The organism is Streptomyces sp. DSM 116793 (assembly GCF_057320905.1).
This window is the reverse complement of sequence record NZ_CM170494.1, coordinates 1,496,478-1,727,163: the sequence shown is the minus strand read 5'-3', so window position 1 is coordinate 1,727,163 and position 230,686 is coordinate 1,496,478. Positions and strand designations below refer to the sequence as shown.

At 73.3% G+C, this 230,686-nt stretch carries 172 protein-coding genes, 1 pseudogene and 2 riboswitches (2 of these 175 only partly in view); of the genes and pseudogenes, 97 read left to right on the top strand and 76 right to left on the bottom strand.

What is annotated here, in order from left to right; translation table 11 throughout:
* Positions 1-545, bottom strand: the 5' portion of a protein-coding gene (locus ACSMXW_RS07195; RefSeq protein WP_485804638.1) for a site-2 protease family protein. It extends 265 nt beyond the left edge of the window; the window shows 545 of its 810 coding nt (coding positions 1-545); its start codon is at positions 543-545; the stop codon falls past the left edge of the window.
* A gap of 433 nt (positions 546-978) precedes the next feature.
* Here ACSMXW_RS07195 and ACSMXW_RS07190 point away from each other — a divergent pair, with 433 nt between their 5' ends.
* Positions 979-4,521, top strand: coding sequence for an AfsR/SARP family transcriptional regulator (locus tag ACSMXW_RS07190; protein WP_485804637.1), 3,543 nt, complete (start codon positions 979-981; stop codon positions 4,519-4,521).
* A gap of 173 nt (positions 4,522-4,694) precedes the next feature.
* On the opposite strand, the gene ACSMXW_RS07185 is transcribed toward ACSMXW_RS07190, so the two are convergent.
* The 3 genes from ACSMXW_RS07185 to ACSMXW_RS07175 all read right to left on the bottom strand — a co-directional run bounded on the left by ACSMXW_RS07185 (position 4,695) and on the right by ACSMXW_RS07175 (position 7,745).
* Entirely contained in the window at positions 4,695-5,510 is an 816-nt protein-coding gene (locus tag ACSMXW_RS07185; protein ID WP_485804636.1) for an ABC transporter permease, read from the bottom strand.
* A complete protein-coding gene (locus ACSMXW_RS07180) occupies positions 5,507-6,529 on the bottom strand; it encodes an ATP-binding cassette domain-containing protein (protein WP_485804635.1) in 1,023 nt (340 codons plus the stop codon). The genes ACSMXW_RS07185 and ACSMXW_RS07180 overlap by 4 nt, the downstream gene beginning before the upstream one ends.
* Before the next feature lie 298 nt (positions 6,530-6,827).
* Complete coding sequence (locus tag ACSMXW_RS07175) at positions 6,828-7,745, bottom strand: endonuclease/exonuclease/phosphatase family protein (protein ID WP_485807867.1); 918 nt, start codon at positions 7,743-7,745, stop codon at positions 6,828-6,830.
* Between the two features lie 578 nt (positions 7,746-8,323).
* On the opposite strand from ACSMXW_RS07175, the gene panB reads away from it, so the two are divergent.
* Positions 8,324-9,208, top strand: a complete 885-nt coding sequence (panB, locus tag ACSMXW_RS07170) for a 3-methyl-2-oxobutanoate hydroxymethyltransferase (RefSeq protein WP_485804634.1) — start codon at positions 8,324-8,326, stop codon at positions 9,206-9,208.
* A 299-nt stretch (positions 9,209-9,507) separates the two neighbouring features.
* Here panB and ACSMXW_RS07165 read toward each other — a convergent pair whose 3' ends face one another.
* The 5 genes from ACSMXW_RS07165 to ACSMXW_RS07145 all read right to left on the bottom strand — a co-directional run bounded on the left by ACSMXW_RS07165 (position 9,508) and on the right by ACSMXW_RS07145 (position 15,692).
* Positions 9,508-10,938 (bottom strand): lyase family protein, encoded by a 1,431-nt coding sequence (locus ACSMXW_RS07165; RefSeq protein ID WP_485804633.1) that lies wholly within the window; start codon positions 10,936-10,938, stop codon positions 9,508-9,510.
* Positions 10,935-12,155, bottom strand: coding sequence for an MFS transporter (locus tag ACSMXW_RS07160; RefSeq protein WP_485804632.1), 1,221 nt, complete (start codon positions 12,153-12,155; stop codon positions 10,935-10,937). The genes ACSMXW_RS07165 and ACSMXW_RS07160 overlap by 4 nt, the downstream gene beginning before the upstream one ends.
* Positions 12,155-12,778: a GNAT family N-acetyltransferase gene (locus ACSMXW_RS07155; protein ID WP_485804631.1), complete on the bottom strand. Its 624-nt coding sequence runs from the start codon at positions 12,776-12,778 to the stop codon at positions 12,155-12,157. The genes ACSMXW_RS07160 and ACSMXW_RS07155 overlap by 1 nt, the downstream gene beginning before the upstream one ends.
* Positions 12,775-14,532, bottom strand: a complete 1,758-nt coding sequence (locus ACSMXW_RS07150) for an FAD/NAD(P)-binding protein (protein WP_485804630.1) — start codon at positions 14,530-14,532, stop codon at positions 12,775-12,777. Before ACSMXW_RS07150 ends, ACSMXW_RS07155 begins: the two co-directional genes overlap by 4 nt.
* Before the next feature lie 227 nt (positions 14,533-14,759).
* Positions 14,760-15,692, bottom strand: coding sequence for an AraC family transcriptional regulator (locus ACSMXW_RS07145; RefSeq protein WP_485804629.1), 933 nt, complete (start codon positions 15,690-15,692; stop codon positions 14,760-14,762).
* A gap of 162 nt (positions 15,693-15,854) precedes the next feature.
* Between ACSMXW_RS07145 and ACSMXW_RS07140 the strand changes: the two genes are divergently transcribed.
* Positions 15,855-16,937, top strand: a complete 1,083-nt coding sequence (locus ACSMXW_RS07140; protein WP_485804628.1) for an aldo/keto reductase — start codon at positions 15,855-15,857, stop codon at positions 16,935-16,937.
* Positions 16,938-17,305: 368 nt separating this feature from the next.
* Here ACSMXW_RS07140 and ACSMXW_RS07135 read toward each other — a convergent pair whose 3' ends face one another.
* Positions 17,306-19,060, bottom strand: coding sequence for an NAD+ synthase (locus tag ACSMXW_RS07135; RefSeq protein WP_485804627.1), 1,755 nt, complete (start codon positions 19,058-19,060; stop codon positions 17,306-17,308).
* A 196-nt stretch (positions 19,061-19,256) separates the two neighbouring features.
* The gene (locus ACSMXW_RS07130) at positions 19,257-21,239 is read right to left on the bottom strand and encodes a S53 family peptidase (RefSeq protein WP_485804626.1); all 1,983 of its coding nucleotides are present in this window, start codon (positions 21,237-21,239) and stop codon (positions 19,257-19,259) included.
* A gap of 766 nt (positions 21,240-22,005) precedes the next feature.
* On the opposite strand from ACSMXW_RS07130, the gene glnA (ACSMXW_RS07125) reads away from it, so the two are divergent.
* A complete protein-coding gene (glnA, locus tag ACSMXW_RS07125) occupies positions 22,006-23,367 on the top strand; it encodes a type I glutamate--ammonia ligase (protein WP_485804625.1) in 1,362 nt (453 codons plus the stop codon).
* Between the two features lie 233 nt (positions 23,368-23,600).
* Here glnA (ACSMXW_RS07125) and ACSMXW_RS07120 read toward each other — a convergent pair whose 3' ends face one another.
* Positions 23,601-26,594, bottom strand: a complete 2,994-nt coding sequence (locus ACSMXW_RS07120; RefSeq protein ID WP_485804624.1) for a bifunctional [glutamine synthetase] adenylyltransferase/[glutamine synthetase]-adenylyl-L-tyrosine phosphorylase — start codon at positions 26,592-26,594, stop codon at positions 23,601-23,603.
* A gap of 234 nt (positions 26,595-26,828) precedes the next feature.
* On the opposite strand from ACSMXW_RS07120, the gene ACSMXW_RS07115 reads away from it, so the two are divergent.
* Positions 26,829-27,380: a pyridoxamine 5'-phosphate oxidase family protein gene (locus ACSMXW_RS07115; protein ID WP_485804623.1), complete on the top strand. Its 552-nt coding sequence runs from the start codon at positions 26,829-26,831 to the stop codon at positions 27,378-27,380.
* Between the two features lie 62 nt (positions 27,381-27,442).
* Here ACSMXW_RS07115 and ACSMXW_RS07110 read toward each other — a convergent pair whose 3' ends face one another.
* From ACSMXW_RS07110 to ACSMXW_RS07095, 4 genes are all read right to left on the bottom strand, one after another.
* Positions 27,443-28,441: an ABC transporter substrate-binding protein gene (locus ACSMXW_RS07110; protein WP_485807865.1), complete on the bottom strand. Its 999-nt coding sequence runs from the start codon at positions 28,439-28,441 to the stop codon at positions 27,443-27,445.
* A gap of 145 nt (positions 28,442-28,586) precedes the next feature.
* Complete coding sequence (locus ACSMXW_RS07105; protein WP_485804622.1) at positions 28,587-29,393, bottom strand: ABC transporter ATP-binding protein; 807 nt, start codon at positions 29,391-29,393, stop codon at positions 28,587-28,589.
* Between the two features lie 26 nt (positions 29,394-29,419).
* Complete coding sequence (locus tag ACSMXW_RS07100; RefSeq protein WP_485804621.1) at positions 29,420-30,511, bottom strand: FecCD family ABC transporter permease; 1,092 nt, start codon at positions 30,509-30,511, stop codon at positions 29,420-29,422.
* Positions 30,508-31,509, bottom strand: coding sequence for a FecCD family ABC transporter permease (locus ACSMXW_RS07095; protein ID WP_485804620.1), 1,002 nt, complete (start codon positions 31,507-31,509; stop codon positions 30,508-30,510). The genes ACSMXW_RS07100 and ACSMXW_RS07095 overlap by 4 nt, the downstream gene beginning before the upstream one ends.
* Before the next feature lie 269 nt (positions 31,510-31,778).
* On the opposite strand from ACSMXW_RS07095, the gene ACSMXW_RS07090 reads away from it, so the two are divergent.
* Genes ACSMXW_RS07090 through ACSMXW_RS07080 form a run of 3 tightly spaced genes read left to right on the top strand, consistent with a single transcriptional unit; the run spans position 31,779 to position 35,169 of the window.
* Positions 31,779-32,666, top strand: coding sequence for an alkaline phosphatase family protein (locus ACSMXW_RS07090; RefSeq protein ID WP_485804619.1), 888 nt, complete (start codon positions 31,779-31,781; stop codon positions 32,664-32,666).
* A 2-nt stretch (positions 32,667-32,668) separates the two neighbouring features.
* On the top strand, positions 32,669-34,141 hold the full coding sequence (locus tag ACSMXW_RS07085) for an MFS transporter (protein ID WP_485804618.1): 1,473 nt from the start codon (positions 32,669-32,671) through the stop codon (positions 34,139-34,141).
* Positions 34,138-35,169, top strand: a complete 1,032-nt coding sequence (locus ACSMXW_RS07080) for a TolB family protein (RefSeq protein WP_485804617.1) — start codon at positions 34,138-34,140, stop codon at positions 35,167-35,169. The genes ACSMXW_RS07085 and ACSMXW_RS07080 overlap by 4 nt, the downstream gene beginning before the upstream one ends.
* Before the next feature lie 171 nt (positions 35,170-35,340).
* Here ACSMXW_RS07080 and ACSMXW_RS07075 read toward each other — a convergent pair whose 3' ends face one another.
* Positions 35,341-36,270: a MurR/RpiR family transcriptional regulator gene (locus ACSMXW_RS07075; protein ID WP_485804616.1), complete on the bottom strand. Its 930-nt coding sequence runs from the start codon at positions 36,268-36,270 to the stop codon at positions 35,341-35,343.
* Between the two features lie 261 nt (positions 36,271-36,531).
* Here ACSMXW_RS07075 and ACSMXW_RS07070 point away from each other — a divergent pair, with 261 nt between their 5' ends.
* Together ACSMXW_RS07070 and ACSMXW_RS07065 are read left to right on the top strand one after the other, a co-directional pair.
* Positions 36,532-38,100: a sodium:solute symporter gene (locus ACSMXW_RS07070; RefSeq protein ID WP_485804615.1), complete on the top strand. Its 1,569-nt coding sequence runs from the start codon at positions 36,532-36,534 to the stop codon at positions 38,098-38,100.
* Between the two features lie 70 nt (positions 38,101-38,170).
* The gene (locus tag ACSMXW_RS07065; protein ID WP_485804614.1) at positions 38,171-39,343 is read left to right on the top strand and encodes an anhydro-N-acetylmuramic acid kinase; all 1,173 of its coding nucleotides are present in this window, start codon (positions 38,171-38,173) and stop codon (positions 39,341-39,343) included.
* Positions 39,344-40,069: 726 nt separating this feature from the next.
* Here ACSMXW_RS07065 and ACSMXW_RS07060 read toward each other — a convergent pair.
* Both ACSMXW_RS07060 and ACSMXW_RS07055 read right to left on the bottom strand, forming a co-directional pair.
* Entirely contained in the window at positions 40,070-41,041 is a 972-nt protein-coding gene (locus tag ACSMXW_RS07060) for a phosphatase PAP2 family protein (RefSeq protein ID WP_485804613.1), read from the bottom strand.
* Between the two features lie 126 nt (positions 41,042-41,167).
* Entirely contained in the window at positions 41,168-42,253 is a 1,086-nt protein-coding gene (locus tag ACSMXW_RS07055; protein ID WP_485804612.1) for a LacI family DNA-binding transcriptional regulator, read from the bottom strand.
* Between the two features lie 590 nt (positions 42,254-42,843).
* Here ACSMXW_RS07055 and ACSMXW_RS07050 point away from each other — a divergent pair.
* From ACSMXW_RS07050 to ACSMXW_RS07030, 5 genes are all read left to right on the top strand, one after another.
* On the top strand, positions 42,844-44,112 hold the full coding sequence (locus ACSMXW_RS07050; protein ID WP_485804611.1) for an extracellular solute-binding protein: 1,269 nt from the start codon (positions 42,844-42,846) through the stop codon (positions 44,110-44,112).
* A gap of 200 nt (positions 44,113-44,312) precedes the next feature.
* A complete protein-coding gene (locus ACSMXW_RS07045; protein ID WP_485804610.1) occupies positions 44,313-45,323 on the top strand; it encodes a carbohydrate ABC transporter permease in 1,011 nt (336 codons plus the stop codon).
* Between the two features lie 16 nt (positions 45,324-45,339).
* A complete protein-coding gene (locus ACSMXW_RS07040; protein ID WP_485804609.1) occupies positions 45,340-46,308 on the top strand; it encodes a sugar ABC transporter permease in 969 nt (322 codons plus the stop codon).
* A gap of 96 nt (positions 46,309-46,404) precedes the next feature.
* Positions 46,405-48,360 carry a glycoside hydrolase family 13 protein gene (locus ACSMXW_RS07035; RefSeq protein ID WP_485804608.1) on the top strand — a complete coding sequence of 652 codons (1,956 nt, stop codon included), beginning with the start codon at positions 46,405-46,407 and terminating at the stop codon, positions 48,358-48,360.
* A gap of 547 nt (positions 48,361-48,907) precedes the next feature.
* Positions 48,908-50,290 carry an alpha-amylase gene (locus ACSMXW_RS07030; protein ID WP_485804607.1) on the top strand — a complete coding sequence of 461 codons (1,383 nt, stop codon included), beginning with the start codon at positions 48,908-48,910 and terminating at the stop codon, positions 50,288-50,290.
* 76 nt (positions 50,291-50,366) lie between these two features.
* On the opposite strand, the gene ACSMXW_RS07025 is transcribed toward ACSMXW_RS07030, so the two are convergent.
* The 4 genes from ACSMXW_RS07025 to ACSMXW_RS07010 all read right to left on the bottom strand — a co-directional run bounded on the left by ACSMXW_RS07025 (position 50,367) and on the right by ACSMXW_RS07010 (position 57,636).
* Positions 50,367-51,149, bottom strand: a complete 783-nt coding sequence (locus tag ACSMXW_RS07025; protein WP_485804606.1) for a TetR/AcrR family transcriptional regulator — start codon at positions 51,147-51,149, stop codon at positions 50,367-50,369.
* Between the two features lie 70 nt (positions 51,150-51,219).
* Positions 51,220-53,211 carry a hypothetical protein gene (locus ACSMXW_RS07020; protein ID WP_485804605.1) on the bottom strand — a complete coding sequence of 664 codons (1,992 nt, stop codon included), beginning with the start codon at positions 53,209-53,211 and terminating at the stop codon, positions 51,220-51,222.
* Between the two features lie 312 nt (positions 53,212-53,523).
* Entirely contained in the window at positions 53,524-56,673 is a 3,150-nt protein-coding gene (locus tag ACSMXW_RS07015) for an alpha-N-acetylglucosaminidase (protein WP_485804604.1), read from the bottom strand.
* Positions 56,674-57,006: 333 nt separating this feature from the next.
* The gene (locus tag ACSMXW_RS07010; RefSeq protein WP_485804603.1) at positions 57,007-57,636 is read right to left on the bottom strand and encodes a winged helix-turn-helix domain-containing protein; all 630 of its coding nucleotides are present in this window, start codon (positions 57,634-57,636) and stop codon (positions 57,007-57,009) included.
* A 453-nt stretch (positions 57,637-58,089) separates the two neighbouring features.
* Between ACSMXW_RS07010 and ACSMXW_RS07005 the strand changes: the two genes are divergently transcribed.
* From ACSMXW_RS07005 to ACSMXW_RS06980, 6 genes are all read left to right on the top strand, one after another.
* A complete protein-coding gene (locus ACSMXW_RS07005) occupies positions 58,090-58,380 on the top strand; it encodes a hypothetical protein (protein ID WP_485804602.1) in 291 nt (96 codons plus the stop codon).
* A 228-nt stretch (positions 58,381-58,608) separates the two neighbouring features.
* Complete coding sequence (locus tag ACSMXW_RS07000) at positions 58,609-59,736, top strand: ParB-like protein (RefSeq protein WP_485804601.1); 1,128 nt, start codon at positions 58,609-58,611, stop codon at positions 59,734-59,736.
* 327 nt (positions 59,737-60,063) lie between these two features.
* Complete coding sequence (locus ACSMXW_RS06995; RefSeq protein ID WP_485804600.1) at positions 60,064-60,933, top strand: class I SAM-dependent methyltransferase; 870 nt, start codon at positions 60,064-60,066, stop codon at positions 60,931-60,933.
* 361 nt (positions 60,934-61,294) lie between these two features.
* Complete coding sequence (locus ACSMXW_RS06990) at positions 61,295-62,695, top strand: MFS transporter (protein ID WP_485804599.1); 1,401 nt, start codon at positions 61,295-61,297, stop codon at positions 62,693-62,695.
* A gap of 710 nt (positions 62,696-63,405) precedes the next feature.
* On the top strand, positions 63,406-63,657 hold the full coding sequence (locus ACSMXW_RS06985; protein ID WP_485804598.1) for a WhiB family transcriptional regulator: 252 nt from the start codon (positions 63,406-63,408) through the stop codon (positions 63,655-63,657).
* 540 nt (positions 63,658-64,197) lie between these two features.
* The gene (locus ACSMXW_RS06980) at positions 64,198-64,902 is read left to right on the top strand and encodes a hypothetical protein (RefSeq protein ID WP_485804597.1); all 705 of its coding nucleotides are present in this window, start codon (positions 64,198-64,200) and stop codon (positions 64,900-64,902) included.
* A gap of 165 nt (positions 64,903-65,067) precedes the next feature.
* Here the strand turns inward: ACSMXW_RS06980 and glnA (ACSMXW_RS06975) are convergent, their stop codons facing one another.
* On the bottom strand, positions 65,068-66,477 hold the full coding sequence (glnA, locus tag ACSMXW_RS06975) for a type I glutamate--ammonia ligase (RefSeq protein ID WP_485804596.1): 1,410 nt from the start codon (positions 66,475-66,477) through the stop codon (positions 65,068-65,070).
* Positions 66,478-66,699: 222 nt separating this feature from the next.
* Between glnA (ACSMXW_RS06975) and ACSMXW_RS06970 the strand changes: the two genes are divergently transcribed.
* Positions 66,700-67,167: an RDD family protein gene (locus tag ACSMXW_RS06970; RefSeq protein ID WP_485804595.1), complete on the top strand. Its 468-nt coding sequence runs from the start codon at positions 66,700-66,702 to the stop codon at positions 67,165-67,167.
* Between the two features lie 392 nt (positions 67,168-67,559).
* On the opposite strand, the gene ACSMXW_RS06965 is transcribed toward ACSMXW_RS06970, so the two are convergent.
* From ACSMXW_RS06965 to lipB, 4 genes are all read right to left on the bottom strand, one after another.
* The gene (locus ACSMXW_RS06965) at positions 67,560-68,261 is read right to left on the bottom strand and encodes a DUF4191 domain-containing protein (RefSeq protein ID WP_485804594.1); all 702 of its coding nucleotides are present in this window, start codon (positions 68,259-68,261) and stop codon (positions 67,560-67,562) included.
* Between the two features lie 65 nt (positions 68,262-68,326).
* Positions 68,327-68,566, bottom strand: a complete 240-nt coding sequence (locus ACSMXW_RS06960) for an SCO2195 family GlnR-regulated protein (RefSeq protein ID WP_485804593.1) — start codon at positions 68,564-68,566, stop codon at positions 68,327-68,329.
* 375 nt (positions 68,567-68,941) lie between these two features.
* Positions 68,942-69,931: a lipoyl synthase gene (locus ACSMXW_RS06955; RefSeq protein ID WP_485804592.1), complete on the bottom strand. Its 990-nt coding sequence runs from the start codon at positions 69,929-69,931 to the stop codon at positions 68,942-68,944.
* Positions 69,932-70,417: 486 nt separating this feature from the next.
* Positions 70,418-71,329 carry a lipoyl(octanoyl) transferase LipB gene (gene lipB, locus ACSMXW_RS06950; protein ID WP_485804591.1) on the bottom strand — a complete coding sequence of 304 codons (912 nt, stop codon included), beginning with the start codon at positions 71,327-71,329 and terminating at the stop codon, positions 70,418-70,420.
* Between the two features lie 246 nt (positions 71,330-71,575).
* On the opposite strand from lipB, the gene ACSMXW_RS06945 reads away from it, so the two are divergent.
* Positions 71,576-73,162, top strand: coding sequence for an NsdA family TPR-like regulatory protein (locus ACSMXW_RS06945; protein WP_485804590.1), 1,587 nt, complete (start codon positions 71,576-71,578; stop codon positions 73,160-73,162).
* A 420-nt stretch (positions 73,163-73,582) separates the two neighbouring features.
* On the opposite strand, the gene ACSMXW_RS06940 is transcribed toward ACSMXW_RS06945, so the two are convergent.
* Together ACSMXW_RS06940 and ACSMXW_RS06935 are read right to left on the bottom strand one after the other, a co-directional pair.
* Positions 73,583-74,938, bottom strand: coding sequence for an NAD(P)/FAD-dependent oxidoreductase (locus tag ACSMXW_RS06940; RefSeq protein ID WP_485804589.1), 1,356 nt, complete (start codon positions 74,936-74,938; stop codon positions 73,583-73,585).
* Between the two features lie 288 nt (positions 74,939-75,226).
* Positions 75,227-76,126: a TIGR01777 family oxidoreductase gene (locus ACSMXW_RS06935; RefSeq protein ID WP_485804588.1), complete on the bottom strand. Its 900-nt coding sequence runs from the start codon at positions 76,124-76,126 to the stop codon at positions 75,227-75,229.
* Positions 76,127-76,183: 57 nt separating this feature from the next.
* Between ACSMXW_RS06935 and ACSMXW_RS06930 the strand changes: the two genes are divergently transcribed.
* Positions 76,184-76,681 carry a GNAT family N-acetyltransferase gene (locus ACSMXW_RS06930; RefSeq protein ID WP_485804587.1) on the top strand — a complete coding sequence of 166 codons (498 nt, stop codon included), beginning with the start codon at positions 76,184-76,186 and terminating at the stop codon, positions 76,679-76,681.
* A gap of 92 nt (positions 76,682-76,773) precedes the next feature.
* Here ACSMXW_RS06930 and ACSMXW_RS06925 read toward each other — a convergent pair whose 3' ends face one another.
* Entirely contained in the window at positions 76,774-77,292 is a 519-nt protein-coding gene (locus tag ACSMXW_RS06925) for a DUF4240 domain-containing protein (RefSeq protein WP_485807864.1), read from the bottom strand.
* A 251-nt stretch (positions 77,293-77,543) separates the two neighbouring features.
* Here ACSMXW_RS06925 and ACSMXW_RS06920 point away from each other — a divergent pair, with 251 nt between their 5' ends.
* Positions 77,544-78,512 carry an SDR family NAD(P)-dependent oxidoreductase gene (locus tag ACSMXW_RS06920; protein WP_485804586.1) on the top strand — a complete coding sequence of 323 codons (969 nt, stop codon included), beginning with the start codon at positions 77,544-77,546 and terminating at the stop codon, positions 78,510-78,512.
* Positions 78,513-78,721: 209 nt separating this feature from the next.
* Here the strand turns inward: ACSMXW_RS06920 and ACSMXW_RS06915 are convergent, their stop codons facing one another.
* The 9 genes from ACSMXW_RS06915 to cobT form a co-directional block, all read right to left on the bottom strand.
* Positions 78,722-79,900, bottom strand: coding sequence for a helix-turn-helix transcriptional regulator (locus ACSMXW_RS06915; protein WP_485804585.1), 1,179 nt, complete (start codon positions 79,898-79,900; stop codon positions 78,722-78,724).
* Positions 79,901-80,737: 837 nt separating this feature from the next.
* Positions 80,738-82,165 (bottom strand): AAA family ATPase, encoded by a 1,428-nt coding sequence (locus tag ACSMXW_RS06910; RefSeq protein ID WP_485804584.1) that lies wholly within the window; start codon positions 82,163-82,165, stop codon positions 80,738-80,740.
* 405 nt (positions 82,166-82,570) lie between these two features.
* Complete coding sequence (gene aceE, locus ACSMXW_RS06905; protein ID WP_485804583.1) at positions 82,571-85,330, bottom strand: pyruvate dehydrogenase (acetyl-transferring), homodimeric type; 2,760 nt, start codon at positions 85,328-85,330, stop codon at positions 82,571-82,573.
* A gap of 663 nt (positions 85,331-85,993) precedes the next feature.
* The gene (locus ACSMXW_RS06900; protein WP_485804582.1) at positions 85,994-86,617 is read right to left on the bottom strand and encodes a GntR family transcriptional regulator; all 624 of its coding nucleotides are present in this window, start codon (positions 86,615-86,617) and stop codon (positions 85,994-85,996) included.
* Positions 86,618-86,743: 126 nt separating this feature from the next.
* Positions 86,744-88,630: a 2-oxoglutarate dehydrogenase, E2 component, dihydrolipoamide succinyltransferase gene (sucB, locus tag ACSMXW_RS06895; RefSeq protein ID WP_485804581.1), complete on the bottom strand. Its 1,887-nt coding sequence runs from the start codon at positions 88,628-88,630 to the stop codon at positions 86,744-86,746.
* Between the two features lie 170 nt (positions 88,631-88,800).
* Positions 88,801-90,189, bottom strand: a complete 1,389-nt coding sequence (gene lpdA, locus ACSMXW_RS06890; protein ID WP_485804580.1) for a dihydrolipoyl dehydrogenase — start codon at positions 90,187-90,189, stop codon at positions 88,801-88,803.
* A gap of 512 nt (positions 90,190-90,701) precedes the next feature.
* Complete coding sequence (locus tag ACSMXW_RS06885; RefSeq protein WP_485804579.1) at positions 90,702-92,258, bottom strand: leucyl aminopeptidase; 1,557 nt, start codon at positions 92,256-92,258, stop codon at positions 90,702-90,704.
* A gap of 678 nt (positions 92,259-92,936) precedes the next feature.
* The gene (locus ACSMXW_RS06880; RefSeq protein ID WP_485807863.1) at positions 92,937-93,668 is read right to left on the bottom strand and encodes an adenosylcobinamide-GDP ribazoletransferase; all 732 of its coding nucleotides are present in this window, start codon (positions 93,666-93,668) and stop codon (positions 92,937-92,939) included.
* A gap of 779 nt (positions 93,669-94,447) precedes the next feature.
* The gene (gene cobT, locus ACSMXW_RS06875; RefSeq protein ID WP_485804578.1) at positions 94,448-95,629 is read right to left on the bottom strand and encodes a nicotinate-nucleotide--dimethylbenzimidazole phosphoribosyltransferase; all 1,182 of its coding nucleotides are present in this window, start codon (positions 95,627-95,629) and stop codon (positions 94,448-94,450) included.
* Between the two features lie 327 nt (positions 95,630-95,956).
* Between cobT and ACSMXW_RS06870 the strand changes: the two genes are divergently transcribed.
* Positions 95,957-97,009, top strand: coding sequence for a class I SAM-dependent methyltransferase (locus ACSMXW_RS06870; protein WP_485804577.1), 1,053 nt, complete (start codon positions 95,957-95,959; stop codon positions 97,007-97,009).
* A 239-nt stretch (positions 97,010-97,248) separates the two neighbouring features.
* On the opposite strand, the gene ACSMXW_RS06865 is transcribed toward ACSMXW_RS06870, so the two are convergent.
* A complete protein-coding gene (locus ACSMXW_RS06865) occupies positions 97,249-98,514 on the bottom strand; it encodes a bifunctional adenosylcobinamide kinase/adenosylcobinamide-phosphate guanylyltransferase (RefSeq protein ID WP_485804576.1) in 1,266 nt (421 codons plus the stop codon).
* Positions 98,515-98,615: 101 nt separating this feature from the next.
* Here ACSMXW_RS06865 and ACSMXW_RS06860 point away from each other — a divergent pair, with 101 nt between their 5' ends.
* Positions 98,616-98,837, top strand: coding sequence for a hypothetical protein (locus tag ACSMXW_RS06860; protein ID WP_485804575.1), 222 nt, complete (start codon positions 98,616-98,618; stop codon positions 98,835-98,837).
* Between the two features lie 234 nt (positions 98,838-99,071).
* On the opposite strand, the gene ACSMXW_RS06855 is transcribed toward ACSMXW_RS06860, so the two are convergent.
* The 3 genes from ACSMXW_RS06855 to ACSMXW_RS06845 form a co-directional block, all read right to left on the bottom strand.
* Entirely contained in the window at positions 99,072-100,190 is a 1,119-nt protein-coding gene (locus ACSMXW_RS06855; RefSeq protein ID WP_485804574.1) for a S1C family serine protease, read from the bottom strand.
* Positions 100,191-100,552: 362 nt separating this feature from the next.
* Entirely contained in the window at positions 100,553-101,299 is a 747-nt protein-coding gene (locus ACSMXW_RS06850; protein WP_485807861.1) for a class I SAM-dependent methyltransferase, read from the bottom strand.
* 71 nt (positions 101,300-101,370) lie between these two features.
* The gene (locus ACSMXW_RS06845; protein WP_485804573.1) at positions 101,371-102,006 is read right to left on the bottom strand and encodes a DUF3043 domain-containing protein; all 636 of its coding nucleotides are present in this window, start codon (positions 102,004-102,006) and stop codon (positions 101,371-101,373) included.
* Between the two features lie 254 nt (positions 102,007-102,260).
* Between ACSMXW_RS06845 and ACSMXW_RS06840 the strand changes: the two genes are divergently transcribed.
* The 5 genes from ACSMXW_RS06840 (at position 102,261) to ACSMXW_RS06820 (ending at position 109,756) form a co-directional block, all read left to right on the top strand.
* Positions 102,261-103,058, top strand: coding sequence for a PspA/IM30 family protein (locus tag ACSMXW_RS06840; RefSeq protein WP_485804572.1), 798 nt, complete (start codon positions 102,261-102,263; stop codon positions 103,056-103,058).
* Positions 103,059-103,107: 49 nt separating this feature from the next.
* Positions 103,108-103,386 carry a PspA-associated protein PspAA gene (gene pspAA, locus ACSMXW_RS06835; RefSeq protein ID WP_485804571.1) on the top strand — a complete coding sequence of 93 codons (279 nt, stop codon included), beginning with the start codon at positions 103,108-103,110 and terminating at the stop codon, positions 103,384-103,386.
* Between the two features lie 235 nt (positions 103,387-103,621).
* Positions 103,622-104,884, top strand: coding sequence for a sensor histidine kinase (locus ACSMXW_RS06830; protein ID WP_485804570.1), 1,263 nt, complete (start codon positions 103,622-103,624; stop codon positions 104,882-104,884).
* Positions 104,885-105,437: 553 nt separating this feature from the next.
* The gene (locus ACSMXW_RS06825) at positions 105,438-106,118 is read left to right on the top strand and encodes a response regulator (RefSeq protein WP_485804569.1); all 681 of its coding nucleotides are present in this window, start codon (positions 105,438-105,440) and stop codon (positions 106,116-106,118) included.
* A gap of 515 nt (positions 106,119-106,633) precedes the next feature.
* The gene (locus tag ACSMXW_RS06820; protein WP_485804568.1) at positions 106,634-109,756 is read left to right on the top strand and encodes an efflux RND transporter permease subunit; all 3,123 of its coding nucleotides are present in this window, start codon (positions 106,634-106,636) and stop codon (positions 109,754-109,756) included.
* Between the two features lie 225 nt (positions 109,757-109,981).
* On the opposite strand, the gene nadA is transcribed toward ACSMXW_RS06820, so the two are convergent.
* Complete coding sequence (gene nadA / locus ACSMXW_RS06815) at positions 109,982-111,172, bottom strand: quinolinate synthase NadA (protein WP_485804567.1); 1,191 nt, start codon at positions 111,170-111,172, stop codon at positions 109,982-109,984.
* Between the two features lie 325 nt (positions 111,173-111,497).
* Between nadA and ACSMXW_RS06810 the strand changes: the two genes are divergently transcribed.
* The gene (locus ACSMXW_RS06810) at positions 111,498-111,854 is read left to right on the top strand and encodes an iron-sulfur cluster assembly accessory protein (RefSeq protein ID WP_485804566.1); all 357 of its coding nucleotides are present in this window, start codon (positions 111,498-111,500) and stop codon (positions 111,852-111,854) included.
* Positions 111,855-112,047: 193 nt separating this feature from the next.
* Here the strand turns inward: ACSMXW_RS06810 and ACSMXW_RS06805 are convergent, their stop codons facing one another.
* Both ACSMXW_RS06805 and ACSMXW_RS06800 read right to left on the bottom strand, forming a co-directional pair.
* Complete coding sequence (locus ACSMXW_RS06805; RefSeq protein ID WP_485804565.1) at positions 112,048-113,625, bottom strand: hypothetical protein; 1,578 nt, start codon at positions 113,623-113,625, stop codon at positions 112,048-112,050.
* 308 nt (positions 113,626-113,933) lie between these two features.
* Positions 113,934-114,143 carry a hypothetical protein gene (locus ACSMXW_RS06800; protein WP_485804564.1) on the bottom strand — a complete coding sequence of 70 codons (210 nt, stop codon included), beginning with the start codon at positions 114,141-114,143 and terminating at the stop codon, positions 113,934-113,936.
* Between the two features lie 287 nt (positions 114,144-114,430).
* Between ACSMXW_RS06800 and ACSMXW_RS06795 the strand changes: the two genes are divergently transcribed.
* Positions 114,431-115,423 (top strand): carbohydrate kinase family protein, encoded by a 993-nt coding sequence (locus ACSMXW_RS06795; protein WP_485804563.1) that lies wholly within the window; start codon positions 114,431-114,433, stop codon positions 115,421-115,423.
* 243 nt (positions 115,424-115,666) lie between these two features.
* Here ACSMXW_RS06795 and ACSMXW_RS06790 read toward each other — a convergent pair whose 3' ends face one another.
* Entirely contained in the window at positions 115,667-117,073 is a 1,407-nt protein-coding gene (locus ACSMXW_RS06790) for an aminotransferase class V-fold PLP-dependent enzyme (RefSeq protein ID WP_485804562.1), read from the bottom strand.
* A 229-nt stretch (positions 117,074-117,302) separates the two neighbouring features.
* On the opposite strand from ACSMXW_RS06790, the gene ctaC reads away from it, so the two are divergent.
* The 4 genes from ctaC (at position 117,303) to ACSMXW_RS06770 (ending at position 121,848) form a co-directional block, all read left to right on the top strand.
* Complete coding sequence (gene ctaC / locus ACSMXW_RS06785; protein ID WP_485804561.1) at positions 117,303-118,295, top strand: aa3-type cytochrome oxidase subunit II; 993 nt, start codon at positions 117,303-117,305, stop codon at positions 118,293-118,295.
* Positions 118,292-120,034: an aa3-type cytochrome oxidase subunit I gene (ctaD, locus tag ACSMXW_RS06780; protein ID WP_485804560.1), complete on the top strand. Its 1,743-nt coding sequence runs from the start codon at positions 118,292-118,294 to the stop codon at positions 120,032-120,034. The genes ctaC and ctaD overlap by 4 nt, the downstream gene beginning before the upstream one ends.
* Positions 120,031-120,429 carry a cytochrome c oxidase subunit 4 gene (locus ACSMXW_RS06775; protein ID WP_485804559.1) on the top strand — a complete coding sequence of 133 codons (399 nt, stop codon included), beginning with the start codon at positions 120,031-120,033 and terminating at the stop codon, positions 120,427-120,429. The genes ctaD and ACSMXW_RS06775 overlap by 4 nt, the downstream gene beginning before the upstream one ends.
* 162 nt (positions 120,430-120,591) lie before the next feature.
* The gene (locus ACSMXW_RS06770) at positions 120,592-121,848 is read left to right on the top strand and encodes a L,D-transpeptidase (RefSeq protein ID WP_485804558.1); all 1,257 of its coding nucleotides are present in this window, start codon (positions 120,592-120,594) and stop codon (positions 121,846-121,848) included.
* A 209-nt stretch (positions 121,849-122,057) separates the two neighbouring features.
* Here ACSMXW_RS06770 and ACSMXW_RS06765 read toward each other — a convergent pair whose 3' ends face one another.
* Complete coding sequence (locus ACSMXW_RS06765) at positions 122,058-122,459, bottom strand: hypothetical protein (protein WP_485804557.1); 402 nt, start codon at positions 122,457-122,459, stop codon at positions 122,058-122,060.
* Positions 122,460-122,677: 218 nt separating this feature from the next.
* Here ACSMXW_RS06765 and ctaE point away from each other — a divergent pair, with 218 nt between their 5' ends.
* The 6 genes from ctaE (at position 122,678) to ACSMXW_RS06735 (ending at position 130,035) form a co-directional block, all read left to right on the top strand.
* Entirely contained in the window at positions 122,678-123,289 is a 612-nt protein-coding gene (gene ctaE / locus ACSMXW_RS06760) for an aa3-type cytochrome oxidase subunit III (protein ID WP_485804556.1), read from the top strand.
* Positions 123,290-123,354: 65 nt separating this feature from the next.
* Complete coding sequence (gene qcrC, locus ACSMXW_RS06755) at positions 123,355-124,164, top strand: cytochrome bc1 complex diheme cytochrome c subunit (protein WP_485804555.1); 810 nt, start codon at positions 123,355-123,357, stop codon at positions 124,162-124,164.
* Complete coding sequence (qcrA, locus tag ACSMXW_RS06750) at positions 124,161-125,216, top strand: cytochrome bc1 complex Rieske iron-sulfur subunit (protein ID WP_485804554.1); 1,056 nt, start codon at positions 124,161-124,163, stop codon at positions 125,214-125,216. The genes qcrC and qcrA overlap by 4 nt, the downstream gene beginning before the upstream one ends.
* Positions 125,213-126,853 carry a cytochrome bc1 complex cytochrome b subunit gene (qcrB, locus tag ACSMXW_RS06745; RefSeq protein ID WP_485804553.1) on the top strand — a complete coding sequence of 547 codons (1,641 nt, stop codon included), beginning with the start codon at positions 125,213-125,215 and terminating at the stop codon, positions 126,851-126,853. Before qcrA ends, qcrB begins: the two co-directional genes overlap by 4 nt.
* 159 nt (positions 126,854-127,012) lie before the next feature.
* Entirely contained in the window at positions 127,013-128,155 is a 1,143-nt protein-coding gene (gene trpD, locus ACSMXW_RS06740; RefSeq protein WP_485804552.1) for an anthranilate phosphoribosyltransferase, read from the top strand.
* Positions 128,156-128,415: 260 nt separating this feature from the next.
* A riboswitch (SAM riboswitch) is annotated at positions 128,416-128,532 on the top strand.
* A gap of 144 nt (positions 128,533-128,676) precedes the next feature.
* Positions 128,677-130,035 carry an aminotransferase class V-fold PLP-dependent enzyme gene (locus ACSMXW_RS06735; protein ID WP_485804551.1) on the top strand — a complete coding sequence of 453 codons (1,359 nt, stop codon included), beginning with the start codon at positions 128,677-128,679 and terminating at the stop codon, positions 130,033-130,035.
* A gap of 287 nt (positions 130,036-130,322) precedes the next feature.
* Here ACSMXW_RS06735 and ACSMXW_RS06730 read toward each other — a convergent pair whose 3' ends face one another.
* On the bottom strand, positions 130,323-130,604 hold the full coding sequence (locus ACSMXW_RS06730; RefSeq protein ID WP_485804550.1) for an Lrp/AsnC family transcriptional regulator: 282 nt from the start codon (positions 130,602-130,604) through the stop codon (positions 130,323-130,325).
* Between the two features lie 289 nt (positions 130,605-130,893).
* Between ACSMXW_RS06730 and ACSMXW_RS06725 the strand changes: the two genes are divergently transcribed.
* From ACSMXW_RS06725 to ACSMXW_RS06705, 5 genes are all read left to right on the top strand, one after another.
* Positions 130,894-131,133: a hypothetical protein gene (locus ACSMXW_RS06725; RefSeq protein WP_485804549.1), complete on the top strand. Its 240-nt coding sequence runs from the start codon at positions 130,894-130,896 to the stop codon at positions 131,131-131,133.
* 37 nt (positions 131,134-131,170) lie between these two features.
* Positions 131,171-132,517 carry an NYN domain-containing protein gene (locus ACSMXW_RS06720; RefSeq protein ID WP_485804548.1) on the top strand — a complete coding sequence of 449 codons (1,347 nt, stop codon included), beginning with the start codon at positions 131,171-131,173 and terminating at the stop codon, positions 132,515-132,517.
* A gap of 303 nt (positions 132,518-132,820) precedes the next feature.
* Positions 132,821-133,846, top strand: a complete 1,026-nt coding sequence (locus ACSMXW_RS06715) for a C40 family peptidase (RefSeq protein WP_485804547.1) — start codon at positions 132,821-132,823, stop codon at positions 133,844-133,846.
* Between the two features lie 288 nt (positions 133,847-134,134).
* Positions 134,135-135,169: a C40 family peptidase gene (locus ACSMXW_RS06710; RefSeq protein WP_485804546.1), complete on the top strand. Its 1,035-nt coding sequence runs from the start codon at positions 134,135-134,137 to the stop codon at positions 135,167-135,169.
* Between the two features lie 309 nt (positions 135,170-135,478).
* Positions 135,479-136,717, top strand: a complete 1,239-nt coding sequence (locus ACSMXW_RS06705; protein ID WP_485807859.1) for a hypothetical protein — start codon at positions 135,479-135,481, stop codon at positions 136,715-136,717.
* Positions 136,718-136,925: 208 nt separating this feature from the next.
* On the opposite strand, the gene ACSMXW_RS06700 is transcribed toward ACSMXW_RS06705, so the two are convergent.
* On the bottom strand, positions 136,926-138,188 hold the full coding sequence (locus ACSMXW_RS06700) for a glycosyltransferase 87 family protein (RefSeq protein ID WP_485804545.1): 1,263 nt from the start codon (positions 138,186-138,188) through the stop codon (positions 136,926-136,928).
* A gap of 165 nt (positions 138,189-138,353) precedes the next feature.
* Between ACSMXW_RS06700 and ACSMXW_RS06695 the strand changes: the two genes are divergently transcribed.
* The gene (locus tag ACSMXW_RS06695) at positions 138,354-139,505 is read left to right on the top strand and encodes a glycosyltransferase family 4 protein (protein ID WP_485804544.1); all 1,152 of its coding nucleotides are present in this window, start codon (positions 138,354-138,356) and stop codon (positions 139,503-139,505) included.
* A 345-nt stretch (positions 139,506-139,850) separates the two neighbouring features.
* On the opposite strand, the gene ACSMXW_RS06690 is transcribed toward ACSMXW_RS06695, so the two are convergent.
* Positions 139,851-141,662, bottom strand: a complete 1,812-nt coding sequence (locus ACSMXW_RS06690; protein WP_485804543.1) for an AMP-dependent synthetase/ligase — start codon at positions 141,660-141,662, stop codon at positions 139,851-139,853.
* A gap of 508 nt (positions 141,663-142,170) precedes the next feature.
* Between ACSMXW_RS06690 and ACSMXW_RS06685 the strand changes: the two genes are divergently transcribed.
* From ACSMXW_RS06685 to ACSMXW_RS06660, 6 genes are all read left to right on the top strand, one after another.
* Positions 142,171-142,926, top strand: a complete 756-nt coding sequence (locus ACSMXW_RS06685) for a metallophosphoesterase family protein (protein ID WP_485804542.1) — start codon at positions 142,171-142,173, stop codon at positions 142,924-142,926.
* Positions 142,927-143,149: 223 nt separating this feature from the next.
* Positions 143,150-143,587, top strand: coding sequence for an SRPBCC family protein (locus ACSMXW_RS06680; RefSeq protein ID WP_485804541.1), 438 nt, complete (start codon positions 143,150-143,152; stop codon positions 143,585-143,587).
* A 646-nt stretch (positions 143,588-144,233) separates the two neighbouring features.
* Entirely contained in the window at positions 144,234-145,532 is a 1,299-nt protein-coding gene (locus ACSMXW_RS06675) for an ArsA family ATPase (protein ID WP_485804540.1), read from the top strand.
* Positions 145,533-145,632: 100 nt separating this feature from the next.
* The gene (locus ACSMXW_RS06670) at positions 145,633-146,262 is read left to right on the top strand and encodes a DUF5304 domain-containing protein (RefSeq protein WP_485804539.1); all 630 of its coding nucleotides are present in this window, start codon (positions 145,633-145,635) and stop codon (positions 146,260-146,262) included.
* 53 nt (positions 146,263-146,315) lie between these two features.
* Positions 146,316-147,257, top strand: a complete 942-nt coding sequence (locus ACSMXW_RS06665; protein ID WP_485804538.1) for an ROK family glucokinase — start codon at positions 146,316-146,318, stop codon at positions 147,255-147,257.
* Between the two features lie 104 nt (positions 147,258-147,361).
* Positions 147,362-148,135 (top strand): endonuclease/exonuclease/phosphatase family protein, encoded by a 774-nt coding sequence (locus tag ACSMXW_RS06660; protein WP_485804537.1) that lies wholly within the window; start codon positions 147,362-147,364, stop codon positions 148,133-148,135.
* Positions 148,136-148,471: 336 nt separating this feature from the next.
* Here ACSMXW_RS06660 and ACSMXW_RS06655 read toward each other — a convergent pair whose 3' ends face one another.
* Both ACSMXW_RS06655 and ACSMXW_RS06650 read right to left on the bottom strand, forming a co-directional pair.
* Positions 148,472-149,059, bottom strand: a complete 588-nt coding sequence (locus ACSMXW_RS06655; RefSeq protein WP_485807857.1) for a hypothetical protein — start codon at positions 149,057-149,059, stop codon at positions 148,472-148,474.
* A 550-nt stretch (positions 149,060-149,609) separates the two neighbouring features.
* A complete protein-coding gene (locus ACSMXW_RS06650) occupies positions 149,610-150,401 on the bottom strand; it encodes an alpha/beta hydrolase (RefSeq protein ID WP_485804536.1) in 792 nt (263 codons plus the stop codon).
* A 257-nt stretch (positions 150,402-150,658) separates the two neighbouring features.
* Between ACSMXW_RS06650 and ACSMXW_RS06645 the strand changes: the two genes are divergently transcribed.
* The 4 genes from ACSMXW_RS06645 to ACSMXW_RS06630 all read left to right on the top strand — a co-directional run bounded on the left by ACSMXW_RS06645 (position 150,659) and on the right by ACSMXW_RS06630 (position 154,866).
* Complete coding sequence (locus ACSMXW_RS06645; RefSeq protein ID WP_485807855.1) at positions 150,659-151,396, top strand: lysophospholipid acyltransferase family protein; 738 nt, start codon at positions 150,659-150,661, stop codon at positions 151,394-151,396.
* A gap of 38 nt (positions 151,397-151,434) precedes the next feature.
* On the top strand, positions 151,435-152,922 hold the full coding sequence (locus ACSMXW_RS06640) for a DUF5931 domain-containing protein (protein WP_485804535.1): 1,488 nt from the start codon (positions 151,435-151,437) through the stop codon (positions 152,920-152,922).
* A gap of 127 nt (positions 152,923-153,049) precedes the next feature.
* Complete coding sequence (locus ACSMXW_RS06635; RefSeq protein WP_485804534.1) at positions 153,050-153,694, top strand: response regulator; 645 nt, start codon at positions 153,050-153,052, stop codon at positions 153,692-153,694.
* Positions 153,695-153,837: 143 nt separating this feature from the next.
* On the top strand, positions 153,838-154,866 hold the full coding sequence (locus ACSMXW_RS06630; protein WP_485804533.1) for a 6-phosphofructokinase: 1,029 nt from the start codon (positions 153,838-153,840) through the stop codon (positions 154,864-154,866).
* A 235-nt stretch (positions 154,867-155,101) separates the two neighbouring features.
* Here the strand turns inward: ACSMXW_RS06630 and ACSMXW_RS06625 are convergent, their stop codons facing one another.
* Both ACSMXW_RS06625 and ACSMXW_RS06620 read right to left on the bottom strand, forming a co-directional pair.
* On the bottom strand, positions 155,102-157,156 hold the full coding sequence (locus ACSMXW_RS06625; RefSeq protein WP_485807854.1) for an anthranilate synthase family protein: 2,055 nt from the start codon (positions 157,154-157,156) through the stop codon (positions 155,102-155,104).
* A gap of 165 nt (positions 157,157-157,321) precedes the next feature.
* On the bottom strand, positions 157,322-157,378 hold the full coding sequence (locus ACSMXW_RS06620; protein WP_373316945.1) for a trp operon leader peptide: 57 nt from the start codon (positions 157,376-157,378) through the stop codon (positions 157,322-157,324).
* Between the two features lie 211 nt (positions 157,379-157,589).
* Here ACSMXW_RS06620 and ACSMXW_RS06615 point away from each other — a divergent pair, with 211 nt between their 5' ends.
* Together ACSMXW_RS06615 and ACSMXW_RS06610 are read left to right on the top strand one after the other, a co-directional pair.
* A complete protein-coding gene (locus tag ACSMXW_RS06615; protein ID WP_485804532.1) occupies positions 157,590-158,939 on the top strand; it encodes a class II 3-deoxy-7-phosphoheptulonate synthase in 1,350 nt (449 codons plus the stop codon).
* A 260-nt stretch (positions 158,940-159,199) separates the two neighbouring features.
* Positions 159,200-159,829 (top strand): sulfite oxidase-like oxidoreductase, encoded by a 630-nt coding sequence (locus tag ACSMXW_RS06610; RefSeq protein WP_485804531.1) that lies wholly within the window; start codon positions 159,200-159,202, stop codon positions 159,827-159,829.
* A 154-nt stretch (positions 159,830-159,983) separates the two neighbouring features.
* On the opposite strand, the gene ACSMXW_RS06605 is transcribed toward ACSMXW_RS06610, so the two are convergent.
* From ACSMXW_RS06605 to thiO, 6 genes are all read right to left on the bottom strand, one after another.
* Positions 159,984-160,490: a DUF4396 domain-containing protein gene (locus tag ACSMXW_RS06605; RefSeq protein WP_485804530.1), complete on the bottom strand. Its 507-nt coding sequence runs from the start codon at positions 160,488-160,490 to the stop codon at positions 159,984-159,986.
* A 428-nt stretch (positions 160,491-160,918) separates the two neighbouring features.
* The gene (locus ACSMXW_RS06600) at positions 160,919-161,824 is read right to left on the bottom strand and encodes a deoxyribonuclease IV (protein WP_485804529.1); all 906 of its coding nucleotides are present in this window, start codon (positions 161,822-161,824) and stop codon (positions 160,919-160,921) included.
* A gap of 194 nt (positions 161,825-162,018) precedes the next feature.
* Positions 162,019-163,977 carry a Stk1 family PASTA domain-containing Ser/Thr kinase gene (gene pknB, locus ACSMXW_RS06595; RefSeq protein ID WP_485804528.1) on the bottom strand — a complete coding sequence of 653 codons (1,959 nt, stop codon included), beginning with the start codon at positions 163,975-163,977 and terminating at the stop codon, positions 162,019-162,021.
* Between the two features lie 117 nt (positions 163,978-164,094).
* Positions 164,095-164,889 (bottom strand): thiazole synthase, encoded by a 795-nt coding sequence (locus tag ACSMXW_RS06590; protein ID WP_485804527.1) that lies wholly within the window; start codon positions 164,887-164,889, stop codon positions 164,095-164,097.
* Positions 164,890-164,894: 5 nt separating this feature from the next.
* Complete coding sequence (gene thiS, locus ACSMXW_RS06585) at positions 164,895-165,116, bottom strand: sulfur carrier protein ThiS (RefSeq protein WP_485804526.1); 222 nt, start codon at positions 165,114-165,116, stop codon at positions 164,895-164,897.
* Positions 165,113-166,435 (bottom strand): glycine oxidase ThiO, encoded by a 1,323-nt coding sequence (gene thiO / locus ACSMXW_RS06580; RefSeq protein WP_485804525.1) that lies wholly within the window; start codon positions 166,433-166,435, stop codon positions 165,113-165,115. The genes thiS and thiO overlap by 4 nt, the downstream gene beginning before the upstream one ends.
* 318 nt (positions 166,436-166,753) lie before the next feature.
* Positions 166,754-166,867, bottom strand: a riboswitch (TPP riboswitch).
* A gap of 125 nt (positions 166,868-166,992) precedes the next feature.
* On the opposite strand from thiO, the gene ACSMXW_RS06575 reads away from it, so the two are divergent.
* The 5 genes and pseudogenes from ACSMXW_RS06575 to ACSMXW_RS06555 form a co-directional block, all read left to right on the top strand.
* A complete protein-coding gene (locus ACSMXW_RS06575; RefSeq protein ID WP_485804524.1) occupies positions 166,993-168,234 on the top strand; it encodes an NAD(P)/FAD-dependent oxidoreductase in 1,242 nt (413 codons plus the stop codon).
* Positions 168,235-168,868: 634 nt separating this feature from the next.
* Entirely contained in the window at positions 168,869-169,234 is a 366-nt protein-coding gene (locus ACSMXW_RS06570; RefSeq protein WP_485804523.1) for an Rv2175c family DNA-binding protein, read from the top strand.
* Between the two features lie 315 nt (positions 169,235-169,549).
* On the top strand, positions 169,550-170,158 hold the full coding sequence (gene thiE / locus ACSMXW_RS06565) for a thiamine phosphate synthase (RefSeq protein WP_485807852.1): 609 nt from the start codon (positions 169,550-169,552) through the stop codon (positions 170,156-170,158).
* A gap of 319 nt (positions 170,159-170,477) precedes the next feature.
* A complete protein-coding gene (gene metF / locus ACSMXW_RS06560; RefSeq protein ID WP_485804522.1) occupies positions 170,478-171,398 on the top strand; it encodes a methylenetetrahydrofolate reductase [NAD(P)H] in 921 nt (306 codons plus the stop codon).
* Positions 171,399-171,468: 70 nt separating this feature from the next.
* A pseudogene (locus tag ACSMXW_RS06555) lies at positions 171,469-172,071 on the top strand (hypothetical protein); the annotation flags it as partial.
* Between the two features lie 1,020 nt (positions 172,072-173,091).
* On the opposite strand, the gene ACSMXW_RS06550 reads toward ACSMXW_RS06555, so the two are convergent.
* Positions 173,092-174,591, bottom strand: coding sequence for a phytoene desaturase family protein (locus ACSMXW_RS06550; RefSeq protein WP_485804521.1), 1,500 nt, complete (start codon positions 174,589-174,591; stop codon positions 173,092-173,094).
* 755 nt (positions 174,592-175,346) lie between these two features.
* Here ACSMXW_RS06550 and ACSMXW_RS06545 point away from each other — a divergent pair.
* The 3 genes from ACSMXW_RS06545 (at position 175,347) to ACSMXW_RS06535 (ending at position 177,871) form a co-directional block, all read left to right on the top strand.
* Positions 175,347-175,877 carry an SAV_6107 family HEPN domain-containing protein gene (locus ACSMXW_RS06545; RefSeq protein WP_485804520.1) on the top strand — a complete coding sequence of 177 codons (531 nt, stop codon included), beginning with the start codon at positions 175,347-175,349 and terminating at the stop codon, positions 175,875-175,877.
* A gap of 534 nt (positions 175,878-176,411) precedes the next feature.
* The gene (locus tag ACSMXW_RS06540; protein ID WP_485804519.1) at positions 176,412-177,206 is read left to right on the top strand and encodes a methyltransferase; all 795 of its coding nucleotides are present in this window, start codon (positions 176,412-176,414) and stop codon (positions 177,204-177,206) included.
* Between the two features lie 248 nt (positions 177,207-177,454).
* Positions 177,455-177,871: a DUF3040 domain-containing protein gene (locus ACSMXW_RS06535; RefSeq protein WP_485804518.1), complete on the top strand. Its 417-nt coding sequence runs from the start codon at positions 177,455-177,457 to the stop codon at positions 177,869-177,871.
* Between the two features lie 411 nt (positions 177,872-178,282).
* Here the strand turns inward: ACSMXW_RS06535 and ACSMXW_RS06530 are convergent, their stop codons facing one another.
* The 4 genes from ACSMXW_RS06530 to ACSMXW_RS06515 all read right to left on the bottom strand — a co-directional run bounded on the left by ACSMXW_RS06530 (position 178,283) and on the right by ACSMXW_RS06515 (position 184,763).
* A complete protein-coding gene (locus ACSMXW_RS06530) occupies positions 178,283-180,871 on the bottom strand; it encodes a transglutaminase TgpA family protein (protein ID WP_485804517.1) in 2,589 nt (862 codons plus the stop codon).
* Between the two features lie 535 nt (positions 180,872-181,406).
* The gene (locus ACSMXW_RS06525; protein ID WP_485804516.1) at positions 181,407-182,813 is read right to left on the bottom strand and encodes a DUF58 domain-containing protein; all 1,407 of its coding nucleotides are present in this window, start codon (positions 182,811-182,813) and stop codon (positions 181,407-181,409) included.
* On the bottom strand, positions 182,813-183,934 hold the full coding sequence (locus tag ACSMXW_RS06520) for an AAA family ATPase (RefSeq protein ID WP_485804515.1): 1,122 nt from the start codon (positions 183,932-183,934) through the stop codon (positions 182,813-182,815). Before ACSMXW_RS06520 ends, ACSMXW_RS06525 begins: the two co-directional genes overlap by 1 nt.
* 265 nt (positions 183,935-184,199) lie before the next feature.
* Positions 184,200-184,763: a beta-class carbonic anhydrase gene (locus ACSMXW_RS06515; protein WP_485804514.1), complete on the bottom strand. Its 564-nt coding sequence runs from the start codon at positions 184,761-184,763 to the stop codon at positions 184,200-184,202.
* 745 nt (positions 184,764-185,508) lie between these two features.
* Between ACSMXW_RS06515 and rsmH the strand changes: the two genes are divergently transcribed.
* From rsmH to ACSMXW_RS06435, 16 genes are all read left to right on the top strand, one after another.
* Positions 185,509-186,438, top strand: coding sequence for a 16S rRNA (cytosine(1402)-N(4))-methyltransferase RsmH (gene rsmH / locus ACSMXW_RS06510; RefSeq protein ID WP_485804513.1), 930 nt, complete (start codon positions 185,509-185,511; stop codon positions 186,436-186,438).
* A gap of 189 nt (positions 186,439-186,627) precedes the next feature.
* Entirely contained in the window at positions 186,628-187,176 is a 549-nt protein-coding gene (ftsL, locus tag ACSMXW_RS06505; RefSeq protein WP_485804512.1) for a cell division protein FtsL, read from the top strand.
* A gap of 4 nt (positions 187,177-187,180) precedes the next feature.
* Positions 187,181-189,157 (top strand): peptidoglycan D,D-transpeptidase FtsI family protein, encoded by a 1,977-nt coding sequence (locus ACSMXW_RS06500; protein ID WP_485804511.1) that lies wholly within the window; start codon positions 187,181-187,183, stop codon positions 189,155-189,157.
* 46 nt (positions 189,158-189,203) lie between these two features.
* Positions 189,204-190,940 carry a UDP-N-acetylmuramoyl-L-alanyl-D-glutamate--2,6-diaminopimelate ligase gene (locus tag ACSMXW_RS06495; RefSeq protein WP_485804510.1) on the top strand — a complete coding sequence of 579 codons (1,737 nt, stop codon included), beginning with the start codon at positions 189,204-189,206 and terminating at the stop codon, positions 190,938-190,940.
* 4 nt (positions 190,941-190,944) lie between these two features.
* The gene (locus ACSMXW_RS06490; RefSeq protein ID WP_485804509.1) at positions 190,945-192,390 is read left to right on the top strand and encodes a UDP-N-acetylmuramoyl-tripeptide--D-alanyl-D-alanine ligase; all 1,446 of its coding nucleotides are present in this window, start codon (positions 190,945-190,947) and stop codon (positions 192,388-192,390) included.
* Positions 192,387-193,460: a phospho-N-acetylmuramoyl-pentapeptide-transferase gene (gene mraY / locus ACSMXW_RS06485; protein WP_485804508.1), complete on the top strand. Its 1,074-nt coding sequence runs from the start codon at positions 192,387-192,389 to the stop codon at positions 193,458-193,460. Before ACSMXW_RS06490 ends, mraY begins: the two co-directional genes overlap by 4 nt.
* A complete protein-coding gene (murD, locus tag ACSMXW_RS06480) occupies positions 193,442-194,974 on the top strand; it encodes a UDP-N-acetylmuramoyl-L-alanine--D-glutamate ligase (RefSeq protein ID WP_485804507.1) in 1,533 nt (510 codons plus the stop codon). The genes mraY and murD overlap by 19 nt, the downstream gene beginning before the upstream one ends.
* Before the next feature lie 138 nt (positions 194,975-195,112).
* Positions 195,113-196,552, top strand: coding sequence for a putative lipid II flippase FtsW (gene ftsW, locus ACSMXW_RS06475; RefSeq protein WP_485804506.1), 1,440 nt, complete (start codon positions 195,113-195,115; stop codon positions 196,550-196,552).
* Between the two features lie 6 nt (positions 196,553-196,558).
* Positions 196,559-197,653: an undecaprenyldiphospho-muramoylpentapeptide beta-N-acetylglucosaminyltransferase gene (gene murG / locus ACSMXW_RS06470; RefSeq protein ID WP_485804505.1), complete on the top strand. Its 1,095-nt coding sequence runs from the start codon at positions 196,559-196,561 to the stop codon at positions 197,651-197,653.
* A 231-nt stretch (positions 197,654-197,884) separates the two neighbouring features.
* Positions 197,885-198,595 (top strand): cell division protein FtsQ/DivIB, encoded by a 711-nt coding sequence (locus ACSMXW_RS06465; protein ID WP_485804504.1) that lies wholly within the window; start codon positions 197,885-197,887, stop codon positions 198,593-198,595.
* A 278-nt stretch (positions 198,596-198,873) separates the two neighbouring features.
* Complete coding sequence (gene ftsZ / locus ACSMXW_RS06460; protein WP_485804503.1) at positions 198,874-200,082, top strand: cell division protein FtsZ; 1,209 nt, start codon at positions 198,874-198,876, stop codon at positions 200,080-200,082.
* A gap of 201 nt (positions 200,083-200,283) precedes the next feature.
* A complete protein-coding gene (gene pgeF, locus ACSMXW_RS06455; protein WP_485807850.1) occupies positions 200,284-201,003 on the top strand; it encodes a peptidoglycan editing factor PgeF in 720 nt (239 codons plus the stop codon).
* Between the two features lie 5 nt (positions 201,004-201,008).
* Entirely contained in the window at positions 201,009-201,728 is a 720-nt protein-coding gene (locus tag ACSMXW_RS06450) for a YggS family pyridoxal phosphate-dependent enzyme (RefSeq protein ID WP_485804502.1), read from the top strand.
* Between the two features lie 156 nt (positions 201,729-201,884).
* Positions 201,885-202,541, top strand: a complete 657-nt coding sequence (locus tag ACSMXW_RS06445) for a cell division protein SepF (RefSeq protein ID WP_485804501.1) — start codon at positions 201,885-201,887, stop codon at positions 202,539-202,541.
* A 53-nt stretch (positions 202,542-202,594) separates the two neighbouring features.
* Positions 202,595-202,879, top strand: coding sequence for a YggT family protein (locus ACSMXW_RS06440; RefSeq protein WP_485804500.1), 285 nt, complete (start codon positions 202,595-202,597; stop codon positions 202,877-202,879).
* Between the two features lie 46 nt (positions 202,880-202,925).
* Positions 202,926-204,086: a DivIVA domain-containing protein gene (locus tag ACSMXW_RS06435; RefSeq protein WP_485804499.1), complete on the top strand. Its 1,161-nt coding sequence runs from the start codon at positions 202,926-202,928 to the stop codon at positions 204,084-204,086.
* A gap of 402 nt (positions 204,087-204,488) precedes the next feature.
* Here ACSMXW_RS06435 and ileS read toward each other — a convergent pair whose 3' ends face one another.
* Complete coding sequence (gene ileS, locus ACSMXW_RS06430; RefSeq protein ID WP_485804498.1) at positions 204,489-207,662, bottom strand: isoleucine--tRNA ligase; 3,174 nt, start codon at positions 207,660-207,662, stop codon at positions 204,489-204,491.
* Positions 207,663-208,519: 857 nt separating this feature from the next.
* On the opposite strand from ileS, the gene ACSMXW_RS06425 reads away from it, so the two are divergent.
* The 5 genes from ACSMXW_RS06425 to ACSMXW_RS06405 all read left to right on the top strand — a co-directional run bounded on the left by ACSMXW_RS06425 (position 208,520) and on the right by ACSMXW_RS06405 (position 213,495).
* A complete protein-coding gene (locus ACSMXW_RS06425; protein WP_485804497.1) occupies positions 208,520-209,830 on the top strand; it encodes a TraR/DksA family transcriptional regulator in 1,311 nt (436 codons plus the stop codon).
* 650 nt (positions 209,831-210,480) lie between these two features.
* Entirely contained in the window at positions 210,481-211,065 is a 585-nt protein-coding gene (gene lspA / locus ACSMXW_RS06420; RefSeq protein WP_485807848.1) for a signal peptidase II, read from the top strand.
* Positions 211,066-211,163: 98 nt separating this feature from the next.
* On the top strand, positions 211,164-212,105 hold the full coding sequence (locus tag ACSMXW_RS06415; protein WP_485804496.1) for an RluA family pseudouridine synthase: 942 nt from the start codon (positions 211,164-211,166) through the stop codon (positions 212,103-212,105).
* Positions 212,102-212,587, top strand: coding sequence for a GNAT family N-acetyltransferase (locus ACSMXW_RS06410; protein WP_485804495.1), 486 nt, complete (start codon positions 212,102-212,104; stop codon positions 212,585-212,587). The genes ACSMXW_RS06415 and ACSMXW_RS06410 overlap by 4 nt, the downstream gene beginning before the upstream one ends.
* A gap of 167 nt (positions 212,588-212,754) precedes the next feature.
* Positions 212,755-213,495, top strand: coding sequence for an SDR family NAD(P)-dependent oxidoreductase (locus tag ACSMXW_RS06405; RefSeq protein ID WP_485804494.1), 741 nt, complete (start codon positions 212,755-212,757; stop codon positions 213,493-213,495).
* A gap of 343 nt (positions 213,496-213,838) precedes the next feature.
* Here ACSMXW_RS06405 and ACSMXW_RS06400 read toward each other — a convergent pair whose 3' ends face one another.
* Complete coding sequence (locus ACSMXW_RS06400; RefSeq protein ID WP_485804493.1) at positions 213,839-214,942, bottom strand: mechanosensitive ion channel family protein; 1,104 nt, start codon at positions 214,940-214,942, stop codon at positions 213,839-213,841.
* A 44-nt stretch (positions 214,943-214,986) separates the two neighbouring features.
* On the opposite strand from ACSMXW_RS06400, the gene ACSMXW_RS06395 reads away from it, so the two are divergent.
* Complete coding sequence (locus tag ACSMXW_RS06395; RefSeq protein WP_485804492.1) at positions 214,987-215,556, top strand: dienelactone hydrolase family protein; 570 nt, start codon at positions 214,987-214,989, stop codon at positions 215,554-215,556.
* Positions 215,557-215,712: 156 nt separating this feature from the next.
* On the opposite strand, the gene ACSMXW_RS06390 is transcribed toward ACSMXW_RS06395, so the two are convergent.
* From ACSMXW_RS06390 to ACSMXW_RS06380, 3 genes are all read right to left on the bottom strand, one after another.
* Positions 215,713-216,531, bottom strand: coding sequence for a thioredoxin domain-containing protein (locus ACSMXW_RS06390; protein WP_485804491.1), 819 nt, complete (start codon positions 216,529-216,531; stop codon positions 215,713-215,715).
* 73 nt (positions 216,532-216,604) lie between these two features.
* Positions 216,605-217,297 (bottom strand): hypothetical protein, encoded by a 693-nt coding sequence (locus tag ACSMXW_RS06385; protein ID WP_485804490.1) that lies wholly within the window; start codon positions 217,295-217,297, stop codon positions 216,605-216,607.
* A 519-nt stretch (positions 217,298-217,816) separates the two neighbouring features.
* On the bottom strand, positions 217,817-219,184 hold the full coding sequence (locus ACSMXW_RS06380) for a DUF2252 domain-containing protein (RefSeq protein WP_485804489.1): 1,368 nt from the start codon (positions 219,182-219,184) through the stop codon (positions 217,817-217,819).
* Positions 219,185-219,496: 312 nt separating this feature from the next.
* Between ACSMXW_RS06380 and dnaE the strand changes: the two genes are divergently transcribed.
* Positions 219,497-223,048, top strand: a complete 3,552-nt coding sequence (gene dnaE, locus ACSMXW_RS06375) for a DNA polymerase III subunit alpha (RefSeq protein WP_485804488.1) — start codon at positions 219,497-219,499, stop codon at positions 223,046-223,048.
* A 194-nt stretch (positions 223,049-223,242) separates the two neighbouring features.
* Here the strand turns inward: dnaE and ACSMXW_RS06370 are convergent, their stop codons facing one another.
* Positions 223,243-223,410 carry a hypothetical protein gene (locus ACSMXW_RS06370; protein ID WP_485804487.1) on the bottom strand — a complete coding sequence of 56 codons (168 nt, stop codon included), beginning with the start codon at positions 223,408-223,410 and terminating at the stop codon, positions 223,243-223,245.
* Positions 223,411-223,693: 283 nt separating this feature from the next.
* Between ACSMXW_RS06370 and ACSMXW_RS06365 the strand changes: the two genes are divergently transcribed.
* The 4 genes from ACSMXW_RS06365 (at position 223,694) to ACSMXW_RS06350 (ending at position 228,322) form a co-directional block, all read left to right on the top strand.
* Entirely contained in the window at positions 223,694-224,917 is a 1,224-nt protein-coding gene (locus tag ACSMXW_RS06365; RefSeq protein WP_485804486.1) for an NYN domain-containing protein, read from the top strand.
* 501 nt (positions 224,918-225,418) lie between these two features.
* Complete coding sequence (locus ACSMXW_RS06360) at positions 225,419-226,441, top strand: ABC transporter ATP-binding protein (RefSeq protein ID WP_485804485.1); 1,023 nt, start codon at positions 225,419-225,421, stop codon at positions 226,439-226,441.
* Positions 226,438-227,643 carry an ABC transporter permease gene (locus ACSMXW_RS06355; protein WP_485804484.1) on the top strand — a complete coding sequence of 402 codons (1,206 nt, stop codon included), beginning with the start codon at positions 226,438-226,440 and terminating at the stop codon, positions 227,641-227,643. The genes ACSMXW_RS06360 and ACSMXW_RS06355 overlap by 4 nt, the downstream gene beginning before the upstream one ends.
* A 34-nt stretch (positions 227,644-227,677) precedes the next feature.
* Positions 227,678-228,322, top strand: coding sequence for an AAA family ATPase (locus tag ACSMXW_RS06350; RefSeq protein WP_485804483.1), 645 nt, complete (start codon positions 227,678-227,680; stop codon positions 228,320-228,322).
* 307 nt (positions 228,323-228,629) lie between these two features.
* On the opposite strand, the gene ybaK is transcribed toward ACSMXW_RS06350, so the two are convergent.
* From ybaK to ACSMXW_RS06335, 3 genes are all read right to left on the bottom strand, one after another.
* Positions 228,630-229,139, bottom strand: a complete 510-nt coding sequence (ybaK, locus tag ACSMXW_RS06345) for a Cys-tRNA(Pro) deacylase (RefSeq protein WP_485804482.1) — start codon at positions 229,137-229,139, stop codon at positions 228,630-228,632.
* 32 nt (positions 229,140-229,171) lie between these two features.
* Positions 229,172-229,912 (bottom strand): LON peptidase substrate-binding domain-containing protein, encoded by a 741-nt coding sequence (locus ACSMXW_RS06340; RefSeq protein WP_485804481.1) that lies wholly within the window; start codon positions 229,910-229,912, stop codon positions 229,172-229,174.
* 513 nt (positions 229,913-230,425) lie between these two features.
* On the bottom strand, positions 230,426-230,686 hold the 3' portion of the coding sequence (locus ACSMXW_RS06335; RefSeq protein WP_485807847.1) for an oxidoreductase. 1,254 nt of this gene lie beyond the right edge of the window; the window shows 261 of its 1,515 coding nt (coding positions 1,255-1,515); its start codon lies beyond the right edge, outside the window; it ends in the stop codon at positions 230,426-230,428.

The following is a 230,686-nucleotide window of genomic DNA, read 5'->3' as shown; positions in this document are numbered from 1 at the left end:
AAGTTCAGGATGGCGGCCGTCACCTGGAGCAGGGCGAGGAAGCCGAGGGCGTACCGGAAGGCGGCCGGGACGCCGTCCAGGGCGCCGAGCCAGAAGGGGGCGGTGCAGACGATCGCGAACAGGACGTTCGTCAGCGGGCCCGCGGCCGAGATCAGGCTGTGCCGCCAGCGGCCCCGGATCCGGCCCCGCTCGATGAACACCGCACCGCCGGGCAGCCCGATCCCTCCCATGATCACGAAGAGCACGGGCAGGACGATGCTGAGCACCGCGTGGGTGTACTTCATGGGGTTGAGCGTGAGGTAGCCCTTCGCGCCGATCGAGATGTCGCCGCTGTGCAGGGCCGTGCGGGCGTGCGCGTACTCGTGCAGGCACAGGGAGACGACCCAGGCCGCGGTCACGAAGACGAAGACGGCCAGGCCCGTGGCGTTGCCGCTGCCGGTGCCCGTCCAGGCGGCCCAGCCCGCGACCGCCATGACGGCCACGATCGCGAGGAAGACGGGGCTGATCCTCCGCTCGCCCGGGCGGCGGGTGGTGGCGGTCGTCATGAGGCGGGACTCCTGGGGACGGGACGGTGGCAGGACGGATGTCCGAAGCTACCGGTACGGGCTGCTCCGGCGGAACGCGCGCCCGCCGTACCGGGAACGTTCCGCGGCAGGGCGACGGTTCCGGAGCGCGGCGGCCGTTCCCCGCGGTGGCGACGGATCAGGGCCGTGGCGGTGGCCGCGGCACGGGGGTGCCGGTTCCGGGCGGTGGCCCGGGGAGGCTACGGTTCCGGGCGGTGGCCCGGGCGGAGACGGGTGCCGGGGAGACCGAGGACCCCGGGGGACCGGGCACATCGGCCCAGGCCCGCGGAGGCCTTCCGGAAGCGGGGAAGGCGGGGACGGTGCGGGTCGGGGGCGTGTGGCCCGGCGGCGCGTCGCCCCGGACAGGGGGAGGACAGTGACGAACGCCACAGCACGGACCGGTGACAATGGGTCCGTGCGCTACCGCATTCTCGGCACCACCCAGGCTCTGCGGGCCGACGGCACGGCCGTCCCGGTCGGCGGGGCGCGCCTGCGTGCCCTGCTCACGGTGCTCGCGCTCCGGCCGGGACGCGCGGTGCCCGCGTCCGTGCTGGTGGACGAGGTGTGGGCGGGCGACAGACCACCCGCCGACGCCACCGGGGCGCTCCAGGCCCTGGTGGGGCGGCTGCGCAAGGCCATCGGCGCTTCGCGGGTGGCCTCCGCGGACGGTGCCTACCGGCTCTGCGCGAGCGCCGACGACGTCGACGCGTACCGCTTCGAACGGCTGGCCGCCGAAGGCACCCGGGCGCTGGCCGACGGCGACGCCCGGAAGGCCGCGGCGGTGCTCGACGACGCCCTCGCGCTCTGGCAGGGGCCCGCGCTGGCCGACCTGCCGGACGGCGCGTCCGAGGCGGCACGCTGGGAGGCCCGCCGCCACGACGCCCGCAGGACCCTGCTGACCGCGGCCCTCGCCCTCGGCCGGGCCGAGGAGATCCTGCCCGAGCTGACCGCCCTCTGCGACGCGCACCCGATCGACGAGCCGCTCCATGCGCTGCGGCTGCGCGCGCTGCGCGACGCGGGCCGCCCCGCCGAGGCGCTGGCCGCCTACGAGGACGTGCGACGCGCCCTGGCCACCCGGCTGGGCGCCGACCCCGGCCCCGCGCTCCGGCACCTGCACGCCGAGCTGCTCCGGCCGGCGGACCTCCCGGGAGGGCCCGTGCCGGACCGCGCCCCGCACACCCTGTACCCCCCGCACACCCTGCACACCCCGCGCACCCCCGCCGCTCCGGTGCCGGGGGCCGCACCGCCGGCCGCCGGGGCCCGGGTCGCCGGGGCCCCGCCCTCCGCGGCCGCCGGCTTCCCGGCCGCCACCCCGGGACCGGCCGCGCCGAAACCCGCCTCCGTCCGGCCGCCCCGGAACGGCGAGTCACCCGCCGCCCCGGCCTCCGCCCCGCCCGTCCAGGCACCTACCGCCCCCGCTCCATCCGGCCGGGCGCCCGCGGCCCCGCCCGGCAACCTCCGGGCCCGCCTGACCTCCTTCGTGGGCCGCGAGAAGGACATCGAGGCGATCCGCGCCGAGCTGGGCCACTCCCGGCTCGTCACCCTGCTCGGGCCCGGCGGGGCCGGCAAGACCCGGCTGTCGCAGGAGGCCGCCGAGGGCCTGGCCGGGACGCTGCCCGACGGTGTCTGGCTGGCCGAGCTGGCACCCATCGACCACCCCGCCGACCCGGCCGCGGTGCCCGAGGCGGTGGTCACCGCGCTCGGCGCCCGGGAGACCGTGCTGCGCGGCGCCGGCGCCGAGGAACTGCGGGTCGCCTCGGAACGGCACGGCGACGACCCGTTCGTCCGGCTGGCCGAGCACTGCGCCCCACGGCGCATGCTGCTGATCCTGGACAACTGCGAGCACGTGGTGGACGCCGCGGCCCGGCTGGTCGAGCGGCTGCTGGAGCGCTGCCCGGGGCTGACGGTGCTGGCCACCAGCCGTGAGCCGCTGGGCGTGCCGGGGGAGTCGCTGTACCCGGTGGAGCCGCTTCCCGAGCCGGTGGCCGTCCGGCTGCTGGCCGAGCGGGGCGCGGCGGCGCGGCCCGGCTTCCGGGTGACGGACGACCCGGAGGCGGTCGCGGAGATCTGCCGCCGCCTGGACGGCCTGCCGCTGGCGATCGAGCTGGCCGCCGCCCGGCTGAGGCTGCTCACCCCCCGGCAGATAGCGGACCGGCTCGACGACCGCTTCAAGCTGCTCACCAGCGGTGCCCGCACCGTGCTGCCCCGCCAGCAGACCCTGCGGGCGGTGGTCGACTGGTCGTGGGGGCTGCTGAACGGCCCGGAGCGCGCCGTACTGCGCCGGCTCGCCGTCTTCGCCGGCGGCTGCGACCTCGCCGCCGCGGAGGCGGTCTGCGGCCCGGACGCCCTCCAGGCGCTGGGCTCACTCGTCGACAAGTCCCTGGTCGTCGCGGCGCCCGCCGAGGACGGCGGTATGCGCTACCGGCTGCTGGAGACCGTCGCCGAGTACGCCGCCGAGCGGCTGGACGAGGCGGGCGACCGGGCCGCCGCCGAGCGCGCCCACCTCGTGCACTTCCGCGAGCTGGCCCGCACCACCGACCCGCTGCTGCGCGGCCCGCGGCAGCTGGCGGCGATACGGACGCTCACCGCCGACCACGAGAACCTCCGCACCGCCCTGCGCTGCGCCGTCGCCGCGGGGGAGGAGCAGGAGGCGCTCTGCCTGGTGCTGTCGCTGTGCTGGTACTGGCAGATACAGGACCTGCGGCACGAGGCCCGCACCTGGTCCCGGGCGGTGACCGGCATGGGGCCCGACCCGTTCGCGGAGCCGCTCACCCCCGCCCCGCCGCTCGCCGAGCGGTGCACCGACGCCCCGCCGCCGATGTCCGAGGAGGTCCTCCAGGAGGCCCGGCGCGAGGCGCACCTGGTCCTTCTGGCCTGTATGGACATGGAGATGGACCTCTGGCAGACGCCTCAGGCGCAGGCGAGGCTGCGCGCCATCGGCGAGGTGTACCGCCCGGGCCTCCCGCAGGTCTGCCGCCCGCCCGGCAGCCTGTGGTTCTTCGCGGTGATCCTCACCGGCGACGTGGCGAGACTGCACCGGGTGCTGGAGGAGATGATCCGCACCTGCCGCGCGCTGGGCTACGAGTGGGAGCTGGCCATGGCCCTCCAGATGCGGGCCAACCTGCTGGCCAACCGCGGCGACCTGGCCGGTGACGCCGCCCGGGACGCGGACGAGTCGATGGCCGTCTTCACCTCGCTGGGCGACTCCTGGGGTACCGCGGAGGCGCTCTCCGCGCGCGCGGAGGCCAGGGAGCGCCGGGGCGACTTCGCCGGCGCCATCGAGGACTACCGGGCCGCGAAGGCCCACACGGAGAAGCTGGGAGCCCGCTCGCAGTGCGCGGTGCTCACCGTGCGGATCGCGGGCGCGCTGGTCGAGCTGGGCGACCTGGAGCGCGGCGAGGAACTGCTGCGCGAGGTGCTCGACGCCGGCCACCACACCGGCCACGAGGCCCTGCCGGCCGCGCGGCTCTTCGTCGCCATGCTGCTGGGCCGCACGGGCCGGATCCCGGAGGCGCGCGAGCAGATGCGGCTGCTCCGCGAAGGCTTCGGCAGGACCGGGTTCGTGGTCTTCGACGGGTTCATGGCGGGCATCCAGGCCTGGTTGGAGATGGCGGACGGGAAGTACGCGGAAGGCCTGCGCATCACCCGGGACTCCATGGACCGCTGTCTCGACCCGCTGTCCCGGATGGTGGCCCCGCAGATGCCGGCGGTCTTCCTGACCAACGGCGCCGTCGCGCTCGCCGCCCTCGACGGCGGGGCGCGGATCCGGGACGCCGCGCGCCTGCTGGGCGCCGCCGTCCGGCAGCTGCCGGACGGCCACCTGCCGTCCGCGCTGGAGCGGGATCTCACGGCCCGGGTCGAGTCGGCGGCCCGCGCCGTGCTCGGCGACGAGGCGTACGCGGCGGCGTACGCCGAGGGCGGCGGCCTCTCCCTCGAAGAGGCCGTCGCCCTGCTGTGACCTCGCCGGTTCCGGCGAGGTGGCGGCGTGTGCCTGGTGTCCTGTGCCCTGTGCTCTGTACTTCTGTCTGTGCCGTGTGCCGTGTGCCGTGTGCCGTGTGCCGTGTGCCGTGTGCAGTGCGCCTTGTGCCGGGGTGTCCACCCGGGCCGCGGGGCGTGCGGGGCACGGCCGGCTCAGCTCTTGGTGCGGAACTTGTGGATGGCGATCGGTGCCGCGACGGCCGTGATGACCACCGACCAGACCAGCGTGACCAGCACGTCGTGGGCGACGGGCACGCCGCCGTTCATCAGGCCCCGGGCGGCGTCGGCCAGCGACGACAGCGGGTTGTAGTCGGTGAACGCCTGGAGCCAGCCCGGCATGGACGACGTCGGTGCGAAGATCGAGGATCCGAACTGCAGAGGCATCAGGACGAGGAACCCCATTCCCTGGATGGCCTGGGCGTTCTTCATCGTCACGCCCATGGTGAGGAAGATCCACATGATGGAGGAGCCGAAGACCAGGGCGAGGCCGATCGCGGCGAACAGGCCCGGCACGTTCGACACCGACAGGCCCAGGACGAACCCGACGGCGAGCAGGATCGCCGTGGCCACCAGCATCCGGCCGATCTCCACCACGATCTTGGCGATCAGCACCGAGGAGCGGGCTATCGGCAGCGACCGGAAGCGGTCCATCACACCGGTCTGGAAGTCCTGGTTGAAGCCGGTCCCCACGCCCATGGCGATGTTCATGCCCATCATGGCCATCAGGCCCGGCACCACGTACTTGACGTACTCGTCCTGGTTGCCCTTGCCGGCGATGGCGCCGCCGAAGACGAAGACGAAGAGCAGCGTGAAGACGATCGGCATCAGCACCGCGTCGAACATCGACTCGGGGTCCTGCCGGATCCAGAGCAGGTTGCGGCGGACCAGGGCGCCGGTGTGGCGCAGGTGGGCGCGGAGCCCGATCCGGCCGTCGGCCGCGCCGGGGGAGTCGAGCACTGCGGCAGTCATACGGCGACCTCCTGACGAGTGGGCGCGGCATCCTGGGCCGCGCCGGCCTTGTGCCCGGTGAGCGAGAGGAACACCTCGTCCAGGCTGGGCAGTTCGGTGTTGATGGCGGACAGGGCGACGCCCCGTTCGGAGAGCGAGCCGACGACGGCGGTGAGCTGGTCGTCGCTGAGGATCGGCACGAGCACGGTGCCCGTCTCGGTGTCCACGGTGGCCCGGCCCGGCCCGGTCAGGCCGAAGTCGTCCAGCTCGGCGGCGACGGAACGCAGCTGGAGCGGGTCGGCGGGCCTGATCCGCAGGGTGCGGCCGCCCACCTTGGCCTTGAGCTCGTCGATCCGGCCGCCGGCGATGACCTTGCCGCGGTCGATCACGGTGAGCTCGCCGGCGAGCTGCTCGGCCTCCTCCATGTACTGGGTGGTGAGCAGCACGGTGACGCCGGTGCCGACCATCCGCTTGACCTCGGCCCAGACCTCGTTGCGGGTGCGCGGGTCGAGGCCGGTGGTGGGCTCGTCCAGGTAGAGCACCGCGGGCCGGCCGATCATGGAGGCGGCCAGGTCGAGACGGCGGCGCATACCGCCCGAGTAGGTGTGCGCGGCGCGCTTGGCGGCGTCGGTGAGGGAGAACCGCTCCAGCAGCTCTTCCGCGCGGCGGCGGGCCTCGGTGCGGGACAGGTCCAGCAGGCGGCCGATCATATAGAGGTTCTCGCGGCCGGAGAGCTTCTCGTCGACGGAGGCGTACTGGCCGGTCAGTCCGATCACCCGGCGGAGCTGCCGGGGCTGGCGGACGACGTCGTAGCCGGCGACGGCGGCGGTGCCGGCGTCCGGCACGATCAGGGTGGACAGGCAGCGGACGAGAGTCGTCTTGCCGGCGCCGTTCGGGCCGAGCACGCCGAGGACGGTGCCCTCGGCGACCTCCAGGTCGACGCCGTCCAGTGCCCTGGTCTCGCCGTAGTGCTTGACCAGCCCCCGCACGGTGATGACGGCGGCGTTGCGGCCGCCGGGAGTTCCGTTGTTGCGTTTCATGGGGCCACGGTGTCAGGGGGCGCCGACAGAGTGCCTACATCGCGCCGACAGGTGGGTTCCCGGGCCGACATCCCGCCTACAGGGCTCCGGGGCCTGCGCCCCCGCCCCCCTGGGTTGCTCGGCGCCGGTGGTTCGCTGCGGGGCTCGTCGCGGCTGGTCGCGCAGTTCCCCGCGCCCCTCTGTGCGCTTCGCGCCCAGCTCCGATGGGGCGCGGGGAACCGCGCGACCAGCCCCCACCGGCCGGTGGCCGGGGAACGACCGCAAGGGGCTCGGCACGTCCGGTGGACCCAGTGGAATGTCAGAGCTTGAGGGTCGCCGCGACGGGGAGGTGGTCGCTGGGGGTGCGGGGGAGGGTCCAGGAGCGGACCGGGGTGACGCCCTTGACCATGATCTGGTCGATCCGTGCCATCGGGAACGACGCCGGCCAGCTGAAGCCGAAGCCGTCCCCGGCCGCGCCCTGCGTGGACCGCATCTGCGCGGTCACGCCGTTGAGCGCCCGGTCGTTCATGGTCCCGTTGAGGTCCCCGAGCAGCACGACCCGGTCCAGCGGCTCACGCGCGATCGCCTCGCCGAGCGCGTCCGCGCTCTCGTCCCGCTGGCTGGCCGTGAAGCCGGAGTTCAGCTTGACCCGTACCGACGGCAGGTGGGCGACGTAGACGGCGACCCGGCCGGCGGGGGAGCTGACGGAGGTGCGCAGGGCCCGCGTCCAGCCCAGCTTGATGTCCACCGGCTCGGTGCCGCTCAGCGGGTACTTGCTCCACAGCGCGACGGTGCCCTGCACGACGTGGTACGGGTACGTGCCGGCGAGCGCCTTCTCGTACACCGGGACCGCCGCCGTCGTCAGCTCCTCCAGGGCCACCACGTCCGCCCCGGAGGCGGCCACGTCGTGGGCGGTGCCGGACGGGTCGGGGTTGTCCGCGTTGACGTTGTGCGTGGCCACCGTCAGGTCCCCGCCGGTGCCGGTCCGGTCGGCGATGAGGCCGCCGAACAGGTTGAACCACACCGCCACCGGCAGCACCAGCGCGACCAGCGCGCTCACCGACTTGCGGACCAGGGCGGCGACGAGCAGCAGCGGCACGAAGAGGCCGAACCACGGCAGGAACGTCTCCGAGAGGCTGCCCATGTTGCCGACGGTGTTGGGGATGTGCGCGTGCAGCAGCATCAGCAGCGCGAGGACCACCGCCAGCGCCGCGATGACCAGGCCGCGGCGCCACATGCCGGCCCGGCCGCCGCGCCGCCAGCCGCCGGCCAGCCGCCGGATGCGGGATGCCTGGTGTCCGTCTGCCGTGTCGCTGCTCGTCTCCGTCACGTACGCCTGCGCCATTCCCTTGCCTCACTGCCTGCCGTGCACACCGTCCCGCCCCCTGACCCTAGGCGATGATCGCGGCCGCCTTCGCCGTGCGTACCCTGTCGCGCCGCCGCCCCGTCCGGCGCGTCCCGCCGGCGGGACGCGCCGGACGGGGCGGCGGGCGGAACATCCGTACGAGCATCAGGACGAGCCGGCCCGGGGCCGGGTTCCCGGGCGGGGCACGGACGGCTGTCGCTGTGACAGTACGCGTACATCAGGGGCCGCCGGCGCCTCTCCCCGGCAGGGGGCGACCGGCACCGCGCGGACACCTGCCGGGCCCGTCGTGCCGCCGGGGATCAGGGGGCGTGCGGCGGCGTGGCGGATGTGACACGGGTCCCGCCGCGGGAGCCGGCCGGGGGGTGGCCCGCGGTCGGCACGAGTGCCACCATGGGGGTGGTCCGGAGACGCCGTGAGGGCGCTTCGAGATGACAGAAGGAGCCGTTGCGATGACGCAGATTCCGGCTGCCCAGAAGTCCGGCCCGGGTCAGGGGCGGACGTCCGACAGCAGCAAGGCGCTGTACGGAGGCAAGGGCACACGCCGCATCACCGTGCGCGACATCACCGCCGCCAAGGAGCGCGGCGAGAAGTGGCCGATGCTCACCGCCTACGACGCGATGACCGCGTCCGTCTTCGACGAGGCCGGCATCCCGGTCATGCTCGTCGGCGACTCGATGGGCAACTGCCACCTCGGGTACGAGACGACCGTGCCCGTCACCCTCGACGAGATGACGATGCTCTCGGCGGCCGTGGTGCGCGGCACCAGCCGCGCCCTGATCGTCGGCGACCTGCCCTTCGGCACGTACCAGGAGGGGCCCGCACAGGCGCTGCGCAGCGCCATGCGGCTGGTGAAGGACGCCGGCGTGGGCGCCGTGAAGCTGGAGGGCGGCGAGCGCTCGCACCGCCAGATCGAGCTGCTGGTCGAGTCCGGCATCCCGGTCATGGCGCACATCGGCCTCACACCGCAGTCCGTCAACACGATGGGCTACCGCGTACAGGGCCGCGGCGAGGAGGCGGCGCAGCAACTGCTCCGCGACGCCAAGGCGGTGCAGGACGCGGGCGCGTTCGCCGTGGTGCTCGAGCTGGTGCCGGCCGAGCTGGCGGCCGAGGTGACGCGCGTGCTGCACATTCCCACGGTCGGGATCGGGGCCGGGGCCGAGTGCGACGCCCAGGTCCTCGTGTGGACCGACATGCTCGGTCTGACGCCCGGGAAGATGCCGCGGTTCGTGAAGCAGTACGCGGATCTGCGGCGCGTCATGTCGAATGCGGTGCAGCAGTTCGCCGAAGATGTGGTGGGCGGGTCGTTCCCCGCGGAGGAGCACGCCGTGCACTGAGGAGCAGACCCGCGCCGAGCGCTGCCGTGCCCGGACGGCGGCCCCCGCGCCGAGGTCGGGGCCCAGCCCCGGAGAGCCACTGCGGCACCACGGCAGCCCGTCGATCTTCCCCCGTCGGCGGGCTGCTGCCGTTCGGGCGCCACGCCCGTTCGGCCCCGCGCCACTCGCGGGCGCTCCCCTTCGCGGGCACTCCGCGTACCGGGCCCGTTCGCGGACCGGGGTCGCGAAACGGCGCCCGGCCCGGCCGTGCCCACCACGGGCACGGCCGGACGGGGGCGGTGCGTCGCCGGCCGGGCGCCTCAGCCGGCCAGGGCGGAGAAGACCTCCTCCCGCTTGGCCTCAGCCGTGTCCAGGCGTGCCGCCACGGCGTCGATCCACTGCGTGTCGGCCCGCAGCGCGTCCTGGGCCGCGGACAGCATGCGCTGGAACTCGGCCGGTTGCGGGCCACCCAGTCCGCGGTAGGAGCCGACCATGACGGTCGGGTCCAGCGCAGCCCTGAACTCCGCCTCGGTGAGGGGGAGCTCGTCGGAGCCGACCGTGTACTCCGCCGTGGTCTCGCGGTACAGCCGCCGGGCCTCGGCGAAGTCGATCCGGTCCGCCGTCAGGCCGGCGGCGCGTCCGTGGGTGACCAGCGCGGAGGCGAACCGGTGGCCGACGTGGAAGGGCACGTCCGCCTCCCGCTGGAGGATGTTCGCCAGCTCCGACGTGGTCGAGTAGTCCGACCGCACCTCTGCGAGCGCGGCCTCCTCGTCGAGCCGGAGCCCGGCCACGACGCCCTGCAACTCGTCCAGCAGCGCGAGGGTCCGGTCGAGTGTCCGGTATGCCTCGCCCCGCTTGTAGTCGGTCAGGCCCGAGGCGACATTGTGCGCGGCGAGCGCCGCCGACATCCCGTCGCCCAGCACCTCGCTGGCGAGCAGCCGGGTGCGGTTCAGCGCGACCGGGTTGCGCTTCTGCGGCATCAGCGTGCTGGGGGCGAGCAGTGCCGCGTCCTGGAGGATCAGCCACGGCCGGGCGTGGTGATACTGCGCGTGCACGTCCTGGACGAAGGTGCCGGCCGACAGCGCCAGGGCCATCGCGCCCGCGGCCACCTCGAACCCGATGTCGACGGGGGAGAGCTGGGCCGCGTCGAACGAGTTCTGGACGACGTCGTCGAAGCCGAGCAGTTCGGCCAGGCGCACCCGGTTGACCGGGAAACTCGACGTCGCCAGGGCCGCCGCACCGAGGGGGCAGCTGTTGAGACGGGGGTATGTCCCGGCCAGCCGGGCGGTCGCGCGCTGGAAGGTTGCCTCGTACCCGAGGAGCAGGTGACCGAAGGTGACCGGCTGGGCCTGCACCCCGTTCGTGTAGGCCGGCACGATCGCCGATCCGTACCGCTCGGCGAGGGTGAGCAGGTCGGCGCGCAGCTCGCACACGCGCCGGTGGACGAGGACGAAGCGGTCGCGTACCAGCAGCCGGTGCACGGTGGCCAGCATGTCCTGGCGGCTCCGGCCGGCGTGGACGCGGGAGCTGTCCGGCCCGACGAGGCGGCGCAGCAGCGGTTCGACCTGGAGGTAGTCGGTCGGTCGCGCGGCGCCGGGCGCCTCGGCATCGGCGAGGACCTCGGCGATCGCCGAGGCCGTCCGCGCGCCGACGTCCCGGGGCGCGATACCCTCCTCCACGGTCATGATCGTCGACGCCTTGTCCAGCTGGCACAGCCAGTAGAAGGTGTCTCTGCTGTCCAGGTCGGTCATGTGCGGGCTCCTTCGTTCAGGTGATGCGGACGGGTGCGCTCGGGGCGCCCCGACCAGGCGGCGAGCGCCGTGCACAGGCCGGCCACCACGACCGCGCACAGCAGGCCGGCGCAGGCGGTCCACCCCCCGGCGGCGTACAGGGGGGCCGGAGCGGTGGCGCCGATGCTGCCTCCGGCGTAGTAGCAGGTCAGGTAGAGGCCGACCGCGCTCGACCGGGCGGGCTCGCCCGTCTCGGCGGCGTGGCCGATCGCGCACGCCTGGGCGGAGAACACCCCGGTCGACGAAGCGGCGAGGCCGGCGATCACGGCCGGGACCGCGGGCAGGATGGTGATGCCGAGTCCGGCCAGGGAGACCAGGCTGACCAGGACGAACGTCCTGCGCCTGCCGAGGCGGTTGATCACCCGCCCGGTGACCGGCGTGACGACCACGGCGACCAGGAAGACCGCGAACACCGCCCCGATCTGCAGCGAGGTCAGTCCGAAAGGCGGTGCCTCCAGGTGGAGCCCCGCGTAGGTGAAGGACGCCACCTGCTGGAAGAGGATCGACGCCCCGATGAAGCAGGTGGCCATCAGCCGCCGGTTGCGGAGGTGCCGGCTGACGCCCCGGAGGCCGGCCAGGAACGAACGCGAGCGCTGGAAGCGCCGTTCCCGGGGCAGCCACGCCGCGGCCACCACCAGCGTCACCAGCAGCACGGCCGCCAGCACGACGAACGAGAACCGCCAGCCGAACTCCGCGGCGGCCGCGCCGGACAAGAACCTGCCGCAGAAGCCGCCGAACGCCGTACCGGACACATAGAGGGCGTTGGCCGCCTGCCCCGCCGGGCCCGTGTACTCCTCCGCGACATGGGCGACGGCGACCGCGAACACAAACGGAATCAGCAGGCCCTGGGCGAACCGGAACACCAGCAGTGAGGGGAAGTCCCAAGCGGCCGCGCAGGCGAGCGTGGCCGCCATGGTCGCTCCGATCGCCACCAGCATCACGGCCTTGCGGCCCAGGCGGTCCGAAACCGATCCGGCGAACGGGGCCATCACCGCAACCCCGGTCGTCGTCGCGCTGACCGTCCACGTACTCGCGTCCACGGAGACGCCGAGGTCGTGGGCGAGGTCCGGGAGGAACGGCTGGGTGGAGTAGATGTTCAGCAGCGCACAGAGGCCGAGCAGGAAGATCGCCGTCCTGGTCCGCCACGCCATCGTGCCGGCGGCGGGCGCGTCCGACACTAGGCCGGCTCCGCCGCGGCACGATCGAGCAGCCAGGTCAGCTGCCGGCGCACCCCGGGCCACTCACTGTTGATGACGCTGTAGTAGCACGTGTCCCGCAGGGTGCCGTCCGGGAGGATGACGTGGTTGCGCCAGACGCCTTCGAACTTGGCCCCGAGACGTTCGATCGCCCGCCTGCTCGGCATGTTGAAGTAGTTGGTGCGGAAGCCCACGGCGATGCAGTCGAGCTGCTCGAACGCGTGGGTGAGCAGCAGCAGTTTGGCCTCGGTGTTGAGCGCGGTGCGCTGGACGCTCCCGCGGTACCAGGTGTGCCCGATCTCCAGCCGGCGGTTGGGGGCGTCGACGTTCATGTAGCTCGTCATCCCCGCGATGCGGCCGGTGGCGTCCAGCACGGTGAACGGCACCATGATCCCCTCCGCGGCGAGTCCGAGGCGCCAGGTGATCTCCTCGCGCATGCCGTCGGGGGAGGGAACCGCGGCGTACCAGGTGTCCCACACCCGGCCGTCCTCGACGGCCTCGACGAGGTCGGCCTCGTGGTCGGGATCGAGCGGAACCAGTGCCACGTGGTCGCCCTTGAGCGTGAAGGGCTCGATCCACCGGGTGCGGTGCGGCGCGGTCGTCATGACGCGACTCCATGGGTGGCTGCTGCGGGAATGCGGCGGAGGGAATGGTCGTCAAACAGGTGCTCGACCATGGCGTGCACGGCCGCGGCGGCGTCCGCCGTGACCCGGGAGTCGAGCCCGGGCGCCGGCAGCATGTTGGTGTAGTAGCGCGGACCCTCGGTGATGTGGCCGAGAGCGCAGATGCTGGGCACGACCGAGCCGCCCACGTCGATGAGGCGCCCCGCGGTGTCGATGTCGAAGCCGCCGGGGTGGAACGAGCCGTTCATGAAGGGGCGGGCGTGTCCCGCCGACAGGAGGCTCCTGGTCAGCGCGGAGGTGTCGCGGCGGGGCAGGAACGGGTCGACACTTGCCCCCACGAGGACGTCGCAGCGGGTGGGCGGGGAGGACTGGGCACCGCCGCCGATGACGAACTCCGCGGTCTCCTCGTCGAGCCGCACACCGGCTCCGGGCCCGGCGCCCAGGTGCAGGATCCCGCTGTTGAACAGCGCCCGCCACTCGCGCGAACGGGAGAGCGGCGGCCCCGCGGCCACCGCGTTGAGAATCGGCGCGTGGACCCGGAGGAAGTGTTCGTGCGAATCCGGCGTCAGCCCGCGGTACTCAATGGCGCACCGGAGTTGGTCCCGCAGATCGCGCGTGGCGTCCGTGGCGGCTTTCGCAGGGTTTTTCAGGTTGCCCTCCGCCGCGCGTTTCTCATCCATCGCCAAAAAGGCGACGATGTTCGCCTGGTACTCCTCAAGCGTTCTGACCCTGTTTTCGAGTGGGAATTTGAAAATGGCGTCTATCCGGTCCGGGTCCGAGCCGGGTGCCACCGCCTCTCCGGCGTGCCGCATATCGGCGAGCAGCAGCGGCAGCACATGTTTCCTGAAATCCAGCCGGCCCTGTGCGTCACGCATTCCACGCACTTTGTTCATGGTCAGGAACAGTGGTCGATGTACGTCTGTTGCCGACTTCTGGTTCACCGCCCGCGGCCAGAAGATCCGGCAACTGCGTGAGTACACGTGGATCTGCGGCTCGTGCCCGCTGGGGTGGTAGAGCAGGTCCCCGCCCGCCGCCTCGGCGAAGCGGCCGCCACGGCCCACCGTGAGGCCCGCGACCGTGTCGACGGCCGACAGCCCCATGCCGCGCACCGCGACGCGGGCACCTGGCTCGATGGTGTCGAGCTGCTGGAGCGGATAGCAGTTCCGCAGATAGCGCAGCAGGGGGTTGGCCCGGCGGTGCTCGGCGATCGACGCCTGCACCGCCACGTCCCGCGACGTCGGGTGGTTCTTCCCGTGCCCCGTGGTCAGGAAGGTGAAGTCCACGGCGAGGACGGAGCCGTCGGACAGGTGCAGGGCCCAGGAACCGTCCCGCAGCGCCCGCAGCGTCTCCGCGGTCGCCCGGTGCTCGTGGATCCTTAACCCGCCGGGCGCCATCCGGCGGAGCCGCCGGTAGCAGTAGGAGAGGTAGCGGCCGAGGGCGCCGCGCGAGAGATAGGCGTCGTCCGGGGCGCCGGCCCACTCGGCCAGGCTGGGGCCGGGTACCGGCCTTCCGGTGGCGGCGGAGTCGCCGGTGCGGAACATCGTCACCTGCCCGGCGACGGTGTTCATCAGAAGATAGGAGGGCTGATCCGGATAGTGCGTGCCCGAGCCGGGCTCGTGCGGGTCGATGATGTGTACGGATAAACTGTGGCTCTCGTCCAGCGATAAGCTGCACATTCTCTCAAGAACGCTGAGACCGCGCGGGCCCCCGCCAACAATGGCGACGGATACATCCATGGAAACGGAACCTCCGTTTATTCCGATGATCGCTCAACATAGCCAGCGCATTGCGATACTGAACAGATTGATTCTCGCCAAGGAGGCGCTAGAGTCGGCCACCGGGCAAGTGCCGCTGCGCCGTCTTAAGGATTCATTTCTTTTGTTCGAACGCTGTGTTGCGGGTCACCCCGCAGGGCAATGCGGCGCGCCGGAACATCCGCAAAAATTCACTCCGGATTCCTTGCTCAGGGCAGCGGGCGGCGGCCCGGGCTCGTGGTGGCCCGCAGGCGGGCGGCGTCCCGGCCGGGCGGAGCGCCGAAGAGGCGGCGGTACTCGCGGGTGAACTGCGAGGGGTTGTCGTAGCCGACGAGGTGCCCGACGCCGGCCACGTCGCCCGCGCCGGCGACCAGCAGCGAGCGGGCCTCCTGCAGGCGGATGCGCTTGACGAACTGGAGCGGGCTCAGGGTGGTCACGGCCCGGAAGTGCCGGTGGAACGCGGAGGTGCTCATCGCGGCCAGCGCGGCGAGGTCGTCGATGCGCACCGGTTCGGCGTAGTTCTCGCGGATCCACCGGATGGCCCGGCTGACGTGGGTCAGATTGCTGTCGGCCAGTCCGATCTGGCGGATCATGCCGCCGTGCGGTCCGGTGAGCAGCCGCCAGAGGATCTCGCGCTCGATGAGCGGGGCCAGTACGCGGGCGTCGGCGGGGTGGTCGAGCAGCCGGGCCATCCGCGTCACGGCGTCGAGCAGGGCGCCCTCGGCGGGGCCGGTGGCGATCGCGGGCAGGGCGGGCCCCGGCCGGGGTGGCCGGGCGGGGCCGGCGGCCTGGTCGGGGGTCGCCTCCAGCAGCAGCGGGGCGATGGCGGCCGGGCGCAGCACGAGACCCAGGCCCAGGGCCGGGGCCTCGGGGGAGGCGCCGAGGAAGTGGCCGCTGACCGGCAGTCCCGCGGTGACCACGAGGCACTGCCCCGCCCGGTACCCGTACACCCGGTCCCCGAGCAGCAGGCGCTTGGCGCCCTGGGCCATGACGACCAGCAGCGGATCGGTCAGCGAGTGGTCCGGCTCCGACGTCTCCACCTTCGACAGCAGCAGGCCGTCGACGGACGTCGTCAGGTCGGGGCGCGCATGCTCCGCGATCAGCACGCGGAGCTCGTCGAGGAGCCGGTCGGTGGTCTGCACGCACCCCACGGAAGCACCCGCCGCCGGCCCCGGCAAGTCCGATCCGGGCGGGCCCGGCAGGATCGTGCAAGAGCCCGCGCCGATCGGCCTACCTCTGACCAGGCGGTTCGCGTTTGCATGGTGGGGACGGATTCCGACACAGGACATACGGAGGGTGGGCCCATGCCACTCGATCACTACGTCACGCTGGGCAGGTCGGGGCTGCGGGTCAGCCCGTTCGCGCTCGGTGCGATGACCTTCGGGGAGGACCCCGGGGGCGCCGGGTGCAGCGTGGCGGAGTCGGAGCGGATCCTGGCGGCCTACCTGGACCGCGGCGGGAACTTCGTCGACACCGCGAACTTCTACACCAACGGCCACTCCGAGAAGATCCTCGGCGACTTCTTCGCCGCGCGGCCCGGACTGCGGGACCGCGTGGTGCTGGCGTCGAAGTTCTTCTTCAACCTCTTCCCCGGCGACCCCAACGGCGGCGGCGCGGGCCGTTCGTCGATCATCGCCCAGCTCCACGAGAGCCTGCGCCGCCTTGGGACCGACCACCTCGATGTGTACTGGCTGCACAACTGGGACCGGCACACGCCCGTGGAGGAGACGCTGCGCACCCTCGACGACCTGGTCACGGCGGGCAAGATCCGCTATGTGGGGTTCTCCAACACGCCCGCGTGGTTCACCGCGCAGGCCCAGACGACGGCGCTGCTGAAGGGGTGGACGCCGCTGGTCGCGCTCCAGGTCGAGTACTCGCTGCTCGCCCGCACCGTCGAGGGCGAGCTTGCGCCGCTCGCGCTCGACCAGGGCATGGCGCTGGTGCCGTGGAGCCCGCTGAAGAACGGCTTCCTGTCCGGCAAGTACCGGCGCGGCGCGGAGGTCACCGACTCGGCACGGACGGCATTCGTCGGCGGCCCGTCGGAGGCGGAGTTCGCGGTGATCGACGCCGTCGCCGCGGTCGCCGAGGAGGTGGGCACCACGTCGGCGGCGGTGGCCCTGGCCTGGCTGCGCTCGCGGCCCGGCACCGTGGTGCCCGTTCTCGGCGCGCGGCGCGTCGGGCACCTGGAGGACAACCTCGCGGCGCTGGAGGTGACCCTCGGCCCGGAGCACCTTCGGCGCCTCGACGAGGTGTCGGCGCCCGTGCTCGGTTATCCCGCCCCCATGCACGGCGCCCAGCGGGCGATGCTCCAGTTCGCCGGGGCGACGGTGGACGGCGAGACGTCCACGGTCTATCCGCCGCTGCTCCGGAGCGACGTCCGCTACTGACCCGCCCCCTCGCCTGCGGCGGGCCACCGGGCCCAGCCCCTTGCGGTGGCCCGCTTGTCCACCGGCGGGTAGGGGCTGGTCGCGCCCGCGTGGCAGAGCCACATATCGACACAGCCCCGCGCCCCTTTGTATGGGCGCTCCGCGCCTCGACAGGGGCGCGGGGAACTGCGCGAGCAACCGAGACGCGCCTGCGGCGGGCCACCGGGCCGAGCCCGTTGCGGTCTCTTCGCCTGCCCACCGGCCGGTGGGGGCTGGTCGTGCCCGCGTGGCAGAGCCACATATCGACACAGCCCCGCGCCCCTGATCGGGCGCTTCGCGCCCTGTCAGGGGCCCGGTGGGGCCGCGGCCCCTTTTCGGCTCACCCGCCGTCAGGCGGACTCGTGCCAGTGGCTGGTGATCGGAAGCCGTCGGTCCTTGCCGAAGCCCTTCGCGGAGATCTTCGTGCCGGGCGGGTACTGCCGCCGCTTGTACTCGGCCCGGTCCACCATCCGCAGCGTCCGCTCCACCAGCTCGGGGTCGAACCCGGCCGCCACGATCACGTCCGCGCCCCGGTCGTGGTCCACGTAGAGGTCGAGGATCGCGTCCAGCACGGGGTAGTCCGGCAGCGAGTCCGTGTCGACCTGCCCGGGCCGCAGCTCCGCGCTGGGCGGCTTGCTGATCGAGTTCTCCGGGATCGGCGGTGTCTGCCCCCGCTCCCGCGCCGCGCGGTTGCGCCACTCGGCCAGCCGGAACACCGCGGTCTTGTAGACGTCCTTGATCGGCCCGTACGCCCCGACCGCGTCGCCGTACAGCGTCGAGTACCCGACGGCCAGCTCGGACTTGTTGCCGGGGGCCAGCACGATCTGGCCCTCCTGGTTGGAGATCGCCATCAGGAGCGTGCCGCGCAGCCGGGCCTGGAGGTTCTCCTCGGCCAGCCCGGACAGCTCCACCGACGACATATACGCGTCGAACATCGGCTCGATCGGAACCGTGCGGAAATTGAGCCCGGTCCGCCGCGCCAGCTCCGCCGCGTCCGCGCGGGAGTGCTCCGAGGAGTACTTCGACGGCATCGACACGCCGTAGACGTGCTCCGCACCGAGCGCGTCACAGGCGATGGCGGCGGTGAGTGCCGAGTCGATGCCGCCGGAGAGCCCGATCAGCACGGACCGGAAGCCGTTCTTCGCGACATACGCGCGCAGCCCCACCACCAGCGCCGAGTACACCTCCTCGTCGTCGTCGAGCCGCTCGGCGTACCCGCCGGCCAGCTCGGCCGGGTACGGCGGGAGAGGGTCGGACGAGAGCGTGACGTGGTCGATACGCAGGCCGTCGTCGACGACGCCCGACGGCGGCTCGGGCGCCGCGGCCGGCAGGTCCAGGTCGAGCACCACACAGCCCTCCGCGAACTGCGGAGCACGGGCGATCACCGAGCCGTCCCGGTCGACCACGATCGAGTCGCCGTCGAAGACCAGCTCGTCCTGCCCGCCGATCATGGCCAGGTACGCGGTGGTGCAGCCGGCCTCCTGCGCCCGCTTGCGGACCAGCTCCAGGCGGGTGTCGTCCTTCTTCTGCTCGTACGGCGAGGCGTTGATGGAGAGCAGCAGGCCGGCCCCGGCGCTCCGGGTGGCCGGCACCCGGCCGCCGTCCTGCCAGAGGTCCTCGCAGATCGCGAGCGCGACGTCGATGCCGTGCACCCGCACGACGGGCAGGGTGTCACCGGGCACGAAGTAGCGGAACTCGTCGAAGACGCCGTAGTTCGGCAGGTGGTGCTTGGCGAAGGACAGCACCACCCGGCCGCGGTGCAGCACGGCCGCGGAGTTCTGCGGGGCACCCGCCGGCTGCCCGTACTTCGGCTGGGCGGACTCGCAGCGGTCCAGGTAGCCGACGACCACCGGCAGCTCCCCGAGGCCCTCGTCCACCAGCCGCCCGGCGAGGGAGTGCAGCGCGTCGCGGGACGCCTCGACGAAGGACGAGCGCAGGGCCAGGTCCTCGACGGGATAGCCGGTCAGCGCCAGCTCCGGGAACGCCACGAGGTGGGCCCCCTGCTCGGCGGAGTGCCGGGTCCAGCGGAGGACCGCCTCGGCGTTCCGGGTGAGATCGCCGACGGTCGAGTCGATCTGATTCAGGGCGAGGCGAAGTTGAGGCACCCCGCCAGTGTAATCGTCAGAGCGACGCGATGGGGGGCCGGTGTGGTGCGGCCCACGCCCTGCCCCGGCCAGGGGCGTCCTTGGGCCCACGCGGGCGCCCGCCCCCGGACCCGTGTGGACGGGCCGGGGGCGGGCGCGGGCAGGAGCGGAACGGACGACGTCGCCGTGGCGCCGTCACCCGCCGTGCACGGGCACCTCAGTGGCCGTGACCGTGCTCCGGCCCGGTGCCGTACGACTCGACGTAGCCGGGGGCGGGCGAGCCGACGCCGGTGACGTCGTCATAGCCGTTCACCGCGGACAGCGAGGTGTCCTTGCCGAGGGTGCGCAGCGAGGTGAGCAGGCCGTCGGAGTCGTCGTAGCTGTTCGCGTAGTCCACCCGGACCACGGCGAGGCCCTGCGCGCCGTCCACCGGGTGGTCCGTGACGTCGTGGTACAGCTTCGAGCCGTAGCGGTCGTAGATCGCCGGGTTGGCGAACCCGAGCGGCCGGCCGCCGTGCGCCTGCTGGGCCAGCGCCTGGATCCCCGCGACGGTCGGTGCGGCCAGCGAGGTGCCGCCGATGCGGTACTCGCTGTACTGCTGGGACCCGTCGGGGAACGTCTGGGTCTGGCCGACCAGGAACCCGGTGTTGGGGTCCGCGATCGCCGAGATGTCCGGCACCGTGCGCATCGGCAGGATGCCGTTCGCCTTGGCCAGCGAGTCGGGGACGACGCCCTTCTGGTAGAACGGCTGCGCCACGTTCCTGCTGGTGCCGCCGCCGGCGCCGCCGTTGAACGTGCCGGGGACGCCCTTCCAGCTCTTGCCGTCGTCGGACAGCGCGGCCTTGCCGGTGCCCCAGCCGGTCTCCCACTTGTAGGTGTCGTTCCGGCCGACGGCGAGCGCCGTGCCGCCCACCGACGTCACCCAGGCGGAGCTGGCCGGCACGTCGACCTGCTTCGTCCCGGTGTGGGCGACCTCGTCGCCGTTGTCGCCGGAGGAGAAGTAGAAGCCGATGCCCTCGATCGCGCCGAGCTGGAAGACCTGGTCGTAGGCCGCGGCGACGTCCGGGGTCTGGTTCTCCTCGATGTCGCCCCACGAGTTGGAGACGATGTCCGCGAGGTGGCTGTCGACGACCTTGCTGAGCGAGTCGAGCAGGTCGTCGTCGTTGCAGGACGCGGCGCCGACGTAGACGATGTTCGAGGCGGGCGCGACCGCGTGCACCGCCTCCACGTCCAGCGACTCCTCGCCGTACCAGCCGGCCGCGTCGCACCCCTCGGGCGCGGGAGCGGTGTCGGTGTACTCACCGGGCAGCACCTGGGTGAGCTGGCCGCCCTTGTAGGGCGCGTCACCGTTCCGCTTGGCGTACCGGGCGGCGTCCTGCTCGATGGTCGGCGAGGCGTAGGCGTCGGTGATGGCCACCGTCACGCCCTTGCCGGTCCGCTTGCCCGCACCGTAGGCGGCGCGCAGCTGCTTGCCGGTGTACCCCTTGGGGGCGTACGGGGCCGTGGTGCCGTACGCCTCGGGGAGGGTGGTGGCCGGATCGGAGCCGTAATAGGTGGAGAACGGCCCCGCGTTGCGGAAGACCGCGCTCGGCGGCGGCAGCTCGTCCTTGTGGTCCGCCTTGTGCGGGGCGGTGTCCAGGCCGGTGACGGTGAGGACGGCGCCCTTCAGGGCCACGGGGGTCGTGGGGGTCCGCTGCGGGGCGCGGTAGGTCCGCCCGTCCTTGCGGTAGTTGTGCAGCTGGGTGCCGAACGCCTTCTCGGCGGCGGCCACGTCACCGGACACCTCGATGTAGTGCCGGGTGGTGGCGGTGACGGTGAGCCCGGCGCCCTTCAGCCAGGACTTCACGGCGCCGACCTGCTCCGCGGTGGCCCCGAAGCGCTCCTGCGCCTGCTTGGGTGTGAGGAACTTGCCGTACGACGCCGAGTGCGGGTCGGACACGGCACGCGCGTACGCGGCGAGACCGGCCGCGTCACGCCCGGCCAGGTAGACCCGGGCCTGCACCTTGTCGGCGTCGGCCGTGGCGCCCTGGTCGGTCTTGTCGGTCGCCCAGAGCGGCTTGGCGCCCTTGAGCGTCTCGCGGGCGCCCGGGTTCTGGTCCGCGTGGGCCGCGGGTATGCCGAGCACCAGGGCCCCGGTGAGCAGCGGGAGCGTCGCCGCCAGGCTGACACCGGTGCGCACTGCGGCGCGGTTGGATCTCATGGAACCCCCTGGGATGCGGTTCGTTTCGTGTGACGGAGGACGCACACGTAAGAGATCACTCTCGCCATGAACAGTTCACGTCTGGGGAACGGGAACCCCAAGAAGAGACCAAGGACCGGTTACCGCAACCGATTTGACGCTCGGTGCCACATATGCGGAGGTCGCTTTTCCGTCACGCCGCCAGCCGGGCGCCGATCAATCGGGCCTGTCCGGTGACGGAACCAAGCCGGTCCGGCGCCTGAGGACGAGCGCGAAACGCGACGGACGAACCGTCCGGCGTCCGAGGACGAGCCCGCAGGGCGATCACGGCGCCGCGGCCAACAGCCCGCGGACGTTCCGGAACGTCACTCCTTCCGCACCCGCGGTGAGTGCCGGGCGCGCGGCCCGAGCACGGGCGATGCTCCTGCTCTTGGCGGAACCCACGCCGTGGTGTGTCCTTCATACGTAAGGGAGAGGCGCCGTACGGGCACTCGTACGGGTGAGGCCGGCGGGTGCACCGGGCCGGCGGCCCGCCGGAAATCCCGGCTCGATCAAGAACGCCGGAGTGCCCCACAATGAAGGCAGGGGCAGGACACGACGCGGACGGGAGAGCGGCCGGTGCGGCGCGAGCCGGATTGACACGAACCGACAGGAAGCAGACACAGCACGTTCAGGTGAACGCCTGCAATGTGCCCGAAACGGCGTGGTGGGATGCTCAAGCGCATCGATGTTCCCCATGGCGTCGTTGTACGCGGGCCTGACCAGCAAGGATGGGTGGAAGTCGACTATGGATAAGCAGCAGGAATTCGTGCTCCGGACCTTGGAGGAGCGCGACATCCGGTTCGTACGCCTGTGGTTCACGGATGTTCTGGGCTTCCTCAAGTCTGTCGCGGTCGCGCCCGCCGAGCTGGAACAGGCCTTCGACGAGGGCATCGGCTTCGACGGCTCGGCGATCGAGGGCTTCGCCCGGGTCTACGAGTCCGACATGATCGCCAAGCCGGATCCGGCGACCTTCCAGGTGCTGCCCTGGCGGGCGGAGGCCCCCGGCACCGCCCGGATGTTCTGCGACATCCTCATGCCGGACCGCTCCCCCTCCTTCGCCGACCCGCGCTATGTGCTGAAGCGTGCCCTCGCAAAGACCTCCGACCTCGGGTTCACCTTCTACACCCACCCCGAGATCGAGTTCTTCCTGCTGAAGGACAAGCCGGTGGACGGCTCCCGGCCCACGCCCGCCGACTCCTCCGGCTACTTCGACCACACCCCGCAGAACGTCGGCATGGACTTCCGCCGCCAGGCGATCACCATGCTGGAGTCCATGGGCATCTCGGTGGAGTTCTCCCACCACGAGGGCGCCCCCGGCCAGCAGGAGATCGACCTGCGCTACGCCGACGCGCTCTCCACCGCCGACAACATCATGACGTTCCGCCTGGTCATGAAGCAGGTCGCACTGGAGCAGGGGGTGCAGGCGACCTTCATGCCGAAGCCGTTCTCGGAGTACCCGGGCTCCGGTATGCACACCCACCTCTCCCTCTTCGAGGGCGACCGCAACGCGTTCTACGAGTCCGGCGCCGAGTACCAGCTCTCCAAGGTCGGCCGCTCCTTCATCGCGGGCCTGCTGCGGCACGCCGCGGAGGTGTCCGCGGTCACCAACCAGTGGGTCAACTCCTACAAGCGCATCTGGGGCGGTGCGGAGCGGCCCGCGGGCGCGGGCGGCGAGGCGCCGTCGTACATCTGCTGGGGCCACAACAACCGCTCGGCGCTCATCCGGGTGCCGATGTACAAGCCCGGCAAGACCGGCTCGGCCCGTGTCGAGGTCCGCTCGCTGGACAGCGGCTGCAACCCCTACCTCTCGTACGCGCTGCTGCTCGCCGCGGGCCTGAAGGGGATCGAGGAGAACTACGAGCTCGGCCCCGGCGCCGACGACGACGTCTGGGCGCTCACCGACGCGGAGCGGCGCGCCATGGGCATCGAGCCGCTGCCGCAGAACCTCGGCGAGGCGATCGCCCTCATGGAGCACAGCGAACTGGTCGCCGAGACGCTCGGCGAGCACGTCTTCGGCTTCTTCCTCCGGAACAAGAAGCAGGAGTGGGAGGAGTACCGCTCCGAGGTCACCGCGTTCGAGCTGCGCAAGAGCCTGCCGGTGCTGTGAGGTCGGCGCGTCGCGCCCCGACAGGGGCGCGGGGAGCGGCGTGCGTAACCGGGGTGCGCCTGCGGCGGGCCACCGGGCCCAGCCCGTTGCGGTGGTCTGCCTGACCACTGGCCGGTGGGGGCTGGTCGCGCAGTTCCCCGCGCCCCTGATATCGGCGCGGAGCGCCGACATCAGGGGCCAGGGCCGGCGGGCCGAACCCCCTCGCCCAGGTGGTCCGGGAGGGGCCAGCGGGTCTACGGCTCGTAGAAGCGGTGTTCCACCACGCCGCGTGCCCGGCGTGTCGTGCGGCGGTAGTCCTCCAGCATGTCGCCGACGTGCCCGGGGCCGTACCCGAGGTACCGTGCGACCGCGCCCAGCTCCCGTGCCTCCGTGGGGAAGGTGTCCCCGGCCCGTCCGCGGACCAGCATCACCGCGTTGCGGACCCGGGTCGCCAGCACCCAGGCCTCGTCCAGTATCGACGCGTCCCGCTCGGGCAGCAGCCCCGCCTCGCGCGCCGCGGCGAGGGCCTGCCGGGTCCGGGTCGTCCTGAGTCCCGACTCCGTGCCGCCGTGCCGCATCTGCAGCAGCTGCACCGTCCACTCGACGTCCGACAGGCCGCCCCGCCCGAGCTTGGTGTGCAGTGCGGGGTCCGCACCGCGCGGCAGCCGCTCGGACTCCATGCGTGCCTTGAGCCGCCGGATCTCCCGCACCGCGTCCTCGCCGAGCCCCGCCGCCGGGTACCGCAGCGGGTCCGCGAGGCGCAGGAACCGGCGCGCCAGGTCCTCGTCGCCCGCCACGTAGTCCGCCCGCAGCAGCGCCTGTGCCTCCCACCCCAGCGACCACCGGCGGTAGTACGCCTCGTATGACTTGAGGGTGCGCACCAGCGGCCCGGACTTGCCCTCGGGACGCAGGCCGGTGTCGATCAGCAGCGGCGGGTCGGCGCTCGGCCGCTGCAGCAGCCTGCGCATCTCCTCGACGACGGTGTGCGCGGCCCGCGCCGCCTCGTGCTCGCCGACGCCCTCCCGGGGCTCGTGCACGAAGAGCACGTCCGCGTCGGAGCCGTAGCCCAGCTCATGGCCGCCGAAGCGGCCCATGCCGATCACCGCGAACCGGGTCGGCAACTCGTCGCCCCACCCGTCGCGCACCACCGCGCGCAACGTCCCGGCCAGGGTGGCCGACGTGAGGTCGGAGATGGCGTCGCCGACCATGTCCACCAGCGCCCCGGGGTCGCTCCCGGCGGGCCGCTCCTCGGTGCCGTAGGAATTGATGAGGTCCGCCGCCGAGGTGCGGAACAGCTCACGGCGGCGCACGGCGCGTGCGACGGTCACCGCCTGCTCGGCGCCCTCGGCGCGGCCCACCGCCGCCAGGATCTCCTGCTCCAGCTGGGACCGGCCGCGGGGTTCGAGGCCGCGCGGGCCGCCGAGCAGGGCGACCGCCTCGGGGGCCCGCATCAGCAGGTCGGGCGCGAGCCGGCCGGCGGAGAGCACCCGGGCCAGGTTCTCGGCGGCCGCGCCCTCGTCCCGCAGCAGCCGCAGGTACCAGGGGGTCCTGCCGAGCGCGTCGGAGACCTTCCGGAAGTTCAGCAGGCCGGCGTCCGGGTCGGCGGAGTCCGCGAACCACCCGAGCAGCACCGGCAGCAGCGTGCGCTGGATGGCCGCCTTGCGGGTCACACCGGAGGCCAGCGCCTCCAGGTGCCGCAGCGCCGCGCCCGGGTCGGCGTAACCGAGGGCGACGAGCCGTTCCCGGGCCGCGCCGGTGCTCAGCCGGGCCTCGCCGGGCGCGAGCTGGGCGACCGCGTCCAGCAGCGGCCGGTAGAAGAGCTTCTCGTGCAGGCGGCGGACGACGGAGGTGTGGCGGCGCCACGCCCGCAGCAGCTCGGTGATCGGCTCGGTGCGCATGCCCAGCGAGCGGCCGATGCGCCGCAGGTCGGCCTCGTCCTCGGGCACCAGGTGGGTGCGGCGCAGCCGGTACAGCTGGATGCGGTGCTCCAGGGAGCGCAGGAAGCGGTAGGCGTCGTCGAGCTGCACGCCGTCGACCCGGCCGACGTAGCCGCCGGCGGCCAGCGCCTTGAGCGCGTCCAGGGTGGTGGCGCTGCGCACCGTCGCGTCGGCGCGGCCGTGCACGAGCTGGAGGAGCTGCACGGCGAACTCGACGTCCCTGAGGCCCCCGGGCCCGAGCTTCAGCTCCCGCTCGACCTCCCCCGCCGGGATGTTCTCGACGATCCTGCGGCGCATCTTCTGCACGTCGGCGACGAAGTTCTCCCGCTCGGCCGCGCCCCAGACCAGCGGTGCGAGGGCCGCCGTGTACGCGGCGCCCAGCTCCGGGTCGCCGGCGACCGGGCGGGCCTTCAGCAGCGCCTGGAACTCCCAGGTCTTCGCCCAGCGCTGGTAGTAGGCGACATGGCTGGCGAGGGTGCGCACCAGCGGGCCGTTGCGGCCCTCCGGGCGCAGGTTGGCGTCCACCGGCCAGATCGAGCCCTCGATCGTCGTCTCGGAGCAGAGCCGCATCAGCAGGGCGGCCAGCCGCGTGGCGGCCTGCACCGCCTTGTCCTCGTCGGCGCCGTCCACGGGTTCCCCGACGAAGACCACGTCCACGTCCGAGACGTAGTTCAGCTCGTGGCCGCCGCACTTGCCCAGGGCGATCACCGCGAGCCGGCACAGGGCGGCGTCGTCCGGCAGCCGCTCGGCCGCCATGGCGAGGGCGGCCCGCAGCGTGGCCGTGGCGAGGTCGGCCAGCTCGGCCGCGGTCTCGGCGACATCGGTGGTGCCGCAGACGTCGCGGGCCGCGATGGACAGCAGGCAGCGCCGGTAGGCGACGCGCAGCGCGACCGGGTCGGCGGCCGCCGCCAGGCCACGTTCGAACTCCGCGAGGCCCGGGTGCAGGTCCTCCTGCTCGTAGGTGGCGAGCACCCGCCAGTCGCCCGGGTGCCTGGCCAGGTGGTCGCCCAGCGCCTCGGACGCGCCGAGCACGCCGAGCAGCCGGTCGCGCAGCGGCTTCGCGGCGGCCAGGGTGCCCAGCAGCTCACGGCGGGCCGCCTCGTCCGGCTGCGCCTCGGCCAGCCGGCCGAGGCCGCGCAGCGCCAGGTCGGGGTCGGCGGCGCCGCCGAGGGAGTCCAGCAGGACCGGGTCGGTGCGCACCACGGCGAGCGGGCCGGACGCCAGCAGGCGCTCGGCGGCGGACGGGTCGGTGAAGCCGAGCCGGAGCAGTCGCGTGAACGTGCTGCTCCTGCGCCCTTGCGGCACCGTCATGGTCGCCGCCCTCCTGTTCCGATCAAGGTCGATGGTCCACGAGCCTACGACGAGAGCGAGGCATTCCGCCCCGCGCGGGTGCCGCCTTTACCAGGCACAAACCATGTTTTCCGGGCACTATCGAAGAGGTGCCCGAACGGCCCGTGCCAGGGCGGGGCGACCGGGGCCGATGAGCCCGCCCCGTGCACGGAGTCTGCCCCTCGACACCCCCGTACGTCACGAGGAGGACCGGACATGTCGGACCCAGCACTGCACACCGCCCCCGGCCGGGCCCGCGCCACCGCCGCGCCCGCCACCGCGTTCGATGCCCGCTACAGCAGCCCGGGCACGGGCCCCGTCTCCTGGGACGAGGCCCGGCGGCGGCTGGAGCAGGCCGAGCTCTTCTGGCTGTCGAGCGTGCGCCCCGACGGCCGCCCGCACGCCACCCCGCTGCTGGCCCTCTGGCACGACGGCGCGCTGTACTTCTCCACCGGCGTCGAGGAGCGCAAGGCCCGCAACCTCGCGGAGAACCCCCAGGTGGTGCTCACCTGCGGCACGCCCACCTGGAACAAGGGCTTCGACGTCGCCGTGGAGGGGGAGGCGGTGCGGGTGGCGGACACCGCCCTGCTGCGCACCCTCGCCGCCGCCTGGGAGGACAAGTACGGCCCCGACTGGAGCTTCGAGGTGCGCGACGACGGCACCTTCCAGGGCCGGGAGGGTGCCGCGCTGGTCTTCGCGGTCGAGCCTCGCACGGTCTTCGGCTTCGGCAAGGGTCCGTTCACCCAGACCCGGTGGCGCTTCACCTGAGCCGCCGCCCGCACGCCGGCCGTCCGTGCCCGGGGCGCGCCGGCCGTGCGGGGCCCGGGGCGTCAGGTGAGGTCCGCCCGCAGGTCCTTGAGGACGGAGTTCGCGGCCGTGACGCCGAGCCCCAGGTACCAGGTCTCGTCGGGGACGTTCCTGGCGTGGCCGGCCTTGACCGCGCGGAGCTTCTTCCACAGGGCGCCGCCCTGGGTCTGAGCCTGGCTGGTCTGGTCGGCGGGGCCGTAGACACCGGTGAAGATCCAGTCGGCGTCCGCTTCGTCGATGCGCTCGGGGCTGATCTCGGTGGCGAGTTCGTCGATGTCCTGGTTCTTGGGGCGCGGCAGGCCGACGTCCTTGAGGATGACGCCGATGAACGACTGGTTGCCGTAGAGCCGGATGCGGTCGGGCATGAACCGCAGCATGGTGATGGTCGGCAGGGTGCCGTTCTTGCTGTGCTTCCTGATGTCGGCCCCGAGCTGCTTCGCGCTCGCCTCGTACGCCGCCAGCTTCTTCCTGGCCTCGGCGGTCTTGTCCAGGGCGGCCGCGTTCAGCAGGTAGTTCTCCTTCCACGTGTAGCCGGGGCGCACGGAGAACACGGTCGGGGCGATCTTCGAGAGGGTCTTGTAGGAGTTGCCGGCCCGCAGTTTGCTGCCCAGGATCAGGTCCGGGTGCAGCTTGGCGATCGCCTCCATGTTCAGGCTGTTGATCGTGCCGACGCTCGCCGGGTGGCCCGCGTCCGCCTTGAGGTACGACGGCATCCTGGCGGAGCCCTCGGAGTACGCGACGCCCACGGGCTTCACCCCGAGGGAGACGACGTTGTCGAGCTCTCCCACGTCGAGCACGACCACCCGCTTGGGCCGGGACTTCAGCACCGTGGTGCCCATGGCCTGCTTGATGGTGCGGGGGAACTGGCCCGGCTTGGCGGTGGTCCCGAAGCTCCTGCTCTGCGCGCCCGCCTCCCCGAAGCCCTTGCTGCCCGTGGCCACGCTCTTGTCGCCGGCGCCCTCGTCCGAGGAACTGCTGCCGCCGGACGAGTCGCACGCGGCGAGCGTCAGGACGGAGAGCATCGCGACGCAGGCGGCGCCGACGGCGGTGGCTCGATGGGGACTGCGGTGCTTCACGGGGTACTCCCACGGGGGTCGTGCGGGCCTCGCGACCGGCCGTGCGCGGTCGCCGGGGCTGCGATGCTGCCGAGGCTTTGGTTAGGCTTACCTAATTCGCTTCTGGCTCATTAAAGCGGGGCATCCCCGGCACCACAAGAGGGGTCCCCGTCACCGGGTCCGGGATCACCACCGACTCGAGGCCGAACACCTCACGCACGAGCTCCGCGGTCACCACCTCGCCCGGGGAGCCCTCCGAGACGATCCGCCCCTCCTTCATCACCACCAGGTGGTCGCCGTAGCGTGCCGCCTGGTTGAGGTCGTGCAGCACCGCGACGGTGGTCTGGCCGCGCTCCCGGTTCAACTCCCGTATCAGGTCCAGCACTTCCACCTGGTGTGCGATGTCGAGGTAGGTCGTCGGCTCGTCGAGCAGCAGCAGGTCCGTGCCCTGGGCCAGCGCCATCGCGATCCAGACCCGCTGGCGCTGGCCGCCGGACAACTCGTCCACCGTGCGCTCGGCGAGCTCCGCGACCCCCGTGCGCCGCATCGCCTCGCTCACCGCCGCCTCGTCGGACTCCGACCACTGCCGCCACCACCGCTGGTGCGGCTGCCGACCGCGGGAGACCAGGTCGGCCACCGTGATCCCGTCCGGTGCCGTGGGCGTCTGCGGCAGCAGGCCGAGCGTGCGCGCGACCTCACGGGTCGGGGTGCGGTGCAGGTCCGCGCCGTCGAGCAGGACCGCACCCGAGGCCGGGCGCAACAGCCGCCCCAGCGCCCGCAGCAGGGTCGACTTGCCGCAGGCGTTGGGCCCCACCACCACGGTGACGCGGCCGTCGGGGACCGCCAGGTCGAGGCCCTCCACCACCGTCCGCTGCTCATACGCCAACGTCACGCCGCGCGCCGTCAGGCGTGTGCCCATCTCGCTCCTCCTCACCCGGCCGGCGTTCATCCGCGCCGCCCGCGGGACCGGACCAGCAGCCACATCAGATAGGGGGCGCCGATGAACGCCGTGACCACACCCACCGGCAGTTCCGTGGGGGAGAGCGCCTTGCGGGCCACCAGGTCGGCGACCACCACGAGCAGCGCCCCGCCGAGCCCGGACAGCGTCAGTGGTGTCCTGGGCGTCCTGGCCAGCCGCAGCACCACCTGCGGTGCCGCCAGCGCAACGAAGTCCACCGGGCCCGCGGCGGCCACCGCCACCGACGCGAGCACGACCCCCACCGTGGCGAGTCCGAGCCTCGACCGCCCCAGCCTGACGCCGAGCGCGACCGCGGTGTCGTCGTCGAAGCCGACCGTGCGCTGCGCCCGGGAGGCCCAGGCCAGCGCCGGCAGCGCCACCCCCAGGGTGACGGCCACCGGCAGCGCCCCGCTCCAGTCGGCCCCGTTCAGGCTGCCCGTCATCCAGATCTTGGCCTGCTCCGCCTGGAAGGCGTCCCCCTTGGTGAGGAAGAGCTGCGTGAGCGAGCTGAACGCCACGCTGATGCCGATGCCGATCAGCACGAAGCGCTGCGCGTGCAGACCGCGCCGCCAGGCGAGCACATAGACCAGCGCGGCCGTGCACAGACCGCCCCCGGTGGCGGCGGCGGACGCCTGCTCGGTCGAGTCGACCACCCCGTACGCGAGCAGGCCCACGGTCACCGCGGAGGCACCATGGCTGATCCCGATCACATCGGGGCTGGCCAGGGGGTTGCGCGCAACGGACTGGATCAGCGCGCCCGCGAGCCCGAGTGCGCAGCCGACGAGCAGGCCGGTGACCACTCTGGGCAGCCGCAGCACCGTGATCGTGAAGGCGTCCGGGTCCGGGGCGCCGAAGAGCGCCCGCACCACCCGGGCCGGTGAGTCCGTGGTCTCGCCCAGGCAGAGCGAGGCGAGCACGGCCGCCGCGAGCAGCACGGTCAGCACGGCGACCAGCACCATGGACCGGCGGTGCGCCAGGAACGAGTACCGGCCGCGCCGGGTCAGGGCGTACCCGGCGGGGCGTACGGGCACGTGGGGGCGGTCGGTCCGCGCCGTGCGGCGCCCGGTCGACAGGCTCACGCGGACACCACCGCCCGGCGGCGCACCAGCGCGATCAGGACCGGGACCCCGACGAGGGCGGTCATCACTCCGGCCGGTACCTCGGCGGGCGGGAAGATCACCCGCCCGAGCACATCGGCGAGCAGCAGCAGCGAGGGGCCGAGGAGCATCGACAGGGCGAGCACCCACCGGTGTCCGGTGCCGACGAGACGCCGTGCGGCGTGCGGTACGGCCAGGCCGACGAACGCGATCGGTCCTGCGGCGGCGACCGCGGCCCCCGTGAGGACGGTCGCGCCCAGCGCGGCCACCGCGCGGACCGCCCCCGTCCGCCGCCCCAGCGAACGGGCCGCGTCCTCGCCGAGCGCCAGCGCGTCGAGGCCGCCGGCGACGGAGAACACGAGCACCGCCCCCACCAGCAGGAACGGCAGCAGCTCCCAGGCCACCGGGCCCGAGGCGCTGCCGATGCCGCCCACCTGCCAGAAGCGGAACCGGTCGAGCGTGGCGGAGTCGGTGGTGAGCACGCCCGTCACCGCGGACGCGATGAACGCGGAGAACGCCGCGCCCGCGAGCGCCAGCTTCACCGGTGTGTTCGAGTTCGGTCCGCGGCCTGCCATCGCGTACACCAGCGCCGCCGCCGCGAGCGCGCCCGTGAAGCCGAACCAGACGTAGCCGTCGAGCGTGCCCACCCCGAAGACGGAGATCGCGATCACGACGCCGGCCGCCGCCCCCTGGCTGACGCCGAGGATGCCGGGCTCCGCGATCGGGTTGCGGGTGATGCCCTGCATCACCGTCCCGGCCATGCCCAGAGCGGCCCCCACACAGAGCCCGACGGCCGTACGCGGCACCCGCAGCGACCGGACCGTGAGGGCGGCGTAGGAGTTCCCGCCGTGCAGCAGCGCGTCGATCACCTTGCCGGGAGGGATGGCGCGGCTGCCGACCGCCAGGCTCAACAGGGTGGCGCACAGCACCAGCGCGAACGCCGCGAACAGCCAGAGGACGCGGCGGCGCACAGCGGACATACGGGTTCCTCCACTCGCGGGCAGGTAAAGCTAACCTAATCCCTCCGCCGCGCGGGGCCCCGACCGCCCCCGGCCAGGCGGGACGGCGGCCCACCCCGGCCGGGACCGGGGCCGCCGGCGGCCGCCGCCTCCCGGGCCCGGGCGGGCCCCGTTCCGTTCTCGGAAATGTTCACCCGATCTTCATGCCGGCTGCGGGATCGTGTACGGCACGAGCATCTTGGCGTGAGCATGCTCTCCAGGCCTCATCCGACTCCCACCGGAGGTCCATCGTGTCCGGCAGAAACGTCTTCCGCCGCGGTCGTCTCGCCCTCGTCTCCGCCCTGGCCCTCACCGCAGGCGCCCTGGGGCTGTGGACGGGGCTCGGCCAGCCGTCCACGGCGCAGGCCGCCGCCGGGGTGCCCACCCCGGACCACGTCGTCGTCGCGGTCTTCGAGAACCACGCGTACGGCCAGGTCATCGGGGCGTCCAGCGCGCCGTACATCAACTCGCTGGCGAAGGGCGGCGCCAACCTCACCCAGATGCACGCCGAGACCCACCCGAGCCAGCCCAACTACATGGCGATGTTCTCCGGCGCCACGCAGGGCATCACCAGCGACGCCTGCTACACGCCCGGCTTCAGCAGCGCGCCCAACCTGGCCTCGCAGCTCATCGCCGCCGGCAAGAGCTGGGGCAGCTACAACGAGTCGCTGCCCAGCCAGGGCTCCACGACCTGCAGCAGCGGCGACTACGCCCGCAAGCACAACCCGTGGTTCGGCTTCAGCAACGTCCCGACGTCGTCCGCGAAGACGTTCGCCCAGTTCCCGAGCGACTTCACGCAGCTGCCGCAGGTGTCGTTCGTGGTGCCGAACCTCTGCAGCGACATGCACGACTGCTCGGTGGCCACCGGCGACACCTGGCTGAAGAACCACCTGGGCGCCTACGCGACCTGGGCCAAGACCCACAACAGCCTGCTCGTGGTGACCTTCGACGAGGACAACTCGCTGAGCGGCAACCGCATAGCGACCGTCCTCTACGGGCAGCAGGTGACGCCCGGCGCCACCTCGTCGACCACGTACAACCACTACGACCTGCTGCGCACGCTCGAGGACATGCACGGCCTCGGGCACGCCGGCAACGCCGCGTCGGGTACGGACATCACCGGCGTCTGGGCGTCCTGACCGTGTACGTCGCGGACAGTCGCGCCACCGGTGGCGCCCCGTCCGCGGACCGCGCCGCCCGGGCCCCGTACCGGCCCGGGCGGCGCCGTGCCGCGGTCGCCCCCACCGTGCTGGCGCTCGGCACGGTCAGCCTGATCACCGATGTCTCCTCCGAGATGGTCACCGCGATCCTGCCGCTGTACCTGGTCGTGGGGCTCGGCCTCTCCCCGCTGGGCTTCGGCCTGCTCGACGGCGTCTACAACGGCGTCTCGGCGCTGGTGCGGCTGGTCGGCGGGCACCTGGCGGACCGCGGGCGGGGCGGCCACAAGGCCGTCGCCGTGGTGGGCTACGGCCTGTCGGCGGTGTGCAAGCCGCTGCTGCTCCTCGCGCACACGCTCCCGCTGATCGGTGCCGTGCTCGCCGTCGACCGCACCGGCAAGGGCCTGCGCACCGCGCCGCGCGACGCGCTGATCTCACTCTCCAGCGAGCCCGGCGCACAGGGCCGCGCCTTCGGGGTGCACCGCGCCATGGACACCGCGGGCGCCCTGCTCGGCCCGCTCGCCGCCTTCGTCGTCCTGCGGGCGACGGTGGACGGCTACGACGCGGTGTTCACGGTGAGCTTCTGCGTCGCCGTGGTGGGCGTGCTGGTGCTGGTGCTCTTCGTGCCGGGGAGGTCCGTGCCGGCGAGGTCCGGACCGGGTGGGTCCGTGCCGGGCAGGTCAGTGCCGGGTGGGGCGGCGGGGCCGGTGGGCCGTGCGCGCCAGGCTCCGGTGGACGTCGGCCCGGCCTCCGCGGACGACGGCGTCCGTCCCGCTCCGGCGGGCGGCGCCGCGGGCGGTGGGGGCCGCGCGGAGGATGGCGCGCGCCCCACGCTGTCGGCCGCGCTGGCGCTGCTGCGGCAGCCGGAGATCCGGCGGATCGCGCTGTGCGCGCTGCTGCTGGGGCTCGCGACCGTCAGCGACTCGTTCGTCTACCTGCTGTTGCAGCGCAGGCTCGGCGTGCCCGACCGGTGGTTCGCTCTGCTGCCGCTCGGCACGGCGGCCGCGTTCCTGCTGCTGGCCGTGCCGCTCGGGCGGCTCGCGGACCGGATCGGGCGGCGCCGGGTGTTCCTGGCCGGGCACGGTGCCCTGCTCGGCGCGTACGGGCTGCTGCTGTCGGGCTGGCACGGCACGGTGCTGCCGTACGCGGTCCTGCTGCTGCACGGCACGTTCTACGCCGCCACGGACGGGGTGCTGATGGCCGCCGCGTCCGAGAGTGTGCCGGCCGCGCTGCGCTCGTCCGGCCTCGCCCTGGTGCAGACGGGCCAGGCGTTCGCCCGGTTCGTCTGCTCGCTCGCCTTCGGGGCCGCCTGGACGGTCTGGGGCGAGGGCACCGCGCTGGGCGCGTCCGCCGTCCTGCTCGCCTGCTGTCTGGCGGCCGCCGGCTGGGCGCTGCGCCGGCCGCCCGCCGCCGTCCCGCCCGTCCGGCCCGCCACGTCCGAGGAGACCCCCGTATGACCACCCGGGCCCGTGTGCTCGTCCTCGCCTGCGCGATCGTCCTGCTCGCGGCCGTCGCCACCGCCTCCGTGCTGCACGCCGCGGCCCGCTCCGACCGCAGGGACCGGGCCCGGCCGGGCGGTCCCGCCGTCACCGCGGGCCGGGTCGGTCTCGCCGACGGGGGCGGGGGCCGGATCGTGTTCCGGAACATGGCGTGGGGGCCGCACCGCGACGAGCTGAGCAGCGTGCCCGCCGGGCGGCCGGGCGGCGCGCGCACCGCCTCGGGCGTGCGGTGCCTGCGCTTCCACGCGGCCGGGGGCACCGGTATCTGCCTGCAGGCGGTGCACGGCGCCGTCCAGGACACCTACCGGGCCGTGGTGCTCGACGCACGGCTGCACGAGACGGCGCACTACGCGCTTTTGGGCGTTCCGTCCCGGGCGCGGGTCTCGCCCAGCGGGCGGTTCGCCTCCTGGACGGTCTTCGTGGGCGGCGACTCCTATGCGACCAGCACCTTCTCCACCCGGGCGGCGATCCTCGACACCCGCACCGGGCGGCTGATGCCGTCGCTGGAGGCGTTCCGGGTGCTCAAGGACGGACACGAGTACCACGCCGCCGACGTCAACTTCTGGGGCGTCACGTTCGCCGCGGACGACCGGCACTTCTACGCCACGCTGGCCACGAAGGGGAGTACGTACCTGGTCCGCGGGGACCTGCGGGCGCGGACGATGACGACGGTGCGCAGCAACGTGGAGTGCCCCTCGCTGTCGCCGGACGGGACGCGGATCGCGTTCAAGAAGCGGGTGAAGGGGCTGCCCGCGGACGCGCCGTGGCGGTTGTACGTGCTGGACCTGCGGACCGGGCGCGAGAGGCCGCTCGCCGAGGCTCGCAGCGTCGACGATCAGGCGCTCTGGGCGGACGACCGCACCGTCGCCTATGCCCTGCCGGGCGACTACGGCGCCGACCTGTACACGGTCCCCGCGGACGGCACCGGCACCCCGCGCCCCCTCCTGTCGGCGGCGCTGTCCCCGGTCTACCTGGGCACACCATGACCACTGTCCGGCGGTGCCGTCCCGGCCGTCACCCGCGGTGGGCTGGGCACCGCCGGTCACGCTGTGTGTGGCTGCCCGCCGCGGCGGCGGGTCGGGGGAGGCCCGGGGGGCGCCCAGCCCTGGTGCCCCTCGCCGGCGACGTCGGCGAGGAGGCTCGCGGGGGCGGGGCCGTCAGGGGCCCGAGGGGCGGCGGGTGCGGTCCTGTACCGTGCCGTACGTTTTCTTCAGCGCCGTCGTCGTCGCGTCGAAGGACCGCTGGGCGACGCCCACGAAGAGGCAGTCGATGACGGCGAGCTGCGCTATGCGGCTCACCGTCGCGCCGGACCGGAACGGCGTCTCCCGGGCACACGTGGTCAGCACGAAGTCCGCGCTCTCCGCGAGCGCGGACTGCGGAAAGTTCGTGACGGCGATCGTCGTGGCGTGCCGTTCCCCGGCGGCCTGGAGCGGCTCGACCGTGTCCTCCGTCTCCCCGGAGTGCGAGATCGCGAGGGCCACGTCCCCGGGTCCGAGCAGCGCCGCCGCGGTCAGGGCCGCGTGCCTGTCGGTCCAGATGAAGGCCAGGCGCCCGATCCTGTGCAGCTTCTGGTGCAGGTCCTGCCCGACGAACCCGCTGGCGCCGACGCCGAAGATGTCCACCCGCCGGGCCCCGGCGACCGCGTCGACGGCGTGGCGCAGCGCCTCGACGTCCAGCTCGGCCCCGGACTCCTCCAGGGCCCGGACCTCGTTGTAGATGATCTTCCCGACGATCTGGTCCAGCGTGTCGGTGGCGCTGATGTCGGTGACCGGCGCCGACCGCTCCCCGCCCAGCGCGTCCTCCCGGGCGGCCGCCGCCGCCAGCGCCAGGCGCAGCTGCGGATAGTTGCCGAGTCCGATCGTCCGGCAGAACCTCAGCACGGTGGCCGCCGAGGTGCTCGCCCGCTCGCCGAGCGCCCCGATGGACAGCTCGGCGGCCTGCGCCGGATCGGCCAGGACCGCGTCCGCCACCCGCCGCTCCGAGGGAGCCAGCGACGGCCGCGCCGCCCGGACGCGCGCCAGGACGTCGGCGGGGGCGGCGCCCTCCGCCGGCTGCGCCGGTGCCCGGCGTGAGACCTCGCGGGCCATGGATCGGATCCCTCCCGAGCTCCCGAGTGGAGGGCCTCACAGTAGCGACGGGCCGATGGTGCGTCAAAAATTTACGTCCCTCATCACATGAGGTTACTTATTGACATGCGGAGCCTGTCCTTCTGATACTCGCTGCACCGCGATCCGCGCCGACCCCACGGTTCGTGACCGCCCGAAGCGCCGGTGCTCGTCGGACAAGAGGGCGTGCCGTGACAGCCCGTCCCCAACCGGTGACCCAGCCGGCCGTTGTAAGGAGTGACCGTGCGCCAACTCGACCTCGTGGTGGTCGTCGTCTACCTGGTCGCGATCGCCGTGATCGGACTGCGCCTCGCCGGCCGGCAGAGAACGGCGAAGAGCTACTTCATCGGTGAGGGGGGCATGCCCTGGTGGACCGTCGCGTTCTCCGTGGTGGCCACCGAGACCAGCGTCCTCACCGTCATCAGCGTGCCCGGCGGCGCCTACAGCGGCCAGGCCTTCGGCAACGTCGAGCTGGCGCTCGGCTACGTCATCGGCCGCGTCGTCGTCGCCGGCGTCCTCATCCCGCTCTACAAGCGCGGCGGGTTCGTCAGCGCCTACCAGTACCTGGGGGACAGGTTCGGGCTGAAGCTCCAGGGCCTCGCGTCGGTGACCTTCGTCTTCACCCGTCTGCTCGCCGAGGGCGTCCGGCTGTTCGCCTCGGCGATCCCGATCAAGCTGCTGCTGGACGAGTTCGGCGTCCACGCCAGCTACAAGCTGATCATCATCGTGCTGACCGTGATCACCGTCGTCTACACCTACATGGGCGGCATCAAGGCGGTCATCTGGACCGATTCCATCCAGATGGGCCTCTACCTCGGCGGTGCGATCCTCGCCATCGCCGTGCTGTCCAGCCACGTCGGCGGCCAGGGCTTCGCCGACGCGCTGCACGCCGGCCAGTTCAAGCTCTTCGACACCGACTTCACCCCCGCGCACATCCTGACCAGCTCCTTCGCCCTGCCGACCGCCATCATCGGCGGCGCGATCTTCGCCATGGCGAGCCACGGCTCCGACCAGCTCATGGTCCAGCGCATCCTGGCCACCCGGACCCTGCGCGACGGCCAGAAGGCCATGATCGCCTCCGGGATCTTCGTGACCATCCAGTTCGCCGCGTTCTCCCTGGTCGGCGCGCTGCTGTGGTCCTACAACAAGGGCAGGAGCTTCAAGGACCTGGGGCTCGCCAGCTCCGACAACCTCTACCCGCAGTTCATCCTGCACGGCCTGCCCGTGGTGATCTCCGGGCTGCTGGTGGCGGGCATCCTGGGCGCGGCGATGGGCTCGCTCTCCGCGGCGCTGAACTCCATGTCGAACTCGACGGTCGCCGACATCATCCACAGCTTCTTCCGGCGGTCGCCCTCCGACGAGGCGCTGCTCAAGCTCGCCCGGGTGATGACGCTGGTCTGGGCGGCGCTGATGGCGGTCTTCGCCTGTGCCTTCAGCGCCAGCACCGGCAACGTCTATCTGACGGGCCTCGCCATCGCCGGCTACACCTACGGCGCGCTGCTGGGCGCGTTCCTGCTCGGCCGGGTCGTGAAACGCGCCAACGAGGTGGACTCCATCGTGGCGTTCCTGGTCACCGTCGCCGTCATGACCTACCTCGTGCGCTGGGTGAAGATCGACGTCACCGTGGCCGGGGCCACCGTGCCGACGGCCATCGCCGCCCAGTGGCTGGTGCCGATCGGGGTGGTGATCACCCTGGTGGTCGGCGGCGTGATGAGCCTGTTCCACCGGGCACCGGTGGCCGCGGCCGGGCAGCGGGACGGCGAGCCCGGCCAGGGCCCCGACCGCGTCGCGGCTCCGGCGGGCCAGGAGTGAGGCGCCGGCCCGTGCGGCAGCCCCACCCGCCGTCCTTCACCGCCCTGCGGGGCCGTCCGGAGGAGTCCCCGTGCGCGTGATCGGCCTGATGTCGGGGACCTCCTACGACGCCATCGAGGCGGCCGCCGCGGACCTCACCCTGGACGGCGACGCCCTGCTCATGCGTCCGCTCGGCCACCTCTCCGTGCGCTACCCGGACGAGCTGCGCGCCCTGATCGGCGCGACCCTGCCGCCGGCGGCGACCAGCACGCAGGACATCTGCGTGCTGGACACCGGCATCGGCCAGGCCTTCGCCGAGGCCGCGGTGCGCGCCCAGCGCGAGCTGTGCGGGGGCGCCGCCGACCTGGTGGTCTCGCACGGGCAGACCATGCACCACTGGGTCGAGGACGGCGTCGTGCGCGGCACCCTCCAGCTCGGGCAGCCCGCCTGGATCGCCGAGGCCACCGGGCTGCCGGTCGTCTCGGACCTGCGGTCCCGGGACGTCGCCGCCGGCGGCCAGGGGGCCCCGCTGGTCGCCATGACCGACGCCCTGCTCCTGGGCGCCCTCCCCGGCACGCCCGCCGCGCTGAACCTGGGCGGGATCGCCAACGTCACCGTCGTCGCACCCGGTGCCGCGCCGCTGGCCTTCGACACCGGTCCCGCCAACGCGCTGCTGGATGCCGCGGTGCGGTATTTCACCGACGGCGGCGAGGAGTACGACGAGGGCGGGCGGCGGGCCGCGGCGGGCCGGGTCAGCCCCGAGCTGCTCCGGCTGCTGCTGGCGGACCCCTACTACGGCAGGCCGGCCCCGAAGAGCACCGGCAAGGAGCACTTCCACCTGCCGTATCTCCAGGAGGCGCTGGCCGCGGTGCCCGGGCCCGAGCCCCGGCCCGATGACGTGCTGGCCACCCTGACCAGGCTGACGGCGGTCACCGTGGCGGACGCGTGCCGGGAGCACGGGGTCACCCAGCTCGTGGTCTCCGGTGGAGGGGCACACAATCCCGTGCTGATGGGGATGCTCGCGGATCAGCTGCCCGGGGTCGGGATCCTTCCCAGCGGTGAGCTGGGGATCCCCTCGGACGCCAAGGAGGCTCTGGCCTTCGCGCTGCTCGGGTTCCTCACGGTGCACGGGCTGCCCGGCACGTTTCCCTCCGGTACGGGGGCCCGGAGGGCGACGGTCCTGGGCAGCGTCACGCCCGGCCTGCGGCCCCTCCGCCTCCCCGAACCCGCGGTCCGGGCTCCCCGGCTCTTGCGCATCCTCTGAGGGGTTCCCGTCAGGTGCGCGGGGAACCGCGCGCTCGGCCACGACGCGCCTGCGGCGGGCCACCGCGCCGAGCCCCTTGCGGTGGTCTGCCTGGCCACCGGCCGGTGGGGGTTGGGCGCGCAGTTCCCCGCGCCCCTTGTGTATCGGCGCTTCGCGCCTGAGAGGGGCGCGGGGAACTGCGCGAGCAACCGAGATGCGCCTGCGGCGGGCCACCGCGCCGAGCCCCTTGCGGTGGTCTGCCTGGCCACCGGCCGGTGGGGGTTGGGCGCGCAGTTCCCCGCGCCCCTTGTGTATCGGCGCTTCGCGCCTGAGAGGGGCGCGGGGAACTGCGCGAGCAACCGAGATGCGCCTGCGGCGGGCCACCGCGCCGAGCCCCTTGCGGTGGTCTGCCTGGCCACCGGCCGGTGGGGGTTGGGCGCGCAGTTCCCCGCGCCCCTTGTGTATCGGCGCTTCGCGCCTGAGAGGGGCGCGGGGAACTGCGCGAGCAACCGAGATGCGCCTGCGGCGGGCCACCGCGCCGAGCCCCTTGCGGTGGTCTGCCTGGCCACCGGCCGGTGGGGGTTGGGCGCGCAGTTCCCCGCGCCCCTTGTGTATCGGCGCTTCGCGCCTGAGAGGGGCGCGGGGAACTGCGCGAGCAACCGAGATGCGCCTGCGGCGGGCCACCGCGCCGAGCCCCTTGCGGTCGTCTGCCTGGCCACCGGCCGGTGGGAGGGGGTCTGCGCGCCCCTAACGGGGCGCTTCTCTGGCGCGCCGCGCCGTTCGGCGTGTGAGTTCGATCGTCTCCAGGTTGGTGCAGCCCGTGGGGCGAACCCGTGGCGCTCCCGCGTTCACCGGGACGGACGGGGCGCCGGCGCGCAGGCCGGAGAGGGGGACGCGGCGGGGGAGGGCGTAGGGCCAGGTGCCGTACCACCAGCGCGCGACCAGGTACCCGCATGCCAGGCAGATGATGCCGCCCACCGCGTCCAGCCAGAAGTGGTTGGCGGTGGCAACGATCACCACGACCGTGATGCAGGGATAGATCAGCGCCAGCGCCCGTATCCACGGCGTCCTGCACAGCGCGAACACCGTCAGGCCGCACCACAGCGCCCACCCCACGTGCATGGACGGCATCGCCGCGTACTGGTTCGAGACGTCCTTGAGGCTCTCCTGGCCCAGCGACCCCCACGTCCGGTGGGTCACCACCGTGTCGATGAACATGCTGCGGCTTATCAACCGTGGCGGCGCGAGCGGATACACGTAGTAGCCGATCAGGGCCGAGGCCGTGGTCACCAGCAGGACCAGGCGGGACGCCGAGTAGCGGCCCGGATGCCGTCGGTACAGCCAGGCGAGCACCCCGATGGTGACCACGAAGTGCAACGTGGCGTAGTAGTAGTTCATCCCGACGATCAGCCAGTTGACGGAGTCGACGCCCTTGTTGACGGCGCTCTCCACGGCGATCCCGAGACGCCGCTCCAGTTCCCACAGCCAGTCGGCGTTCCGCATCGCCTGGCCGCGCTGCTCCGGCACCGCGCTGCGGATCATCGAGTAGATCTGGTAACTCGCCACGATCAGCAGCACCTCGAACCAGAGGCGCGGCCTGTGGGGCGTGCGCAACCGCACCAGCAGGGCGCGGGGGGTGGTCTCGGAGAGGCTCCGGACGCTGCCGCCGAGGGCCTCCCGGGCACCGCGCACGCCCCGCCGGCGCGGGCGGTCCAGCATGGGTGAAATGAAGTCTTTGTGTGGATCTTCCACAGCAGTCACAGTCGGGTCACCCATAGGCGAGGATTGTGCCAGAAACCGGTTCTTCTACCGATCATCCCTCGCGTCGGGTCAGGATTGCATCATCTAGGCTTTGCGGTTTTTTCGGTCACGTGACCCGGAAAGCCCAACAGACCCGGAACCGCTCGAACTGGTCGGCGAGACGGAGGCCGTGGACCCCCGTACCACCAGCTCGGGCATGAACACGAACTCGCTGTGCGGGGCGGGTGTCCCGCCGATCTCCTCCAGCAGCGTGCGCACCGCGGCCTGACCCATCGCGGGCACCGGCTTACGCACCGTGGTCAGCGGCGGGTCGGTGAAGGCGATCAGCGGGGAGTCGTCGAAACCCACCACCGAGACGTCCCCGGGTACGTCGAGGCCGCGCTGCCGCGCCGCCCGGATCGCCCCCAGCGCCATCATGTCGCTGGCGCACACGATCCCCGTGCAGTCCCGGTCCATCAGCGCGGACGCCGCCGCCTGGCCACCCTCCAGGGTGTAGAGGGAGTGCTGCACGAGCCGCTCGTGGATGTCGTCCGCGGTCAGACCCAGCTGGTCCTGCACGGCCCGCACGAACCCCTCGATCTTCCGCTGCACCGGCACGAACCGCTTGGGCCCGAGGGCGAGGCCGATCCGGGTGTGCCCGAGCGAGACCAGGTGCGTCACCGCGAGATGCGCGGCCGCCCGGTCGTCCGGCGAGATGAAGGGCGCCTGCACCTTCGGCGAGAAGCCGTCCACCAGCACGAACGGCACCCCCTGGGCGCGCAGCTGGTCGTACCGCTGGGTGTCGGCGGTGGTGTCCGCGTGCAGCCCGGAGACGAAGATGATCCCGGCGACGCCGCGGTCCACCAGCATCTCCGTCAGCTCGTCCTCGGTGGAGCCGCCCGGGGTCTGGGTGGCCAGCACGGGCGTGTAGCCCTGGCGGGTCAGCGCCTGGCCGATGACCTGGGCGAGCGCCGGGAAGATCGGATTCTCCAGCTCCGGGGTGATCAGGCCGACCAGGCCCGCGCTGCGCCGGCGCAGTCGCACCGGGCGCTCGTAGCCGAGCACGTCCAGCGCGGCCAGCACCGACTGGCGGGTGGCCGCGGCGACGCCCGGCTTGCCGTTCAGCACCCGGCTGACCGTCGCCTCACTGACCCCCGCCTGGGCTGCGATGTCGGCGAGCCGTGCGGTCACAGGGGTGGACTGTACCGGGCGGGTGCCGCGTCGCCCACCAACCGGTCCGCGGGTGCCGGTCGTTGTGGTCGGTTTCATGTGGTGGGCCTCGGTCGTCTGTGTGGTTGCCATGCCTTGAGCGCCGTATCGAAGCGCGGGTCCTGCCGGCCGGTCGTGGGTGCGGGGCCCGGGTGCGGGTCCTTCAGCGCCGGCCCCGGGGCGCCGGTCTTGCAAGAGCCAAGGGGCTCGATGATCCCTGTGTGGCCCCGTTGTGGCAAGACCTTGCAGAGATTTGCAGAGGCCGATCGTGGACTGATCACCGGCTCTGTAGACGGCTTCCCTCGGGCATGAGCCCCCCGTGCGAGCTCGCAACCGGGTTACGGAGCGGTAACCGACAAGCATCCTTGCATTTTTTTGCTGCAAGGTCTTTCGCAACGCATACGGCGCTGTTACGTTCACGTCGCCCGGCGCCGGCAGCGCGTGCCCCGGCCGTGCCCGACCGGGCACCCCGGGCGGGCACCCCGGGGCAGGACGGGCGGCACGGCAGCCGGCGGCAGGGGAGCGAACGGGCGGTCCCCGGGCCCACGGGCTTTCACCCTCAAGGAGATCTCATGCGGCGTGGCATAGCGACCACCGCACTGGTGGCGTCCCTCGCGCTCGCGGCGACGGCCTGCGGCGGCGACGGCGACAGCGGCAGTTCGGGACCGACCACCATCACCTGGTGGGACACCTCCAACGCCACCAACGAGGCGCCCACGTACCGGGCCCTGGTCAAGAAGTTCGAGAAGGCCAACCCCGACATCAAGGTCACCTACGTCAACGTCCCGTTCGACCAGGCGCAGAACAAGTTCGACACCGCGGCGGGCAGCAAGGGCGCCCCCGACGTGCTGCGCACCGAGGTCGGCTGGACGCCCGCCTTCGCCAAGCAGGGCTACCTGCTGCCGCTGGACGGCACCGAGGCCCTCGCCGAGCAGGGCGACTTCGAGCCCAACCTCATCAAGCAGGCCCGGTACCAGGGCAGGACGTACGGCGTGCCGCTGGTCACCGACACCCTGGCGCTGGTCTACAACAAGGACCTCTTCGAGAAGGCCGGCATCGCCCGGCCGCCCGCCGACTGGACCGAGCTCAAGGCCGACGCCGCCGAGGTCGCGGAGAAGACCGGCGCCGACGGCTACTGGGGCTCCACCGCCGGCTACTACGCCCAGCCCTTCCTGTACGGCGAGGGCACGGACACCGTCGACGCCGGCGCCAGGAAGATCACCGTACGGGGCGCGTCCGCGGTCCGGGCCTTCAAGACCTGGCAGGGCCTCTTCGACGGCAAGGGCCTGCACAAGGCGGACACCACCGCCGACGCGTACGCCCACCAGCAGGACGCGTTCGGCAGCGGCAAGGTCGCCGCGATCATCCAGGGGCCCTGGGAGATCACCAACTTCTACAAGGGCTCCGCCTTCGAGGACAAGGGCAACCTCGGCATCGCGCCCGTCCCCACCGGCTCCACCGGTGAACCAGGCGCCCCGACCGGCGGCCACAACCTCTCCGTCTACGCCGGCTCCGACGCGGCCCACCAGAAGGCGGCGCTGGCGTTCGTGAAGTTCATGACGTCGAAGGCGGCACAGGAGGAGATCGCGCTCAAGAACTCCACCCTGCCGACCCGCCAGGACGCCTACACCGCGCGGGTCACCGCCGACCCGGGCCTCGCCGGCTTCCAGAAGGTACTGGGCACCGCACGCCCGCGTCCCGCCCTGCCCGAGTACAGCTCCCTGTGGACCCCGCTCGACAGCGAGCTGCCGAAGATCGCCGGCGGCAGGGAGTCCCTGGACAAGGGGCTCGGCAACGCCGAGCTCGCCATGGCCAAGCTGCTGCCCGGCTTCGGCAAGTGACCGCCCGGCACACGACCCGTCGCCGCACATGACCGCCAGCAACTGACCCCCTCAGCAGGACCTCCAGCACGTGACCCCCAGCCGGACGCCGAGCCGGACGCCGAGCCGCCGGGTCCGCCCGCACGGGGGGGCGGGCGGGTCCGGCACCCCCGCGCCGCTCCCGGGCCGGGGCGGGGCCGACTCCCGGAAGGTGCAACGCCATGACAGTCGCCGCCCAGAGCGCGGCAGCGGAAGGCGGCCGCGGCGCGGGCCGCCCGCCGCGCCCCGGCCTTCTCGCGCGCCTGAAGCACTCGTACCGCGCCCACTGGTACGCGTACGCGATGGTCGCCCCGGTCGTCGTCGTGCTCGGCGCCCTGGTGGGCTATCCGCTGGTGCGCGGTCTCTACCTGACCCTCACCGACGCCAACAGCCTCAACTCGGCCCGCACGATCGGCGTCAACCACATCGACGCCACCTACCGGTTCGTCGGACTGCACAACTACGCCGACATCCTGTGGGGCCCGACCGCCTGGGACCGGTTCTGGTCCCACTTCATCTGGACCGTCGTCTGGACGGTGGTCTGCGTGACCCTGCACTACGTGATCGGCCTCGGGCTCGCGCTGCTGCTCGACCAGAAGCTGCGCGGCCGCACCGTCTACCGGATGCTGCTGATCCTGCCGTGGGCCGTGCCGACGTTCGTCACCGTCTTCTCCTGGCGGATCATGCTGGCCGACTCCGGGCTGGTCAACTCGGTGCTCGGCGCGCTGCACCTGCCGCAGCCGCAGTGGCTGGAGAGCACCCTCTTCCAGCGTGCCGCCGCGGTGCTCGTGAACACCTGGTGCGGCGTGCCGTTCATGATGGTCTCGCTGCTCGGCGGCCTCCAGGCGATCGATCCGGCGCTCTACGAGGCCGCGGAGATGGACGGCGCGGGCCCCTGGCAGCGCTTCCGGCACGTCACGCTGCCCGGGCTGAGCTCGGTCGGCTCCACCGTGGTGCTGCTCGGCGTCATCTGGACCTTCAACCAGTTCGCCATCATCTACCTGCTGTTCGGCATGAACGGCGGCCCGGACGCCCAGATCCTCGTCACCTGGGCCTACCGGCTCGGCTTCGGCCAGCAGCCCCGCGACTACGCGCAGTCCGCCGCCTACGGCGTGCTGCTGCTGTCGATCCTGATCGTCTTCACGTCCGTCTACCGCCGCTGGCTGGCCCGCCATGAGCAGCTCGCCGTCTGACGCAGGAGCCCGACCCATGAGTACGCCCCGTACGCCACCGGCCCCCGCCCAGGCCCCCGCCCAGGCCCCCGCCCAGGCCCCCGGGGCCGGCCCCGCGACGCCTTCCGCACCGGCGCACCGCACGGGCGCCGCCGGGCGGGCGCACCCCCGGCGGCGCGGCAGGCGCAGCCGGCCCGCGTCCGTGCTCTCGCACGGGGTGCTCGCCGTGTGCAGCGTGATCGCGGTCTTCCCGGTCGGCTGGCTCGTCTACCTGTCGCTCGGCCCGGACAAGAACGACTACCTGCACCCCGGCGGCATCCCGGGCAAGGCGACGCTCTCCAACTACGCGTTCGTGCTGGCGCACACGAACTTCTTCCGCTGGCTGGAGAGCACCCTCATCGTCTCGCTCGGCACCACGGTGGTCGGCGTGCTGTCCGCCGCCACCACCGGCTACGCGGTCTCCCGGATGCGCTTCCCCGGGCACCGGAAGCTGATGTGGGCGCTGCTGGTCACCCAGATGTTCCCGGTCGCCGTCCTCATCGTGCCGATGTACGTGATCCTCGCGGACCTGGGGCTCATCGACACCTACGGCGCCCTGATCCTCGTCTACTGCTCCACCGCCGTGCCCTACAGCGCCTGGCTGCTCAAGGGCTACTTCGACACCATTCCAGCCGAGATCGACGAGGCGGGGCGCGTGGACGGGCTGACGCCCTTCGGCACGTTCTGGCGGCTGATCCTGCCGCTCGCCCGGCCCGGGCTCGCCGTCGCCGCCTTCTACACCTGCATCACCGCCTGGGGCGAGGTGGCCTTCGCGTCCACGTTCATGCTGGACGACCAGAAGTACACCTTCGCCGTCGGCCTGCAGAGCTTCATCAGCGAGCACGACGCCCAGTGGAACTACATGGCGGCCACCGCCGTACTGATCGCCGTCCCGGTCTCCGTCCTCTTCTACCTGGTGCAGAAGAACCTGGTGACCGGCCTCACCGCGGGCGGCACCAAGGGCTGACCAGCGCCGATGCCGAACCGCGCCCGTGCGCCGCCGTCCTGCACGCACCCATCCGATCACCGACGCAAGCCCACCGGACGCCCGATCGAGGAAGCCATGAGTCAGCACACCGCCGACCAGCCGCACACCGCCGGCCAGCCGCACACCGCCGGCCAGCCGCCCGTCCCCGACCAGCCGCCCACCGCAGCCCCGTCGCCCCTCGCCGCCCCGTCGGCCATCCCCGCCCAGGCGCGCACCGCGGCCCCCGCGCCCACCGGCACCATCGCCGCATCCGCCGGGACCACGCGTGCCGCCATCGCGCCCACCGCCGGCGCCACGCACCGCGACTGGTGGCGTGACGCGGTGATCTACCAGGTCTACCCCCGCAGCTTCGCCGACGGCAACGCCGACGGCATGGGCGACCTCCCAGGGGTCCGCTCCCGGCTGACGTACCTGCGTGACCTGGGCGTCGACGCGGTGTGGCTCAGCCCGTTCTACGCCTCGCCACAGGCCGACGCCGGCTACGACGTCGCCGACTACCGGGCCGTCGACCCCATGTTCGGCACCCTGCACGACGCCGAGGCGGTGATCCGCGACGCCCACGCCCTGGGTCTGCGCGTCATCGTCGACATCGTGCCCAACCACTCCTCCGACCGGCACGAGTGGTTCAGGCGGGCCGTCGCCGAGGGACCGGGCTCGCCGCTCAGGCGGCGCTACCACTTCCGTCCCGGCAAGGGCGCGCACGGCGAACTGCCGCCGAACGACTGGGAGTCCATCTTCGGCGGCCCCGCCTGGACCCGGGTCACCGAGCCGGACGGCACCCCCGGCGAGTGGTACCTGCACCTGTTCGCGCCCGAGCAGCCCGACTTCAACTGGGACCACCCGGCCGTGGGCGACGAGTTCCGCTCCATCCTGCGGTTCTGGCTGGACATGGGCGTGGACGGTTTCCGCATCGACGTGGCCCACGGTCTGGTGAAGGCCGCGGGGCTGCCCGACCTCGGCGTCCACGACCAGCTGAAGCTGCTCGGCAACGACACGATGCCGTTCTTCGACCAGGACGGCGTGCACGAGATCTACCGCGCCTGGCGGCGCATCCTGGACGAGTACGAAGAGAAGCCCGGAGGGCCTTCCTCAAAAGGGCGGTGGTCGGCTGGGGCCACCTCCCGCCCCGTCCAGGCAGTGGGGGAGGGCGGGCGGATCTTCGTGGCCGAGGCGTGGACGCCGACGGTCGAGCGCACCGCCCGTTACGTACGTCCCGACGAGCTCCACCAGGCCTTCAACTTCCAGTACCTGAGCGCCTACTGGGACGCGAAGGAGCTGCGTGAGATCATCGACCGCTCGCTCGACGCCATGCGCCCGGTCGGCGCCCCCGCCACCTGGGTGCTCTCCAATCACGACGTCACCCGGCACGCCACCCGCTACGGCAATCCGCCGGGCCTCGGCACCCAGTTGCGCACGCCGGGCGACCCGGTGCTCGGGCTGCGCAGGGCGCGCGCCGCCACCCTGCTGATGCTGGCGCTGCCCGGCTCCGCCTATGTCTACCAGGGCGAGGAGCTGGGCCTGCCGGACGTCGTGGACCTGCCCGACGAGGCCAGGCAGGACCCGTCGTTCTTCCGCGCGGCCGGCCAGGACGGCTTCCGCGACGGCTGCCGGGTGCCCGTCCCGTGGACCACGGGCGGGCCCTCGTACGGCTTCGGCGACGGCGGCTCCTGGCTGCCCCAGCCCGCCGGCTGGGGGGCCTTCAGCGTCCAGGCCCAGACCGGGGTGCCCGGCTCCACCCTGGAGCTGTACCGCGCGGCGCTCGCGGCCCGCCGGGCCCACCCGGCGCTCGGCGCGGGCGACGCGGTCGAGTGGCTGCCGGGGCCCGGGGGCACGCTGGTGTTCCGCAGGACACCGGCCGGGCAGGACGGCGGCGAACGCTTCGTCTGCACCGCGAACACCACCGGCGCGCCGGTCCGCGTCCCCGCCCACGGGCGGCTCCTGCTCTCCAGCTCGGCCGACGCGATCGCCGTGGCCGGGGACGGCACGGCACTGCTGCCGGGCGACACGACGGCCTGGTGGACCACCGGCTGACCGGCCGGCACCCCAGCGGCGGCGGCCCGCGAACCCCGGGTCCGCGGGCCGCCGCCGTATGCGCGGCCCCGGCCCGCGCCCCGCAGCCGCGTCGGCGCGCCGCCGGCATCCGGGTGCCCGGTCCGCGGACCCCGGCCCACGGACCCGGCCCGGGACCGCGGTCCGGCCCCGCACATCCGCCCCCGCGCACCCCTGACCGGCCCGGCCGGCCGGGCGCGTGCGGTCCCGCCGCGGGGCGGCCGGGACCGCCGGCCGGCCGGACCCAAGTCGCGGAGAAGTCAGCACTGCTGAAAGTGACTGCGAAAGGCCTTGCAGCCCGATGGTCTCCTCCAACTGCCGCTGTGCCAAGGGTTGACCGGCTCGTAAGACGCTCGTACGGTCTCCGGTGCGGCGGCCGGTTGACGGCTTGCTGCAAGAACCTTCAGCGGCCTTACGGGCATGGCGCGTTGTCTGTGCGGTCCCGACCCGGCACGTCACACCCCGCACCACACCCGACCTCACCCGCACGGCTTGCCGTGCGGCCCGCACCCCTCGTGCAGGAGGAACCATGGCCGGCAGAAACCTGGCCGCAGTGCTCGCCGTCGTGGTGGGCGCGACGGCCGCGCTGCTCGTCCCGCCCGGCGCCGCGGACGCCGCTCCGCCGGGCACCAAGGACGTCACCGCCGAGCTGTTCGAGTGGAGCTACGCCTCGGTCGCCAGGGAGTGCACCCGGACCCTGGGCCCGGCCGGCTACGGATTCGTGGAGGTGTCCCCGGCCACCGAGCACATCCAGGGCAGCCAGTGGTGGACCTCGTACCAGCCCGTCAGCTACCGGATCGCCGGGCGGCTCGGCGACCGCACCGCCTTCAAGAACATGATCGACACCTGTCACGCGGCGGGCGTGAAGGTCGTCGCGGACGCCGTCGTCAACCACATGTCCGCCGGCTCGGGCACCGGCACCGGCGGCTCCTCGTACACCAAGTACACCTACCCCGGCATCTACCAGCCCCAGGACATGGACGACTGCACCTCCCAGGTGACCGACTACGCCGACCGGTGGAACGTCCAGCACTGCGAACTGGTCGGTCTGGCCGACCTGGACACGGGCGAGCCCTATGTGCGCGGCCGCCTCGCCCAGTACCTGAACGACCTGCTCTCCCTCGGCGTCGACGGCTTCCGCGTCGACGGGGCCAAGCACATCCCCACCGAGGACATCGCCGCCGTCAAGTCCCAGCTCACCAACCCGGATGTGTACATCAAGCAGGAGGTCATCCAGGGCGCCGGAGAGGCCGTCCAGCCCGACGAGTACCTGCGCAACGGCGATGTGCAGGAGTTCCGCTACGGCCGCGACCTCAAGCGGGTCTTCACCGGCGAGAAGCTGGCGTACCTGAACAACTTCGGCGAGGACTGGGGCTACCTGCCCGGCGGCCAGGCCGGTGTCTTCGTCGACAACTGGGACACCGAGCGCAACGGCTCCACCCTCACCTACAAGGACGGCGCGAACTACACCCTGGCCAACGTCTTCATGCTGGCCTGGCCCTACGGCGCGCCCGACGTGCACTCCGGCTACGAGTTCAGCGACAACGACGCGGGCCCGCCGAACGGCGGTACCGTGCACGCCTGTTACGCGGACGGCTGGACGTGCCAGCACCACTGGCCGGAGATCCAGAGCATGGTCGCCTTCCGGAACACCGTGGGGGACGAGCCGGTCACCGACTGGTGGGACAACGGCAACAACGCCATCGCGTTCGGCCGGGGCGCCAAGGGCTTCGTGGTGATCAACCACGAGTCCTCGGCGCTGACGCGGACGTTCCAGACGTCCCTGCCCGCCGGACAGTACTGCGACGTCCAGAACGGCACCGGCGTCACCGTCGACTCCTCGGGGCGGTTCACGGCCACGCTCGGCGGCAACACCGCCCTCGCCCTGCACACCGGCGCCCGCTCCTGCTGAGCGCCCCCGCGGCCGGACCCGGGCGCCCCCATTGCCCGGGTCCGGCCGTCCGCCGTCCTCATCAGGCGGTGGCGGCTCAGGCGGTGGCGGCGCACGCGGCGGCGGACGACGACGGCAGCACCGCCGTCAGCCGGCCGACGAGCCGGCGGAGCGGCCCGTCGGCCGGCTCGTCCGCGAGCAGCCGGCCCAGCAGGGCCGCCATCTCGTCGTCGTACGCGGCGCTCACCGCCACCAGCGCCCCGAAGTCGCCCACGAGCTGCCGCTCCAGCTCGGCCCGCGGGATCCTCCCCCGCTGCCCTGCCGGTGTGGCGGGGGCTCCCGGCCCGTCCAGCCAGAGCAGGGCCGTGGACTCGGCCAGCGAGATCCATGAGCGCACGACGAGTTCGAGCCTGGCCGGCGGCTGCGGGATGCCCAGGTGCACCAGGATCTGCTCGTACGCGGCCTGCCGCACCGAGTCGGCCACGGCAGCGGTGGCCGACGAGCCGGCCGCGGCACCGTTCGCCGCGGAGCCGGCCGCCGGGCCGCCCCGCATCAGTGCGGCGAAGCCGGGCCCGCGCTCCTCGACGAAGTCGAAGAACCGCCCCATCACCCGCAGCAGCCGCACCCCGAGGGGGCCCTGACACGGCTCCACGAACCGCTCGGCCAGGTCGTCCGCCGCGCGCTGCAACGCCGCCTCGTACAGGCTGAGTTTGCCCGGGAAGTAGTGGTAGACCAGCGGGCGCGAAATGCCGGCCGCGGCCGCTATCTCGTCGATGGAGACCTCTTCGGGCGAGCGGCGGCTGAACAGGTCGAGCGCGACCCCGATCAACTGCTGCCGCCGTTCCTCGACTCCCATCCTGCGGCGCACCCCGGTCGTCATACGAACACCTTACCGAGCACATTTCAGCCGACACATCCCGGCCATCTCACCGGCTGTGTGCGGCCGGGGCTCACCCCAGCGGAGCGACGGGCGTGCCGTCCGCCAACCGCCCCCGCAGACCGGGACGGACGCCCTTCCGCGCGGGCAGCGCGAGCAGTGGACCCCGATCGCTGCCCCGCACCGACCCGGAGGCCGTCACCGAGGCGACGTCGCCGGTGCCCGCGGCCAGCAGGTACCAGCCGCCGGACGGGGCACGCCACAGCACGCCCGCGAGCAGCCGGGGTTGGCGAGGGCCGCAGGCGGGGGAGTTCCGGACCTCGGCCACCACCGTGCCGGCCGCCCGGCCCGGCGCCCGGAACTGCGCCTGCACCACACCGCCCGCGCCCCGCCACGTCTCCGCCCTGACGCACAGCCACGCCGCGGTGCCGCCCCCCTCCGGCAGCCGCTGCCCGGCGTACCGCCACGAGTGCACGGACCGCACGCCCTGGTCGCGCAGTGTGGTCAGCAAGCAGCCGATGCGCGCGAAGTCCGCCGCCGCGCCGGGGTCCGTCGCCTCGTGCGGGGCGTCCGGGCGGCCTGCGGTGAGGTGCGCCGGGGTCAGCTCGCCGAGGTCCGACAGCACACGGGTGGCGCCGGCGGTGCCGCCGGTGGTGCCCGTGGTCCCGGCGGCGTGGGGCGCGGTGACTTCGAGCGCCCGCCATGCGCGGCAGGGACCGTTGCGCGCGGGGCCCGGCACCGGCTCCGTGACCCCGGCCGCGTCGCGCTGCAGGACGGCCGGCGGCTCCTCGGGCCGCAGCAGGTCGCGTACCGCGGCGCGGCGCACCCACGGCGCGGTCAGGTAGCGGATGTTGCCGTCCACCCGGTCGACGACCACGGCCGATGAGTCCGCGGCGCCCGCCCCGTCCACCCGGGCCAGGTCCAGCAGGGCGCCGCCGGTGCCCTCGGCCGGTTCGGCGTAGCGCACGATCCGCAGCCCGTCGTGGAACAGCACCACCCGAGCGCGGTCCACCTCGCCCGCGTACAGGAGCTGGGCGGGTCCGGGCGGAGCACCGGCCGGCGTGCCGGGCGTCGCCGACACCCGCACCCGGGGGCCGGGCCGCGCCCACACCGCGAGCGCCCGGCGCAGCAGCGCCCGGTCGTCGGTGAGGCCGCCGCGCGCCGGCCACACCGAGAAGTCGGTACGGGCGGCCGCCTGCCAGGCTCCCGGCGGGACCCTGACGAGGCGGGCCGGGTCCAGGGCCGCCTGGGCGTCGGGGTTGCGCGCGTACGGGGGCGCCGCCGGCCCCTCGGGTCCCCAGCCGCCACCCGGGGGCACCAGCAGGGTGCCGCAGACCAGCGCGGCGGCGGCCGTCACCAGCGCCGCCTTCAGGTGCTGCCTGCGGCGCGGCAGGTCCGTGGGCCGCGCCGTGAGCGTGCAGGGGTCGAAGGCGGGGGAGCGCAGCAGCTCCGCCGTCCGCTCGCCGGGGACCGCCGCCTGGGTGGCCGCGGTGAGCGCGCCGTCCGGGTCGCGGACCCCCGCGGCCGCGAGCACCTCGCGGGTCTCGTCCTCGGTCAGCCGCTCCAGGGAGCGCAGGACGAAGGCGGCGCGTGCGGCGGGTGGCAGCGCGGACAGCCGCTCGTCGAGGGCGCGTTCGGCACCGCCTGTGCCGCGCGGCACCAGCCGAAGGCCCCAGAACACCGGCAGCACCGGCGCCCACGCCGGGCGCCCCGGCAACCCACCGCGCCGCTGTCCCGTGCGCAGCGCGTCCCTGACCAGCCGGATGCGGACGTCGGCGTACGCGGGCCCGGCGTCCGGGGGAGCGCCGTACAGGGGCCCGGCGTCCGGGGCCGTCTCAGGAGCGGCGGCGGGGCGCGGCACCGGAGCCGGCGGTGGATCCTCGGCGGGCGGGGTGCGGGGCAGGGCGCGCTGCACGAGGGCGTGGGCGGTCCTGGTCCTTCGGACGTCCGTGAGCGCCGGGGACAACAGGAGGTACGCCAGGCGGGTCAGCCGGGGGTAGTGCTCCGGGAGCGTGGCCCCGGCGAGTTCCCTGTCGGGGCTGGCGTCGACGTCCGGTGGGTGCACGCCCACCAGAACGAGCCGGGGCGTCGTTGGTCACCCTTCCCGGCGCCGATGGGGGCACCGGCCGGTGGCCTGTCCCCGGCAGCGGCTGCCCCGGCAGGGGCTGCGTCCGACAGCGGCTGCCCCCGACAGCGGCTGCCCCCGGCAGGGGCTGCCCCTCCGGGCCGGTGGCGATGCGCGGGTCTCGTCGTGGTTGCGCGCGCAGTTCCCCGCCCCCCTTGATGGTGCCCTTCGCGGTAGGGGCACCGAAGTGTGTCTGAAGGTTCCCGCCACCGCTGTGGCTTCCCTCAGACGGAACATGGTCGGCGGACGGCGCTAGGCGAGGTGCCAGGCGCTGAACTCCACCAGGCCGCGCGTCCCGCTGCCCCCGCTCGCCGCCGTCATGAACGCCCCCGCGTCCTGGGCCGCCGCCGCGCCCGGCGGGGTGACCGTGCCGACCGTCCGCCAGGAGGTGCCGTCGTCCGTGGAGCAGGCGCCGGTGAAGGACGGCCCGGTGCGGGTGAGGCGGAGCAGGACCGGGGCCTTGATGCCGGTGAGGCGCACATAGGTGTCCACGGTGCCGTCGCCGGTGGCGTCGTGGGAGAGGACGACGCCGTTGGACGGGGTGACCGCCAGGTTCAGGAAGCCGGCGGAGCCCGCCGTCGCCAGGGAGTCGCGGGCGATGATGCCGGCGCGCGCCCAGGGACCCGTGGCCGCCTGGGCGTCCACCCGGAGCAGGACCGAGACGCCGTCGCGGAGCACCCCCTCGCGGTAGAGCGCGCCGAACTGGCTGGTGCCCTTCCACAGGTCGGCCCCGGCCCCGTCGATCGCGCACCGCTCGCCGAGCTGCCCGAAGACCGCGTCGTTGGTGCTGACCGTCCGCCAGCCCGCGCCGAGCGGCCCGCCCTCGTAGAGGATGCCCTGCCGGGTGTCGGTCACGCGGTCCGCGCCCCGCGGCCCGTAGGTCACCGCGAGCGTGTACGGCAGCGGTCTGAGCGGGCGGTCGAGCGGGGCGGCGGGGGCGGCGACCCGCCAGGAGACCGTGCCGTTGCCCGCGGCCGGCACGCCGGGCAGTGAGGTGCCCGTCTCGGGCACGGCGTCGAGACCGGTCAGCGCGAGGTCGACGGGGCCGGTGGCGCGCAGGCCGTTGACGTTGCCGAAGACGGCCGACAGCCTGCCGTGCCCGCCCGGCGCGAGCACCGGCGGCTCCGCGGCCGCCTCCAGCGCGCCCTGGTACGGCGCGGCGGCGAGCACGTCGCGGACCCGGCGCGCCGTGCGGTACGGGTCGCCGACCGGCCGCAGCGGATAGTCCCTGCGCTCCCGGGTCCACGGCTCCTCGAACGCGAACCAGTCCACGGCCGCCGGCGCGCGCCCCGTCGCGAGCGCGTCCTCCAGCTCCTCCAGCCACTTCCGCCAGCGCGGCAGGTAGAAGTCGGCGACGAGGCCGTGCCAGGTGCGGTTGGCGTAGTCGTGCAGCACCCCGGGGTCCGAGGTGGCGCGGCCGCCCCAGACCGTGAGGAGCACCTTCGCGGTGCGCTCGAACTCGGCGCGCTCCGCGTCGTTGGTCGCGAGCCGCCGTGCGTCGTGCACCCACGGGCCGAGCAGGAACGCCGGGTGGGTGCCCGCCATGTCGTCGGCGAGCCGCATCAGCGTCAGCCAGAGCGTGCTGAGCCTGCCGAACGTGTCCCGGTCGCCGCGGTCGTACGCGGCCTTCAGCAGCGGCAGGTACTGGCGGCTGCGGTGCTCCAGCGCCTGGCGCGCCACGTCGGCCAGGTCGTAGCCGTAGGCGGCGCTGCCGCGCAGCGGCTCGGCCACCGCCAGCAGGCCGGTGAGCGCCGCGTCGAAGCGGCCCGGGTCGTAGGTGAGGGCGCTCGGCGCGTACTCCGCGGCGCGGTTGGCCGCCAGGTCGGGACGGGCCGCGAAGAGGGAGTCGTGCGTGTCGCTGCGCTGCACGGCATGCTGCTGGTACGCGGTGTCGTGCAGCGCCCGCCAGGCGTCGCGCGCGCCCGCGTCGCACGTCCCGTACCGGAAGTCGGCGTACCCGGCGAACCAGGCGGCACGGGCGTCGTCGTCGAGTGCCTGTGGGGTCCACGCCAGTTCCGAGAAGAACTCGAACGCGGCCGGGTCCCGGTCGGTGGCCTCCGGCAGGTAGGCGGTACCGGCGAGCGCGCTGCCCGGCTTGTCGCGCCAGGCGAAGAACTTCTCCGTCCAGACGTGGGTGCGCGCGCCGAGCGTGGTGCGGCCGCCGAAGTTGGGGATCGTACCGAACGCGTAGGGCGTGCCGCCCCAGTCCTTCTCGCGGTCGGTGACGCTCGTGTACCGGTCCGAGACGCCGTCCACGATCAGCATCCGCTGTCTGTCGACCGCGTCCAGCAGCTCCGGCAGCGGGTTGGCCTCCCAGCCGAGGATCACCCACGTCGCGTCCGGGTGCGCGGTGCGCAGCGCGCGCTGCACGCCGCGCGCGGCGTCCGGCACGGGCACGTCGCCCGCGGTGCCGCCCTCGTGCAGCAGGTCCATCTTGAAGTGCCGCGCGGGACCGAAGACGTCCTCCTGGTGGCGGTAGAAGGCCGCGGCGACCCGGGCGAACGCGTCGGTGCGCGGGTCCAGCCAGTCGGGCCGCTCGAAGCCGTGCCAGACGCCCTGCGGGACGACGTGCGCGTCACCGCCGGCCCGCGCCACGAACCCGGTGGGTACGTGCCCGTAGTAGCCGGGCAGCACGGGCGCCATGCCCAGCTCGCGCAGCCGGTCCGCGATCCGCCGGCCGAGCCGGGCCCGCTCGGCGATCAGCTCCCCGGAGAGCGGCCCGCCGTACCCGGAGAGGTTCTGCAGCAGCCACCACGGCTGGTGCGAGGGCGCGGGCAGCCAGGCGCGGGCCTCCTCGTCGCCGTAGCCGAACTCCCGCAGGGTGCGGTGGTAGACGGCCTCGGTGCCCGCGATGACCATCACCTCGTTGCAGCCGTGCAGCGCCAGGATGTCGATCATGCGCTCCCAGTACGGCCAGTCGGCGTACGGGGCGGTGTAGCCGTCGTTGGTGTCGTTGAGCACGAAGCGGTGCGGCAGGGCGGTGCCGCGCTCCAGCGGCCGGGCCGGCGCGGGGAGCGTGGCGGGCAGGCCGAGCTGGCTGCCGTTCCAGGTCAGGTGCACCCCGCAGACGTACTTCAGGTACCAGTGCACACCGGCGAGCTGCACGGCCGGGCTGGTGCCGGAGACCGTGATGCGCCCGGCGGTGCCGGTGACCCGGAAGCGTTCCCCGCCGTCGGCCGCCGGCAGGTTCCGCAGCCGGAACTGCCCCGCGTGCTCCGGCAGCAGCCGGCGCAGGGCGTCGGCGGCGGCCGCCCCGTCTCCGCCCGCGCGCGGCGGGGCGGCCGGCGGGGGACTCGCCGCGGCGGCGTGGGGGACCAGCGCGGCACCGGTGCCGAGCGCGCCGGCGGCGGACAGCAGTGCCCGCCGGGTCGGTCGCAGCGGCGAACCCGAGGAAACAGCCATGGATGGCCCCCCACTGTGATGATCCGGTGACATGACGTGATGCTGAGCGCACGCTAATGACCGGACGGCCGGGCGGCAACGGGGCGTGCGGAGCCATCGGGCCTGTCACCCCGACGGCCCAGGCCCGCCCCCGCCTCCCTCAGGGGCGCGGGGAACCGCGCGGCAGGCCACAGCGAAACCCGCGCGTCGCCACGGTCCCGGTGGGGAGTCTCGGCCCGGTGGGGAGTCTCGGCCCGGTCGGCCCCGGCCGGGGTGTACCCGGCACCACCACGGAGGCCGCAGCCGAGGCCCGGGCACCACGGGTCCAGGCGGGGGCGGCTCAGCCGGCGCGGTTCAACGGCCCGCCGGCGGCACGTACTTGTACCCGACCCGGCGCACGGTCTGGATCGCCCGGCGGTGCTCGGCGCCCAGCTTGCGGCGCAGACGGGCGATGTGGACGTCGACCGTGCGTCCGTCGCCGACGTGTCCGTAGCCCCAGACGGTGGTGACGAGCTGGTCGCGGGTGTGCACCCGGTGCGGATGGGCCACCAGGTGCGCCAGCAGCTCGAACTCCAGGTAGGTCAGGTCCAGGGGGCGCCCGTCGACGTCGGCGGTGCGGCGGGCCGTGTCGATGTGCACCAGTGCGTCTCCGGCGGTGGCGTCGCCCGCGCCGCCCGCGGTGGGCTCGGCAGGCTCGGCCGCGGCGGCCGGCGCACCGGGCAGCAGGGGGTGCCGGTCGGCGGGAACGAGCACCAGGTAGCCGACCATGGGGGGCCGGCCGGGGAGGGCGGGCAGGGTGTGCGGCGGGGCGGGCAGCCAGGTGGCGCCGGGCGGCAGGAAGTCGGCGACGTCCACCACCTCGTCGCGGTCCACGGCGCGCAGCCGGTGCCGCGTCGAGCCCTGGGACGGAGCCGGGGCCGGGGCGGGGGAGGAGGTGGGGGCCGCGGCGGGGGCCGCAGCGGGGAACGTACGGGTGTGTGCCATGGGAGGTCAGCTCTTTCGCGCGAGAGGTCGTCGAAGGACATACGTCGTGCGCGCTGGCCGAAGGCCGGGGATGGACGGCTTCAGAAGGCCCGCGCATGCCATGCGCGGCAACACACCCGGTCGAAGTCGTGGTCCTGACGGGACGGCCAGAAGGGCTCGAGGTCGTCGCGACCCGTCGCGGTGTCCCGGAAGCCTGTCATGCACTCATTGAAGCAGATGACTCCCGGCGGGAGCAGGGTCCCCGCGCACGGTCTCACACCTCGATACGGCATCTCGTCACACCGCCCCGCGCACGCCCCGCGCGCAGGGCCGCCCCGGCCGCTCTGTTCGAATGGCGGGAAAGTGTACAACTCCCCTTGTGGCCAGCGGCTTTGTCAGTGCGGCGCAGTAGAATTGAGGCAGTGTTCGAGGGGTTCCGATCGGAGTGACGGGGCCCCTGATCGCGACAGGAGGATGTCTGTGCCCGCTGCCGCAGTCACGTCCAAGCCCACGCTGTTCGACCTGCCGTACACACCGCTGGAGAAGAAGAAGCTGCCCCCGGGCCGCCCCCGCGAGTGGTACATCACGCACAACCGCCGTCTGAAGGCCATGCGTCTGGCCATCGCGCTGCTCGACTCCGGCGTCTGGATGCCGCAGCAGGCGCACAACAACCGCATCCGCAGCACCGCCGCGCTGATCGGAATCCACCCGCCGTCGGACACCACCTGCCACATGGTGCGCGCGCTGATGCGCTACAGCCGCTGACACTCGACCGGCCGGAGGCCGGGTGCCGCACCCCGGGGACGGGGCGTGGCACCCGGCCTCCGGCGTTCGCCCGCTCCGCCAGGGGTCCCGCACCACAAGTTCACCGGTACGCTCCCGGCGCGACGCCCGCCCATCACCGTTCCGCCGCACACGGACGGGTAAGTGTGCGGGCGCCGGAGCGCAGTACGCCCTCGCCGGCACTGCGACCCCCCACTACCAGGAGACCCGATGACCGCTGCGGTTCGCACGACCCACCAGACCTCCATGGCGTCCCCGGCCCCGCGCCCAGGCGCCGGGCGCCCGCGCCCGGCGCGGCGCGCGCTGCGCCTGGCCGGACCGCTGGCCGCGGGCACGCTGCTGCTGGGCACCGCGCTCACCGGCACCGCGGCGGCCGGCACCGGGGCGGCGGGCGCCGCCGCCGACTGCGCGGGCCGCGCCGGCACACGGCTGTGCGCGGCGGCCGGCGACCTCGTCGACGCCACCCTCGGCGAACTGCACCCGACCCAGGCGACGCTGGGCTTCGACCAGATCTACTACAAGCTCGACCGGTACGGCAGCGACAAGGACGAGCGGAACGGCGACGTCAACAAGCGCTTCGACGACTACTGCGAGACCAACGGCCAGGACAAGGCGGACAAGGTGCCGTCCGGGGCCCGGCTCTCCGACCCGTCCAGCTTCACCTGCGAGGTACCGGTCGGCGAGGAGACCGACGACACCCTCGCCGAGATGAAGACGGTCGTCATAGGCCCCGGCGGCGCCCTGTACCTCACGGACGGCCACCACTCCCTGACGTCCTTCCTCGAAACCCCCGACGGCGGCCCGGACATGCACATCCGGCTGAAGGTGGCGGCGAACCTCAGCTCCCTCACACAGGACCAGTTCTGGGCCGCCATGGAGGACCACGACTGGGTCTGGCTGCGCGACGAGAACGACGACCCCATCACCCCCGCCCAGCTCCCGCAGCACCTGGGCCTCGCCGGCTTCCACGACGACCGGTACCGCAGCCTCGTCTACTTCACCCGCGACATCGGCTACACCGCACCCGACGACGCCGCGGAGTTCCTGGAGTTCCTGTGGGGCAGCTGGCTGCGCGGCCGGGTGGACCTCGACGACTACGACCTCACCGACCACGACTCCTACCTGGACGCGGTGCGGGACGCCTCCGAGGCGATGACCGACACGGACGAGGACACCGTCATCGCGGACGGCCGCACCGCGGAGGAGCTCGGCCGGCTCGACGACTGGAACGACGGCGAGGACGCGGACGACGGCGAGTTCGAGAAGCTCGGCGAGCCCCTTTCGGCCGACGAGCCCGGCAAGCTGGCCTACGCCCTGGACTACCGCAGCCGGTTGTAGGCCCCGCTGCCGTACGGGATGCCCCGTGCCCGACAAGGGCGCGGGGCCGTGTCGTGGGAGGGGCCCCACCGGAGGCGGGACCGCAAGGGGCTCGGCCGGTCGTGGGGGCCGCGGCCCCCGCGGGTGTTGAATGGCGGGCACAACACAAAACACCGGCACACACCGCACCGGCACACACCGCACCCGCACCCGCGCACCGCACCGGCACACACCGCACCCGCACCCGCACCCGCACCGCACCGCACCCGCGCACCGCACCCGCACACGACGACCCGCATCACGACGACCCGCCCACACGGCGACAGCAGAACAAGGAGCGCACCTCGCATGGCGGAGGACCGCAGGGACACCGGGGCCGGCGAAGGGCCCCGGATCGCACTGAGCGGGGTGTCCGAGACCCTGCTGTGGAACCTGTACCAGCGCGCCTGCGAGGCCCGCTCGCCGCACCCCGTCCTCGCCGACCCCAAGGCGGTGGACCTGGTCGACCGGATCGCCGCGCTCGGTTACCCCTTCGAGTCCACCTTCGGCCCGCCCCAACCGCTGCTGGCCCAGAGCCACGCCCTGCGGGTGCGCACCTTCGACGACGTGGTGACGGCGTTCCTCGGGCGGCACCCGGACGGCACCGTGGTCAGCCTCGCCGAGGGCCTGGAGACCCAGTTCTGGCGGGTGGACAACGGCCGGGCCCGCTGGCTGGGCGTGGAGATGCCCGAGGTCGCCGAGGTGCGCCGGGCCCTGCTGCCGGACGGCGAGCGGCGCACCGTCCTCGCGCAGTCCGCCCTCGACCTGTCCTGGCGCGACGCCGTCGACACCGCCGAGGGCGTACTGATCACCGCCCAGGGCCTGCTGATGTACCTTCAGCCCGCCGAGGTCGGCGCGCTGATCGCCGGCTGCGCCGAGCACTTCCCGGGCGCGGCGCTGGTCTTCGACGCGGTGCCGAAGTGGTTCAGCGCCCGCACCCTGCGCGGCGACATGCGCACCAGTCAGGGCTGGACCGCACCCCCCATGCCCTGGGGGCTCGACGCCGGGGAACTCCGGACGGTCCAGGACCTCCACCCGGGCATCACCGAGGTGCGCGAACTCCTCCCGCCGCGCGGCAGGGGCTTCTACCACGGCGTGCTGTCCCCCGTCCTCATGCGGCTGCCCCCACTGCGCAACCTCCGCCCCACGCTCACCGCCCTCGCCCGGTTCGGGGGCTGAACGGCGGCGGTCGGCGTGACCGCGGGGGATCGACGGCCGCCACCGCCAGGACGGCCCTGGGACGTCACGTCGCCGGTGCGCTGTTAGTTCTCCGGGACCGTGGCGTGAAAGTAACGCCCTGCGTGTGAATATCGGCTGTTCCAACTGCCCTGTCCGGCCGGGCGGGACGGTGGACGCGCATGTGACGGGCGATGTTCCTTCCTAACGTATTGCACGTTAAAAACGCGGCCCCTATGGTCATCTCCATCAAGGCTGCCTGCGGTACATCTCGCAGGCGGGTGTACCAGCCAGCTCCCCGCGACCGTCCCCCGCCCCATCGGCGCGCCCGGGAAAGAGCCGTACTCCGCCGAGGAGAGAAGCCATGAACGAGCCGGAGACCCCTGCCGCCGGCGGCGCCGGTTCCGCCCCGACCGGCCCCACACCCGCCCCGCCCGCCCCCGTCCCGCTGCGCGGGGTCGAGCGCATCGGCATCCCCCGTCCCCTGCTGTGGGGCTTCGTCGGCGTCTTCGTCTACATGGTCGGCGACGGTGTCGAGATCAGCTACCTCACCGACTACCTGCAGCGCCCCGACGGCGGCGGCCTCGCCGACGACCAGGCCTCCTTCGCCACCGTGACCGCCTACGGCATCGCCGTGATGATCGCCTCCTGGTTCTCCGGCACGCTCTCGGCGATCTGGGGCCCACGGCGCGTGATGTGGCTGGGCGCGGGCTGGTGGGTCGTCTTCGAGGCTGTCTTCCTCTTCGCCGCGGTCCCGAGTCACAGCCTGGCCTTCATCGCCACCGTGTACGGCATCCGGGGCTTCGCCTACCCGCTGTTCGCGTTCGCCTTCCTGGTGTGGGCCCAGACCGTCAGCCCGGAGCGGATGCGCGGCTCCGTGGCGGGCTGGTTCTGGTTCGCCTTCACCGGCGGCCTGCCCACCCTCGGCGCCGGGATCGCCGCGCTCGCCATAGGCCCGTTCGGCATGAGCCTGTACGCCACCCTGGTGCTCTCGCTGTTCCTGGTCGCGGTGGGCGGCGCCATCGGGTCCTTCGCCGTCCGCGACCCACAGGGGCTCAAACCCATCGCCGACCCCGTCATGGCCCGGCCGCGCAGCTACTCCAGGCTCGCCGAGGGCGTCGACATCCTCTGGCGGGACAAGCGCACCCTGGCCGGTGCCGTGGTGCGGATCGTCAACACCGCCCCCGAGTTCGGCTTCTTCGCCATGCTGCCGTTCACCTTCGGCACCGCCCACCACCACGACGGTTTCCTCACCGCCGCCCAGATCTCCACCCTCACGGCGATCATGTACGGCGCCAACATCGCCGCGAACCTCGCCTTCGGGGTGTTCGGCGACTACTTCGGCTGGCGCCGCACCGTCACCGTCTTCGGCTGCGTCGGCTGTGCGATCGCCACCCCTCTGTGGTACTTCGCCTCACTGGCCAGCGAGAACTTCGCGGTCACGGTGGTCCTGGGCTGTGTCTACTGCATCCTGCTCGCCGGGTTCGTCCCGCTGTCGGCGCTGATGCCGTCCATGGTGCGCCACAAGGACAAGGGGGCCGCGCTCGCCGTCCTCAACTTCGGCGCCGGCGGCGCCGCGTTCGTGGGGCCCGCGCTCGTCACCGTCTTCCACCCGGTCATCGGGGGCGGCGGCGTGGCCGTCGTCTTCAGCGTGCTGTACCTGATCGTGGCGGTGGTGTCGACCCGGCTGAAGGACGCCAGCGACCCGGGGGAGCGGCGCCGCGCCGCGGCAGCGGGCCCAGCGGTCTCCCGGACCCCCGCCTGAGCGGGGCGCGGCCCGCCCGGGCCGCCCTCGTCGCCGACCGGGTGGACCGCGGGGCCCAGGTCACCGGGGTGGGCGTGGCGGCAGCCTGATCGCCGGCCAGGACGTCCTGGCGGACCGGGACTCGCGGGTCCTGTCGGCCAGGACGTCCTGGCGGACCAGGTCTCGCGGGTCTGAGGGAACGCTGCGGGCTGCCGCTCACCGTGTTCCGCGGTCATCCGGGGCGGGGGCGGGGTGGGGCGGTACGGCCGGCGCGGCGCCTGCTTGTGGGGAATGGGGGCGGGGGCGGTGGGGTGCGCCGGGTCCCCGGGGACGGCGCATTGAAGGGTGAGCAGTCCGGGGCGGGGTGGGACAGGGACGGAGGCGATGAGCCCCGACGGTCCAGCGGCTCCTGGCGGCAACTGGTCCGGTGGTCCGGTGGTCTGGTGGCCCGGTGGTCCGGCGACGCGGTGCCCCGGTGGCAGGGCGGCCGGGTGCCCCGGGGACGCGCCGGACCGGGTGAGTGACCCGGGGCGTGCCGGACGGGGGATCCGGCGGCGTGCCGGACCCGCTGGCCCGGTGGCCGAAATCAACCCCCACACGCCGCGATCCGGAATCGTCCTGTTTCGATCCCCGTATCCAGGCCACCAGAGCACGAGAGCGCATGACCGCCACCGGCCGTCCGGGCCGGCACGGCACACCACCCGACCCTCGACGTGGACGGAGTGACCACTATGAACTGGCGGCAGTACGCCGCATGTCAGAGCGAGGACACCGAACTCTTCTTCCCCATCGGTACTCGTGGCGCCGCGCTCCAGCAGATCCAGGAGGCCAAGGCGGTGTGCCGCGAGTGCCCCGTGGCCGAAGCCTGCCTGCGCTTCGCCGTGGAGTCGGGGCAGCGGTACGGCGTCTGGGGTGGCCTGGACGAGGACGAACGCGAACGGCTGATCCGCCGCCACCGCAGGCGCCAGCGCATCAGCTCCTGATCCGCGGCTCCTGTCCGGCGGCACACCGGCGGTACCGCACGGGTCACCGCGGTACCGGCCGGCCGCGGCGGAACGGGCCCCGACGAACACCGGACCGGGGGACACCCCGGGTACCGGGGCCGGACCACAGGCACCACCGGGCCGGGGCCACTCCGGTACCGGGGCGGACCTCAGGCACCACCGGGCCGGGGCCACTCCGGTACCGGGGCGGACCTCAGGCGCCACCGGCCGGACCCGCACCCGCTACCCCGGACCGGCACCCAGCCGACCCGCCGGACCACCGGCACCCAGCCGACTCGCCGGACCACCGGCACCCACCCGCCCCACCGGCCGGCACCCACCCGGCCCGCCGGGCCGCCGGCACCACCTGCCGTGTACGGCACCACCCGTCAGGCCGGCCCTCGGCCCCCGGGCACCGCAGCGGAGCGGCGCCGTCCGCGCCCGGCACCACCCCGGTTTCCGGCACCGGACACGGGTTGCCCGAGTGTCGTCGCGGGGGCCCTCCCGACCCCCCGCGATACCGTGCCCGTAACGAGTGGAATGCCCATTCTGTCCGACCCGACCGGGACATGCGCGCCCCCTTTCGTCACCGGCGCGTTCCTCGCCGCCAGGAGGACCGATCTCTCGCAGGAGGACCGCCGGATGATCCTCACCGTCTTCCACGGCCTGCCGACCCATCCGCTGCTGGTGCACTTCGTCATCGTGCTGGGCCTGCTCACCGCCCTCACCCTGGTGGTGTGCGCGGTGTGGCCCGGCGGGGCACGGCGGCTGGGGCTCGCCCTGCCGTTGCTCGCCCTGGTGACGATGGCCTTCGTGCCGTTCACCATCAATGCCGGGGAGTGGCTGCGGGACCGGATCGGTCACATCCCGCTGGTGAACCGGCACCAGGACCTCGCCGAGGAGGTGCTGCCCTGGATCGTCTCGATGCTGGTGGTGTCGGTGGCGGTGTGGTGGGTCACCCGGCGCGAGGTCGCGGCCGAACGCCACTGGGACGTGCGGGGCGCCACCTACCTGTGGCCCACCCTCCGCCTGCGCCCCCGCCTCCTCCGCGTGCTCGTGGCCGCACTCGCCGTCGCCGCGGCGGCCGGCTCCGTCACGGCCATCTACCGCGCCGGCGACTCGGGCTCCAAGGCCGCCTGGCAGGGCGTGATCCAGTCGGGTGGGCCGGGGGGCGGGGGAGGGGCGAGCGGGGCCGAGACGACCCACGCGCGGAGCACCCGCCCGGACCCCGGACTCGGGCGTTGAGCTACCCCGGTCGCGGCGGGGCGCCACAGAAGGCCGAGGGCCACCGCCCACAGGGGCGGTGGCCCTCGGCCTTCGCTGGTGCTCGGACCTCGCCGCCGTCGCATCCGGGAAGCGGCCGGCGGCGCGGTCACCCCCGGTGCCCGCCGAGGCGGCCGGCCGGGTGGATCACACGTCGAAGTAGAGCTCGAACTCGTGCGGGTGCGGGCGCAGCTGGAGCGGGGCGATCTCGTTCGTGCGCTTGTAGTCGATCCACGTCTCGATCAGGTCCGGGGTGAACACGTCGCCCTGGAGGAGGAACTCGTGGTCCGACTCCAGGGAGTCGAGCACGGCGGGCAGCGAGGTCGGGACCTGGGGAACGGCCGCGTGCTCCTCGGGGGCCAGCTCGTAGAGGTCCTTGTCGACCGGCTCCGCGGGCTCGATCTTGTTCTTGATGCCGTCGATGCCGGCCAGCACCAGCGCGGAGAACGCCAGGTACGGGTTGCCGGAGGAGTCCGGGGCGCGGAACTCGATGCGCTTCGCCTTCGGGTTGGCGCCGGTGATCGGGATGCGGATCGCCGCGGAGCGGTTGCGCTGCGAGTAGACCAGGTTGACCGGGGCCTCGAAGCCGGGGACCAGGCGGTGGTAGGAGTTCACCGTCGGGTTGGTGAAGGCCAGCAGCGACGGGGCGTGCTTGAGGATGCCGCCGATGTAGTAGCGGGCGGTGTCCGACAGACCCGCGTAGCCCTGCTCGTCGTAGAAGAGGGGCTCGCCGCCCAGCCACAGCGACTGGTGGACGTGCATGCCCGAGCCGTTGTCGCCGAAGATCGGCTTGGGCATGAAGGTCGCGGTCTTGCCGTTGCGCCAGGCGACGTTCTTCACGATGTACTTGAAGAGCTGGAGGTCGTCGGCCGCGTGCAGCAGGGTGTTGAAGCGGTAGTTGATCTCCGCCTGCCCCGCGGTGCCGACCTCGTGGTGCTGGCGCTCCACGTTCAGCCCGGCCTTGTTCAGCTCCAGGGTGATCTCCGCGCGCAGGTCCGCGAAGTGGTCGACCGGCGGGACGGGGAAGTAGCCGCCCTTGTAACGGACCTTGTAGCCGCGGTTGTCCTCCAGCGCGCCGGTGTTCCAGGCGCCCGCCTCGGAGTCGATGTGGTAGAAGGCCTCGTTCTCCCGGGTGGCGAAGCGGGCGCTGTCGAAGACGTAGAACTCCGCCTCGGGACCGAAGTACGCGGTGTCGGCGATGCCCGTGGAGGCGAGGTAGGTCTCGGCCTTCTTCGCGACGTTCCGCGGGTCACGGCTGTACTGCTCGCCGGTGATCGGGTCGTGGATGAAGAAGTTGATGTTCAGCGTCTTGGCGCTGCGGAAGGGGTCGACACGCGCGGTCGTCAGGTCGGCGCGCAGCGCCATGTCGGACTCGTGGATGGCCTGGAAACCGCGGATCGACGAGCCGTCGAACGCCAGTTCCTCCGCCGGGTCGAACGCCTCCGCCGGCACGGTGAAGTGCTGCATCACACCGGGCAGGTCGCAGAAGCGGACGTCGACGAACTTGACCTCCTCGTCCGCGATGAACTTCTTGGCCTCGTCGGCGTTCTGGAACATCCAGCTCCTCCTATCCCGGCCCGAGGAACGGGGCGGGGGTTGTCGCTCCTTCGTGCGGCCAGTGCGGTGTCACACGCTGGACCCGACCATAAGGACAGGGCATTTCTCAAGCGTGACCCATTTGTTTCGCGGAAGTTAACCGCCCTGGAGGCTCCTTCCCGCTGGGCGGGCGGTTTGCACCCTGGCGCCGGGGCGTATGTGCCGGCGCAGTACCGTGGACGCGTGGACAACAGGCGAGCAGTCGGATCGTGGCTCTCGGGACCCCGTGCGGCCGCCGAGGACATGGGCGTCGAGTTCGAGTACCGGGGCAAGCGGCTCGGTCTCCCGGCGGAGGGGCCGGGCTCGATCGCACCCGTCGGGCGGCGCTTCGGCGCGCTCGCCGTCGACTGGGCCCTGTGCATGCTGATCGCATACGGCCTGTTTGCGCACGGTGACCGCCAGGCCATGGGCAACTGGACCCTGGCGCTCTTCTTCGTGCTGAGCCTGCTCACCGTCGGCACCATCGGCAGCACCCCGGGCAAGCGGATCCTCGGGCTGCGCGTCGTCGCGGAGGGCGGCGGACGGCTCGGCCTGCCGCGTGTGGTGCTCCGCAGCGTTCTGCTCTGCCTCGCCGTCCCGGCCCTGATCTGGGACCGCGACTCCCGGGGGCTGCACGATCGCCTGGCGCGTGCGGTGCAGGTGCGTATCTGACGACGGCGGTTCGCGCGCCCCGCCGGTGCCCGCGCGCCCCCGCCGTGCCGGCCGCGGTGGTCCAGGACCGCGTTCTCGCGACGGCGGTTCGCGGCTCGGCCGCGGTGGCCGAGCCAGGTGCGTGGTCTCGGCCGCGGTGAGCCCGTGTCCAGGACTGTGTCCTTGGGAATCCTTGGGGGTGTCCCAGGACTGTGTCCTTGGGGGCCCTTGGGACGCATGCGCCTGCGGCGGGCCAGGGGTCCGGCCTCTTGCGGTTTCGTTTGCCGCTTCTGGTCGGTGGGGGCTGGGCGCGCAGTTCCCCGCGCCCCTTGGTGGCGCTTCGCGCCTTGACACGCCTGCGGCCGGGGGGCGGGGGTGCTCATGGGGACACAGCCCCGCGCCCCATGGGGCGCTCAGCGGAGCCGGGGCCCGCCGCGCGGCATCCGCATCCCCTTCGGCATGGGGCCCTTGGGCAGCGGCATGTTGCTCATCAGGTCGCCCAGCGCGCGCAGGCGGTCGTTGGTGGTGGTGACCTGGGGGCCGCTGAGGACGCGCGGGTACTTCAGCAGGGTGGTGCGGATCTTCTTGAGGGGGACCTGGCCCTCGCCGTTGCCGACGATGATGTCGTGCACCGGGACGTCCACCACGACGCGGTTCATCTTCCGCTTCTCGGCGGCGAGCAGGCTCTTCACGCGGTTGGGGTTGCCCTCGGCCACCAGGACGATGCCGGCCCGGCCGACGGTGCGGTGCACCACGTCCTGGTTGCGGTTCATGGCCACCGCCGGGGTGGTCGTCCAGCCGCGGCCGATGTTGTCGAGGACCGCCGCCGCGGCCCCCGGCTGGCCCTCCATCTGGCCGAACGCGGCGCGCTCCGCGCGGCGTCCGAACACCCACGCCGTCGCCAGCAGGCCGAGCAGCAGGCCGACGATGCCCAGGTAAAGGGGGTGGCCGATCAAGAAGCCGATCGCGAGGAAGACACCCAGGGTGACGATTCCGACAGCCGCGAGCACAAGGCCGATCTTCGGATCGGCCTTGGTGGTCATCTTGTAGGTCAGGGCGATCTGCTTGAGCCGCCCGGGATTCGCAGCCTCTGCTGCCGGTTCCTTCCTCGCCATGCTGTGAAGTCTACGTGGCCAACGGGGGCCCGGACGACGGGCGGGAGGGTGCCCGGGAGGGGCCGTCAGGACGTGCGGGCCGCGGCCTGGGGCGCCTCGGCGGACGCCTCGCGGAGTTCGCCGAGTTTGTCCAGTACGCGCTGTGTCTCGACGCGGTCCTTGGCGCGGCGGCGGTCCTCCAGTACGGAGGTCCAGGCGTTGCGGCGGGCGGTGCGCTGGCCGCTGCCCATCAGCAGCGACTCGACGGCCCGCAGGGCGGCGGTGACGGACGGGAGGGTGATGCTGCGGACGGGTGCGGCCTGCATGAGGGGTCCCCCTGGAAGCGCGGCGAGGCTGGGAAGGTGCGGTGGTGAGGGGCGTACGCGCCGGCGCGTACCTGGCGGTACACGGCGTACGTACACGGTCACAGCTCGGTGTTACCAGGGCGTGACCAGGCGGTCAAACGGCCATGAAGGCGGGGCTGAAGCCGCTCGTTCCAGGGCGGGGCCCCGGCGCCGCCGCTACCTGCGGGGATCGCCGGGGCCCGGGTCGCCGGTCCGGTACTGGACGGTAATTCCTTGTGCGCAGTTTCACATTGCCCGGCTCCCACTCGGCGCCGGAACAGTCACGGGACCCGCGGGGCTGCCGGGGCGCCGGGGCTGCCGGGGGCCGGGCGTGCCGGGCACCGCGGGGCTTCGGACTCAGACCGCCTGCGAGGCGACGTAGGCGCCCCGGCGCTCGATCGCCATCTGGTACAGCCGGCCCGCGCGGTACGAGGAGCGGACCAGGGGGCCCGACATCACGCCGGAGAAGCCGATGGCCTCGGCCTCCTCCTTCAGCTCCACGAACTCCTGGGGCTTGACCCAGCGCTCCACCGGGTGGTGGCGCACCGACGGCCGCAGGTACTGGGTGATGGTGATCAGCTCACAGCCCGCGTCGTGGAGCTGGTGCAGCGCCTCGCTGATCTCCGCGCGCTCCTCGCCCATGCCGAGGATGAGGTTCGACTTGGTGACCAGGCCGGCCGCGCGGGCCTCGGTGATCACCTTGAGTGAGCGCTCGTAACGGAAGCCGGGGCGGATGCGCTTGAAGATCCGTGGCACGGTCTCCACGTTGTGGGCCAGCACCTCGGGGCGGGACGAGAAGACCTCGGCCAGCTGGTCGGGCTCGGCGTTGAAGTCGGGGATCAGCAGCTCGACCTTGGTGCGGCCGGCCTCGCGTCCCTCGGTCATGCCGTGGATCTGCCGCACCGTCTCGGCGTACAGCCAGGCACCGCCGTCCTCCAGGTCGTCGCGGGCGACGCCGGTGACCGTGGCGTAGTTCAGGTCCATGGTGACCACCGACTCGCCGACGCGGCGCGGCTCGTCGCGGTCCAGGGCCTTGGGGCGGCCGGTGTCGATCTGGCAGAAGTCGCAGCGCCGGGTGCACTGGTCGCCGCCGATGAGGAAGGTGGCCTCGCGGTCCTCCCAGCACTCGTAGATGTTCGGGCAGCCCGCCTCCTGGCAGACCGTGTGCAGGCCCTCGCGCTTCACCAGGCTCTGCATCTGCCGGTACTCGGGACCCATTTTCGCCCGGGTCTTGATCCAGTCGGGCTTGCGCTCGATGGGGGTCTGGCTGTTGCGGACCTCCAGGCGCAGCAATCGCCGGCCGTCAGGCCCTGGCGCTGACTGCCCTTCGGGTGCGACTGCGGACACGTCGGCTCCCTGCTAGTTGATTCCTCGGCGGTTCGTGCGCCGGCCGGACCAGGATGCGTCTTCGATTCCTCGGTCGAACCCAGCGTACGCCCGTCATCTGCACGGTCCTTCCCCTGGCCCAACCCCACCCCTACGGGGCGCATTCCCCTACGGGGCGTCCCTGAGCGGGCCGGGGACGCCCCGGCCCGCTCAGGGACGCCCGCACGGTCGGGCAGGCCCGGTCCGGGGGCGCGGGGAACTGCTGGGGGCACTCCCACGCCCTTCAGGCTGTGGGGGACAGCCCCGACGAGACCCGCGGGCCGATACCGTCCGAAAGGGGCCGTTTCCGTCGTCTCGGGACCGACCGTGGGTGTGGGTTGCTCGGGCAGGCCCCGCGCCCTTCTGGGGCGGCCCTTACAGGGCGCCGGGACCGGTGGGGAGGCTCCGCCGCGTGGGCGCCACCCGCCCGACGAGAGACCGGGCCACCGGAGGGCCGCCACCGCGTGGCTACGCGGGCGTCGCGGCCGTGCGGGCCGCCTCCGCGGGGGTCGCGCCCCCCTGCGCCGGGGAGGCGCCGGCCCCGGGCCCACCGGCCGGGCCGGTGACTCTCGGCTTGGGGTCCGCGTTCTCCAGGACGTCCCGCAGGTGTCTCTCCACGATCGGCAGGACCTCCGCGACGGTGATGTCCCGGCCCAGCTCGTTCGCCAGGGACGTCACGCCGGCGTCCCGGATGCCGCACGGCACGATCCGGTCGAACCAGGTGTTGTCCGGGTTCACATTGAGCGCGAACCCGTGCATCGTCACGCCCTTGGCGACCCGGATGCCGATGGCGGCGATCTTGCGGTCCTCGCGGCGCTGGCCGGCGTTGGACGGGGCGTACTCCGGGCCCATCAGCCGGGCGTCGTACTCGTCGTCCGACAGCCGGGGGTCGAGGTCGAGCGCGAGGCCGCCGAGCGCCGCGGCACGCTCCGCGGGATCCCGGGCCTCGCCGAGCACCCAGACGCCGCTGCGGCCCTCGACCCGGGTGGTCTCCAGGCCGAGCTCCGCGCACACCCGGATCAGCGCCTCCTCCAGCCGGCGGACATGCGCGACCACGTCGACCGGCTGCGGCAGCTTCACGATCGGGTAGCCCACCAGCTGCCCCGGGCCATGCCAGGTGATCTTGCCGCCGCGGTCCACGTCGATCACCGGCGTGCCGTCCAGCGGGCGCTCCGCCTCGGTCGTGCGGCGGCCCGCCGTGTACACGGGCACATGTTCCAGCAGCAGACAGGTGTCGGGGATCTCGTCGGCGAACCGGGCCGCGTGCACCCGCCGCTGCTCCTCCCAGGCCTCCAGGTACTCGACGTACCCGGAGGACCGAGCGGATCCGGCGGCCGCGCCGGCCTCGTGTCCGAGCCGGACGAACCGCAGCTCACTCACGGCAGGTGCCTCCCTGGCTCACATGGGACGCCGCCGCGCCGCCCTCCGGCGCCGCGCCCCGGCGGTACGTCCCACCTCACTGTACGGCTCCCCCGCACACGTCAGTCGTCGGGCCAATCCTCACACGATCGGATGAATGCGGGGCGAAGGTGGCGATGAGGACAGCCCAGCCCGTTACATTCACGCCGTCATGGAGGCCATAAGGGCTGCTCAGACACGCCCGGAAGGCAGGAGACCGCACAGCTGATGACGGAACGACCTCCGCAGCGCACCCCCAACCGCCAGCTCGCCGCTCTGATCGCGGAGGCAGGTTTCTCCAACGCAGGCCTGGCGCGCCGAGTCGACCAGCTCGGCATCGAACACGGCCTCGATCTGAGGTACGACAAGACGTCGGTGACCCGCTGGCTCCGCGGCCAGCAGCCCAGAGGCACCACCCCCGCGCTGATCGCCGAGGTCTTCACCAGACGCCTGGGCCGCCGGCTGAGCGCCCAGGACCTCGGCCTGGACGCGACCGCGCCGGTCTACGCGGGCCTGGAGTTCGCCTCGACCCCCGAGGAGGCCATCGACATCGTCGGCGGGCTCTGGCGCAAGGACTCCGGCAGCCACGCGGAGCTGCGCAAGATCGCCTTCACCCCCGCGGGCCTGGTCGTGCCCAGCCGCGACTGGCTGATCGGCCGTCCGGACGACCGCGTCGGCCGCGGCGAGGAGCGCCCGGACCGCCCGCCGCGCGGCGAGCCGCGCCCGGGCCGCGACGGGGAGCGCCCACCCGGCCGTCCGGACGGCCGGGACGACGAGCCGGGCCGCCCCGCCGACCGGCCCCGCCCCCGGATCCCCGAGCAGCTCCGCGGCCCCGCCCGCGCCGAGGCCGCCGACCCACTCGGCCACGCACTGCCCGAGCAGCGCAGGCGGAGCGTGGAGCGCGGCCCGGGCCAGCGGGTGACCGCCGGCGACATCGCGGCACTCCGCTCGGTGGGCGAGCTGTTCCGCGCCCTCGACAACGCCTACGGCGGCGGCCACGCCCGCCAGGCGCTGGTGCGGTACCTGGAGCACGAGGGGGAGCCGATGCTCCGCGGCGTGTACGGGGAGCAGACCGGGCGCAAGCTGTTCGCCGCCGCGGCCGAGCTCACCCGCCTGGCCGGCTGGACGTCCTACGACATCGCGGCGCACGGCCTGGCACAGCGCTACTTCGTCCAGGCGCTGCGGCTCTCCCAGGCCGCCGGCGACCGCACCTACGGCGCGTACATCCTCGTCACGATGAGCCGCCAGGCCGTCTACCTGGGACACGGCCGGGAGGCGGTGCAGCTGGCCCGGGTCGCCCAGCAGGGCGTCGGCTCCTCGGCACCGCACACCGTGCAGGCGCTGCTGCACGCGGCGGAGGCGCGGGGGCACGGCGTGCTCGGCGAGGTGCGCGCGTGCACGGCCTCGCTGGCCCGCGCCGAGCGTGCCCTGGACGCGGCGCGCTCCGGTGACGAGCCGCCGCACTGGGCGCGGTTCTTCGACGAGGCGCAGCTCGCGGACGAGTTCGGGCACTGCCACCGCGACCTCCAGCAGTACCGGGCCGCTGCGCAGCACGCCGAGCGCTCGCTCCAGCTCCGCGCACCCGCCTTCGCGCGCAGCCGGCTCTTCTGCCGGGTGGTGCTCGCCACCGCCCGGCTCGGGCTGGGGGAGCTGGAGCAGGCGTGTGCGCTGGGGGCGGAGGCCGCGCAGCATGCGGCCGACATGCGCTCGGTGCGTGCGCACGAGTACGTGCGCGACTTCGAGCGCCGCCTTGAGCCGTACCGGGACGCGGCGCCGGTGCGGGGGTACCGCGAGCGGGTCGCCGCGCTTGGCTAGCGCCGGGTCGGGGGTCGCGGCCTGTACGGCGCGACCCTCTCCGCGCCCCTGTCGGGGCGTCGGCCCGTCTTGGAGGGGTGCGGGAAGCGGGCCGGCACCCCACTGCCGGCCGGTGGCCCGGGGGCGGCAGGGGTCGCCCCTTCGGGGCGGTGGCGATCCGGCCGTCTCGTCGTGGTTGTCCCCCACTGCCTGAAGGGCGTGGGAGGTGCCCCAGCCGTTCCCTGCGTCTCTTTGAGGTGGGGTTGTGTCCCGGCCGGGGGTGGGGCGTTGTGTGGGTGGGTGTGTGTGTTGGCGGGTGGTCGGGGGGCGGCAGGGGTTGCCCCTTCGGGGCGGTGGCGACCCTCGCGTCTCGTTGGGGCTTGTCGCGCAGTTCCCCGCGCCCCTTCCGGGGCGCGGCACCCGTCGGGGGCTCCCGGGGCGTCAGGCGGCCGCTGGGAGGGGGTCCGTGGGCTGGTCCTGGGGTGGGCCGAAGTCGGCGAGGAGGGCGTGGGCCGCGCGGCGGCCGGAACGCAGCGCGCCCTGCACCGTGGACGTGTCCCGGTGCTCCCCGCACACATACAGTCCCGCCAGCAGCCGCACCGGCCGCTGCATGTCGTGCGGCGGCGGCATCGCAGGCACCGCCTCCGCGTCGTGGTGCACGGCCAGCAGCTCCCAGCCGGCCGTCGACGTGCCGTAGAGCGTGGCGAGCTGCCGGCGCACCAGCCGGTCCAGGTCGGCCGGCGGAACCCCGAGCACCGTCGTCGTGACCAGCACACGGCCCGCGGGCGCCCGGGACGGATCGACCTCGCTGGCCACCGCCGTGTGGGCCACAGGACCCCCGCGGTCCGCGTCGAGGAGCAGCGCCGGCCCCGCGAACGGCGGCTCGGCGGCCGCGTGGTGCAGCACCGTCACCGGATGCGACGCCGGCACCCGCAGCCCCGGCAGCAGCTCGGCCGCCGAACGGGCGCCGGTGGCCAGCAGCACCGCCCGGCAGCCGATCTCCCCGTGCTCCTCGGTGGTCACCGACGTGGTCGACACGGCGGTGACCCGCACCCCGGTACGCACCGTGCCCGGTGGCAGTTCGGCCGCCAACCGGTCCGGCAGCGCGTCCGCACCCCCCTCGGTGAGGCAGAGCCGGCCGCGCGCGAAGGCGGCCAGCGCGAGGTCCGCACACCGGCTGGACGTCACCAGCTCCGGATCGCACAGCAGCGCGGCCAGCAGTGGCCGCAGCACCCCCTCCACCACCCGGCCGGGCAGGCCCCGGGCGGCCAGCGCCTGCCCCATCGGACGCTCCGGCCTGGCGAGCAACCGGTGGGCCGGAGTCGCGGCGAGCCGGGCCAGCGCCGCGCCGAGCCTGGCCTGCTCCAGCGGACCACCGAGGGCCCCCGGACGGTGGGCGCGCGGTACATGGACCAGGGCGCGCGCCGCGGTCCGTGCGCCCATTGTGCTCCCCCAGTGCCCAGAGCCCGGGAGATGTCCCCAGGCGCCGAGGGGCTCTCCCGTCCGGTGCAGACGGCCGTCGCTGTACACCATGGCACCCGGCGCGAACGGCCGGAGCACCAGCCCGTCCAGGCCCGGGTTCCGGCGCAGCTCCTGGGGCGCGGCGAGCAGCAGCCGGCCGGTTCTGTCCAGCCGGAAGCCGTCCACCTTCTCCGTCGACATCCGGCCCCCGGGATGGCCGCGCGCCTCCAGGACGACGGGCTGCACCCCCGCCCTGACGAGTTGGTGAGCGGCGGAGAGCCCGGCGACCGAGGCTCCGACGATGACGACGTCCGCATGGCGCTCAGGCTCAAGCACATGGCCTCCCCGAGGTTGCGCGGCTGCTGGCGGCGGTAATGCCCCAACAGGCGTACGGATTACCCGAGTTTGCGTCGAGAGTAGGCGCGAATCCGTCAAGCGGAAGTCGCGCATCAACCGGGCACGGTCGCACGGTGGTCGCATAGCGACGGAAACAGTCCGCATGGCCGTCCACGGCCCTCCCCGTGGCCCGCGGACGGGGCAAGGACCGGCCGCGTGCGCCCGTGGCTGCCCGTCCCACGGCCGGTCCCGTGGCCCGCCCGTCCCACGGCCGGTCCCGGGCGCCCCTCAGCCCAGTGCCGCCCGCACCATGTCCTCGATGTCCGGGAAGGCGAACGAGAAGCCGGACTCCAGGAGCCTGGCGGGCAGCACCCGCTGGCTGGAGAGCGTGTCGCCGGCCAGTTCGCCGAGGGCGAGGCGCAGGGCCGGCGCGGGCACGGTGAGGAGCGTGGGGCGGTGCAGCACCCGGCCCATGGCGGCGGTCACCTCACGGTTCGTACGGGGCTCGGGGCCGGTCAGGTTGACCGGCCCGGACAGCTCCCGCGTGTCGATGAGATGGCGCAGCGCGGCCACCTCGTCATGCAGCGCGATACAGCTCCAGTACTGCCGCCCGTCCCCCAGCCGCCCGCCGAGGCCCGCCCTGAACAGCGGGAGCAGCCGCGACCACGCACCGCCCTCGCGCGCCACGACCAGCCCGCTGCGGGCGAACACGGTCCGCACGCCCGCCTCCTGGGCGGCCGCCGCGGCCTCCTCCCACGCCACACACAGCGACGCCAGGAACCCGTCCCCCGGCGGGGCGCTCTCGTCCACGGCCCGCTCGCCCGTGTCGCCGTAGAAGCCGACCGCGCTGCCGTTCACGAAGACCTCCGGCGGCTCGTCGAGCGAGGCCACCGCCTCCGCGAGCGCGGCGGTGCCCAGCACCCGGCTGTCGCGCACCGCCCTCTTGTGCGCCTCGGTCCAGCGGCGGTCCCCGATACCCACGCCGGCCAGGTTGACGACGGCGGTACAGCCGTCGAGCCCCGCCGCGTCGACCTCCTGCCGCTCCGGGGCCCACCGCACCTCGTCGGGCCCCCGGGGAGCCCTGCGCACCAGCCGCACCACTTCGTGCCCGTCCGCGCCGAGCGAGCGGACCAGGGCGCTGCCGATCAGGCCGGACGCGCCGGCCACCGCGATCCGAGTTCCGTCCATGCCCCCATCCTGCCCACCCGGCCCACCTGCGCGCGGCGGCGCCGTACAGTAGCGGGCATGGCGCACCTGTCCGGCCCCTGTATACGCCTCGCCCGGGCGGCGGACGACCTGGCCCTGAGCCGCCTCGACCGCGACACCTGGTCCACGCTGCACGCCGTCAAGCCCCCCGCCGAGCCGCCCGACGGGCCGTTCTTCGACGAGAACTGCCGGCCCCGGGACCATCTCGTCGCCGAGCTGGACGGCCGGGTCGTGGGCTACATCAGGCTCGGCTTCCCCACGCCCCTGGCCTCCAACGCCCATGTGCGGCGGATCCGGGGGCTCGCGGTGGCACGGGACGCGCGCGGCAGGGGAGTGGGCCGTGCCCTGCTCGACACGGCGGTGGAGGAGGCGCGCCGCCAGGGCGCGCGGCGCATCACCCTGCGCGTCCTCGGGCACAACGCACCGGCGCGTGCGCTGTACGAGTCGGCGGGGTTCGTCGTCGAGGGCGTGCAGCCGGAGGAGTTCTATCTCGACGGCGAGTACGTCGACGACGTGCTGATGGGCCGCCGGCTCTGAGCCGTCGTGCTCTGGCTCATCGTGCCCTGAGCCGTCGTGCTCTGGCCCACCGTGCCCTGACTCGCCGTGCCGTGCCCCCCATGCTCTGACCGCTATGTTCCGAACCGCTCCCACAGCCTCGGGTACCGCCGGGCGAGCGCCAGCTCGTCCTCGAACTCGATCGGCGTGCCCTCCGGCTCCGCCGGCGCGGGTGGCAGGCCCAGGTCCGGGGCGACGGTGCCGGTGAGCTGCTCATAGGCCTCGTCGGCGGCGTACCCCAGCTCCTCGCCGTCCCCGTCGACCTCCTCGTCGAAGTCGTCGAGCAGCTCGGCGAGCGAGTCCGGGTCGTGCACGCCGCCCTCGAAGACCTCCCTGCCCTGGCCGATCAGCCAGCAGCGGAAGAAGTCGAACGCGTCGTCGCTCGCGCCGCCCAGCAGCAGCCACGCGGCGCCCCACAGGTCCCATCGGTAGGCGCGGTTGTAGCGCGCCTCGAAGTGCCGGGCGAAGTCCAGGACGGACTCGGGGTCGTACTGCACCAGCCGCTCGACGAGCAGCTCGGCGTGCTCGTCGGGGTCGCCGCCCGCGCCCTCGCGGGTGCTGTCGACGATCTCCCAGAACTCCGTCTCGTCCATCACGGGACAAGCATCGGCCCTGGAGGTGGGCGATGCACGCGGAGTACCGCGGATGCACCCTTCTTTGTCATGCCAGGACGTCAACGGTGTCACCCGCACGTGGCCCGGCGCGTGCCCCGCACCCGGCCGGTGCGCGGCGGGTGGGGCGGTGGAGGCGGGGGCGGCGGCGGTTGGGGGAGGGCCCAAGAAGCCGTGGCGGAACGCGGAAAAGGGCGACAGAGGATGTCGGCATTGGCTGCCAGGCTGCGCCCATGGAGAACACACAGCCGCTCGCCGGCCTCGCGCTGGTCGCGGGCGCCACCCGGGGCGCGGGCCGCGCCATGGCCGTGGAGCTGGGCCGCGCCGGAGCCACCGTCTACGTCACAGGACGCACCACACGGCAGCACGTCAGCGAGGTGGGCAGGGCCACCGAGACGATCGAGGAGACCGCCGAACTGGTCCGCGCCGCCGGGGGCACCTCCCACGCCCCCGATGCGGTGGGGAAGGCCGGAGCCGGCGGTTGCGGGACGGGAATCGCGGTGCCCGCCGACCATCTGGAGCCGGACCAGGTGCGTGCCGTCGTCGACCGCGTCGAGCGGGAGCAGGGCCGCCTGGACATCCTCGTCAACGACCTGTGGGGCGGTGAGCACCTCATCGACTTCGGCAGCAGGCTGTGGGAGGCGGACCTCGACAAGGGGCTGCGGATGCTGGACCTCGGTGTCCGCGCGCACATCATCACCAGCCGCCTCGCGCTGCCGCTGCTGGTACGGCGCCCTGGCGGGCTGGTCGTCGAGGTCACCGACGGCACGGCCGAGTCCAACCGCGGCTACCGCGGCGCCTTCTTCTACGACCTGGCCAGGACCGCGCCCATCCGCATGGCCCTCGCGCTCGGCGCGGAGCTGGCGGGGGTCGGCGGGACCGCCGTCTCGCTGACGCCCGGGTTCCTCCGCTCGGAGCAGCTGCTCGACCACTTCGGGGTCACCGAGGAGAGCTGGCGGGACGGCATCGCCGCGGACCCGCACTTCGCGATCTCAGAGTCCCCCGTCTTCGTCGCCCGCGCCCTGGTGGCCCTGGCCGCCGACCCCGACCGGGCGCGGTTCAACGGCACCTCGCTCTCCAGCGGCGGCCTCGCCAAGGAGTACGGCTTCACGGATGTGGACGGCTCGCGGCCGGACGCCGAGGCGTACATCGCGGAGGTGGCGCTGGGCGGGGCGGACCGCTCGGCGGAGGAGTACCGGTGAGAGGTGGGGCGCCCGGCGCCGCGGACCAGCCGTGCGCCCACCCGCGTACCGGCTCCTCCACTCCCCGGGGGGAGGGGCGGGGGCAGAGGGGAAGGCCGCGCGGCCCGGGGCGCCGTGACGTGGTGGGACAGCGCCCCGCGCCCCCGCCGGGCCCGGCGGGCGGCTCACGGGGCCCCGGGCCCGGCGGGTGACGTGTCCGGTGACCGCCGTCAGCGGTACAGCGCGGCCGTACGCTCGGCCGCCTCGGCGAGGCGCCTGCGGAGCCCGGCGGGGGACAGCACCTCCGCCTCCGGGCCGAGCGCCAGGAGCTGCGTGTACGCGACGTCCTCCGACTCCACGGGCAGGGTGACGGTCACCCGGTCCTCCGCGTCCGGGGCCGGTGCGGCCGCCAGCGCCTCCCGGGCGCCCACCGCATCGACGGCGTGCGGCAGCAGACGGACGCCCGCGGCCGTGAGCCGCACCACCACCGTCGCGCGGAGAATGGCACGCGCGAACCGCGCGGCCTGCTCCGCCCAGAACGACGGCAGGTCGAAGGCCTCGTCGCGCTCGAACCGGTCGTCCTCCGGAGCGGGGACGACGGCGGTGAACCGGTCGAGACGGTAGACGCGGAACGCCCCGGGGGAACCGGTACCCGGGGGCTGGTGGGCGGTGGAAGCCGGGGCGGTGCCCGGTGCCGGGTCAGGGCCGGTGTCCGAGGTCCGGCCGGCCGGCCGGTTCCGGACGGCGTCCGGGGCCTGGCCTGCGGGATGACGCCCGGCGCCGGGGTCCGGGGCGGTGTCCCGGGCCGGGTGACCGTCGGGGACCGCGCGGGCACACAGGTACCAGACGCCGGCCTTGAGGACCAGGCCGTACGGCTCCAGCGTGCGGCTCACCTCGCGGTCGTCCGGGCCGCCGGTGCCGTCCGCGCGGCGGCGGTAGCGTGCGGTGATACGGCGGTCGGCCCAGACGGCGTCCGCCACGGCGGGCAGCAGCGCGGGCGTGGCCGGCTCGCGGAACCAGCCCGGGGCGTCCAGATGGAAGCGCTGCGCCGCGGTGCGGGAGGCGTCGCGCAGTGAGGGGAGCAGCGCGGCGGAGACCTTCAGGCGGGCTGCCGACGCCGCGTCCTCCAGGCCCATCTCGCGCAGTGCGCCCGGCACTCCGGACAGGAACAGCGCCTCCGCCTCGCCGCGGGCCAGCCCCGTCAGCCGGGTGCGGTAGCCGCCCACCAGACGGTACCCGCCGGCGCGCCCGCGGTCCGCGTAGACCGGGATGCCCGCCTCGGAGAGCGCCTGGGCGTCGCGGGTGACGGTGCGCTCGGAGACGCCCAGCTCCCCGGCGAGCTCGGCGGCGGTCATGCTGGGCCGGGACTGCAGGAGCAGCACCATTCTGATGAGACGGGCAGCGCGCATGGGGTCATCGTGGCGCCGCTGCTCCCGCCGGGCGGGGAGATACGTATGATGAAAGTCGGCTCGGGTGACGTCCACGGAGTGCAAGGACTGCGGATACCGGGTTCACACTGCGCTTCAGGCTCGGGCGCTGCGGGTCTTCGCCGCCGTGCGGGGCACCATGGGGCTGCCGTGACCCTGCGGCCGTGCACCGCAGCGCGGCCGTGGAATCTTGACGCTAAAACTTCGACAGCGCTGTTCGGAGGTTTTCCATAAAGATACGCCATGATGGAAGAAGGGATACGGGCCCGCTCGGATCAAGACTTTGAAGGAGCTTTTGGCGATGGCGTGGAAAGCGACTGCGGAAGGTGGCGAGACGGCGACCTGAAAGGCCGCTGGCAACGGCCAGTGAATCCTGCAGTAGTTTTTTTGGATCGTTGATTCTCTCGATAGAGGACTTTTTGGGTAGGTCAAGTCGCATACGCCCATTAGGGTTCTCGGCGACTCGTCGGATAGCCGTCTCGTCAACCAACAACCAGGCTTCGATAGCGCGTACTGGAACTACTGCAATATACGGGTGGCTAGGCCACACAGTCGTCATGGCTTGCGTGATCTCTACGTGTCGTTCCTTAGCACCTACGCGATCCGCGTCACGATGCACAACAACTAGATCGTACGTGTCCCCGAGGCTCTGCACTGCCCGCAACTTATCTGTGACGGCATGACAATCAACTAGCCCCAGACGTCCAAAATCCGGCGCCGTGACAGCTGCTCGGATACCTGCTTCAGCTGCCGCTCTTTCAATATGAGGAACGAGTCCATTATCACTCGATCCCTCCCCCGTAAAAAGGACACGTAGAGTCATGCTACCCCCAAGTCGAGGGTGATCTGGGCGCCTGGCGGCGTGGTCAGGTAAGGCAGGATGTCTGCCTTCGTGACATAATCTCGCCGCCCTCCGGCCGCCCTCCAAGTACCAGCGAGCGGACGGAGACGCAGGCTGCGTGACGTGACATTCTCCACTGCGTTGTACATGGCCGTGTCGGCGAAGAGTAGATCGGCAGGTGACACCAGCTGCACTACTCCGGGGGAATGCGTGTTGATGAGGACCTGCCGAAATGGATTATCCGGCCCCGGGGGCTGTTTAGGGTCGACGGCGAGATCCTGTACAAGCTCAACCATGGGATTTAGATTGGCTGGATGGATGCCGTTCTCAGGCTCCTCCATGCAGATCATGCCTCGTACGCTTGGGTCTTCGAGTAGCACACACAGGGCAAGGAAGCGAAGGGTTCCTTCAGACAGACTGCGGGCTGGTAGCAGGGATCCGTCCGCTTCGCGAACTTGAACAGTGAGAAGCTGACGCACCTCATCTTGGTCGATGCCAAGATCTCGAACTTGTACGCCCGTCAGGTCAGATAGACGGCCGGCCACACGTGCGTAGACCCGTTCCGGGTCCGGTTCACCGTCGTATGAAGTGTGAGCGACACGGTAGAGCGCAGCTGGCAAGTGGGAGCCGTCGACATCCATGGACTGTGGATCCATATAGCGGTCAGCGCTGCGTAGTGCAGAGGGCTCAAGGGCGAGCCGCCGCCAGGACTCCATTTCTCGCCGCGCAGCGAGAATCGTGGGGTCATCGCTGGATGTGATCGTTGAAACGATTGTCGCCGGCGCGCGAGAAGCCGCAGCGGGTTTTGGCTGGCCGCGGCTACCGCCATCCTGGTGGATCTTGACGATAGGCTCGCCCGACGCGGCGTCAGTATCCGTGGAGATATATGGAGCCCCGCTGCGGTGGCCGATAATCACCCTATTTCGAAAATGTGCAGCGCTGTGTGGAAATAGTAGATGATCTTTCGCGTCGCTTTTTTTAATGAGTCGGAGATCCTCGCGAAGGAGTGTCAGGCGGCCAAATCGATCTAGGCCAGAAGGTTCCTGGTAGCCAATCTCCAGTTCATACCTTAGAAAGGATGTGGTGGGTTCTGCTACCCGGCCAAAATCGTCCTGTACCTCCGTTGGGACAATCATCTCGGCGGCGAAGCGCATTCGGTGATGCCCGGGATTGTAACCTTTCCAGAAGAGATCGCGTGGATCGCCGTGGCGCTCGCCATGAACGCCGCGGACCTCCTGGGCTGCTTCCATCATGGAGCGATCGGCAAGAAAGGATAGGAACTGAATGGCATCGAAGACATTAGACTTCCCGGTCCCATTCTCGCCGGCGATGCAAGTGAAAGGTCCGAAATCGATAGACAGGTCCAAGAGATTTTTGAACCCATGGACCTCCAACCTAGTGAGCATCCAATCTCCGTTTCGGCCGACTGCTCTGCGGTCGGCGATGCCTATGCGTTGATGAACATCCTGTCCTGCACTATTACGTCATGATCTGTCCAGGTGAAACCACAACGAGGGAAACAGCTGGACAGACTCGAGGCAAAGCTCCAGGAAGATCAAAGAGTACCAAGTATGGCACTCAGTCAGGGTTGGTAGGCAGTAGTTGGCCTGCAAGGAGATGTGTGCGCTCAGGCGGTCAGCTTAGCGTGTAAAGCTTTAGCCAAAGCCCGACGCCTTGTGAGACGAGCCATTACCCAGGGGCATACCTCATGGGACAGCCGTGAGTGTGTGGAGCCATCGGGTGTAACCAGTCGCCCACCTGACCGGGGACAGCAGGTGGGCGTGGTAGGCGATGCGCGATACCCGGAGCAATCAGGCCAGGTACCGCCCGCGGGCCTCCTTGACCGCCGTGGCCGGGACCTCGCCGCGGCGGGCGAGCTGGGCCAGGGCCGCCACGACCACCGACTCCGCGTCCACACCGAAGTGGCGGCGGGCCGCGTCCCGGGTGTCGGAGAGGCCGAAGCCGTCCGCGCCCAGGGAGGTGTAGTCCTGCTCGACCCACTGCGCGATCTGGTCGGGCACCTGCCGCATGTAGTCGCTGACGGCCAGCACCGGACCCTCCGCCCCGGCCAGCGCCTGCCGCACGTACGGCACCTTCTCCTCGCCGCGCAGCACCGCCTCGTCCGCGGCCATCGCGTCACGGCGCAGCTCGCCCCACGAGGTGGCCGACCACACGTCCGCGGCCACGCCCCACTCCTCGGCCAGCAGCTTCTGCGCGGCGAGCACCCAGTGGATCGCGGTGCCGGACCCCAGCAGCTGGATGCGCGGGGCGCCCGCCGGGACGCTCAGGCCCGCCGACTCCGCGGTGTTGAAGCGGTACAGACCCTTGATGATGCCCTCGTCCACGCCAGCCGGCTTCGCGGGCTGCGGCATCGGCTCGTTGTAGACGGTGAGGTAGTAGAAGACGTTGCGGTCGTCCTCGGTCTCGGCGGTGATGCTGTCGGACAGCTCGCCGTACATCCGGCGCAGGCCCTCCTTGACGATGGCCGCGATCTCGTACGCGAACGCCGGGTCGTAGGTGAGCGCCGCCGGGTTCGTCGCGGCGATCAGCGGCGACTGGCCGTCCGCGTGCTGGAGGCCCTCGCCGGTGAGCGTGGTGCGGCCCGCGGTGGCGCCGACGAGGAAGCCCCGGCCGAGCTGGTCACCGAGCTGCCACATCTGGTCGCCGGTGCGCTGCCAGCCGAACATCGAGTAGAAGATGTAGAACGGGATCATCGCCTCGGCGTGCGTGGCGTACGAGGTCGCCGCGGCGATGAAGTCCGCCATCGAACCGGCCTCGGTGATGCCCTCGTTGAGGATCTGGCCGGTCTCCGACTCGCGGTAGTACATCAGCTGGTCGCGGTCGACCGGCTCGTACGTCTGGCCCTTGGGGGAGTAGATGCCGAGGGACGGGAAGAGGGACTCCATGCCGAAGGTGCGGGCCTCGTCCGGCACGATCGGTACCCAGCGCCTGCCGGTCTCCTTGTCCCGGATCAGGTCCTTCACCAGGCGGACGAAGGCCATCGTGGTGGCCACCGACTGGGTGCCGGAGCCCTTGTCGAAGGCGGTGAACGCCTTCTCGGCCGGCGCGGGCAGCGGCGCGACCGGGTGGACCCGGCGGGCCGGGGCGGGGCCGCCGAGGGCGGCGCGGCGCTCCTGAAGGTAGCGCACCTCGGGGGAGTCGGCGCCCGGGTGGCCGTAGGGCACCTGGCCGTCCGCGCCCTCGCCGAAGGCGCTGTCGGCGATCGGCAGGTCGAGCAGGTCCCGCATCGCCTTGAACTCGTCGACCGTCAGCTTCTTCATCTGGTGGTTGGCGTTCTTGGACGCGAAGCCCTGGCCCAGCGTGAAGCCCTTGATGGTCTGCGCGAGTATGACGGTCGGCGCGCCCTTGTGCGCCAGGGCCGCCTTGTACGCCGCGTACACCTTGCGGGGCTCGTGGCCGCCGCGGGAGAGGTGGAAGCACTCCAGGATCTTGTCGTCGCTGAGCAGCTTCGCCATCTCGACGAGCGCGGGGTCGGCGCCGAAGAAGTCCCGGCGGATGTAGGCGGCGTCCCGGGTCTGGTACGTCTGAAGCTGGGCGTCCGGCACCTCGCGCAGCCGGCGTACCAGCGCTCCGGTGGTGTCCAGCTGGAGGAGCTCGTCCCAGGCGGTGCCCCACAGAGACTTGATGACGTTCCAGCCGGCGCCGCGGAACTGCGCCTCCAGCTCCTGCACGATCTTGAAGTTGGCGCGGACCGGGCCGTCCAGGCGCTGCAGGTTGCAGTTGATGACGAAGGTCAGGTTGTCCAGGCCCTCACGGGCGGCCAGCGCGAGCGCGGCCGTCGACTCCGGCTCGTCCATCTCGCCGTCGCCCAGGAACGCCCACACGTGCGACCGCGAGACGTCCTTGATGCCGCGAGCGGTGAGGTAGCGGTTGAAGCGGGCCTGGTAGATCGCGGAGAGCGGGCCGAGGCCCATGGAGACGGTGGGGAACTCCCACAGCCACGGCAGCCGGCGCGGGTGCGGGTACGAGGGGACGCCCTTGCCGCCGGCCTCCCGGCGGAAGTTGTCCAGGTGCTCCTCGGTCAGCCGGCCGTCGAGGAAGGCGCGGGCGTAGATGCCGGGGGAGGCGTGGCCCTGTACGTAGAGCTGGTCGCCGCTGCCGTCGCCCTCCTTGCCCCTGAAGAAGTGGTTGAAGCCGGTCTCGTAGAGCCAGGCGGCGGAGGCGAAGGTGGCGATGTGGCCGCCGACGCCGTACTTGGCACCGCGGGTGACCATCGCCGCGGCGTTCCAGCGGTTCCAGGCGGTGATCCTGGCCTCCATCGCCTCGTCGCCGTCCACGGTGGGCTCGGCGGCGGTGGGGATGGTGTTGACGTAGTCGGTCTCCAGGAGCCGGGGCAGCGGGAGAGCGGCGCTCTCGGCGCGCTGCAGCGTCCGGCGCATCAGGTACGCGGCGCGGTGCGGGCCGGCCGCCTCGGTGACGGCGTCCAGGGATGCCTGCCACTCTGCCGTCTCCTCCGGGTCCCGGTCCGGGAGCTGGTCCAGCTCGCTCGGCTGGGCGGGGATCACCCCGGCCGAGGGGAGCCGGGACGGGGAGAGGGTGGGGTCGGTCATGTCGCCGCCTTCCGGAGTCGAAGGGGGTCCTCGTCGCTGAGGTTGGGGTTGCCCTTGATCTTTGGCAGGACAGGGCGTCAGGCTTTGGTTGAAAGCCAGAGATGACTGTAAGCCCCTGATCGATGATCGATCAAAGGATCCTGGGCAAAACTTGCTGGAAGCGGCAAAGTAGGCACAGCGTGCCTTGGCTATGTGCACCCGGTGCCTTCGTTTCCAAGGCCGCGCGTGGTGAACGTGAGTCCTACGAGGCGCGTACGGCCGGCTACCCGCTGTGCCCCCGGACCCCGGGGCCGCTGTCTGCGCCGGGCGCGCCTGGTCCACCTGAGGGGCGCGGGGGACTGCGCGGCCGGCGACGACGAGATCGTCGAGGTGGTCACCGTGCCGGAGGGGCTGTTGCTGTCGTGGTCGGGCCACCGGCGGGTGGTGGGGTGCGCACGCAGTTCCCCGCGCCCCTTGGTGGGTGCTGCTCGGCATCGGTGCGCCCGGCCTGCCTCAGGGGCGCGGGGAACTGCGCGGCCGGCCACGACGAGACCGTCGGGTCGTCACTGTCCCGGAGGGGCTGTTGCTGTCGTGGTCGGGCCACCGGCGGGTGGTGGGGTGCGCACGCCCGCGCGGAGGAGTCGCATGGGCGCCGGAGGCGCCAGGGGTCGGCTGGGCGCGCCGTCAGGCGCGTGGCGCGCAGCCCAGGACGTGGACCTTGACCAGCTCGCCTATGCGCGGGTCGCGTCGGCGAAACGCGTCGACCAGGGCCTCGTGCTCCTCCGCGTACGACTGCTGCACCGTCCCGAGCCACCGGATCGACAGGGCCGTGAAGACCTCGATGCCCAGCCCCTCCCACGTGTGCAGCAGCACGCTGTTGCCCGCGGCACGCACCAGCTCACGGTGGAACGCCACGGTGTGCCGCACCTGTGCGGTGCCGTCGGACCTCCGGTCGGCGTCGTAGAGCGCGATCACATGCGGCTCCAGCGCCGAGCAGTCCGCCGCAAGACGCTCGGCGGCCAGCTCGGCCGCGATCTGCTCCAGACCCGCCCGGACCGGGTAGCTCTCCTCCAGGTCCGCCGCCGTCAGGTTCCGCACCCTTACCCCCTTGTTGGGCGCCGACTCGATCAACCGGAGGGACTCCAGCTCCCGCAGCGCCTCCCGCACAGGAGTCTGGCTGACTTCCAGCTCGGTCGCGATCCGCCGCTCCACGATCCGCTCACCGGGCTGCCAGCGGCCGCTCACAATCCCTTCCACGATGTGCTCGCGGATCTGCTCGCGCAGTGAGTGGACGACCGGCGTGGTCATGAGAGCTCCTTCGGCGGCGACCCAGGGGGTTACCTGAAGACCATACGGCCGCGCCCCCGTCCGGAGTGCTCCGGACGGGGGCGCCTGTCTCAGGTGAGACGAGCCTTACACGGTGGTGTCAGCCGGTCACAGACCGAGCTCGACCTCGAACTCCCCGGCCTCCAGGATCGCCTTGACCGTGGTCAGGTAGCGGGCCGCGTCGGCGCCGTCCACCAGCCGGTGGTCGTAGGAGAGGACCAGGTAGGTCATGTCGCGCACGCCGATCACCGTGCCCTCCGCGGTCTCGATGACGGCCGGCCGCTTGACCGTCGCCCCGATGCCGAGGATGGCGACCTGGTTCGGCGGCACGATGATCGTGTCGAAGAGCGCGCCGCGCGAACCGGTGTTGGAGATGGTGAACGTCGCGCCCGCCAGCTCGTCCGGGGTGATCTTGCTGGAGCGCACGGCCCCGGCCAGCTCCGCGGTCTTCTTGGCGATGCCCGCGAGGTTCAGGTCACCGGCGTTCTTGATGACCGGCGTCATCAGCCCACGCTCGGAGTCCACGGCGATGCCGATGTTCTCCGTGTCGAAGTAGGTGATGGTGCCCTCGTCCTCGTTGATCCGGGCGTTGATGACCGGGTGGGCCTTCAGCGCCTGGGCCGCCGCCTTCACGTAGAACGGCATCGGGGAGAGCTTCACGCCCTCGCGGGCGGCGAAGGACTCCTTGGCCCGCTCGCGCAGCCGCATCAGCTTGGTGACGTCCACCTCGACGACCGAGGACAGCTGGGCCTGGCCGTGCAGGGCCTTCATCATGTTGTCGCCGATGACCTTGCGCATCCGGGTCATCTTGACCGTCTGACCGCGCAGCGGGGACGGCTCCAGGGACGGGACCTTGGAAGGAGCCGCGGCCGGGGCGGCGGCCGGAGCGGCCGGCGCCGGGGCCTGGGCGGCCGCCTTCTTGGCCTCCGCCGCTGCGAGGACGTCCTGCTTGCGGATCCGGCCGCCGACACCGGTGCCGGTCACGGTCGACAGGTCGACGCCGTTCTCCGTGGCGAGCTTGCGCACCAGCGGGGTGACGTACGCACCCTCGTCGCCGGAGACCGCGGCCGGGCTGGGCGCGGCCGTGGCGGGCGCCGGGGCCGCCTGCGGGGCGGGCGCCTGCGGCGCGGGCTGGCCCGCGGGCGCGGCCGGCTGCGGCTGCGGGGCCGGCGCCGGGGCCGGGGCCGGGGCCGGGGGAGCCTGCGGGGCGGGCGCCTGCGGCGCGGGCTGCGGGGCGGGGGCGGGCTGCGCCGGGGCGGCCGGGGCCTCGGCCTCCGGGGCCGGTGCCGGCTCGGCGGCGGGCGCGGGCGCCTGCGGGGCGGGTGCCGCGGCCGGCGCGGCGCCCGGGGCGCCGATCACCGCGAGCCTGGCGCCCACCTCGGCGGTCTCGTCCTCACCGACGACGATCTCCAGCAGCACACCGGAGGTGGGCGACGGGATCTCGGTGTCCACCTTGTCGGTGGAGACCTCCAGCAGCGGCTCGTCGGCCTCGACGGACTCGCCGACCTCCTTGAGCCAGCGGGTGACGGTGCCCTCGGTGACGCTCTCGCCCAGCGCGGGCAGCACCACGTCGGTGCCCTCGGCCGTGCCACCGCCGGCGGCGGTCTGGGCGGTCGGCGCGGGGGCGGGCTGCTCGGCCTCCGTCGACGGGGTCGCGGCGGCGGGCTGCGGGGCGGGCGCGGGCGTGGGCTCAGGCGCGGGAGCCGGGGCGGGCTGCTCCTGGGCGGCGGGCGCGGCAGGCTGCGCGGGCGCGCCGGAGCCGTCGTCGATGACCGCCAGCTCCGCGCCGACCTCGACGGTCTCGTCCTCGGCGACCTTGATGGCGGACAGCACACCGGCGGCCGGCGAGGGGATCTCGGTGTCCACCTTGTCGGTGGAGACCTCGAGCAGCGGCTCGTCGGCCTCGACGCGTTCGCCCTCGGCCTTCAGCCAGCGGGTGACAGTGCCCTCGGTGACGCTCTCCCCGAGCGCCGGAAGGGTTACGGAAACCGCCATGGTTTCAGTTGCTCCTTACGAAAAGTGCGGAAGTCTGAGGGCGTCGCGCCCAGTGGGGGTACCTCCCACGCCCCTGGGGCAGTGGGGGACGGTGGTCCGGCTGGCACAGCAAGGCCCGCCCGGCCGGCAGGGGCCGGGCGGGCGAGGCCGGTCGACAGTCGTCGGCCTGGTCAGTCATGGGAGTGCAGCGGCTTGCCCGCCAGCGCCAGATGGGCCTCGCCGAGCGCCTCGCTCTGCGTCGGGTGCGCATGGACGAGCTGGGCGACCTCGGAAGGCAGCGCCTCCCAGTTGTAGATGAGCTGGGCCTCGCCGACCTGCTCGCCGATCCGGTCGCCCACCATGTGGAGGCCGACCACGGCGCCGTCCCTGACCTGCACCAGCTTGATCTCGCCCGAGGTCCGCAGGATCTTGCTGCGGCCGTTACCGGCGAGGTTGTACTTGAGCGCGACGACCTTGTCCGCGCCGTAGATCTCCTTGGCCCGCTCCTCGGTGATGCCCACCGAGGCGACCTCCGGCTGGCAGTACGTGACCCGCGGCACACCGTCGTAGTCGATCGGGACCGTCTTCAGGCCCGCGAGCCGCTCCGCGACCAGGATGCCCTCGGCGAAGCCGACGTGGGCGAGCTGCAGGGTGGGGACCAGGTCGCCCACCGCGGAGATGGTCGGGACGTTCGTCTGCATGTACTCGTCGACGAGGACGAAGCCGCGGTCCATGGCGACGCCCGCTTCCTCGTACCCGAGGCCCTGGGAGACCGGGCCGCGACCGATGGCGACCAGCAGCACCTCGGCCTCGAAGGTCTTGCCGTCCGCCAGCGTGACCCGCACGCCGTCCTGCGTGTACTCCGCCTTCTCGAAGAAGGTGCCGAGGTTGAACTTGATCCCGCGCTTGCGGAAGGCGCGCTCCAGGAGCTTGGAGCTGTTCTCGTCCTCGACCGGGACGAGGTGCTTCAGGCCCTCGACGATGGTGACGTCGGTGCCGAACGACTTCCACGCGGAGGCGAACTCGACGCCGATGACGCCGCCGCCCAGGATGATCGCGGACTTCGGCACGCGGTCCAGGACGAGTGCGTGGTCCGAGGAGATGATGCGGTCGCCGTCGATCTCCAGGCCCGGCAGCGTCTTGGGGACGGAGCCGGTCGCGAGCACGATGTGGCGGCCCTGGACGCGCCGGCCCCCGACGTCGACCGAGGTCGGCGAGGAGAGCCGGCCCTCGCCCTCGATGTAGGTGACCTTGCGGGAGGCGATCAGGCCCTGGAGGCCCTTGTAGAGGCCGGAGACCACGTCGTCCTTGTACTTGTGGACGGCGGCCATGTCGATGCCCTCGAAGGTGGCCCTGACCCCGAACTGCTCGGACTCCCGGGCCTGGTCCGCGATCTCACCGGCGTGCAGCAGGGCCTTGGTGGGGATGCAGCCGCGGTGCAGGCAGGTGCCGCCGACCTTGCCCTTCTCGATCAGGGCGACGTCCAGACCAAGCTGCGCCCCGCGCAGCGCCGCGGCGTACCCGCCGCTGCCACCGCCGAGGATCACTAGGTCGAAAACGGTGCTGGCGTCGTTCGCCACGTCACGTCCTCCATGCATGTGCGCCGTGCGACGGGGTCCCGGACTGTGCGGGACGTCCGCCCGGTCGGCTGGTGTTCGGCCGCTCGTTCTCCGGCCCTGTGGTGGGGGCCCTGTCCTGCCGGAAACCCATCTTTGCACCTCTTGACGGACAGCGGGACGCGGGGCCGGTGAGATGCGTCGTGATCAGGGATTACGACGGGGCGGGGATGCGGGGGCCGCACCGTGTTCCGCTCCGTCACCGCATGCCCGCGCACCGTGGCGACGCCTCTGCCGGCGCCGGGCGGCGGCGCCGGGCGCCCGGCCCGCCTCACGGGCGCGGGCACCTGCCGGGGTACCTCCCACGCCGGTCAAGGCAGTGGGGGAGGGCCGCGGCGAGACCGTCCGGTCCGGGGGCACCTCCCACGCCTTCCAGTCGGTGGGGGGCCGCCCGAAGGGCCGGTCCCCGCCGTGTCCGGACCACCCGGTGGGGGTGGTCGCCCGCGCAGTTCCCCGCGCCCCGGCCGGGGCGCCCCTTACAGCACCTTGCCCTCGGCGGCGCGCTCCGCCAGGCGGACCAGGGTGCGCACCGCGGTGCCGGTGCCGCCCTTCGGGGTGTAGCCGAAGGGGCCCTGCTCGTTGAAGGCGGGGCCGGCGATGTCCAGGTGCGCCCAGGTGATGTCCTCGCCGACGAACTCCCGCAGGAAGAGCCCCGCGACCAGGCCGCCGCCCTGCCGCTCGCCCATGTTGGCGATGTCGGCGGTCGGCGAGTCCATGCCCTTGAGCAGGTGGTCCGGCAGCGGCATCGGCCAGGACGGCTCGCCGGCCTCCTCGGCGATCTCGTGGACGGCGGTCCGGAACGCGTCGTCGTTGGCCATGATCCCGAAGGTCCGGTTGCCCAGCGCCAGCACCATCGCGCCGGTGAGCGTGGCCACGTCCACGATCGCGTCCGGCTTCTCCTCGGACGCCTTGGCGATCGCGTCGGCCAGCACCAGGCGGCCCTCCGCGTCGGTGTTGAGCACCTCCACCGTGGTGCCCGCGTACATCCGCAGCACGTCACCCGGGCGCAGGGCCGAGCCGGACGGCATGTTCTCGGCGAGCGCAAGCCAGCCGCTGACGTTCACGGGCAGGCCGAGCCGGGCCGCCGCGACGACGGCGGCGAACACGGCCGCGGCACCGCCCATGTCGCACTTCATCGTCTCGTTGTGCCCCGGCGGCTTCAGGGAGATGCCGCCCGAGTCGTACGTGATGCCCTTGCCGATGAACGCCAGCGACTTCTCGGCCTTCGGGTGCGTGTAGGAGAGCTTCACCAGGCGGGGCGGCGACGCGGAGCCCGCGCCCACGCCGAGGATGCCGCCGTAGCCGCCCTTGGCGAGCGCCTTCTCGTCGAGCACCTGCACCTTGATGCCGTGCTCCTTGGCGGCGGCGGAGGCCAGGGTGGCGAACGCCTCGGGGTTGAGGTCGTTCGGCGGGGTGTTGACGAGGTCGCGGGCGCGGTTCAGCTCCTCGCACACGGCGGTGGCGCGCTCGACGGCGGCCTTGTGCTCCTTGTCACGCGGCTTGCCGCCGAGCAGCGTGGCCTCGGCCAGCGGCGGCTTGCCATTCTTGCCGCTCTTGCTGTTCCTGCCGCTGCGGCCACCCGAGCTCGCGCGGCCCGCCGCCTTGTACGCGTCGAAGCTGTAGGCGCCCAGCAGCGTGCCCTCGGCGACCGCGCCGACCGCCGCCGCGTCGGCGAGCGGCAGTGCGACGCCGGCCTTCTTGGCGCCGGCCAGCGCGCGTGCCGCGCAGCCCGCCGCGTGCCGCAGCGCCTCGGCCGTGTAGTCCCCGCCGCGCTCCGGCACCGGGCCGAGGCCGACCGCGAGCACCACCGGCGTGCGAAAGCCCTCCGGTGCGGGCAGCTTGGTCACCTCCCCCTCCGCTCCTGACGCGCCCAGGGTCTCCAGGACGGCGCCCAGCTTGCCGTCGAAGGCCTGGTCCACGGCTTCGGCTCCGGGCGCGACGACCGGGCCCTTGGCGCCCTTCGCGACACCGACCACGATCGCGTCGGCGCGCAGGCCGGCCGCGGCGGCGGTACTGAGAGTGAGAGCAGTCACGGTGGTGAAATCTCGCTTCCGTTGAGTTCCTTGGCCGAGGGGTGGGGGCGACCGGCCGGACGGTGGCCGAACCCGTCCGGTGGCGGGCCCGGCTCCCCTGGAGCCTACGCTCCGTGACGCCAACCCCCGACCACCGGTTCCCCGGCCACCGACGCCCGGTGCACGCCAGGTTGCCACGCCCCGGCCGCACCCGGCCCGCCCGGCCCTCCGCCCGGCGCCGGGCGGTGTGCCCACGGCCGTGGCCGAAGACCGACCCCGTCACCGTACGAACGCCCTGGCGAGCAGCGCGCGATCCTCCCTCGCGCCCGGCGTGGGCACATACGGTCGACCGACGACCTGACGGAGTGGCGGCCGGGGCGGCAGCGGCCGCGGGCGCGCCGCGGGCGCCTGTGGGCGGCGGGCTTGTGCGGTGGGCTTGTGCGGCGGGCTCGTGGCGGGTGGGGCGGTCGCGTCAGGGGCCGGCGGGAGGTGGCGGGACGTGGTGCGGGAGGTGGCGGAACGCGGCGGGGCGCACCGGGTCCGGTGGGGCGCGGCAGGCCACTGGCCCCCGCCGTCGTGCCACTCGGCCGGCCCCGGCAGGGAGCGCCGGCCGCCGGCCCGGCCGGCCATGCGCGGCGGCGGGAGTTCGATGACAGGACCCAGGACCTGGGGGTGTCCTGGCTACTGGGGGTGTCCTAGCTAGGGGACGAAGGTGAGGACGACGAGGGCGGTGGTGGCCGCGGTCTCCGCGAGGGCGCCGAAGACGTCGCCGGTCACGCCCCCCAGCCGGCGCACGCAGTGCTGCCGCAGCAGCCGGGCGGCGCCGCAGGCGAGCAGCACGGCGAGGGCGCCGCGTACCACTCCAGGCACCCCGAACAGCGCCCCCGCGGCCGCCGCGGCCGCGATCGTGACCGCCGCCGCGGCAAGCCCGCGGCGCGCCGGCACCGTCCCGGTGACCGCGGCGCCCAGGCCCCCCGGCCGGGCGGGCGGCACGCCGGGGCGCGCGGCGAGGGTGAGGGCGAGGCGGCCCGCGGTCGCCGCGACCGCCGCGGCCACGGCGCCCTCGGCCCACGACCGGCCGTAGAGCCCGGCGAGCGCGGCCACTTGGGCGAGCAGCACGAGCACCAGCGTGAGCACGCCGAACGGGCCGATGTCGGACTGCTTCATGATGCGCAGCGCGTCCTCGGCCGGGCCGCCGCTGCCGAGGCCGTCGGCGGTGTCGGCGAGACCGTCGAGGTGCAGCCCCCGGGTCAGCACGGCCCCGGCGGCGACGCTCGCCACCGCGGCGAGCAGCGCGCCGGAGCCCGCCAGCAGCAGCACCCCGCCGAGCGCCGCCGAGCACAGTCCCACGGCGAGACCCACCACCGGGGCCCACGCCATCCCGATCCCGGCCGTGGCCCGGTCCCACCGGGACACGGCCACGGGGACCACGGTGAGCGTCCCGAAGCCGAACCGCAGACCGTCCGCGAGGGTGGGCGGGGGGAGGGGGGAGTCGTCGGCGGGTGGGACGTCGTTGGGCGGTGCGGTGGTGTCGTCGGGCGGTGCGGTGGTACCGGCAGGTGGCGTGGTATCGGCAGGTGGGGCGGTGTCGGCGGGTCGGGTGGTGGCGTCGGCGGGCGGGGCGGTGCCGGGCGGTGGGGTGCGGTCGGACGGCGGAGGGCCCTCGGGGGGCCGGGTGAGGGATCCGGTTCCGGCGGTGGGGGGTTCGGTGTCCGGGACCGTGGAGCCCGTGCCGGGCCTCGTGGGTTCGCCGTCCGGGGCGGCGTGCGCTGGGTGCGGGGCGGGGCTGATGGCCGGGGCGGTGCACGTGCTGTCCGGGGTGGCGGGTCCGGTGCCCGGGGAGGCGCACGACTGGTCCGCGGCGCCGGGCGTACGGGCGCCGGGCGTACGGGCGCCGGGCGTACGGGCGGCGGGTAGGGCCTCCCCGTGCGGGTGCGCCGCGGGCCGGTCCTCCGCGGTGGATCCGGTGTCCGCCGTGGGTCCGCGGGCGCCCGCGGCTCCGTCCTCCCGTGCCGGGGACAGGTCCTCCCCTTGCCGCCCCGGCCCGTCCCCTTGCCGACCGGGCCCCGCGTGCCCGCCGGGCTCCCCCGCGTGCCCGCCGGGCTCCCCCGCGTGCCCGCCGGGCTCCGCCGTACGCCGGCCGGGCTCCGCCGCCCGGCCGGGTCCTGCCGGGGCCATCTCGCCGCCGGGGCCCGGGGCCGGGCGGGCCGTCACTCCGGGTCCGGGGCCGTGGTGCCGGCGGACTCGGCCGTCCCGGCCGGCTCGGCCGCCGCCTCCGCGGCAGCGGGAACCCCGTCCCGGGGAGCTGCTGAGGGGGTCCCGGCCTGCGGGCCACCGTCCGCCTCCGCCGCCTTGGCCGCGTACTCCGGAAGCTCCGCCGCCAGTGCCGCCGCGGAGCGCACGAGGGGCAGGGCGAGCAGGGCGCCGACGCCCTCGCCGACCGTGACGCCGTGGTCGAGCAGCGGTTCCAGGGCCATCCGGTCGAAGGCCTTGAGCTGGGCGGGCTCCCCACTCGCGTGGCCCGGCAGCCACCAGTCCGGCGCACGGAACGCGACCCGCTGCGCCACCAGCGCACAGGCCGCGGAGACCACGCCGTCCAGGATCACCGGGGTGTGCCGTACCGCGCACTGCAGCAGGAAGCCGGTGGCCGCCGCCAGGTCCGCGCCGCCGACCGCGGCCAGCAGCTCGGCCTGGTCGCCCAGCACCAGCCGGGCCCTGCGCAGCGCGTCCCGCACGGCGGCGCACTTGCGCATCCAGGTCAGGTCGTCGATGGGGACGCCGCCCCGGCCCGTGACCACCGAGGCGTCCGTGCCGCACAGCGCGGCGATCAGGGTCGCGGCGGCGGTCGTGCCGCCCACGCTCAGATCGCCCAGCACCACCAGGTCCGTGCCCGAGTCGGCCTCCTCGTCGGCGATCGCGATCCCGGCGCGCAAGGCCGCGTCCACCTCCTCCGCCGTCAGCGCGTCCTCGACGTCGATGCGCCCGCTGCCCCGCCGCACCCGGTGGCGCACCACGTCCTCGGGCAGCGTCTCCGGGTCGCAGTCCAGCGCCATGTCCACCACACGCACCGGCACGTCCTGCCCGCGGGCCAGCACCGAGACGGGGCTCTCGCCCGCGAGCACGGCCCGCACCAGGCGGTCCGCGGTGCCCGCCGGGCGCGCCGAGGTGCCCTGCGCGGCCACCCCGTGGTCGCCCGCGAAGAGGATGACCTTGGGCCGCCTGATCGGCCGCACCGGCGCGGCCGACTGGGCCGCGGCCAGCCACTCGCCCAGCTCGTCGAGGCGGCCCAGCGCGCCCGGCGCCAGGTCCACCCGGGACCGGCGCTCCTCGGCGTCGCGGCGCACCCCGCCGTCGGGGCGCTCGATCAGATCGGTGAAGTCGTCGAGATTCACTCAGCCTCTCCTCGGATGACGTGCGGACCGCCGCGACACCCTGACCCCCGGGCGGCACGGGCGGCGCGCTCATTCGCCGAACAGTACCGGCACCACCCCGGCCCACCCCGCGACGGGCCGTCACCCGGGGCCCGCCGGGCGCCGGGACCGCCGCCGTCCCGCGCCACGCACGTGCGAGGCGTCAGCCTCATTGCGTCCGACGCGCCGATCCCATACGTTCCGTTTTGTACGAGATTGTGGATTGTCGTACGGCTCGTTGCGTACCGGGGCACCGGGACACCGGAGCGCTGGCCCACCGGGCCGCGCGGCGCGGACCACGGAGGTGCCATGCCCCCCACCGAGCAGGCCGCGGAGCGGCACCGGGCGCACCAGGCGGGGGCCGAGCCCCGCACCGGGGGACTCAAGGAGCCGCGCCGCACCGACTGTCCCTGGTGCGGCTCGCGCCGGCTGCGCACCCGGCTGCGCACCCCCGACCTGCTCCAGCACAAGGACGGCCGCTTCGTACTCGACCGCTGCCAGGACTGCGCCCACACCTTCCAGAACCCCTGCCTGACCGCGGCGGGCCGCGACTTCCACTGCCGTGACCTGCACGACGGCCTCGGACCCGCGGTCGCGGAACGGCTCCTGGGCGCCCGGCACAGTCCGCGCCGGCACCGGGCGGCGGCGGACGCGCTGCTGCGCTTCGGGGAGCCGGAGAGCTGGCTGGACGTCGGCACCGGCCGGGCGCTCTTCCCGGCCGTGGCCAAGGAGGCGCACCCGTACATCGCGTTCGACGGTCTCGACACGGGCGCCGTCGTCGAACTGGCCGCCGCGGACGGCCACATCGACGAGGCGCACCGCGGCACCCTGTCCGAACTCGCACCGCGCCTCGCGGGCCGCTACGACGCGGTGAGCATGTTCCACCACCTGGAGCACAGCCCGGACCCGCGTGCCGAACTGGCCGCCGCGCGCACGGTGCTGCGGCCCGGCGGGCACCTGCTCGTCGAGACCGCCGACCCCGAGAGCCGGTTCGCGGCACTGCTCGGCCGCTGGTGGATCTCGCACCTCCAGCCGCAGCACCTCCACCTGATGCCGCTGCGCAATCTCCGGCGCGCGCTGGAGGACCTCGGCTACACGGTGATCAGCGCCGAGCGCCGCGCCGCGCACGTCCCCTACGACCTCACCGCGGCCCTCGTGCTGCTGCTGGACCGCTGCCTCCCACAGCCCGGGGCGCCGCCCCGTCCGCAGCGGCCCGGGGCGCTGCGCCGCGCCCGTCGGGCCGCGCTGCTGCGCGCGGGCGCCCCCGCCGTCGCCGCGGCCCACGCCGCCGACCGCCTGCTCGCCCCCGCGGCCCGCCGTACCCGCTTCGCCAACGCGTACCGCATCATCGCCCGCAGGTGAGCGGCGCGGCGCGCCCCGACAGGGGCGCGGGGAACCGCGCGTTCACGCTCCACCGGCCGGTGGCCGGCGACGATGCCGTGAGGGGCTGGGTCCGGTGGTGTGCTGCGGGTGTGCCGTGGTTGGTCGCGCGGTTCCCCGCGCCCCTTTTGAGTACCGGGGTGCGGCCTCACCGGCCGGTGGCCGGGAACGCGGCCCCAAGGGGCTCGGCCCGGTGGCCCCCACCGGCAGGTGGGCCGGGGTCAGCGGAGGGGGAGGGGCTGCCCCGCCACCATCAGCAGGACGTGCTCGCACTCCGCGGCGAACCCCGCGTTCAGACGGCCGAGTTCGTCGCGGTAGCGCCGGCCGGACGCGGTGGCCGGGACGATGCCGGACCCCACCTCGTTCGAGACGGCGACGAGAGTGCGGGGCGTGCGGCGCACCGCCTCCGTGAGCGCCGCCACCCGGCGCCGCAGCTCCCGCTCGCCGCCCGCGGCCCACTCGTCGTCGTCCCAGGCGTCCACCTCGTCCATCATCGTGGTCAGCCAGAGCGACAGGCAGTCGATGAGCAGCACGGGACCGTCCGAGGCGAGCAGTGGGACGAGGTCGCAGGTCTCCACGGTGTCCCAGGAACCGGGCCGGCGTTCGCGGTGCGCACGGACCCGGGCCGCCCACTCGGCGTCGCCGGCACGGGTGCCGCCCGTCGCCACGTACAGCACCTCGGGGAACGTCTCCAGGCGCCGCTCCGCCTCCGCGGACTTGCCCGAGCGCGCCCCGCCCAGCACCAGCGTGCGGCGCGGCACGGCGGGCAGGTCCGGCACGTCGGGCACGGCGGCCACGCCCGGGACGGTCGGCGTGCCCTGCCCGGTGCCGCCGTTGCCCATGCGGTACGACCCGGCGGTCGCCCGGGTGCCGTCCGGCACCGCCCTCGCGCCCGCGGCGGTCAGCCTCCGGCGCAGCTCGGCGCCGGGCGGGACGGTGTGGTCCAGGTGGACCGCGAGCACGTCGGTGGCCGCGCCCACCGCGCCGGCCGCCCGCAGCCGGGCCAGGGCGTCCGGGCGGCCCAGGACGTCGGCGAGCACCATGTCGTACGGCGCCTGCCGGGTCGCCGGCTGCGCGGGCGCCCCGCCGGGCGGCAGGTACAGCAGCCGTGACCCGTCGCGGCCCAGCACCTCGTAGCCCGTGCCGGGGGAGTCCAGGGCGACGGCGCGCACCCGGTGGCCGGAGAGCAGCGCCAGCTCGCGCCCCTCCGGCACCCGGCCCGGCTCGGGCAGCTCCGCGGGCACCTCCACCGGGGGGCCGGCGTGCGCGTGGGAGAGCAGTACCTGGCGCACCCCGCCCAGGGAGTGGCCCGCACGGGCCGCGGTCAGGGCGAGGCCCGGCGTCAGGTCGAGCAACAGGGTGCCGTCCACCAGGACCGCGGTGGCGGCGCGCGCGTCCTCGCCGCGCGCCGTCGCACAGGCGGCGCAGGGGCAGCCGGGGCGGGGCAGGCCGGCCGGGCCGCCGGTACCGAGCAGAGTGACTTCCACGGGAAGATCCTCCCGCGCCCCCGCACGGGCTGCGCGTCCGGCTAGGCTTCAGGCGGATCAGGGCGCCTGATCAGGCGGCTGTGGAACCCCGGGAGGCTCGCATGGTGGCATGGACGTGGCGGTTCGAGACGTCGGACGGGACCGAGGTGCAGCCCGCCGTCCAGCCGGAGGAGTTCACCACGCAGGGCGATGCGGAGTCGTGGCTCGGCGAGTACTGGAAGCCGATCGCCGAGGGCGGGGCGGACCAGGCGACGCTCTTCGAGGACGCCACGAAGGTCTACGGCCCCATGAGCCTCCACCCGGACGACGCCCCGGGCACCTGACGTCCCCGGGCCCCCGCTGCCCCGGCGCACCGGTGCCGCGGCTACCGCCGTCCGGGGGACGTGCCGTCCCTCGGGCCCGGATCCCGCGCCCGCGCGGAGGCAGCCGGTACGGCCGCACGTCCGGCTGGGCAGGCCGCAGAGCCCGCTGGGCCGGGCCGCGGGACGGACGGGGCCGGGCCCGGTCCCGTGCCGGGCCTGGGAAGTCCGTTCGCGGCCACGGAGGTCACGCCCGGACTACATCGTGCCCAGCCGCACGCGGGCCGTCCGCTCGTCGCCGTCGCGGACGTACCTCACCCGTGCCGTGGCCCCGGGCCTGCGGTGTGCCAGGGCCTGGGAGAGGGAGGTGATCGTGGTGATCCGGGTGTCGTCCAGGCGGGTGATGACGTCGCCCGCCCGCAGGCCCGCCCGGTCCGCCGCGCCGCGCCTGTGCACTCTCACCACGGCCACGCCGTCCGGCTCGGAGTCGTCGCCGAGGACGGTGCGCGCCGTGATGCCGAGCGCCGCCCGTCCCGAGTCGGTGACCCGGCCGCTGGAGATGATCTGGCCGGCGATGGTGGTGACCGTCCGGGACGGGATGGCGAAGCCGATGCCGGGCGCGCTGCCGCCCAGGTCGGGGTCGGTCGCGGCGAGCGTCGGGATACCGATGACCTTGCCGTCCAGGCCCACCAGCGCCCCGCCGCTGTTGCCCGGGTTGATCGCGGCCGAGGTCTGCACCATGTCCGTGATGGTCGCCCCGGTGCCCCCGCCGGGGCCGCCGTCGCCGCCCTCCGTGACCGTCCGCCCGGTCGCCGAGACGATCCCCTGGGTGACGCTGGACGACAGCCCGAGCGGCGAGCCCATCGCCAGCACGATCTGGCCGACCCGCACCGCCGAGGTGTCGCCGAACGACGCCGCGCGGAGCCCGGCCGGCACCCGGTCCAGCTTCACGACCGCGAGGTCCTGCGGGGCGTAGGCGTACACCAGCTTCGCGGTCAGCGCCCGCCGGCTGTGCGCCGTGGTCACCTTGAAGGACTTCTCGCCGCCCACGACGTGCGCGTTGGTGACGAGGTGCCCCTGCCCGTCGTAGACGATGCCGGAGCCGAGCGCCCTGCGGCCCTGGATCTGCACCACCGACGGCAGCACCTGGCTGATCACCCGCTCGTAGGCGCTCTGCAGGTCGTCGCCCGCGTGCGGAACCGTCCGCCCGCCCCCGTCAGCCCCGCGTGACGCCGCACCACCCGTGGCCGTCCCCGCCGCCCCGGAGCCGGAGTCGCCCGCACAGCCACCGAGCAGCAGCGCCCCGCCGAAGCAGACGGCAGCGGTCCACAGCACCGCGGCACGCCCCGTGCGGGACCCCGCAGAGAAGAGATCCATGCCCGGAGTATCCCTTCCACCCACCACACCGGGCCCGCCCTGAGGGTCCGTTCAGGGGGAGAGGACCGGGAGACCAGCGCGCCGGAACCGGCGACACAATGGCGCCGCAGGCGCCCGCAAGGGGGCGCGGGGAACTGCGCGACAGGCCACGATGGGCCGTGGGGTCGCGACTGCCTCAAGGGGCACATGCTGCTCGGATGGCGCCGCAGGCGCCCGCAAGGGGGCGCGGGGAACTGCGCGACAGGCCACGACGGGCCGTGGGGTCGCGACTGCCTCAAGGGGTGCGCGACAGGCCACGACGGACCGGCGGATCGCGCCCGTCTCAAGAGGCACCACGCCCCTCAGACGGCGCCGCAGGCGCCTCAGCCCCGCACCCCACACAGATGCAGCAACGCCGCCACCCTCCGATAGGGATCCGTGCGCCCCGCCCGCTCCTCCGCCGCCAGCAGCGCCTCGGGCTCGGCGGGCAGCACCGCGTCGTCGGGGGCCCCGTCGGTGAAGACCCGGACGCCGTACCAGGCGGCCAGCGGCGCCCCGATACCGGCCAGTGTGGCGGTGAGGGCGTCCAGGCGGTCGGCGCGTACCCGCAGGCCGAGGCGGTTCGTGTACGTGTCCGTGCCGAACGCGGCCAGCGCGCCCGGCCAGTCCCCGGCGAGCCCGGGCCGCATCGCGAGCGCGTCGCCGTTGCGCACCAGCAGCGACAGCAGGCCGCCCGAGGCCAGCACCCGGGCGAGGCCGGCGAGCAGCGCGTCCGGCTCGGCCACGTACATCAGCACGCCGTGGCAGAGCACCACGTCGAAGGTGCCGGGCAGGAAGTGCACCCCGGTGTCCCGGCCGTCGCCCTCCACCAGCCGCACCCGTCGCCTGATGCCCTCCGGCTCGGCCTCCAGCGCCGCACGGGCGGTGGCCAGCATGTCCGGGTTCTCCTCCAGGCCGGTCACCTCATGGCCGGCCCTGGCCAGCCGCAGCGCCTGTGTGCCCTGGCCCATGCCCACGTCCAGCACCCGCAGCCGCTGCCCCACGGGGAAGCGGGCCGCGATCTGTTCGTCGAGCTGCCGCGCGACCAGCTCCTGCCGTACGGCGTTGCGCAGCCCGCCGAGGCCCCTCAGCCAGGCGCTCGCACCCTCCGTGAAGCCGGCGGCTCCCGCCTGCGGGCCGGGAGCCGGATCCGGCCCCGGTCTCAGGGCCGCTCTCCGCGCTTGACCTGCGGCTTCGGCATCCGGAGCCGGCGCATCTGGAGCGAGCGCATCAGCGCGTAGGGCACCGCGCCCCGGGTCGGCTGGCCGGGGAAGCGCTCCGCCAGCCGCTTCCGCAGCCGGACCGAGGTCGCGACCGAGTCCAGGACGATCAGGACGATCACCACCAGCCACAGCAGCAGCGCGATGCTCTGCAGCGCGCCCACCCGGACCATGCTCAGGACGAGGATCACCACCGCGAGCGGCAGGAAGAACTCCGCGACGTTGAAGCGCGAGTCGATGAAGTCCCGCGCGTACCGGCGCACGGGACCCTTGTCGCGCGCGGGGAGGTAGCGCTCGTCGCCGGTGGCCAGCGCCTGGCGCTGGCGCTCCATCTGCTCCCGGCGCGCCTCGCGCTGCCGCCGGGCGGCGTCCTTGCGGGTCAGCGGGGTGTTGGCCACGCTGCGCCGCTGCGACTGCGCCTGGCTGCGCTTGGGCGTCGGCCGGCCCTTCGGGGCCTGCGGGTCACGGGGCGGCGTCGCGTCGCTCACCGGCGCCTTCGCGGCGTCGGCCTTCTCATCCTTGGCACGGCTTCGGAACACAATGACCAAGGGTACGTGGTGGGGGTGGGCCGGCCGCACGTGCGTGGGGAACGATCCGGCAACGCCGGGCGTCTTTACAGGGGCAGACCGGACGTAGCCGAGTAATCCGCTTGCCCACCCGGGAGCTCCCCCGAAAGGCACCTACTCCTTACGCCGGAGCCCCGAGGGACGCAGTCGTCCTTGGGGATGACCGTATCCACGTCGGAACAGTGCGGTAATGGATGCAGGGCCCGTACTGTGGGTTCTGTTGGAGCTGGAGCTGGAAGCCTGTCAGAAGGGGGCGCGCGAAGCCCATGAGCGGTGTCATGAAGCGTATGGGGATGATCTTCCGCGCGAAGGCGAACAAGGCCCTTGACCGGGCCGAGGACCCGCGCGAAACCCTCGACTACTCGTACCAGAAGCAGCTGGAGCTGCTGCAGAAGGTGCGCCGCGGTGTGGCCGACGTGGCGACCTCCCGCAAGCGCCTGGAGCTTCAGATGGGTCAGCTGCAGAGCCAGTCGACCAAGCTGGAGGAGCAGGGCCGCAAGGCCCTCGCGCTGGGCCGTGAGGACCTCGCACGCGAGGCGCTCTCCCGCCGCGCGGCGCTCCAGCAGCAGGTCACGGACCTGGAGTCGCAGCACCAGACCCTGCAGGGCGAGGAGGAGAAGCTCACCCTCGCGGCCCAGCGCCTGCAGGCCAAGGTGGACGCCTTCCGTACCAAGAAGGAGACCATCAAGGCCACCTACACCGCCGCCCAGGCGCAGACCAGGATCGGCGAGGCCTTCTCCGGCATCTCCGAGGAGATGGGCGACGTCGGCCTGGCGATCCAGCGCGCCGAGGACAAGACGGCCCAGATGCAGGCCCGTGCGGGCGCCATCGACGAGCTGCTGGCGTCCGGTGCGCTCGACGACCCGACCGGCATGGCCAAGGACGACATCGCCGCCGAGCTCGACCGCATCTCCGGCGGTACGGACGTGGAGCTGGAATTGCAGCGGATGAAGGCGGAGCTGGCCGGGGGCTCCCAGCAGCAGGCCATCGAGGGCGGCCAGAACGGCCAGCAGAGCGGCCGCCAGCAGCAGCCCCAGGACACGCCGCGCTTCGACAAGCAGTGAAACCCCCACCGCGGTAGGTCACGAGGTGGGTCACGCCTAGGAGGGCGTCATGATCGTTCGGATCATGGGGGAGGGCCAGCTGGTGCTGGCCGACAGCCGCATCGACGAGCTGAACACACTCGACACCGACCTGCTCGCGGAGATGGAGCGCGGCGACAGCCCCGGCTTCCGCCGGACGCTGCACGCGCTCCTCGAAAAGGTCCGTGAGCTGGGCGAGCCCGTGCCCGACGACTCCCTGGAGCCCTCAGAGCTGATCCTGCCCGCTCCCGACGCCACCCTGGAGGAGGTCCGCTCCCTGCTCGCCGACGACGGCCTGATCCCCGGCTGACACCCGGCCGCGGGTGCCACGGGACCGGGCGGGAGTGGGTCACGCTTCCAGCATCCACGTACCGCCTCCAGCCCTCCCGTCCCGGCCTCCAGCACCCGTGTACCGGCCTCCAGCCCTCCCGTCCCGGCCTCCAGCCTCCCTCCCGCACCGGTCCACCGCCCCCTGCACCGGACACCGCCGCACCGGGCACCCCGCCCGGACCCCGGCACCTCCCGCACCGGCTCCAGAACACACCGTGAGACCCCTGACCGCAGCCCACGCCTGGCTCCGCAGCCATCCCTCGGCGCTGGACGCCGCCCTGGCCACCGGCGTCCTGATCTGCATGATCGCCGGTTCCTTCGCCGACCCCAGGGGGCGGCACGGCCCGTTCATCGCCGCTCACACCCCGGACGCGCTGAGCCTGGTCCTGATGGTGCTCGGCTCCGCCACCCTGGTCTTCCGGCGCCGCTCTCCGCTGGCCGTGCTCGCCGCCACCGGAGCCGTCTCCCTGACGGAGCTGCTCTCCGGTGAGCCCCGCACCCCCGTCGCCATGTGCGCCGTCGTCGCGCTCTACACCGTCGCCGCCGCCACCGACCGGCCCACCACCTGGCGGGTCGGCCTGCTCACCGCCACCGTCCTCACCGCCGCCGCCATGCTGGCGGGCCCGCTGCCCTGGTACGCACAGGAGAACATCGGCATCTTCGCCTGGACCGGCATGGCCGCTGCCGCGGGCGACGCCGTGCGCAGCCGCCGTGCGTTCGTGCACGCCATCCGGGAGCGGGCCGAGCGCGCCGAGCGCACCCGCGAGGAGGAGGCCCGCCGCAGGGTCGCCGAGGAGCGGCTGCGCATCGCCCGCGACCTGCACGACGTCGTCGCCCACCACATCGCCCTGGTCAACGTGCAGGCCGGGGTCGCCGCCCACGTCATGGACAAGCGCCCCGACCAGGCCAAGGAGGCCCTCGCGCACGTACGGGAGGCCAGCCGCACCGCCCTCGGCGAGCTGCGCGCCACCGTGGGCCTGCTGCGCCAGTCCGGCGACCCCGAGGCGCCCACCGAGCCGGCACCGGGCCTGGACCGCCTCGACGAGCTGGTCGACACCTTCCGGCACGCCGGGCTGCCCGTGCGCGTGGCCCGCGCGGACCACGGCACCACCCTGCCCGCGGCCGTCGACCTGGCCGCCTACCGCATCCTCCAGGAGGCCCTCACCAATGTGCGCAAGCACGCCGGCGCCGGCGCCCGGGCCGAGGTCGGCGTGGTGCGCGCAGGGGACCACCTGGAGCTGACCGTGCTCGACACCGGCCCCGCGGAGCCCCGCGCGCCGGGCACGCGGGAGGAGCACGGCGACGACCCCGCCGAGGGCGGCGGCCACGGCCTGACCGGCATGCGCGAACGCGCCACCGCCCTCGGCGGCAGCTGCACCGCGGGCCCCCGCCACGGCGGCGGCTTCCGCGTCCATGCGATCCTGCCCGTCAAGGCCCACACAGGCCGGACCGGACGGACAACGGGGGACCGGGCATGACAACCCACACAAGGGCAGCCCGACAGGGCCACAAGGAGCAGCACGTGCCGCTCCCGGCGGCAGGCCGCCGGGCGCCGGGTGGCTGTGCGGCCGCCTCGCAGGGGCGCGGGGAACTGCGCGACCGGCCGGATCGAGTCGCGCGGATCGTCGCCGGCCGGAGGGGGCAGGACGTGTCGCTCCCGGCGGCGGGCCGCCGGGCGCCGGGTGGCTGTGCGGCCGCCTCGCAGGGGCGCGGGGAACTGCGCGACCGGCCGGATCGAGTCGCGCGGATCGTCGCCGGCCGGAGGGGGCAGGACGTGTCGCTCCCGGCGGCGGGCCGCCGGGCGCCGGGTGGCTGTGCGGCCGCCTCGCAGGGGCGCGGGGAACTCCCGGCCGCAGGCCGCCGGGCACCCGGGCAGCCGGCACCGGGCACGCGCGCGGCCACCCCGCAGGGCCCCGTACCCGGGCGGCCCGCGCCACGCGGCCACCCGGCCCCCCGCGCCGTCCGGGCGCGCCGTCCCGCCAGGGAGGCGACCACGCGTGCGCGCCGGCACGCGGGCAGGGCGGAGGCGCGATGACGATCCGGGTCCTGCTCGCCGACGACCAGGCACTCCTGCGCAGCGCGTTCAGGGTCCTGGTGGACTCCGAGCCCGACATGGAGGTGGTCGGAGAGGCGTCGGACGGCGCGGAGGCGGTCGAGCTGGCCCGCACCGAGCGCGCCGACGTGGTCCTGATGGACATCCGGATGCCCGGCACCGACGGCCTCGCGGCCACCCGGCTGATCAGCGCCGACCCCCACCTCGCGAACGTCCGCGTGGTGATGCTGACGACCTTCGAGGTCGACGAGTACGTGGTGCAGTCCCTGCGCGCCGGAGCCTCCGGCTTCCTCGGCAAGGGCTCCGAGCCGGAGGAACTGCTCAACGCGATCCGGGTGGCCGCCGCGGGCGAGGCGCTGCTGTCGCCGGCCGCCACCAAGGGCCTGATCGCCAAGTTCCTCGCCCAGCAGGACGGCGCCGACGGGCGCGACCCGGTCGGCGCCGAACGGCTGGACGCCCTCACGGGACGGGAGCGCGAGGTGCTGGTGCAGGTCGCGGGAGGCCACTCCAACGACGAGATCGCCGAGCGCCTCGCGGTCAGCCCGCTCACCGTCAAGACGCACGTCAACCGCGCCATGGCGAAGCTCGGCGCCCGCGACCGCGCCCAACTCGTCGTCATCGCCTACGAGACGGGCCTGGTCCGGCCCAGGGTGCCCTGACGCCGGGGCCGGGCCCACGGCTAGGGGGCTTCTGATGGATCTCCGTGGCGTCGCGACGCCCGGCACGCTCCCCCACGCTCGGCTGCGCTCGCGCGGGGGCACCCCCACTCGCCGCACCGGGCACAAGCCCACGTACGCCCAGTACGAGGACTTGCACCCGGCACGCCGAGAGCACGCACCGAACGCCGCTCCTTCTCCCACGGAGATCCATCAGAAGCCCCCTAGACCCCAAGGTGTAGAAGACGTACTACGCCCGCAGTAGGCCCCGGGCGAGGAAATGGACCTGGGAGCGACGAGCCCGGCCCTCGGGATGACGGAGGGTATAGGCGGGGGGTCGTTCCATCCCTCCGTTGCCGCGTTCCTCTTCGTACGCCGGGCCGGTACCGCGTGCACCACGCACCGCCGGGCCCGTGCGCCGAGCCGTTCGCCGCCGCCCACCGCGGCGGCGGGCCCGCCCGGCGGGGCGCCACAACCGCTTGCCACCGACACACGCCACAGAAGGAAGACCGTCACCCATGTCCTGGCTGTCCAGATTCAGCCTCGCGCAACGGGCCCTGATCGGGCTGATGTCGATCATCGCGATCGTGTTCGGCGCCATCGCGATCCCGCAGCTCAAGCAGCAACTGCTGCCCACCATCGAACTCCCCATGGTCTCCGTGCTCGCGCCGTACCAGGGCGCGTCCCCCGACGTGGTCGAGAAGCAGGTGATCGAACCACTCGAGGACAACATCAGGGCGGTCGACGGCATCACCGGCGTCACCTCCACCGCCAGCGAGGGCAACGCCGTCGTCATGGCGCAGTTCGACTACGGCAACGACACCAAGCAGATCGTCGCCGACGTCCAGCAGGCCGTGAACCGCGCCCGGCTGCCCGCCGACGTCGACCCCCAGGTCATCGCGGGCTCCACCGACGACCTGCCCACCGTCGTGCTCGCGGCCAGCGCCGACGGCATCGACCAGCAGGCGCTCGCCGACCGCCTCGACCGCACCGTCGTGCCCGCCCTGAAGAACATCGACGGCGTCGGCCGGGTCACCGTCGACGGCGTGCGGGACCTCCAGGTCACCGTCACCCCGGACAACGCGAAGATGGCGCAGGCCGGCATCAGCCCGGCGGCGCTCGGCCAGGCCCTCCAGGCCGGCGGCGCCACCGTGCCGGCCGGCTCCTTCGACGAGGGCGGCAAGAACCGCAGCGTCCAGGTCGGCGGCGGCTTCACCTCGCTGGCGCAGATCCGGGACCTGATGATCGGCGGCGAGGGTGTGCGGCACCCCGTGCGCCTCGGGGCCATCGCCGAGGTGCGGCAGGAGCCGGCGCCCGCCGACTCCATCACCCGGACCGACGGCAAGCCCAGCCTGTCCGTGTCCGTCACCTCCGACCGGGACGGCAGCGCGGTCGCCATCTCCAAGTCGGTCAGGGACATGCTGCCCGACCTCCGCCGCGACCTCGGCTCCGACGCCGCCCTCACGGTCGTCAGCGACCAGGGCCCGGCGGTCTCCAAGTCCATCCACGGCCTGACCACCGAGGGCGGGCTCGGTCTGCTCTTCGCGGTGGTCATCATCCTGGTCTTCCTGGCGTCGCTGCGCTCGACGCTGGTCACCGCGGTCTCGATACCGCTCTCCGTGGTGCTCGCGCTGATCGTCCTGTGGACCCGGGACCTGTCGCTCAACGTCCTGACGCTCGGCGCCCTGACCATCGCGATAGGCCGGGTCGTGGACGACTCGATCGTGGTCCTGGAGAACATCAAGCGCCACATCGGCTACGGCGAGGAGCGCGCCGCGGCCATCCTCGCCGCCGTCAAGGAGGTCGCCGGCGCGGTCACCTCCTCCACGCTCACCACGGTCGCCGTCTTCCTGCCGATCGGTCTGGTGGGGGGCATGGTCGGCGAGCTGTTCGGCGCGTTCTCGCTGACCGTCACGGCGGCCCTGCTGGCGTCGCTGCTGGTCTCGCTGACCGTCGTGCCCGTGCTGTCCTACTGGTTCGTGCGGCCCCCCAAGTCCGTGCGGGACGTCGACCCGGACGAGGCACGGCGCACCGCCCAGGAGAAGGAGGCACGCAGCCGGCTGCAGCGCGGCTATGTGCCGGTGCTGCGGTTCGCGACCAGGCGCCGCTTCACCAGCGTGGTCATCGCCGTGGTGGTGCTGGTCGCCACCTTCGGCATGGCGCCCCTGCTGAAGACCAACTTCTTCGACCAGGGCGAGCAGCAGACCCTCTCCATCAAGCAGGAGATGAAGGTCGGCACCAGCCTGGGTACGACCGACGCCGCCGCCAAGAAGGTCGAGACGGTGCTCGACGGCATCGACGACATCAAGGACTACCAGGTCACCGTCGGCTCCTCCGGCTTCCTCGCGGCCTTCGGCGGCAGCACCGCCACCAACCAGGCCTCGTACCAGATCACCCTGAAGGACGGCGCCGACTACGACGCCGTGCAGCACCGCATCGAGGACGGGCTCGGCAAGCTCTCCGGCATCGGGCAGACCAACCTCAGCGCGGGGGACGGCTTCGGCAACCAGGATCTGAGCGTGGTGGTCAAGGCGTCCGACCCCGGGGTGCTGCGCACCGCGGCCGACCAGGTCAGGGACGCCGTCGCCGGCCTCGACCACGTGACGGACGTACAGAGCGACCTGTCGCAGTCCGTGCCCCGGATCTCGGTCAAGGCGAACGCCAAGGCCGCCGCGGCCGGGTTCAACGACACCACCCTCGGCCAGGCCGTCGCCGAGGCGGTCGACGGCACCAAGGCCGGCAAGGCGACCCTCGACGACACCGAACGCGACATCGTCGTCCGCGCCGCCAAGCCCGCCACCACCCTGGAACAGCTGAAGAAGCTCCCGCTCGGCCCGGTGCGGCTCGGCGACATCGCCGACGTCAAACTGGTGGCGGGACCGGTCTCCATGACCCGCATCGACGGTGAGCGGGCCGCCACGATCACGGCCCGGCCGACCGGTGACAACACCGGCGGGGTCAGCAGCGCCCTCCAGGCGAAGATCAACTCCCTGAAGCTGCCCAAGGGCGCCATGGCTCAGATCGGCGGTGTCTCGCAGGACCAGAGCGACGCGTTCACGTCCCTGGGCCTGGCGATGCTCGCGGCCGTCGCGATCGTCTTCATGCTGCTCGTCGCGACGTTCCGGTCGCTGGTGCAGCCGCTGATCCTGCTGGTCTCGATCCCGTTCGCGGCCACTGGCGCCATCGGCATGCTGGTGCTCACCGGTACCCCGATGGGCGTGCCCGCGCTGATCGGCATGCTGATGCTGATCGGCATCGTGGTCACCAACGCGATCGTGCTGATCGACCTGATCAACCAGTACCGCAGGAAGGGGTACAGCACGATCGACGCGGTCATCGAGGGCGGCCGGCACCGGCTCCGTCCGATCCTGATGACGGCCCTGGCGACCATCTTCGCGCTGCTCCCGATGGCGCTGGGCGTCACCGGCGAGGGCGGCTTCATCGCCCAGCCGCTGGCGGTGGTGGTGATCGGCGGTCTCATCAGCTCCACGCTGCTGACGCTGCTGCTCGTCCCGACGCTCTACGCGATGATCGAGCTCCGCAAGGAGCGGAGGCGCGCGAAGCGCGCGGCGCGCCGGGGCGACGGCACACCGTCGTCCGCGGCCACCCGGCCGGAGAGCCCGGAGCCGGTCCAGGTCTGAGCGCCCCCCGCGCCCCCGGTCCACCCAGGGGCGCGGGGCTGTGTCGATATGCGGCTCCGCCGCGTGGGCGCGGGCAACCCTCCACCGGCCGGTGCCATCCACCGGCCGGTGGTCGGACCCGGCTGGGACTGCCCCTCCGGTCCGGTGACGACCTGACGGTCTCGTGTGGCTTGTCGCGCGGTTCCCCGCGCCCCTTCGGAGCGGGGCTGCGCCCCGCGAGGGCGGCTACGGAAGCGTCAGCATCCGTTCCAGCGCCAGCTTGGCGAAGTGCTCGGTGTCCGCGTCCACCTGGATGCGGTTCACCACCTTGCCGTCGGCCAGCGACTGCAGCGCCCAGACCAGGTGGGGCAGGTCGATCCGGTTCATCGTCGAGCAGAAGCAGACCGTCCTGTCGAGGAAGACGATCTCCTTGCCCTGGTCGGCGAAACGGTTCGCCAGGCGCCGGACGAGGTTCAGCTCCGTGCCCACCGCCCACTTCGAGCCGGCCGGCGCGTCCTCGAGGAGCCGGATGATGCGCTCGGTCGAGCCGACGTGGTCCGCCGCCGCCACGACCTCGTGCCGGCACTCGGGGTGCACCAGCACCTGCACGCCCGGGATGCGCTCACGCACCTCGTTGACCGAGTCCAGCGAGAAGCGGCCGTGCACCGAGCAGTGGCCGCGCCACAGGATCATCTTCGCGGCCCGCAGCTGCTCGGCGGTGAGCCCGCCGCCCGGTTTGTGCGGGTTGTAGACGACGCAGTCGTCGAGCGACATGCCCATCTCGCGGACCGCGGTGTTCCTGCCGAGGTGCTGGTCCGGCAGGAAGAGCACCTTCCCGGCGCCCGGCTCCCGCTGCCCGAAGGCCCACTCCAGCGCGCGCCGGGCGTTGGAGGAGGTGCAGATCGTGCCGCCGTGCCGGCCCGTGAAGGCCTTGATGTCGGCCGACGAGTTCATGTACGAGACCGGCACCACCAGGTCGGCGACCCCGGCGTCCGTCAGCACGTCCCAGCACTCCGCGACCTGCTCGGCGGTGGCCATGTCCGCCATCGAGCAGCCCGCCGCCAGGTCCGGCAGCACCACCTGCTGGCGGTCGGAGGTCAGGATGTCCGCGGACTCCGCCATGAAGTGCACACCGCAGAAGACGATGTACTCGGCCTCCGGACGGGCCGCCGCGTCCCTGGCCAGCTTGAAGGAGTCGCCGGTGACGTCCGCGAACTGGATGACCTCGTCGCGCTGGTAGTGGTGGCCCAGTACGAACACGCGGTCCCCGAGCCGTTCCTTGGCGGCACGCGCCCGCGCCACCAGGTCCGGGTCGGACGGCGCCGGCAGATCGCCGGGGCACTCGACGCCGCGCTCGCTCTGCGGGTCGGACGCACGGCCGAGCAGCAGCAGGGCGAGCGGCGTGGGCTGGACATCCAGGGGCTGGGCGGTGGTCACGGCACGCACCCTTTCTCTGTGACGGGTCCCGGTGGACGGAGACCACTTTTCGTCGAATTGACGCTATTATCATATCCCCTTCGCGTCAGTTTGACGATGCGCATTGCGTCGATGTGACGCGATACGTGGTGCCGCCCACGGCTCCGCCGGGCCGGCGCGGGTGTGCGAGCATGGGAGGGCAAGCAGCGCGGAGCACCCCCGCGACTGAGGAACGGCGACAGAAGAACCGCGACAGAAGACGGTCACCCGGTCCCGGAATGAAACCGTGGCACCGGGGGTTGGACCCGTCGGCAAGCAGTCTCCGTACAACCCGGGAGAGATGTAGATGTCCGTATCGGACGAGACCACCACCGCCACCGACGGCATCATCCTGTCCGACGCCGCCGCGGCCAAGGTCAAGGCCCTGCTCGACCAGGAAGGCCGGGACGACCTCGCGCTGCGCGTCGCCGTCCAGCCCGGTGGCTGCTCAGGCCTGCGGTACCAGCTCTTCTTCGACGAGCGCTCCCTCGACGGCGACGTCGTCAAGGAGTTCGGCGGCGTCAAGGTCGTCACCGACCGGATGAGCGCCCCCTACCTCGGCGGCGCCTCCATCGACTTCGTCGACACCATCGAGAAGCAGGGCTTCACGATCGACAACCCGAACGCCACGGGCTCCTGCGCCTGCGGCGACTCGTTCCACTGAGCCCTGCTCCGCCGAGCCCGCTCCACCGGGCGGGCAGAGCGAGCCGTGAGCGGCACGACGGAGGCGGTGACCCCTGAGACCCGGGGTCACCGCCTCCGTCCGTTGCGCGCGCACTCCATCGTGCCCCGCGCACTCGGTCGCGCTCCGCGCGGTCTGTCGCGCTCAGCGCCGCTTGTCGAGCCGTGCGCCCCGCTCAGCCCTGCCGTACCGTCGCGCCCGTGCTGTCCACCACCTTGCGGCCGCCCAGCGGCTGGTGCAGCGTCACGGTCTTCTCGATCTCCTTGGCGATCATCACACAGACCTTGTCCGGGTCCTTCTGGTGCTGGGACACCGTCACGGACACCTCGTCCGCGGTCTCGTCGGCCGAGGCGGTGTAGTCGGTGCAGACCCCGCCCCAGAAGCGCACGGTCAGCGACCGGCCGTCCGCGGTGTACGACGACACGCGCACGTCCTTGCCGCCGGGCTCCGTGGGCTTGCCCGAGGCGTGCCCGCCGGTGAGGTACCTGGGATCCACGGCCGGCTGCGTCACCGTGAAGCTCTCCTCGGCCCCCTGCGGGCGCACCTCGAACAGCCAGGACGGGACGAGGGCCTGGTGACCCTCGACCAGGTGCGTGGCGAGCCCGAAGACGGCACCGTGCACCGGCACCACCCGCGAGACCGTGCTCGGCCCGGCGCCCGGGTCGGGACGGCCTCCGGCGCCCTGGGCCCCGGCGCCGTCCAGGTGCACGCAGGCGTGGCCCGGGCTCGCCTGTCCCTTCTGGGGCACGACGGTCCCGCAGCCGCCCGCGCCGGGGGCGAGTGACCCGTGCCGGGACTTGTTCAGCAGGCCGAGCGTCTTGTCGGCGCCGAGCACCGGGTACGTCTCGCCCTTCACCGGTGCCAGCATCCGGCCGCTGCCGCCGACCACGGTGCCGTCCGCGCCGACCCGGATACCGGTCGACCAGCCGTACGTCGGCAGGCCGCCCACCTCGGGATCGGCGTTCACCACCCGCTCGGCGCCCATCGTCTGCCGGGCGTCGAGCTTCGCGCCGTCCTGGCCGAGCGCCTTCAGCACCGGCGCGGCCGCCGTCCGCGCGGCCCGCTCGCTCACCGCGGGATTGGAGCCGGGCGGGTTCGCGGAACACTCCTTGCCGCGCGGGCAGTCGTCGCCGCCGCCCGCCGCGTACCGCGCGAACGTCCAGGTGCCCGGGGCCTGCCCGGCCACCCGCAACACCGGCCCCGAGCCGTCCTTCCCGGATCCCACCAGCCAGCTCCCGCCGGACTTCCGGGGGGTGCCGGTGAGCCCCAGCGCCCTCGCCAGCCGGCTCACCCGGTCGGCCGTCACCGACCCCTGGGCGTGGTAGACCGGCGCCGACGACGGGCCCTCGGGCAGGGCCTTGCCGGCGCGGTACGTCACGCCGCTCGGGTCGGGTTCGCCGGGGGCGATGCCGGCGCCGCCCGAGGAGTCGCCGGTTCCGCCGGTTCCGCCGGTTCCGCCGGAGCCGGCGGTGCCGGTGTACCCGTCGAGGGCGAGCGGCGGGGGGTGGCCGTCGTCGGACGGGCCCGACGTGCCGTCCCCGCCGGACGCCGTCGCCGCGACATAGGCACCGCCGCCCCCGGCCAGCAGGACCGCGGCGGCCACGGAGAGCACGGCGACCCGGGTCCTGCGCGGCCGCCGGCCAGCCCCGTCCGCCGAGTCCGGGCCGCCCGCGTCCGCCACGCCCCGGCCGCCGGGCGGCGCCGCCTGTGCCCGTTCTTCTCCACCGTCATGAAATGGTCGCTCGGTGCTCACGCCTTCGCTCCTTGGATCGCCGTGCGGTCCCCCGCCCCACACGCTGCGCGGCCCCGGCCGCGGGCCGCGCCTCTTCGCGGAGGACGGCAATTCGACGCCCGGGCGGCGTGTGCGGTTCCCCGGGTGTGCGCCAACCGGGTGGCGCGTACGGCCTTTTGGGTGCACAACCGGGCGCGTACGTCCTGGGCGGACCGGGTCCCGGAGGCCCTGGGCGCCTCCCGGGCGGCAGACGCTTCGGGCCTCCCGGGGCGTCCTGGGCCCGTCCCCGGCTGGTCGGCGTGCGAGCGCGTCACCGGGTGGCCGACGCGTCAGTCCCCGTAGTCGGACATCGCGTCCAGCAGCCGGGCGGACCCCGGGGGCACCACCACCCCGTGGATGCGCGACGGCGGCACCGGGCGCGGCACGGCGGCCGGGGGCGTCACCCAGTGCGGCACCATCCGGGCGCAGTGGCCGCGCAGCGCGGCCAGCCCGGTGCTCGCCGCGGGCGAACCATGATCCCGACCCGTGGAGTCAGTCATGACGGAACCGTATGCACCACCGTGGCCGCGAAGAAAGGCCTGATATCAGTTATTTTTGAGTATCAGCAGTATCGGCACCGGCCGGACCAGCCGTTGACAGGACATATCGGTGCCCTGCCCCCGGTGTCCCGCCCGGCAGCCGCACCGCTCCGGTTCCGCTCCGGATTCCATCCGGGTCCTCGGCCCGGTTCCGCGGGGGTTCCGGAGTCCCGCGACCCCTTCTCGTGTCAGAGTGCTGTGTCCGGGCCATGAGGCCCAGCCCACCGATCCCGCAGGAGCATCCCGCCGTGCGCATCGCAGTCACCGGCTCCATCGCCACCGACCACCTCATGACCTTCCCCGGCCGCTTCGCCGACCAGTTCATCGCGGACCAGCTCCACACGGTCTCCCTGTCCTTCCTCGTCGACACCCTCGACGTGCGCCGCGGCGGTGTCGCGCCCAACATCTGCTTCGGCATGGGGCAGCTCGGCGCCGCGCCCATCCTGGTCGGCGCAGCGGGTGCCGACTTCGACGAGTACCGCGCCTGGCTGGAGCGGCACGGGGTGGACACCGCCTCCGTGCGGATCTCCGAGGTGCTGCACACCGCCCGGTTCGTGTGCACCACGGACGCCGACCACAACCAGATCGGCTCCTTCTACGCCGGCGCCATGCGCGAGGCCCGCCTCATCGAGCTGAAGGCCGTCGCCGACCGGGTGCAGGGCCTCGACCTGGTGCACATCGGCGCCGACGACCCGGAGGCGATGCTCCGGCACACCGAGGAGTGCCGCACCCGCTCCATCCCGTTCGCGGCGGACTTCTCGCAGCAGATCGCCCGCATGGACGGCGACGAGATCCGCACCCTGCTGGACGGGGCCGCGTACCTGTTCTCCAACGAGTACGAGAAGGGGCTCATCGAGTCCAAGACCGGCTGGAGCGACGAGGAGATCCTGGGCAAGGTCGGCCACCGCATCACCACACTCGGCGCACGCGGCGTCCGTATCGACATCGCCGGTGAGGAACCCATCGAGGTGGGCGTGCCGCAGGAGGAGACCAAGACCGACCCGACCGGGGTGGGCGACGCGTTCCGTGCCGGCTTCCTCTCCGGCATCGTGTGGGGCGTCGGCCTGGAGCGGGCCGCCCAGCTCGGCTGCATGCTGGCGACGCTGGTCATCGAGACGGTCGGTACCCAGGAGTACGAGTTGCGCCGCGATCACTTCCTGGACCGCTTCACCAAGGCGTACGGCGAGGAGGCGGCCGCGGAGGTCCACGACCACCTGACCAGGGCCCTGCCCCGGGCGTAGCCCGGGCCCCCGCTCGTGGGCTGCGCCCCGGCCCGCCTCGGGGGTGCGGGGCTGCGCCGGTGTGCGGCTCCGCCGCGTGGCGCGTGCGGCCGTCCACTGGCCGGTGGTCCGGCGACGACGGGGTTCTGCCTCTTTGGGGCCGGTGGCGACCCGCAGGGGGCGCGCCCACGGGACGGAGCCGCACTTCGGTGGCGCCACGCCCCTTCCGGGGGCGCCGCGCGCCTTCCGGCGTGCCGTGCGTCGTCAGGTGAGGCGGCGCACCACGTATGCGGACCCGTGGTCCGCGGGCTCCTCGCCCACGAACTCCTGGCCGCGCATGCCGCACCACGCCGGAATGTCGAGCCGGGCCGCCTCGTCGTCCGCGAGGACCGTCACCGTGCCCCCGACCGGCACCTTCCCGATCGCCTTGGCCAACTCGATCACCGGGACGGGGCAGAGCCTGCCCAGCGAGTCGACGACCAGGGAACCCGGCTCCCCGGCCGGAGCCGGGTGGGCCCCCGGCGCCCCCGGCACCGGCGCCCCCGGCGCGTCCAACCGCGCCCGCACCGCGGAGACCGCCCGCGGCAGCACCGCAAGAAACCGCTCCACATCCGCCGCCTCTACGGAGAACGGCAGCGAGATGCGGACATTGCCCTCGCTCAGCACTCCCATCGCCTTGAGCACATGGCTCGGCGTCAGCGTGCTGCTGGTGCACGACGACCCGGACGACACCGAGAACCCGGCCCGGTCCAGCTCGTGCAGCAGCGCCTCACCGTCGACATGGAGACACGAGAAGGTGACCAGGTGCGGCAGCCTGTGCACCGGATCGCCCACCACCTGCACGTCCGGCACCAGCTCGGGTACCCGGGCCCGGATCCGCTCCGTCAGCTCCCGCAGCCGTCCGCCCTGCACGGCCGCCTCCGCCCGCACGGCGCGCAGCGCGGCCGCGGCCGCCACGATCGCCGGAACGTTCTCGAAGCCCGCCGCACGCCCCGACTCCCGCTCGTCACGGGGACCTTCCAGAGCAAATCGGACACCTTTGCGCACGACGAGCAGCCCGACCCCGGGCGGCCCGCCCCATTTGTGCGCGCTGCCCGTCAGCAGTGACCAGCCGCCCGGCACCGGCCCCCACGGCAGCGACTGCGCCGCGTCCACCAGCAGTGGAACCCCGGCCGCACGGCACGCCTCGGCTGCTTCCTGAACCGGCTGGACCGTGCCCACCTCGTGGTTGGCCGACTGGAGACACGCCAGGGCCGTGTCGTCGCGCAGCGCGCCGGCGAACGCCTCGGCGGACACCGCCCCGGTGCGGTCCACCGGCACCTCGGTGACCTCGCCCCCCCTCGCCCGGTGCGTCTTTGCGCCGTGCAGTACCGCGGAGTGCTCCACCGCGGAGACGACCAGATGGCGGCCGGCGCGGCGGCGGCCCGCCAGGGCCCCGGCCACGGCCGTGTGCAGGGCCCGGGTGCCCGAGGAGGTGAAGACCAGTTCGTCCGGGCGGCAGCCCACCGCCTCGGCCGCCGCCTCCCGTGCCGCGTCGAGCAGCAACCGGGCCCGGCGGCCCTCGCGGTAGAGCCGGGCCGGGTCCGCCCAGCCGTCGTCCAGCGCGGCGTGCAGGGCCTGGCGGGCCACGGGGTGGAGCGGAGCTGTGGAGGCGACGTCGAAGTACGGCACGGTTCGTACGGTAGCCGGGGCGCGCGGCGCCGCGGGGCCGCGCGGGGCGGGGGGACCCCGTCGGGGGAGCGGGAGCGGCGCGTTGGGCACCCTCCCCGCGCAGGCGGAAACCGCGTCCAGTAGGGTTTGCTCCGCATAAACATCCAAACCCCTGCCCGCCGCAGGACGGCGAACGACCAGCGAGAAGGCCGAGCCGAACGCGCGGGCGAGACTCTCGGGAAGGCGCTACGTGAGTCCCAACGGCTCCGACCTCCCCCGCGCCTCAACGGGCGCGGGCGGTACCCCCACCTCGCCGCGCCCGATGCGGCGGAAGCTGCTGCAGGTGCTGCCTCTGGGCCTGATCCTGGTGACCGCCACCGGTTGCACGTACAAGGATTTCCCTCGCCTCGGGATGCCCACGCCGGCAACGGAGGAGGCTCCGCGGATCCTCTCCCTCTGGCAGGGCTCCTGGGCGGCGGCGCTCGCCGTGGGCGTGCTGGTCTGGGGCCTGATCCTGTGGGCGGCCATCTTCCACCGGCGCAGCCGCACGAAGGTCGAGGTTCCTCCGCAGACCCGGTACAACATGCCGCTCGAGGCGTTGTACACGGTGGTCCCCATCATCGTCGTCGCGGTGCTCTTCTACTTCACCGCGCGCGACGAGTCGAAGCTCCTGGACATCTCCGACAAGCCGCAGCACACCATCAACGTGGTCGGCTTCCAGTGGAGCTGGGGCTTCAACTACGTGGAGAACGTGCCGGGCTCGACGGGTGACGCGAAGACCGCCAAGGAGCTGGCCGACATCCCGGACCGCTTCAAGGCCGACTTCCCGGCCCACGCCGGCGGCGTCTACGACGTCGGCACGCCGGCCGAGCGCAACCCGCAGACGAACAACCCGGGCCCGACCCTCTGGCTTCCCAAGGGGCAGAAGGTCCGCTTCGTGCTGACCTCCCGCGACGTCATCCACTCCTTCTGGGTGCTGCCCTTCCTGATGAAGGAGGACGTCATCCCGGGCCACACCAACGCCTTCGAGGTGACCCCCAACAGGGAGGGCACGTTCCGCGGCAAGTGCGCTGAGCTGTGCGGCGTCGACCACTCCCGGATGCTCTTCAACGTGAAGGTCGTCTCTCCGGAGCGCTACCAGAAGCACCTGGCGGATCTCGCGAAGAAGGGCCAGACCGGTTACGTCCCGGCCGGTATCGCGCAGACGGGCCACGAGAAGAACCGGGAGACACAGAACCTGTGAGCATCCTCAACGAACCTCAGCACGGCACCGCGTCGCCCGCGGAGACGTACGAGAACGAGGTACCGGCCCGGACCAGGCAGCCCGGCAACGTCATCGTCAAGTGGCTCACCACCACCGACCACAAGACGATCGGCACGCTCTACCTGGCCACGTCGTTCGCGTTCTTCCTCATCGGCGGTGTGCTCGCGCTCTTCATGCGCGCCGAGCTCGCCCGCCCGGGTGAGCAGATCATGTCGAACGAGCAGTTCAACCAGGCGTTCACGATGCACGGCACGATCATGCTGCTGATGTTCGCGACGCCCCTGTTCGCCGGGTTCGCGAACTGGATCATGCCGTTGCAGATCGGTTCTCCCGATGTGGCCTTCCCCCGGCTGAACATGTTCGCGTACTGGCTGTACCTGTTCGGCTCGCTGATCGCCGTGGGCGGCTTCCTCACCCCGGACGGCGCGGCCGACTTCGGCTGGTTCGCCTACTCCCCGCTGTCCGACGCGGTCCGCTCGCCCGGCATCGGTGCCGACATGTGGATCATGGGCCTGGCCTTCTCCGGCTTCGGCACCATCCTCGGCTCGGTCAACTTCATCACCACCATCATCTGCATGCGCGCCCCCGGCATGACGATGTTCCGCATGCCGATCTTCGTGTGGAACGTGCTGCTGACCGGTGTGCTGGTGCTGCTGGCCTTCCCCGTGCTGGCCGCCGCGCTGCTGGCGCTGGAGGCCGACCGCAAGTTCGGGGCGCACGTTTTCGACGCGGCCAACGGCGGGGCGCTGCTGTGGCAACACCTCTTCTGGTTCTTCGGCCATCCAGAGGTGTACATCATCGCCTTGCCCTTCTTCGGGATCATCTCCGAGGTCATCCCGGTCTTCAGCAGGAAGCCGATGTTCGGCTACGGCAGCCTGATCGGCGCCACCATCGCCATCGCGGGTTTGTCCGTGACCGTGTGGGCGCACCACATGTACGTCACCGGCGGTGTGCTGCTGCCGTTCTTCTCCTTCATGACCTTCCTGATCGCCGTGCCGACCGGTGTGAAGTTCTTCAACTGGGTCGGCACCATGTGGAAGGGCTCGTTGTCGTTCGAGACACCGATGCTCTGGGCGGTGGGCTTCCTGATCACCTTCCTCTTCGGTGGTCTGACCGGCATCATCCTGGCCTCGCCGCCGATGGACTTCCACGTCTCCGACTCGTACTTCGTGGTGGCGCACTTCCACTACGTGGTCTTCGGCACCGTGGTCTTCGCGATGTTCGCGGGCTTCCACTTCTGGTGGCCCAAGATGACCGGCAAGATGCTGGACGAGCGGCTCGGCAAGATCACCTTCTGGACGCTGTTCTGTGGCTTCCACGGCACGTTCCTCGTCCAGCACTGGCTGGGTGTCGAGGGCATGCCCCGCCGGTACGCGGACTACCTCGCGGCCGACGGCTTCACCACCCTGAACACCATCTCCACCATCAGCGCCTTCGTCCTCGGCCTGTCGGTGCTGCCGTTCCTCTACAACGTCTGGAAGACGGCGAAGTACGGCAAGAAGGTCGGCGTCGACGACCCCTGGGGCTTCGGCCGCTCGCTGGAGTGGGCCACGAGCTGCCCGCCCCCGCGGCACAACTTCCTCACGCTGCCGCGCATCCGGAGCGAGTCCCCGGCCTTCGACCTGCACCACCCGGAGATCGCCGCGCTCGACCAGCTTGAGAACGTCGGAGCGGGCGTGCCCGCCGGCGTCACCGGCGGCAAGGAGGCCGGAAAGTGAAGATCCAGGGAAAGATGTTCCTCTGGCTGGCGGCCTTCATCCTCGCCATGGCCATCGTCTACGGCGTGTGGTCGAAGGAGCCGGCCGGCACCACCGCGCTCTTCCTGGCCTTCGGCCTGAGCGTCATGATCGGCTACTACCTGGCCTTCACCGCCCGCAGGGTCGACGCGGGCGCGCAGGACAACAAGGACGCCGATGTCGCGGACGACGCCGGTGAGGTGGGCTTCTTCAGCCCGCACAGCTGGCAGCCGCTCGCCCTGGCGACCGGCGGTGCGCTGGCCTTCCTGGGCATCATCTTCGGCTGGTGGCTGCTGTACTTCGGGGCCCCGATCATCCTGATCGGCCTGTACGGCTGGGTCTTCGAGTACTACCGGGGCGAGAGCCAGAACCAGTAGGCACCACCGGGCACTCGGTGCCCGTCGCCCCTAGCACGCCAGAGGCACACCGGACCCGGACACTCCGCACGGAGTGTCCGGGTCCACCCGTATGCCCCGCGGGAATCGCCCGTTCGGCTCACCGGCCGCGCCGCGGCCCGGGAACGTTCCTAGCGTGAACATATGAACCAGTCAGCGCGAATCCGCATGGTGTGGAGCTGCTCCCTGCTGGCGGCCGCCCTCGGCACCGCCACGGCCTGCGACTCCGGTAACCCGCTCACGGCCGAGCCCTACGACGCGGCGCGTCAGATCGCGTTCAACGGCGTGCAGGACGGCAAGGCCGACCCGGGCAAGCCCCTGGAGATCACCTCGAACGGCGGGGGCGGACGGATAACCGACGTCACGGCGGTCGACGAGGGCGGCCGGTACATAGCCGGCAGGCTCTCCGGCGACGGCCGCCGCTGGCACAGCACGGGCCCGCTCGCCGCGGGCTCCCGCTACACCGTCAGGGTCAGCACGGAGAACGACGAGGGGAAGCCCGGCCGCAAGGTCCTCACCTTCGGCACCGGCACCCCGCAGCAGAAGAGCACCCTCAAGGTCGCCTTCGAGCCCAAGGCGGGCGAATACGGCGTCGGCCAGCCCGTCGTGGCCAAGCTCAGCGCCCCGATCAGGGACCGGGCCGCCAGGATCGCGGTGGAACGGGGCCTCAAGGTGGACTCCCAGCCCGCCGTGGAAGGCAGTTGGTACTGGGTCGACGACAAGACGCTGCACTACCGCCCCAGGGAGTTCTGGCCCGCCCACGCCACCATCAGGGTGACCAGCGGCCTGCGGGGCATCAAGATCGACGAGGGGCTCTGGGGCGGCGCCACCAAGCCGCTGAAGCTGACCACCGGCGACCGGATCGAGGCGGTCACCAACGCCAGCACCCACAGAATGGTCGTCTACCGCAACGGTCAGGACGTCAAGGACATGCCGGTCACCACCGGCAAGCCGGGCTTCGAGACGCGCAACGGCGTCAAGGTGGTCCTGGAGAAGCAGGCCTTCGTACAGATGCGCAGTGCCACCGTCGGCATAGCCGCCGGCAGCGGCGACTCCTACGACCTGCCGGTGCACTGGGCGACCCGGGTCACCTGGAGCGGCGAGTACGTGCACGCCGCGCCCTGGTCCGTGGGCTCCCAGGGCGCCGCCAATGTCAGCCACGGCTGCACCGGCATGAGCACCGAGGACGCCGAGTGGTTCTTCAACACGGTGCGTGAGGGCGACATCGTGCGGGTCGTCGGCAGCGACGGCGAGAGCATGGACCCGTTCGGGAACGGCTTCGGGGACTGGAACCTCGACTGGGCGAAGTGGCGGCAGGGCAGCGCGCTGCTCGGGGACGGCGCAGCCGACCCCGAGCAGAAGAAGATCGTCCAGTCCGCCCGCCTGCGCCCGGAGGTCTGACCCTCGCGCCCCCGAATGTGGGGCCCCGCCCCGGCCCACCTGGGGGCGCGGCGAACCGCGCGACAAGCCACAACGAGACGTGCCAGGTCGCCACCGGCCCAAAGGGGCTGCCTCTGTCGGAGTCGGTGGGGGTGCCTCCCACGCCCTCAAGGCACGGGGGACGGCCGGTGGCGGGTTGCTCGCGCAGTTCCCCGCGCCCCGTCGGGACGCTACGCTCCTACGGCGAGTCGGGAACGCAACAGCCCGGCCAGAGCGTCGGCGAACTCAACGGGGTCCACCGGCAGCGTCACCGCTGCCTCCGCCCTGCTCCACGTCGCCAGCCACGCATCCTGCGGCCGCCCGATGAGCAGCAGCACCGGCGGGCAGCGGAAGATCTCGTCCTTGAGCTGGCGGCAGACACCCATGCCGCCGGCCGGCGCCGCCTCGCCGTCCAGCACGCAGACGTCGATGCCGCCCTGCTGCATCTCCTTCAGCACCGCCGGCAGCGTCGCGCACTCGACGAACTCGACCTCGGGAACATCGGTCGCCGGCCTGCGGCCCGTCGCCAGCCGGACCTCCTCGCGCGTGCGGGCATTGTCGCTGTACACCAGCACCGTGGCCGTGGCCTGCATTGCTCCTCCATGCTCCTGGGGGGCTTACCGGGTCTTCCGGCGGGTCCACGGGGAGCCTGCCCCGGACCCGATGCGCGGATGCTACTCCCTTGAAACCCCGCTGGGCAGCGGGTCCGCGACGTGCCGTGATCCGCTCCCGCGGCCCCGCGTATGCCGTGGACACACCGAACGGCACCCCCCGGAGTGAGTGCGAGATAAGCGACCGACATAATGTCGGCGTGGCGACAGCAACGACAGTAGAGACCGGGCACGCGCACCCGTCGGTCAACCGGCCGAACCTCACCAGTGTCGGAACCATCATCTGGCTGAGTTCCGAGCTGATGTTCTTCGCGGCCCTCTTCGCGATGTACTTCACCCTGCGATCGGTGACAGGGCCGGATCACTGGCGGTCGATGGCCGACCACCTGAACGTTCCGTTCTCGTCGGTCAACACCACCATCCTGGTGCTCTCCTCCCTCACCTGCCAGCTCGGCGTGTTCGCGGCCGAGCGCGGTGATGTGAAGAAGCTCCGGATGTGGTTCATCATCACCTTCATCATGGGCGCGATCTTCATCGGCGGTCAGATCTTCGAGTACACGAACCTGGTCAAGGAGGACGGCCTCTCGCTCTCCTCCGACCCGTACGGTTCCGTGTTCTACCTGACCACCGGCTTCCACGGGCTGCACGTGACGGGCGGACTCATCGCCTTCCTGCTGCTCCTCGGCCGTACGTACGCCGCGCGGAGGTTCACCCACTCCCAGGCGACAGCCGCCATCGTCGTTTCCTACTACTGGCACTTCGTCGATGTCGTCTGGATCGGCCTCTTCGCCACGATCTATTTGATCAAGTAACCGGGCCGCGGCCCGCTCGCACACCTGAAGCATCGACGCAGAAGATCCTGACACCGGGGTAATCCGTGAAAAAGCTCTCCGCACGACGACGCCATCCGCTGGCGGCGGTCGTCGTCCTACTCCTCGCGCTGGCGGCCACCGGGGGGCTGTACACCGCGTTCGCGCCCGCGGACAAGGCACAGGCCGACGAGACCGCGCAGTCCCTCGCCATCGACGAGGGCAAGCGGCTCTTCTCGGTGGGCTGCGCCAGCTGCCACGGCACGGGAGGCCAGGGCACCTCAGACGGCCCGTCGCTGGTGGGCGTGGGTGCCGCGGCGGTCGACTTCCAGGTCGGTACCGGCCGTATGCCACTGCAGCAGCAGGGCGCACAGGCGCCGCGCAAGCGGGTCATCTACTCGCAGGCCGAGATCGACCAGCTCGCCGCGTACATCGCCTCCCTGGGCGCCGGGCCCAGCGTGCCGACGAAGAACCAGTACGACCCGAAGGGCGCCGACATCGCCAAGGGCGGTGAGCTCTTCCGTACGGACTGCGCGCAGTGCCACAACTTCACCGGTGAGGGTGGCGCGTTGACGCACGGCAAGTTCGCCCCGTCGCTGGAGAACGTGGATCCGAAGCACATCTACGAGGCCATGCAGACCGGCCCGCAGAACATGCCGAACTTCCCGGACAGCGTCATGCCGGAGCAGAACAAGAAGGACATCATCGCCTATCTGCACGCGGTCAACAGCGACGACACCACCAGCCCCGGTGGCCTCAAGCTCGGCGGACTCGGCCCCGTGAGCGAGGGTCTGTTCGCCTGGATCTTCGGTCTCGGCGCGCTGGTCGCCATCGCCGCCTGGGTCGCCGCTCGGACCGCAAAGGCCAAGAAGTCATGAGTAGCCACGACATGCCAGAAGAGAACCTGCCGGAGCGCAGCGACGCACACGGCGAGGTGTCCGTCCCGGACGAGGACAACCCGTTCGCGGACCCCGGACTGCCCCCGCACGAGGCCCGGATCCAGGACATCGACGAGCGGGCGGCCAAGCGCTCCGAGCGCACCGTCGCCCTGCTGTTCACGCTCTCCATGCTCTGCACGGTGGGCTTCATTGCGTCCTACTTCGCGATCCCCCGGGACAAGTCGATCTTCGTCTTCCCGATCGGGCACATCAACGCCATGAACTTCGCGCTGGGGCTCACCCTCGGCGTGGCGCTCTTCTGCATCGGTGCGGGCGCCGTTCACTGGGCGCGGACCCTGATGTCCGACGTGGAGATCGCGGACGAGCGCCACCCGATCGAGGCGGACGCAGACACCAAGCACAAGGTGCTCGCCGACTTCGCCCAGGGCGCCAAGGAGTCCGCACTCGGCCGCCGCGGTCTGATCCGCACCACCATGTTCGGTGCGCTGGCGCTGCTCCCGCTGGGCGGTGTCTTCCTGCTCGGCGGCCTCGGCCCGAAGCCCGAGGACAAGCTGCGGCACACCATGTGGCGCAAGGGCCTGCTGCTCGTCAACCAGAACACCGACCAGCCGCTGCGTCCCGCGGACATCCCGGTGGGCTCGCTGACCTTCGCCAAGCCGGAGGGCCTGGAGGAGCGCGACGAGGACTTCCAGCAGCAGATCGCCAAGGCCGCGCTGATGATCGTCCGGCTCCAGCCGGAGAACATCAAGGACAAGCGCGAACTGGACTGGTCGCACGACGGCATCGTGGCCTACTCGAAGATCTGCACCCACGTGGGCTGCCCCATCTCCCTGTACGAGCAGCAGACGCACCACGTCCTCTGCCCGTGCCACCAGTCCACCTTCGACCTCTCCGACGGGGGCCGCGTCCTGTTCGGCCCGGCCGGTCACGCCCTGCCGCAGCTGCGCATCGGCGTGAACCAGGACGGCTTCCTCGAAGCGCTCGGCGACTTCGCGGAGCCCGTCGGTCCTGCTTTCTGGGAGCGTGGATGACGATGAGCAGCACCACACGCAACGCGTCCCGCCGCCAGGCGCCCGCCGGAGAGCGGCTCGCCGACTGGGCGGACGGCCGGCTCGGAATCTACTCCCTGGCCAAGGCCAATCTGCGCAAGATCTTCCCGGACCACTGGTCCTTCATGCTGGGTGAGGTCTCCCTCTACAGCTTCATCATCCTCATCCTCACGGGTGTGTACCTGACGCTGTTCTTCCACCCGTCGATGAACGAGGTGGTGTACCACGGCAGTTACGTCCCGCTGCAGGGCCAGCTGATGTCGGAGGCGTTCAACTCCACGCTGCACATCAGCTTCGACGTCCGCGGCGGTCTGCTGATCCGGCAGATCCACCACTGGGCCGCGCTGATCTTCATCGGCGGCATGCTCGTGCACATGATGCGCGTCTTCTTCACGGGCGCCTTCCGCAAGCCGCGCGAGGTCAACTGGATCTTCGGCTTCCTCCTCCTCGTCCTGGGCATGTTCACCGGCTTCACCGGCTACTCGCTCCCGGACGACCTGCTCTCCGGCACCGGTGTGCGGTTCATGGAGGGCGCCATCCTCGCCACGCCGGTCATCGGCACCTACCTGTCGTTCTTCCTGTTCGGCGGGGAGTTCCCGGGCGGCGACTTCGTGGCCCGGTTCTACACGGTCCACATCCTGCTGCTGCCCGGCATCATGATGGGCCTGCTGGTGGGCCACCTGATCCTGGTCTTCTACCACAAGCACACCCAGTTCGCGGGCCCCGGACGGACCGAGAAGAACGTCGTGGGCATGCCCCTCATGCCGGTCTACATGGCCAAGGCGGGCGGCTTCTTCTTCCTGGTCTTCGGTGTGATCGCGGTCATCGCCGCGATCGCGTCGATCAACCCGATCTGGGCCATCGGGCCCTACCGTCCCGACATGGTCTCCACGGGTGCCCAACCCGACTGGTACATGGGCTTCTCCGAGGGCCTGATCCGTGTGATGCCCGGCTGGGAGATCAACTTCCTCGGCCATACGCTCGTCCTGGGCATCGCGATCCCGCTGATCGTGCTCTTCCCGCTGGTGCTCGTCGTGATCGCGGTCTACCCGTTCCTGGAGGCCTGGGTCACCGGCGACAGGCGGGAGCACCACATCCTGGACCGGCCGCGGAACGCCCCGACCCGTACGGGCGTCGGTGTGGCCTGGCTCACCTGGTACTTCGTACTGCTGATCGGCGGCGGCAACGACCTGTGGGCCACCCACTTCCACCTGTCGATCAACTCGATCACCTGGTTCGTCCGGATCGCCTTCTTCGTCGCGCCGGTGCTGGCGTTCCTCATCACCAAGCGGATCTGCCTCGGCCTGCAGCGCCGGGACCGCGACAAGGTGCTGCACGGACGCGAGTCCGGCATTATCAAGCGGCTGCCGCACGGTGAGTTCATCGAGGTGCACGAGCCGCTGGACGCCGATCAGCTGCACACGCTGACCGCGCACGAGCAGTACCAGCCCGCGGAGCTCGGCCCGGCGGTCGACGAGAACGGCGTCGAGCGCCAGGTCAAGCGGAGCGAGAAGCTGCGCGCCAAGCTCTCCAAGGGGTACTACGGCGAGGGCAACCAGATTCCGAAGCCGACGGTCGAGGAGTACAAGGAGATCACCAGCGGTCACGGTCACCACTGATCGGTCACCGTGACCGGTCGCCCGGCGCTCGGTCACGGTGCGGCCAGGGTGTCGTCACAGCCACAGGGCCCCGTCCACTGCCCGGACGGGGCCCTGTGGCGTGCCACGGGCTGGATAGGCTGGGGCTGGATCCGTAGGTGACATACCCAGGAGCGGCATATGAACGCTGTGCACCCCGCTGGAGGCGACATCGCGGCGGGCCGTTCCTGGCCCGAGGTGCTGAACGCCCTGCTGTCCGGCCGTGACCAGACGGCGGACGCCACCGCCTGGGCGATGGACCGGATCCTGCGCGGCGAGGCCACCGACGTGCAGATCGCCGCGTTCGCGGTCGCACTCCGCGCGAAGGGCGAGACCGTCGAGGAGATCTCCGGTCTGGTCCGCACCATGTACGAGCACGCCCGGGTGATCCGGGTGCCCGGGGCCACCGTCGACATCGTCGGCACGGGCGGTGACGGCGCGCGTACGGTGAACATCTCCACCATGTCCGCGATCGTGGTCGCCGGGGCCGGCGCGAAGGTGGTCAAGCACGGCAACCGTGCGGCGTCCTCGGCGAGCGGTTCCTCCGATGTGCTGGAGAAGCTCGGCGTCAACCTCGATCTGCCGCCCGAGCGGGTCGTGGAGGTCGCCGAGGAGGCGGGGATCACCTTCTGCTTCGCCATCAAGTTCCACCCCGCGCTGCGGCATGTCGCGCGGGCCCGCGCCGAGATGGGCATCCGCACCCCGTTCAACATCCTCGGGCCGCTCACCAACCCCGCGAAGGTGCGGGCGCAGGCGGTGGGCGTGGCCGATGCGAAGTGGGCGCCGATCGTGGCCGGGGTACTGGCCGAGCGGGGGTCGTCCGCGCTGGTCTTCCGCGGGGACGACGGGCTGGACGAGCTGACCACCACCGCGCCGTCCCGGGTGTGGGTGGTACGGGGTGGGGGCGTGCGGGAGCAGGTCTTCGATCCGCGGTCCGTGGGGATCGAGATGGTGCCGGTGGAGGCGTTGCGGGGTGGGGACGCGTCGTACAACGCGGATGTGGCGCGGCGGGTGCTGGCGGGGGAGCGGGGGGCTGTGCGGGATGCCGTGCTGCTGAACTCCGCGGCCGCGCTGGTGGCTGTGGGGGCGCTGGGGGAGGGGGCGCCGGGGGGCGGGGTGTCCGGTGCCGGGCTGTCCGGGAGCGGGGCGTCTGCGGGTGCGCCGTCCGGGGACTTCGATCTTGAGGGGGCGCTCCGGGCGGGGATCGAGCGGGCTGCGGAGTCCATTGACTCGGGGGCGGCCCGGGGGGTTCTGGAGGCGTGGGTGAGGGCCACGCAGGCCTGAGGGGAGCTTGTCGCGGGGCGCCTTTCCGGTTTGCGGGACCCGGCTTGGGCGGGCGGCTGTGCGTTTGCGGGCTCGTCGTGGGCGCGGCGCGTTCTGGTTCGTTGCGGGGCGGGCCGCGGGGGGATGTCCGTCCTCGGTCCGAGCCCCCTCGAAGCACGCGCGGGAAGGGGGAGGAGTCGGCCCCCTTCCCGCCTCCGGGGCATGGGGAGGCCCCGTGAAAGAGGTGGACCGCTGGGTGGGGGGCTGACATAATCGGGCCAGGTCATGAGCGACAGCGATGAGGCCCCGGCCCGCTGTCCGGCAACCCTCCGTCCGTGGCGGGGTGCCCCGGGTGAAGACCAGGCCGTGGACAGCAGGGTCCACGGCAAGCGCGGACCCCCTGGGGTCCTGGTCCTCAAGGGAGCTGCCGCGTGAGCAAGCGAATGCGCTAGGGCGTAAGGCCCCGCCTCCGCACCCCCTTCACCCCGGCGCCGCCGCGCCCCGCGCCGCCGTGCGCCCACCGTCTCACCGGGAGTTCCGCCATGCCCTCCAGCACACCTGTGTCCCTGCACGAACCCCTGCCCGTCCTGGGCCGTGACGTCCGCGTCCCCCTCGTCACCGGCGGCGAGGTCACCTACGCCGCGCTCGACTACGCCGCAAGCGCCCCCGCGCTGCAGCGCGTCTGGGACGACGTCGCCGCGTACGCCCCCTACTACGGCAGCGTGCACCGTGGCGCGGGATACCTCTCGCAGCTGTCCACGGAGCTGTTCGAGAACGCCAGGCGGACCGTCGCGGACTTCCTGGGCTGCCGGGACGGCGATGAGGTGGTCTTCACCAGGTCGACCACCGACTCGCTGAACCTGCTGGCCCGCGCGGTGCCCGGGGACTGCCAGGTCTTCGTCTTCGAGACCGAGCACCACGCCTCGCTGCTGCCCTGGCGCCGGGTGACGTACCTGGACGCGCCCCGGACGCCCGAGGCCGCCGTGCGGACGCTCGAACGGGCACTTGCCGGGCGTCCGGCGGGCCCCGCCCTGGTGTGCGTCACCGGCGCCTCGAACGTGACCGGCGAGCTGTGGCCGGTGGCCGAACTGGCCGCCGCCGCGCACGCCCACGGCGCCCGGATCGTGCTGGACGCCGCCCAGCTCGCCCCGCACCACCCGGTCGACGTCACGGCGCTCGACGTGGACTGGGTCGCCTTCTCCGGGCACAAGCTGTACGCGCCCTTCGGCTCGGGCGTGCTGGCCGGGCGTGCGGACTGGCTCGCGGCCGCGCAGCCGTACCTCGCGGGCGGCGGTGCCTCACGCCGGGTGGCGCGGCGTGCGGACGGCGGCGTGGACGTCGAGTGGTACGACGGGCCCGCCCGGCACGAGGCCGGCTCGCCCAATGTGATCGGCGCCTGCGCCATCGCCTCGGCCTGCACGGCGCTGACCGAGGCCGGCTTCCCGGCGCTGGTCGCCCGGGAGCGGTCCCTGGTCGAGAAGGTGCAGGAGGGCCTGGCCGGGGTGCCGGGCGTCCGGGTGCTGTCGCTGTTCGGGCCCGGCGCGCCGCGCGTCGGGGTGCTGTCGTTCGTGGTGGAGGGCTGGAACAGCTCACACCTCGCCGCCGCGCTCTCCGCCGAGTACGGCATCGGGGTCCGCGACGGGCTGTTCTGCGCGCATCCGCTGGTCAGGACGGTGCTGGGCAGCTCGCCCGACGAGGTGGGGGAGTGCGGGGCACCGGAGGCGCGGCCCGGCGAGCGGGCGCTCAACGCGGTCAGGGTCAGCTTCGGCGCGGGCACCCCGGACGAGCACGTGGAGCGGTTCGTGCGGGCGGTGACCGAGCTGGTGCGCGACGGCGCGCGCTGGCGCTACCGCACCGAGGAGGGCCGCTGCGTCCCCGACCTCGGGGCACCGGTGCGCTGAGCTCCGGGGGCCGTCCGTTCTGGTCCGGGGTCCGGCGGCCCCGTCAGCCCCTTGGGGCGGGTGGCGGTGCGGGGGGCCTCGTGGTGGTTGTTCGCGCAGTTCCCCGCGCCCCTATCGGGCGCTGCGCGCCCGCACGGTCGCGCTCCGAGGGACACGGGGAACCGCGCGACCAGGCCCCACCGGCCGGTGGTCAGGGACGAGACCGCAAGGGGCTGGGCCAGGCGGCCCCCACCGGCCGGTGGCCGAGGACGGGACCCAGGAGGGGCAGCGGCCCGCCGCAGGCGTTCTCAGGAGTCGAGGCCGATCGCGAAAGCGGCCTCCAGATCGTGCTGCGAGTACGTGCGGAACGCCACGTGCGTGTCCGTGGCCTCCACTCCGGGGATCTTGCTGATCCGGCCGGGGATCACGTCCGCGAGGTCGTCGTGGTGGGCCACCCGGACCATGGCGATGAGATCGTGGTCGCCGGTCACGGAGAAGACCTCGCTGACATTGTCCAGCGCGGCGATCGACTCGGCGATCTCCGGGATCCGGTCCACGCTGGTCTTGATGAGCACGATCGCGGTGATCACGGCTTGCTGTCTCCCTCGGTGCCCTCGGCTGGGCCTTCACTGTAGCCGTCCACCGTCCGGGGACCCCCGCAGCCGTCCACCGTCCGGGGACCCCCGCCCGCACAGCGGGAGACATCGGGACAGAGCGGTCCGGCCCGAGCGCGGGTCGCCCGTCAGGCCGTAGGGTTACGACCCGAACGCACCACGCAACGATGTGTGCCCGCCCGCCGGACGCACCGGGCTGATCGCGCGGATCGAGTAAAAGGGCGCACCCTGGAAACCCGAGGACCCGAGGAAGGCAGACATCACGATGGCGGTTCCCCTGCCGACGGCCCAGACGCGCTGGCGCTGCACCCTCTGCGGCAATCTCACCCGGTTCGACGTGACGCGTTCCTCGAAGGTCGTCGAGTACGTGCACCTCGATCTGTCCGGTGAGCCCAGGGTGGAGGAGCGTGAAGTGGTGAATGAGACCATCGAGTCCGTCCGCTGCCGGTGGTGCAGCGCGGTGGACCAGGTGGAACTGGTGGACAGGCCCGGCGCCGACTCCTGACCGGAGCGGTGACCCACGACGACCGGATGGGGTGACGATGGTGGAGAGCGCAGGCGGGGGGCCGGGAGGCACCGCTGAGGTGCTCGACCGCCCGCTGCCCGAAGGGGTGCGCCGCCGCGTCGTCCAGATCGTCTCGGACGGCTTCGGCGGCCTGACCGTCGCCGAGCTGCCCGCCCAGCTCCGCCAGTACGCCCGCTTCACGCCGAGCAGGCGCGCCAAGTTCGCCGCCAACGCGATGGCGTTGGCCGTGGAGAACGAACCGCTGTTCCGGCAGCGGATCGCCGAGCGGCTGCGCGAGGCCCAGCCCGAGCTGACCGGCGCCCTCGACTCGGGAACCGCGCCACCCGCCGCCGACCCCCTCGACGTGGCCGCCGCGGCCTATGTGCTGCGCCCCCCGGGTTGGGTCAAGCTGGTCACAGCCGCCGGCGAGGAGGTGCAGCGGGCGGACGCCGAGCGCGCCGACGAGCAGAACAGGGCCGAACTCGACCGCCTGCGCGCCGAGCTGGCCCAGGCCAGGGAGCAGACGAGGACCGAGACGGAGGGGCTGCGCGCGGAGCTGGAGGCCGCCAAGAAGGAGGCCGAATCCCTGCACCGCAAGCTCCGCGGCGCCCTCAGCGACATCAAGCGGGGCGAGGCCGCGCTGCGCAAGGCGCACGCCGAGACGGAGGCCGTCCGCGCCGAGGGGCAGGCGCTGCTGTCCGCGGCCGAGACCGAGGCACGCCGGCTGCGGGCCAGGCTCGGCGAGTCCGAGGCGGCCCTTGAGGCCACCCGCAGGGCCGCCCGCGAGGGCCGCAGCGTCGAGGACATGCGGGTGCGGCTGCTGCTCGACACGCTGCTGGACTCCGCCCAGGGCCTGCGCCGTGAACTCGCCCTGCCGCCCGTCTCGGTGCGGCCCGCCGAGACCGTGGAGGCGGTGGAGCCGGGCCGGATGACCCCGAAGGACATCGCCGCCCGCGCCCTGTCGGAGCACGATCCGGCCATTCTCGACCAGTTGCTCGCCCTCCCGCAGGCCCATCTCGTCGTCGACGGCTACAACGTCACCAAGACCGGCTATCCCCAGATGCCGCTGGAGAAGCAGCGGCTGCGGCTGCTGGGCGCGCTGTCGCTGCTGGCCGCGCAGACCGGGGCCGAGGTCACCTGCGTCTTCGACGGCGCCGAACTCGCCGCGCCGGTACTCCTCGCACCGCCCCGCGGGGTACGGGTGCTGTTCTCCAAGCCGCGCGTCACGGCGGACGAGCTGATCCGCCAGCTGGTGCGCGCGGAGCCGCCGGGCCGCCCCGTGATCGTGGTCTCCACCGACCGCGAGGTGGCCGACGGGGTGGCCAAGGCCGGCGCCCGCCCGGTCGCCTCCGCGGTGCTGCTCAAACGGCTCTCCCGGGGCTGATCGGCTACGTACGGGCGGAGAAGTCACCTAAGGCCCATGAGTGACGTCTGCCTTCGATGCCGGAATTCATGGCTTCTCGGCGCGACGTACGGTCAACCCAATATCACTGCTGGTGAGTTGAGAGTAAAGAAACCACTCGGAGCGGCAGTTTTTTCCTGTCAGGATTTGAACTGATCACAAGAAGGTCACTAGGGTCTGGCCTCGAACCTCCGCTCGGGTGATCGCTCATCGGGAGCGACGGTGGAGGAGCACCCGCCCACCAGCGTTTCGGTAGGCGGCTGGAGGAAGAAGGAGCTCGCCTCCGTGGCGTCCCACCGTCGATCCAAACAGCCGAGCCGCGCCCGCGTGACCGTGCTCACCGCAACCGCCGCAGCAGCGGTGGCCCTGACCTCTCAGGCCGCTCAGGCCGACCCGAAGCCCAGCAAGGAAGAGGTCAAGTCCAAGGTCGACAAGCTCTACGAGGAAGCGGAGAAGGCCACCGAGGCCTACGACGGAGCCAAGGACAAGCAGAAGAAGCTCCAGAAGGAAGTCAGCGACCTCCAGGACAAGGTCGCCCGCGGCCAGGACGACCTCAACCAGCTCCAGGACGAGCTCGGTTCGGTCGCCAGCGCCCAGTACCGCTCCGGCGGCCTCGACCCCTCCGTTCAGCTCTTCCTCTCCTCCGACCCGGACAGCTACCTGGACAAGGCCACCACGCTGGACCAGCTCAGCGGTCAGCAGGTCGAGGCGCTGAAGAAGATCCAGGAGAAGCAGCGCTCCCTGGCGCAGCAGCGCAAGGAGGCCTCCGCCAAGCTCAAGGACCTCGCGGACACCCGCACGGAGCTCGGCAAGAAGAAGAAAGAGGTCCAGGGCAAGCTCGCCGACGCGCAGCGGCTCCTCAACTCCCTCACCGCCGCCGAGCGCCAGGCCCTCCAGGACCAGGAGGCCCGTGCCAGCCGCGCCAGCGCCCGTACCGCCCTCGGAGGCGGCACGGCCGCCTCGGGCCGGGCCGCCGCCGCCTTCGCCGCGGCCCAGAGCGTCATCGGCTCGCCCTACGTCTACGGCGCCACCGGCCCCAGCTCCTTCGACTGCTCCGGCCTGACCTCCTGGGCCTACGCCCAGGCCGGCGTCTCGATACCGCGCACCTCCCAGGCCCAGGCCAACGCCGGTACGCGCATCTACTCGCAGAGCGACCTGCGGGTCGGCGACCTGGTGCTCTTCTACGGCGACCTGCACCACATCGGCCTCTACGCCGGCAACGGCCAGGTCCTGCACGCCCCGCACACCGGTGCCAGCGTGCGCTACGAGTCCATCGCCAACATGCCCTTCCAGTTCGGCGTCCGCGTCTGAGCATCCGGGCCGGGGTGCCCCTCGGTGCCCCGGTGTCCTGCCGGGACGGTATCCGGATCCGCGCGTGCGGCCCGGGCGGTCCGCCCCGACACCGCCTGTGATGCGTCCGAACGGGCGAATTCCAACCCCGCCGTCACCTCCGGACCCCGCCGCTGACCTGCGTCTGCGGCGGGGTCCGCGGCTGTCGCCCCGGAAGCGGACTGTGGCTCCCGCGTAGTCGTGTGGTTACTCTCTGGCGTCGCATTCCCCCGTCCCGGGGGTCCGACAGCGGAAGGAGAGCGGCTACCTGTGGGGTCTCATCGCCGCATCCCCGGGCCCGGCCCCGGCCGGGCCACCCTCGGCACCAGAGTCACCGTCCTGTCCGCCGCCACGGCCACGGCGGCCGCGGCACTCGCCGCGGTGCCGGCGGGCGCCGCGCCCGCGGCGCGGGACACCGACGCCAAGGCCGAGGTGGACCGGTTGTACCAGCAGGCCGAGCGGGCCACCGAGGCGTACAACCGCGCCACCGAGCGGGTCACCCGGCTCGCCGGGGAGGTCTCCTCGGCGCAGGACCGGCTGGCCCAGGGGCAGCAGCGCGTCAACGAGATACGGGGCACGCTCGGTTCGATCGCCGGGGCGCAGTACCGCACCGGCGGCGTCGATCCCGCGCTGCAACTGCTGCTCTCCGGACGCCCGGACAGCTTCCTGGAGGACGCCGCCGCCCTCGACCGGATCGGCGACCGTACGGCCGGCCGGCTCAAGGAGTACCGGACGCTCCAGCGCCGTCTCGCCCAGGACCGTGCCGAGGCCGCGGGCGCCCTGCGGGAGCTGGAGCGCAGCCGCCGGGCCGCGGCCCGGCACAAGCGCGCCGTCGAGCACAAGCTCGCGGTCGCCCGGCGGCTCCTGCACACCCTGACCGTCGCCCAGCGCGCGGCGTACACCCACTCCTCGCGGCCCGGTGAGGTCCCCGCGCCCGGCCCCGGCGGCCGGCCGGCCTCGCCGCGCGCGGCCACCGCGCTCGCCGCGGCGCGCTCGGCGCTCGGCCGGCCCTACGTGTGGGGCGCCAACGGTCCCGCCGGCTTCGACTGCTCCGGCCTCACGCAGTGGGCGTACGCCCAGGCCGGCGTCGGCCTGCCGCGGACCTCGCAGGCGCAGCGGTATGCGGGGCGGCGGGTGCCGCTCTCCGAGGCCCGGCCCGGCGACCTCGTCGCCTACCGGCAGGACGCGAGTCATATCGCCATGTACGCGGGGCATGGGCAGGTCATCCATGCGCCGTATCCGGGCGCGCCGGTGCGGTACGACCCGGTCGGCATGATGCCCGTGTCGTCGGTGACCAGGATCTGACGCGGTCCTGGCCCTGCCGGCGGCCCGTCACCCGCCGTCCCCCACTGCCTTGAGGGCGTGGGAGGTGCCCCAGGTCACCGCCCCGCGCCCCGGGCGGCGCGCCCAGGCGACCGGGGCGACCATCCAGGGGCACGGGGAACCGCGCGACCGGCCCCCACCGGCCGGTGGAGGGAGACGAGACACGAAGGGGCTGGTGCGGCCCGCCGCAGGCGCCGCCAGGAGCGGTGGCGCCAGGGGCCGTACGATCGGGGCGTGGTGCGTCGTGGCGGTGGCAGACGGAGGGCGCGGCTCAGGTGCGCCCTCGCGACGCTGTGCGCGGGCGCGGTCGGCGCCGCCGGACTCGTCGGCTGCGAGCGGACCGCCCCCGCCGACCCGGCCGCGGGCCAGGTGCAGCGGCTGCTGGACCGGCGCGCCCGTGCCGTGCTCGACCGGGACGAGAGCGAGTACCTGGCGACCGGCGGCGCCGGCGAGGACGCGGCGGCGGCCCGGCGGTCGGCGACCGGCTTCCGGAACCTCGCCGCGGTGCCCCTGGAGTCCTGGACCTACCACGTCACCGGCTTCCACCGCTCCGGCGCCGCCGCCCGCGCCACCGCCGAGCTGCGCTACCGCATCGATGGCTACGACTCCACCGCCGTCGCCTCCCCCCGGACCCTGACCCTGCACCGCCGCGACGGCCACTGGTACGTCACCGCCGACCGGCCCGCCGCGGACGGCCCCCAGCAGTTGTGGGAGCAGGGCCGGGTGGCCGTCGTGACGGGCGCGCACAGCCTGGTCCTGGGCGTCGGCCAGAGCACCGGGCGCCTCAGGGACTTCGCACGCCTCGCCGACCGCGCGGTGCCCGCGGTACAGAGCGCGTGGGGCCAGGGAAGCGGTGCGCGCGCAGCGCCCTCGGCCGAGGGCGGTGGGAGGCGGGCCGGATGGTCCGGCCGGGTGGTGGTGGAGGTGCCCGCCTCGCTGAACGGCATGGCGGGACTGCTGGGCGCCCCCGCGGCCGGATACCGGGGCATCGCGGCGGTCACCACCGGCGAGACCGGCGGCTCCGTGCGGGCGCCCGCCGACCGCATCATCGTCAATCCCGACGCGTACGGCGAGCTCAGCGGCCTCGGGCGCCAGGTCGTCCTCACCCACGAGACCACGCACGTCGCCACCCGCGCGGCGACGTCCCCCGCGACGCCGCTCTGGCTCTCCGAGGGCTACGCCGACTGGGTCGGCTACCGCCGGACCGGACGCACCCCCGCCCAGGCCGCGCCCGAGCTGCAGCGTGCCGTACGGGCCGGCCGGGTGCCGGGGGCGCTGCCGGCCGACGCCGACTTCCGCTTCTCCCAGCGGGCCGACGCCCTCGCCCAGGCCTACGAGGGCGGCTGGCTGGCCTGCCGGATGATCGCGGGCAGCTGGGGCGAGGCCCGCCTGAAGGACTTCTACGAGGCGGTGGGCGCCCACGAGCAGCGCGCCGGCGCGGTCGACGGCGCACTGCGCGACGTCCTCGGGGTCGACACGGCGGAGTTCACCGCGCAATGGCGGGCCTATCTGCGGGACCAGCTCGGCTGACGGAACCGGGCGCCGGTCCGGTCCTCGCGCCGGTCCGGTCCTCGCGCCGGTCCTGTTCTCGCACCGGTCCGGTCCTCGCGCCGGTCCTGTTCTCGCACCGGTCCGGTCCTCGCGCCGGTCCTGTTCTCGCACCGGTCCCGTCCTCGCGTCGGTCCGGTCCTCGCGCCGGTCCCGTCCCCGTCCCCGCGCCGGTCCCGTCCCGCGGCGGTCAGCGGGAGCCGACCAGCTCCTCCGGCTCCGGGACGTTCCCCCCTCCGGCGGAACGGCGCCGGGGCGTGCGGACCGTACGCCGCCAGAGCCTGACGCACGCGGTGACGGTCGCCGCCAGCAGCAGGCCGTTGCGGACGCCGAGCAGCGCGACGCCCCCCGCGTCCCCGGCGACCACATGGCCGAAGAACACCGGGAACTCCAGCGTCGTCACCAGGGTCGCCGCCAGCACCAGCAGCGCGGACGGCACCATCGTCCCGGCCCTGAAGAGCAGGCACACAGCGGCGAGACCCACCAGCCACACCATGTACTGGGGGCTGATCACCCGGCTGGTGGTCGTGAACAACAGGACCGCGGTGAAGGCGGCGTCCGCGAGCACGGACGGCGGCCCGCCGCCCGCCCGCCGCCGCCACAGCAGCAGCCAGCACAGCGCCAGTACCGACAGCACCTGGGCGGCGCCGCTCACCACCGCCACATACGGCCCCAGGAACTCCACCGAGCCGTAGTGCAGCGCCACCCCGCCCCGCCAGCCCAGGTGCCGGGCGGCGTGCAGCGCCAGCGCGCCCAGCGACTCCACCTCCGTGCCGCGGTCCTGCTGGAAGCGGAGGAACGCCAGCGCACCCGGCACCGCCGCCCACGCCGCCAGCAGCAGGCCGGCCGCGACCGCGGCCGCCGTCCCCCAGGACCTGACCGTGGCCCGGCCGCGCCGGGTGCCGACCAGCACCAGCGCCGGCCACACCTTCAGCAGCGCCCCGAACGCCGCGAGCGCCCCCAGCAGCCGCGGCCGCCGGGCCCCGGCGAGCAGCGCCGCGACGCCCACCGCCGTCGCCATCAGGTCGTACCGCGCGTACCCGGTCGGCCCCAGCAACGGCACCCCCACCACCCACACCCAGACGCCGCGCACCGTCCGGCCCGGCCGCCGCGCCGCGTACAGCAGCATCCCGAGCACCAGCGCGTCGGCCACCAGCAGCAGCACGGAGAACGCCGCCGCATACGGCAGGAACGGCAGCAGCGCCGGGGAGAGCACGGCAAGGGCGGCACCCGGCGGGTACTGCCAGGTGACGTCGGAGGCCGGGAAGCGTCCGGTGCGCAGCACCCCGTACCAGCCGTGGTAGATCACCGACACGTCGCCGGTGACGTCCAGGCCCGGGAAGCGGAGCGCGCCCAGCACCCACAGCAGGAGCAGGATCCTGGTGGCGGCCCAGGCACCGACGGCCCACAGCGGTGCCGGGACCCTGCGCGCCGCCCTGACCGCCATGTTCATGCTGTGCCGCTCCCCGGTCGTCCGCGCCGCCGCCTGCCGGGGCCGCGGCCGCCCGGCGCGCTGTGCGCCCGTGCGCCGTCCGCGGGCCGCCACCGACCCCGTCATGATGCCGTGCCGTGGTGCCGGGCAGCCATCGGGAGGGGCCGTTCGGTACTGTGGCCGCACATGCACAGGACCCTGATCGTGACCAACGACTTCCCGCCGAGGCAGGGTGGCATCCAGACGTTCCTGCACAACATGGCGCGCCGCCTCGACCCGGACCGTGTCGTCGTCTACGCCTCCACCTGGAAGCACGGCCGGGAGGGCGCCGAGGCGACCGCCGCGTTCGACCGCGAACAGCCCTTCACCGTGGTCCGCGACCGCACCACGATGCTGCTGCCCACCCCCCGGGTGACCCGCCGCGCCACCGCACTGCTGCGGGAGCACGGCTGCACGTCCGTCTGGTTCGGCGCCGCCGCGCCGCTCGGCCTGATGGCGCCTGCGCTGCGCCGCGCAGGCGCCACCCGCCTGGTGGCGACCACGCACGGCCACGAGGCCGGCTGGGCGCAGCTGCCCGGTGCACGGCGGCTGCTGCGCCGCATCGGCGAGGGCACGGACACGGTGACCTACCTCGGCGAGTACACGCGCCGGCGGATCGCCGCCGCGCTGACGCCCGCGGCCGCGGCCCGGATGGCACACCTGCCGCCCGGCGTCGACGAGAAGGCGTTCCACGCCGGCTCCGGCGGCGACGCGGTACGCGCCCGGCTCGGGCTCACCGGGCGGCCCGTGGTGGTCTGCGTGTCCCGGCTGGTGCCCCGGAAGGGCCAGGACACGCTGGTGCGGGCCCTGCCGCGGATCCTGGCCCGGCAGCCGGAGACCGTGCTGCTGCTGGTGGGCGGCGGCCCCTACGAGAAGCGGCTGCGCGCCCTGGCCGAGGAGAGGGGGGTGGCCGGTTCCGTGCGGTTCACCGGGGCGGTGCCCTGGGAGGAACTGCCCGCACACTTCGGCGCGGGCGACGTCTTCGCCATGCCCTGCCGCACGCGGCGCGGCGGGCTCGACGTCGAGGGCCTCGGCATCGTCTACCTGGAGGCCTCCGCGACGGGCCTGCCGGTGGTGGCCGGCGACTCCGGTGGCGCGCCGGACGCCGTGCTCGACGGCGAGACCGGCTATGTGGTGCGCGGCGGCGGGCCCGGCGCCCCCGCGGAGACCGCGGAGCGGATCCTCACGCTGCTGGACGACGCGGGCCTGCGCCGGGCCATGGGGGAGCGGGGCCGCGCCTGGGTGGAGGAGCAGTGGCGCTGGGACCTGCTGGCGGAACGCCTCCGGTCCCTCCTCTGAGCGAGCCGTGCCCGTGCCCGTGCCCGGGCGTGGGCGGCGCCCCGGAAGGGGTGCGGGGAACCGCGCGCTCAGCCTCCCCCGGCCGGTGGCCGGGCAGGAACCGCAAGTGGCTCGCCACAGTGGCCCGCCGCAGGCGCGTCGTGGCTGCTCGCGCCCACGCGGCGGAGCCTGCGCCACTGCCTCGAGAGCGTGGGAGGCACACCCCCGGAGGTACCTCCAGGTCACCGCCCCGCGCCCCTGCCGGGACGCGGTCGACCGGCCGGTGGCCGGGCACGGGACCACGAGCCCCGAAGCGGGCCCCGGAAGCGGGCCTCGGAAGCGGCCGGCCCCGGCGGCAGGGAGCCGTCAGCCCCGGTACAACGCCTCGATCTCGTCCGCGAAGTCCTTCGCGACGACATTCCGCTTGAGCTTCAGCGACGGCGTCAGATGCCCGGACTCCTCCGTGAACTGCGACGGCAGCACCCGGAACTTCCGCACCGACTCGGCACGGGACACGGCCGCGTTGCCGTCGTCCACCGCCTGCTGGAGGGTGGCGAGCAGGTCCGGGTCGTCGCGGAGCGCCGCCGCCGGGGTGCCGGGCGGCTTGCCGTGGTCCTTCAGCCAGCGCTCCAGGAACTCCTCGTCCACCGTGATCAGCGCGCCCACGAACGGCCGCCCGTCACCGACCACCATGCACTCGGCGACCAGCGCATGCGCGCGGATGCGGTCCTCGATCACCGCGGGGGCGACGTTCTTGCCGGCCGCCGTGACGATCAGCTCCTTCTTGCGGCCGGTGATTGTCAGGTAGCCGTCCTCGTCGAGGGTGCCGATGTCACCGGTGTGGAACCAGCCGTCGGCCAGCGCCTCCGCCGTCGCGGCCTCGTTGTTCCAGTAGCCCCTGAACAGGTGCTCGCCGTGCAGCAGCACCTCGCCGTCGTCTGCGATCCTGACCACCGAGCCGGGCAGCGGCTGCCCGACCGTGCCGATCTTCTGCCGGTCCCAGGGGTTGAACGCGGTCGCGGCGCAGGACTCCGTGAGGCCGTAGCCCTCCAGAACCGTGAAGCCGATGCCGCGGAAGAAGTGCCCCAGGCGCTCGCCCAGCGGGGCGCCGCCGGAGATCGCGTACTCGCCCCGCCCGCCGAGCACGGCCCGCAGCTTGCTGTAGACCAGCTTGTCGAACGTCTTGTGCTTCAGCCTGAGCCCCAGCGACGGGCCCGCCGGGGTGTCCAGGGCGCGGCTGTAGGCGATCGCGGTCTCCGCGGCCTTGTCGAAGATCTTGCCCTTGCCCTCGGATTGCGCCTTGGCGCGGGCCGAGTTGTAGACCTTCTCGAAGACGCGGGGCACGCCCAGGATCAGCGTGGGCCGGAAGACGGCCAGCTCGTCGGTGAGCTGCTTGACGTCCGGCACGCAGCCCAGCTTGATCGGCGCCATCATCGGCGCCACCTGCACCAGCCTCCCGAAGACGTGCGCGAGCGGCAGGAACAGCAGCACGGAGCACTCGCCGGTGCGGAACAGCGGGCGCAGCCGCTCGACGATGTTGCCGCACTCGGCGAAGAAGCTACGGTGCGTCAGCACACAGCCCTTCGGCCGCCCGGTGGTGCCCGAGGTGTACACGATGGTGGCCGGATCGTCCGCCTTCGCCACCGAGCTGCGCTCCTCGACCACCTCGTCGCCGAGGCCGGCGCCCGCCCCGCGCAACTGCTCGACAGCCCCGGCCGCGCCCGCCCCGGGCTCGATCCGCCAGACGGGCCCGAGTCCGGGCAGCCGCTCGCGGACCGACTCCACCGCGGCCACGTGGGCGTCCGTCTCCACCACACAGGCCACCGCGCCGGAGTCGCCGAGGATCCACTGCACCTGCTCGGGCGAGCTGGTCTCGTACACCGGCACGGTGATCGCGCCCGCGCTCCAGATGGCGAAGTCCAGCAGGGTCCACTCGTAGCGGGTGCGCGACATCAGCGCGACCCGGTCGCCCGGCCGCACCCCGGAGGCGATCAGTCCCTTGGCGACGGAGCGCACCTCGGCCAGGAAGGCGGCGGCGGTGACGTCCTGCCAGACGCCGCCCACCTTGCGGGCGATGACCGCGACGTCCGGATGCTGAGCGGCGTTTCTGCGGACGATGTCGGTCAGGTTGCCGTCCGTGGGGACCTCGTACAGGGCCGGAAGGCTGAACTCGCGCAAGACTGCTGCTCCTCGTGGGGCGCCGGCGCCGCCGGGGGAAACGGCGCCGAGGCGCGTCCTTGGAAGGGTGGTTTGGGGCTGTGGCACCTCCCAGCGGGTGGCTGGGGGAGGGCGGACGTGTGTGGTGACGGTGCGGTCCAAGGCTCGGGCCGATGAGCTACGGGCGTCAATGGCTGATCAATGGCTGAGAACCGCTGAACCGCTGAGCACCCGCGGCGCACCGGACTGCCCGGACGTTACCCATCGGTACCGCCCGCGCGGTAGGGGGCCCGCTCAGATGTTTGCCGCGTCACACGCCATGGCCGTGCTCCGCGCACAGTAGTCCACTCCCTTCCCCGGTAGGAAGTTGCCGCAGGTCCGGCTGCTGTGGCCGTGTTCCACCACCCCGCAGGGAGTCCTACGCTTGCGCAGTATGGGAGGCACAGCATTCGGTCAGCGTCCTGTATACGACGCGCGGGGCCGATCCAGCGCCCACGGCGCGCGGAGGGCGCACGGGACTCGCGTCCACGTGGTGAGCGATGTGCACGGCAACGCCCGGGACCTGGCGCGCGCCGGGGACGGCGCCGACGCCCTGGTGTGCCTCGGTGACCTCGTGCTCTTCCTGGACTACGCGGACCACTCGCGCGGTATCTTCCCGGACCTGTTCGGCACGGAGAACGCCCACCGGATCGTGGAGTTGCGCACCGCCCGCCGCTTCGAGGAGGCGCGCACCTTCGGCGCCGGCCTCTGGTCGGCCATCGGCACGGACCCGGGGACGGCCATCGAGAAGGCGGTGCGCAAGCAGTACGCCGAGCTGTTCGCCGCCTTCCCCGCCCCGACGTACGCCACCTACGGAAACGTCGACATTCCGGGCCTGTGGCCGGAGTACGCGGGGTCCGGCACCACGGTCCTGGACGGCGAGCGGGTGGAGATAGGCGGGCGGGTCTTCGGATTCGTCGGCGGTGGCCTGCGGACGGCGATGCGTACGCCGTACGAGATCAGCGACGAGGAGTACGCCGCGAAGGTCGAGGCGGTCGGCGAGGTCGACGTGCTCTGCACGCACATCCCGCCGGAGGTCCCCGAGCTGGTCTACGACACCGTGGCGCGCCGCTTCGAGCGCGGCAGTACCGCCCTGCTGGACGCGATCCGCCGTACCCGGCCGCGGTACGCGCTCTTCGGCCATGTGCACCAGCCGCTGGTGCCCAGGATGCGGATCGGCCGCACGGAGTGCGTGAACGTGGGGCACTTCGCCGCGTCCGGCCGGCCCTGGGTCCTTCAGTGGTGAGACAAGGGGGAACGCGGCGGAGACGGTGACCCGGGGTGGTGGGGGAGACGTGCGGTGGGCAGGCCCGGCGGGCGGCCGTCGGGACACGGCAGTGCGGGGCGGTGTGCCGGCGCGCGGTAGCCTTCCGCTGCACGGGCCGCCGTACCGCCGAGGAGCCCGTCATCCGTACCGCGTTCACCCGTCCGACACCTTGGCCGGACCTGCATCTGGAGGAGCCACGGCGATGGCGGAACACACCAGTTCGAGCATCACGATCGAGGCGGCACCCGCCGATGTCATGGACGTGATCGCCGACTTCGCCCGCTACCCGGACTGGACGGGCGAGGTGAAGCAGGCCGAGGTGCTGGCCACCGACGAGGAGGGGCGCGCCGAGCAGGTCCGGCTGGTCATGGACGCGGGTGCGATCAAGGACGACCAGACGCTCGCCTACACCTGGAAGGGCCCCCACGAGGTGAGCTGGACCCTCGTGAAGTCCCAGATGCTGCGTTCCCTGGACGGCGCGTACGTCCTCACGCCCACCGGCGAGGACAGCACCGAGGTCACCTACAGCCTCACCGTCGACGTCAAGATTCCCATGCTCGGCATGATCAAGCGCAAGGCGGAGAAGGTCGTGATCGACCGGGCCCTGGCCGGCCTGAAGAAGCGCGTGGAGTCCAGGTAGCCCCGGTGCGCTTCCGTCCCGGCCCCCTCCCGGCCACGACGCGCCCGCGGCGGGCCGCCGACCCGACCCCCTCGCGGTCTCGTCTCCGGCCGCCGGCCGGTGGGGTTTGGCCGCGCAGTTCCCCGCGCCCCTCGGGGGTGCCCGGTGAGTTCGGGCCGGGCCGGAGCCTGTCCGGGGTGCAGGTCGTTTTCCGGTCGGGTTGTGCCGTGAAGGGGGCGCGGGGAACTGTGCGACTAGCCACGACGCGCCCGCGGCGGGCCGCCGGGCGGAGCCTGTCGTGGTCTCGTCTCCGGCCGCCGGCCGGTGGGGTTTGGTCGCGCAGTTCCCCGCGCCCCTCGGGGGTGCCCGGTGAGTTCGGGCCGGGCCGGAGCCTGTCCGGGGTGCAGGTCGTTTTCCGGTCGGGTTGTGCCCTGGAAGGGGCGCGGGGAACTGCGCGACAAGCCACGACGCGCCCGCGGCGGACCCCCGGGCGGAGCCCGTCGCGGTCTCGTCTCCGGCCCCCGGCCGGAACGCGGCCCCGGCGGGCCGCCGGGCCGAGCCCCTCACGGCCTTGTCTCCGGCCCCCGTCCGGTGCCGGCACGGGAGCGCCCCCGCCGCGCGAGCGGCGGACCGAGTGGCGGCGCCCCGCGGTGAACGGAGGCGCTCCATGCGTACGGTCCTGCTGACGGGCCCCGGCGGCGCCGGCCGCACCACCCTGGCCGCGGCGACCGCCGCCGCGGCCGCCCGCGCCGGCACCCCCACCCTCCTGCTCACCACCGACGCCACCGACACCGCCGGCGCGGTCCTCGGCACCCCCACCGGACCCGCCCCCGTCACCCCGCTGCCCGGCCTCACGGTGCTCCGCCCCGATCCCGCCGCCCGCTTCCGCGCGGACCTGCTCGCCCTCCAGCAGCACGCGTCCGCCGCGCTCGACCTGCTCGGCGCGGCCCCCCTCCACGACGACGAGCTGACCCCGCTGCCCGGCAGCCGGGAGCTGGCCCTGCTGCGCGCCCTGTGCGAGGCCGCCGCCGGGCCCTACGAGCTGGTGGTGGCCGACCTGCCCGCCACCCCGGACGCCGTCGCCGCCCTCGCACTGCCCGAACAGCTCCGCCGCTACCTGCGCCGGCTGCTGCCGCGGGAGCGCCGCGCGGCCCGCGCCCTGCGGCCCGTGCTGGGACGGCTCGCGGGCGTGCCGATGCCCACCGACGGGCTCTACGAGGCGGCGGGCCGCTGGGACGTGGCGCTGGCCACGGCACAGAGCGTGATCGAGGACCCGGGCACCACCGTCCGGCTGGTCGCAGAGCCGGGGGAGGCGGGCGCCGAAGCCGTCCGCACCGCCGCGGTCGGCCTCCACCTGCACGGCCTGCGCACGGACGGCCTGATCGCCAACCGGCTGCTCCCCGCGGAGTCCCCCGACCCCTGGCTGGGCGGCCTCGCCGCCGCCCAGCGCAAGACCCTCGACGAGTGGGCGGGCGCCGGCGACGGCGGTGCCGGACCCGGCGGGGCGTACGGGACGCTGTACCGGGTCGGGCACCTGGGGCGCGAGCCGCGCGGACTCGACGACCTCGCGGCCCTGGCCGCCGCCGCGGACCCCGTCGCGCCGCCCGGGTTCGGGCCCGGGCCCGCGGGCCTCGTTCCCGAGCGGACCACGGCGGATGCGCCGCGGCCAGCGGCGGGCGGGCCGGCGTCCGGCGAGGCCGGAAGCCTCGTGCGGTGGCCGCTCACCGATCACAGGGCCGAGGAGGGCGTGCTGGTCTGGCACATCCCGCTGCCCGGCGCCGTACGCGCGGAGCTGGACCTGGTCAGGCGCGGGGACGAACTGGTCGTGTCGGCGGGCCCGTTCCGCCGTGTCGTGGACCTGCCGTCCGTGCTCCGCCGCTGCACCGTGGACGGCGCCGGCCTGCGCGACGGCGAGCTGCGCATCCGGTTCCGGCCGGACCCCGCCCTGTGGCCCCGGAGCCGCTGACCCGGCCCGGCCCGCGCCCGCACGTCCCCGCGGCACCCGGCGCCCGGTCCGGTACCGTCGAAGGTACGAAGCCGGAACCGTCCGCGGGAGTCAGACCGCCATGAGCGAAGCCGCCGAGCGCCCGGACCTCCCCGAGGGCCCCCGGGAGGAGACCGAGCCACAGGGCACGCCCGACGCCGTCCGGGGCCCCGCCGGCCGGGACCGGGACGCCGAGCGCCCCGGGGCACGCCGGGGCACGCCCGACGCCGACGCCTGGGCGACGGCCGTCGCCGAGGACCTCGCCGAGGAGCGCGCCCGCCGCCGCGCCCGGTACGGTCCGCCACCGGGCTCGGCGGCCGAGGAGCTGCGCAAGCTGGTGGACGCCGTGGCCGACCGGCTCAGCGGACTCTCCGGGGCCGCGGCCCCGCTGTTCGGCGCGGCCGCGCAGGGCGCCGCCCAGCAGATGGTCCAGCAGGTCGTGAAGCAGGCCAGGGCAGCGGTCGAGCCGGTCATCGAGCGCAACCCCGACGTCCTCGACCACCTCGCCGCCGCCGGGTCCGAACTCCTCGCCGCCTACCGCTCCGTGGTGAGCGCGCAGGAGCAGCGCTGGACCCGCGCCACGGACCCCCGCCCGGGCGCCGTCGAGGACCCCGGTGACCACTCAGGCCACCCGGACCACGGCGGTCGCAAGCCGGGCCCCGACGGGCCGGACGAGGGCCCCGGACCAGGCGAACACATCGACCTGGACTGACTCCCCTCGGGTACGGTTGACCGCAGCGGGGCTCGACCGGAACTGAGGGACACATGGGACTCACCATCGGGGTGGACATCGGCGGCACGAAGATCGCGGCCGGAGTGGTCGACGAAGAGGGTTCGATCCTTGAGACGCACACCGTGCCCACCCCGTCGACCGCCGAGGGCATCGTCGACGCGATCTGCGCGGCCGTCACCGGCGCCGGCGAGGGCCACGACATCGAGGCCGTCGGCATCGGCGCCGCCGGCTACGTCGACGACAAGCGCGCCACCGTGCTCTTCGCGCCCAACATCCACTGGCGCCACGAGCCGCTGAAGGACAAGGTCGAGCAGCGCGTGGGCATGCCGGTCGTGGTGGAGAACGACGCGAACGCCGCGGCCTGGGGCGAGTACCGCTTCGGCGCGGGCCAGGGCCACGAGGACGTCATCTGCATCACGCTCGGCACCGGCCTCGGCGGCGGCATCATCATCGGCAACAAACTCCGCCGCGGACGCTTCGGCGTCGCCGCCGAGTTCGGCCACATCCGGGTGGTGCCGGACGGCCTGCTCTGCGGCTGCGGCAGCCAGGGCTGCTGGGAGCAGTACGCCTCCGGCCGCGCCCTCGTGCGGTACGCCAAGCAGCGCGCCAACGCCACCCCCGAGAACGCCGGGATACTCCTCGGCCTCGGCGACGGCACCCCGGACGGCATCGAGGGCCGGCACGTCAGCGAGGCGGCCCGGCAGGGCGACCCGGTCGCCATCGACTCGTTCCGCGAGCTGGCCCGCTGGGCCGGCGCCGGACTCGCCGACCTGGCCTCCCTCTTCGACCCGTCCGCGTTCATCGTGGGCGGCGGTGTCTCGGACGAGGGCGAGCTGGTGCTCGACCCGATCCGCAAGTCCTTCCGGCGCTGGCTGATCGGCGGCCAGTGGCGGCCGCACGCCCAGGTGCTGGCCGCCCAGCTCGGCAACAAGGCGGGCCTCGTGGGCGCCGCCGACCTCGCCCGGCAGGGCTGAACGCACGGCCGGGCCCGCCCCAGGGGCCCGGCCCCGTCACCGCCCCCGCGACCGCCGGCGCCGCGGTGCCCGGGCACGCCCCCGCTTCCCGTATCTTGATCGCCATGCCCACCAGTACGACAATCGCCAGGCCGATGCCCCACTCCCGGACCGAGGAGGACGGCTCCGCGGTCATCCGGGTGCTCAGCTACAACATCAGGTCGATACGGGACGACGAGGACGCCCTCGCCCGGGTGATCCGCGCCTGCGCACCGGACCTGGTGCTGCTCCAGGAGGCGCCCCGGTTCTTCCGGTGGCGCAAGAAGCTGGCCCGGCTGGCCTCCCGGTCCTCCCTGGTGATCCTCTCCGGCGGAGCCCCCGCCGCCGGGCCCGCGCTGCTCTGCTCGCTGCGTGCCACCGTCGAGCGCACCGAGGACGTCCTGCTGCCGCGCACCCCGGGGCTGCACCGGCGTGGCTTCGCCACGGCGGTGGTCCGCTTCGGCCGGGCCCGCCTCGGCGTCCTCAGCGCCCATCTCTCCTTGCAGGACGAGGAGCGGCACACACAGGCCGGCATGCTGCTGAACCGCCTGGGCGCCCTCGGCGTGCCCTACGCCGTCGCGGGCGGCGACCTCAACGACCGCCCCGAGGGCCGCACGTTCCGCCGCCTGGCAGGAGCCCTGCGGGACTGCTGGACCGAGGCGCCGTGGGGCGCGGAGCACACCGCCCCGGCCGACCGGCCCCGGCAGCGGATCGACGCCATCTTCGCCACCGAGGGCGTGGAGGTGCTGGCCTGCGGGGTGCCCAGCGACCTGCCCGGAGTGACCCACCGGGACCTGAGGGCGGCCACGGACCACCTGCCCGTGCTGGCCGCCCTCAGGATTCCCCCCGCCGGCGAGTGAACTCCCGCTCCTGCGACGCCCCTTGGCCCCGGGCGCTGCCTCTGCCCGGTCGGTGGCCGCACAGCCCGCCAGGTACGACGGCTGGGCGCAGGGCTTCCTGCGCGGGCCCTCGCCAGAGGTGCGGACATCCCCGGAGCCGAGGAACGCTTGTACCGGGTCGACGGTGCGCCAGGTGCCGAAGCCGCCGGTACCGGGCGCCGAAGCCGCCGGTACCGGGCCGGCGGGACGCCGAGGGCTCGATCGGGGGGCGGCCCTCACCCGTGACGCATCCGGCCGTCAGGACGCCGGGCTTGCCCCGTCCCTTCCCTCGGAGCCCGCTGTGGTTCCGCGGTGCGCTCAGACGACCGCGCCGCGGCCCGGGTCGTCGTCGTCCTCGTCGCCCGGGTTCATCCGGACCACCAGGGTGATGAAGCCGCCGACGAAGCCGCCGATCCCGAGCGTCGCCAGCCACCACGTCATCTGCCAGCCGAGCAGCACGCTGAGCAGCAGCAGGAGCGGGCCGCCGAGCACGGCGAGCCAGCCGAACCTGGCGGTGGTGTCGGCGGACGGCAGCGGGGGCGGCTCGGGCGGCACGAAGTGGCCCTCGTCGTCCTCGCCGAGGTCGTCGTCGGAGGGGGCCGGGGGGCGGTAGTCGCGCGGGCCGACCCCCGGGGCGAAGGCGACCGAGCCGCCGAGCGTCCGGCCGGGGCGGGTGGGCTTGTCGCCGTCCTCGGCGTCCCCGCCCCCGGGGCCCTCCCCGGTCTTTTCCCTGCCATCCCCGGCCTGCGTCTCGTCCCGTTCGCCCCCGCGGGGGCGGCGGGGGGCGTCGCGCGTGCCGCCCCGGCCCCGCTCCTGCTCCGGCTCGGGCAGGAGCAGGTCCTCTATCGGCTTGAACGGCTTGGCGCCCGGCGGGTCGGGCGGCTCCTCGCCGTATCCGGCGACGATGGCGGCCCAGGCGGCCTCCTCGTCGAAGGCGGGGTCGCCGGGGGCGGCGGGCTGCTGCGGGCCGGGCGGCCGGGTGCCGGCTTCCTGCGGGCCGGGCGGTTGGGTGCCGGGTTGCTGCGTGCCCGGCTGCCGGGCGCCGGGTGTGTCCGGCTCGTCCGCGCGGTCCGCCGTGGTGCCGGCGGCGGCCTTCGTACCGGAACGGCCGCCGTCCGGCAGGGTGGGCTCCGCGGCGGCCGGTTCCGCGGCGACCTGCCCGGTCGCGGGCGGCTCGGCGGCGGTCTCCGTGGTGAGGGGTTCGGCGGAGGTCTCCGTGGTGACGGGCTCCGGGGCGGCCTGCTCGGTGGCGGTGTCCGCGGTGGGCTCCGCGGCGGCGGGCTCCGGGCGGGCCGGCTCGGTCAGTGCCTGCTCCGGTGCCGGGGGCTCCCCGGTGCCGCCGCCGGGCGCCGGGGCGTCCGGCGGCGTGCCGCCCGGGCGCGCCGGGCCGTGGGCGCCGCCCGTGCTCTCCTCGGGCTGCTCCGCGCGCCCGGCGCCCGGGCGGGGTCCGTCCTGGTCAGCCACCGATGACCGTCCCTTCTGTGCCGAGACTGGGGGCGAGCCGGCCGATGAACGCGAGGCTGTCCGCGAAGATCCGGTCCGCGTCGTGGTCCAACGTCGCGACGTGGTAGCTCTGTTCCAGCAGGGTCTCGGTGACGTCGGTGGACGAGACGCGGCTGAGCACCCGGGCCGTGTCGGCCGGTGGCACCACGTGGTCCCGGGCGCTGTGCAGCACCAGCAGCGGCTGGGTGACCTGCGGCAGCTCCCCGTCCACCAGCCGGAAGAACCGGCGCAGCGAGTACGCGCTGTGCAGCGGGACCCGGTCGTAGCCCAGCTCGCGCGTGCCCGGCTCGGTGCCCCGCTTGGCGATGTCGTCGATGAGACCCCGCACCGAGGGGACGAAGAGCCGGGCCACCGGCAGGGCGTGTGCGGCGAGGCCGTGCATCCGGATGGCCGGATTGACCAGCACCACGCCCGAGACGGCCGTGCCGTGCCGGGCCGCGAGCCGCAGGGCGAGCGCGCCCCCCATGGAGAGCCCGGCCACGAAGACCCGCGTACACCGCTCCCCGAGCGCACGCATCTCGCGGTCCACCTCCGCGTACCAGTCCTGCCAGCCGGTGAGCCGCATGTCCTGCCAGCAGGTGCCGTGCCCGGGCAGCAGGGGCAGCGACACCGTCAGCCCGTGCCCGGCCAGGTACCCGGCCCAGGGCCGCAGCGACTGCGGGGAACCGGTGAAGCCGTGGCAGAGGAGCACGCCGACGTCCCCGCCGTCATGGCGGTACGGCTCGGCTCCGGGGAGTACCGGCACCTTCGGGTCTCCTGTTCATGAGTGCGGCCTTGCGGTTGCTTCGTGACCGCGCCTTGCGGGCGGGCGACGGCGGTGCGGCGGCCGGGCGGGGGCTCCGGCGGCCGGGCACCGGGCGGGTGGGCCTCGGCGCCCGGGGTACGGCGTACTTCACCGTACGCGACCCCACCGACACCGACCAGGTCCGTCCCGGAGCCGCCGCGCGGCCCGGGGGCGCCGCACGGGTATGGTCGGATGCACAGGAAGAGGAGGCCCCAGTGATCTACGGCGCCATGAAGTTCTCCCTCGGGGGGACGCTGAAGCTCGCCTTCCGGCCCTGGGTGGAAGGCCTCTCCAACGTCCCGGCCGAGGGCCCCGCGATCCTGGCCAGCAACCATCTGTCGTTCTCCGACTCCTTCTTCCTGCCCACCATGCTCGACCGCAAGGTCACCTTCATCGCGAAGGCCGAGTACTTCACCACCCCCGGCCTCAAGGGCCGGATGACCGCGGCCTTCTTCAAGGGCGTGGGCCAGCTCCCGGTCGACCGCTCCGGGGCCCGCGGCGCCGGCGAGGCCGCGATCAGGAGCGGTATCGAGGTCCTGGAGCGCGGCGAGCTGTTCGGCATCTACCCGGAGGGCACCCGCTCGCCCGACGGCCGGCTCTACCGCGGCAAGCCGGGCGGCCTCGCGCGCGTGGCGCTCGCCACCGGCGTCCCCGTCATCCCGGTGGCGATGATCGACACCGAGAAGATCCAGCCGCCCGGCAAGATCGTCCCCAAGCTGATGCGCCCGGGCATCCGCATCGGCAGGCCGCTGGACTTCAGCCGCTACCAGGGCATGGAGCACGACCGCTTCGTGCTGCGGGCGGTGACGGACGAGGTCATGTACGAGATCATGAAGCTCTCGGGGCAGGAGTACGTGGACATCTACGCGACCGCCGCCAAGCGCAAGATCGCCGAGGCCGCCAAGCAGGAGCGCGCGGAGAAGGCGGGCAGGGCCGGACGGGCCCGCACCGCGTAGGCGGTCAGCGGAGGGGCGTCCGCAGAGGGGGGCGGGGCATGGCGCGGCGGGAGAGAGCCGGGCGGGACGAGCCGGCCGTCAGGATGTCGGTCGAGCAGCCGCTGTGGCGCGCGCTCACCGTCTACCGCCCGGTGACCCTGCTGTACGCCATGGGCCTGTTCGCCGTCGGCTACGACCGGTTCGCCCGCCCCTGGGTGGCGATCGCCTACTTCGCGGTGCTGGCCGCCTGGACCCTCGCCACCTGGCGCAGGGTGACGGGCGCGGCGGCCTGTACGCGCCGGTTCCTCGCCGTGGACCTCGCCCTCGCGCTTGCCGGCATCCTGCTCACGCCGGTCGCGGCCGAGCACGCCCGGATCGTCGCCGGTGCTCCCACGCTGCCGAGCATCTGGACGGCGGGCTCGGTGCTGGCCTACGCGCTCAAGGGCGGCTGGCGGTGGGCCGCGGGCGCCGCCGCCCTGGTCGGCGTCGCCGACATCGTGCAGCGCGGCGCCCTCAGCCGCGACACCCTCCACAACGTCCTGCTGGTGTGGGTCGCCGCGATCGCCATCGGCTATGTGGTCGAGGTGGCGCGCGCCTCCGAACGCACCCTGGCCCGTGCTCTGGAGATCGAGGCCGCCACCCGGGAGCGGGAGCGCCTCGCGCGTGACATCCACGACGGTGTCCTGCAGGTCCTCGCGATGGTGCAGCGGCGCAGCAGCGCGCTGGGCGGTGAGGCGGCGGAGCTGGGCCGCCTCGCGGGGGAGCAGGAGGCCGCGCTGCGCGCCCTGGTCACCACCGGCCTGGCCCCCGCCGTGGGGACCCCGGACACCGGGGGCACCGCCGGCTCCGCCCTACGTGCCGCCCGGGTGGCGCGCGCCGGGCGCGAGGTGGCCGGCCCGGCGGGCACGGGCGGCGGCGAGCCGGCTTCGGGGGCACCCGGGGCCGGGGAGGCGACGGGGGCTGCGGCTCGGAAGACGCCGGGGGCTTCTGGGATCCGGAAGATGACGGGGACTCGGAGGGCCCGCGGGGTGACGGGGGCCCGTGGGGACCGAGAGGCGACGGGGGATGGTGGGGCCCGAAAGGCACCGACGGCCTCCGGGCTCTCCGGGGCCGGCGGCGACGAGCCGGGCGACGGGCTCGTGGACGTGCGCTCCCTGCTGGCCCCCTACGCCGGCTCCCGGGTGACGTTCTCCGAACCGGGCGCCCCCGTGCCGCTGGCCGCGCCCGCCGCGAAGGAGCTGTCCGCCGCCGTCGGCGCCGCCCTGGACAACGTCCGCAGGCACGCCGGTGACGAGGCCCGCGCCTGGATCCTCGTCGAGGACGAGCCGGACGCGGTCGTCGTCACCGTCCGGGACGACGGGCCCGGCATCCCGGAGGGCAGGCTCGCCGAGGCGGCCGGTGAGGGCAGGCTCGGAGTGGCGCTGTCGATCAAGGGGCGGCTGCGGGACATCGGGGGCCGGGCCGAGCTCCTCTCGGTGCCGGGCCAGGGCACAGAGGTCGAACTGACGGTTCCGCGGCAGGCAGTTCCGCGGGGGAAGGCGGGATGAGGACGTGCGCGAGCGGCGCGAAGAGGCGGCTCCACCGGCGCGGGCCGTGCCGGGGGTTCCACCGGCACGGGCAGGACGGGCTGCGGCCGGGGACGGTTCGGACGGTGCACCCGCGGCGCTGAAGGTGATGGTGGTCGACGACCACCCCATGTGGCGGGACGCCGTCGCCCGCGACCTGACCGAGGCCGGGTTCGAGGTGGTCGCCTCCGCGGGCGACGGCGAGCAGGCCGTGCGCCGGGCCATGGCCGCCGGACCCGACGTCCTCGTGCTCGACCTCAACCTCCCCGCCAAGCCCGGGGTGCAGGTGTGCAAGGAACTCGTCGCCGCCGACCCCGCCCTGCGCGTCCTCGTGCTGTCCGCGAGCGGTGAGCACGCCGACGTCCTGGAGGCGGTGAAGTCGGGCGCCACCGGCTACCTGCTCAAGTCGGCCTCCACACAGGAGCTGATCGACGCGGTGCGGAGGACCGCCGCCGGCGACCCGGTCTTCACGCCCGGCCTCGCGGGTCTGGTGCTGGGCGAGTACCGCAGGCTGGCCGCGGAGCCCGCGCCGGCCGCGCCCGACGAGCCCAAGGCGCCCCGGCTGACGGACCGGGAGCGAGAGGTGCTGCGGCTGGTGGCCAAGGGGCTGAGCTACAAGCAGATCGCCGAGCGTCTGGTCATCTCGCACCGCACCGTGCAGAACCACGTCCAGAACACCCTGGGCAAGCTCCAGCTCCACAACCGTGTGGAGCTGGTCCGGTACGCCATCGAAAGGGGGCTTGACGACGATTGACGGCATAGCCCCACCTTCGAGTGAATATTAAAGATCAACTCCCCGTGAAAGCGGCGGAATTGGCCATTCGTCCCATGTCGGAGTGACGTGGATCACTACTAGCGTGTGCGCCATCAGCTCCCCTAGGGCGAAGGGACAATTCCATGCGGGTCGGAGTACTGACCGGAGGCGGCGACTGCCCGGGACTCAACGCCGTCATCCGGGGCGTCGTCCGCAAGGGCGTACAGGAGTACGGGTACAACTTCGTCGGCTTCCGCGACGGCTGGCGGGGGCCGCTGGAGGGCGACAGCTTCCCCCTCGACATCCCCCAGGTACGCGGCATCCTGCCCCGTGGCGGGACCATCCTGGGCTCGTCGCGCACCAACCCCCTGAAGGTCGAGGGCGGCATCCGCAGGATCCGGGAGAACCTCGCCAAGCAGGAGGTCGAGGCGCTGATCGCCATCGGCGGCGAGGACACGCTGGGCGTGGCCGCCCGCCTCGCCGACGAGTACGGCATCCGCTGCGTAGGCGTGCCGAAGACCATCGACAACGACCTGTCCGCCACCGACTACACCTTCGGCTTCGACACCGCGGTCGGCATCGCCACGGAGGCCATCGACCGCCTGCACACCACCGCCGAGTCGCACATGCGCGTCCTCGTCGTCGAGGTGATGGGCCGGCACGCCGGCTGGATCGCCCTGCACTCGGGCCTCGCCGGCGGGGCGAACGTCATCCTCATCCCCGAGCGGCGCTTCGACGTCGAGGAGGTCTGCGCCTGGGTCACCAGCCGCTTCCGCGCGTCGTACGCGCCGATCGTGGTGGTCGCCGAGGGCGCCATGCCCAAGGACGGCGACATGGTGCTCAAGGACGGCTCGCTCGACTCCTTCGGCCACGTCCGGCTCTCCGGCGTCGGCGAGTGGCTGGCCAAGGAGATCGAGGGCCGGACCGGGAACGAGGCCCGCACCACGGTTCTCGGCCATGTCCAGCGGGGCGGCACGCCCAGCGCGTTCGACCGCTGGCTGGCCACCCGCTTCGGCCTGCACGCCATCGAGGCCGTGCGCGACGGCGACTTCGGCAAGATGGTCGCGCTGCGCGGCACGGACATCGTCCGGGTGCCGATCGCGGAGGCCACGGCCAAGCTCAAGACCGTGGACCCGGCCCTGTACGAGGAGGTGAGTGTGTTCTTCGGCTGACCGGTGCCCTCGCGCCGGTGGGCGGGCCACGGCGGAGAGTGCCCCTTCCGGCCGGCGGCGGCCCCGCGGCTTTCGTGGTGGTTGCTCGCGCGGTTCCCCGCGCCCCTTCACGACGGGGCTGCGCCCCGACAAGGGGCCGCGGGGCTGTCTCGACATGCGGCTCTGCCGCGTGGCGCGAGCAACCACCCACTGGCAGGTGCACCTGAGCCGACCGGGGCAGCCCCCTCGGGAACGGCTACGGCAGGAGGCCCACGCTGTCCGACCGCTCCGCCGCCCCGCGTACCCACGCGAGCAACTCCCCGACGATGCCGGCCCCGCGCAGCGACAGCACCGACTCCGGGTGGAACTGCACCCCCGCGAAGCCGGGCCCGCGCACCGCGTGCACCTCCCCGCTGCCCTCCGCCCGGCTGACCTCCACGCCGCGCAGGGCCAGGTCGGCCGCCCGCTCGTCGTCGCACCGCGCCACGAAACTGCTGTAGAAGCCGACCGTCTCGCCGCGGCCGAAGACGTCGACCGTGGCCTGCGCCCCCTGGTACGGCACCTCCTTGCGGACGATGTCGAGCCCCAGCTCGGCCGCCAGCAGCTCATGGCCCAGGCAGACGCCCAGCACTCCGTGCCGGTGGTGGCGCAGCGCCCCGGCGGCGAGCCCGCGCAGGAGCCGCATCCGCGGGTCCGACGTGTCCGCGGGGTTCCCGGGGCCGGGGCCGAGCACCAGCGGCCCCTCGTGCGCCGCCACCGCCGCCGCGAGGCCCGGCTCGTCGAAGCGCCGCACCGTCACCGCGAGCCCCGACGAGCGCAGCACATGCGCCAGCATCGCCGTGAAGGTGTCCTCGCCGTCCACGACCAGCGCATGCCCGCCCGCCTCGGCCGCCCGCGCGGGGCGCTCCTGCATGCGCAGCCAGAACGGGGCGAGGGCGGACCGCCGCGCGTCCAGCGCGGCCCGCACCCGGGGATCGTCGGCCAGTCTCGGCGGCGTCCCCGCCCGGTCCCGGCGGCCCGGCACGGCACCCAGCGCGGCCAGCACCCCGGCCGCCTTCGCCCGGGTCTCCGCGACCTCGCCCGCCGGGTCCGAGCCCCGGACGAGCGTGGCGCCCACCGAGACCCGCAGCCGCCCGTCCGCGGCGATGTCCGCGGTGCGGATCAGGATGGGGGAGTCCAGTGTCTGCGCCCCCGAGGCGTCCCTGCCGAGCAGGGCGAGCGCCCCCGCGTAGTACCCGCGCCCGCCGTCCCGCCCGCGCGGCTCGTACCGCTCGATGACCCGGCAGGCGTTCTGCACCGGCGAGCCCGTCACCGTCGCCGCGAACATGGTCTCCCTGAGCACGTCCCGCACGTCCAGCGTGGAGCGGCCCCGCAGCTCGTACTCGGTGTGGGCGAGATGGGCCATCTCCTTCAGCCGGGGTCCGACCACCACCCCGCCCATGTCGCCCACCGTGCACATCATCTTGAGCTCCTCGTCGACGACCATCGACAGCTCCTCGATCTCCTTGCGGTCGTCGAGGAAGCCGAGCAGGCCGGCCACCGAGGGGCCCTCGGCGGGGTAGCGGTAGGTGCCGCTGATCGGGTTCATCACCACCGTGCCGCCCGGCCGCGCGCCCGTGCCGTCCCGCCCTGTCACCGCCGCGTCCGGCCGTGCGCGGGTGCCTTCGGCTCCGCTCCCGGCCGCGGGGACGGGCGACGTGCGGTCGTCCCCGCCGCCGGACATCCGCACGTGCACCTCGGGGCTGGCCCCCACCAGGGTGCGGGTGCCGGTGTGCACCACGAAGGTCCAGTACGCGCCGCGCTCGCCGACCAGCAGCCGGCGGAACAGGGCCAGCGCGTCCGCGGCGCCGAAGCCCTCGATCCGGCCGCGGAAGTCCCGCCTGATCACGAAGTTGGCGCCCTCGCCGACCCCGATCTCGTCCCGCACCACCCGCTCCACGATCGCCGCGTACGCCTCGTCGGCCACGTCGAACCCGCCGTCCACCACCCGCACGTCGTGGTCGGGCAGCGCCCCGAGGACGTCGTCCAGGGGGAGTTCGTACGTCTCGTCGGGGACGAGCAGGGCCAGCGGGGTGCCGTCGTCGCGCACGTCGAAGCCCCGCTCGCGGATCTGCCGGAACGGCACCAGCGCCAGGGCGTCGTGCACGGCGCGGCCGCCGGCCGGAGCGCCGGTGGGCAGCGGGATGTCCCCGAGCCGGGCCGCCTCGGTCACCCGGCCGAGCAGGACCTCCACGGTGCCGGGGTGGTGACCGGGCGTGGTGCGGCGCAGCAGGGCGAAGGGGGGCGCGTCCGGGGAGAGCAGACGTCGCATGAGGGCGGCGGCGCCCGGGCCGGGGCGGTGTGGGGCGTGGGCCGGGGAGGTGGGGGAGGTGGGACTCATGGCGGGGTTCCTTCCTTCGGTGGGGGGAGGAACGGTCCGCGGAAACGCCGAAGGCCGCCCCTCGGGCGGCCTCTGCGGTGGTTCGGGTGCGCAGTGTCAGTGGGCCGCCGGATGAGCGGTCCACCACCAGTCCATGGTCGGCTGCGCGAACATGGCCGTGACTGTACACGAACCCCGCCGCCCGCCATCCGGGCCCGACGGTTCCCCGGGCGCACGGAGCAGGACCGTGCGCCGGAGCACGCGGCTCAGCAGTCGCCCGGCACGGAGGGCAATCGCCATGAAACGGTACGTGTCGGCAGCGGCGGATGTCTCATCTCCTGGGCAGGAGGACTTCCGACGCGTAAGGACCCCGTAATCTGGGTCCGTGACCGTGAACGCTGAAACCCAGGCCGGTGGACACACCTGGCAGAACCTGCCCGCGGCGCAGCAGCCCGAGTACCCCGATCCCGAGGCGCTGCGCTCAGTGATCGCGGAACTCGCGTCGTATCCACCGCTCGTCTTCGCGGGCGAGTGCGACCAGCTGCGTGACCGGCTGGGCGCCGTGGCCAAGGGCGAGGCGTTCCTGCTCCAGGGGGGCGACTGCGCCGAGGCCTTCGACGCGGTCTCCGCCGATCACATCCGTAACAAGCTGAAGACGCTCCTGCAGATGGGCGCCGTGCTGACGTACGCCGCGTCCGTGCCCGTGGTGAAGGTGGGCCGGATCGCCGGCCAGTACTCCAAGCCGCGCTCGAAGCCCACCGAGACCCGTGGCGGGGTGACGCTGCCCAGCTACCGGGGCGACTCCGTGAACGGCTTCGACTTCACCGCGGAGGCCCGGGTCCCTGACCCGGAGCGGCTGAAGCGGATGTACAACGCCTCGGCCTCCACGCTGAACCTGGTGCGCGCCTTCACCACCGGCGGCTACGCCGACCTGCGCCAGGTGCACGCCTGGAACCAGGACTTCGTGAAGTCCTCCCCCTCGGGACAGCGCTACGAGCAGCTGGCCCGCGAGATCGACAACGCCCTGCACTTCATGCGTGCCTGCGGCGCCGATCCGGAGGAGTTCAGGACCGTCGAGTTCTACGCCTCCCACGAGGCGCTGCTGCTCGACTACGAGACCGCGCTGACCCGCACCGACTCCCGCACCGGCCGGCTGTACGACACCTCCGGGCACTTCGTGTGGGTCGGTGAGCGCACCCGGCAGCTCGACGGCGCGCACATCGAGTTCGCCTCGCAGATCCGCAACCCCCTGGGCGTCAAGCTGGGCCCGAGCACCACGGCGGCCGAGGCGCTGGAGTACGTGGAGCGGCTCGACCCGGACCGTGAGCCCGGCCGTCTGACGTTCATCGTCCGCATGGGCGCCGACAAGGTCCGCGACAAGCTCCCCGAGCTGGTCGAGAAGGTCACCGCGTCGGGAGCCACGGTCGCGTGGGTGACCGACCCGATGCACGGCAACACGTTCGAGGCGGCCTCCGGCCACAAGACCCGCCGCTTCGACGACGTGCTCGACGAGGTGAAGGGCTTCTTCGAGGTCCACAAGGAGCTGGGCACCCACCCCGGCGGCATCCACGTCGAGCTGACCGGCGACGATGTGACCGAGTGCGTGGGCGGCGGCGACGAGATCTTCGTCGACGACCTCCACCAGCGCTACGAGACGGCCTGCGATCCGCGGCTCAACCGCAGCCAGTCGCTGGACCTGGCGTTCCTGGTCGCCGAGATGTACCGCGACCAGTAGCCGCCCCCGTCCCGCGCCGGGCCACCGGGGGCCGCCCCCGGCCCCCGGCCGCCACCGTCCGAACCTCTCCGGGGGAGCCCCACCGGCCGGTGGTCGGCGTCGAGACCACAAGGGGCTCGCCCCGGTGGCCCGGCGCGGGTGCGTCGTGGTTGGTCGCGCAGTTCCCCGCGCCCCCGATCGGGGCAGCCCCGATCAGAGGCGCATGGCCTGCCGGGGGACCGGCAGGATGGCCGCTGTGTCCGGTCTGTCAGGATGGAGGCATGGGTCATCCGGTGAGCCGCGCACGGCAAGCGACACGACCGGAGCTCCCTCCGGGCCAGCGCCTCCAGCGCGGCTGGCCCGTGACGCACTACGGGCCGGTACCGAAGTTCCGGCCCGACCGCTGGGAGTTCCGTGTCTTCGGCGCCACCGCCGACGGCGGCACCCGCAGCTGGACCTATGACCAGTTCTCCGCGCTGCCGTACCGCACGGTCACCGCGGACCTGCATTGCGTGACGAAGTTCAGCATGCTCGGCGCGGAATGGGGTGGCGTGCCGGCCGCCACCGTGCTGGAGCTGGCCCCGCCCGCGCCCACCGTCAGCCATGTGATGGTCTGGGCCGAGTACGGCTTCAGCTCCAACCTGCGGTTCTCCGACTTCACCGCCGACGGCGTGATCTTCGCCAGCCACAAGGACGGCGAGCCGCTCACCGCCGAGCACGGCTTTCCGCTCCGCCTCGTGGTGCCGCACCTCTACGCCTGGAAGGGCCCCAAGTGGGTGCGGGGCATCGAGTACATGACGGCCGATCGCCGCGGCTTCTGGGAGGAGCGCGGCTACCACAACATCGGCGATCCCTGGCGTGAACAGCGGTACTCCTACCAGGAGGAGCCGGGAGACGGCCCCGAGCTCTGAGCCCGCGCGGGGTGCCGTCCTGGCCACCCCAGCCGTCCGGGTCCTCCGGCCGTCCTGGCCACCCCAGCCGTCCGGGCGTCCCGGCCATCGGAGTCATGGGGACCGGGCCCGCCGGGGCCCCGGAAGCACTCCCGGGGCCCCGGCGGTCACCGTCTCAGTGGTGGTACCGGTGGACCACCGCGTGCCCCTTGCCGCGGCTGATCATCCAACGGTTCACCGGTGTGGTGACCAGGAACGCCAGCACCAGCGCCGCGGCGAGCGAGACCCAGAACAGCGGGTCCGCGAGGTGGGCGTCCATGGCGGCGGGCCATACCGCGAGGGTGCCGTTGTCGATCAGCTCCATCACGGCGATGGAGACCGTGTCGGCCGCGAGCGCGACCCGCACGGCCGCCCTCAGCTCCACTCCCGCGGTCAGCACGCCGCGCAGCGTGAGCGAGTAGCCGAAGAGGAACGCGAGGACGACGGCGAGCACGGTGGTCGGCAGGTTCCCCCAGTCGAGCGCGGTGCCGACGACCATGCCCAGCACCTCACCGATGGCGCAGCCGGTCAGGCAGTGCAGGGTGGCCCGTGCCGCCGTCGACCAACTGGCGCGGTGGGTGCCGCCGACCGCCTGGTGAGGGATGTGCTCGTGGTCGAGCCCGGAGTGTGTGTGCTGCTGCATGGTGAGCCCCCTGGTCCATGGTGATGTCAGCACGATGGACAACGCGATACCCCCTAGGGGTATTCCGGGAGGTGGGGATCACTCCGGGAATTTCTCCCGGAATCGCTCCTGGAGGCTTCCTGAATGTCTTCCGAAGGCCGCCCTGAAGATCTTCTTCCGAAGGCCCCGAAGTGCATCCGGAGTGCTCCGCCGTACTTCCCGGGGCTAGGGGGTTTCTGATGGATCTCCGTGGCGTCGCGACGCCCGGCACGTACTCTCGCCGCACCGGGCACAAGCCCACGTACGCCCAGTACGAGGACTTGCACCCGGCACTCCCCCAAGCTCTTCGAGCAGGGGGCACCCCCAGAGCACGCACTGGGGGCACCTCCCACGCCCTTGAGGCAGTGGGGGAGCCGCTCCTTCTCCCACGGAGATCCATCAGAAACCCCCTAATCCCGGAGCTTCTTCAGCAGGGCCGCGTCCTGCGCGTGCTTCTCCTTCGGACCGGGCGTCTCCAGGATCAGCGGCACGTTCTCGGTAGCCGGGTGGGCCATCAGGGCCCGGAACGCCTCTTCGCCGATGTGCCCGGCGCCGATGTTCTCGTGCCGATCCTTGTGGGCCCCGACCACGTCCTTCGAGTCATTGGCGTGGATCAGCTTCAGCCGACCCTCGCCGATGGTCTCCACCAGCAGGTCGAGGGTCTGCCGGGCGCCGTCCGGCCCCGTCAGGTCGTGGCCCGCCGCGAACACATGGCAGGTGTCCAGGCAGACGCCGAGCTTCGGGTGGTGGTCCAGCGCGTCGAAGTAGGGGCCGAAGTCCCAGGTGCGGGCGCAGAGCGAGGCGCCCTGGCCCGCGGTCGACTCCAGCAGCAGGTACGGGTCGTCGTCGTGCGTCAGCTCGTCGAGCAGCGGCAGCAGCCGCTCCCGCACCTGGGCGAGCGCCACGTCACGCGGCCGCCCGCCGGTCGCGGAACCGGTGTGCACCACGACGCCGAGCGCCCCGACAGCACGGCCGCGGCGCAGCGAGTGGCGCAGCGACACCACGGAGCGTTCCACGGTCTCGGCGGTGTGCGACCCGAAATTGATCAGATACGGCGCATGGACGTACGCGGGGATGCGCTCGTCGGCACAGGCGGTGCGGAACGCCTCGTCCTGTTCGGGGTTGCCCGCGGGGGTCGCCCAGCCGCGTGGGTTGGCGACGAAGACCTGCACGGTCTCGGCGCCCATCTCGCGCGCGTACGACAGCCCGACCGAGGCCAGGCCGCCGGCCACCGGGACATGCCCGCCGACCGGATTGCGTACCGTCCCGCCGGCGTCCCGGACTCTGTTCTTGCTTCGGCTGTCTCGGCTGCTCACGCCGGACAGGGTGCCATGCCCGCCCACTGCTCGCGGCCGGCGGCTCCCCCGGAAGGCAGGCAGGGGCGCGCTCGCGGTGCCGGCGCGGCCGTCCGGGGCCCCGGTCTCCGAGAGCCCTCGGGAGCCCTCGGGGGCCCTCGGGAGACCCTGAGACAGACTCCGGGAGGCCTCAGGTCCACAGCCCGCCGGGGTTGCTAGCCCACCTTCAGGGTGATCGTGCCGCCCTTGGGGGCCTTGTCGCCGCCGTCCACCGACTGGTCCTTGACCTCGTCGTCGAAGTAGCCGAACAGGCCGCGGTCCACCTCGACCTTGAAGCCGGCGCCCGTCAGCTCCCGCTTGGCGTCGTCCGCGTTCTCGCCGACGACGTTCGGCACCTGGATCATCTCCGGGCCCTTGGAGAGGGTCAGGGTGATGAGGTCGCCCTCCGCGGCCTGGGTGTCCTTGCCGGGCGACTGGGCGGCCACGGTGCCCGCGTCGAAGGGGGAGTTCACCCTGTGCGCGGCGATCTTCACCCGGAAACCGGCGTCGTGCAGGTCGGCGGTCGCCTGGGCGGCGGACTCCCCACTGACGTCGGGGACGTCGACGGGCTCCCCCCTGCTGACCGTGATGGCCACCGCGGAGCCCGCCCTGCGGTCGGTGCCGGCCGGCGGGTCCGTGCGGATCACGGCGCCCTTCTCGACGTCGTCGCTGAACGCCCTGGTGACCATGCCGGGCGCCAGCCCCTCGGACCTGAGCCGCGCCCTCGCCTTCGTGAGCGGCACGTCCTGCAGATCGGGCACCCGTACCGTCTGCGGGCCGAGCGAGATGGTCAGGCCGACCTCGTCATGGCTGCGGATCCGGGTGCCGGCTCCGGGGTCGGTGGAGATGACGGTGCCCCGCTTGTCGGTGTCGCTGTACCGGTGCTTGACGTCCCCGGTCTCCAGGCCCGCGTCGGTGAGCCGCTGGCGTGCCTCCGCCTCGGTCTTCGCCAGCAGCGGCGGCACCTTGGTGAACTGGCCGGAATTGATGTACCAGACCCCCACGCCGAGGCCCAGCGCCGCGAGCACCGCCACGATCAGCGCCAGGGTGCCGCGCCGCGGCAGCGGGCGGCGGCGCCCGGGTGGCGGGCCCTCCAGGCGGCTGGTGGCGTGCAGCGCGCGCTCGCCCTCCTCGGCGGCGTCCCCCGCCGTGTGTCCCTGGCCCGCCGGGCGGGGCGTGGACCGGGCGCCCACGGCGTCCCGCACCGCGCGCGGGATGACGCTGGTGCGGTCCTCCGCGTTGTCGTGGGCGGTGGCACGGGCGCCGGGCGGCAGGGCGTCGAGTTGCCCGTCCGTGAGCGCCTGCCGGGTCCGCCTGGCGTCCGCGAGCAGCGCGACCGCGTCCTGCGGGCGGCCCCGGGGCTCCCGCGCGGCGGCGGAGGCCACCAGCTCGTCCAGCTCGGCGGGCAGCCCGGGGACGGTGGCCGACGGGGGCGGCACATCGGCGTTCAGGTGCTGGTAGAGCACCTGGGCCGGGGAGTCACCGGAGTGCGGGCGCGCACCCGTCAGCATCTCGTACAGCACCACGCCGCAGGCGTAGACGTCGACCCGCGGGTCCGCGGTGCCGTGCTCGATCTGCTCCGGGGCGAGATACGAGACGGTACCCAGGACGGCGCCCGTGCTGCTCGTGACCGTGTCCACGGCGCGCACCAGGCCGAAGTCCGCGACCTTCACCCGGCCGTCGTCCCCTATGAGGACGTTCTCCGGCTTCATGTCGCGGTGCACGAACCCGGCGCGGTGCGCGGCGCCCAGCGCGGCGAGTACCGGCTCCAGGATGTCGAACGCGGCCCTGGGCCGCAGCGCGCCCCGCTCGCGGAGCACGTCACGCAGGGTGCAGCCCGCGACGTACTCCATCGCCAGGTACACATAGGCGCCGTCGGCGCCCTGGTCGAAGACCCCGACCACGTTCGGATGGGCCAGGCGTGCGACCGACTTGGCCTCGCGGATGAAGCGCTCGACGAACGAGGCGTCGGCGGCGAGGGCCGGGTGCATCACCTTGAGGGCGAGTACCCGGTCGAGGCGGGTGTCCACGGCCCGGTAGACCGTGGCCATCCCGCCGACCGCGATGAGGGCGTCGATGCGGTACCGGTCGTCGAGGACCTGCCCGATCAGCGGGTCCGAGAGGGTCGTGTCCACGCAGGTGAGTGTACGAGCCGCCACTGACGGCCCGGGTCACCCGGACGGGGCTGGGGCCTGACCGCAGCCGTCCTGTGACCGCGCGCCCGGCGGCCGGGCCCTCCGGGCGGTGGGGGTTCAGAAAGCCGGTCGTTCCGGGTCCAGGTGGGCCAGGCCCTCCGTCGGCGACGACGCCTCCGCGAAGTGCCTGCGCGGGATGCGGCCCGCCCGGTGGGCGAGCCGCCCCCCGGCCACCGCGAGCCGCATGGCCTCCGCCATGAGCACCGGCTCCTGCGCCCGGGTGACCGCCGACGCCAGCATCACCCCGGCGCACCCCAGCTCCATCGCGAGCGCCGCGTCGGAGGCGGTGCCCGCGCCCGCGTCCAGGATCACCGGCACGCGCGCGTGCTCCACGATCAGCTGGAAGTTGTGGGGATTGCGGATGCCCAGCCCCGAGCCGATGGGCGAGCCCAGCGGCATCACCGCGGCACACCCCACGTCCTCCAGCCTGCGGGCCAGCACCGGGTCGTCGTTCGTGTACGGCAGCACCGTGAAGCCGTCGTCGACCAGGGTCTCGGCGGCGTCCAGGAGCTCCACGGGATCGGGCAGCAGGGTGCGCTCGTCCGCGATGACCTCCAGTTTGATCAGGTCGGTGCCGAGCGCCTCACGTGCCAGACGGGCGGTGAGCACCGCCTCACCGGCGGTGAAGCAGCCCGCCGTGTTCGGCAGCACCCGGATGCCGAGCCGGTCGAGGACCGACAGCACCGAGCCCTGTACGCCCGGGTCGAGGCGCCGCATCGCGACCGTCGTCAGCTCCGTGCCCGACGCGACCAGCGACCGCTCCAGGACGTCAAGGCTGGGCGCACCGCCGGTGCCCATGATCAGCCGGGAGCCGAACGTCCGGCCGCCCAGCACGAACGCGTCGTCTGCCATCTGTGTCACCCTCCCTGGACGGCGGTCAGGACCTCGACGCGGTCCCCGTCCCGCAGTGCCGTACGCGGCCACTCCGCGCGCGGGACGACGGTTTCGTTGACAGCGGCGGCGACCCCCGAGGGTGCCGCCGTGAGGCGGGCGACCAGGGTGTCGAGCGTCGTCCCCGGGGCCACGTGCTGCGGCCTGCCGTTGACGGCCACCGAGAGGGAAGCGGTCGTGTCGGTCATGTCCACTGCTCCGTCCGCCGCGCCCCGGGGTGCTCCGTGCGCACCGGGGACCCCGCTCCGGGAGCAGGGTGCCGGGACTCCTCCTCAGGGGCGCGGCGCGGCTGCTCCTCCCTGGGCTGCCCTGCCCCGGGCTGCTCCTCCCCGAACCGGTCCCTGGGCGCAGGATCCCGGGATCCCTCGAAGCGGCGCGGGCTGAACGCGCGGGCGTCCTCGGGGAGTTCGCCGGTGGTCAGCACATGAGCCATCGTGTCGCCGGTGACCGGCGTCAGAAGGACGCCGTTGCGGTGGTGGCCGGTGGCGAGCAGCAGCCCCGGGAGCGCGGTCGGGCCCAAGAGCGGCGCGTTGTCCGGGGAGCCGGGGCGCAGCCCCGCGGAGGTCTCGGTGAGCGGCAGTTCGGTGATGCCGGGCACCAGGTCGTGGGCGTCGCGCAGCAACTCGTACACGCCGCCCGCGGTCACCGTGGTGTCCCAGCCCAGCTCCTCGCTGGTGGCGCCCACCACCAGCTCACCGCTCACCCGCGGCACCAGGTAGACGTGGTTGCCGCGCACCACCGCCCGTACCGTCCGGCTCAGGAACGGCGCGCGGGCGGCCGGCACGGTCAGCCGCAGCACCTGGCCCTTCACCGGCCGCACCTGCGGCAGGACCGCCTCGGGAACGCCCGCCAGGCGCCCGCTGAGGCTGCCGCCCGCCAGCACCACCTGCCCGGCGGCGGCCCCGGTGCCGTCCTCCAGGACGACGCCCGCGGCCCGCTCCCGCACCACCGACAGGCGCCCGGCCCACTGGCGGAGGAAGTGCACCCCGGCTCGCTCGCAGGCCGCCAGAAGGGCGGTGGAGAGCCTGCGCGGGTCGATCTGGTGGTCGCCGTCCACCCGGAGGCCGCCCCGCACGCCCGGCGCGAGCATCGGCTCCAGGCGGCGGCATTCACGGCCCGTCAGCCACTGCGAGTCCAGGCCGAGCCGCTGCTGGAAGGCGTGCAGCTCGCGCAGGTGCGCGCGGTCGTCGGCGTCCAGGGCGACGGCGAGGGTGCCGCAGGTGCGGTAGCCGAGGTCCCGCACGCCCGAGGCCTCGGCCAGTTCCGCGGCGAAGTCCGGGTAGCGCAGGGCGGAGGCCATGTTCAGCCCGAGCAGGGTCTGCTCGCCGTAGTGCAGCTCGGTCACCGCGGCCAGCATCCCCGCGGCCACCTGCGCGGCGCCGCCACCCGGCGCCGGGTCGACGACCGCGGTGCGCAGCCCGCGCTGGGCCGCCCGCCACGCCGTCACCAGACCGATCACGCCGCCACCGACCACGAGCACGTCCCAGGACGCGCCGGAGCCCCGCACACGCGCCGCGGACGCGCCTGGGTCTGCCGCGGGGGGCACGGACGTGGCGGGGCTGCTCGCGGGGGGCACGGGCGTGGCGGGGACGCCTGTGGGGGACGGGGGTGTGGCGGGGCTGCTCGCGGGGGGCACGGACGTGCCGGGGCCGGTCGTGGGGGGCACGGACGTGCCGCGGTCCCCCGTCGGCGGCACGGACGCCCCGCGCTCGGCCGCGGGCGGTGCCGGGGTGCCGGCATGTTTCGCGGGCGGCGCGCCGCCGGGCGTCCGCCCCGAGGGCTGCGGTCCGCCCGTGGGGTGCGGAGCGCCTGCATCATGGGGTCGCATGGGCGTCAAGACCCTCCCTTCGCCGGCATGACCCGGATCAGGTTCGTACGGTCGGAGGCCGTCACAGCCTCCCTCTCAGCCCGGTGCGTCCGGGCTCCCGCGGAGTTCTTTCCTGCGGCCCACCCTAGCCGGTCACCGTGCGCCCCAGTAAGGGAGCCGTGCTTCGGAGACGCTCCCTGGGAGGACGGTGCCGGGAACGGCTGACTGACGGAAAGTCACGCGTCTATGGTGATCGGGTGAGCGAGCAGACGGGACCGGAGAGCCGGTCGCACCAGCTTCAGGCGGAGCGCCGCATCGTGATCGTGGGCGCCGGGATGGCGGGTGTGCAGACCGCGGTGGCCCTGCGCGAACAGGGTTTCGGCGGCACGATCACGCTGCTCGGCGCGGAGGTGCACCCGCCGTACGACAGGCCGCCGTTGTCGAAGGCGATCCTGCTCGGCAAGGCGGAGGGCTCCGCTTTCGACATCGACTTCGACGCGCTCGGCGTCGACCTGAGGCTTGGCCGGGAGGCGACCGGCCTGCGGCCCGCGGACCACGAGGTGGACACCGCGAAGGGGCCCGTCCGCTACGACGCCGCGGTGCTCGCCACGGGCGCGGAGCCCGTCAGGCTGCCGGGCGTGGAGGTCCTGCCGGCCGTGCATCTGCTCCGCACCCTGGACGACGCCGAGCGGCTGCGCCCGGTGCTCGCCGAGCAGCACGACGTCGTGGTCGTCGGGGCCGGCTGGATCGGCGCCGAGTTCGCCACGGCGGCGCGCGAGGCGGGCTGCGAGGTGACCGTCGTGGAGGCCGGCGACCAGCCGCTCGCCGGGGCGCTGCCCCGGGAGGTGGCGGCGCCCATGGCGGACTGGTACGCCGAGGCCGGGGTGCGGCTGCGCACGCGCGCGCGGGTGAGCCGTGTCGAGCCAGGCGGCGTGGTGCTGGACGACGGCACGCGGCTGCCCGCGGGGGCGGTCGTCGTGGGCGTGGGCGCCCGCCCCGCGACCGGCTGGCTCGCCGGCTCCGGGATCGCACTCGGCGCCCAGGGCGAGGTCGTGGCCGACGACGGGCTGCGCGCCTCGGCGCCCGACGTGTACGCGGTCGGCGACTGTGCCTCGTTCCCCTCCGCGCGCTACGCGGAGCGGCTCCTGGTGCACCACTGGGACAACGCACTCCAGGGCCCGCGCACCGTCGCCACCAACATCCTCGGCCTGACCCGCGCGGTCTACGATCCCGTGCCGTACTTCTGGTCGGAGCAGTTCGGCCGCTTCGTGCAGTACGCCGGGCACCACGCGCACGCCGACGCACTGGTGTGGCGCGGCGACCCCACCAGCACCGCCTGGTCGGCGTGCTGGCTCCGCGACAACCACCTCGTCGCCGTCCTCGCCGTAGGCCGCCCCCGCGACCTGGCCCAGGGCCGCAGAGTCATCGAGTCCGCCACCCCCATGGACCCCGCGGCCCTCTCCGACCCCGCGACCCCCCTGAAATCCGCCACAGCCTGACGAAGCGGCCCCCCGCCCCGGCGCCCCACTCCCCGCAGCCCCCGCCGGGGAACGGGGCCGCGCTGGGGCGGGGGAAGATGAGCCGCGCCCGACAGCACACCACCTCACCTCCCACCTTCCCTGTCCCGGCGTCGATGGCTGCCCCCTTCCCTGTCCCGGCGTTCGATGGCTGGCCCTTGCCCGTTCCGGGGTTCGATGGCCGGCCCTGGCCCAGGTCGTCGTCCGGCGGCCTGACCCCTCCCATCCCGGCCTCCGAGGGTCTGCCTCTTCCCTCCCGTCGTCCGGCGGCCGGTCTCTCCCGTCCCGTCGTCCGGCGGCCCGCCCCTCCCATTCCCTCGTCCGGCGGCCCACCCTTCCCCATCCCGCCGCAACGGCGAGAACCCCCGACGGCGCGTCCCGGCGGTGCCGAACCCTCCGCAGGCCACCCGTGCAGCCCGAAGGGCGCACCTCAGCGCCGACCACCCGCAGAGCGGAATCCGCACCGCACCCGCCGCACCCCCTCCCGACACACCGCCGAAGGCGCGCCCCCCGCGCAGGGACCCCGAGCCGAGGGCAAGCCGCGTCGGCCCCCACGACGCGCCCCGCCGGAGGCGCCCCGCTTCCGACGACCGGTCCAAGATGGCACGCTTGTCCCGTGACCGAGATTGACGCAAAGATCGATGCTCTCGTGCCCGCCTGGCTCACCCTCCCCGACATCGCCGAAAGGATCGGCGTGGAGGTCACGCGCGTGAGGCAGCTGGTCAAGGAGGGCCAGCTGATCGCAGTGCGCCGCGGTGAGAACAGGGCGTTGCACGTGCCCGCAGCCTTCATCGACGGCGACAAGGTCGTGAAGGGCCTGACCGGCACCCTGACGCTCCTGAGGGACGACGGCTTCACCGACGAAGAGATGCTGGAGTGGCTCTTCACCCCGGACCCGACCCTGCCCGGCACCCCCGCGCAGGCGCTCAGCGAGAATCGCGGCACGGAGGTGAAGCGCCGAGCCCAGGCGCTCGCCGTCTGACCCACCGACCAGCCGGGCGTACGGGCCACGGCCACCCCGTGGCCCGTACGCCGATACCCGCATGCCCGACGCCCTGACCCGACGACGTCCCGACGCCCCCGCCGGGCGCGCCTCACCCCACACGCACCCCATCGGAACACGCATCCCACCGCCGCAGGAACGCACGTCCACCACAGCATCGCCCCACGCCACCACCGACCCCAGGGGGACCCAGCCGTGCCCAGCACCAGCCAGAGCAGCACCCCGGCCCCCGGCCCCGCCGACAGCCCGGCCGCCGAAGCCGGCACCCTCCGCGCCCGGCTCGCCGACGCCCGGCTGTACCTCTGCACCGACGCCCGCAAGCGCCAGGGCGACCTGCCCGCGTTCCTGGACGCGGCCCTCGCGGGCGGCGTCGACATCGTCCAGCTGCGCGACAAGGGCATGGAGGCCGCGGAGGAACTGGAGCACCTGGAGATCGTCTCCGACGCCTGCCGCAGGCACGGCAAGCTGCTCGCGGTGAACGACCGCGCCGACGTCGCCCACGCCACCGGCTCCGACGTGCTCCATCTCGGCCAGGGCGACCTCCCCGTGCCCGCCGCCCGGGCCATACTCGGCGACCGGGTCCTGATCGGCCGCTCCACGCACGCCGAACCCGAGGCGGCGGCCGCCGCCGTCCAGGAAGGCGTCGACTACTTCTGCACGGGCCCCTGCTGGCCCACCCCCACCAAGCCGGGCCGGCACGCCCCGGGGCTCGGCCTGGTGCGGTACGCCGCCTCCCTGGGCACCGACCGCCCCTGGTTCGCCATCGGCGGGATCGACCTCGGCAACCTGGACCAGGTCCTCGACGCGGGCGCCCGCCGCGTCGTGGTCGTACGCGCGATCACCGACGCGGACGACCCGGAAGCCGCGGCCGCCGAGTTCACCAAGCGCCTGCGCACCACCTGACCGACCGCACACCCGGCCTCCGCCCCCGCGGCCCCACACCACCCGACCCGACCGCCCCGCGCCCCGCCGCGGGGGCGCGACCGGCCCCGACGAGCCCGCCGGCTCATCGGCCGCACCGCACCGCACGACCGGCACCGACCGGCACCGCACGACACCGACCGGCACCGCACGGCACAGGGCGGAATCGGCCACCCCACCATGGGCACACCCCGTGACACCTGTCCGGCACATGGACATCCGCCAGGTCAGCATCCCGGCAAACAAGACAATTGACCTTGCTCTGGTTTGGTCACACCGCCCGCCTGGCTAGTCTGCCCGTATGGCCTTCGGCACCGCATCCACCAGGATCGACCGCGCACCCACCGTGCGCGACATGCTCGCGTCCGGCACGACCACGTACTCGTTCGAGTTCTGGGCGCCGAAGACCCCCAAGGGTGAGCGGAACCTCTGGAACGCCCTGCGCAGGGTCGAGGCGGTCGCCCCGAGCTTCGTCTCGGTCACCTATGGCGCCGGCGGGTCCACGCGCGCCGGCACCGTGAGGGCGACCGAGCGCATCGTCGCCGACACCACCCTCACCCCGGTCGCCCACCTCACCGCGGTGAACCACTCCGTCGCCGAGCTGCGCAACATCATCGGCCAGTACGCGGACGCCGGGATCCGCAACATGCTCGCGGTGCGCGGCGACCCGCCCGGCGACCCCATGGGCGAGTGGATCCCGCACCCGCAGGGCCTCACCTACGCCGCCGACCTGGTCCGGCTGATCAAGGAGTCCGGCGACTTCTGCGTGGGCGTCGCGGCCTTCCCCGAGATGCATCCGCGCTCGGCGGACGAGGACACCGACATCCGGCACTTCACCGACAAGTGCCGGGCGGGCGCCGACTACGCGATCACCCAGATGTTCTTCCACCCGGAGTCCTACCTGCGACTGCGGGACCGCGCCGCCGCGGCCGGCTGCGACACGCCCATCATCCCCGAGGTGATGCCGGTGACGAGCGTGAAGATGCTCGAGCGGCTGCCCCAGCTGAGCAACGCCGCGATCCCCGGCGCGCTCAGGGACCGGATCCTCGCCGCCCAGGACGACCCGGCGGCGGTACGCTCCATCGGAATCGAGTTCGCGACGGAGTTCTGCGCACGGCTGCTCACCGAAGGCGTTCCCGGACTGCACTTCATCACGCTCAACAACTCCACGGCGACGCTGGAAATCCACGAGAATCTGGGCCTGCACCAGCACCAGGTCTAGACGCGGCCTTACGCTTGCCCGACAGGGCGCGGCGACTCCACGACCCGGCAACTGCATGAGAGGGGCGTACATGGGCATGACGGTCCTCTACATCGCATTCGGTCTGGTCGCGCTCTGGCTGCTCGGAGAGGTGCTGCTGCAGTACAAGGCACGGCTGCGGTGGCGGCTGCTCGCCTTCGTCGGCTTCCTGTGCGTGGTGGTCGGTGTGGTGCTGCCGTCCATCGTGGTCATCGTGATCGGGGCGATCGCCTTCGCCGTCGGGCAGACCTACGTCACCCTCTCGTTCCGCCGGGGCTTCACCACCGGGTGGGCGCTCGGCGGCAGGCCCGGCGCGAGCAGGCGCCGCAAGGGGGATCCCGGCCGCGCACGCGCCCGCCAGGAGCCCACGCTGCGGGTCTCCGACCTGGAGTACGAGCCCGCCGGTTCCCCGGACGCCCCGCCACGCCCCGACCAGCCCCCGCACGCGGCGCACGAATCCGAGCCGCTGCCCCCCGAAGAACCCCCGGCCCAGGTCTACGAGCCCGAGCCGCTGCCGGAGGACACCGGCCAGTACGGCATCTACTCGGGCGCGGCCGGTACGGCTGCCTACGGCGGCACCACCGGCCACACCGACGAGACGGGCTACGGCACCGGCTACGACGGCACCGCGTACGGCTACCCGCCCACCGCGCCCGCGGACACCGCCGCCTACGCGCCCGCGGACACCGCCGCCTACGCGCCTGCGGACACCGCCGCCTACGCGCCTGCGGACACCGCCGCCTACGCGCCTGCGGACACCGCCGCCTACGCGCCTGCGGACACCGCCGCCTACGCGGCGGCGGGCTCCGGCGCCACCGCCGACGCCTACGCCGCCGCGTCCGCCCCGAACACGGCCTACAGCGGCACCGAGTACGGGTACGACGGCTACTCCGGCTACGACCAGCAGTACGGCTACGACGCCGGCCGGCAGCCGTACGGCGACGCCTGGGCCGCGGCCCCCTACCCGGGCGGCGCGCCGCAGGACGGCACGGGGAGCGCCCAGGGCCACGGCACCGAGCAGCACCAGCAGTACGACCCCTACGCCCAGCAGCCGTACGCCGGGTCCTACCCCGCCCAGGATCCGTACGGGGGCGACGCCTACGGCACGGACACACCCCCGGGCGGTGTCTGGATGCCCCAGCAGCGGGGCACCGGGACCGACTACGGCGGTGAGCTGCCGCCCGAGCAGCCCTATCCGTACCAGGGACAGAGCCACACACAGGGCGGCTACGACCCCGCGGCCGGATACGACCCCTCGGCGGACGGCTACGACACCGGCTCCGGCTACCACGGCCGGCAGTAGTACTGAGCGCTCCTGCCGGTGCGGGGACGGCCGGCGGGCGATGTCCCGCGGCCGTTGGGCGGTGGGGCACGGGAGACGTCGGCCCGCCCTCCGGAAGGCGGTGACCGGTGAGCCGCTGACGGCGCGTGATCCCTTCCGCGTCGGCTCGCGGCGACCGGCGCCCACGTCACTGCGGGCCGCGGAACCAGGGGGCCTACCCGGTCACTGCGGGCCGCGGAACCATGAGGCCTGCCAGTCACTGTGGGCCGCGGGACCACGCGGCCTGCCAGTCACTGTGGGCCGCGGGACCACGCGGCCTGCCAGTCACTGTGGGTCGCGGAACCGCGGGGCCTGCCGGTCACTGTGGGCCGCGGACGCACGAGCCCTGCCAGGTCACTGCGAGCCGCGGAACCGCGGGCCCTCCACGATCAACCCGGCGACCAGTGCGCCCGACATGCCCGCGTGCGGCAGACCGCCACCGGGGTGGGACCAGCCGCCCACGGTGAACAGCCCCGGAAGCCGCGTCGTGTTCGACGGGTGCAGCAGCCGGCCGCCCCCCGCGGCCAGGGCGGGCGGCGGGACCGCCCCGCCCTCCGCGCCGGTCGCCTCTGCGACGTCCGCAGGCGTGCGCACCTCGTGCCAGAGAAGGCGCTCGCGCAGTCCCTCCACGGCGTGCTCCGCGCGCGCGAGCACCCGATCGACGTCGGCCCCCGTGATCGCGGCCCCGGCGGGCACCGTGGCCGTCACCGTGACCGCCTCGTGCTCCGGGCCGGGTATCAGCTCGGGGTCGGCGGGGCGCAGCACGGTGACCGTCGGCTCCTCCGGGACGCCGGGGGCGGCCCCGAAGAGCCGGTCGAGCTCGGCCGCGCGGTCCGGGCTGTGCACCACCGTGCGGTGCGGGGCGTCCGCGGGCCGGGCGCCCCGCAGGGCGAGCAGCACCGTCACACGGCTGGGCAGGCCCGCCCTGGCGGGCACCTCGCCCACCGCACGGGCCGGGGCGCCCGGCAGCAACCGGTCCAGCACACCGGGCGCCACGCCCGCCACCACGAAACCGGCCTCCTCGACCGAGCCGTTCGCCAGCTCGACGCCGGACGCCCTGCCGTCCTTCTCCACGATCCCGGCCACCGGGGCGCCGAAGCGGAACTCGACCCGCCGGGCCAGGCACCGCTCGTACACGGCCCGCGCCAGCGCCCGGAGCCCGCCGCGCACCGCCCAGACGCCGAACGTCTGCTCCAGGTACGGCAGCACGGCGGCGGACGCCGGGGTCGTCCGCGGGTCCAGGCCGGCGGCGAGCGCATGGTGCTCAAGGAGCGCGCGGAGCCGGGGCTCGCCGTCCAGCTCCAGCTCCGCGACCTCCGCGAGGGTGGCCGCCGAGCGGTCCCTGCGCAGCAGGCGGCGCCGGACGAGCGCCGGATAGGGCTCGCGGTCCGCGAGCACCTGCCAGTTCGGCCACAGGGGCTCCTCCAGCAGGGGACGGCGCGAGCGGTCCCAGGCCTCCCGGGCGCGGTTCATGAACGCCGCCCAGCGCTCGCCCGCGCCCCCGCCGAGGGCGGTGTCCAGGGCCGCGCCCACGGCGGCACGGGACGCGTTCGCCAGGCGGACGTCCGTGCCGTCCGCGAAGACGTGCCGGGCCGCGGGCTCGACCTGCGTCAGCCCCACGCACTCCTCCAGGGGCTCCTTGCCCGTCTTCACGAACAGGTCGCGGTAGACGGCGGGGAGCGGGAGCAGGCCGGGGGCCGTGTCGAAGACGAAGCCGTCGCGCTCGACGCTCCCCAGGGCGCCGCCGTAGGTGTCCGCGCGCTCGTACACCACCACCCGGTGGCCCGCGACGGCCAGCCGGGCGGCGGCCGCCATGGCGCCCATCCCGGCGCCGATCACCGCAATCCGTGCCATGCCAGGGACCCTATCGGCACCCACTGACAGCGGGACCCGCGGACGGCTCCGGGTACCGCGGCCCGGGCCCTGCTGGGGGCGAGCGCCTACCCCTGAGTACGTCTACCTAGGCACCCGGATGAGTAGGCACGCGGATGGTCCGGGCCGGCCGGCACGGAAGAGTGGGGGCATGGAAGGGCGCGCGGCGCCGGCACCGCCGACACGGGGCGGCGGAACGGCGCGGCGCCCTTGGCCACCCCCGCCCGACGGCGGGGGAGGCCGGCCCCGGTGCACCACAGCGGCCGGCGGGGGCACGGGCCGCGGGGCCGCCACGGGGGAACATTCCGGGGGGACGCCGGTCCGGCGCGGTCTCAGGGGGATTGGGGCCGCACCGGACCGGCGTACGCATGCCCGCGCCGGGGCGGTGCGGCTTCGCGCGGGATCCGCGGGCCGTCACGGGACCCCGCGGTGGCCCGCCGGCGGAGGCGGGGCTTCGGGCGGAGCCGGACCGTTCGGGTCGCCGCCACCGGGGCGCTGCCGCGAGGCGGTGACGTCGCGAGGCGGTGATCTCGCGGGGAGGTGACGTCGCGGGGAGGTGCCGGCCGGGAGGCGCCCACGAGGGGCACCTCGAAAGGGCGCCGCGAGAGCGCCGAGGGGCCTCTTTCCCGAACGTGCGATCGAAGTAAAAGGCCAGGTCAGAGCCGATTGTCAGTGGTGGGGGCCACGATGGGCACAGACGGCCACCGGGTCGTCACCCAGACGACAGGAGGTATGTCATGGCCAGGTACCCCGCAGCAGCAGCCGCCCGCCGCCGCGCCGCCGGCCCTGCCCCCTCGCTGACCGGTCCCGCCACCGACGTGCACCCCGTGCTGCGCCGTACCTCCGCCCCGCCGGCGGCGCTCGACCTGCTCGCCCAGGCCCGCGCGGGGCTCGACGAGGCGGCCCTGCTCGACACGCCCAACGAGCGCTACGCCACCGCCCACCTCGCCGCACTGCGGACCGCCGCCGCCGTGCTCGCCGCGCGCGGCAGGCCCGAGCCCACGCCCCGCCGGCGGGCCAGGATCAGGAGCGCCTGGGAAGTGCTCCCCGAGATCGCTCCGGAACTCACCGAGTGGAGCGCCCTCTTCGCCGCGGGCGCCGGCCGCAGGGCCCGCGCGGAGGCGGGCATCCGCGGCGCGGTGACCCGCCGCGAGGCCGACGACCTGCTGCGGGACGGAGCGATGTTCCTGCGCCTGGTGGAGCGGTTGCTGACGCTCCAGCCGGTTCTCCCGCAGCCGGCTGCGGAGCCCCGTCAGGACGCCGGCTGACCCCGCGCCGGCGTCCGGTCCCTCCCCGGGTCCCTCGTTGTCCCTCGTTGTCCCTCGTTCCTGGCCGCCGGCCGGTGGCGGTTTGTCGCGCGGTTCCCCGCGTCCCTGGGGCAGCCCCTGCTGTCTCGTTCCTGGCTGTCGGCGGGTGGCGGTTTGTCGCGCGGTTCCGCGCGCCCCTTGCAGGCGGGCCCCACCCGCGGTTTCGTGGTCGGTCACCGGCCGGTGGGGTGGGGCCCGGATGGAAGCGCGCGGAACCGCGCGGCGAGCCATGACGTGCCTGCCGTACGCCGCCGGGGCGGGCCACTTGCGGTCTCGTCCCCGGCCGCCGGCTGGAGGAGGGTGCGCAGGTCGCCGGACCGTGGCCGGCGTCCGCTCCCTGGACGGGAGCCGGTGGCGCCGGGTGACCGTGCCGGGGCCGTGGGCTCGGGAGGCAATAGGGTTGGGTGCGCCTGCACCCCCCTCTCCCGCCGATGGCCGGGGGAGGCCAAACCGCTCCGCCGACAAGAGGCGGTGCCGCGCCGAGGAGTCAATCCCGTGTCGGACCCGATGCGCCCCCGCGCTTCCCTCCGTACCGCCGTGGTCTGGGAGGTCCTCAAGGACGCCCTCGACCACCGGGTCAAAGCCACGGGCCGCGAGCAGCTCGGGGTCCTCGACACCGGCGGCGGCAGCGGCAACTTCGCCGTGCCCGTCGCCCGCCTCGGCCACCGCGTCACCGTGGTCGACCCCAGCCCGAACGCGCTGTTCGCGCTGGAGCGCCGGGCCGCGGAGGCCGGGGTCGCCGACCGTATCCAGGGCGTCCAGGGCGACGCCCTCGGGCTCTTCGACGTCGTGGAGCGCGGCGGCTACGACGCGGTGCTCTGCCATGGCGTCCTGGAGTACGTGGACGACCCGGCCGAGGGCCTGCGCAACGTCATCGGCGCGCTGCGCCCCTCCGGGGTGCTCAGCCTGCTCGCCGCCGGCCTGGGCGGCACCGTGCTCGCCCGCGCGCTGGCCGGTCACTTCACCGAGGCGCACCAGGCCCTCACCCACCCCCAAGGCCGCTGGGGCGACGGCGACCCCGTGCCCCGGCGCTTCACCGTCGAACAGCTCACCGCGCTCGTCGAGGCCGCGGGCGTCCGCGTCGAGGCGGTGCACGGCGTCCGGGTCTTCGCCGACCTGGTCCCCGGGGATCTGGTCGACACCGAACCGGATGCCCTGGAGGCCCTGCTGAAGCTTGAGGCGGCCGCCGCGGAACTGCCCGCCTTCCAGTCCGTCGCCACCCAGCTCCACGTGCTCGGCGAGCGGCAGGGCCGCACGGGCGACCGGGACACGGCACGCGACCACGGCTGATCAGCGGCGCAGGGACGAATGGAGTACTTCACAGGGCACCCGATCGGGCTTCCGGCGCCGTATGATCGAAGGAGACCGTCCGGCATGACGGACCGATCGCTGGGGAATGCAATGATCAGCGACTCGAACCGCATGGCGGCGCGGGTGGTGAATTGGCGTAGAGGGGCGGGTTTCACGGGGGCGATTCCCTGCCTATCCTGAAGGGAACCCCCCGGTCGCCCCGGCGACTGCACGATGAGGAGGACTCCGTGCCGCTCTCGGAGCACGAGCAGCGAATGCTCGAGCAGATGGAGCGAGCGCTGTACGCCGAAGATCCCAAGTTCGCGACAGCGCTTGAGAGAAGCGGACTGCGCAGGTACACCCGACGCCGGGCGTATCTCGCGGTTGTGGGCTTCCTTGTCGGTATCGGTCTCCTCATGGGCGGCATGGTCGCCCAGCTCATCTGGATCAGTGTGGTGGGGTTCCTCGTCATGCTGGGGTGCGCCGTGCTCGCCGTCACCGGCTGGCGCAAGGCGCCCAGGTCGGGCGAGCAGCCGCCCGCCGGTGCGGGTGCGCCGGGTGCGGCGGGTACGCGGCCGGGCCGACGGCAGGGCAGGCAGCGGCGCTCGATGATGGACCGCATCGAGGAGCGGTGGCAGCGACGTCAGGACGAGCAGGGGCAGTGAGAGCGTCGGCGGTTTCCGGCTGCCGGATCACATAACGTATGCAGAGGGCGACCGTTCGCAGTGGTCGCCCTCAGTCGTGTCCGGACTTGCCCGCCAGGGCTCCGTCAGGGGCACGGGCGAGCGTATGCGGCCCCGGCAGGGGCGCGGGGATCTGCGCGACCGGCCGCGACGAGAGCGATGTCCAGCCACGGGCCGGAACGGGCAGGCGGGACCGCATGGGCCACCTGCCCTTCGCGCCTTCGCGCCTTCGCGCCTTCGCGCCTTCGCGCCTTCGCGCCTTCGCGCCTTCGCGCCTTCGCGCCTTCGCGCCTTCGCGCCTTCGCGCTACCCGGAGGCGCTGGATGCCGCGCCACCGCGCTGCCCGGAGGCGCTGGGCGCCGCCCCACCGTGCTGGGCGCCGCGCCGCCCCGCCTACCGGAAAGGCCGCATGCTGACGCGCCCATGTGGCCAGTACGTCGCCAGGCGGGCCGCCACACGCCGGCGCCAGTCGGCGAACGCCCACGTCAGGCGCGCGGCCGAGCGCGGGGCGAGAACGGCGCGCAGGCGCGTGGCACGGCTCGCGGAGGCCCGCAGGCCGGCCCGCACCCGCCGTACGTCGTCGGCCAGGCCCGGGGCGGGCCGGGGAGCCGGGGCGTAGAGCACCTGCTCCACGGCGCTCGCCACCCGGTGCACGCTCGCCGCGGCATCCTGCTCCAGCGGCGCCACCCGAACGATGCGGTCCGCGGCCCTGCGGGGCGTCTCCGACTCGTTGGGCACGATGCCGAGATCCCAGGCCGTGTCCGTGACCTCACGCCAGTGCGCCAGGGTGCGCCGCACCACCTCGGCCGGGACGGGCGGCTCGCCCGCGCCACCGGCGAGTGTGCCACCGGCGGGCGGCTGTTCCTCCCCGGCGCGTGACGGGTGTCCACGCCCCGGGTGTCCACGCCGCCCCCCGGTCGCCCGGCCGAGCGGGCCCGGCAGGCCGGGGGTGCGCCGTTTCCCGGCGCTCCCGGCGCTCCCGGCGCTCCCGGTGCTCCCGGCGCCCGGGTCGCCCAGTCGTCTGGCACGCACGCGCACCCGCCACAGCATCGGCAGCAGCGGCAGCACGAGGAGGACCAGCGCGCCCACGGCACCGGCGGCGATCAGCCCGGCCGACGGGCCGTCGTCCCCGGAGCCGCCGCCCGTCTGCGGAACGGTGGACTCGCAGGAGCCGAGCCGCTTGTCCGCCGTGGAACAGCTGTCCTGGGCCGTCGGCTCGGAGGACGGCGTGCCGGGCTCGGCCTGCGAGGGCGCCGCCGGATCGCTGGAGACGTCACTACGGGTGTCGGGCCGGGTGTAGTCGGGCACGCTGCCGCGGTTCGGGGTGGGCTCGAAGCGGGTCCAGCCGACCCCCTCGAAGTACAGCTCGGGCCAGGCGTGCGCGTCCCTCAGGCCCACCGACATCGAGCCGTCGGCGGTCAGCGTGCCGGGTGTGAAGCCCACTGCGACCCGGGCGGGTATGCCAAGCGTCCTGGCCATGGCCGCCATCGAGAAAGAGAAGTGGACGCAGAAGCCCTCCTTCTGGCGCAGGAACCGCGCTATCGCGCCGGGCCCGGTGCCGGCCTCCACATTGGTGTTGTAGGTGAAGCCGCCGTCCTCCGCGAACCAGTCCTGGAGCTTCACCGCGCGCTCGTAGTCGTTCTTCGCGCCCTTCGTGACCTGGCGGGCGGTGGCGGCGACCACCGCCGGCAGCGACGAGGGCACCTTGGTGAACTCGCGCGCCACGCTCGGGGGCGGCTTCGGGGCGTCGGCCAGCTGCCGCGCGGTCGGTGCCACGGCCAGGCTCGTCACCTCGTAGGACACGCCTTTGGTGGTCTGGCCGTGGTCGCCGACCAGGGTGCGGCCCACCGGCTCGTACCGCCAGCGGCCGCCGATCCTGACCTGGCTCGCCGGGTACGGCATGGGCAGCCAGTCCTGGGCGTACCAGTCGGCTGCCTTGATGGTGGTCCTGATCTCCGTGGTGCGCACGCCGGGGCTGAGGCCCTCGGGGGCGGGGAGGACCTTCGGTACGTCGGTGATGCGGCGGACGGCGGGCTTCCAGGTGGTGCCGTCGAACTCGTCCTCGGAGACGATCCGCAGGTACTGGTCGTTCGCCGTACCCGGGGAGGTGCGGTAGGTCAGCACCTCCTTGTCCTCCGGCTGATTGAGGCTGTTCTGCAGCGAGACCAGCGGATTGACCGCCGAGACCGTGCCGCCGCCCGGGCCCACCCCGCCGCCGTGGGCCGCGGGGTCGAACAGGCCGGCGCTCAGCCCGGGCAGCGCCAGCGGGACCACGAGCGCGATGCCGAGCGCCACCGCCCCTATCCTGCGGCCCGCGCGGACCGGTGCGACGGCGCCGGACGCCTCGGGGCCGCCGGGCGTGACCCGCCCGCCCGGCGGGCGGGGTGCCCCGCTGAAGACCCGGCCCCAGCGCGACAGGCGGTCCCGGCCCTCCGCGAGGAGCAGCAGCAGGTATCCGGTCGCCGCCAGCAGGAACCACAGCCAGTCCGCGGAGCTCTGCGACAGACCGGCGGCGATGGCGTAGAGGGCGAGCAGCGGCAGCCCGGCGGGGGCCGCACTGCGGAAGGTCACCGCGAGGGCGTCCACCAGAAGCCCTATCAGCAGCACGCCGCCGATCAGCATGAACTGGATCCCGTCGGTCAGCGGCGCCGGGATCGCGTACTGGCGCACGTCGTCGCGGCCCAGTGCGAGCAGGGTGCCGAACCGCTGGAGCGCCTCGGGGGTCGGCACCAGGCCCGCGACGGCCTGCGCACGGGCGAAGACCAGCGTCAGCATCAGGACCGTCACCACGGCCTGCGCCAGCACCGTCACCGGCCGGGCGAGCGGCACCCGGCGGGCCACGGCGCCCACGGCCGTCTGCACCACCACCAGGAAGGCCGCCTGCAGCAGCCAGACCGAGCTGTCGACCAGCGGCAGCAGCGCGCACGCCGTCAGCAGGGTGGCCGCCGCGGCACACAGCGCCATCCGGGTACGCCCGCTCACACGGCACCCCCGCCCCAGGCCGCCATCCCGCCCCCGGCCACCGCCCCGCCCCGGACCATCCTGCCCGGGACCATCCTGCCCGGGACCGTCCTGCCCGGGACCGTCCTGCCCGGGACCGTCCTGCCCGGGACCGTCCTGCCCCGGACCGTCCTGCCCGGGGCCGCCGTCTCCGCCGAAGCCGTCGTGCACCGCGAAGCCGCCGTCCCGCCCGCGGCCGTGAATCCGTCCGGAGTCGCGGTCCCGCCCGCGGCCGTGACTCCGTCCGGAGTCGCGGTCCCGCCCGCGGCCGTGACTCCGTCCGGAGTCGCGGTCCCGCCCGCGGCCCTGGCTCCGTCCGGAGTCGCGGTCCCGCCCGCGGCCGTGACTCCGTCCGGAGTCGCGGTCCCGCCCGCGGCCGTGACTCCGTCCGGAGTCGCGGTCCCGCCCGCGGCCGTGACTCCGTCCGGAGTCGCGGTCCCGCCCGCGGCCCTGGCTCCGTCCGGAGCCGCCGTCCCGCCCCTGGCCGCGCCCCCGCGCGAGGGGTGCCGTGTCCCGATCATGCCCAACCCCCACTCGTGCCCGCCGCGCTCACGCCCTCCGCGCTGCGCTGCCGATCCGCCTGCCGCCACATCTCGGCGGGACCCGCGCCCGGCGGCACCGCGAGAGCCGTCCAGCCCGCCTCGCCGAGCTGGCGCAGCCGGTCCTCGCAGCCCGGGGACGGCCCCGCCGCGCGGTCCCGCGCCGCGCCGTGCGCCCACATCCAGGGGTCCAGCACAAAGGCGACCGCGGCCCCGCTGCGCCGGCGCATCGAGGCGACCACGGCGGCCTGGCCCTCGTCCATGTCACCGAGGAAGGCCACCAACAGCCCCTCGCTGCCGCCGCGCAGCACGTCGTAGGCGCGGGACAGGCCGGTGCCGTCGGAGTGGTCGACCACCGCGAGGGTGTCCATCATCAGGCCCGCCGCGTCGGCGGACTCCTGGCTGGTCCCCGAGAAGCCGTCGGAGCCCTCGCCGGGCACGGAGGTGCCGTTGTCCGTCAGCAGCCGGACCGAGAAGCCGCGCTCCAGCATGTGCACCAGCACCGAGGCCGTGCCGGAGACCGCCCACTCGAAGGCCGAGCCGGGCCCCGCACCCTCGTAGGCGATCGCCCGGGTGTCCAGCAGGACCGTGCACCTGGCCCGCTGCGGCTGCTCCTCACGGCGCACCATCAGCTCGCCGTACCGCGCGGTGGACCGCCAGTGCACCCTGCGCAGGTCGTCCCCGTAGCGGTAGCCGCGCGGGATGACGTCGTCCTCGCCGGCCAGCGCCAGGGAGCGCTGCCGCCCGTCGCCGTAGCCCTTCGCCTCGCCGCTCAGCCGGACCGGCGGCAACGCCTCCACCTGCGGGACGACGGTCAGGGTGTCGTACGTGGCGAAGGACCGGGTCAGCTCGCACATGCCGAACGGGTCGGTGAGGCGGAGCTGCAACGGGCCGAGGGGGTAACGCCCGCGCAGGTCGGAGCGGACCCGGTAGGACACCTCACGGCGGCCGCCCGGCTCCACGCGGTCCAGTACGAAACGGGGCCGCGGCCCCAGCACGTACGGCACGCGGTCCTGGAGCATCAGCAGGCCGGTGGGGAGCCGGGAGACGTTGTCCATGCGCAGATGGACCCGGGCCTCCGCGCCGGCCGGCACGCGCGCGGGGGAGAGCCTCCGGCTGCTGGAGACCCGGTACCGGGTGCGGTACAGCACCAGCGCGCAGACCAGTGGTAGCGCGGCCAGCAGCAGGCCGACCCGCAGCAGGTCGCTCTGGCCCAGCACATAGGCGCAGACGGCGGCCGCGATGCCGGCGGCCAGGAAGGAGCGGCCACGGGTGGTAAGGCCGGCCAGTGCGGTGCGCACGGCGCCGCCCGTGGCGGCCGGTGCGCCGGGCTCGTTCGCCGCGGCGGGGGAGGCGGGACCGGCCGGGCCGGTCGGCTGCGCCATCACGCCCTCCGGCTGCCGCGCTGCGGGTCGAACGGGCCCGGGTCCCGGTCGTGTCCGGAGGCATGGCGGCCGTTCGGGTGGACGCCCGGGTGGACGCCCGGGTGGAGGGGAGCCCCCGGGGAGGCGGCGGGCACGCGGGTGTGCTGGAGGATCTCCATGACGACCTGCTCGGCCGTGCGGCGGTTCAGCTGGGCCTGGGCGGTGGGCAGCAGGCGGTGGGCCAGCACCGCCACCGCGAGCGCCTGGACGTCGTCCGGCAGGGCGAACTCCCGGCCGGCGAGGGCGGCGGCCGCCTTCGCGGCGCGCAGCAGGTGCAGCGTCGCCCGAGGGGAGGCGCCGAGCCTGAGGTCGGGGTGGGTGCGGGTGGCCGCGACCAGGTCGACCGCATAGCGCCGCACCGCGTCCGAGACGTGCACCCGGCGCACCGCGTCGATGAGCTTCACCACGTCCTGGGCGTGGGCGACGGGCCGCAGGTCGTCCAGGGGCGAGACGCCGCCGTGCACGTCCAGCATCTGGAGCTCGGCCTCCGGGCTGGGGTAGCCGATGGACACCCGCGCCATGAACCTGTCGCGCTGGGCCTCGGGCAGCGGATAGGTGCCCTCCATCTCGATGGGGTTCTGCGTGGCCACCACCATGAACGGGGCGGGCAGCTCGTACGTCTGCCCGTCGATGGTGACCTGGCGCTCCTCCATGGACTCCAGGAGCGCGGACTGGGTCTTGGGCGAGGCCCTGTTGATCTCGTCGCCGATCACGATCTGGGCGAAGATCGCTCCGGGCTTGAACTCGAAGTCCCGGCGCTGCTGGTCCCAGATGGACACGCCCGTGATGTCCGACGGGAGGAGGTCGGGCGTGAACTGGATGCGCCGCACCGAGCAGTCGATGGAGCGCGCGAGCGCCTTGGCGAGCATGGTCTTGCCCACCCCGGGGACGTCCTCGATCAGCAGGTGGCCCTGGGCGAGGAGCACGGTCAGCGCCAGACGGACGACCTCCGGCTTGCCCTCGATCACGGCCTCGACCGAGCGGCGGACACGCTCCGCCGTGCTGCTCAGGTCCTCTCCCACCCCCGACTCCGCCCGTGCGTGGGGATCCCCCTGGCTCGCCCGCTCGTCATAGGTCGTCACCGGTCCTCCTCGGCCCCTTCCCCGAGCTCCCTGAGAGCGGGGGACACCCCAACTCGGGCCGGTGCGCCCATGTGCGACCGGCCCACCCCGAAACACGGACGCCACGCGCGAGAAGTTCCGCACGGCGTCACATCAGCATTCTTGTTGCCGTTACCGGTTCGTGTCACTCGCCTGTGGATAACTGGCGACGATACGCCGGACGTGGTCCGTCTTCCGGTGGTGGGCGGCCGCCATGACGTCCGGGTGAGCGCGTCACCCGGACGGCTCACGCCGGGTCGATCTCCCGCAGCGCGCCGGTGCGCACGTCGAAGACGAACCCGCGGACGTCCTCACGGTGCGGCAGGAACGGCGAGGTGCGCACCCGCGCCATCGACTGCCGTACGTCCTGGTCGACGTCGCGGAACGCCTCCACCGCCCACGGCGGGCGCTGCCCGACCTCCATCTCGAGGTCGTGCCGGAACTCCTCGGTGATGCGCTCCATCCCGCATCCGGTGTGGTGGATGAGCACCACCGTACGGGTGCCCAGGGCGCGCTGGCTGATGGCGAGCGAGCGGATGACGTCGTCGGTGACGACACCGCCGGCGTTGCGGATCGTGTGGCAGTCGCCCAGCTCCAGGCCGAGCGCCGCGTGCAGGTCGAGCCTGGCGTCCATGCAGGCGACGACGGCGACCTGCAGGACCGGCCTGGCATCCATGCCGGGGTCGGTGAAACGCTCGGCGTAGCGCTGGTTCGCCTCGACGAGGCGGTCGGTGACGGTTCCGGCGAGGCCTATGGCGCCGGTGTTCTCTTCTGTCAGCTGTCCCTGATCAGGGGTGGCGGAAGTCGACATAACCCCGAAGGTACTGGGCGCCCGCTTGCGAGGGTACCGGGCGCACTGCGGCGGCCCCGCCCCATGCGCGGACCGAAGCGGCGGCGAGAGCGGGCCGGAGCGACGCCGGGACGACGCCAGGAAGAGGACGGGGAGGGGACGGGAAGAGGACGGGGAGGGGACGGGGCGACTGCGGACACGGGACGGGGACGGGGACGGGGCGACGGCGGACACGGGACCGGTGTGGGATAACCCACAAGGGCCCTCCATGTGCCGCCACACGGGTGAATCCGTCCGATGTGCGCGCGGGCGGCACACCGTTCGGGCACCCTTCGGAGGTTGCCCGGCCGACGCGCAGGCCGGTTGATTGACCGGGCGACAGTGTGGACTAAAGTGACGCGAAGCGGGAGGCCAGAGGGGCTCCCGCTCGGCTGTTCGCCGGATTCGAATTCCGCGGTCACCGCCGTTTCTGCTTGATTTACGCGGGGCGTTTCCCAGAATCTCCCCACGTGCGCGGCCGCGCACGTACGGCTCGGCCTCCTCCCGCTCCCGGTCGGCTGACGCCATTTCACCGGCGCCAGCGGGCCGTTCCCCTTCGCGAGCGGGCGGGGACCCGGCGGTGCGTGCCGCCGCGCCTGATCTGAGAGGGCCAATGCAAGGGCGCGAGGCGCATCCGTACCGGGGCCGGGACCAGGGCCCCCGGGACCACCGGTCCACCGGGGACGAGGCCGGACGGCAGACCGGCCGGGGCCGTCACGTCCCCGTCATGCTGCGGCGCACCCTGGACCTGCTGGGTCCCGCGCTGGCGCTGCCGTCCGCCACCGTCGTCGACTGCACCCTGGGGCTCGGCGGACACAGCGAGGCCCTGCTGTCGGCCTATCCCGCTCTCCGCGTGATCGGGCTCGACCGGGACAAGGAGGCGCTGCGGCTGGCCGGTCAGCGGCTCGCCCCGTACGGCGAGCGGGCCACCCTGGTGCACGCGGTCTACGACGAGCTGCCCGACGTCCTCGCCAGGCTCGGAGTGCCGCGCGTGCAGGGCGTCCTGTTCGACCTCGGCGTCTCCTCCCTCCAGCTCGACGAGGCGGACCGCGGGTTCGCCTACGCCCAGGACGCCCCGCTCGACATGCGCATGGACCAGTCCACCGGCATCAGCGCCGCAGAGGTGCTCAACACCTACCCGCCCGGCGAACTGGTGCGGATCCTGCGCAGCTACGGCGAGGAGAAGCAGGCCAGGCGGATCGTGTCCACCATCGTCCGGGAGCGGGAGAAGGAGCCGTTCAGCACCAGCGGGCGGCTGGTCGAGCTGATCCGCGACGCGCTGCCGCAGGCCGCCAAGCGCACCGGCGGCAACCCCGCCAAGCGCACCTTCCAGGCCCTGCGCATCGAGGTCAACGGCGAACTCGCCGTCCTGGAGCGTGCGGTGCCAGCCGCCGTGCGGGCGCTGGCCGTGGGCGGCCGGATCGTCGTGCTGTCGTACCACTCCCTGGAGGACCGGCTGGTCAAGCAGGTGCTCGCGGCCGGTGCCGCGAACACCGCGCCGCCCGGCCTGCCGGTGGTGCCCGAGCGGTACCAGCCCCGGCTCAGGCTGCTGACCCGCGGCGCCGAGCTGCCCTCCGAGGAGGAGGTCACCGCCAACCGCAGGGCGGCCCCGGCGCGCCTGCGCGGCGCCGAGCGGGTACGCGAGGAGGTCACGTGAACGGCACGGTCGGGCAGGACACCGCCCTCCGCCCCCGCGGCCGGCACCGCTCGCGCGCCCCGCACCGGCCCCGTGGAGTCCCGCCGGGGCGCCGCCCCCGGCGGGGCCTTCGTGCCCCGAGTCCCGTATGAACGGCGAACGGCCCCCCGCGCGGCGGGGGGAGGGATCCTTGAAGCGGGGGAGGCACCCATGAGACGGAAGATCGAGCTGCGCGGCAGAGCCGCCCGGCTGGCCCGGATGCTGCCGGGGCCCAGCCGGGCCGCGAGAACACCGTTCGTCCTGCTGATCGTCGTGCTGCTGGGCGGCGGCCTGCTCGGCCTGCTGGTGCTGAACTCCTCGCTCAACGAGGGATCGTTCCAGCTCAGCGAGCTGAAGCAGCGGACCACCGACCTCACCGACGAGGAACAGGCCCTGCAACGCGAGGTGAACGGCTACGCCGACCCCGGCGCCCTGGCACGCCGGGCCCACAAGCTGGGCATGGTGCCCGGCGGCGACCCCGCCTTCCTCGACCCCGACGGCACCGTGCGCGGCGTGCCCAGCACCGCCGGCACCACCCCGCTGAGCGCCCCCGGCGCACCGCCGTCCGAGACCGCCGCCCGCCAGGACTCCGCCGCGCCCGGCACCCCGGGCACCGAGGCCACGGGCACCGAGGCCCCGGGCACCGAGGCCACCGCGCTGGTCGCGCCGCCCTCGCCCACCGGGCCCGTGCCCTCCGTATCGACGACTTTGGGCAGGTGATCCCGTGACCGACAGGGAAGCCCCGCGCCGCCGCGTCCCCTCGCCCGCCGCGCCGGGCCGTCCCCGGGGAGCCGGCGACCGCCGCCCCGGCCCCGGCGCACGCCCCGCGCGCCGGCCGCGCCCCGCCGGCGCCGGCGGCTCCGGCCCCGTGCGGACCATCCGGCTCGGCAGCCCCCGCCCCCGGCTGCGCATGGTCAGCGTCACGATGACGCTGGTCATGCTGGTCTTCGTGGGCAGGCTGTGCCAGGTCCAGGGCGTCGACGCCAGCGCGTACGCGGCCAAGGCCGAGCGGAACCGCTACACCAGCCAGCCGCTGACCGCCGAGCGGGGCGGCATCACCGACCGCAACGGCGTGGACCTGGCCGTCAGCGTGGACGCGTACGACATCACGGCCGACCCGACGATGTTCACCCGCAAGGCCACCAAGGTCGCCGACGCGCCCCAGCAGGCCGCCGCGCTGCTCGCCCCCATCCTCGGCGCCGACACCGCGTCCCTCGCCGAGAGGCTCCGCACCCCGAAGACCCGCTATGTGCTGCTGGCCACCCGCCAGACCCCCCAGGTCTGGAACCAGATCAGTGACCTGAAGAGCACCCTCGCCACCAAGGCCCAGGACGACCCCGGGACCGCCAACGTCCTTGCCGGCGTCTTCCAGCAGCCCAGCAGCAAGCGCGTCTACCCCAACGGCGACCTCGCCGCCGGGGTCCTGGGCTGGGTCAACGGCGCCGGCAAGGGCGCGGGCGGCCTGGAGCTCGCACTCGACAAGGAGCTGGCCGGCAAGGACGGCAGGATCACCTACGCCCAGTCGGGCGGCCGCCAGGTGCCCACCGCGGGCTCCAGCGAGACGCCCGCCGTGCCCGGCTCCGACGTGGAACTCACCATCGACCGCGACATCCAGTGGGCGGCCCAGCACGCCATCAGCGAGCAGGTGAAGAAGTCCAGGGCGGACCGCGGCTATGTGATAGTGCAGGACACCAGGACCGGCCAGATCCTGGCCATGGCCGACGCCCCCGGCTTCGACCCGAACGACCTGTCCGAGGCCTCGCCCGCCTCCCTCGGCAACGCGGCCCTCCAGGACGCCTACGAGCCGGGCTCCACGGCCAAGCTGATGTCGATGGCCGCGGTCCTCCAGGAGAACGCCGCCACCCCGCTCACGCACGTGGTCGTGCCCAACCGACTGCACCGGGGAGACCGGCTCTTCTCCGACGACGTCGACCACCCCACGTGGTACCTGACGCTCAACGGCGTGCTCGCCAAGTCCAGCAACATCGGCACCATCCTGGCCACCGGCCAGCTGGGGAAGACCCAGGCCCAGGCCGACCGGGTGCTCTACTCGTACCTGCGGAAGTTCGGCATCGGCAGGCCCACCGGGCTCGGCTTCCCGGGCGAGACCGCGGGCATCCTGGCGCCGCCGGACAAGTGGTCGCAGTCCCAGCAGTTCACCATCCCCTTCGGCCAGGGCGTCTCCGTGAACGCGCTGCAGGCCGCGTCCGTCTACTCGACGATCGCCAACGGCGGAGTGCGGGTGGCGCCCACCCTGGTGCGCGGTACGAAGGGACCCGACGGGCACTTCACCCGGGCGCCGGCACCCAGGAAGACCCGCGTGGTGAGCGCCGAGACCGCCAGGGCGCTCTCGCAGATGCTGGAGTCCGTCGTCGGCGACGAGGAGGGCACCGGCACCCTCGCCCGCATCCCGGGCTACCGGGTGGCCGGCAAGACCGGCACCGCCAACCGTGTCGATCCGGCCACCGGCCGCTACCACGGCTACACCTCCTCGTTCGCCGGTTTCGCACCCGCCGACAAGCCGAGGGTCACCGTGTACTGCGTCCTGCAGAACGCCACCAAGGGCAGCTATTTCGGGGGCGAGACCTGCGGCCCCATCTTCAAGCAGGTCATGGAGTTCTCCCTGAAGACCCTCCAGGTGCCGCCCACCGGCGCCAAGCCGGCCCGGCTGCCCGTCTCCTTCGATCCGGCCAAGGACTGACCTTCACGGTCCGAAGGCCGGGACCGCACAGAACCAGGAACCGCCCGTGACAACGATCACTCCCGACCCGGGAAACGCACCCGAGCCCCAGGCCACCCCCGCCCCGTCCGACCAGGGCCAGAAGCGGCCTGATCACGCCGGAGCACGCTCTCGCTCATTTGGCTCGCCGCCCGCCGCGCCCGGTACGCTCACCGCCGTGCCACACGCTGATCAGTCCCCCGTCCCCCACGAAGGCGCCCAGGTGACCGCCCCCGGGCCGCCGCGGCCCGCCAAGGTGACGCCCACCCCCCTCCCGCGGCTCGCCGACCAGGTGGGCCTGCGCACCATCACCGGACCGGCCGGGTCCTACGAGCACGTCGCCGTGACCGGCATCACGCACGACTCGCGCGCCGTGCGCCCCGGCGACGTCTACGCCGCACTGCCCGGCGCCCGGCTGCACGGCGCGGACTTCGCCGCGCAGGCCGCCGACCTCGGCGCCGTCGCCATCCTCACCGACCCCGCGGGCACCGAGCGCGCCGCCGCCACCGGGCTGCCCGTGCTCACCGTCGGTGACCCGCGCGGCCGGATGGGTGAGCTGGCGGCCACCGTCTACGGGCACCCCGGGCGCGGGCTGCTGCAGATCGGCATCACCGGCACCTCCGGCAAGACCACCACCGCGTACCTCGTCCAGGGCGGGCTCGCCGCGACCGGCGACCTGGCCGGGCTGATCGGCACGGTCGAGACCCGCATCGGCGAGGAGCGCATCAAGTCCGAGCGGACCACCCCCGAGGCCACCGACCTCCAGGCGCTCTTCGCGGTCATGAAGGAGCGCGGCGTTGCCTCGGTGGCCATGGAGGTCTCCAGCCATGCGCTGGTCCTCGGCCGGGTGGACGGCTGCGTCTTCGACGTCGCCGTGTTCACCAACCTCAGCCCGGAGCACATGGAGTTCCACTCCGACATGGAGGACTACTTCCGGGCCAAGGCCCAGCTCTTCACCAAGCAGCGCTCCCGGGCCGGCGTCGTCAACCTGGACGACGAGTACGGCCGCAGGCTCGCCGTGGAGGCCGGGGTGCCCGTGGTGACCTACTCGGCCGAGGGACACCCCGACGCGGACTGGCGGGCCGAGCGGGTCGAGGTGGGCCCGCTGAAGTCCACGTTCGTGGCGGTCGGGCCCCAGGGGCAGCGGATCGACGCGACCTCGCCGCTGTCGGGACCCTTCAACGTCTCCAACACGCTCGCCGCGCTCGCCGCCCTCGCCGTCGCGGGGAAGGACCTGGGGGCCGCCGCCGCCGGCATCGCCGCCGTGCCCGGCGTGCCGGGCCGCCTGGAACGCGTGGACGTCGGCCAGAAGTACCTCGCCGTCGTCGACTACGCCCACAAGACCGATGCCGTCGAGTCGGTGCTGCGCGCGCTGCGCAAGGTCACCGAGGGCAGCCTGCGCATCGTGATCGGCTGCGGCGGCGACCGGGACCGGACCAAACGCGGGCCGATGGGCGCAGCCGCGGTCCGCCTCGCCGACGAGGCCGTGCTGACCTCGGACAACCCCCGCTCCGAGGACCCGCTGGCGATCCTCGCCACCATGCTGGCGGGCGCCGCGGAGGTGCCGGCCCACGAGCGCGGCGAGGTCGCCGTCTTCGAGGACCGCGCCGCCGCGATCGCCGCCGCCGTGGCCCACGCCCGCCCCGGCGACACCGTGCTGATCGCGGGCAAGGGCCACGAACAGGGCCAGGACATCGCCGGGGTGGTCCGGCCCTTCGACGACCGCCAAGTGCTCCGCGAAGCAATCCAGCAGACCCAGGGATGAATTTGTGATCGCCCTCTCCCTCGCCGAGATCGCCACCATCGTCGGCGGGCAGACCCATGACATACCGGATCCGTCCGCGCTGGTCACCGGTTCCGTCGTGATCGACTCCCGTGCCGTGGAACCGGGTGGCCTGTTCGCCGCCTTCGCCGGTGAGCGCGTCGACGGCCACGACTACGCCCGCGGGGCCGTCGAGGCGGGTGCCGCCGCGGTGCTGGCCGCCCGCCCCGTCGGCGTCCCCGCGATCGTCGTGGACGACGTCCAGGCGGCGCTCGGGGCCCTCGCCCACGCCGTCGTGGAGCGCCTCGGCGCCACCCTGGTGGCGCTCACCGGCTCCGCGGGCAAGACGAGTACCAAGGACCTCCTCGCCCAGGTGCTCGCCACCAAGGCGCCCACAGTGTGGACACCCGCCTCCCTCAACAACGAGATCGGCCTCCCCCTCACGGCGCTGAGCGCCACGGAGAAGACCCGGTACCTGGTCCTGGAGATGGGGGCCCGTGGCATCGGCCACATCCGCTACCTCACCAGCCTCACCCCGCCCAGGATCGGCCTGGTCCTGAACGTCGGCACCGCCCACATCGGCGAGTTCGGCGGCCGGGAGCAGATCGCCCAGGCCAAGGGCGAGATGGTGGAGTCCCTGCCCGGCGCCGAGGAGGGCGGCATCGCCGTCCTCAACGCCGACGACCCCCTGGTACGCGCGATGGCCACCCGCACCAAGGCCCGCGTGGTGTACTTCGGGGAATCCGGCGAAGCGGACGTAAGAGCCGAGAACATCCACCTCACCGCCACCGGGCAGCCCGCCTTCAGCCTTCACACACCCTCCGGGTGCAGCGCCGTGACCTTGCGCCTGTACGGTGAGCACCACGTGTCGAACGCGCTTGCCGCGGCCGCCGTCGCCCATGAGTTGGGCATGTCCGTGCACGAGATCGCCCAGGCGCTCTCCGGGGCGGGCACCCTCTCCCGCTGGCGGATGGAGGTCACCGAGCGCCCGGACGGCGTGACGGTGGTCAACGACGCCTACAACGCGAACCCCGAGTCCATGCGAGCCGCCCTGCGCGCACTCGCGGCAATGGGCGAAGCCCGGCGGGCCGAAGGGGGGCGTACGTGGGCGGTGCTCGGTCAGATGGCCGAGCTCGGGGACGAGGCTCTCGCCGAGCACGACGCGGTCGGACGGCTTGCCGTCCGGCTCAACGTGAGCAAGCTCGTGGCGGTCGGCGGCAGGGAAGCTGCCTGGCTGCGTGCGGGCGCCTACAACGAGGGTTCGTGGGGTGAGGAGTCGGTGCACGTGTCCGACGCACAGGCGGCGGTCGACCTGTTGCGCAGAGAGTTGCGCCCGGGGGATGTCGTGCTCGTGAAGGCGTCCAGGTCGGTGGGCCTGGAGCGGGTCGCCACGGCGCTGCTGGAAGAGGCCGGCGGAAGCAACTCGGGCGAGGGCGAGGTCGCCGCCCGATGATGAACCAGATCCTGTTCTCGGGAGTCATCGGCCTCTTCCTGACTCTCGTGGGCACGCCGGTGCTGATCAAGCTGCTCGCCCGCAAGGGATACGGTCAGTACATCCGGGACGACGGGCCGCGCGAGCACCACAGCAAGCGCGGCACGCCGACCATGGGCGGCATCGCGTTCATCCTGGCGACGATCATCGCCTACTTCCTCAGCAAGGTGATCAGCGGCAAGCCGCCCACCTTCTCCGGGGTGCTGGTGCTCGGCCTGATGGCGGGCATGGGCCTGGTCGGCTTCCTCGACGACTACATCAAGATCGTCAAGCGGCGCTCGCTGGGCCTGCGGGCCAAGGCGAAGATGGCGGGCCAGCTCATCGTCGGCATCGCCTTCGCCGTCCTCGCGCTGCAGTTCGCGGACAACCACGGCAACACCCCGGCGTCCACGAAGCTCTCCTTCACCACCGACTTCGGCTGGACCATCGGACCGGTGCTCTTCGTGGTCTGGGCGCTGTTCATGATCCTCGCCATGTCCAACGGCGTGAACCTCACCGACGGCCTGGACGGCCTGGCCACCGGTGCCTCGGTGATGGTCTTCGGCGCCTACACGTTCATCGGTGTGTGGCAGTTCCAGGAGGCCTGCGCCAACGCCGCGACGCTCACCAACCCCGCGGCCTGCTTCGAGGTGCGCGACCCGCTCGACCTCGCCGTGGTGGCCTCCGCCCTGATGGGTGCCTGTTTCGGCTTCCTGTGGTGGAACACCTCACCCGCCAAGATCTTCATGGGCGACACCGGTTCCCTGGCGCTCGGCGGCGCCCTCGCGGGCCTCGCCATCTGCTCCCGCACGGAGCTGCTGCTCGCCCTGCTCGGCGGCCTCTTCGTCCTGATCACCATGTCCGTCGTGATCCAGGTGGGCTCCTTCCGGCTCACCGGGAAGCGCGTCTTCAGGATGGCCCCGCTACAGCACCACTTCGAACTCAAGGGCTGGTCCGAGGTCCTGGTCGTGGTCCGCTTCTGGATCATCCAGGGCATGTGCGTGATCGTCGGCCTCGGTCTCTTCTACGCAGGATGGGCAGCAGAGAAATGACGCAGCAGCCGGCCTGGGCCGGGCAGCACATCACCGTCGCCGGTCTCGGCGTGAGCGGTATCAGTGCCGCCCGCGCCCTGGCCGGCCTGGGCGCCGAGGTCACCGTCGTCGACGGCGGCGAGGGACCGGCGCTCCAGGAGCGCGCGGAGCAGCTGCGCGCCGAGCGCATCTCCGTACGCCTCGGCGACGGCACCACCCTGCCGCCCGGCACCTCGCTCGTCGTCACCTCGCCGGGCTGGAAGCCCACCGCACCGCTGTTCGCCGCCGCGGCGGCCGCGGGCGTGGAGGTGGTCGGGGACGTGGAGATCGCCTGGCGGCTGCGGGGCCCGTCCGGCGCCTCCCCGGCGCCGGGGGCTCCGGGCGAGGGCGGCTCCGCGGCGCCCTGGCTGGCGGTCACCGGCACCAACGGCAAGACCACCACCGTCCGGATGCTGGCGTCGATCCTCGCCGCCGCGGGGCTGCGCACCACCGCGGTCGGCAACATCGGCACCCCGATCATCGACGTGGTGTTGCAGGACAGGGCTGCGCGCGAGGCGCGGTCGATCGAGGGCGGTGGTGGACGACCGGGGGCAGAGCCGTACGACGTCCTCGCCGTCGAACTCTCCAGCTACCAGCTGCACTGGGCGCCCTCGCTGCGCGCCCACTCCGGCGCCGTGCTCAACCTCGCCCCGGACCACCTGGACTGGCACGGCTCCATGGAGGCCTACGCGGCCGACAAGGGCCGGATCTACCGGGGCAACCAGGTCGCCTGCGTCTACAACGCCGCCGACAAGGCCACCGAGGACCTGGTCCGCAAGGCCGACGTCGAGGAGGGCTGCCGCGCCATCGGCTTCACCCTCTCCGCGCCCGCCCCCTCCCAACTCGGCGTGGTGGACGGCGTCCTCGTCGACCGGGCCTTCGTACCGGAGCGCCACCGGCAGGCCCAGGAGCTCGCCGAGGTCTCGGACGTCCAGCCGCCCGCGCCGCACAACATCGCCAACGCCCTGGCGGCGGCGGCCCTGGCGCGCGCCTACGGAGTGCCGGCCACCGCGGTCCGTGACGGGCTGCGGGCCTTCCGCCCCGACGCGCACCGCATGCAGCACGTCGCCGATGTCTCCGGCGTCGCCTACATCGACGACTCCAAGGCCACCAACACCCATGCCGCCGAGGCGTCCTTGGCGGCGTACGAGTCGATCGTGTGGATCGCGGGCGGCCTCGCCAAGGGCGCGACCTTCGACGAGCTGGTGGCCAAGTCCGCGCCCCGGCTGCGCGGTGTGGTGCTGATCGGCGCCGATCGTGCCCTCATCGGGGAAGCGCTTGCGCGACACGCCCCCGAGGTCCCGGTGGTCGACCTCGACCGGACCGACACTGGGGCGATGGCGGCGGTGGTCCGGGAGGCGGCGCGGCTCGCCTCGCCGGGCGACACGGTGCTGCTGGCGCCCGCCTGCGCCTCCATGGATATGTTCACCAACTACAACGTGCGCGGGGATGCGTTCGCGGAGGCGGTCCGCGGCCGCTCCGCGGAGGGCGCCTGACGCCGCCGGTCCGCCGGCCGTGTGGTTCACCGGCCCGGCTCCGGCTGCGGGCGCCTGGTCCTTTGGGAGGGACGCCTTGGCTGGGGTTTGGCTTGCGTTTCATGGGCGGGTCCCCGCCGGCGACAGCGGTGGGTGCTGATGCCCGGCCGTGGCGCCCCCGCGCGCGGGGCCGGACGGCCGGCGCGGCCCGCGCGGTCCTCGGCGGCCGTCCGCTCCGAGCGGTCCGAACTGCCGGGGCGCGTGCCCCGGTGGGTACCCCTGGGAGGCCTGGTCGAGCGCGCCCGGCGGACCTGGGACCGGCCGCTGACTGCGTATTATGTGATTCTCGGCAGTAGTCTGCTGATCACCGTACTCGGTCTTGTGATGGTCTACTCGGCCTCCATCATCCGGGCGTTGCAGCTCTCGCTGCCCGGTTCCTACTTCTTCCGCAAGCAGTTCGTGGCGGCGGTCATCGGCGGTGCGCTGATGTTCGCGGCGGCCCGGATGCCGGTGCGGCTGCACCGCGCGCTCGCCTACCCGCTGCTGGCCGGATCGGTCTTCCTGATGGTGCTGGTTCAGGTGCCCGGGGTAGGGGTGGCGGTGAACGGCAACCAGAACTGGATCTCGCTCGGCGGCCCCTTCCAGTTGCAGCCCAGCGAGTTCGGCAAGCTGGCCCTGGTGCTGTGGGGCGCCGATCTGCTGGCGCGAAAGCAGGAGCGGCGGCTGCTGGTCCACTGGAAGCACATGCTGGTGCCGCTGGTGCCGGCCGCTTTCATGCTGCTCGGGCTGATCATGCTCGGTGGCGACATGGGGACCGCGATCATCCTGACCGCCATCCTCTTCGGGCTGCTATGGCTGGCAGGGGCGCCCACCAGGCTGTTCGCCGGGGTGCTCACCGTGGCAGGGCTGCTCGGGCTGATGCTGATCGAGAGCAGCCCCAACCGGATGGCCCGGCTCTCCTGTATCGGGGCCACCGAGATGGGTCCCGGCGGCAGCTGCCAGCAGGCCGTGCACGGCATTTATGCGCTGGCGTCCGGCGGACTGTTCGGTTCGGGCCTCGGCGCGAGTGTGGAAAAATGGGGGCAACTGCCCGAAGCGCACAACGACTTCATCTTCGCCGTGACCGGTGAGGAGTTGGGCCTGGCGGGAACACTGTCCGTCCTCGCCCTCTTCACGGCTCTAGGCTATGCGGGTATCCGCGTGGCCGGACGCACGGAGGAGTCGTTCGTGAGGTATGCCGCGGGAGGCGTGATCATCTGGATCACGGCCCAGGTCGTGGTCAATATCGGCGCGGTGCTCGGCCTGCTGCCGATCGCCGGGGTCCCGCTCCCGCTGTTCTCCTACGGCGGGTCCGCCCTGCTGTCGACCATGTTCGCCATCGGGCTGCTGATCGCCTTCGCGCGCGACGAGCCCGCTGCGCGGGCGGCACTCGCCATGCGGCAGGGCGCGTCCTACGGCCCGTTGCGGCGCCTGCGGGCGGTCTTTGGTAGAAAGCGGGCTGCGGCGCGAGGCGGCCGGTCCGGCCGGAGCGGCCAGGAGCCTCGCAGATGGAACACGATGCGACGGCGCGCCACGGCGCGCTCGTCCGGAGAGCGGTGAAATTCGGTGCATGTCGTACTCGCCGGTGGAGGGACCGCCGGCCACATCGAGCCCGCGCTCGCCCTCGCGGACGCCCTGCGCAGGCAGGACCCGACCGTGGGGATCACGGCCCTGGGCACGGAGCGCGGACTCGAAACCCGTCTGGTGCCCGAGCGGGGCTACGAACTCGCGCTGATCCCCGCGGTACCGCTGCCGCGCAAGCCCACCCCCGAGCTGATCACCGTTCCCGGGCGGCTGCGCGGCACGATCAAGGCGGCCGAGCAGGTCCTGGAGCGCACCAAGGCGGACGTGGTCGTCGGATTCGGCGGCTATGTGGCGCTGCCCGGCTATCTCGCGGCCAAGCGGCTCGGGGTGCCGATCGTCATCCACGAGGCGAACGCGCGCCCCGGCCTCGCAAACAAGATCGGTTCGCGGTACGCGGCCCAGGTCGCCGTGTCGACCCCGGACAGCAAACTCCGCAATTCCCGCTATATCGGGATTCCGCTGCGCCGTTCCATCGCCACCCTCGACCGCGCGGCGGCGCGCCCGGAGGCGCGCGCCGCATTCGGGCTCGACCCCAGGGCCGCCACGCTCCTGGTCTCCGGCGGCTCCCAGGGCGCGCGCCGGCTCAATGAGGTGGTCCAGCGGGTCGCACCCGTGCTGCAGCGCTCCGGAATCCAGATCCTGCACGCCGTCGGTCCCAAGAACGACATGCCACAGGTCGACAACATGCCGGGTATGCCCCCGTACATCCCGGTACCGTACGTGGACCGGATGGATCTCGCCTACGCCGCGGCCGACATGATGCTCTGCCGCGCGGGTGCGATGACCGTCGCCGAGCTCTCCGCCGTCGGACTGCCGGCCGCCTATGTCCCGCTGCCCATCGGCAACGGCGAACAGCGGCTGAACGCCCAGCCGGTGGTCAAGGCGGGCGGCGGCCTGCTCGTCGACGACGCCGAGCTCACGCCCGAGTGGGTGCAGGCCAATGTGCTGCCCGTGCTCTCCGACCCGCACCGGCTGTACGAGATGTCCCGTGCCGCCTCCGAGTTCGGCCGCCGGGACGCCGACGAGCTGCTGGTCGGCATGGTGTACGAGGCGATCGCGGGCCGCCGCGCGGCATGACGGGGGTCCGTCTGCGCCGCGGCGCATGACAGGAGGCGGGCATACGTGGACACGGGTGCCAGGGGTGCCAGGGGTGCCAGAGGCAGGGGTGCGGGGGGCGAGAGGGGTGCCGGAGCGGGCACCGTCGAGCGCGGCGAACGGCAGCGGCCGGAGTCCGGCCCGGCGGGCCCACCGGGCCGCGGCCCCTTCCGGCGGCCCGGGGCGCCCCGGGACCGGGAGGCCGGCAGGACGGTGCGCCGCCGCCTGGCCGCGGCGCTGGTGGTGCTGGTCCTGCTCGGCGGCTTCGCCGGCTGGGCGCTGTACGGCTCGTCCTGGCTGCGTGTGCAGCGTGTGACCGTCTCCGGGACCCGGGTGCTCACTCCGGCGCAGGTGCGGGGCGTCGCGGACGTCCGGCTCGGTGCGCCGCTGGTCTCGGTGGACACCGAGGGCATTGCGGAACGCCTGCGGCGGGCATTGCCGCGAATCGACTCCGTGGACGTGATCCGTTCCTGGCCGCATGGAATCGGGCTGAAAGTGGTCGAGCGCACGCCCTCCCTGCTTATCGAAAAGGGCGGAAAGTTCATCGAAGTGGACGACGAGGGAGTGCGGTTCGCGACAGTGCCGGTGGCCCCCAAGGGAGTACCGCGGCTGGAATTGGCCACACGGCAGGATGCGAGCGGTGCCGCCAGTCTGCGCCGGTTCGGCACGGCCCGCCTGGTGGGTGCGGCGGTGCGGGTGGCGGCGGACCTCCCGGATGCGGTGGGTCGCGAAGCACGTGTTCTCAAGGTCCGCTCATACGACAGTATCTCCGTGGAGTTGACCCGGGGGCGCACGGTCGTATGGGGAAGCGATGAGCAGGGGAGCGAGAAGGGCGGAGTGCTCACCGCTCTCATGAAAGCCGCTCCGCGTGCCCGGCACTTCGATGTGAGTGTCCCCACCGCCCCTGCCGTGTCCGGGAGTTGACGGGCGTCGTCGCAGGCCAGCACCCTGGCTGTGCAGCGCTACGGGTGATCACATAGGGTGAAAAGAAAAACGGGAGGTTCGGCGTGTTCGTTGAACGGGCGCCACTTGTCGACTTAGTGTCCTGTTCGGAACAGCATTGAAGTTCAGCAACAGACACACTGGTAACCCTAAACTTCACCGTTAGGGTTCGGGTCGGCGTTCGGACCGACCCATTCGGCATCGCTGTCGTGGCGCAACGGGCGCGCGGCGGCACGTAATCGAGGCGAGAGGCCTTCGACGTGGCAGCACCGCAGAACTACCTCGCAGTCATCAAAGTCATCGGTGTCGGCGGCGGTGGTGTCAATGCCATCAACCGGATGATCGAGGTCGGTCTCAAGGGCGTCGAGTTCATCGCCATCAACACCGACGCGCAAGCCCTGTTGATGAGCGACGCCGACGTCAAGCTCGACGTCGGCCGCGAACTCACCCGCGGACTAGGCGCCGGAGCCAACCCGGCCGTGGGCCGCAAGGCGGCCGAGGACCACCGCGAGGAGATCGAGGAGGTCCTCAAGGGGGCCGACATGGTCTTCGTCACCGCCGGTGAGGGCGGCGGCACCGGCACCGGCGGCGCGCCCGTCGTGGCCAACATCGCCCGCTCGCTCGGCGCCCTCACCATCGGCGTGGTGACACGCCCGTTCACCTTCGAGGGCCGCCGGCGCGCCAACCAGGCGGAGGACGGCATCGCCGAGCTCCGCGACGAGGTCGACACCCTCATCGTCATCCCGAACGACCGGCTGCTGTCCATCTCGGACCGCCAGGTCAGCGTCCTCGACGCGTTCAAGTCCGCGGACCAGGTGCTGCTCTCCGGTGTCCAGGGCATCACCGACCTCATCACCACCCCGGGCCTGATCAACCTCGACTTCGCCGACGTCAAGTCCGTGATGTCCGAGGCGGGCTCCGCGCTGATGGGCATCGGCTCCGCACGCGGGGACGACCGTGCGGTGGCCGCCGCCGAGATGGCGATCTCCTCGCCGCTGCTGGAGGCCTCCATCGACGGGGCGCGGGGCGTGCTGCTCTCCATCTCGGGCGGCTCGGACCTCGGCCTCTTCGAGATCAACGAGGCCGCCCAGCTGGTGAGCGAGGCCGCGCATCCCGAGGCCAACATCATCTTCGGTGCGGTGATCGACGACGCACTCGGCGACGAGGTACGGGTCACCGTGATCGCCGCGGGCTTCGACGGCGGCCAGCCGCCCGCCAAGCGGGAGAACATGCTCGGCTCGTCCTCGGTCAAGCGCGAGGAGCCGGCCCGCTCCGTGGAGCCCCGGCCGAGCGAGACCCGGCCGGCCTTCGGCGGGCTCGGCAGTGTCACCCCGCGTGAGGACGACCCGGAGCCCGGCCCCGGCGATCTCTCCGCCGGCTCCCCGGCCGCCTCGCAGGGCCCCCCGGCCCCCCGGGTGTACCCGGACAGCGCGGCCGAGGAGCTGGACGTCCCGGACTTCCTCAAGTGATCCGGACCACCTGACGTGATAGGACAGCACGACGACGCCGTGGCCGCCCCGGACCCGGCCCCGACGGGCCCCGATCCGGCCCAGCGGTCCCTGACGCACCCGGCGGACGAGATCCCGGTGCGCACAACGGACGGACCCCCGGCGCACACGGCGCGTGCAACAAGTCGTACCGGCCCGGACCGCTCCGGTCCCGTCGCCGGCATCGTGCACAGGGCGAACGGCGCCCACTTCGCCTTCACCGACAGGTGGGGCGGGGTGAGCGCCGTTCCGTACGCCGAGCTGAACCTCGGCGGCGCGGTAGGCGACGCCCCCGAGGCCGTCCGCGTCAACCGCGCGCGGGCCGCCGCCACCCTGGGGCTGGACCCCGACCGGGTGGTCTGGATGAACCAGGTGCACGGGCGCGAGGTCGTCGTGGCGGACGCGCCCTGGGGCGCACGCCCGGTGCCCGAGGCGGATGCGGTCGTCACCACCCGTCGTGGCCTCGCCCTCGCCGTGCTCACCGCCGACTGCACCCCGGTGCTGCTGGCCGACCCCGAGGCGGGGGTCGTGGCCGCGGCGCACGCGGGCCGGCCCGGCATGGTGGCCGGGGTGGTCCCCGCCGTGGTGAAGGCCATGGTGGAGCTGGGCGCGGAGCCGGGCAGGATCGTCGCCCGTACCGGCCCCGCGGTCTGCGGCCGCTGCTACGAGGTGCCCGAGGCGATGCGCGCCGAGGTCGCCGAGGTCGAGCCCGCCGCCCACTCCGTCACCTCCTGGGGCACGCCCGCCGTGGACGTGGTCGCGGGGGTCCACGCGCAGCTCGCCCGGCTCGGAGTGCACGACCGTGAGCGGTCCCCCGTGTGCACGCTGGAGTCGGCCGATCACTTCTCGTACCGCCGTGAGCGCACCACCGGGCGGCTCGCGGGCTATGTCTGGCTGGACTGAGGGGCATGACGGATCGCAAGGGGCAACTCGCGGCGAACCTGGCGAAAGTGGAGGAACGCATCGCCAGGGCCTGTGCCGCGGCGGGTCGCAGACGTGACGAGGTGACCCTCATCGTGGTCACCAAGACCTATCCGGCGAGCGACACCCGGCTGCTGGCCGAGCTCGGCGTCCGGCAGGTGGCGGAGAATCGCGACCAGGACGCCGCTCCGAAGGCCGCCCAGTGCGCGGACCTGCCGCTCACCTGGCACTTCGTCGGTCAACTCCAGACCAATAAAGTTCGCTCTGTGGTGAGTTACTCCGATGTGGTGCAGTCCGTGGACCGGCCGAAACTCGTCGGTGCGCTCTCCCGGCACGCGGAGAGCGCGGGCCGGGAGGTCGGCTGCCTGATCCAGGTCGCCCTGGACGCGGAGGAGCGTGAGCGGGGGGCGCGCGGCGGTGTCGCGCCCGACCGGATCGAGGAGTTGGCCGGCCTGATCGCGGACGCTCCTGGGCTCTGGCTCGGCGGCCTGATGACCGTCGCGCCGCTCACCGGGCCGTACGCCGGGCGGGAACGGGCGGCGTTCGAGCGCCTGAGGGAATTCTCAACCGCCCTGCGCTCGGCCCATCCTGCTGCGAACATGGTGTCCGCAGGGATGAGCGCGGACCTCGAACACGCCGTGGCGGCCGGAGCGACACATGTACGCGTCGGCACCGCGGTACTCGGAGTCCGACCCAGGCTCGGGTAACGTCGCCAAGAAGTCGGACCACAGCAGAAAATATGGTCAATCCCGGTCGAACCGCAGAAGTTGGGGCGCAGGGGAGGGGCCACGTGGATCGCGGGCACTTGGTTGGCGTCAGCCGATCCACCACGCCGATCCACCACAGAGCGGAGGATGCAGAGCATGGCCGGCGCGATGCGCAAGATGGCGGTCTACCTCGGCCTCGTGGAGGACGATGGGTACGACGGCCGCGGGTTCGACCCGGACGACGACTTCGAGCCCGAGCTCGACCCGGAGCCCGAGCGGGACCGGCGGCGGCATGAGACACCGCTTCCGTCACACCAGTCCCGTCAGTCTCCTCAGCCCCACCAGTCACATCAGCCACACAGGGACGAATCGGTACGTCCGGCTGCCCTCTCGGCTCACCGCGAGCCGACTCCGCTTTCGGCGGAATCCGGGCGTCCGGCGCGAATCGCCCCCGTGGCGTCTATCACACCTGAACGTCAGAGCATGGAGAAGAACGCGCCGGTGATCATGCCCAAGGTCGTGTCCGAACGAGAGCCGTACCGGATCACCACACTGCACCCCCGGACCTACAACGAAGCCCGTACCATCGGGGAACACTTCCGCGAGGGCACTCCGGTGATCATGAATCTGACGGAGATGGACGACACGGATGCGAAGCGACTTGTCGACTTTGCCGCGGGTCTCGTCTTCGGGCTTCATGGCAGCATTGAGCGGGTGACACAGAAAGTGTTCCTGTTGTCTCCTGCTAACGTCGATGTCACGGCGGAGGACAAGGCCCGTATCGCAGAGGGCGGGTTCTTCAACCAGAGCTGACACGCAGCACCGGTCACAGACAGTACGAGGACAGGGGAGAGGGAAGCGCGGAGATGGGCGTGGTCCTGGATGTGCTCTACATCGCGCTGATGTGTTTCCTCATCGTGCTGATCCTGCGGCTGGTGATGGAGTACGTCCGTCAGTTCGCCCGCTCATGGCAGCCCGGCAAGGCGATGATCGTCGTTCTTGAGGCCACCTACACTGTCACCGATCCACCGCTCAAGCTCCTGCGGCGGTTCATCCCGCCGCTGCGTCTCGGAGGCGTGGCACTAGACCTGTCCTTCTTCGTACTGATGATCATCGTCTACATCCTGATCTCCATCGTGAGCCGGCTGTGAACGATACGGTCTTGCCGAGTGCCGACGACTACGTTGAGGTGAAGAGATGCCGTTGACCCCCGAGGACGTGCGGAACAAGCAGTTCACGACCGTCCGCCTCCGAGAAGGCTATGACGAGGACGAGGTCGATGCCTTCCTCGACGAGGTCGAAGCCGAACTGACCCGCCTGCTCCGTGAGAACGAGGACCTGCGCGCCAAGCTGGCCGCCGCGACCAGGGCCGCCGCGCAGAGCCAGCAGCAGAACGCGATGCGCAAGCCTCCTGAGCAACAGGAGCGACCAGCCGGGCCCTCGCCCGCCGCCATATCAGGACCACCGCAGCCGGTGCCGCCGCAGCAGCAGCACCCGATGGGCGGTCCCCCTCAGCTGCCTGGCGGGCAGCCGCAGCTCCCCGCCGGCCCCGGTGGCCACGGTCCCGGCCCGCAGGGCCCGCACGGCCAGGGTCCGCACGGACCCGGCCCGATGCAGGGCGGTCCCATGGGCGGCCCCGGTGGGCAGATGGTGCCCGCGGGCCCGATGGGCCACGGCGGCCCCCAGCTGCCGGGCCCCGGCGGCCCCCAGGGCGGTCCGCACGGCGACAGCGCGGCGCGCGTCCTGTCGCTGGCCCAGCAGACCGCCGACCAGGCCATCGCGGAGGCCCGCTCCGAGGCCAACAAGATCGTCGGTGAGGCGCGCAGCCGCGCCGAGGGTCTGGAGCGTGACGCCCGTGCGAAGGCGGATGCGCTGGAGCGGGATGCGCAGGAGAAGCACCGTGTCGCGATGGGCTCCCTGGAGTCCGCGCGCGCCACGCTGGAGCGCAAGGTCGAGGACCTGCGCGGCTTCGAGCGCGAGTACCGGACGCGTCTGAAGTCGTACCTGGAGAGCCAGCTCCGTCAGCTGGAGACCCAGGCGGACGACTCGCTGGCCCCGCCGCGGACCCCCGCGACGGCGTCGCTGCCGCCGTCCCCGGCACCCTCCATGGCTCCGGCCGGCGCGAGCGCCCCGGCCTACGGCGGCAACCAGACGATGGGCGGCGGCGCCATGGGTGGCGGCACCCTGGGCGGCAACCATGCTCCGTCGCCGGGTGCGCCCTCGTACGGCAGTGGGCAGCAGCAGATGTCTCCCGCGATGACGCAGCCGATGGCGCCGGTGCGGCCGCAGGGGCCGCAGCCGATGCAGCAGGCGCCTTCGCCGATGAGGGGGTTCCTCATCGACGAGGACGACAACTGACGGTGACGCCGTAGGCGTCGGCACACTCAAGGGCGGGGCCCCGGATTCCTTCCGGGGCCCCGCCCTTTGCCGTACCCCGGCCCACCTCTGGAGGGGCGCGGGGAGCTGCGCGACCAGCCACGGCGAGACCCCTCGGGTCGCCACTGCCGCAAGGGGGGAGTTTCTGTCGTTTCCGGGCCAGCGGTGGGTGGTGGGTTGCGCGCGCAGTTCCCCGCGCCCCTTGGGGGGGTGGCTCGGTACGTGGGGGCCAGCCCCGGCCCACGTAAGGGGCGCGGGGAGCTGCGCGACCAGCCACGACGAGACCCCTCGGGTCGCCACCGCCGCAAGGGGGCAGTCGCTGTCGCGGCCGGGCCACCGGCCGGTGGCGGGGTGCGCGCGGTCCCCCGCGCCCGAATGGCGCCGCTACGCCTTGCGCAAGGCGAAGACGAGGGACAGGGACTCGTCCCTGAAGGGCTCGCCGTACGTCTCGTCGGGGGTGCCCGGGGTGAACTCCGTGGCGAGCACCTCCTCGGAGATCAACTTCGAGTGATGGCTGAGCGCCGCCGCAACCTCCTCGTCCGTGGACGACCAGCGCAGCGCGATCCGGTCCGCCACATCGAGGCCGCTGTTCTTGCGGGCCTCCTGGATGAGCCGGATCGCGTCCCGCGCAAGACCGGCCCGCCGCAGCTCGGGCGTGAGCTCGAGGTCCAGGGCGACCGTGGCCCCGGCGTCGGACGCCACCGACCACCCCTCACGCGGCGTCTCCGTGATGATCACCTCATCCGGGGAGAGAGTGATCGTCTCGCCGTCCACCTCCACCGCGGCCGTCCCCTGCCGGAGCGCCAGCGAGAGCGCCGCCGCGTCCGCATCGGCCACGGCCTTGGCGACCGCCTGTACCCGCTTGCCGAACCGCTTGCCGAGCGCCCGGAAGTTCGCCTTGGCGGTGGTGTCCACCAGGCCCCCGGTTCCGCCGGCGGAGTCCGCGAGGGAGGCCAGCGAGGTGACGTTCAGCTCCTCGGTGATCTGGGTGCGCAGCTCCTCGGAGAGCTCGTCGAAGCTGGCCGCCGCGACCAGCGCCCGGGACAGCGGCTGCCGCGTCTTGACGCCGGACTCCGCGCGCGTGGCCCGGCCCAGCTCGACGAGCCGCCGCACCAGCGCCATCTGCCGGGACAGCCGGGTGTCGACCAGGGACAGGTCCGCCTTCGGCCACTCCGACAGGTGCACGGACTCGGGCGCGTCGGGCGTCACCGGCACCACCAGGTCCTGCCAGACCCGCTCCGTGATGAACGGCGTCAGCGGCGCCATCAGCCGGGTGACCGTCTCCACGACGTCGTGCAGCGTGCGCAGCGCGGCCTTGTCGCCCAGCCAGAAGCGGCGGCGGGAGCGGCGCACGTACCAGTTCGACAGGTCGTCGACGAACGCGGACAGCAGGCGGCCGGCCTGCTGGGTGTCGTAGGCGTCCAGGGCCCGGGTGACCTGGTCGGTGAGCGCGTGCAGCTCGGACAGCAGCCAGCGGTCCAGCATCGGCCGCTCCGCCGGGGCCGGGTCGGCGGCGGAGGGCGCCCAGCCGGACGTACGGGCGTACAGCGCCTGGAAGGCGACCGTGTTCCAGTACGTGAGGAGGGTCTTGCGGACGACCTCCTGGATGGTGCCGTGGCCGACGCGGCGCGCCGCCCAGGGGGAGCCGCCGGCCGCCATGAACCACCGCACCGCGTCCGCGCCGTGCTGGTCCATGAGCGGGATCGGCTGCAGGATGTTCCCCAGGTGCTTGGACATCTTGCGGCCGTCCTCGGCCAGGATGTGCCCGAGGCAGACCACGTTCTCGTAGCTGGAGCGGTCGAAGACCAGGGTGCCGACGGCCATCAGCGTGTAGAACCAGCCGCGGGTCTGGTCGATGGCCTCACAGATGAACTGCGCCGGGTAGCGGCTCTCGAAGAGGTCCTTGTTCTTGTACGGGTAGCCCCACTGTGCGAACGGCATCGAGCCGGAGTCGTACCAGGCGTCGATGACCTCGGGGACCCGGGTCGCCTGCCCGCCGCACTCCGGGCAGGGGAACGTCACCGCGTCGATGTACGGGCGGTGCGGGTCGAGCCCGGACTGGTCCTCACCGGTCAGCTCCGTCAGCTCCGCCCGGGAGCCCACACAGGTCAGGTGGCCCTCCCCACAGCGCCAGATGGGCAGCGGGGTGCCCCAGTAGCGGTTCCGGGAGAGCGCCCAGTCGATGTTGTTGTTCAGCCAGTCGCCGTAGCGGCCGTGCTTGACCGACTCGGGGAACCAGTTCGTCTTCTCGTTCTCCGCGAGGAGGCGGTCCTTGACGGCGGTGGTGCGGATGTACCAGGACGGCTGGGCGTAGTACAGCAGGGCGGTGTGGCAGCGCCAGCAGTGCGGGTAGCTGTGCTCGTACGGGACGTGCCGGAAGAGCAGTCCGCGGGTGTCGAGGTCCTGGGTGAGGGCCTCGTCGGCCTTCTTGAAGAAGACGCCGCCGACCAGCGGCACGTCCTCCTCGAAGGTGCCGTCCGGGCGGACCGGGTTCACCACGGGCAGGCCGTAGGCGCGGCTGACCTTCAGGTCGTCCTCGCCGAAGGCGGGGGACTGGTGGACCAGGCCCGTGCCGTCCTCCGTGGTGACGTACTCGGCGGTCACCACGTAGTGCGCCGGCTCGGGGAACTCGACCAGCTCGAAGGGGCGCCGGTACGTCCAGCGCTCCATCTCGGCGCCGGTGAAGCTCTGGCCGGTGGGCCGCCAGCCCTCGCCGAGGGCCTTGCCGAGCAGCGGCTCCGCGATGACCAGGAGCTCGCCGTCCGTACCCGGGCCCTCCGCGCCGGCGGTCTTCTCGGCGACGACATAGGTGACGTCGGGGTGCGCGGCGACGGCGGTGTTGGAGACCAGGGTCCAGGGGGTGGTCGTCCACACCAGCAGGGACGCCCGGCCCGCGAGGGGCCCGGAGGTGAGCGGGAAGCGGACGTAGACGGACGGGTCGACGACGGTCTCGTAGCCCTGCGCGAGCTCGTGGTCGGACAGGCCGGTGCCGCACCGCGGGCACCAGGGGGCGACGCGGTGGTCCTGTACCAGCAGGCCCTTGGCGAAGATCTCCTTCAGCGACCACCAGACGGAGTCCACGTACTGAGGGTCCATCGTCCAGTACGCCTGGTCGAGGTCCACCCAGTAGCCCATGCGGGTCGTCAGCTCGCTGAAGGCGTCGGTGTGCCGGGTGACGGACTCGCGGCACTTGGCGTTGAACTCCGCGATGCCGTACGCCTCGATGTCCTGCTTGCCGTTGAAGCCGAGCTCCTTCTCGACGGCGAGCTCCACCGGCAGGCCGTGGCAGTCCCAGCCCGCCTTGCGCGGCACGTGGTAGCCGCGCATGGTGCGGAACCGCGGGAAGACGTCCTTGAAGACCCGGGCCTCGATGTGGTGGGCGCCCGGCATGCCGTTGGCCGTGGGCGGGCCCTCGTAGAACGTCCACTCGGGGCGGCCCTCGGACTGCTCCAGGCTCTTGGCGAAGATCTTCTGCTCACGCCAGAAGTCGAGCACCGCGTGCTCGAGCGCGGGCAGGTCGACCTGTGCGGGTACCTGGCGGTACTGCGGCGTGGTCATCGACGGGCTCCTCCAACGGACTGCTGCTTCCGCCGGAGGGACGAGTGCCGTCTGCTGCGGCGGCGCCCGCGGTACCACCCTCCTTGGTCCTCCGGCGGCTAGGCCGGCGACCCTCTCATTCGATGCGCGATGCCGGGTCTACCGGCCGTGGGTCACGGGGCCCGCCCGCGTCCACGGCTTTCTTCCGGCGGCTCCGGGGTGATCTTCACGCCGCGCTCGCCCCCGGGCTCGCACCGTCCCCGGGTCGCTCATGGCTGCGTACGCCGCTACTCGTCCCCATCCACGCCTTTCGCTGGGGCCAGTGTACGGGGGGCGAGGGGGTGCCGCCGACCGGGTTTCCCGGGGCGCGCGGCGGGCCCGGCGGCCGGGCCCGGCGGCGGTGGGCCCGGCGGGCGGCCGGGGAGCGCCCGGGCGGCCCTCGGGACGCGGTACGGGCCGGGGCGGGAGCGGGGTCCGCGGTGACCCGAATGGCGAGACGGACCGCGCCGGATCGGGGAAGTGTCCAGCTCATCGGATTACCCGGCGGGGAGCTGGGCACAACGCATGCGTGCCTGTCACGCGGCAGTGAGGGGCACCTCCCAGGCCGTCGCGGTGTGGGGGAGGGGCGGGCGAATCGGGCGGCGTGCCCCGTTGCCGCGGGCACGGTGTCGATTTATCGTCCCAGCACGATTCGCGTGCAAGATCACAATATGTGAAGGGGCCGCGGCATGGTGGTGAGGAAGACCGCCGTACAGCGTTCGGCGACCAGCAGACCCACCGGCGGTGCGGCGGCCACGGGCATCGGCGGCAGAAGGGGTGCGCATGCGCCTCGACCGGCGCGGCCGGCGTGCGCCGCCTCCTTCCAGGGACTCCCGAGGGTGACCCTCCGGAGCGCCGTCAAGCCCCTCGCGGTGGCGCACACGCCCGCCGAGACACCGGCGGACGCGCCCGACGCGCCGGAGTGGGACGGGCCCGGGGCGGCCAGGAAGAGCGCCAAGGGTGCGAAGGAGACGTCGGGGGCGGCCGGCGGCCCCGGGGAGGGCGGTTCCGGGAAGCGTGGCGCCGGGAAGCCGGCCGCGAAGAAGCCGGCGGCGAAGAAGTCGGCGGCGAAGAAGTCCGCGGCTGGGAAGTCCGCGGCTGCGAAGTCCGCCGCGGAGAAGGCGGCGGCCGGCGGCCGTGCGGGCGCCTCGGCGGAGCGGCCGGCCAAGAAGGCGGCGGGCGCGGCCGCGGGCAGGAAGGCCGCGGCGAAGACGGCGGCCAAGAAGACCACGGGCAAGAAGACCGCGGCGGCGAAGGCGGCGGGGAAGAAGGCCGCCGCGGAGGAGCAGCCCGCGCCGGAGAAGGCGGCGGCGGGGAAGGCGGCGGCGGGGAAGAAGGCCGGGGCCAAGAAGGCCCCGAGCAAGAAGGCCCCGGCGAAGAAAGCCGGCGTGAAGAAGGCTGCGGCCAAGAAGGCCGCGGCCGGGAAGGCCTCCGCCGGGAGGGCGGTTGTCGGAGGGGCCGCCGGGGGCAGCACCGAGGAACCCAGGACCGCGGAAACCGCGGAAACCGCGGAGAGCACGGAGGCCGCGGAGATCAGGGAGAGCACGGAGGACAGGACCACGGCCGCAGAGGAGACCGCGGCCGCCGAGAAGGGTGCGGTTGACGAGGCGGCCGGCACTGCGGCCGAGGACGCGGCGGAGGCCGCTACGACGACGGGAGCCACGAGGGTGGTTGCGAAGAAGACTCCGGGCACGGCCACGGCTGCGAAGAAGCCCACCCCCGTGCCCAAGGCACGGGCCACCGCGGCGGAGCCCGAAGACCTCGCCGTGCGTCCGGGCGAGGAGCCCTGGACTCAGGACGAGGTCGACGAGGCGCGTGCCGAGCTGAGCACCGAGGCGCTGCGGCTGCGCAACGAGATCGAGTCGTCCGAGGTGTCCCTCGCCGGACTGATGCGGGACTCCGGGGACGGCGCGGGCGACGACCAGGCGGACACCGGCACCAAGAACATCACCAGGGAGCACGAGCTGGCTCTCGCCGCGAACGCGCGCGAGATGCTCGTCCAGACGGAGCGCGCCCTGGAGCGGCTGGACGCCGGTACCTACGGGCTCTGCGAGGTCTGCGGCCGGCCCATCGGGAAGGCCAGGATGCAGGCGTTTCCGCGGGCCACACTCTGTGTCGAGGACAAGCAGAAGCAGGAGCGGCGCTACTAGGGAAGCAGAGGCGGCGCCACCAGGGACGCCCCCCGCGCCGGGGAACCGCGCGGCCCCCACCGGCCCCCACCGGGCCGCGGCCTGTGACGAGACCGCGCGGGGCTCGCCACCGTGGCCCGTCGCGGGTGCGGGCCTGGTCGTCCGGCGTGCCCCCGCAGGACAGAACAGTGGCGGCCCGCCGGCCGGCCCCGCGTGGGGCCCACAGGGAGGACGGCGCCATCTCACAGTCCCGCGCCCCTTCCGGGCGGACCGTGCACGGTCGGTCACGGGTGCGGCGGCTGGGGCGCGGGGGTCCGGCCGGCGTGCCGTACTCTCGTCCTCAGTCAGGTACCTAGGGCCGAGGGACACACGTGGCAGAGGCGGAGCGCATCATCGGTACGCCGGACACCCCGCAGCCGGCGGGGTCCGCGCCGGAAGGGGCCGGTACGGGGGCCGAGGAGGCCCGTCCGGGGGACGGCGCCGCGGGCGGAGGCCGGACTGCGGCACCCGGGGAGGCCACCGGCGCGGACCGGGCCACCACGGATCAGTCCTCCGGCACGGACCGGTCCACCGGAGCGGGGCAGCCTTCCGGAACGGACCAGCTCTCCGGAGCGGAGCAGCCCTCCGGAACGGAGCGGCCTGCGGCCTCGGAGGGGGCCCCGGGCCCGGAGCTGGCCCCGTCCCCCGGGCAGGCCCCGGGGCCGGAGCGCGCCGGCGGGAGCGGCGAGGTCTCCGAGCCGGACGGTGCGGACGGCGCACCGTCCGCCAGGGGCGGCCGGAAGATCGCTGTGCTGTTCGCGGTGGCCGCCCTCGCCTACCTGCTGGACCTGGTCAGCAAGGTGGTCGTGGTGGCGAAGCTGGAGCACCACGAGCCGATCGACCTGATCGGCGACTGGCTCCGCCTGGAGGCCATCCGCAATCCGGGCGCCGCGTTCGGCATGGGCGGCGCCTTCACCGTGATCTTCACGGTGATCGCCGCAGCGGTGATCTTCGTGATCGTCCGGCTGGCCCGCAAGCTCCACAGCCTGCCCTGGGCGGTCGCCCTGGGGCTGCTCCTGGGCGGAGCGATCGGGAACCTCACCGACCGGCTGTTCCGCTCGCCCGGCGTCTTCGAGGGCGCCGTGGTGGACTTCATCGCCCCCAAGCACTTCGCCGTCTTCAACCTCGCGGACTCGGCGATCGTGTGCGGCGGGATCCTCATCGTGCTGCTCTCCTTCCGCGGCCTGGATCCCGACGGCACCGTCCACAAGGACTGACGAGAGGCGGGCGGGGGCGCCCTCGAAGGCGCAGTGGGCGGCCCGGGGCCGGGCACCGCTGTGTCCGGGGTGTCACCGGGGTCCGGCATACTCGACGGGTGAGCACGATTCCCGAGATCCGTACGCTGCCCGTGCCCGACGGCCTGGAGGGCGAGCGCGTCGACGCCGCCATCTCCCGCATGTTCGGCTTCTCCCGCACGAAGGCGGCGGAGCTGGCCGCCGCGGGCAAGGTACTGGTCGACGGCGCGGCGGTCGGCAAGTCGGAGCGGGTGCGCGGCGGCGCCTGGCTGGAGGTCGAGCTGCCGCAGCCGCCCGCGCCGGTCCAGGTGGTGGCCGAGCCCGTCGAGGGCATGGAGATCGTGCACGACGACGACGACGTCGTGGTGGTCGCCAAGCCGGTGGGTGTGGCCGCGCACCCCAGCCCCGGCTGGAGCGGCCCCACTGTCATCGGCGGCCTCGCCGCCGCCGGGTACCGGATCTCCACGTCCGGCGCCGCGGAGCGCCAGGGCATCGTGCACCGCCTGGACGTCGGCACCTCCGGCCTGATGGTCGTCGCCAAGTCCGAGTACGCGTACAGCTCGCTCAAGCAGCAGTTCCGAGAGCGGACCGTCGACAAGCGGTACCACACCCTCGTCCAGGGCCACCCCGACCCCACCAGCGGCACCATCGACGCCCCCATCGGCCGCCACCCCGTGCACGACTACAAGTGGGCGGTGACCGCCGAGGGCAAGCCGTCCGTCACGCACTACGACCTGATGGAGGCCTTCCGCGCGGCCTCGCTGCTGGACGTCAAGCTGGAGACCGGCCGGACCCACCAGATCCGGGTGCACATGGCCGCGCACCGCCACCCGTGCGTCGGCGACCTCACCTACGGGGCCGACCCCACCCTGGCGAGCCGCCTCGGCCTCGGCCGCCAGTGGCTGCACGCGGTCCGGCTCGGCTTCGAGCACCCCGGGGACGGGCGCTGGGTGGAGTTCGAGAGCGCCTACCCTGATGATCTGCAGCGAGCCCTTGACCGGGTGCGGGAGGAGAGCGCATGACCGCCACCGACGACACCGCCGCCGCGGGCTTCACGGTCCGCAGGGCCGAGGACCCGGCCGACCGCGAGGCGTGTTTCGCGGTGCGCAAGGAGGTCTTCGTCGTCGAGCAGGGCGTTCCCGAGGACATCGAGTACGACGCCCACGACCCCGACGCGCTGCATGTCATCGCCGTCCGTGCCGACGGCACTCCGCTCGGCACCGGCCGCCTGCTGCACGGCACCGCGGCGCTCGCCGTGACCGGCGAGCCGGGCGTCGGGGCACTGGGGCGGCTCGCGGTGGCGAAGCACGCCCGCCGGCTCGGAGTCGGGGCCGCCCTGGTGCGCGGCATAGAGGACGCGGCCGGGGAGCTGGGCCTCACCGCCGTCGACCTGCACGCCCAGACCCATGCCCTGGCCTTCTACGAGCGGCTCGGGTACGTGCCGTACGGCCCGGAGTTCACGGACGCCGGAATGCCGCACCGCGCCATGCGCAGGACGCTCTAGGGCACCACCGCCACACCCGCACCACCCGTCACCCCGCGCCGCCTGTCGCCCCGCGCCGCCCGCCACCCCGCACCACCCGTCACCCCGCGCCGCCCCGCGGCCCTGCGGCGCCGGCCGCCTGTCCGCGTCCCCGCCGAACCCCGTCCGAAGTGGGTAAGGTCGGACACATGGCACGCAATGTGGTGATCAGCGGCGGTGGCACCGGCATCGGGCTCGCCACCGCACGGGTCTTCGCAGACGACGGCGACCAGGTGCTGTTGGTGGGGCGGCGCGCCGAGGTGCTGGAGAAGTCCGGCATCGCGGGTGCCCTCATCCACGCCGCCGACCTGAGCACTGCCGAAGGGGCGCGGAGCACCGCCGCGTTCGTGGCGGCCGAGTTCGGCGCAGTCGACGTCCTGATCAACGCGGCGGGCGGTAACGGCATCCTGGAACCGGCCGCGGAGACCGACGACCCGCTGGCCGTCGCCGCGCACTTCTGGACCGTCAACTTCCATATCAACACCCTGACGGCCGCCCTGCTCACCGAGGCGCTGAAGGACCGTCTCGCCTCGCCCGGCGGCCGGGTGCTGTTCGTCTCCTCCATCGCCGCCTTCCGGGGCTCGGGCTCGGGAGCGTACGCGGCGTCCAAGGCGGCGCTGCACCCCTACGCGTTCGACCTGGCCGCGGCCCTCGGCCCGCGCGGCATCACCGTGAACGTGGTGGCGCCCGGCTATGTCGAGGACACCGAGTTCTTCGGCGACGCCATGACCGAGGCCCGCCGGGAGCAACTGATCGCGGAGACCGCTACGGGCCGCCCCGGCACCCCCGGCGACGTCGCCGGCACCCTGCACTGGCTGGCCTCGCCCGCCGCCGCCCATGTCACCGCGCAGATCATCCAGGTCAACGGCGGCGCCGAGCGGGGCCACTGAGGTTCACGGCGGCCGCGGCCGACCCGGCCCCTCCCGGCCGCGGCCGACCGTCCCGTCTTCCCGGCCGCGGTCGACCCGGCCCGTCTTCCCGGTCGCAGCCGACCCGGCCCGTCCCGGTCGCGGCCGACCCCGCCGTGGCCCCCAGCCGACGCCGTCCGGGGGCACGAGGACACATCCCGGCCGCAGCAGAGCCGCAGGACGCCTCCGGCCCCCGGTCTCGCCTCCCGGCCCTCGCCTCCCGGTCTCGCCTCCCGGCCCTCGCCCCCCGGTCTCGCCTCCCGGCCTTCGGATCCGGTCTGCCCCCGGCCCTCGGCATCCGGCCCCGGTGCTCCGGGGAGTGGCCCTACCCCCGGCCCGTCCGGGGCACCCGGCCGTCCTTGAGCAGCGAATTGAGGTGCTCGGACCTGGGCGGAGGAACGGCGGTCCCGGTGTTGATCCGGGGCAGCGCGTACGGGTGCTGCTCGCTCAGCCAGCGGAGGATCTGCTCGCGGACGGTGACCCGCACCGACCAGATGTCGTCCGCGTCCTTCGCGGTCACCAGCGCCCGTACCTCCATGGTGCTGGCCGTGGTGTCCGTGACGGCCAGGCCCCAGTCGCGGCCGTCCCAGGCCGGGCACTCGCGCAGGATGTCCCGCAGCTTCTCGCGGATCTCGGCCACCGGCGCCCGGTGGTCCAGGTGGAAGAAGACGGTGCCGGTCATCTGCGCGCCGCCGCGCGACCAGTTCTCGAAGGGCTGGCTGGTGAAGTACGACACAGGCATGGTGATCCGGCGCTCGTCCCAGGTGCGGACGCTGAGGAAGGTCAGCGTGACCTCCTCTATCACGCCCCATTCGCCGTTCACGACCACGGTGTCGCCGATCCGCACCATGTCGCCGAAGGCGATCTGGAACCCGGCGAAGAGGTTGCTCAGCGTGGACTGGGCCGCGACACCGGCGACGATGCCGATCAGCCCCGCGGACGCCAGCATGGACGTGCCCACCGCCCGCAGGTCCGGGAAGGTCAGCAGCATCGCCGCCGCGGCTATCACCCCGACCACGGCGGTCACGATCCGCATGATCAGCGTCACCTGGGTCCGCACCCGCCGCAGCCGGGCGGCGTTCCGCTGCGTCGCCGCGTACTTCGCGTACGAGGCCTCCACGGCGGCCGCCGAGATCCGCACCACCAGCCAGGCGCTGGCGCCGATCAGGACCAGTGTGAGGACCTGTCCCAGCGCCTCGTAGTGGTTGCGCACGCGCGTGTAGGGGAGCAACCGGTAGGAGCTCCTGAGCAGGCCGGCGAGGAGTACGAGCAGCAGGGGCGTGCGGCAACGCCGCAGAAGGCCCCACAGCGGGGTGTCGATGTGCCGGGCGTCGGCGCGCCGCAGCAGGCTGTCGATGCCCCAGCCCACGGCGACCGCGATCACCACCGGACCCCCGATGACTGTCAGCGGACGCAGTACGGTCTCCATGTCCCCGACCGTAACCGGAGCAGCCCGGCTGGCACGATGGCGCGATGAACATCATGCTCTTCCACTCGGCCTACGGGCCCCGCCCCGCGGTCCGTGCGGCGGCGGACCGGTTCGAGGCCGCGGGACACCGGGTGTGGCTGCCGGACCTCTTCGACGGCCGCACCTTCACCACCATGGAGGACGGCCTCGCCCACCGGGACGAGCTCGGCAGGGACGAGCTGCTCAGGCGCGCCGTGCTGGCGGCGGCGCCGTACTCCGAGCGGGGATTGGTCTACGCCGGGTTCTCGCTGGGCGCCTCGGTGGCCCAGACGCTGGCCCTCGGCGACGGCAAGGCGCGCGGACTGCTGCTCCTGCACGGCACCTCCGACATCGCCCCGGGCGCGCGGGCGGAGGGGCTGCCGGTGCAGTTGCACGTCGCCGAGCCCGACCTCTTCGAGACGGACGACTGGCTGAGCGCCTGGTACCTGCAGATGGGCAGGACGGGCGCCGACGTGGAGGTCTACCGCTACGCGGGCGCCGGCCACCTGTACACAGACCCCGAGCTGCCGGACCACGACGCGGAGGCAGCCGAGCAGACCTGGAGGACGGCGCTCGGCTTCCTGGAGAGCCTGTAGCACGGGCGCGCGCCCCTCTCGGTCGCCGCGCGCCCCGCGAGCGCGCCGAGCGGTCGCCGGGACGGCGACGCCGGCCCCGCCCCACCGGGGTGGCGGGGCGGGACCGGCGCCGTGGCTCGGCGTGGCTCGGCGTGGCTCGGCGTGGCTCGGCGTGGCTCAGTTCTTGACCAGGTCCTTCTGGATCGCCGCGTTGAACTCCGGCACCGTCATCGGCGCGGCCTGGCCCCCCGCACCGACCAGCTTCTTGCCGTTCATGAAGAGGGTCGGGGTGCCGGTGACGCCGTCCTTGTTGGTGTCGAACTTGTGCGACATGTCGAGCGCCCACTTGTCGAACGTGCCGTTCCTGACGTCCTTCTGGAACGTCTTGTTGCCCTTCAGGCCGTCGACGGTGTTCGCCACCTTGATCAGGTAGGCGTCGTCCGCGAACTTGTCCTGCGTCTCCTCGGGGTGGTACTTCGCCGAGTAGAGCGCCGACTTGTACTTCAGGAAGGCCTCGGGGCTGACGTTCAGGGCGGCGCCCATGGCGCTGAGGGCGTTCTTGGAGCCCTCGCCGCCGTTGTTGTCTATGAAGGTCCCGCCGATGTACTGGACCTTGTACTTGCCGCTGTCGACGTCCTTCTGGACGGTCGCCCCGACGCTTTGCTCGAACTGCGCACAGATCGGGCAGCGCGGGTCCTCGTACATCTTGAGGGTGTTCTTGGCGCCGGCCTTGCCGATGACGACGGTGGTGCCGTCGGGGCCGCTGCTGTGCGCCGGCTTGACGAGCTTGTCGTCCTTGGCGGCCTCCCAGTGGCTCGGCTTGTTGGCCTGGGTGACCGCGTAGCCTATGCCGCCGGCGACCGCAAGGACGGCGACGACGGAGACGCCCACCAGGGCCTGGCGCCTGACCTTGGCGCGCTTGGCCTGGCGCTCGCGCTCCGCGCGCAGCCGCTCCCGGGCGGCGGTCTTCGCGGCCTGGCTGTTCCTCTTGCTCATGATCGGGGTCTCTCCTGTGATGACGCGCACATGCTCCGTGCGCGGGGGACGGTGGGGCGGACTGGTTCCGTGCTCAGGCGTGTACGGCCAGGCACGGCGGTCCGCGCCGTCCCACGGAGTGCACCCACGCGCGCGTGCCGCCGCCCTGCGGCCGGGGCCCGGTGCGCGGCAGGCGCCGCGCCGGCGCGCGGCCCGGCAGGACCGTGGCGAACGCGAGAAGCAGCGGCCGGAAGGTGGCGGCGACCGCGGCGCGCAGCAGTTGTCCCAGGGCCCGCTCGCCCCGCCGCAGCCAGGCCGCGGCCAGCAGTCCGACGCCGATGTGCGCGGCGAGCAGCAGCCAGCAGGAGGCCGGGCCCGCCTGCGCGAGCAGGACCTGCGCCCGGCTCTCCTGGCCGGCCACCCCCGGCAGCGTTCCGCCCACGGCCGAGCCGCGGCACAGCACGTGGAAGCCGACGGAGGCCAGCGTGCCCCTGACCGGGCCGCCCGCCTGGCCGTAGCAGACCTGCTGCCCCGAGGTGAAGAGCGTGTCCGCCGCCAGCTCCAGCGGCACCAGCAGCCCCGCGATCCCGGCGAAGCCCCGCTCGCGGCCCGCCAGCGCATAGGCGACGGCGAAGACCGCGGCAAAGGTCGCGGCGACGGTGGCGGGCGGCAGCGCCACCCGGGACAGCAGCACGTGCGAGGCCGACGACAGCGTCACGAGCAGCGCCGCGAACAGCGCCGCGCGCAGAGCGCGGGGCGCCGTCTCGGATATGTGCGCTGGTGTCACGGGGCGACTGTCTCTCCGGCCGGGTCCCGGGCGGGCCACGGGAGGCGGTGTACGGGTCCAACGGCCGAGTGTGCCACGCCGAGCTGTAGGGGCTCCTTAAGGAATGGCTATGAGTTATGGGATCGAGTCACACGGTGCTCCCCGGGCGGCCCACGCGCTGCTCCCCCGGGCGGGCCACTCCGTGCTCACGGCGGGCCCGTACGCGGGGCCGGCCCCGGCCCACTTCCCGCGGCTGGGGGCTGTGCCGTGAGGACACCTGCCATGCCCTCAAGGCACTCGGCGAGGCCCCGCCGCGTTGGGGGCACCTCCCACGCCGTTGCGGCAGTGGGGGAGCGACCAGCCGCCGGGACCGTGGGGCCGTCGCCGTCCCAAGGCGGCCGTTTCTGTCGCAGCCGGACCACCGGCCGGTGGGTGGGTGCGCGTGCAGGTCCCCGCGCCCCGCTTCCGCGCCGGGCCCCTACGCGGGAGCGGGGCCCCGGCCCGCCTCCGCAGGGTGCCGCGCCGGGTGCGCGCAGCGCCTCACGCCGTGCTCTCCAGACCGGGGATGCGGCCGTTGCGGAACAGGTCCACGAAGATCTGGTGGTCCGCACGCGCGCGTGCCCCGTAGCGGTGCGCGAAGTCCACCAGCAGCTCCGGGAAACCCTCCTCGTCGGCGGCGATCGCGGCGTCGATGGCGCGCTCGGTGGAGAACGGCACCAGCTCGGAGTAGCCGCTGTCGTCGTCCGCCGCGGCGTGCATGGTGGCCGTGGCCCTGCCGAGGTCGGCGACCACCGCGGAGATCTCCTCCAGGTCGTCGATGTCGGACCAGTCCAGGTCGACGGCGTACGGTGAGATCTCCGCCACCAGCTGCCCGGCGCGCCGGCCGTCCTCCTCGATCTCGGTCCAGCCCAGCCAGGGGTCGGCGTGCGCCTGGAGCGCCCGCTGGGAGATCACCGTGCGGTGCCCCTCGTGCAGCCAGTAGTCCCGGATCGCGGGGTCCGTGATGTGCCGGGAGACGGCCGGGGTCTGCGCCTGCTTCATGTAGATCACCACATCGTTCTCCAGGGCGTCGCTGTTGCCCTCCAGGAGGATGTTGTACGAGGGCAGGCCCGCGGAGCCGATGCCGACGCCGCGCCGGCCGACCACGTCCTTGACCCGGTAGGAGTCCGGGCGGGCCAGGGACGACTCGGGCAGTGTCTCCAGGTACGCGTCGAAGGCTGCCAGCACCTTGTAGCGGGTGGCGGCGTCCAGCTCGATGGAGCCGCCCCCCGGCGCGAAGCGGCGCTCGAAGTCGCGGATCTCGGTCATCGAGTCCAGCAGCCCGAAGCGGGTCAGCGAGCGGGCGTCGCGCAGCGCGTCCAGCAGCGGCCCCTGGGCGGTGTCCAGGGTGAACGGCGGCACCTCGTCGTTCTTGGCGCCGGTCGCCAGCGCGTGGATCCGGGCCCGGTACGCGGCGGCGCAGGTGCGCACGAGACGGGTGATCTGCTCGTCGCTGAGCGCCTTGGCGTACCCGATCAGCGCCACCGAGGCGGCCAGCCGCTGGAGGTCCCAGGTGAAGGGGCCCACATAGGCCTCGTCGAAGTCGTTGACGTTGAAGATCAGCCGCCCCTGGGAGTCCATGTACGTGCCGAAGTTCTCGGCGTGCAGGTCGCCGTGGATCCACACGCGCGAGGTCCGCTCGTCCAGGTACGGGCCGCCCCGCCTGGCGCCGAAGCCGATGTCGGCCGTCAGGTCGTGGTAGAAGAGGCCGGCCGTGCCGCGGTAGAAGGCGAACGCCGAGGCCGCCATCTTCCGGAATTTCACCCGGAAGGCGGCCGGGTCGGCGGCCAGGAGCTCGCCGAACGCGGTGTCGAAGACGGCGAGAATCTGCTCGCCTCGCTGCTCGGCGCTGGGCTGCGGGTCCGGCATGGGTGGGTGCCTCCTGGTGCGGTGGTCGGCTGCGGCGGGGCAGCGTCGGGGCAGGCGAGGCGGCCCGTGCGGGTGCGCGGGACCGCGCGGCACGGGACGCGGGCCCGGTGCGCCGGGCCGCCCGTGTCACCGCACGAACTTACCCGTGTGCGCCGTCGCCCACCCGCCTCAGGGCGCCGTGCCGCGCGCACGGTGGACGCGCGCGCCTCCTGCGACGGATGTCACAGCAGGGACGTAGACTTCCACGCTGTCACCCCCGAGCAGGCAGCCGTTCCCGGTTGTTCCCCGACCGTTCGCTGGAGGTCCCCCGCCGTGGCGTCACCGTCCCAGAAGCCCCCGTTCACGCACCTGCACGTTCACACCCAGTACTCGCTGCTGGACGGTGCCGCGCGGCTGAAGGACATGTTCGCGGCCTGCCAGGAGATGGGCATGACGCACATCGCCATGAGCGACCACGGCAACCTCCACGGCGCGTACGACTTCTTCCACTCCGCGAAGAAGGCCGGCATCACCCCGATCATCGGCATCGAGGCCTACGTCGCCCCGGAGTCGCGGCGGAACAAACGCAAGATCCAGTGGGGCCAGCCGCACCAGAAGCGGGACGACGTCTCCGGCTCCGGTGGCTACACGCACAAGACGATCTGGGCGGCGAACAGCACCGGACTGCACAACCTCTTCCGGCTCTCCTCCGACGCCTACAAGGAGGGCTGGCTCCAGAAGTGGCCCCGGATGGACAAGGAGACCATCTCCCAGTGGTCGGAAGGCCTGATCGCGTCCACCGGCTGCCCCTCGGGTGAACTCCAGACCCGGCTGCGCCTCGGCCAGTTCGACGAGGCCCTCAAGTCGGCCGCCGAGTACCAGGACATCTTCGGCAAGGACCGCTACTTCCTGGAGCTGATGGACCACGGCATCGAGATCGAGCGCCGGGTCCGCGACGACCTCCTCACCATCGGCAAGAAGCTCGGCATCCCGCCCCTGGTCACCAACGACTCGCACTACACCTACTCCCACGAGGCCACGGCGCACGACGCGCTGCTGTGCATCCAGACCGGCAAGAACCTCTCCGACCCCGACCGCTTCAAGTTCGACGGCACCGGCTACTACCTGAAGTCCACCGAGGAGATGTACGCCATCGACTCCTCGGACGCCTGGCAGCAGGGCTGCGCGAACACCCTCCTGGTCGCCGAGCAGATCGACACCTCCGGGATGTTCGAGAAGCGCGACCTGATGCCGAAGTTCGACATCCCGGAGGGCTACACCGAGGTCACCTGGTTCCAGGAGGAGGTCCGGCGCGGCATGGAGCGCCGCTTCCCGGGCGGCATCCCCGAGGACCGCCAGCGCCAGGCGGACTACGAGATGGACGTCATCATCCAGATGGGGTTCCCGGGCTACTTCCTCGTCGTCGCCGACTTCATCATGTGGGCCAAGAACAACGGCATCGCGGTCGGCCCCGGCCGCGGCTCCGCGGCGGGCTCCATCGTGGCGTACGCCATGGGCATCACCGACCTCGACCCGATCCCGCACGGCCTGATCTTCGAGCGGTTCCTCAACCCCGAGCGGATCTCGATGCCGGACGTCGACATCGACTTCGACGAGCGTCGGCGCGTCGAGGTGATCCGCTACGTGACGGAGAAGTACGGCGAGGACAAGGTCGCCATGATCGGCACGTACGGCACCATCAAGGCCAAGAACGCGATCAAGGACTCCGCGCGCGTGCTCGGCTACCCGTACGCCATGGGCGACCGCATCACCAAGGCCATGCCGGCGGACGTGCTCGGCAAGGGCATCCCGCTCTCCGGCATCACCGACCCGCAGCACCCCCGGTACTCGGAGGCCGGCGAGGTCCGCGGGATGTACGAGAACGAGCCCGACGTGAAGAAGGTCATCGACACCGCGCGCGGTGTGGAGGGCCTGGTGCGGCAGATGGGCGTGCACGCGGCCGGTGTGATCATGTCCAGCGAGCCCATCGTGGACCACGTGCCCGTCTGGGTGCGGCACACCGACGGCGTCACCATCACCCAGTGGGACTACCCGAGCTGTGAGTCGCTCGGCCTGCTGAAGATGGACTTCCTGGGCCTGCGGAACCTCACGATCATGGACGACGCCGTCAAGATGGTGAAGTCCAACAAGGGCCTCGACATCGACCTGCTGAGCCTCCCGCTCGACGACCCCACGACCTTCGAGCTGCTGCAGCGCGGTGACACCCTCGGTGTCTTCCAGTTCGACGGCGGGCCCATGCGCTCCCTGCTGCGCCTGATGAAGCCCGACAACTTCGAGGACATCTCCGCCGTCTCGGCCCTGTACCGCCCGGGCCCCATGGGCATGAACTCCCACACGAACTACGCCCTGCGGAAGAACGGCCAGCAGGAGATCACCCCCATCCACAAGGAGCTGGAGGAGCCCCTCAAGGAGGTCCTGGACGTCACCTACGGCCTGATCGTCTACCAGGAGCAGGTGCAGAAGGCCGCCCAGATCGTCGCGGGCTACACGCTCGGCGAGGCCGACGTGCTGCGCCGCGTGATGGGCAAGAAGAAGCCCGAGGAGCTGGAGAAGAACTTCGTCATCTTCCAGGCGGGCGCCCGCAAGAAGGGCTTCAGCGACGAGGCCATCCAGGCCCTGTGGGACGTCCTGGTGCCGTTCGCCGGATACGCGTTCAACAAGGCCCACTCCGCCGCGTACGGCCTGGTCTCGTACTGGACCGCCTACCTCAAGGCCAACCACCCGGCCGAGTACATGGCGGCGCTGCTCACCTCGGTCAAGGACGACAAGGACAAGTCCGCGGTCTACCTGAACGAGTGCCGACGGATGGGCATCAAGGTGCTCCCCCCGGACGTCAACGAGTCGCAGCACAACTTCGCCGCCCAGGGTGACGACGTGATCCTCTTCGGCCTCTCGGCGGTGCGCAACGTCGGCACCAACGTCGTGGAGTCGATCATCCGCAGCCGCAGGGCCAAGGGGAAGTACACCTCGTTCCCCGACTACCTGGACAAGGTCGAGGCGGTCGCCTGCAACAAGCGCACCACGGAGTCGCTGATCAAGGCGGGCGCCTTCGACACCCTGGGCCACACCCGCAAGGGCCTCACCGCCCAGTACGAGCCCATGATCGACAACGTGGTGCAGGTGAAGCGGAAGGAGGCCGAAGGGCAGTTCGACCTCTTCGGCGGGATGGGCGACGAAGGCGGCGACGAGCCGGGCTTCGGCATGGACGTCGAGTTCGGTGCCGACGAGTGGGACAAGAGCTACCTCCTCGCCCAGGAGCGGGAGATGCTCGGCCTGTACGTCTCCGACCACCCGCTCTTCGGCCTCGAGCACGTGCTCTCCGACAAGGCCGACGCGGGCATCGGCCAGCTCACCGGCGGCGACTTCTCGGACGGCGCGGTCGTCACCATCGGCGGCATCATCTCCGGCCTGCAGCGCAAGATGACCAAGCAGGGCAACGCCTGGGCGATCGCCACGGTGGAGGACCTGGCGGGCTCCATCGAGTGCATGTTCTTCCCGGCCACCTACCAGCTCGTCTCCACGCAACTCGTGGAGGACGCGGTGGTCTTCGTCAAGGGCCGCCTGGACAAGCGCGAGGACGTGCCCCGGCTGGTCGCCATGGAGCTGATGGTCCCGGACCTGTCGAACGCCGGCACCAACGCCCCCGTGGTGATCACCATCCCCACGGTGAAGGTGACCCCGCCCATGGTCAGCCGCCTGGGCGAGATCCTCAGTCACCACAAGGGCAACAGCGAGGTCCGGATCAAGCTCCAGGGCTCCCGGAAGACCACCGTGCTCCGTCTCGACCGGCACCGCGTCCAGCCCGACCCGGCGCTCTTCGGCGACCTGAAGGTGCTGCTCGGGCCGTCCTGCCTGGCCGGCTGACCAGGGCGCGGCACCACGGGCGCGCGGGCGCCCGGAGACCGGGTTCCCGGGCTCCCGGACGCCGGTCCCGCGGCCCTGGCCCCGGCCGGGGCGGCGCAGGCGCCGGCCGCCCATCCACGGCGCGCGTACGAGGGGCGCACCCGTCACCCGGGTGCGCCCCTCAACCGTTGCGGACGTCCCGTCCCGCCCCGCGGTCAGTTGTGGCCGAAGCGGCGCCGCTGCTTGCGGCCCCCGCCACCGGGGCCCCCGGAGCCGTCGGCGTCCATGCCGGATCCTGCGGGCTTCGCCTGCTGTGCCGCCGGTCCCGTCGCCGCGGGGCGCGCCTGCCGGCCGCCATGCTTGCGGTTCTTGTTCTTGGCCATGGTGATCTGCCTCCTGTGGGGGAAGTCCACGCCCCGGAATCAGATTCACATAAGCTGGTAAAGAGCGCATTTCTGATAATTACCCTGCGTAATAAGGCCTGTGGGGACATCAGGGTCGCGGGCGCCACGCCGAAGATCGAGTTCGGGCCGTTAACCCCCGTGCAGTCGGGCAGACTCGAAGGAAACCCGAAGTGACCCGCGTGCTTCAGCAAGGCGGGCCTGGGACGCTTCCTGCGGGCGACCGCCGGGCATCCCGGTAAGGACAGGGAAGAAGGTGGAGCGCGTGGACCGCTGCGTCGTCCTGGTGGACGCCGGGTATCTGCTGGGGGCCGCAGCGAGTCTGCTCGCCGGTGAACCCTCCCGGTCCCGCATCACCATCGACCACGCCGCCCTCGTCCAGGGGCTGCGCGAGTGCGCCGAGTCGGACACGGAGCGTCCGCTGCTGCGCATCTACTGGTTCGACGGCGCCCCGGACCGCGTCCCGCAGCCCGAGCACCGCAGGCTGCGGGTGATGCCGCGGGTGACGGTACGGCTGGGCGCCCTGACCCGCAGTGACGGCCGGTGGGCGCAGAAGGGCGTGGACGCCGCCATGCACGCGGAGCTCACCGAGCTGGCGCGCAACCGCGCCTGCTCCGACGTCGTGCTGGTGACGGGGGACGGCGACCTGCTGCCGGGCATGATGGCGGCCAAGGAGCACGGCGTCGCCGTCCACCTGTGGGCCGTGCAGGCCGCCGACGGCGACTACAACCAGTCGGAGGACCTGGTCGCCGAGGCCGACGAGCGGCGGGTGCTGGACCGCGCCTGGATCACCAAGGCCGTCCGGGCGAAGGAGGTCGGAGGCGTCTGCGCCCCGGTCGCCCCGCCCCGCCCGGAGATCGCCGCCATCCTCTCCGCACCGCTGCCCGAGTCCGCGCTCGCCTCCGCCGGGCAGGCCGCCGAGACCTCCGCCGGCGACCGCCGCCGCGCCCCCGCGACCCCGGGGGCGAACGGCACGGGGGACCGGGGCCAGCCGGGCAAGGGTGTGCCCACGCCCAAGGACCTCGCCGCCCTGCGGAGCCAGGCCGGGCAGGCGGTCCAGCCGCCGGCCAGCGCGACGCTGCGCTGGTCCTCCGACAAGGGCTGGGTGGAGCGGCCCCCCGCCGCCGAGTCTCCCGAGGCGGCGGGTCTGCCGACCCTGGCCCAGCTGACCACCGCCGAGCAGCGCTGGGCGGACCGCGAGGAGGACATCACCACGGTCGGCGGCGACCCCTTCGAGGTCGGCCAGGTCTTCGCCCGCCGCTGGATGGCGCGCCTGCCGGAGCCGGCCCACCTGCAGAAGCTCTCCGGGATGTACCCGCGCATCCCGCACCGCATCGACGGTGAGCTGCTGCGGTACGCCGCGCGGTTCGGGCTGCTCGCCCACAAGGACGACCAGATCGACGAGCACGATCGGTACGCCATCAGGGCGGGGTTCTGGCGAGAGATCGATGCACGGTCGCCGTCGGAGCAGGTACCGGCAACCGAGTGACCCACGGCCGTCCGGCCGGGGGCGCGCCCGGCTGTGCCGGGTGTGCTGGGCAGCGGCGCGGGGGACTACCCGACTGACCGCGACGAGGAGTGTGGCTCGCCACCTGCGACCAGGGGCGGTGAGGGGTCGTGTCCGGCCACTGGTGGGTGGGCGGTTGCGCGCGCAGTTCGCCGCGCCCCTGTTCGGGTGGCTGTGTGTGTTCAGGGTGCGCTGGTGGGGGCGCGGGGGACTGCGCGACTGGCCGCGACGGGGCCCGCGGGTCGTCACTGTCCCGAGGGGGCTGTTTCTGTCGTGTCCGGCCGCAGGCCGGTGGTGGGGGCGCGGGGGACTGCGCGATCGGCCACGACGGGGCCGCGGATCGCCACCCGCGGTACGGGGCAGGACAGGTCGGGTCCGGCCACCGGCCGCACGCAGTGCTCCGCGCCGCTACCCGGAGCGCACGGCCGCGCAGGCGCGCCCCGGGGGCGCCTACGGGGTCCCGACCCCGTAGGCTCGTCCTTCGTGAGTACGCGCACCGCATGGCCGGAACACGACACCGACGTCGTGTGCACGGTGCGGGATCTGGTCAAGACCTATCCCGCGGCGCGCGGTCGCCGGGGCAAGCCCCCGGTCCCCCCGGTGCGCGCCACCGACGGGGTTCGCCTGGACATCCGGCGCGGTGAGATCTTCGGGCTGCTCGGCCCCAACGGCGCGGGCAAGTCCACCCTCGTCCGCCAGCTCACCGGCCTGCTGCGGCCGGACGGCGGCAGTGTCCGCCTGCTCGGCCACGACATCGTGCGCCACCCTGAGCGCGCCGCGCGCATCCTGGCCTACCTGGGCCAGGAGTCCACCGCGCTGGACGAGCTGACCGTCGCGCTGGCCGCCGAGACCACCGGCCGACTGCGCGGCCTGACCGCCCGTGCCGCGCGCGCCGAGCGGGACGCCGTCCTCGACGAGCTCCAGCTCGGACCGCTGGCCGCCCGCCCCCTGAAGAAGCTCTCCGGCGGCCAGCGCCGGCTGGCCTGCCTTGCCGCCGCGCTGGTCGGCGAGCGCCCGCTGCTCGTCCTGGACGAGCCCACCACCGGCATGGACCCGGTGGCGCGCCGCGCCGTGTGGGCCGCCGTGGACCGGCGCAGGGCCGAGCGCGGTACGACGGTGCTGCTGGTCACCCACAACGTCATCGAGGCGGAGACCGTGCTCGACCGGGTCGCCGTGCTCGACCGCGGCCGGGTCATCGCCTGCGACACCCCCACCGGGCTCAAGGAGCGGATCGCGGGCGAGGTGCGTGTCGAGCTGGTCTGGCGGGAGAGCGCGCCCCTGGAACTTCCCGAGGTGGCCGCGCTGCGGTCCGCCGCCGTCGAGTCCGGGCGCCGCTGGGCGCTGCGACTGCCCCCCGAGGACGCCCGTGCCGCCGTCGCGGCCGTCACCGGCGGTGCCGCCTTCGCGGCGTTGGACGACTTCACCCTGGGCACGCCGAGCCTGGAGGACGTCTATCTGGCCCTCGGCGGCAGCGCGGCCGGCGTCGAGGGACTGGTGAAGACATGAGCTGGGCGCACCCCGCCGGCACCCACGGCAAGGGCAGCGGGCCCCGGGGCCGGCGGTCCGCGGCCCGGTCCGCCGTCCGCGAGGAGAAGGAGCAGCGCAAGGTGAGCGCCCCACCCGCCCCGCCCGCCACCGGCGGCGTTCCGGCGCACGACCCGGCGGGCTCGGCGCATGACCCGGCGGGCTCGGCGCACGACCCGGCCGGCTCGGCGCACGACCCGGCCGGCTCGGCGCATGACCCGGCCCGCCCGGAGGATGCCGCCCCGGGCGCCCGTACCGGCACCGTCGCCGAGCGTGACGCCGCGGGCGGCGAGCAAGGGGCTGCCCCCACCGCCCCCACCGCCCCCACTGCGCCCACCCCGCGCACCGCCCCCGTCGCCGGCGCTGCTCCCGGCGACCGGGACGCCGCTCCGGAGCAGGGGGAGGCCGCCCACGAGGAGCAGCGGTACGCCGTCGCGCTCGCCCCGCGTGCCCGGCTGCTGCCCGCGCTCGGCGCCGTCTACCGTGCGCAGCTGTCCCGGGCCCGGGTGGCCAGGATCCCCCTGCTGTTCGTGGCCACCTTCCAGTCCGTGGGGATCATGGTCCTGATGCGGGGCGTCGTCGACGACGCGAGCGGGGCGCGGGCGGTGGTGGCCGGGTCCTCCGTCCTCGTGGTCGCCTTCGTCGCGCTCAACCTGCTCGCCCAGTACTTCGGGCAGCTGCGCGCCGGGGGCGGGCTGGACCACTACGCCACCCTGCCGGTGCCGCCCGCCGCCGTGGTCCTCGGAGCCGCGGGCGCGTACGCGTCCTTCACGGTGCCGGGCACGGTCGCGACCGCGGCGGTCGGCTGCGGGCTCTTCCAGCTCCCGCTCGGCCACCTCTGGGTGCTCGCCGTGGTGATCCCGCTCGCGGGTGCCGCGCTCTCCGGGCTCGGCGCGGCCCTCGGCCTGCTGGCGCCCCGGCCGGAACTGGCTACGCTGCTGGGGCAGTTGGGCATGTCGGCCGCGCTGCTGCTGGGCGTCCTGCCGGCCGGGCGGATGCCCGCGCTCGTCCGGGGCGTCCGGGACCTGCTGCCGTCGACGTACGGCGTGGAGGCCTTCGAGCGGACCTTCGGGGCCCGCCCGGACTGGTCCGCCGTCGGGCTCGACCTGGCCGTCTGCGCGGCCGTGGGCGTGGTGTCGCTGGCCGTGGCGACCTGGGCCTACCGTCGGGCGGCCGTCCGGTGACGCGCGCCACGAGGGCGTTTGGCACGATGTGGGGGTGACCGCTCCGTTGACTCCTTCGCCGCATCATCAGCCCGCGCACGACTCGGGGCCCCGGCCTCCCGCCGATCCGGCAGGCGGGGCCGTGCCCCCCGTGCCGTACGGAGAGGACGGTCCCGGCATGAAGACCGAAGTGCGGCAGGCCGTCGTGGTCACGGTCGCGGTGGCGGTGTGCGGGGTACTGCTCGGGCTGCTCTGGCTGTGGCTCGCGCCGCATGTGCCGCTGATCGCGGACGACCAGGCGGTCTACCTCAAGGACAGCGAGGGCGAGCAGGCGGTCGGTGTGGACGGCGTCTTCACGCTGCTCGCGGTCGGCTTCGGTGTGCTGAGCGCGTTGGTCGTGTTCCTGGTACGCCGCCAGGGCGGCGTGCCCCTCGTCGTCGCGCTCGCCCTCGGCGGACTGCTCGGCGGGCTGCTCGCCTGGCGGGTGGGCATCTGGCTGGGGCCGCCCCAGGACGTTGCCGCGCACGCCCGGCAGGTGGGGAAGGGCGTCACGTTCGACGCACCGCTGGAGCTGAAGGCGAAGGGGGCGCTGCTGGCCTGGCCGGTGGCCGCGATGCTGGTTCACCTCGGGCTGACAGCGCTCTTCGGGCCGCGGGATCCTGAGCAGGTGCCCGACGGGGTGTACCCGCCGGAGCAGTGAGGTTGGCCACGGCCTTGCGCTCCCGGTCGGCGGGGCGCCTCCCTTTGCCGGGGTGGTTTCGGATGTGTCCGAACCACCGGCCGGTGGGGGCCGGCCACGCAGTTCCCCGCGCCCACTGTTGGTGCCCTGGGCGTCTGGGGTGCCCTTGGTAGGGGCGCGGGGAACTGCGCGACCAGCCGTCATGAGGCCTGTGGATCGCCACCGGCGGGAGGGGGCAGTACAGATCGCGTCCGGGCCACCGACTGGTGGCGGCTTCCTGGGCGCGTGGTCCCCGCGCCCCTCCGGGCGCGCAGGCGCTTCGTAGGGGTCAGGTTCTGCTGATGGGGGCCACGACCGCCCCCGTCAGCTTCGTGAGGGTCTCGGGGGTGAGTTCCACCTCCAGGCCGCGGCGGCCGGCCGAGACGCAGATCGTGGTGTGGCCCGCGGCCGAGGCGTCCAGCACCGTGGGGAGCCTCCTGCGCTGGCCGAGCGGGGAGATGCCGCCGCGTACGTAGCCCGTGGTGCGCTCCGCCGCCGCGGGGTCCGCCATGACGGCCCGCTTGCCGCCCACCGCCGCGGCCAGCGCCTTGAGGTCCAGGGAGCCGGAGACCGGGACCACGGCGACGGTGAGCGCGCCGTCCACGTCCGCCACCAGGGTCTTGAACACCCGCTCCGGCGCCACGCCCATCGCCTCGGCCGCCTCCTCCCCGTACGAGGGGTGGGCCGGGTCGTGCTCGTACGCGTGCAGCGTGAACTCGGCGCCCGCCGTGGTGAGCGCGACCGTCGCGGGCGTGCCGCCCGCCTGCTGCCTGCGTGCCTTCTGTGCCTTCTTCGCCATCGGTCCTTCCGGGAGGGCTGTGGGCCCGCGGGTCAGTTCAGACTGGTGGGGCCCCGGGTCAGGTCCGCCGCGGGCAGCGACGGCAGGGAGCGGATCACGGCGGTCTCCGTGCGCAGCAGCCGCAGCTCGTCACGGAGCCGCGACGCGGTGTCCGGCGCCTGCAACAGCCGCTGCTTGGTGGGCGTGTCGAGCACCGCCGCCGCGGCCACCAGGTACGACACGACGGACGGCTCGTCCGGCAGCTCCGTGTCCGTGGACAGCGACCGCTCCCGGGCCCCCGCCAGGCGCTTCTGGTACGCCCTGAAGGCCCGCAGCACCCCTTCCGCCAGCGCCCCCGCCTCGTCGCCCGGCTCCTCGGGAAGCTCCTGGAGCTCGGCGGTGAGGAACGCCCCGGAGGCGTCCACCGACTTCAGCCGGACGCGGGTGGTGCCGGTGGCCAGCACCTCGAAGCTGCCGTCGGCGCGCTCCCGGATCGTGGCCGCGTCCGCGATACAGCCCACCGCGTGGAAGGCCCGTACCGGGTCGCTGCCGAAGCCCGCCGCGGGCCCGCGCTCCGGCACCGCCGTCTGATCCGGCAGGCCCGGGGCGCTGGGCGCGACCTCGTGCCCGTCGCGGATCGCCACCACGGCGAATCTGCGCGGCTCGCCGTCGGGCGTCTTGAGCAGCTCGCGCATCATGGCGCGGTAGCGCTCCTCGAAGATGTTCAGGGGCAGCACAAGACCCGGGAACAGCACCGAGTTCAGTGGGAAGAGCGGCAGCCGGACGGTCGTCACGAGCCGCAAGCCTAATGGGCCGCACGGCCCGGGCGCGCGGTGTCCGCTCAGTGAGGCCTCCCGCGGCGGTCGTACGGCGCGGGTCCCGCGGTGCCGCACACCGGCCGGCGCGGCCCACCGGGCGGCCCGGCGACGGCCGCCGGCCCCGACTCGGGACGGAAGCACCGGGTCACCCCGGGCCGTGCGGCGCCGTTCGCAAGCTGCACCGGAAGCCGGAAGCCGGAAGCCGGAAGCCGGAAGCCGGAAGCCGGAAGCCAGAAGCCGGAAGCCAGAAGCCGGAAGGGGAAACCGGACGCACGAAACCAGACGTCGGATGTCGGACGCCGGAACCCGGAAGGGGGCCGGCGCACCGCGCGACCAGCCCCACTGGCCAGTGGCCCGGACACCACCGAAACCACCCGCTGCAACCCACCCGCCACAACCCACCCGCAACCACAACCCCCGCCACAAGAAGAGGCGCGCCGGGCGGCGAGCGGCGCCCCGCCTACCGGGACTCCGGGCCGTGGCCGACGCTCACCCCCTGCGCAGCAGCCGTGAGGCGCCCGCCGCCACCGACGTCGCCAGGATCCAGCCCAGTGAGATGACGACCGCGGCCACCCACTGCCAGCCGCCGTGCAGCTTCCAGTAACCCTCCTGGCCGAGGTCGATGACGGGGATGAGGAGGTCGAGCGCGAACAGCGGGGCGTTCCAGTCCGGATGCTCGCCCTGCTTGATCGGGGGGTGCGCGGCATGCGAGAACGCGATGGTGCTGGCCGCCCAGAGCACCGCCATCCA

Bases quoted from the DNA above. Each gene is read 5' to 3' on its own strand.
- ACSMXW_RS07185 (WP_485804636.1), bottom strand. From the start codon at position 5,510: ATGACTGCCGCAGTGCTCGACTCCCCCGGCGCGGCCGACGGCCGGATC.
- ACSMXW_RS07180 (WP_485804635.1), bottom strand. From the start codon at position 6,529: ATGAAACGCAACAACGGAACTCCCGGCGGCCGCAACGCCGCCGTCATC.
- ACSMXW_RS07175 (WP_485807867.1), bottom strand. From the start codon at position 7,745: ATGTGGCGCCGCGGCCTGGTCATCGCGGCGCTGGCGGTGGTCCTCGCG.
- panB (WP_485804634.1), top strand. From the start codon at position 8,324: ATGACGCAGATTCCGGCTGCCCAGAAGTCCGGCCCGGGTCAGGGGCGG.
- ACSMXW_RS07165 (WP_485804633.1), bottom strand. From the start codon at position 10,938: ATGACCGACCTGGACAGCAGAGACACCTTCTACTGGCTGTGCCAGCTG.
- ACSMXW_RS07155 (WP_485804631.1), bottom strand. From the start codon at position 12,778: ATGACGACCGCGCCGCACCGCACCCGGTGGATCGAGCCCTTCACGCTC.
- ACSMXW_RS07150 (WP_485804630.1), bottom strand. From the start codon at position 14,532: ATGGATGTATCCGTCGCCATTGTTGGCGGGGGCCCGCGCGGTCTCAGC.
- ACSMXW_RS07140 (WP_485804628.1), top strand. From the start codon at position 15,855: ATGCCACTCGATCACTACGTCACGCTGGGCAGGTCGGGGCTGCGGGTC.
- ACSMXW_RS07130 (WP_485804626.1), bottom strand. From the start codon at position 21,239: ATGAGATCCAACCGCGCCGCAGTGCGCACCGGTGTCAGCCTGGCGGCG.
- glnA (WP_485804625.1), top strand. From the start codon at position 22,006: ATGGATAAGCAGCAGGAATTCGTGCTCCGGACCTTGGAGGAGCGCGAC.
- ACSMXW_RS07120 (WP_485804624.1), bottom strand. From the start codon at position 26,594: ATGACGGTGCCGCAAGGGCGCAGGAGCAGCACGTTCACGCGACTGCTC.
- ACSMXW_RS07115 (WP_485804623.1), top strand. From the start codon at position 26,829: ATGTCGGACCCAGCACTGCACACCGCCCCCGGCCGGGCCCGCGCCACC.
- ACSMXW_RS07110 (WP_485807865.1), bottom strand. From the start codon at position 28,441: ATGCTCTCCGTCCTGACGCTCGCCGCGTGCGACTCGTCCGGCGGCAGC.
- ACSMXW_RS07105 (WP_485804622.1), bottom strand. From the start codon at position 29,393: ATGGGCACACGCCTGACGGCGCGCGGCGTGACGTTGGCGTATGAGCAG.
- ACSMXW_RS07095 (WP_485804620.1), bottom strand. From the start codon at position 31,509: ATGTCCGCTGTGCGCCGCCGCGTCCTCTGGCTGTTCGCGGCGTTCGCG.
- ACSMXW_RS07080 (WP_485804617.1), top strand. From the start codon at position 34,138: ATGACCACCCGGGCCCGTGTGCTCGTCCTCGCCTGCGCGATCGTCCTG.
- ACSMXW_RS07075 (WP_485804616.1), bottom strand. From the start codon at position 36,270: ATGGCCCGCGAGGTCTCACGCCGGGCACCGGCGCAGCCGGCGGAGGGC.
- ACSMXW_RS07060 (WP_485804613.1), bottom strand. From the start codon at position 41,041: ATGCTGGACCGCCCGCGCCGGCGGGGCGTGCGCGGTGCCCGGGAGGCC.
- ACSMXW_RS07050 (WP_485804611.1), top strand. From the start codon at position 42,844: ATGCGGCGTGGCATAGCGACCACCGCACTGGTGGCGTCCCTCGCGCTC.
- ACSMXW_RS07045 (WP_485804610.1), top strand. From the start codon at position 44,313: ATGACAGTCGCCGCCCAGAGCGCGGCAGCGGAAGGCGGCCGCGGCGCG.
- ACSMXW_RS07040 (WP_485804609.1), top strand. From the start codon at position 45,340: ATGAGTACGCCCCGTACGCCACCGGCCCCCGCCCAGGCCCCCGCCCAG.
- ACSMXW_RS07035 (WP_485804608.1), top strand. From the start codon at position 46,405: ATGAGTCAGCACACCGCCGACCAGCCGCACACCGCCGGCCAGCCGCAC.
- ACSMXW_RS07030 (WP_485804607.1), top strand. From the start codon at position 48,908: ATGGCCGGCAGAAACCTGGCCGCAGTGCTCGCCGTCGTGGTGGGCGCG.
- ACSMXW_RS07025 (WP_485804606.1), bottom strand. From the start codon at position 51,149: ATGACGACCGGGGTGCGCCGCAGGATGGGAGTCGAGGAACGGCGGCAG.
- ACSMXW_RS07015 (WP_485804604.1), bottom strand. From the start codon at position 56,673: ATGGCTGTTTCCTCGGGTTCGCCGCTGCGACCGACCCGGCGGGCACTG.
- ACSMXW_RS07010 (WP_485804603.1), bottom strand. From the start codon at position 57,636: ATGGCACACACCCGTACGTTCCCCGCTGCGGCCCCCGCCGCGGCCCCC.
- ACSMXW_RS07005 (WP_485804602.1), top strand. From the start codon at position 58,090: ATGTCTGTGCCCGCTGCCGCAGTCACGTCCAAGCCCACGCTGTTCGAC.
- ACSMXW_RS07000 (WP_485804601.1), top strand. From the start codon at position 58,609: ATGACCGCTGCGGTTCGCACGACCCACCAGACCTCCATGGCGTCCCCG.
- ACSMXW_RS06995 (WP_485804600.1), top strand. From the start codon at position 60,064: ATGGCGGAGGACCGCAGGGACACCGGGGCCGGCGAAGGGCCCCGGATC.
- ACSMXW_RS06990 (WP_485804599.1), top strand. From the start codon at position 61,295: ATGAACGAGCCGGAGACCCCTGCCGCCGGCGGCGCCGGTTCCGCCCCG.
- ACSMXW_RS06985 (WP_485804598.1), top strand. From the start codon at position 63,406: ATGAACTGGCGGCAGTACGCCGCATGTCAGAGCGAGGACACCGAACTC.
- ACSMXW_RS06980 (WP_485804597.1), top strand. From the start codon at position 64,198: ATGCCCATTCTGTCCGACCCGACCGGGACATGCGCGCCCCCTTTCGTC.
- glnA (WP_485804596.1), bottom strand. From the start codon at position 66,477: ATGTTCCAGAACGCCGACGAGGCCAAGAAGTTCATCGCGGACGAGGAG.
- ACSMXW_RS06965 (WP_485804594.1), bottom strand. From the start codon at position 68,261: ATGGCGAGGAAGGAACCGGCAGCAGAGGCTGCGAATCCCGGGCGGCTC.
- ACSMXW_RS06960 (WP_485804593.1), bottom strand. From the start codon at position 68,566: ATGCAGGCCGCACCCGTCCGCAGCATCACCCTCCCGTCCGTCACCGCC.
- ACSMXW_RS06945 (WP_485804590.1), top strand. From the start codon at position 71,576: ATGACGGAACGACCTCCGCAGCGCACCCCCAACCGCCAGCTCGCCGCT.
- ACSMXW_RS06935 (WP_485804588.1), bottom strand. From the start codon at position 76,126: ATGGACGGAACTCGGATCGCGGTGGCCGGCGCGTCCGGCCTGATCGGC.
- ACSMXW_RS06930 (WP_485804587.1), top strand. From the start codon at position 76,184: ATGGCGCACCTGTCCGGCCCCTGTATACGCCTCGCCCGGGCGGCGGAC.
- ACSMXW_RS06925 (WP_485807864.1), bottom strand. From the start codon at position 77,292: ATGGACGAGACGGAGTTCTGGGAGATCGTCGACAGCACCCGCGAGGGC.
- ACSMXW_RS06920 (WP_485804586.1), top strand. From the start codon at position 77,544: ATGGAGAACACACAGCCGCTCGCCGGCCTCGCGCTGGTCGCGGGCGCC.
- ACSMXW_RS06915 (WP_485804585.1), bottom strand. From the start codon at position 79,900: ATGCGCGCTGCCCGTCTCATCAGAATGGTGCTGCTCCTGCAGTCCCGG.
- ACSMXW_RS06910 (WP_485804584.1), bottom strand. From the start codon at position 82,165: ATGCTCACTAGGTTGGAGGTCCATGGGTTCAAAAATCTCTTGGACCTG.
- aceE (WP_485804583.1), bottom strand. From the start codon at position 85,330: ATGACCGACCCCACCCTCTCCCCGTCCCGGCTCCCCTCGGCCGGGGTG.
- ACSMXW_RS06900 (WP_485804582.1), bottom strand. From the start codon at position 86,617: ATGACCACGCCGGTCGTCCACTCACTGCGCGAGCAGATCCGCGAGCAC.
- sucB (WP_485804581.1), bottom strand. From the start codon at position 88,630: ATGGCGGTTTCCGTAACCCTTCCGGCGCTCGGGGAGAGCGTCACCGAG.
- ACSMXW_RS06870 (WP_485804577.1), top strand. From the start codon at position 95,957: ATGCCCCCCACCGAGCAGGCCGCGGAGCGGCACCGGGCGCACCAGGCG.
- ACSMXW_RS06860 (WP_485804575.1), top strand. From the start codon at position 98,616: ATGGTGGCATGGACGTGGCGGTTCGAGACGTCGGACGGGACCGAGGTG.
- ACSMXW_RS06855 (WP_485804574.1), bottom strand. From the start codon at position 100,190: ATGGATCTCTTCTCTGCGGGGTCCCGCACGGGGCGTGCCGCGGTGCTG.
- ACSMXW_RS06840 (WP_485804572.1), top strand. From the start codon at position 102,261: ATGAGCGGTGTCATGAAGCGTATGGGGATGATCTTCCGCGCGAAGGCG.
- pspAA (WP_485804571.1), top strand. From the start codon at position 103,108: ATGATCGTTCGGATCATGGGGGAGGGCCAGCTGGTGCTGGCCGACAGC.
- ACSMXW_RS06825 (WP_485804569.1), top strand. From the start codon at position 105,438: ATGACGATCCGGGTCCTGCTCGCCGACGACCAGGCACTCCTGCGCAGC.
- ACSMXW_RS06820 (WP_485804568.1), top strand. From the start codon at position 106,634: ATGTCCTGGCTGTCCAGATTCAGCCTCGCGCAACGGGCCCTGATCGGG.
- ACSMXW_RS06810 (WP_485804566.1), top strand. From the start codon at position 111,498: ATGTCCGTATCGGACGAGACCACCACCGCCACCGACGGCATCATCCTG.
- ACSMXW_RS06800 (WP_485804564.1), bottom strand. From the start codon at position 114,143: ATGACTGACTCCACGGGTCGGGATCATGGTTCGCCCGCGGCGAGCACC.
- ACSMXW_RS06770 (WP_485804558.1), top strand. From the start codon at position 120,592: ATGAACCAGTCAGCGCGAATCCGCATGGTGTGGAGCTGCTCCCTGCTG.
- ACSMXW_RS06765 (WP_485804557.1), bottom strand. From the start codon at position 122,459: ATGCAGGCCACGGCCACGGTGCTGGTGTACAGCGACAATGCCCGCACG.
- qcrA (WP_485804554.1), top strand. From the start codon at position 124,161: ATGAGTAGCCACGACATGCCAGAAGAGAACCTGCCGGAGCGCAGCGAC.
- qcrB (WP_485804553.1), top strand. From the start codon at position 125,213: ATGACGATGAGCAGCACCACACGCAACGCGTCCCGCCGCCAGGCGCCC.
- trpD (WP_485804552.1), top strand. From the start codon at position 127,013: ATGAACGCTGTGCACCCCGCTGGAGGCGACATCGCGGCGGGCCGTTCC.
- ACSMXW_RS06735 (WP_485804551.1), top strand. From the start codon at position 128,677: ATGCCCTCCAGCACACCTGTGTCCCTGCACGAACCCCTGCCCGTCCTG.
- ACSMXW_RS06725 (WP_485804549.1), top strand. From the start codon at position 130,894: ATGGCGGTTCCCCTGCCGACGGCCCAGACGCGCTGGCGCTGCACCCTC.
- ACSMXW_RS06720 (WP_485804548.1), top strand. From the start codon at position 131,171: ATGGTGGAGAGCGCAGGCGGGGGGCCGGGAGGCACCGCTGAGGTGCTC.
- ACSMXW_RS06700 (WP_485804545.1), bottom strand. From the start codon at position 138,188: ATGAACATGGCGGTCAGGGCGGCGCGCAGGGTCCCGGCACCGCTGTGG.
- ACSMXW_RS06695 (WP_485804544.1), top strand. From the start codon at position 138,354: ATGCACAGGACCCTGATCGTGACCAACGACTTCCCGCCGAGGCAGGGT.
- ACSMXW_RS06680 (WP_485804541.1), top strand. From the start codon at position 143,150: ATGGCGGAACACACCAGTTCGAGCATCACGATCGAGGCGGCACCCGCC.
- ACSMXW_RS06675 (WP_485804540.1), top strand. From the start codon at position 144,234: ATGCGTACGGTCCTGCTGACGGGCCCCGGCGGCGCCGGCCGCACCACC.
- ACSMXW_RS06670 (WP_485804539.1), top strand. From the start codon at position 145,633: ATGAGCGAAGCCGCCGAGCGCCCGGACCTCCCCGAGGGCCCCCGGGAG.
- ACSMXW_RS06665 (WP_485804538.1), top strand. From the start codon at position 146,316: ATGGGACTCACCATCGGGGTGGACATCGGCGGCACGAAGATCGCGGCC.
- ACSMXW_RS06660 (WP_485804537.1), top strand. From the start codon at position 147,362: ATGCCCACCAGTACGACAATCGCCAGGCCGATGCCCCACTCCCGGACC.
- ACSMXW_RS06640 (WP_485804535.1), top strand. From the start codon at position 151,435: ATGGCGCGGCGGGAGAGAGCCGGGCGGGACGAGCCGGCCGTCAGGATG.
- ACSMXW_RS06635 (WP_485804534.1), top strand. From the start codon at position 153,050: ATGGTGGTCGACGACCACCCCATGTGGCGGGACGCCGTCGCCCGCGAC.
- ACSMXW_RS06630 (WP_485804533.1), top strand. From the start codon at position 153,838: ATGCGGGTCGGAGTACTGACCGGAGGCGGCGACTGCCCGGGACTCAAC.
- ACSMXW_RS06625 (WP_485807854.1), bottom strand. From the start codon at position 157,156: ATGCGACGTCTGCTCTCCCCGGACGCGCCCCCCTTCGCCCTGCTGCGC.
- ACSMXW_RS06610 (WP_485804531.1), top strand. From the start codon at position 159,200: ATGGGTCATCCGGTGAGCCGCGCACGGCAAGCGACACGACCGGAGCTC.
- ACSMXW_RS06605 (WP_485804530.1), bottom strand. From the start codon at position 160,490: ATGCAGCAGCACACACACTCCGGGCTCGACCACGAGCACATCCCTCAC.
- ACSMXW_RS06590 (WP_485804527.1), bottom strand. From the start codon at position 164,889: ATGGCAGACGACGCGTTCGTGCTGGGCGGCCGGACGTTCGGCTCCCGG.
- thiS (WP_485804526.1), bottom strand. From the start codon at position 165,116: ATGACCGACACGACCGCTTCCCTCTCGGTGGCCGTCAACGGCAGGCCG.
- metF (WP_485804522.1), top strand. From the start codon at position 170,478: ATGGCCTTCGGCACCGCATCCACCAGGATCGACCGCGCACCCACCGTG.
- ACSMXW_RS06550 (WP_485804521.1), bottom strand. From the start codon at position 174,591: ATGGCACGGATTGCGGTGATCGGCGCCGGGATGGGCGCCATGGCGGCC.
- ACSMXW_RS06545 (WP_485804520.1), top strand. From the start codon at position 175,347: ATGGCCAGGTACCCCGCAGCAGCAGCCGCCCGCCGCCGCGCCGCCGGC.
- ACSMXW_RS06525 (WP_485804516.1), bottom strand. From the start codon at position 182,813: ATGGCGCAGCCGACCGGCCCGGCCGGTCCCGCCTCCCCCGCCGCGGCG.
- ACSMXW_RS06515 (WP_485804514.1), bottom strand. From the start codon at position 184,763: ATGTCGACTTCCGCCACCCCTGATCAGGGACAGCTGACAGAAGAGAAC.
- rsmH (WP_485804513.1), top strand. From the start codon at position 185,509: ATGCTGCGGCGCACCCTGGACCTGCTGGGTCCCGCGCTGGCGCTGCCG.
- ftsL (WP_485804512.1), top strand. From the start codon at position 186,628: ATGAGACGGAAGATCGAGCTGCGCGGCAGAGCCGCCCGGCTGGCCCGG.
- mraY (WP_485804508.1), top strand. From the start codon at position 192,387: ATGATGAACCAGATCCTGTTCTCGGGAGTCATCGGCCTCTTCCTGACT.
- murD (WP_485804507.1), top strand. From the start codon at position 193,442: ATGGGCAGCAGAGAAATGACGCAGCAGCCGGCCTGGGCCGGGCAGCAC.
- ftsW (WP_485804506.1), top strand. From the start codon at position 195,113: ATGCCCGGCCGTGGCGCCCCCGCGCGCGGGGCCGGACGGCCGGCGCGG.
- ACSMXW_RS06450 (WP_485804502.1), top strand. From the start codon at position 201,009: ATGACGGATCGCAAGGGGCAACTCGCGGCGAACCTGGCGAAAGTGGAG.
- ACSMXW_RS06445 (WP_485804501.1), top strand. From the start codon at position 201,885: ATGGCCGGCGCGATGCGCAAGATGGCGGTCTACCTCGGCCTCGTGGAG.
- ACSMXW_RS06440 (WP_485804500.1), top strand. From the start codon at position 202,595: ATGGGCGTGGTCCTGGATGTGCTCTACATCGCGCTGATGTGTTTCCTC.
- ACSMXW_RS06435 (WP_485804499.1), top strand. From the start codon at position 202,926: ATGCCGTTGACCCCCGAGGACGTGCGGAACAAGCAGTTCACGACCGTC.
- ileS (WP_485804498.1), bottom strand. From the start codon at position 207,662: ATGACCACGCCGCAGTACCGCCAGGTACCCGCACAGGTCGACCTGCCC.
- ACSMXW_RS06410 (WP_485804495.1), top strand. From the start codon at position 212,102: ATGACCGCCACCGACGACACCGCCGCCGCGGGCTTCACGGTCCGCAGG.
- ACSMXW_RS06405 (WP_485804494.1), top strand. From the start codon at position 212,755: ATGGCACGCAATGTGGTGATCAGCGGCGGTGGCACCGGCATCGGGCTC.
- ACSMXW_RS06400 (WP_485804493.1), bottom strand. From the start codon at position 214,942: ATGGAGACCGTACTGCGTCCGCTGACAGTCATCGGGGGTCCGGTGGTG.
- ACSMXW_RS06395 (WP_485804492.1), top strand. From the start codon at position 214,987: ATGAACATCATGCTCTTCCACTCGGCCTACGGGCCCCGCCCCGCGGTC.
- ACSMXW_RS06390 (WP_485804491.1), bottom strand. From the start codon at position 216,531: ATGAGCAAGAGGAACAGCCAGGCCGCGAAGACCGCCGCCCGGGAGCGG.
- ACSMXW_RS06380 (WP_485804489.1), bottom strand. From the start codon at position 219,184: ATGCCGGACCCGCAGCCCAGCGCCGAGCAGCGAGGCGAGCAGATTCTC.
- ACSMXW_RS06370 (WP_485804487.1), bottom strand. From the start codon at position 223,410: ATGGCCAAGAACAAGAACCGCAAGCATGGCGGCCGGCAGGCGCGCCCC.
- ACSMXW_RS06355 (WP_485804484.1), top strand. From the start codon at position 226,438: ATGAGCTGGGCGCACCCCGCCGGCACCCACGGCAAGGGCAGCGGGCCC.
- ybaK (WP_485804482.1), bottom strand. From the start codon at position 229,139: ATGGCGAAGAAGGCACAGAAGGCACGCAGGCAGCAGGCGGGCGGCACG.